Here is a 227,253-nt window from a genome sequence, read left to right as displayed (position 1 = left end):
ATCTGGCGCCGTGGCGGCGCGAAACCATTGAATTTCCGGCGGGATGTCGTCTAAATGGCATTACTGGCTGGCCGCTAGGATACCCCAGCACAGCGCCCGGCGGCTACGGGGCAGGGCTGCCGGGCCCGCACGCCCCAATCGCGATTCGAGGAGAGCAGCATGAGCGAACACAAGGACCCGCACCACGAACACCGCCTTCGCGAGGGCTACGAGCGCATGCTCGACCGGCTGCGCGAGGGGGCCGACGAGCTCACCTGGGAGAACCTGCAGCAGGAGCTCGACGAGGCAGTGGAGTTCGAGGCCGAGCTGGAGGAGTTCACCAAGGACGAACTGTCGCTGCTGCGCGCCTGGGTCGAGCGCGACCTCAAGGAGATGCGTCGCTACCTCAATGCCGGCGGCGAGAGCGTGGCCACCTGGCTGGGCATCGATCTCTCCATGTTGTCACGCAAGGTGGTGGAGTCGCTGCTCTCCATCGCTGACCGCAGCGTGATCGAGCGCGAGCGGCTCGAGGATGACCTGGAGGCGTCCCGCGCCGACTACGTTGCCGGCGAGATGGCCGTGCCCGGGCGCATGGCATGCGTGCACTGCGATGCCATCGTCGAACTGGAAGGCGTGACCCGCATCGAGCCCTGTCACCAGTGTGGCCATCGCTACTTCGTGCGCGCACCGAAGGAGTAGGCTCTCCCCGCGATGGGGCAAATCCCCACCGCCGCTGCGCGGCGGATCGCGAAGCGAAGCTTCGCTCCCACAGGGCCGCAGTGCCGTTAGGGTATTGTGGGAGCGACATTCATGTCGCGATTAAGCGGGCAACAATCTCGACTTCAGATCGCGATGGCGCCGCCAGGCGCCCGAGACTCCCACCGTCGCTGCGCGACGCGAGCGATTGCTCCAGCAAGGTCGGCACCCCAGCGCTAGAGGCTTGCTTCCATCACCACAATGGCCCCCACCACCAGCAGCGTCATGATCGCGGCATAGCCGAGGTTCTGGCGCATCATCTGTGTCCCGCTGACGCCGTAGCGCCCCTGCAGCGAGAGGTTGATGCCGGAGAGGGGGCCGACGCTGGTGCCCACCGCCCAGGAAGCCAGGGCCACGAAGGCGAACAGGGTCTGCCGGCCGGCGTCCAGGTCGAGCATCGAGGCAAGCACCGAGACGCCGATGATGGGGTGCAGGCCGGCCACGGCACTGATGACGATGGCCAGGAAGCTGGTGACGGCCTCCAGGGGGCCGAAGTGGGCAAAGAGCGTCCAGGTGCTGCCCGTGGCGGCGCTGATGAAGCTCGAGAGCCCCTGGGTCAGCAGCCCCGCACAGAGGAACAGCGAGACCTCGCCGCGCATGGCCGGCAGCCGGGTAAGGGTGTGCTGGTGGACCCGCCGCAGAGTCCAGCGCGCTCCGCGGGGCAGGTTGGAGAGCAGCGCCACGCTTGGCAGCAGGAAGGTGATGATGCTGACGATGGAGAGCCTGGGCGTGACGAGGTAATGGAACAGCATTACCAGGGTCGCCATGCTCACCGGCATCAGCAGGCTGCGCGGCGAGAGCGAGAAGCCGGCGGTGTCGGCCAGCTCGAAGCGACGCGACAGCTCGCCGACCGTCAGCATGCCCGAGACCAGGGCCAGCGGCAGGCCGAAGGCGAGGATCGTGGCGTAGTGCATCGCCGGCGCCAGGGTCATCACCACCCCCATGGAGGCGAAGAAGGGTGACCAGAGCGCGGCGCTGGAGAGGCCACGGTTGAGCCCCAGAAGCTGCGGCGTGGAGAGCGGGCCGCGGCGTTCCAGGCGGTCGCCGACCATGAACACCGTGGAGAGATTCAGTATCGAGCCGAGCAGGTGCACGCCCAGCCAGGTGCCCAGCATGCCGCGGGCGCCGGTCAGGGCCTTGCCCGGGGGGCGCGACCGTCCACGCAGGTTGCCGATCAGGCCGATGAAGCTGACCCCGACCAGCATGGCGACCACGTAGGTATTGCCATCGAGGATGCCCGGCCAGTCGATCCTGGCGCCGTGCCAGGTGCGCGCCAACACCAGCAGCCCCAGGCCAAGGGCGGCGAGTATTCCCGCCTGGCGCCGGGTGCGCCGGGGGATGTCGACCCACAGCAGCGCCGTGGCCAGCCACAGGCAGTAGCCCACCGCATGCGGCAACGGGAACAGGTTCGTGAACTGCGCGACCTGCAGGACCAGGCCGGCCAGGAGCAGGCCACCGGCCAGGGCGTGGCGGGGGATCACGGGCGCCGCGGGGGTGTCTGACACGAATGGAGTTCCTTTGGCAAATACTAAGCAGTCTAAACAATTTGCCGTGAGGTTGTCCTGGGCGCCTGTCGGCGCCATCGTCGAGGCGTCGAACCGGATCTGAAGTCGGAGCGCCGAACCGTAGCTCCCACAGTCCTGATCCAGCTTCGGGTTCTTGTGGGAGCGAAGCTTTGCTTCGCGATCCGGCGCGAAGCGGCGGTAGGGTTGTCTCGGGCGCCTGTCGGCGCCATCGTCGAGGCGTCGAGCCGGATCTGAAGATCGCTCCCACGGTCCCGATCCCGCTTCGGGTTCTTGTGGGAGCGAACGGTTCGACGCCTCGACTTGCGTCGCGATCCGTCGCGAAGCGGCGGTGAGGTTGCAGTGCGATGGCGTGATGCGTCAGCCCCACGCCCTGGCCGCCGGCTCGCGGGCGGCGTCGAGCTGGGCCAGCATGGCCCGGGCAGGATTGGAGAGGGTACGGCTGCGATGCACCAGATAGCCCAGCGGACGATGGATAGGCGGGTGATCGACGTCCAGCTCGTGCAGGTCACCGGCCACCAGGCGCTCCGGCAGCAGGCTCCAGCCCAGGCCGATGGCGGTCATCATCTTCAGCGTCTCCAGGTAGTTGGTGGAGAGCGCCACTGGCAGCTCCAGCCCGGCCGAGGCGAAGCGTGACTCGACCAGACCACGCGTGAAGGTCAACGGACCGGGCAGTACCGCGTCGAAGGCGCACAGCTCCTGGAGGGCGAGGCGACCATGCCCGGCGAGAGGGTGGTCGTGGCCACAGACGAAGCACAGCCGGTCGATCCATACCGGTACCACCCGAAGCTGCGGGTCGGGCTGGGGGGCGAGCGTTACCACGGCGATCTCCAGCTCGCCCTCCAGCACCCCCTGGTAGGCCTGCTCGGAATCTAGGAAGTGCAGGTCGAGCCGCACCTCGGGGTGCTCGCGGGTATAGGCCTGGAGAAGCGGGGGCAGGCGGTGCAGGCCGATATGATGGCTGGTGGCCAGCGTCAGGCTGCCGGCGACGCTGCCCTCGAGGTTGCCGAGCGCCCGGCGGCTGTCGTCGACCATCACCAGGATCTGTCGCGCCCGGGGCAGCAGTACCCGACCGGCTTCGGTGAGGCTGACGCGCCGGCCGATACGGTCGAATAGCCGGGCATCGATCTGGCCCTCCAGCACGGCGATGCGCTTGCTGACCGCCGGTTGGGTCAGGTGCAGCTGTTCGGCGGCTCGGGAGAAGCTCCCGCTATCGGCCACGGCGAGAAAGGCCTGCAGGCTCTGCGTATCCATGGGCGGCTCCGTGGCGAGGTTTTCGAATTCCTGAAAGGAATCCAATCCATAAATAACATGAATTGATTTTATGGGCGAGGGGCGGGAAACTTGTTTCCAAGCGGCCAAGCGGCCAAGCGGCCAAGCGGCCAAGCGGCCAAGCGGCCAAGCGGCCAAGCGCCAAAAGGCACGATCAATAGTCGCTGCATGGTCGAGCGGCTTAGGGGGCAGACCGGAAAGGAGGTCCTATGCCAGGGATGGCATCGGTAGCGTACAGGGAAGTATTCACAGCGCCTCCTTGGAGGTCTGCCCCCGGTAAAGCCGCGGTGGTGGCGCAATTCCGAGACCGGATATGACATCAAGGGCCTTCGAGCCCGGGAGAAACGATATGGCAGGCCAGACACTCTACGACAAGCTGTGGTCACAGCACCTCGTCAAGGAGCGTGGTGACGGTACCGCGCTGATCTACATCGACCGCCAGCTGCTCCACGAGGTGACCTCGCCCCAGGCCTTCGAGGGGCTGCGCCTGGCGGGACGCAGGCCGTGGCGGATCGATGCCAACCTGGCCACCCCGGACCATAACGTGCCCACCACGCTCAAGGAGCGCGCCGAGGGCAACGCCGGCATCAAGGACCCGGTGTCGCTGATCCAGGTGCAGACCCTCGACGATAATTGCGTCGAGTTCGGCATCGAGGAGTACAAGATCAACGACCCGCGCCAGGGCATCGTCCACGTGGTGGGCCCGGAGCAGGGCGCGACCTTGCCAGGGATGACCGTGGTGTGCGGCGACTCCCATACCGCCACCCACGGCGCCTTCGCGGCCCTGGCGCACGGCATCGGCACCTCCGAGGTGGAGCACGTGCTCGCCACCCAGTGCCTGCTGGCCCAGAAGATGAAGAACATGCAGGTGCGCGTCGAGGGCGAGCTCGGTACCGGCGTCACCGCCAAGGACATCGTGCTGGCGATCATCGGCCGTATCGGCACCGCCGGCGGTACCGGCTATGCCATCGAGTTCGCCGGCAGCGCCATCCGCGAGCTTTCCATGGAAGGCCGGATGACCGTCTGCAACATGGCCATCGAGGCGGGGGCAAGGGTCGGGCTGATCGCCGTGGACGATACCACCATCGACTACCTGCGCGACCGTCACTACGCCCCGACGGGCGAGCAGTGGGACGCCGCGGTGGCCGATTGGCGCAACCTGGTCTCCGATGCCGACGCCGCCTTCGACAAGGTGGTGACTTTGGATGCCGCCGAGATCGAGCCGCAGGTCTCTTGGGGCACCAGTCCCGAGATGGTCACCGGCATCTCAGGAGAGGTCCCGGATCCGGCCGAGGCCGGCGACGAGACCATGCAGCGTGGCTACACCCGTGCCCTCGAGTACATGGGGCTGGCAGCGAAGCAGAAGATCACCGATATCCGCCTCGACAAGGTGTTCATCGGCTCCTGCACCAACTCGCGCATCGAGGACCTGCGCGAGGCGGCCAAGGTGGCGCGCGGCAAGAAGGTGGCCGATTCCATCAAGCTGGCCATGGTGGTGCCGGGCTCCGGCCTGGTGAAGCGCCAGGCCGAGGCGGAGGGCCTCGACAAGGTGTTCATCGAGGCGGGCTTCGAATGGCGCGAGCCGGGCTGTTCCATGTGCCTGGCCATGAATGCCGACAAGTTGGGTGCCGGCGAGCACTGCGCCTCCACCTCCAACCGCAACTTCGAGGGTCGACAGGGTTTCGGTGGGCGCACCCACCTGGTCAGCCCGGCGATGGCGGCGGCCGCGGCCATCGCTGGCCACTTCGTGGATGTCAGGCAGCTTGCCGCCAATGACGATGCCCAGGCAGAGGAGGCCTGAATCATGAAGAAGTTCGAACGCACCGAAGGCCTCGTCGCACCGCTCGATCGGGCCAACGTCGACACCGACCTGATCATTCCCAAGCAGTTCTTGAAGTCGATCAAGCGCACCGGCTTCGGCGTCAACCTCTTCGACGAGCTGCGCTACCTCGACGAGGGTCAGCCCGGGCAGGATGTCTCGCAGCGCCCGAAGAACCCTGACTTCGTGCTCAACCAGCCGCGCTATGAGGGCGCCAGCGTGCTGCTGACGCGTCGCAACTTCGGTTGCGGCAGCTCGCGCGAGCACGCGCCCTGGGCCCTGGAGGACTTCGGCTTCCGCGTGGTGATCGCGCCGAGCTTTGCCGACATCTTCTACAACAACGCCTTCAAGAACGGCCTGCTGCTGGTGACCCTGCCCGAGGAGACCGTGGACCGCCTTTTCGCCGAGGTCGAGGCGAACGAGGGCTACCGGCTCGACGTGGACCTGGAGAACCAGCGGGTGATCACGCCCTCCGGCGAGATCCTCGAGTTCGAGGTGGACGAGTTCCGCAAGCACTGCCTGCTGGAAGGCCTGGATGACATCGGGCTTACACTGAAGGACGAAGACGCCATCCGCGAATTCGAGGAGAAGCATCGCGCCGCGCGGCCCTGGCTGTTCCGCGATTCCGCTCAGGCTTGACACCCTCTCACAACCTTGCCGCCGGGACCGCGGGCTGATCCGGCGGCAGGCCTTCGAGGAGGCGCTGTGAATACTTCCCTGTACGCTACCGATGCCATCCATGGCATAGGACCTCCTCTTCGGCCTGCCCCCGGCGCCCTTGTTACCCGGCTGTAGTCGCACAAGGACCAAGTAATGACTCAGAAGATTCTGGTACTGCCGGGGGACGGCATCGGCCCCGAGATCACCGCCCAGGCTAGCCGCATCCTGGCCGCCTGCCAGGCCCGCGGCCTGGATGTCGAGGTGGAGGAGGGGCTGCTGGGCGGCGCCGCCTATGACGCGCACGGCGAGCCCTTGCCCGCCGAGACCCTCGAGAAGGCCAAGGCGGCTCGCGGCATCCTGCTGGGTGCCGTGGGCGGCCCCAAGTGGGACAAGATCGAGGATCTCAGCAAGCGACCGGAAAAGGGGCTGCTCGGCGTGCGCAAGCAATTGGGCCTGTTCGGTAACCTGCGCCCGGCCATTACCTATCCCCAGCTCGCCTCCGCCTCGAGCCTCAAGCCCGAGCTGGTCGCCGGTCTCGATATCATGATCGTGCGCGAGCTCACCGGCGGCATCTACTTCGGCCAGCCGCGCGGCATCGAGGAGCGTGACGGCGAGCGGGTGGGCTTCAATACCTACGTCTATTCCGAGAGCGAGATCGAGCGCATCGGACGCGTTGCCTTCGAGATGGCGCAGAAGCGCGGCAAGAAGCTCTGCAGCGTCGACAAGGCCAACGTGCTCGAGGTCACCATCCTGTGGCGCGAGGTGATGGAGCGCCTGGCACCCGAGTATCCGGACGTCGAGCTCTCCCACATGTACGTCGACAACGCCGCCATGCAGCTGGTGCGTGCCCCCAAGCAGTTCGACGTCGTGGTCACCGGCAACATGTTCGGCGATATCCTTTCGGACGCCGCCGCCATGCTGACCGGCTCCATCGGCATGCTGCCTTCCGCCTCCCTCAACGAGAGCGGTCAGGGCATGTACGAGCCCTGCCACGGCAGCGCGCCGGACATCGCCGGTCAGGGCATCGCCAACCCGCTCGCCACCATCCTCTCGGTGGCCATGATGCTACGCTACTCCCTGGATGAGCCGGCGCTTGCCCAGCGCATCGAGGACGCGGTGGGCAAGGTGCTCGACGACGGCTTGAGAACCGCCGATATCGCCTCCGAGGGCACGCGAACCGTCTCCACCGCCGAGATGGGAGACGCCGTGCTAGCGGCCTTCGAGCGGATGTGAGTCAGCCGTGACATGGCTTGCGCGCTCATGAATCCGCTGCACCAGAGGCGCCAGGCCGAGCTCCATGTCGTCCAGCGACCAGGGACGGCGATAGCGATAGACGTGGATGCGCTGAGCCAGCTCGGAGACGTAGGTCATCAGCCGCGCCGGGCCGTTGAATGCCTGCCCCCACTCCGGTAGGTAGAGGGATGCCATGACGACCTCGAGGGCCTCCAGGCCTTCGAGAGGCTCCAGGCTGGCAGGGGTGCCCTTTTCGGCACGCTCCAGCAGGACGAGGGCCTTAAGTGGCTGGGCGTAGGTGTGGAATTCTCGGTGTAGGGTGAGGTGATACTTGCCGGCTCGTGTCAGATCCCTGCTGAGGCTGTGATGTTCGAACTCCAGGCTCGCCAGGGCCTCCTTCCGGAGCTTGAGCCTGGGTGGCCCCGGGTGCAGGTAGGGTAGTGCCTCATCCGGCTTGATGACGCCGACCTCGTCAGTCAATAGTGGCCAGTCGTGGTGATAATGCAGCCAGGCGGCCAGCGTCGATATGCCTGCGCCGGGGACGCCGGTAAATCCCCAGACGCCGTCTGGCGTCTCCAGGGCGCTCAGGCGGAGGGGAAGCCAGTGCTTCTGGTGCAACAGGGTACCCATTACGCTGCCCAGCAGATGGCCTCGCAGATCCCTTTCGGGCGTGCCGGTTCCGCGGGTCTTCAACACGCGCCGGTCGATCAGGATACGCTTTCCCTGTTCGATTCGATAACGGGCGACCCCTTCGAAGACGAGTTGTGAGCAGTCGGCGGAACCCTGTAGACCGACTTTGCTAACGCCAGTATTCGTCGAATCTTCAGGGAATGAGTCGGCCAGTATTTCGATATCGGGGCTGGGCGTGGGCTTGGTCCCGCGAAGTTCGGGGAGCTCGAACTGCGAGCTGAGCACGAGGCCATAGGCCCTGTAGTGGTAGCACGGGACGGCGGCTCTCGAGTGCCCGCGTTTCTCTTCAGTGCCCGGGGCGTTCCATGTGGCAGGGGCGGCGATATCATAGCGCATGTCTAGAGCCCCCTTCGGCATGGCCGTGTCCTTATGGGTCCGTGGATGTGCTGAATACCGAGTCGGACCCGCGGACTTTCTTGCCGTGGACATTCGATGCAAGTTACATAAGTTTACTTAATGTCGCTATCTTGTCAAGGATTGTTACATTGCACGTGCCCTGACAAGTGTCGCCAGCGCGAGTATTGGCTACACCCGAGCTGCACTCGCCGGAGCCGATCGACGTCTGCCAGAGGGGGAGGGGGTCGTGTATAATGTTTTTCACATTCGATTTCTGGAGGGCTTCACATGTTGAAAGTCGGTTTTGTCGGTTGGCGTGGCATGGTCGGTTCCGTGCTGATGCAGCGGATGCTCGAGGATGGCGACTTCAAGGGCATCGAGCCGATCTTCTTCACGACCTCCCAGGTTGGCCAGGCCGGCCCCGATATCGGCGTCGACGTGCCTCCGCTCAAGGATGCCTTCGACCTGGATGCCCTCAAGGCGCTGGACGTGGTCGTGACTTGCCAGGGCGGCGAGTACACCGAGAAGGTCTATGCCGATCTGCGCCAGGGTGGCTGGAAGGGCTACTGGATCGATGCCGCCAGCACCCTGCGCATGGCCGATGAGGCGACCATCGTCCTCGACCCGGTCAACCGCCGCGTCATCGATGCGCAGCTGGCGAAGGGCGCCAGGACCTTCGTGGGCGGCAACTGCACGGTCAGCCTGATGCTGATGGGCCTCGGCGGTCTCTTCGAGGCGGACCTGATCGAGTGGATGACCTCCATGACCTATCAGGCCGCGTCCGGTTCCGGCGCCAAGCACATGCGCGAGCTGCTCAACCAGATGGGCGGCCTGCGTGACAGTGTGGCCGACGAGCTGGCTGACCCGGCCAGCGCCATCCTCGATATTGACCGCAAGGTCACGGCAGCCATGCGAAGTGGTGACTTCCCCACCGACAACTTCGGTGCGCCGCTGGCCGGCAGCCTGCTGCCCTGGATCGACGTCAAGCGTGACAATGGTCAGAGCAAGGAGGAGTGGAAGGGCTCCGTGGAGAGCAACAAGATCCTCGGCCTCCAGGACAACCCGATCCCCATCGACGGGCTCTGCGTGCGCATCGGTGCCATGCGCTCCCATAGCCAGGCCTTCACCATCAAACTCAAGAAGGACGTCCCGATCGACGAGATCGAGGATCGCCTGGCCCGCCACAACGAGTGGGTCAAGGTGATTGCCAACGACAAGGACGCCACCATCGACGGCCTGACACCGGCCGCCGTCACCGGCACGATGAGCGTCCCGGTCGGCCGGCTGCGCAAGCTGGCCATGGGGGGCGAGTATCTCTCTGCCTTCAGCGTCGGTGACCAGCTGCTGTGGGGCGCCGCCGAGCCGCTCAAGCGGATGCTGAAGATCCTGCGCGAGCAGTGAGCCTCTTGCGGCGGTCCATGACCGCGTGAACGAAAGCGGGACGCCCTGGTGGCGTCCCGCTTTCGTTGGACGTTGCGTGCAGGCCGTTGGCGAGGGGGCATTCGCGTGTCATGCGTTCAATGTCTTATGTTGAAAGTATGGATGGCGTTAGTTTTCCGGGAGGGCGCCGACGCAGGGAATGTGGTACATATTCCTCATAATCACTAAGAATATACTACCAGGTCGCCGCCGGGCTCGGCGGGGCGCAGTGGACCGACGCAAGGGAACCCGATGAACCGCAAGCTGACACTCGCCATGCTGCTTTCGCTCTCCGCCGCCAGCCCGCTGGCGCTGGCACTCGGCCTGGGGGAGGCCGAGGTGAAATCGACGCTCAATGCGCCGTTGCGGGTGAGTATCCCCTTGACCGACAGCGCCGGCCTGCAGGCCGACCTGCTCAATGTCTCGGTGGCCGATGAGCGCGCCTTCTCGGCGGCCGGCCTGCCCCGCACCGCGCTGGCCGCCAGCGTAAAGATGGACGTGAGCCGACGGCAGGGGCGTCTGGTGGTCGACCTGACCACCGAGCGGGCCGTGCGCGAGCCCTGGGTCGACCTCTTGCTGCGCTTCGACTGGCCAGGCGGCCAGCAGCTGCGGGAAGTGACCCTGCTGCTCGACCCGCCGGACTATGATCAGCTCCCGGCCCTGGTCGCGGCGTCCTCGAGCGCGTCGCGGGAGGCCGCTGCCGCGCCCCGCACTGCCGACACGTCGGCAGAACCCTCCGACCGCCCACTAGCCCGCACCTCCGATGCGGGCGCGGGCAATCCTGCCTGGGTACGCCGTGGTGACACCCTCTGGGCGGTGGCCGGCCGGCTGCGGCCGGATAGCGGCATCAGCATGGACCAGATGATGGTCGCCCTGGTGGAGGCCAACCCGGAGGTCTTTCCCTCCGGCAACATCAACGCTATGCAGGCCGGCTTTACGCTGGTGGTGCCGTCTCGCGAGGCCATCGCGGCACGCTCCACCGCCGAGGCCGGCCGTGTCGTCAAGGCCATGAACCAGGCCTGGGCCAATCGCGGCAGCGGTGCACCGGCGCGGGTGGCACTGGGAGGGGCCTCCGACACCCCGGCGTCGGCCGTGGCCAGCGCCCCGGCGCAGGAAGCAGCCTCGGTGGAGCCTGCCGAGGAGGCGCAGCCCGAGGCGGTCGAGGCACCGTCCCGCGATACCGACCTCAATGATAAGGACGCGAACAGCGAGGCGGGGCAGCGGCTGACGCTGCTCAGCGATGCCGAGGTGGCCGCCGAAGGCGTGGTGCCGGTCGACGGCGCCTCGGACCAGCAGGAAGGCGAATCGTCTGCTGGTGCACTTCAGGAGGAAGAAGAGGAAGAGGAAGCGGCTGCCGACTCCCTGACCATGCCTCGGGGAGCGGAAGGGGAAGGGCCGTTTATCGACCCCGGGGTGCTGGCGCTGATCCAGGGCGGCGGCGAGCTTACCGAGGACCAGCGGCTGCTGCGCCTCGAGGCGCGTTGGCTCGAGAACCGCCAGGCCCTGGAGGCGGTTCGCAGCGAGCGCGACGAGCTGCAGTCCCAGCTCGGTGATCTGCGCGAGGAGCTCGAGGCCATGCGAGACCAGCTGGCGAGCCTCGCCGCGGGCGGCAGCGGCGTCGATGCCGCCGGCGCGGGCGGCGTGGTGGCCCCGGACAGCGCGTCGTCGCCGACTCAATCGGCGCCCTGGTGGGGTGCCCTGTATCAGGGCGCCGTCGATCGTCCCCTGATGCTGGGCGGCGCCGGCCTGGCGGCCCTGCTGGCGCTCTGGGCCCTGGTGCGCCGTCGTCGTCGCCAGGAGAGCGAGCCGGCGCCGGTGTTCAACGAGGCGCGCCCGGTGGACCCGGCCGCCAGTGGCGTGGTGGTGCCGGGCAGTCCCCAGGCCCGGGCACAGCAGGCCGAGGTCCGCGGCGAAGAAGAACGGGAGACGCCGGTGCGCGCTTCCATGCCCGAGGCCGAGGCGATCAACGAGGCCGATATCTTCATCGCCTATGGGCGCTACGACCAGGCGCGAGAGCTGCTGGAGTCCAGCCTGGCACGGGAGCCTGGCCGAGATGACCTGAGGCTCAAGCTGCTTCGGGTGCAACTCGAGCAGGGCGACCATGCGGCGGCGGCGCGCCAGGCCGAGCAGCTTCGCGCCGGCGGGGACCCGGATGTCCAGGCCGAGGTCGCCCGGCTGATGGAACGCCATGTCCGCAGCGCCCCGACCGCCAAGGCAGCGGCGCCTGTGGTTGAAGCGCCGGCCGATCGAGCCGTCTTCCCCGAGGCCGATGAGCTTCCCCCGCGCCGCTTCGATGACCCCGATACGCATGGCGAGTCTCACGCCCATGATGAGCCCGCGACGGACGAGGCGCCTTCTCGTGACGCACCCTCGGTTGAAGCTCCGAAGGAGGCCTCGGCCAGCCCGGCAATGCCCGACGCAGCAGCCTCGGCCGGCGAGCAGGCCGATCCGCTGGCGCGCTATCGTCCGCCGGAACTGGAGCCGGGCCCGCAAGCGGAGCCGCAGGAAGATGACGCCCCGCGGCCGGATGTCGACGCCTCGTCCGATCTGGATGGTGAGGTCCCCGGTGAGGTCGACCAGCCCCGCGAGGCGGCGGTCGAGCAGTCGCCTGAACCGGCTGACGAGCTTCCGAGCGTCCCGCTGGCCACCCGCGAGGCGGATGACGGGCGCGAGATCATCGACTATCGTCCCCCGACGCTGGAGGAACGCGCGGCACCCCGGGAGGAAACACCCATGCAGCCCAGCGTGGAGTTCACCTCTTCCACTGGCGGAGACGGCGAGTCAGCGGATGCCATGCCCGGGATCAGGGCCGAACGCGACATGCCCGAGGAGTGGGACGTCGAGGAGGTGGCCTTCCCGCCGCTGTCGCGGGATAATGCCCACTTTTCCGCGGCGGCTTCCTCCACGTCGACCCTGGCCGAGGCGCGGCGCCTGCTGGACGCCGGCGAGGCCGGCCAGGCCCGTGCACTGCTCGAGAGCCTGATCGACGAGTCCGAGGACCCGGATGCCCGGCAGGAGGCCCGCGAATTGCTGGATCAATCCGTGCAATGAGGCCGAATGACCCTTTTCCGATCCCTCGATGACCGCCACCCCCTGACCGGCCGCCTGGCCATGGGGGTGGAGTATGACGGCAGCGCCTACTGCGGCTGGCAGCGACTCAAGCACGCCCCCTCGGTGCAGGGGGCGCTGGAGACGGCGCTCGCGAAGGTGGCGAACCAGTCGATCACCGTGCATGCCAGCGGCCGCACCGACTCCGGTGTCCATGCCACTCGCCAGATCATCCATTTCGATGCCCCGGTACCTCGCTCCCAGAAGGCCTGGGTGTTCGGTGTCAACGCCAACCTGCCCCGGGATGTCGCCGTGCGCTGGGTGCAGCCGGTCCCCGACAGCTTCCACTCCCGCTTCAAGGCCCTGGCGCGGCGCTACCGCTACGTGATCCTCAACCAGCCGAGCCGCCCGGTGCTGGAGCGCGCCAATGCCACCTGGTGTCGCGACCCCCTGGATGCCGATGCCATGCACCGGGCCGCCCAGGCGCTGGTGGGCGAGCATGACTTCTCGAGCTTCCGTGCCGCCGGCTGCCAGTCGAAGACTCCCTGGCGCCACCTGCACTTCATCGAGGTACACCGCCATGGCCCGCTGGTGGTCATCGACGTCCAGGGCAATGCCTTCCTGCACCACATGATCCGCAATATCGTCGGTGCCCTGGTCACGGTGGGGCGCGGCGAGCGTAGCGATGCCTACCTAACCGAGCTGATGGCCCTGAAGGACCGGCGGCTCGCCGACGTCACTGCCCCGGCCTGCGGCCTGCACTTCGTCGACTCGCTCTACGACGAGCAGTGGGGGTTGCCCCGCGAACCGCTGGGCCCCAACCTGCTGGCCTTCCTGGGCGAATGGACCGGCGAGCGGCCGTTGCCTGATTGCCCGATGGTGGAGTTCCGGCGGGGCAGGCCAGTGGCCGCCGAGCAGGAGTCGACATGATCAGACGTACCCGCATCAAGTTCTGCGGCCTGACCCGTCCCGAGGATGTCGATGCCGCCGTGGCCGCGGGCGCCGATGCCCTGGGCTTCGTGCTCTGGCCGGGCAGCAAGCGTGCCATCGACGAGCAGCGCCTCGCCGAATTGAGTGAGCGCGTGCCGGCCTTCGTCACCCGGGTCGGGCTCTTCGTCGACCCTGACCCGGCACTGGTGGCACGCTCTGCCGAGCACCTGGACCTTCTGCAGTTCCATGGCGACGAGCCCCCCGGGATTTGCACGGCCGTCGGTCGCCCCTGGATCAAGGCATTGCGCATGCGCGATGGCCTCGATCTCCACGCCGCCGCCGAGGCCTACGGCGGGGCGCGGGCGCTGCTGCTGGACGCCTACCGGCCGGGCGTGCCGGGAGGCACCGGCGAGACCTTCGACTGGTCGCGAATCCCCGCAAGCCTGGCAAAACCTGTTATCCTCGCCGGAGGCCTGACGCCGGACAATGTGGCCGAGGCGATTGCGGCCGTGGCCCCGTTCGCCGTGGATGTCTCCGGCGGCATCGAGGCGGCCCCCGGCGCCAAGGATGCCACGCGCATGGCGGCCTTCCTGCGGGCCGTGCGACGGGCCGACGACGCGCGTTGCGGCGCCTGAGCCGTTCGTTTCACCCTGTTTCCCCTACACCCCTTCTGGCGACCCTGTGAGGTGTCTTTCGTGAGCAAGTTCAGTGACCTGACCCGACTGCCGGATGCCCGCGGCCATTTCGGTGCCTACGGCGGCCGGTTCGTCTCGGAGACCCTGAGCTTCGCCCTGGATGAGCTGGAGAAGACCTACCTGAGTCTTCGTGACGACCCGGCCTTCCTGGCGGAATTCGACTATGACCTGGCCCATTTCGTGGGCCGTCCGTCACCGCTCTATCATGCCGAGCGATGGTCGAAGCAGCTTGGTGGCGCACAGATCTGGCTCAAGCGCGAGGACCTTAACCATACCGGCGCCCACAAGGTGAACAACACCATCGGCCAGGCGCTGCTTGCCAAGAAGACCGGCAAGCCGCGGGTGATTGCCGAGACCGGGGCGGGGCAGCATGGCGTCGCGTCCGCCACGGTGGCCGCGCGGCTGGGGCTGGAGTGCGATGTCTACATGGGGGCCGCCGACGTGGAGCGCCAGAAGCTCAACGTCTATCGCATGCGCCTGCTGGGGGCCAACGTCATCCCGGTGGAATCCGGCACCCGTACGCTCAAGGACGCCATGAACGAGGCGCTGCGTGACTGGGTGACCAATGTCGATACCACCTATTACATCATTGGCACCGTGGCCGGCCCGCACCCCTATCCGATGCTGGTCCGCGACTTCAACGCGGTCGTCGGGCGCGAGGCGCGCCGCCAGTCCTTCGAGGAGTTCGGCAAGCTGCCCGATGCGCTGATTGCCTGTGTGGGCGGCGGTTCCAACGCCATGGGACTCTTCTATCCCTTCGTGGAGGACGACGAGGTCGCGATGTACGGTGTCGAGGCGGGCGGCGACGGCGTCGAGACCGGCCGCCATGCCGCGCCCCTGGCGTCCGGCGCGCCGCGCGGCGTGCTGCATGGCAATCGCACCTACCTGATGTCCGACGAGGGCGGCCAGGTCTCCGATACCCACTCGGTCTCGGCGGGCCTGGACTACCCGGGCGTTGGCCCCGAGCACGCGCTGTGGAAGGACGTGGGGCGGGTCAACTATGTGGCCGCCAACGACGATGACGTGCTGGCGGCCTTCCGCGAGCTGACCCGGGTCGAGGGCATCATGCCGGCGCTGGAAACGGCGCATGCCCTGGCCTATGCCAAGGTCCTGGCGCCCACCATGCGCCCCGACCAGAACATCGTGATCAACCTCTCCGGTCGCGGTGACAAGGACATCATGACGGTGGCAAAGATCGACGGGATTGAATTCTGATGACGGCCCAGACCATGAATCGTATCGACCAACGCTTCGCCGCACTCAAGGCCGAGGGCCGCCGCGCGCTGATTCCCTATATCACCGCCGGCGACCCGGCGCCCCAGTACACCGTCGGCTTCATGCATGCCCTGGTGGAAGCGGGGGCGGATGTCATCGAGCTGGGCGTGCCCTTCTCCGATCCCATGGCCGACGGGCCGGTGATCCAGAAGGCCTGCGAGCGTGCCCTCAAGCACGGCGTGCGGCTCTCCCACCTGTTCGAGATGGTCCGTGAGTTTCGCCAGACCGACAGCGAGACCCCGGTGGTACTGATGGGCTACCTCAATCCGGTGGAGCGCATCGGCCTCGAGGCCTTCGCCGACCAGGCCGCCGGGGCCGGTGTCGACGGTGTGCTGATCGTCGACATGCCGCCGGAGGAGGCCGACGAGGTCGGCCCGCTGCTCAAGTCCCGCGGGCTGGCCTCGATCTTCCTGGTCGCCCCTACCACTTCGCATGCCCGGGCCGCTACAATATGCGCCCACGGCGAGGGCTACATCTACTATGTTTCGCTGAAGGGCGTGACCGGCTCGGCAAGTCTCAATGCCGAGGATGTGGCCGCGCATCTGGCACCGCTTCGCGAGATGACCGACCTGCCGCTGTGCGTGGGCTTCGGTATTCGCGACGGGGCGTCGGCGGCCGAGGTGGGCAAGGTGGCCGATGGCGTGATCGTCGGTTCCGCGCTCATCAATCGCGTTGCCGAGAATGCCGAACGTCCCGAGGCGATCCCGGCCGCGCTGAAGGCGGTCTTGGGGGAGATGCGCCAGGCACTGGACGCCTGATCCGGGCCCATCGCCAACCGAATCGACCCTGCCCCCGGTGCCGCCGGGGGCATCAGCCTATACGGAAGTGTTTCTGACATGAGCTGGCTAGACAAGATCGTGCCCTCGGTGGGCCGCATCCAGCGCAAGGATCGTCGCGCGAGCGTGCCTGACGGCCTGTGGCGCAAGTGTCCCAAGTGCGAGGCGGTGCTCTATCTCCCCGAGTTGGAGAAGCACCACAACGTCTGCCCCAAGTGCGACCACCATCTGCGGCTGACCGCCCGCAAGCGCCTGGACTGGTTCCTGGACAAGGAGGGCCGTGAGGAGATCGCTGCCAACCTCGAGCCGGTGGACCGCCTCAAGTTCCGCGACTCCAAGAAGTACAAGGACCGCCTGGCGGCGGCCCAGAAGGAGACCGGCGAGAAGGATGCGTTGATCGCCATGCGCGGCTCCCTGGAAGGGCTGCCGGTGGTGGTGGTGGCCTTCGAGTTCACCTTCATGGGCGGCTCCATGGGCGCCGTGGTGGGCGAGAAGTTCGTGCGTGCCGCGACCGTTGCCCTGGAGGAGGGCATCCCGCTGATCTGCTTCTCCGCCTCCGGCGGCGCACGGATGCAGGAGGCGCTCTTCTCGCTGATGCAGATGGCCAAGACCTCGGCGGCCCTGGAGAAGCTCAAGCAGGCCGGCGTGCCCTATATCTCGGTGCTGACCGATCCGGTGTTCGGTGGCGTCTCGGCGTCCCTGGCGATGCTCGGCGACCTCAATGTGGCCGAGCCCAATGCGCTGATCGGCTTCGCCGGGCCCCGGGTCATCGAGCAGACGGTCCGCGAGCAGCTGCCGGAAGGTTTCCAGCGCAGCGAGTTCCTGCTCGAGCACGGCACCGTCGACATGATCGTGCCGCGCGGCGAGATGCGCGAGCGGCTGGGCGGCGTGCTGCGCAAGCTCACCCACTGGCCGGTGGCCGGGCCGGGCGCCGACCTCGGCGACGAGCCCGATCTCGTTCAGGCGGCCGAGCAGGCCGAGCAGGAGGAGGAACTGGCGACCAGCAGCCCCACGCCGGCCGCCGAGCCGGAGGCCGACAGCGATGCCGAGCCGCCCGGCGAGCGCCCCGATCCGGCGCGCTGACCGATCGGCATGAGCGACCACGCCCTTCCCGATACGCTTCCGGCCTGGCTGGCGCGGCTGGAGGCGGCCCATCCGGTGGGTATCGACCTCGGCCTCGAGCGAGTGGCCGAGGTCGCTCGTCGCATGGGTCTCCTGGATGCCCCGCTGTGCGACCGGGTCATCACCGTCGCCGGCACCAACGGCAAGGGATCGACCGTGGCCATGCTTGAGGCACTGGCCCGGGCCCATGGCCTCTCCACGGCGGCCTACACCTCGCCCCACCTGCTGCGCTACAACGAACGCCTGCGTCTCGACGGCCAGGAGGCTGACGACGCGACGCTGATCGCCGGTTTCGAGGCGGTGGAGGCGGCACGCCTGGATGGCGAACCGGTCAGCCTGACCTACTTCGAGGTGGGTACCCTGGGGGCGCTATGGGCCATTGCCAGAGGGCAGATGGACCTGGCGATCCTCGAGGTCGGGCTCGGCGGACGGCTCGATGCCGTCAATGTCATCGACCCGGACGTGGCGGTGATCACCACCGTGGCCCAGGACCACGCCGCCTTCCTTGGCACCGACCTGCAGGGCATCGGCCGCGAGAAGGCTGGTATCCTGCGCGCCGGCCGGCCCGCGGTGCTGGGCAGCACGACGCTGCCGGCCAGCGTGCGCCAGGTGGCCGAGGAACTCGGCGCCGACGTCCATGCCCTGGACGAGGCCTTTCGACGCGAGGGGGAGGACGCGGGTTGGGCCTTCCGGAGCTTTTCCAAAAGCATCACCGATCTACCCGACCCGGGCCTGCCCCTGGACAATGCCGCCTCGGCCCTGCAGGCCCTGATCCTGGCCGGTCTCGACCTGGAGGAGGCGGCCTGTCGCCTGGCGCTTTCCGGCGTAGAGCTGCCGGGGCGCATGCAGTGGCTGGGGCAATGGTGCCTGGATGTCGGCCACAACCCCCATGCCGCCGGCTATCTGGCCCAGCGCCTGGAAGCGCGTCCCTGCCAGGGACGCACCTTCGGCCTGCTGGGGATGCTTGCCGACAAGGATGCCGATGGCGTGATCGCCGCGCTGTCGCCGGTGGTGGATGCCTGGGTGCCGGCGAGCCTCGCGGGTGAGCGTGCCCGTGCGGCGGACGACCTGGCCGAGCGCCTGGCCCGCCACGGCGGCGAGGTATGGCACCGCGGCGCCTCGCCGGTCGAGGCGGCCGACTGGCTGGCGGCCCGGCTCGCGCCCGAGGATCGGGTGCTGGTCTGCGGCTCCTTCTTCACCGTGGCCGAGGTGCTGGAATGGCGGCTGGCAGCGGAGCAGACTGCAGGGGAAGACACGGCCATCGAGGGAGCGAGATGAAATACGGAATGCGAGAACGTCTCAGCGGAGCAGTGATCCTGATCGCCCTGGCGGTGATCTTCGTCCCCATGCTGTTCGACGATCCTGCACCGCGCAGCGAGCGCCCCCAACCGGTGATGACCATCGAGCAACCGGTGGAGGTCGAGCGTCGCGACGTGCCCGACCCGGAGCCGCCGGCAAGCCTCGGGCAGATCCAGTCGCCTGTCGGGACGTCGTCTCCTGCGGGTGCCGGGGAAGCGCGGATCGAACCGGAGGCCGAAGAACAGGCGGTGGAGGCCGTGGCCGACGCCGAACCGGCCACCCCAGAGACGACGGACAGCGAGAGCTTCGCCGGTGAAACCGCCGAGGGGCGTGACGAGGCCAGCGAGGATCCCATCGCCGAGCTGGCCCGCGCCGCCGACGAGCGCCTCTCGGGCCAGGCTGAGCAGGCGGCCCGTGAGACGCCCGAGGCGACCCCCGAGGGCGAGTGGGCTGTCCAGGTCGGCAGCTTCGGAGAGCCGGCCAATGCCGAGCGCCTCGAGTCGAACCTGGCCGCGCAGGGGCTGCCCGTCTACAGCCGGGCCCGGGACAACGGCCTGACCACCGTCTATGTCGGGCCCTACGCGACCTCCCGCGAGGGCGAGGACGTGATGGCCAGGCTCAAGGCCGAATCCAATCTCCAGGGCCTGCTGGTGCGGGCGGGCAACTGAGCATGGCGCTGACCTGGATCGACTGGCTCTTCGTGGCGGTGCTGGTGGTGACCGGGCTGACCGGCTTCCTGCGCGGACTGATTCGCGAGGCACTGGGGCTGGCTGCCTGGATCATCGCCCTGATGGCCGCGCGGCTGCTGGCCGAGCCGGTGGCGGACCTGCTCTCCGGGGTGATCGACAATCCCGACGGACGGCTGGTGCTGGCCTTCGTGCTGGTGATCTTCGCGGTGATCCTGCTCTGCGGCATCGTCATCCGCATGGTCCATGCCGCCGTTGAGTGGGTCGGCATGGGGTTCCTGAACCGGGTGACCGGTGCCGCCTTCGGCATGGCCAAGGGGGCGGCGATCCTGGTGCTGGCGACCATCCTGCTCAACCTGACGCCGCTGGTGCAGCTTCAGGCCTGGCAGGAGGCCGAGCTGCGGCCGACCTTCGAGCAACTGCGCGACTGGGCGGTGAGTCATCTCGAGGGCTGGGAAGGGCGCCTGCCCGAGACGCCGGCATCGCTGCGCGAGCTCTCGCTGCCGCGTCAGGAGCAGCCGTCGGACACCCAGCCCGAGTCGGCATCGGACGACGCCAGCGAGGCGACGCCTCCCTGACATGTAAATTCCGGAGCGGGCCGGACACGGCCCCCTCCCGACTCTTCAACGCAAGTACCAGGCAAGCGAGGTAAGGTGGAATGTGCGGTATCGTGGGCCTGATGGCCAAGCAGGCGGTGAACCAGGGCATCTATGACGCCCTGACGGTGCTCCAGCATCGCGGACAGGATGCCGCCGGCATGATGACCTGGCACGACGGCCGGTTCCTGTTGCGCAAGAGCAACGGCCTGGTGCGGGACGTCTTCCATACCCGTCACATGGCCCGCCTGAAGGGCAACCTGGGTATCGGCCACGTGCGCTATCCCACCGCGGGTTCCTCCAGTGAGGCGGAATCGCAGCCGTTCTACGTCAACTCGCCCTATGGCATCACCCTGGCCCACAACGGCAACCTGACCAATTCCGACCAGCTCAAGCAGGAGCTGTTCTCCTCGGACCTGCGCCATATCAACACCAGCTCCGACTCGGAGGTGCTGCTCAACGTCTTTGCCCACGAGCTGGGCAAGCAGGGCCTGCACCTGGAGCCCGGTGACATCTTCGACGCGGTGCGCCGCGTGCATCGTCGCTGCCGGGGCGGCTACGCCGCGGTGGCGATCATCAACGGCGTGGGCCTGGTCGCCTTCCGCGACCCCCACGGGATCCGTCCGGTGGTATTCGGCACCCGCGACGAGGGTGACGGTCAGGAGGTGATGATCGCCTCCGAGTCGGTGGCGCTGGATGTGGGCGGCTTCGAACTGCACCGTGACCTGGCCCCGGGGGAGGCGATCTTCGTCGACATGACCGGTGCCATCCATACCCAGCAGTGTGCCGACCACCCGCGGCTCGCCTCCTGCATCTTCGAGCACGTCTACCTGGCACGCCCCGACTCGATCCTCGACGGCGCCTATGTCTACGGCACCCGGATGCAGATGGGCCGCAAGCTCGGCGACCGCATCCAGAACGAGTGGCCGGAGCACGACATCGATGTGGTGATCCCGATTCCCGACACCTCGCGTACCTCCGCCCTGGAGCTGGCCCAGCACCTCGGCGTGACCTATCGCGAGGGCTTCATGAAGAACCGCTACATCGGGCGGACCTTCATCATGCCGGGCCAGACCCAGCGCAAGAAGTCGGTGCGCCAGAAGCTCAACGCCATCGGCGTCGAGTTCAAGGACAAGAACGTGCTGCTGGTGGATGACTCCATCGTGCGTGGCACCACCTGCAAGCAGATCATCCAGATGGCGCGGGAAGCCGGGGCGCGCAAGGTCTACTTCGCCTCCGCGGCGCCGCCGGTGCGCTATCCCAATGTCTATGGCATCGACATGCCCGCGGCCAGCGAACTGATCGCCCACGGCCGCAGCGAGGCCGAGGTGGGAGAGCTGATCGGCGCCGACCGGATCTTCTACCAGGACCTCGACGACCTGAAGGCCGCCTGCCGCGAGGTCAACCCCGAACTCGAGGCCTTCGACTGCTCGGTGTTCGATGGCAAGTACGTCACCGGCGATATCGACGAGCGCTACCTGTCGGACCTCGAGGCCTCGCGAAGCGACGATGCCAAGCAGCAGCGTAGCGCCGGCGACCATGCCCTGGTGGGGATGCACAACCAGGAAGATGACATCGACGACTGAGGGGCACGTCATGCAGCAGGACCCGACACCGCAGCAGGAGTGGGAACTGGAGACCCTGGCGATCCGCGCCGGTCACCAGCGTACCCATGAGCAGGAGCATGGCGAGCCGATCTTCCCGACCTCGAGCTTCGTCTACGGCAGCGCTGCCGAGGCGGCGGCCAAGTTCAGCGGCGAGGCACCGGGCAACGTCTACTCGCGTTTCACCAATCCCACGGTGCGTACCTTCGAGCAGCGCCTGGCGGCCATGGAGGGGGGCGAGCGCTGCGTGGCCACCAGCTCCGGCATGGCGGCGATCCTGGCCACGGCGCTGGCCCTGCTGGAGTCGGGCGACGAGATCGTGGCCTCGCGGTCGCTGTTCGGCTCCACGGTCAGCCTGTTCGACAAGTACCTGGGCAAGTTCGGCATCACCACGCGCTACGTGGAACTCTCCAACCTCGAGGCCTGGGAGGCGGCGGTCACGCCTGCGACGAAGCTGCTGTTTGCCGAGACGCCCTCCAACCCGCTCTCCGAGGTGGTGGACATCGCCGCTCTGGCGAGAATCGCCCGGCGCCATGACGCCTGGCTGGCCATCGACAACTGTTTCCTGACCCCGGCGCTGCAGAAGCCCATCGCCCTGGGCGCCGACCTGGTGATCCATTCCGCCACCAAGTACCTGGACGGGCAGGGCAGGGCGATCGGCGGTGCCGTGGTGGGGCGCGACAAGGAGCTCGAGGAGGTGTTCGGGGTGGTGCGCACCTGCGGTCCCTGCCTGAGCCCCTTCAATGCCTGGATCTTCACCAAGGGCCTGGAGACCCTCAACCTGCGCATGCGGGCACACTGCGAGAACGCCCGGGTCCTGGCCGAGTGGCTGGAGGGGCATCCCGCGGTGGCGCGGGTCCACTACAGTGGCCTGGCCACGCATCCGCAGCACGAACTCGCCAGCCAGCAGCAGCAGGGCTATGGGGCCGTGCTGGGATTCGAGGTGAAGGGGGGGCGCGAGGCGGCCTGGTCGGTGATCGATGCCACCCGCATGCTCTCCATCACCGGCAACCTGGGGGACGTCAAGACCACCATCACCCATCCCGGCACCACCACCCATGGGCGCCTTTCGGAGGAGCAGAAGGACGCCGCGGGGATCACCGAGGGCCTGATCCGCGTGGCGGTCGGCCTCGAGGCCATGGAAGATATCCGCGCCGACCTGGCCCGGGGTCTCGACGCCCTGGTGTGATGTTCAACCCGATCGCCTGCTAATTAGAGTTGTCGCAGTTGATCGTAGCGAGGGGCGCCGGGGGCAGGCTGAAGAGGAGGTCCTACGCCATGGATGGCGTCGGTAGCGCCCAGGGAGGGGTTCACAGCGCCTCCTCGCAGGCCTGCCGGCGGATCAGCCCCGAGCGATGCTACTAGCTGCAATGTCCTGTGTCTTGAACTCCTGCTTCTCGTCGCCATCTCATCAGGGCACGCATTCATAGCCGCCCGAGGAGGGCCACGATGAAGATCCTGATGGTACTGACGTCGCACGACCGCATGGGTGACACCGGCCACGAGACCGGCTTCTGGCTCGAGGAGTTCGCCGCACCCTACTACGTCTTCAAGGACGCCGGCGCCGAGATCACGCTGGCCTCGCCCAAGGGTGGCCTGCCGCCGGTGGACCCCAACTCCCAGGCCGAGGAGGCCCTCACCGAGGAGACCCGTCGCTTCGAGGCGGATGCCGAGGCCAGGGCGCAACTCGCCGAGACCCGCAAGCTTGCCGATGTCGAGGTGAGCGACTTCGACGCCGTCTTCTTCCCCGGCGGGCATGGTCCACTCTGGGACCTCACCGGGGATCCCGATGTTCGCCGCCTGATCGAGGGCTTCCTGGCGGCCGAGCGGCCCGTGGCGGCGGTCTGCCATGCGCCCACGGTGCTGCTCGAGGCCCGCACGCCCGAGGGCGAGCCGCTGGTCAAGGGCCGCAAGGTCACTGGCTTCGCCAACAGCGAGGAGGAGGCCGTGGGGCTGACCCAGGTGGTGCCGCACCTGCTGGAAGATGCCCTCAAGGCGCAGGGCGGTCGCTATGAGCGCAGCGACGATGACTTCGCTCCCTTCCAGGTGCGTGATGGGCTGCTGGTGACCGGCCAGAACCCAGCCTCCAGCGCCTCCACCGCCCGCCTGCTGCTCGAGGTCCTTGCGGAGCGAGACTGACAGGGGCCGCCCGCTGGGACCCGCCTGCCATGCCGCCCGCCATGCACTCACTGACGGGCGGCATGCGGTTTTTCCGAATGCTGCATTCGCCTTTTTTCAGCGGATGCCGATGATGCGCTGCGGTAGGATCATGGGATCGACAAGACGCGGACCGAGGCAACGAAACATGTGGAAGAACACCCGCAGCGGCTGGGGACTGGTCAGCATCCTGCTGCACTGGATCAGTGCCCTGGCCATCATCGGCCTCTTCGTCCTGGGCTGGTGGATGACCGGGCTCGGCTACTATGACAGCTGGTACAATTTGGGCCCCTGGTGGCATCGCTCCCTGGGCATGCTGCTGCTGTTCGCCACACTGATTCGCCTGGGATGGCGCATCGCCAGCCCGGTGCCGGTGGAGAAAGGGCATCGCCTCGAGCGCCTGGCCGCCCATTTCGGCCATATCGGCCTCTATGTGCTGATGCTGGTGGTGATGGTCAGCGGCTACCTGATCTCCACTGCCGACGGCAAGGGGATCAGCGTGTTCGACGCCTTCACGGTGCCGGCCCTGATCAGCGACTTGCCCCAGCAGGCCACCGTGGCCGGCCAGGTCCACTGGTACAGTGCCCTGGCGCTGATCCTGCTGGCGGTGGGGCATACCCTGGCCGCCCTGAAACATCATTGGATCGATCGCAACGATGTCCTGTTGCGCATGGTCGACCCGCGCCGTTCCCGTCGCCCCTGAGGCGATATCCCTCCCCGATACCATCCACAAGGAGAGTCACCTGATGATCAAGAAGACCGCCCTCGCCACCGCCCTGAGTGCCGCCGCCCTGTCGGGCGTCAGCCAGGCCCAGGCCGCCGACTATGTCATCGACACCGACGGCCAGCACGCCTTCGTGCAGTTCAAGATCAGCCACCTGGGCTACTCCTACATCCTCGGTAGCTTCGAGGATTTCTCGGGCAGCTTCAGCTACGACCCCGAGAACCTGGAGGCGTCTTCCGCCAGCGTGGAGGTCGAGGTGGCGAGCCTCAACAGCAACCACGCAGAGCGTGACAAGCATATCCTGAGCGATGACTTCCTGGATGCTGGCGAGTATCCCACCGCCACCTTCACGTCCACCGGTTTCGAGCCGACCGGCGACAACGAAGGCGTGCTGACCGGCGACTTGACCCTGCACGGCGAGACCAACGAGATCGAGATGCCGGTCACCCTGGTCGGGGAGGGCCAGGACCCGTGGGGGGGCTATCGCGCCGGCTTCGAGGGCTCCACCCCCCTCACCTTGGCCGACTACGGGATCGACATGAGTGACTTCCCCGAGATCATGCACGAGCTCGAGCTCTATGTGACCTTCGAGGGCATTCGCCAGTAAGGCATCCCTGAGGCTCGACCCGCAGGCAGCATGACGCCCCCCGGAGCATCTCCGGGGGGCGTCTTTTTGGATCATCGCATCTTAGCGTGAAGGAGGTGAAGAACCCTTGTGGGAGCGCAATTCATTGCGCGAATTGTGCCGATAGGCGCCCTGGGCTGAGTGCCTGTTGTCGGGAAGGCCTTCGGCTTTCTTTCGCGATCTGAAGATCGCTCCCACAGTATGGCGACCCACGTCCTTTCCTGTTGAACAACATTTTGCCAATTTGCGATGAGCTTTTTTTACAGGGTTAGCAGTTAGGGTTAGCGGGTCTCGTTGAGCACCGCGTCGGGGAAGTGCCGACGCAGCATGCGGTTCTGGAACGCATCCACGAAGCGGCTGTTGATGATGATGATGAAGCGCTCGAAGGGCGCCTCGCTATCTTCCTGGTGAATGCTGTCCACGCTATGGAAGAGGCGGTCGTCGCGCAGGTGCAGGATATCCCCGGGGGCGAGGGTCGTGTCGACCAGGGGCCGGGTTCCCGCCTTGTCGGCGTAGAGGTGGTTATCGCCTCCGGCGACATTGTGGCGGTTCAGCACCATGATGCTCAGCGCCTTGCAGCCGTCGGCATGGATTCCCTGGCCCTGCAGGGGGTCGACCATGCCCTCGCCGCGGACACCGGTAATCTGCATCAGGATGGGCTCGTTGGCTTTCAGGTCCCAGAGCCGGGCCCAGGCGCGCACGAAGGCCTTGACATCCGGGCGGGCCATGAACGCCGGGGTCAGCGGCTCATAATAGCGCAGCTTGTCCGCCATGCTCTCGGCATCATTGAAGGCGCCTCCCTGAGCCATGGGGCAAGGGCCCATATCGTAGGCCTCGCCCCGCTCATCCAGGGCCAGCCAGGACATGCGCTTCCAGCGACGGTTGACGTAGGGGTCGCGGGGCAAGTCGGCGGTAAACGCCTGCCAGGCCTCGAGATCCACCCGGGAGCGCACCTCGGTCCTGGCCCAGTCCTGGTGCTGGAGAGCGTCGGTGACCTCCGGTGACCAGTAGTCGGCGACCGGGTCGAGGGGCATGGTGGCGGGATCGAAGCCGTACTTGAGGGTATCGAGTTTCATGAGATCTTCTCCATTGGAGGTTGGGGCGTGATTGCCCGTGCGTTGCCCGAAAGTCGTAGCAACCCTAGGAAAAGGAGAAGATTTGCAACGAAATGTCAAAAAATGTACGAGACTTGTCGTACGGGTCGGCTTGGATCCTTCGTTGAATCGGAGGATGGCAATGCCTGGCATCGCCAGCCCTCCCTGTAGGAGATTTCCTACAGGGAGGGGTAGGATGGGGTTATCGGTGTCGCACGATGGGGCGATTGCGCCACATACTGAAGGCTGACATCGTTTGGCGAAGATGAGGACGTTGATGAGCGGTCGCGATACCGGCTTCCGGCACTGGCTGGCGCGTCGGTGGCAACAGGTCAGAGCGAGCAGGACCGAGGCCCGGGATGATAGCGCTCGGGACGATGTCGAGGTCGTACGCCGCCAGTACCTGGAGAGCGAGCAGCGCTTTCGTGCCCTGCTGGAGAGCCTGCCCAAGGTGGCGGTCCAGGGCTATGACCGCGACCGACGCGTGATCTACTGGAACGAGGCCAGCACCCGGCTCTATGGCTATGCCCCCGAGGAGGCCCAGGGGCGGTTGCTGGAAGAGCTGATCATACCGGCGCCGATGCGCGAACCGGTGGTACAGGCGCACCGGGCCTGGGTGCGGGAAGGGGTCGAGATTCCTGCCGATGAGCTCGAGCTCCAGCACAAGAGCGGGGAGCTGGTCCCGGTCTTCTCCCACCATGTCATGCTCGGCGAGCATACCAGTGACCCGCTGATGTTCTGTGTCGACGTGGACCTCTCGGACCAGAAGCGGGCGAATCGCGAGCTGGACTTTGCCACCCGCTTCGATGCGCTGACCCACCTGCCCAATCGCCAGACCTTCGAGTCGCAACTGGACGCGGCGATCGCCGACTGTCGCCGACAGGGCAGCGGGCTGGTCCTGGTCTATCTGGACATCGACCACTTCGTGGAGATCAATGACGCCCTGGGCTACGAGCAGGGGGATCGGCTGCTGGTCGAGCTGGCCCGGCGGCTGCATCGCGCGACGCGAGGCTCGGACATGATGTCGCGACTCTCCAGCGACGAGTTCGTGATTGCCTTCCCGGGGTTCCAGCGTGAGCATGTGCTCCCGCAGCTGGTCCACAAGGTCCAGCAGGTCCTGCGTGATCCCTTCCTGATGGACGGTTCGCGGCGCCAGGTGACGGCCTGCCTGGGCGTCAGCCTCTATCCGGACAATGGCGATACGGCGCGCGCACTGATCCGCAATGCCGATGTGGCCAAGAACCGGGCCAAGCTGGATGGCCGCGGCAGCGTGTGGTTCTTCGACCAGCAGCTCCACGACGAGCTGCTCCACCAGCATCGCCTGGTCGACCGGCTGGAGCAGGCCCTGGACAGCGGCGGGCTCTCGCTGCACTTCCAGCCTCAGGTTTCCGCCGTCAGCGGTCGCATCGAGAACCTCGAGGCGCTGCTGCGCTGGCAGCCAGCGGAGGGTCCGCCGATCTCGCCGGCCGAGTTCATTCCCCTCGCCGAACGCTCCGACCTGATCCATCGGCTCGGTGACTGGGTCATGGAGGCCGCCTGCCATCAGCGGGCGCTCTGGCGGGATGCCGGCCTGGCCATCGAACGCATCGACATCAACTTCTCCGGCCGGCAGATGAGCCGGCCCGATGTCTTCGAGCGCTTCGAGGCCTGCCTGGCGCGCCATGGCCTGGGGCCTCGGCACATCGGGCTCGAGCTCACCGAGAACGTGCTGATCGAGGCCGACGACAGGATCCTCGAAGGCTTGCGCCGGCTCCATCACCTGGGCTTTCGCATCGCCATCGACGATTTCGGCACCGGCTACTCGTCGCTCAGCTACCTCAAGCACTTCCCGGTCACGGCGCTCAAGATCGATCGCACCTTCGTGCGGGATGCCCCGGACCAGCCCGAGGATCGGGCCATCATGGAGGCCGCGATCTTCATCGGCCATCGTCTGGGGCTTGAGGTCGTGGCCGAAGGCGTGGAGAACCGTGAGCAGCTCACGCTGATCCGTGAGATGCGCTGCGACCTGGTCCAGGGGTTCTACTTCTTCCGGCCCATGCCCGCCCTGGAGATGGAGCGCGTCCTGGGCGGGCTGGTGGCGGGGCATCCGGGGGTCTCGGGCTGAGTCCGCCGCCCGCTTGGCGTAGAATGCCAGCCCTGCGCACGACCACGGAGCCCCTGTGACTTCCCTCGACGAATCCCGATCCTCCCTTGGCCTCACCCTGTGGCGCCAGACCTGGCCCATGGCCATCGGCGTGCTGGCACTGCTTGGCTTCCAGCTGGTGGATAGTGCCTTCATCGCACGCCTCGGCACGGCGCCGCTGGCCGCCCAGTCCTTCACCTTCCCGCTGTCCTTCCTGGTCATCGGCATCCAGGTCGGTATGGGGATCGCCATCGCGGCGCTGATCTCGCGTGCCCTGGGGGCAGGGGAGGCCGCCCGGGCACGGCGGCTGGGCAGCCTGGTGCTGCTGGTGGGGACCGTCACCATTGCCCTGCTGGTGGTGCTGCTGTGGGCCATCCAGGCGCCGGTCTTCTCCCTGCTGGGGGCCGACGCGTCCAGCCGCGAGCTGATCCGGGCCTACTGGGCGCCCCAGCTGCTGGCGGCCTGGCTGGGGGCGGTACTCTATTTCGGCTACAGCCTGTTCCGGGCCCACGGGGACACCTGGCTGCCCGGCAAGATGATGGTGATCACCAGCCTGGTCAACCTGTGCCTCGACCCGCTGCTGATCTTCGGCATCGGTCCCTGGCAGGGGTTGGGGCTGCCCGGCGCCGCCTGGGCCACGACGATCGCCTTCGCCACCGGCCTGCTGGTGCTGGGCCGTCGCCTGGGCGACATGGACTGGCTGGCGGCCGAGGGGCTGCTCGGGGAACTGCGCCGTTCGCTGGTGCCCTTTGCCGGCATCGCCGGCCCGGCCATGATCAGCCAGTTGATGCCGCCCCTGGCGGCCATGCTCGCCATCTCGGTGGTGGCCTCGCTGGGCGAGGGGCAGGTGGCGGCCTGGGGGCTGGCCAGCCGCCTGGAGACCCTCTCGCTGATGGTGGTGCTGGCCATGACCATGTCGCTGCCGCCCTGGCTCGGGCGCTGCTACGGCGCCGGGGACTGGAACCAGATACACCGCCTGATGCGCCTGGCGCTCAGGGTGGTGGTGGTCTGGCAGCTGTCACTGGGGATCCTCATGGCCCTGGGCTCTCCCTGGGTAGCGCTGGCTCTCTCCGGCAACCCCGAGGTGCGCGATGACCTGGCGACCCTGATTCGCTTCCTGCTGCCCAGCTATGCGGCACTGGGGGTCTGCATGATCGTGGTGTCGGCGGGCAACGCCCTGGGCTGGCCGCTGCGTGCGATGCTGATGTCGGCTGCCCGGCTGTTCGTCTTCTACCTGCCCTGTCTCTGGATCGGGGCCTGGCTGGGGGATCTGCTCGGCTTGGCCATGGGCGCGGCACTCGGCAACCTGCTGGCGGGACTGGCGGCCTGGCAGGTGCTCCGACGCATCCTCGCCAGCCCCCGCCGACGCCCGGCAGAAGCCATATAGTGATTCTTTCTGAATACTGAGTTTCTATAGTTATTTATTTCCATTAAATACGATAAAAACAATCTAAAATACTATTTTTTGTGCGAAATATAGTGTCTTTTTTTGAAATAAATTCCCTAGACTGCCGCTCGGCGCTCGGCGCTCGGCGCTTACAACCACAAGGCAGAAGGGGAGCCCCCATGAAGGTACTGATTCTCGGCAGCGGCGTCGTCGGCGTCACCAGCGCCTATTACCTGGCCCGCCAGGGGCACGAGGTCACGGTGGTGGACCGTCAGCCATCTCCGGCGCTGGAAACCAGCTACGGCAACGCGGGCCAGGTCTCCTTCGGCTTCTCCTCGCCCTGGGCGGCGCCCGGCATCCCGCAGAAGGCGGTCAAGTGGATGTTCCAGGAACACGCCCCGCTCAAGATCCAGCCCAGGATGGATCCGACCATGGCGCGTTTCATGGTGCAGATGCTGGGCAACTGCAACGCCGACCGCTACATGGTCAACAAGGAGCGCATGGTGCGCGTGGCCGAGCATAGCCGAGCCTGCATCAATGCCCTGCGCGACGAGACCGGCATCCGCTACGAGGACCGCCAGCGCGGCCTGCTGCAGCTGTTCCGCCACGAGAGCCAGGTGGAGGCGGTGGGCAAGGACATGCGGGTGCTCGAGCAGTGCGGGGTGCGCCACCAGTTGCTCAACGCCGACGAGATCGCCGGCGTGGAGCCCGCGCTGGCCCGGGTGCCGGGCAAGTTTGTCGGCGGCCTGCACCTGCCCGACGACCAGACCGGCGATTGCCACCTCTTCACCAACCGCCTCGCGGACTACTGCCGCGAACGGCTGGGCGTCGAGTTCCGCTTCAACGTCGAGATCCAGCGCCTCAGGCGCAGTGCCGGTGCCATCGAGGGCGTGGTGACCAGCGCCGGGGAGCTGACCGCCGATGCCTATGTGGTCTGCCTGGGGAGCTATTCACCGTTCCTGGTCAAGGACCTGGATATCAGGCTGCCGATCTATCCGGTCAAGGGCTACAGCCTGACTGTGCCGGTGACCGATGACGGCGGCGCGCCCCAGTCCACGGTGATGGACGAGACCTTCAAGGTGGCGATCTCGCGCTTCGACGATCGCATCCGGGTGGGCGGTACCGCGGAGCTGGCCTCCTACAACCTCGACCTGCTGGAGAAGCGGCGCGCCACCATCGGCATGGTGGTGCGTGACGTCTTCCCGGAGGGGGGCGACGTGGCCAACGCAGAGTTCTGGACCGGCCTGCGCCCCATGACCCCCGACTCCACGCCGATCATCGGCGCCACCCGGGTCGACAACCTGTGGCTCAACACGGGGCACGGTACCCTGGGCTGGACCATGAGCTGCGGCAGTGGCCAGCTGCTGGCCGACCTGATCGACGGCCGCGCACCGGCCATCGACCCCAGCGGGCTGGACGTCTCCCGCTACGTGGCCTGAGGCGGGCAAGGGGAGCGCGGCGAAGCGTCAGGAGCCAGGGAATCCGTGCCGAGCCACTGGCAAACGAAGCGATCCCGCCGGGAAACCGGCGGGATCGCTTCGTGATGGTCCCGGGTGCGCTGGCGATCAGTTGACCGCGGCGATCGCCTTGGCCAGGTAGGGCAGGTTCTCGTGGGAGAAGCCGGCCACGTTGGCGCGGCCCGAGCGCACCATGTAGATGCCGAACTCATCGCGCAGGCGGTCGACCTGCTCGGCCGTCAGGCCGGTATAGGAGAACATGCCGCGCTGCTCCGCCACGCAGGCATACTTCTGGTCCAGGCCATAGGGCTTGAGGGCCTCGACGAAGTCGCGACGCAGGGTGTTGATGCGATCGCGCATCTCGGTGAGCTCCTCGCGCCAGATGGCGGCGAGCTCCGCGGAGTGGAGGATCTCGCTGACGATGGCGCCGCCGTGGGCCGGCGGGTTGGAGTAGTTCTCGCGGGCCACGATGGCGATCTGCGAGCGCACGTTCTCCATCTGCTCCTCGTTCTTCGCCACCATGATCAGGCAGCCGGTGCGCTCGCAGTAGATGCCGAAGTTCTTGGAGCAGGAGCTGGTGATGATGACCTCTTCGAGGTTCTCGGCCATCAGCCGAACCCCGTAGGCATCCTCGTCCAGGCCCTCGCCGAAGCCCTGGTAGGCGAAGTCGATCAGCGGCAGCAGGTTGCGCTCGCGGACGACATCCAGCACCTGTTGCCACTGGTCGCGGGAGAGGTCGAAGCCGGTGGGATTGTGGCAGCAGGCGTGCAGCAGCACCACGTCACCCTCGGGGATTTGCTTGAGCGCCGCCAGCATGCCGTCGAAGTCGAGACGGTTGTCGGCGTCCACGTAGGGGTACTTGTGCAGCGTCAGGCCGGCGGCCGGGAAGATACCCAGGTGGTTCGGCCAGGTCGGGTCGGAGACCCAGATGTCCTTGCCGGGCAGCTGGTGGGCGATGAAGTCGGCCGCCAGGCGCAGGGCGCCGGTACCGCCGGGAGACTGGGTGGCGCTGGCGCGCTTGGCCTCCAGCACCGGCGATCCCTCACCCAGCACCATGGGCAGGATCACCTCACCATACGCCGGCGCACCATGCGAGCCGATGTAGGTCTTGGTGGTCTCGTTCTTGAGCAGCAGGGCCTCGGCTTCCTTGACGGCGCGCATCACCGGAGTGTTGCCCTGGGCGTCCTTGTAGACGCCGACGCCGAGATCGACCTTCTGAGGGTTGGTATCCTTCTTGAAGGCCTCGATCAGACCGAGGATGGCGTCCCCGGGAACCCGCTCAATTTTCTCGAACATTTATTTCGCTACCTCGTCGGTTCTGGCGGCAAGAATGAAATCGTTCCTGTGCAGGCCCTTCATCTCGTGCGACCACCAGGTCACGGTGACCTTGCCCCATTCGGTCAGCAGGGCCGGATGGTGCCCGGCTTCCTCGGCGATCTCGCCGACGCGGTTGGTGAAGTCGAGGGCCTGCTTGAAGTTGCGGAACTTGAAGACCCGCTCCAGCTTCATGATGCCATCGCGCTCGATGATCTGCCACTCGGGGATCTCGGCCTTGTACTGTTCGATCTCGGCCTCGGTGACGTGGGGGGCGTCCCAGCTGCAGGCCTCGCACTGCTGTTCGGAAAGCTGGCTCATGGTATCTCCTTGTCGTTTCGATGGGTCGTCGTTGGGGCATCGGGGCGTCTCGCGTTCCCGTCAACTGTGCTTGCCGTTGGTCGTCCGTGGGGTCAGGCACTGGCCCTGGCGCTGCTCGAGGCTGGCTCGAAGCGGGGCTCGAACAGGCCAAGCTCCATGGCGCGGTGCACCATGCCCATGATGTTCTGCCGGGAAAGGTCGTGCAGGGTGGTGAGATCGTCAAGCACGTAGTAGAGCGGCTGGAGGATGTCGATGCGGTAGGGGGTGCGCAGGGCATCCACGGGATCGAAGGGGCGATGAACCGGCACGTCGGAGAGCGAGTGCAGGGTCTCCTTGGGCGAGGAGATGATGCCACCGCCGTAGATGCGCCGGCCGGCTGGTGTTTCAACCAGGCCAAACTCCACGGTCATCCAGTACAGCCGCGCCAGGTAGACCCGCTCCTTGGGCGTGGCGGCCTTGCCCAGGCGGCCATAGGTGGCGGTGAACTCGGCGAACGAGGGGTCGGTGAGCATCGGGCAGTGGCCGAAGATCTCGTGGAAGATGTCCGGCTCCTTCAGGTAGTCCATCTCCTCCGGGGTGCGGATGAAGGTGGCCACCGGGAAGCGTCGGTTGGCGAGCAGGTCGAAGAAGGTGTCGAAGGGGATCAGCGCCGGCACCTGGGCCGTCTGCCAGCCGGTGGCGGCCTGCAGGACCCGGTCCACCTCGCCGAGCTGGGGAATGCGCGACTCGGGCAGGGCCAGGCGCTCCAGGCCGTCGAGGTACTGCTGGCAGACGCGCCCCTCGATCATGCCCAGCTGGCGCTGCATCAGGGCCTGCCAGGTGGCATGCTCGGTGTCGCTGTAGGCAATATGCCCCCGCTCGTCGGGGAGTCGCGCGCGGTAGCCGGTCTTGCTGGCGAACTCGCTCAGTTCACTCAGGCGTGATGTTGACGTCGTCATGGGCTCTCCGTGGCATCGCTTGTGGGTTGTTGTCGGCCGTGCGGAATCCCCTCGAGTCTAGGCGTGACGGGACGGCGATCGAGGCGCCTTGCCACCTGCGTCAGGCAGTCGAGAGACGTCATGCTGTAAAGAAATCGTGACGATTGTTTCCGTCAGCCTAGACCCAGGGAGCAAGATGCGTGCTGGCGCGGATTGAGAGGGCACGAGTGTCACGTTATCTTGACACTTGAGTCACATTGTTGTGACGACTTTCAATACCGCCACGAGAGAACCTTGCCCGATGCGACTGAGGTTTCACTGCCAGAACCGGATCGGCATCCTGCGCGACATCGTCGCCCATTTCTCCGACTACGGCCTCAACGTGGCTCGCGGCGAGGTCGGTGGCGAGCACGGCAATGCAATCTACCTGCATGTGCCGAACCTGCTGCATGCGCAGCTCGCCACCCTCAGGCCGGAGCTCGAAGCGGTCCCGGGGGTGTTCGGGGTGCGCCAGGTCAACCTGATGCCCAGCGAGCGGCGCCACCTGGAGCTGGATGCGCTGCTCTCGTCGCTCTCCGACCCGGTGATGTCCATCGACATGGAGGGACACATCGTGGCCGCCAACCGGGCCGCGGGGCAGCTGCTCGGCGTGCGCATCGACGAGGTGCCCGGGCTCTCGCTGGACCGCCATCTCCCGGAGCTGGACCTGCCGGCGCTGATCCGGCGCAACAATGCGCGGGTCAATGGCCTGCGCATCAAGCTACGCGAGACCACCTTCCTGGCCGACATCGCGCCCCTGCACCGGGAGCACCAGGACGACGTGGCCTCGCTGGCCGGGGCCGTGGTGACGCTTCACCGGGCCGATCGCATCGGGGAGCGCATCTACCAGGTGCAGCGCCAGGAGCTCCGCGGCTTCGAGGCGATCTTCCAGGCGAGCCCGAGACTGCAGGCGTTGATCCGCGAGGCGCGGCGGATGGCGCCACTGGATGCGCCCCTGCTGATCCAGGGCGAGACCGGCACCGGCAAGGAGCTGCTGGCCCGGGCCTGCCACCTGGCCAGTGCGCGCGGCCAGGCGCCCTTCATGGCCCTCAACTGTGCCGGCCTGCCCGAGTCCATGGCCGAGACCGAGCTGTTCGGCTATGCCCCCGGTGCCTTCGAGGGCGCGCGGCCCGAGGGCAAGCTGGGCCTGCTGGAGCTGACGGCAGGGGGCACCATCTTCCTCGACGAGGTGGGCGAGATGAGTCCGCGGCTGCAGGTCAAGCTGCTGCGCTTCCTGCAGGATGGGGGCTTCCGACGGGTGGGCAGCGACGAGGAGACCTGGCTCGACGTGCGGGTGATCTGTGCCACCCAGCAGGACCTCCCAGCGCTCTGTGCCGAGGGGTTGTTTCGCCACGACCTCTATCACCGTCTCAACGTGTTGTCGCTTCAGGTGCCGCCACTGCGTGAGTGCCGGGATGGCATCGAGGCGCTCTCGATGCACTTCATCGACCGGGCGGCCCGCCAGATCGGCTGCCGCCTGCCGGCGCTCTCGCCGACGGCGCTGGCGAGGCTCGCTGCCTACCACTGGCCCGGCAATGTCCGACAGCTCGAGAACGTGCTCTTCCAGGCGGTCTCGCTGTGCGAGGGCGAGACCATCGAGCCCGACCACCTGCGCCTGCCCGATGTCGGGGATTCGACAGGCCTGGCGGGCATCGACCTCGAGGGTTCCCTCGCCGGCATCCTCGGCGAGGTGGAGCGCCGGGTGCTCGAGGCGCTCTATCCGCGGCACCCCTCCAGCCGGCAGCTGGCCAGGCGTCTCGGGGTCTCCCATACCACTATCGCCAACAAGCTCAGACGCTACGGGATCGGCGGGGAAGAGTGATGCGCCGTCTGATCGCCAACTCCTTGCCCTCTCGGGGGGTGCCCCTGTGGCTCAAGCTGGTCTTCAGCCTCTGGGTCGTCGCCTGGGCGCCGACCTACTGGGTGCTGCTAGGTCCCCAGAACTACTTCTGGCTGTGCAACCTGGCGAACTTCCTGCTCCTGGCGGGACTCTGGCGCGAGAGCCGGCGGCTGGTCTCCATGCAGTGGCTGGCGGTGGCCCTGGTGGGCACCTTCTGGGCAATCGACGTCGGCACCGCCTGGCTGACCGGCTGGCACCCCATCGGCGGGACCGAGTACATGTTCGACCCCGAACACCCCCCGCTGACACGGGCGATGTCGCTCTACCACCTGATCCTGCCGCTAGTGGCGGGATTCGCGATCTGGCGGATCGGCTATGATCGTCGGGCGCTGGTGTGGCAAAGCATGCTCACCTGGCTGGTGATCCCTGCCAGCTATCTCTTCACCGAGGCAGAGCGCAACATCAACTGGGTCGAGGGACCCTTCGGTCAGGCCCAGTCGGTGATGGACCCGTGGCTCTACCTCGCCGGGCTGATGCTGTTCTGGCCGCTGCTGGTCTACCTGCCGGTGCATTGGCTGACCCTGCTGCTCTCGCGCCGCCGTCGCGGCTGATCCCCTCAGCCGGCGAGGTGCTCGGCGACGCGCTGGCGAACCTCGGCATAGGGGTAGTCCTCCAGGGCGGCGAACCCTTCCAGCTTGCGTGCCTTCATGGGGGTGAACAGCGGCGTGGTGATCCCGCACAGGAAGCGTGTCAACAGGTCCGCCGTGGCTGGGTGGCCCTCGCCGGCTTGCGCCAGCCGCTCGAGGAAGGGGCCGCACAGGGGCGCGATCTCCCGTGACGACAGCGGCCGTGTCGGCGCGGCCACCGGGAGTCGTGCCACCTGCCCTCGGCAGGCAGAACAGTGGCCGCAGTGCTCGGGGGCGCGGGCATCGCCGAACCAGTCGGCGAGTCGCCGGCTCAGGCAGCGGTCACTCTCGAACAGCGCGAGCATGGCATGCAGGCGGTCGATCTCGGCGCGCTCCTTGTCGCGAAAGTAGCCGAAGAGCTCATCGGTCAGCGACACCGGGTCGATCTCGGTCGAGAGCACTTCATAGACCTCGGTCATCTGCTTGCTCTCCAGCACCATCCAGCCCTTCTCGACGAAGTAGTCCAGGGCGGTGATCACTCGGCTTCGGCGGGTATCCAGGCCGCGCTCGGCCCCGAGGGCCTCCAGGGCGGCGAAGTCCAGGCTGTACCAGGTACGGGCGCGGGAGGAGGCGTCCAGGATCGCCTGGACGAAGGCCCGTCGCTCGCCCTGGAAACGCTCGAGCAGCGCCTCCGGCTCACCCTCCAGCCGGAAGCGGTAGTCGGCGAAATAGCTGTAGCGAGGCGTGATGAGGCCTCGTAGCTCGAGCTGCACCAGCAGGGTCTTGAGCGGCAGGGGGCGGATATTGCTGTGCCGCGACAGGGTGTTGAGCATCAGTTCCCACTGGCTGCCGGCGCCGCGCAGGTCGTCGATCACCCGGCGAATGCCGTGATGCTCGGGGGTGTCGCCGTAGACGAAGTTCTCCAGTACCTCGATATGGTCGCGGCCGGCCAGCATCAGGCAGCGGGAGGGCAGGCCGTCGCGACCGGCACGGCCGATCTCCTGGCTGTAGTTCTCGATGGACTTCGGCAGGTCGAAGTGCACCACGTTGCGGATATCGGCCTTGTCGATGCCCATGCCGAAGGCGATGGTGGCAACGATGCAGGGCGTGTGGCCGGCCATGAACTCCCGCTGGATCGCCTCGCGACGCTCGCCGTCAAGCCCGGCGTGGTAGGCAGTGGCCGGCAGGCCCGCCTTCGCCAGGTAGGCGGCCAGCCGTTCCGCCGTCTGCTGCAGGGTGACGTAGACGATGGTCGACTCGGGCGGCCCCGGCTCGAACCGCGGGCGCAGCCACTCGACCAGCCGGCGGGGGCGCTCGGCGGCGGGGACGGGCGTCACCTGGAGGTCGAGGTTGGCGCGGTAGAAGCCGGTGCCGGTGACGTCTTCCGGGGCGATGTCGAAGCGCGACCGCATGTCGTCGATCACCCGCGGGGTGGCCGTGGCGGTGAGCAGCAGCACCTGCGGGATGGCAAAGTCGCGACGGTAGTCCGGCAGCTTGAGATAGTCCGGGCGGAAGTTGTGGCCCCACTCTGAGATGCAGTGGGCCTCGTCCACCACCATCAAGGAGATCGGCACCCGGCGGATGAAGGCTCGGAACCGCTCGTTCTTGAGGCGCTCCACCGAGACCATCAGGATACGGATCTCGCCGCGCTTTACCCCTTCCATGACCGCCGCCGCTTCCTCACGGCTCTGGCCCGAATCGAGACTGGCGGCGGGGATGCCATGCCGGCCGAGGAAGGCCAGCTGGTCCTGCATCAGGGCCAGCAGTGGCGAGATCACCAGGGTCAGGTGGGGGAGGTGCAGGGCCGGCAGCTGGTAGCAGAGCGACTTGCCGGAACCGGTGGGGAAGATCGCCGCCGCCGAGCGGCCGGCCACGATGGCCTCTATGACCGGCCGCTGGCCGGGGCGGAAGTCGTCATAGCCGAAGACCTCCTGGAGCGTCTGCTGGATCATTGGCAGCTCCTGCCGTGATGTCGGAGTGTTACTGGGAATATGTCCAGTATAACGTGCCCGTCGGCCCTCGTCCGCGCCAATGGCGCCCGCTATCACTACACTTTCAATACGCCCGTTACCATCATCTGCCGGGGCAGGGAGGGCATCATGTCCATCACCGAGCGTCATCTCGAGATCGAGACCTGCGGCGTCACCCTCGAAGGCGACCTGCTGCGTCCCGAACACCCGGCCGGCATCGTGGTATTCGCCCACGGCAGCGGCAGCAGCCGCTTCAGCGTTCGCAACCGCCGGGTGGCGCGCCACCTGGCCGAGCAGGGGCTGGCGACCCTGCTGTTCGACCTGCTGACGGCCGACGAGAGCCTGATCGATGAGCGCACCCGGGCGCTACGCTTCGACATTCCCCTGATCGGCGCACGAATGAGCGGGGCCGTGGCCTGGGTGGCCGAATCGCCCGAGACACGGGCATGGGAGATCGGCCTGTTCGGGGCCAGCACGGGGGCGGCGGCGGCCCTGATCGCCGCCGCCGAGCAGCCGGCGCTGGTGCAAGCCGTGGTCTCACGGGGTGGGCGGCCCGACCTCGCCGGCGAGGCGCTGCCTCGCGTGAAGGCGCCGACCCTGATGCTGGTCGGTGGATGGGATACCCAGGTGATCGAACTGAACGAGCAGGCCATGGCACGCATGAGCTGCCCGCGTGAACTGCTGATCGTGCCGGGCGCCACCCATCTCTTCGAGGAACCCGGCACCCTCGAGAAGGTCGAGGCCCATGCCGCGCGCTGGTTCCTTGGCCATCTCGGCCAAGCCTAGACTCCGACCATGACCTGGTTGCGCCCCCCGTGCTTGGCCGCATAGAGGCTGTCGTCGGCACGGTGGATCAGGGTCTCGCGGGAGTCACCGATGCGGTGCTCGGCGATGCCGATGCTGACGGTGATGCGTCCTGGACCGATTCCGAAGTCATGGTCGGCGATCCGCTCGCATAGGCGTTCCGCCAGCTGTCGGCCGTGAAACTCGGGGGTCAGGGGCAGCAGCAGGGCGAACTCCTCGCCCCCCAGCCGGGCCACCAGGTCCTCCTCGCGCAGCATCTCCCGACAGAGCCGGGCGAGGTCTCTCAGTACCTGGTCGCCCTGGAGGTGCCCCCAGGTGTCGTTGATCGACTTGAAGTGGTCGAGGTCGAGCATCATCAGCGAGAGCGGCAAGGCATGCCGGTTGCTCAACGAGATCTCCTCGTCGAGGCGCTGCATCAGCTTGCGGCGATTGGCCACGCCGGTCAGGTCGTCGGTGTCGGACAGCCGGCGCAGGCGCTGCTCCTCGGCCATCTGTTCGCTGATGTCGATCATCATGCCGTACCAGAGCACCCCGGTATCGACCTTGCGCGGCTGGGCGCGCAGGGCAATCCAGCTCAGGCGGTCATCGGCCATCCGCAGCCGGAACTTGGTGGTGATGGGGCTCTGCCAGCGGGCGGATCGCTCGATGGCGGCCATCAGGCGTGGATAGTCCGTTTCGGTCAGGCGCTCGAGGGCCGGCAGGGCATTCTGCGCCAGGTCACCTCGGTCGATTCCGGTCAGTTGGGTACCGCTGCCGGCCAGGTAGGGGAAGTGCATCCGGCCGTCGGGGGCCCGGTGCAGCTGGAAGATCACTCCGGGCAACTGCTCGGTCAACTCGAGGATCCAGTCCGGCTGCGGCCTTTCCCCACCCGGCATGACGTCGTTGGAGGGCATGCGGGTGTCCTTTGTCCCTGCTTGCGGACAGGGGGTCGTTCTTGGTTATTGTCCTGCCGCTTGGCGATGGCAGGTGGTGGACGCTGGGCGCCTCTTGAACAAGCACATTATGATACGCCGGCAGGGGGCTGGCGGCATCCTCCCTACGGTGTAAGAGATTGCCTACAAGTCGCTCAGCTAATGACCTGGGTCAAGAAAGGGGACAATTTGTTCCGAAGGCTCACCGCGGCGCGTCGTAGCGTCCCGGGCGTCCGCGGGAGAAGACGACCTGCCAGAGCTGCAGGTGGCGGGCGCGGAAGGCCCCGGCGCAGATCGCGAGATAGTAGCGGAACATGCGCCGGGTGCGCTCGTTGTAGTGATGAGCGATCTCGTGCCAGTGGGCGTCGAAATTCGCCAGCCACGCCATCAGGGTGTGGTCGTAGTCGGGGCCGACCGAGGTTCATGTAAGCGCCAGTCCTCCATCGGACTGGCGGGTCATCGCGGGGCGTCGTAGCGCCCCTGGCGTCCGCGAGAGAAGACGACTTGCCAGAGTTGCATATGGCGCGCCCGGAAGGCGCCGGCGCACACCGCGAGATAGTAGCGGAACATGCGCCGGGTGCGCTCGTTGTAGTGATGAGCGATCTCGTGCCAGTGGGCGTCGAAATTCGCCAGCCACGCCATCAGGGTGTGGTCGTAGTCGGGGCCGAAGTTCTGCCAGTCCTCCATCATCAGGTGATCTTCGCTGGCCTTGGCGATATGCATGGCCGAGGGCAGGACGCCATTGGGGAAGATGTACTTGTTGAACCAGGGGTCGGCGCTCACATCGGACCGGTTGGAGCCGATGGTATGCAGCAGGAAGAGGCCATCGGCCGGCATCAGGCGCCTCACCGTCTCGAAGTAGGTGCTGTAGTTGCGGTGCCCCACGTGCTCGAACATGCCGATGGAGACGATGCGGTCATAGAGCCCATCCAGATCGCGGTAGTCCTGCAGCAGGATCTCCACAGGCAACTCGGCGCAGCGTTCCCTGGCCAGGGCGGCCTGTTCCCGGGAGATGGTGATGCCGGTGACCTCGACGTCGTGATGGCGGGCGGCATGTTCGGCGAAGCTGCCCCAGCCACAGCCGATATCGAGGACCTTCATGCCCGGCTTGAGGTCGAGCTTGCGACAGGCCAGTTCCAGCTTGGCCCGCTGGGCCTGGTGCAGGTCTTCGGCCGACTTCCAGTAGCCGCAGGAGTAGCACATGGTGGGGTCGAGCATGCGCTCGAAGAGGTCATTGCCCAGGTCGTAGTGGGCCTCGCCCACCATGTAGGCGCGGGCCTTGCTCTGCAGGTTGAGAAAGCCGGCCTGCAGGCGGTACTTGAGGCGCTCGGTGGTCGTGCGGGCATGCTCGCCGAGTCCGTTCAGCAGCAGCCGGCAGGCCAGCTCGTCGATGCGATCACATTCCCACCAGCCATCCATGTAGGACTCGCCGAGCCCCAGGGTCCCCTTGTGCAGTACTCGAGAGAAGAAGTCGGGATGCAGTACGCGGATATCCTGGGGCGCATCCCCGTTGAGCGTGACGCCCGAGCCATCGAGGAGCTGCTCGATGACCCGGCGGGCCCGAGTATCGGGCAGGGCGATGGGACCGATGCGGGGTTCGCTGGTCATGGAGTCCTCCGGATCCGGTGATGGATGTCAGGCTGGCGAACGCGCTGGGCACGGCTCTACGTCAGTGGCACTTTTGAAAACCAGCATAGACCAGCATCCTGAGGTCGTGTATTTCAACGACTTCACGAATTGAGGAGAGCTAGAGCCATGAACGTGATCATCGATCTCTGTGTAGTGCCCTTGGGTGTCGGGGTGTCGGTCTCTCCGCATATCGCGGCATGCCAGCGCGTCATCCAGGCGTCCGGTCTCGAGCACCGCATGCATGCCTACGGCACTAACATCGAGGGGCCATGGGACGAGGTGATGGCAGTGGTCAAGCGCTGTCACGAGGTCGTGCACGAGATGGGGGCGCCGCGCATCACCAGCACGCTCAAGCTCGGGACCCGTACCGATCGCGACCAGCACATGGACGACAAGGTGGCGAGCGTCGAGACCCTGCTGGGCAGGCAGTGACCTCCACTTGACACTGCTGCGGCACTCTGTCTGTAAACTCTTCGTTACACCCTGTCAGGGATTTTCGCCATGCCGGGGCCGCGAGTGATGGGGCTGCGGCGGCTGTAAGGAATTCGTTACGGGGCAGGGGAGAGGGCTCCTCTTAATGGGGCATCAGGGGCGAGGTTGGCACGTTCCGGTGGAAGGGCCGAGGCACTAGGCTGTACGTCATCGAGCGCCGCCGGCGGCCTTGCAAGGTCCGCCACGGGTCGAAGACCGTTTCACCGCGAGTCACACCTAGATCCACAACAACAGCCCCTGGAGGATGCATGAACGCTCCCGCCCATACCCCCGAAATCCTTGACCGAGACAACCCCATCGGTACCAACGGCTTCGAGTTCGTCGAGTACACCGCACCCACCGCCGACGGCATCGAGGCGCTTCGCGCCCTGTTCCTTCGCATGGGGTTCACCGAGACCCGGCGCCACCGCTCAAAGCAGGTCACGCTGTTCCAGCAGGAGGGCGTGAACTTCGTCCTCAATGCCGAGCCGGGCAGCCATGCCGCCGAGTTCGCCAGGGTCCACGGGCCCAGTGCCTGCGCCATGGCCTGGAAGGTGGCCGATGCGCGCCAGGCCTTCCAGCATGCCGTGGACCATGGCGCGGAGCCGGTCGAGAACCCCGTGGCGGAAGGCGAGGTGGGCATCCCCGCCGTGAAGGGCATCGGCGGGTCGTTACTCTACTTCGTCGACCACAAGCTCGACGGTCAAGGCCGGACCATCTACGACATCGACTTCGAAGCGATCCCCGGGCGGTCGCCGCAGGACAACAGCGTTGGCCTGCAGGTCCTCGACCACCTGACGCACAACGTCGATCGCGGTCAGATGGATGTCTGGGCCGACTTCTATACCCGGATCGCCAACTTCCGCGAGAACCGCTACTTCGACATCGAAGGCAAGATGACCGGGCTCCACTCCCGCGCCATGACCGCGCCCTGCGGCAAGATGCATATCCCGATCAACGAGTCCGCCGACGACACCTCGCAGATCGCCGAATTCCTGCGCGAGTACAATGGCGAGGGCATCCAGCACCTGGCCATGGCCACCGATGACATCTATGCCACGGTGCGGGCCCTCAAGGCCAATGGTGTCACCTTCCTGTCCACCCCGGACACCTACTACGAGAAGGTCGACGAGCGTGTGCCCAATCATCAGGAGAGAGTCGAGGACCTGCGCGAGCTGAGCCTGCTGGTCGATGGCGGTCCTGACCAAGGCGTGCTGCTGCAGATCTTCACCGAGACGGTGATCGGGCCGATCTTCTTCGAGATCATCCAGCGCAAGGGCAACGACGGCTTCGGCGAGGGCAACTTCAAGGCCCTGTTCGAATCCATCGAGGAAGACCAGATCCGTCGCGGTGTGCTCAAGGCGGATTGACCCTAGGCATGAACCTGCGCTGAGTGCGCGGCAGGCGGGAACGGTAAAAGACAGCATGATCGACCGCCCGTCTGCCCAATCACGATAAAATCCGTCACAATGTCGCCCTTGTGGCGACGCCTCGCCGTGTCGGAACAACAACGTCCGTGACCCCTGGTGTGATATGACAACGACTCCACAACCCCGAACCCAGTGGCTTGGCCGCTGGGGCTTCATCCTGGCGGCGACCGGCTCCGCGGTGGGCCTGGGCAACATCTGGAAATTCCCCTATATCACCGGCGAATTCGGTGGCGGCGCCTTCGTGCTGGTCTACCTGGCCTGCATCCTGGCCGTGGGGGTACCGGTGATGATGACCGAGATCGCCCTCGGGCGCCGCGGCCGCGGCAGCCCCATCGACGCCATCCGTCGGGTGGTCGGCGAGTCAGGTCGCGGTTCGGCCTGGTCACTGCTGGGCTGGATGGCCATGCTGTGTGGCTTCCTGATCCTGTCGTTCTATGTGGTGGTGGCCGGCTGGTCCTTCTCCTACCTGTGGAAGATGCTGAGTGGTGGCCTGGCCGGATCCAGCGTCGAGGAGATGGCGGCGATCTTCGGCGCCAACAATGCCAGTCCCCTGAACCTGGGGTTCTGGAGTACCCTGGTCACGGTGGCCACCATGGTGATCGTCGGCAAGGGTGTCCAGGCCGGCATCGAGAAGAGCGTCAGCTGGATGATGCCCGGCATGGTGGTGATGCTGCTGATCCTGATCGGCTACGGGGTCTTCTCCGGCGGCTTCGGCGAGGCGGTTCGCTTCCTGTTCTCGTTCGATGCCGGCAGCCTATCCAGCGAGGGCATGCTGGCCGCCCTGGGGCATGCCTTCTTCACCCTGTCGCTGGCCTCCGGGGCCATCCTCACCTATGGCAGCTACCTGCCGGCGCGAGCCTCCATCGCCCGCACCACGCTCTCCGTGGCCCTGGCCGACACCCTGGTGGCGCTGATGGCGGGACTGGCGATCTTCCCGGTGATCTTCGCCAACGGCATGAGCCCGAGCAGCGGGCCGGGGCTGATCTTCATGAGCCTGCCGCTGGCCTTCCAGGCCATGCCGCTGGGCACCCTGTTCGGCATCCTGTTCTTCGTGATGCTCTCCATGGCGGCGCTGACCTCGTCGATCTCGATGGTCGAGGCCACGGTCTCATGGCTCACCGACAACAAGGGCCTCTCGCGGCGTGCGGCGTCCTGGGGCACCGGTATCGTGCTGTGGCTGGTCAGCACCCTGGCAATGCTGTCGTTCAATGTCGGGGCCGACTGGACCCTGGCCGGCAAGCACTTCTTCGACTGGCTGGACTACCTGACCGCGCGCTGGATGATGCCGCTGGGCGGTCTGGGCATGGTGCTGCTCGCTGGCTTCGTGCTCAAGAGCGAGACCTTCCGCGAGGAGCTCGGGCTCTCTGCCGGCTGGCATGCGCTCTGGCTGTTCATGGTCCGCTACGTGAGTCCGCTGGGCATCCTGGTGATCTTCGTCGATGCCCTGGGGATCACCCGGGTGGAGTTCGCGCTGCACTGGCCCTGGCTGCTGGCGGTCCTGGTGGTGATCACCCTGGTCGGCGAGCTGACCAGCCCGCGCCTGCGCCGCATGCTCTGCCCCTGAGCCCGTCGCAACGTTGAGATGAGCCCTCGTCGCCCCCGCCCAGCGGGGGCGACGTCGTTGGCGCGGCCGCCGGGCCTGACAATTGGCGGATACGCGGTTATAGGCTTGTGCCGAGGGGATAGTGGCATGTGGCGGACCTTTTAATTACCATAATGCATAGATAATATTTTTTTTACTGGGGATATTGGAATATGCAGGTCGGTCACCGACACGATGGCGAGCCGCTCGACCCGGGCGTCAGGTTGCCGACCGGCTCGGCCTTTCCCTCCGGGGGCGTCAGCCTGGTGGGTGCCGGTCCCGGTGATCCGGAGCTGCTGACGATCAAGGCGCTGCGCCGCCTGCAGGCCGCCGAGGTGATCCTGCATGATCGACTGGTCAGCGACGAGATCCTCGCCCTGGCGGCGCCGCAGGCATCCCGGTTCTACGTCGGCAAGGAGCGCTCGCGACACAGCGTGCCCCAGGATGGCATCAACCAGGCCCTGGTCGACTGGGCTCATGCCGGCAAGCGGGTGGTCCGGCTCAAGGGCGGCGACCCCTTCATCTTCGGCCGCGGCGGCGAGGAGCTCGAGACGCTGGTGGCGGCCGGCATCGAGGTGGAGGTGATCCCCGGCATCACCGCGGCCTCGGGGTGTGCCGCCTATGCTGGCATCCCGCTGACCCATCGCGATCATGCCCAGTCGGTGCGTTTCGTCACCGGGCACCTTCGCAATGGCAGCAGCGACCTGGACTGGCCGACGCTGGCCGGTCCCGGCCAGACACTGGTCTTCTACATGGGGCTGGGCAGCCTGGCACTGATCGGCGAGCAGCTTCAGCGTCATGGCCTGCCGCCCGAGACCCCAGTGGCCCTGATCGAGCAGGGCACCACGGGACGCCAGCGGGTACATATCGGAACACTGCAGAAGTTGCCGCCGGCAGGCGAAGTGGTTACTATCCGACCGCCGACCCTGATTATCGTCGGCAGTGTCGTGACATTGCACGACCGGCTGGCCTGGTTCGACCGGGACCGAGCCACGAGTTCGGGTTGGCTGCAGGGCAAGCACCCTGCGCCGTCAACAACCGATCATGGCGCCTGATCGCTGGATGCGAGGTTCGGCGCAACACGGTAAGTCATGAGGTGACAGCATGGGGATACGATCCCGCCTGATTCTGACCTGCTGCCTGGCGGGTCTGCTGATGACCGGCTGCGCCGGCAAGGGGCAGGCCCACGAGAAGACGGCAGAGACCCAGCAGGGCGTCGCGTCCTACTACAGCGACCGCTTCCAGGGCCGGACCACGGCCAGCGGCGAGCCCTTCGACCAGCAGGCCCTCACGGCGGCCCATCCGACCCTGCCGTTCGGGACCAAGGTGGTGGTGACCCGCGAGGACAACGGCCGCGAGGTCGAGGTGCTGATCAACGACCGGGGCCCCTATGCCAAGGGGCGCATCATCGATCTCTCCAAGCGCGCCGCCAAGGCGCTCGGCATGCTGAAGCGCGGTACCGTGCCGGTGGAAATCTCCTACGTGCAGTGAGCTGACCCTGGCGAGCGATGTCCCATCGGCGCATCGGTCAGCGTGCTCCCCTGCGCGAGAACTCGCGCTGCCAGCGGGTCAGCAGCGCCTCGCGCTTGAGGTCGTCCAGGGTGGCCAGCAGACCGGGACCCAGGGTGATCGGCCGCAGTGCTTCGCCCCTTGCCTGGCGCAGTGACGTGGCCGTGCCCGGCCCCTCGACAGCGGGATGGATGGCGCCCAGGGGGGTCTCACGGGCGAGGAGCGCCTGTCCCGTCTCGCCGATGAGGTAGTCGAGAAAGCGCGCCGCCGCCGCGGGATGGGGCGCCTGGCGCGGGATCAGGGCGAGGCGCTGGGTCACCAGGGCATAGTCCTCGGGCACCACGATCCTCAGCTGCGGCTGGTCGGCCAGCCGCTCGCGCGCATAGCTGCCCAGCAGGTTGTAGCCGACCAGATAGCGTCCCTCGATCAGCCCCTCCAGCATCTCCCCGGTGGTATCCGCAAGCGCCGTGTCTGCCTGGCCCAGTGCCGCCACCAGGTCCCAGTAGCGAGGCGAGAGCCGCGACTCCTCGATGGCATAGGTATAGCCCGCGCCACTGGTCGCCGGGTCATAGGTCACCACCCGGCCCCGCAGGGCCTCGGCATGACGCTCGAGCAGGGCAAGCAGGTCGGCATGGCTACCCACCTCCCCGAAGCGCTCGATGACCGCCTCGTTCACGACCATGACGATGGGCTCGAAGGTGAAGGCGAAGAGCTCTTGACGCCAGCGTGCCCAGGCTGGCCAGCGCCGCGCGGCGGGGCTCTCCAGGGCGCGGGCATGTCCCTCGTTGGCCAGCCGGTACTGCCAGGGCATGGCCGAGGAGAGCAGCACATCGGCCTCGTCCGGCCGGGCCAGGAAACGCTCGTGCAGCGCCAGGGTGGTCAGGTTGCGGTAACGCACCTCCAGGTCGGGATGCTCGCGATGAAAGCCCGCCAGCAGCGGGCGCATCTGGGGCAGGTCCAGGGCGCCATGGACCACCAGCGATGCCCCGGGCGCGCTGCCGGGGGTGGCAGGGAAGTGCAGGGTCTCGTCGGCACCGGCGGGGGAGCCGACCAGGCCGAGTAGCAGCAGCCAGCGACAGGCAAGTCGACCCAGACGATTCATGGGGTGTCTCCCGGAAATCGCAGTACCACGCTCAGTCCACGGCCGTCATGGCCGGACGATAGCTGCAGGCGTGCGCCGTGGGTTCGTGCGATACCATCGACGATCGCCAGTCCCAGACCGGATCCTTCCACGTCCTCGCGATCGCGGTGGAAGGGGCGCAGCATCAGCAGCCGTCTCTGCGGGGGGATCCCGGGGCCGTCGTCCTCCACGACCAGGCGGGATGGTTCGTCCTTGACCCGCACCGTGACCCGTTGCCCGCCATAGCGACAGGCATTGTCGATCAGGTTGCCGATGGCCTCGGCGAGCAGCCAGTCGATACCCCGGACCCAGACCTCGTCCCCGGCGGTTTCCACCCCCAGGTCGACCCCCTGACGGTGGCAGGACGCCCAGTGGTCGCGAACGGCCTGGCGGGCGATGGCGTTGAGTTCCAGGGGGACCAGCTCCGGGCGGTACTCGGGATTGGCCAGCCGGGTCAACGAGAGCAGCTGCACCGCCAGCCTGGCGGTGCGCGCGCTGGTGGCCTGCATGGCGACCAGGGCCTCCCTCCAGCGCGCCGGATCGTCCTGGCGCAGGGCGAGCTCGGCACGGGCCGACAGGCCCGCCAGCGGCGTGCGCAGCTGGTGCGAGGCATCGCCGATGAAGCGTTCCTGATTGGCGCGCACCCGGCGCATCCTGGCGAGCAGTTCGTTGACGGTATCACGAAGCTCGGCGAGTTCCCGCGGCAGGGAGAGCTCCAGGGGCGAGAGGGTACGCGGGTCGCGGGCGCGGATCGCTCGGCGCAGGCGGGTCAACGGCGTCAACGCGGCCCGGATCGACAGCAGCAACCCCACCGTCGCCAGCGCCGCCATGGCCAGGATCATCGCCAGGTTGGCCCGCCACAGCCTGGCGGCCAGGGCATCCCGGCCCTCGCCGCTATGGGCGACGCGCACCTCGAAGGGCTCACGCACGCGCCACTCCTCGAGGCGAGTACGACGTATCCCCAGGCGAAGCGACAGACCCTGCCAGTCGATATCGCGATAGAGCAGGGTGTCCGCATCCCCGGGGCCCTGCCGCGGATCCCCAGGGAGCGCCGCATTGCCGGTGATCAGGCGACCCTGGCCGTCCACCAGGCTGTAGAAGACCCGCTCCTCGGCATCGGTCGCCAGCATCTCCAGGGCCGCCGGCGGCAGGTCGAGCCAGAGCCGGTCATCCTGCCACTGCACCTGTTCGGCGATGGCCAGGGAGGCGGCCTCGAGCAGCCGGTCGAAGGCGCGGTCGGCCGTGCGCTGCGCGTCCACCCACGCCTGAATCAGGATCAGGCTGCCCAGCACCAGCAGGGGAAGCAGCAGCCATCCCAGCAGGCGCCGATAGAGGCTGTCGCCCCGCTTCACTCGACCTCCAGCAGGTAGCCCAGGCCGCGCACCGTTCGCAGGGCCACGCCGCTGCCACCGAGTCGCTTGCGCAGGCGGTGCACATAGACCTCGATGGCGTTGTCGCCCACGGCGTCGCCCTGGAAGGCCTCCTCGGCGAGCCGCGCCTTGTCCACCGGCTCGCCGGCATGATGCATCAGGCAAGAGAGCAGGCGCTGCTCACGGGGCGGGAGGGCGAGCGGCGCATCGTCGAGCGTGAAGCGCTGGTGCCGGGTGTCGAGCGTGAGGGCACCGACCCTGAGCTGTGGGTGCGGACTGCGGCGCCGCAGCAGGGCGCGGACCCTGGCCTCGAGTTCATCCAGGGCAAAGGGCTTGGCCAGGTAGTCGTCCGCGCCGAGGTCGAGGCCCTGCACGCGATCCTCCACGGCGCCTCGGGCGGTCAGGATCAGCACCGGGGTGTCCCGGTCGTGGCACCGCAGCGCCTCGAGGACCGCCAGGCCATTGCATCCCGGCAAGTTCAGGTCGAGCAACACCAGCTCGACACCATGCCCCGGCACCGAGAGGCGTGTCCGTGCTGCCTCTCCATCGGCGAGGTGGCAGACGTCGTGGCCCTCGAGACCGAGGGTGTCGACCAGGGTCTCGGCCAGCAGGGCATCATCCTCTACCAGCAGCACGGTCATGGCCCTGTCTCCCGGTGCGTGCCGGCCGCCAGCGACGCCATGGCATCGGCCAGGAGGCGATGCCCCCGCTGCGGGTCCAGGCGTCCGGCGGGGCCCGACAGGGCGAGCCACATGGGGGGCTCGATGGCATCCCCCGGCAATGGCTGGCACACCATCACGCCGCCGGGCAGCAGCGGGCGAGGATCATCCTCCGCCGCCGCTGCCCAGCGGTCTCCCGGGCGCAGGTCATGGCGCAGGGAAGCCTCGGGAAGGGCGACGAGGCGGCACTCCACCATGCCGTCCTCTCCCTCGAGCAGGGCGGCGGTCTCGCCGCTATCGGCCGAGAGGCGGACGAGCAGGGGCTGGATCCGGGTCGCCAGGTGTCGACCGGGGAGGTGACGCCGTGCCAGGCGTACCGGGGCATGGCCGAGGTGCCAGCGGCCACGCTCGTCGCGCTGCACATAGTCGAAGCGGGTGAGCGACCCCAGCAGCCGCAACAGGGTGCTCTTGTAATAGCCGGTGGCCTGGGCCAGCTCGGCCAGGGTGAAGTGCTCCTGGGGGGAGTCGAATGCCTCGAGCACCGTCAGTGCCCGTTCCACGGCCTCCACGCGGTCCTGTGCCATCGAAGGGACATGCCTCCTGATTACGTTGTGTTGACGCAAGGGAGCGTTGAACTTTGGTCGCAATCAAGGCGACAAGCGTTGACGCCCCTCGATGCCAGGCCTAACTTTCCATCCTGAGGAACGATGTTCTGCCTTACAGAATTGTAAGGAAGCCCGACAGGTTCCGCAAGTCCACTTTCCGTCATAGTCCGACCAGGAGGACAACAACAATGTCCACGAGAACGCCGCTAAAACTCATCGCTATTGCTGCCTTCACTGCCAGTGCCAGTACCGCCATGGCCTTCGAGCCAGAAGGCAAGGTGGAATGCCTGGCACCTGCGGATCCCGGCGGCGGCTGGGACTTCACTTGCCGCAGCGTGGGCAAGGTGATGGAAGATCTGGATATCGTCCCGCGCAGCGTGCAGACCATCAACATGGCCGGTGCTGGCGGTGGCGTGGCCTATGCCCATACCGTCAGTAAGCGTGCCGGCGACGAGCAGTTGCTGGTGGCAGCCTCCACGGCGACCACGACCCGACTGGCCCAGGGCCAGTTCCCCGACATGAACGCTGACATGGTCAACTGGATTGGCGCCCTGGGGGCCGACTACGGCGTGATCGCCGTGTCCGTGGACTCTGAATACGACGACCTGCCTGCGTTGATGGACGCCCTCAAGGAGGATCCGCGCAGCGTCAAGTTCGCCGGAGGCAGCGCCAAGGGTGGCTGGGACCACCTCAAGGTGCTGATCGCCGCTCAGGCGGCCGATGTCGAGAACCTGCCGCGAATTCCCTACCTGTCGTATAACAACGGCGGCGAGGCACTGACCCAGGTGATCGGCGGCCATGTCGATGCCTTCACCGGCGATATCACCGAGGCCCAGGGCTTCATGGAGTCCGGTGACCTCAAGGTGCTGGCCGTGCTTTCCGAAGAGCGCCTGCCTGGCGATTACAACGATCTCCCCACCGCCAGGGAGCAGGGCATCGATGCGGTCGGCCCTAACTGGCGCGGCTTCTACATGCCGGCCGATATCTCCGACGACGCCAAGCAGTACTGGATCGACGCCATGGACACCATCTACGAAAGCGAGGAGTGGAAGAACGTCATGCAGCAGAACGGCCTGATGCCCTTCCACATGAGCGCGGGTGAGTTCGAGACCTTCGTCAAGGACCAGATCGACGACATCGAACAGCTCTCCAAGGACATCGGGTTGATTCAGTGATGGTCTCCAACGATCGCATCTTCGGGATACTGATGATTGTCCTGGCCGTCGCGTACGGCTGGGGCACCACTCAGTTCAATGAACCCTTCGGCGGGGCCGAGGCTGTCGGCCCCGAAACCTTCCCACGCCTGCTGGCGGTCGTGCTGGCCCTTTCCAGCCTCTACATGATCGTGCGCCCCGATCCCGATAATGCCTGGCCCTGGAGTCGCACCGGCGTCGAGCTGATCGTCGCGGTGGTGGTGCTGATCCTGTACGCCGCGCTACTGCAACCGCTCGGCTTCATCATTAGCACGACCCTGGCCGTGGGCACCTTGTGTTGGCGCATGGGTAGCACGCCGGTCCGGGCCTTCATCACCGGTGCGGCATCCGGCGTGGTGGTGTTCCTGGTGTTCAACTTCGCTCTCGACCTGTCGTTGCCGCTGGGTCTGCTCTCGTTCCTGGAGGTGAGCTGATGGAAACCCTTGGCTTCTTGATCGATGGGTTTGGCGTCGCTCTGGCGCCGCACAACCTGATGTTTGCGCTAATCGGGGCCTTTCTGGGCACCCTGATCGGCGCCTTGCCGGGGCTCGGCCCGGCCAACGGCGTGGCGATTCTGATTCCGCTGGCCTTCACCCTCGGGCTCGCCCCGGAAACCGCGATGATCATGCTGACCTCGGTCTATGCCGGGGCCATGTATGGCGGGCGGATCTCCTCGATCCTGCTCAATATCCCCGGTGACGAGCCGGCGATGATGACCTGCCTGGATGGCTATCCCATGGCCCAGCAGGGCAAGGCCTCCGAGGCGCTGGCGATCTCCGCCGTGGCCTCCTTTATCGGTAGCCTGGTCGCCACCATCGGGCTGATCCTGCTGGCGCCCTTGCTCGCCGACTTCGCGCTGACCTTCGGGCCGGCCGAGTATTTCGCGCTCTTCCTGCTGGCCTTCGCCACCCTGGGCGGGATTACCGGCAAGAACCCCATGAAGACCGTCGTTGCGGCGGCCATCGGCTTGATGATCGCCACGGTGGGCATCGACAACACCGGGGTGCAGCGCTATACCTTCGGCACCCTGGAACTCTACGAGGGCGTGGACTTCATTATCACCATCGTCGGCCTGTTCGCCATCTCCGAACTGCTGTTCTTCATCGAGGAGAAGGCCGGGGGTGGCAAGGAGAAGATGGCGGTCAACAAGCTCACCCTGAAATGGGCCGACATCCGCAACATCCTGCCGTCAAGCCTGCGGGGCGGGGTGCTGGGCTTCATCGCCGGGGTGCTCCCGGGTGCGGGGGCGTCGCTGGGCAGCTTCATTGGCTACACCCTGGAAAAGAAGGTCGTGGGCAAGAAGGGCTATTTCGGTCAGGGTGACCCGCGCGGTGTGGCGGGACCCGAGGCCGGCAACAACGGTGCCTCCAGCGGGGCCCTGGTGCCCATGCTGACGCTGGGCGTGCCGGGCAGCGGCACCACCGCGGTGCTGCTGGCGCTGTTGATCTCGCTCAACATCACCCCTGGGCCGCTGATGTTCACCCAGAATGCCGACATCGTCTGGGGCGTGATCGCGGCGCTGCTGATCGGCAACTTCCTGCTGCTGATCCTGAACATCCCGCTGGTGGGTATCTTCGTCAAGCTGCTGTCGGTGCCGCCGATGTACCTGCTGCCGGTGGTGACGATGATCGCCTTCGTGGGCATCTACTCGATCAGCAACACCACCTTCGATCTCTACTTCATGGTGGCCTTCGGCGTGGCGGGGTACATCTTCCGCAAGCTGGAGATCCCGCTGGTGCCGATCATCCTCGGCCTGCTGCTGGGCCCGGAGATGGAGAAGAACCTGCGCCACGCCATGGACATCTCCGACGGGGAGTGGACCATCCTCTGGGACAGCGGCCTGGCCATCGGCCTGTGGGTGTTCGCCGGCCTGGGCCTGATCCTGCCCTATATCGTGGGTCCGATCCTGCGTCGCCGGATGCGGGTCACCACCGGGACGGGCGGTCCCGAGGGCGACTGAACCCTGCTTGCCAATGACTGCCCAGCGGGGGCGCCGGCCGAGCCGGCGCCCCCGTTTCGTGTGGATACGTTCCTGCATCATGACGGTGCGTTGCACCAGAGGCACGGGCGATCCCGGGGCAGGGCGGTGTGCCCCTTGCACCAGGATATGGCCTTGCCATGGGCGTCATGACTCGGAGTCGATAACCCAATTGGCTGAATAAAGGGAGAAAAACCGGCATCGTGCCGATATGGCACATCCCTTGCGACAGCGGTGGGAGACATCCCGCGATGGCCATCCTCGCGGGGCTCGTCGACAACAACATCGAACGCAAGGAGATTCCATGATCCCGTCATCCCTGTACCGTACCCCCCGCTGGCTGGCCGTACCGCTGCTCAGCGCGGCCGTCGCCACACCCGCCCTGGCCCAGGAAGATCCCATCAAGGTGGGCATCCTCCACTCCCTCTCCGGCACCATGGCCATCAGCGAGACAGTGCTCAAGGACACCGTCGAGATGCTGATCGAACAGCAGAATGCCGATGGCGGCCTGCTCGGACGTGAACTCGAGGCCGTGGTGGTGGACCCGGCCTCGGACTGGCCGCTGTTTGCCGAGAAGGCGCGCGAGCTGCTGGCCCAGGAGGAGGTCGACGTCATCTTCGGCAACTGGACCTCGGTATCGCGCAAGTCGGTGCTGCCGGTGGTCGAGGAACTCAACGGGCTGCTCTTCTATCCGGTGCAGTACGAGGGCGAGGAGTCTTCCGAGAATGTCTTCTATACCGGGGCAGCTCCCAACCAGCAGGCGATCCCCGCGGTCGACTACCTGATGAACAACGTCGGCGTGGAACGCTGGGTGCTGGCTGGTACCGATTACGTCTATCCGCGTACTACCAACAAGATTCTCGAGGCCTATCTCAAGTCCTTCGGTGTCGCCGACGCCGACATCATGGTCAATTACACGCCCTTCGGTCACTCCGATTGGCAGAACATCGTCTCCGAGATCAAGGCCTTCGGTAGCGAGGGCAAGAAGACCGCCGTGGTCTCGACGATCAACGGCGACGCCAACGTGCCCTTCTACCGAGAGCTCGGCAACCAGGGCATCGATGCGGCCGATATCCCGGTGGTGGCCTTCTCGGTGGGCGAGCAGGAGCTGACCGGCATCGACACGGCGCCGCTGGTCGGGCATCTGGCGGCCTGGAACTACTTCATGAGCGTCGACACCGATGCCAACTATGACTTCATCGACGCCTGGATCGAATACACCGGCGACGAGATGGCGGTGACCAACGATCCCATGGAGGCCCACTACATCGGCTTCAACATGTGGACCGAGGCAGTGCGCAAGGCCGGCACCACCGAGGTCGACGCGGTCAAGGACGCGATCATCGGTGTCAGCGTACCCAACCTCTCCGGTGGCTATGCGGCGATGATGCCCAACCACCACATCACCAAGCCGGTGCTGATCGGCGAGATCCAGGACAACGGGCAGTTCTCCATCGTCTGGGAGACCCCCTCGACGGTGGCCGGTGACGCCTGGTCCGACTATCTGGAGGGCTCCAGGGACCTGATCAGCGATTGGCGCAAGCCCATGGAGTGCGGCAACTACAACGTCGTGAAGGGTAGCTGCGGGGGGAGCGAGGCCCAGGAAGAGGCCGCCGCAGAAGAATAAGACCGGTCTGCCACCGGGTCGGCCCCTGACCCGGTGGCAGTGACACGCCACTCGACGAACCTTCTCAGGAATCCCCATGAAGATCCTCCCCTATCTCAGGCGGATGCTGGCCCTTTGCCTGTTGGCCTGGTTGCCGCTGGCAGCCAGTGCGCAGGATGACCGTGGCCAGCAGCTCCTCGAATCCCTGGATGCTGCGTCTTACGCCCAGATGGGCGAGGCCATCGAGGCCATCATCGAAAGTGGCGACGAGCGCAGCCGTGGCTGGCTGGAGGCGCTGCTGGGCGGCAAGCTGCAGCGCCACAAGGAAACGGGGCGCTTCGTGGTGGTGCTCGAGAACCGGGGGCGTGACTGGCCGGTGGCCGATGCCCTGACCGGCGAGGCTCTCGGCGAGATGTCGCGGCGCGACCTCGACCGACTCGGCATCAACAACGCCCTGCGCGGCCAGTTGCAGAGCGCGCTGGCGGTGCTCGATCTGCATGTTCCCGACACCCGGGATCGCCGCGAGGCCGCCCGTGCTCTGCTCGGTGACGTCGATGTCAGCCTGGTCGAGCCACTCGAGGCCGTCATCAGCGCTGAGGAAGATGCCGAGGTGCGACGCCTGCTGGAGCAGGGGCTGGCGATCCATCGACTCGAGCAGGGCGGCGTCGAGGCCGTGGCTTCCCTGGAGGGCAGCCTCAACAGTCGGGTCAGGGCCGCCCTCAACACCGCCGCGCGCAGCGATGATCCGGCACTGGCTGAGGCCGCCAGCATGGCACTGGCCGACATCGAGCAGAGGATGAAGCTCAACCGGGGGCTCGAGACGCTCTACTTCGGCCTCTCGCTCGGCTCGGTGCTGGTGCTGGCAGCCATCGGGCTTGCCATCACCTTCGGCGTCATGGGGGTGATCAACATGGCCCATGGGGAGCTGATCATGCTCGGTGCCTACACCACCTGGGCCATGCAGCAGCTGATGCCCGGCCAGCCGGGACTGGCGATGGTGCTGTCGATTCCTGCCGGTTTCCTGGTGGCGGCGTTGGCCGGCATCGCCATCGAACGCGGCGTGATCCAGTTCCTCAAGGGACGTCCGCTGGAGACCCTGCTGGCCACCTTCGGTGTCAGCCTGATCCTCCAGCAGCTGGTGCGCACCGTGATCTCGCCGCTGAACCGTACCGTGGTCACCCCGGAGTGGATGAGCGGCTCCATCATGATCAACGAGGGGCTCTCGCTGACCCTCAATCGCCTCTATGTGCTGGGTTTTGCGCTGGTAGTATTCGCCGGCCTGATGCTGGTGATGCGGCGGACCCGCCTAGGACTCGAAGTGCGGGCGGTGACCCAGAACCGCGCCATGGCACGTTCCATGGGCATCCGGGCGACCCGCGTGGACATCATGACCTTCGCCCTGGGGTCAGGGGTGGCGGGGCTCGCCGGTGTGGCCCTTTCCCAGCTCACCAACGTGGGACCCAACCTCGGCCAGAACTACATCATCGACTCCTTCATGGTGGTGGTCTTCGGTGGCGTCGGGAACCTGTGGGGCACCCTGGTGGCCGGGCTGTCGCTGGGCGTGATCAACCAGGTCCTCGAGCCCTGGGCGGGCGCCGTGCTGGCCAAGATCCTGGTGCTCGTCTTCATCATCCTGTTCATCCAGAAGCGCCCCCGCGGACTCTTTCCGCAGAAGGGCCGGGCGGCGGAGGGCTGATTCATGCATTCGTCCACATCGTGGCTGGCACGACCTTTCTTCGAACGCTCCACGCAGCGCTTTCTGGGCATCCTGCTGGCCGCCCTGGCGACGGTGACGCTGCTCAACCTGGCGCTGCCGGCAGGGCATCCGCTGCACGTCTCGACCTATACCGTGACGCTGCTCGGCAAGTACCTGAGCTACGCCCTGCTGGCGGTGGCCGTGGATCTGGTGTGGGGCTATCTGGGCATCCTTAGCCTGGGGCACGGGGCCTTCTTCGCCCTGGGCGGCTATGCCATGGGGATGTACCTGATGCGCCAGATCGGCGATCGGGGTACCTACGGTGATCCTGTGCTGCCGGATTTCATGGTGTTCCTGGACTGGGACAGCCTGCCCTGGTACTGGCTGGGCTTTGACATGGCATGGTTTGCCTTCCTGATGGTGCTGCTGGCGCCGGGCCTGCTGGCCCTGGTGTTCGGTTTTCTGGCGTTCCGTTCGCGAGTCACCGGGGTGTATCTATCGATCATTACCCAGGCGCTGACCTTTGCCCTGATGCTGGCCTTCTTCCGCAACGAGATGGGGTTCGGTGGCAATAATGGCCTGACCGACTTCAAGGAACTGCTGGGCTTTGACCTGAGAAGCGATGCCACTCGGCTCGGGCTCTTTCTTGCCACCGGAATCGCGCTGGCGCTGGGGTATGTGCTGTGCCGGGCCATCGTCGCCAGCAAGCTCGGCCGCGTCAGTGTGGCCACCCGCGACGCCGAGGCACGTACGCGCTTCCTCGGCTACCGCGTCGAGCGCTTTCAGCTGTTCATCTTCGTGGTCTCGGCGATGCTGGCCGGGGTGGCCGGTGCGCTCTACGTGCCTCAGGTGGGCATCATCAACCCCAGCGAGTTCTCACCGATCTTCTCGATCGAGATCGTGCTCTGGGTCGCCCTGGGCGGGCGTGCCACGCTCTACGGGGCGGTCATCGGCGCCATTCTCGTCAACTATGCCAAGACGGTCTTCACCGGCGTGATGCCCGATGCCTGGCTGTTTGCCCTCGGTGGCCTGTTCGTGCTGGTCACGGTGCTGCTGCCCAAGGGGATCGCTGGCCTGCTCGCCTACCGCCTGAAACCTCGCCGCCTCCAGCGCGAGCCCGCTGACCCTTCGTCTCCTCACCGGGAGGCCTCCGCATGAATTTCCTGCATTCCCTGGCCGATCGTGATCGCGTCTTCGACTTCCTGGTTCCCGCCACCTCGCCGGTGGATGTTCGCCACGGCCCGATCCTCTATCTGGAGGATGTCACCGTCAGCTTCGACGGTTTCAAGGCCATCAATGACCTGAACCTGACCATCGACGACGGTGAGCTTCGATGCATCATCGGCCCCAACGGCGCGGGCAAGACCACCATGATGGACCTCATCACCGGCAAGACGCGTCCCGACCGTGGCTCGGTCTGGTTCGGCAGCCGTCACAACCTGCTGGCCATGAACGAGCCCGAGATCGCCAGCCTCGGTATCGGACGCAAGTTTCAGAAGCCCACCGTCTTCGAGGCGCTGACGGTGTTCGAGAACCTGGAGCTGGCCATGGCGGCCGACAAGCGCATCCTGCCCACGCTGACTGCCCGCATGACCGGCGAGGTCCGCGATCGCATCGAGGAGGTGCTCGCCACCATCGGCCTCACCGAGCTGCGCCACCGTCCGGCGGGTATCCTCTCCCACGGACAGAAGCAATGGCTGGAGATCGGCATGCTGCTGATGCAGCGTCCGCGGCTGCTGCTGGTGGACGAGCCGGTGGCCGGCATGACTGAGCAGGAGATGGAGCGCACCGCGGAGCTGCTGACCGGCCTGGCCGGCAAGGGCAAGCAGTCCGTGGTGGTGGTCGAGCACGACATGGGCTTCGTGCGCTCCATCGCCCGCACGGTGACGGTGCTGCATCAGGGCAGCGTGCTGGCCGAGGGCAGCATGGACCAGGTCTCTAGTGATCCGAAGGTCGTCGAGGTCTACCTGGGCGCCGACCCCGACGAGGAGGCCGCCTGATGCTGACCATCGACAGGCTCAACCAGTTCTACGGCGAGAGCCACACCCTGTGGGATCTGGATCTCGAGGTGCCCGCCGCCGAGTGCACCTGCGTGATGGGCCGCAACGGGGTGGGCAAGACCACCCTGATGAAGGCCATCATGGGCGAGGTGGCACTCGCCTCGGGCAGCATCCGCTATGACGATGGCATCGAGCTGACGAAACGGCCGGTGGAGGCACGCTCGCGGCTGGGCATCGGCTATGTGCCCCAGGGCCGGCAGATATTTCCCCTGCTCACCGTGGAGGAGAACCTGCGCACCGGCCTGGCGGCGCGGGCCGATGGGCTCAAGCGAATTCCCTCGCGTGTCTATGAGCTCTTTCCCGTCCTCGAGGAGATGAAGCATCGTCGTGGCGGTGACCTCTCGGGAGGGCAGCAGCAGCAGCTGGCCATTGGCCGGGCGCTGGTGCTGGAACCGCGGTTGCTGATCCTCGACGAGCCGGGAGAGGGGATCCAGCCCAATATCGTGGCCCAGATCGGCGCCGTCATTCGCCGGCTGATTCAGGAGGATGGTCTCAGCGTGCTGCTGGTGGAGCAGAAGCTGCCCTTCGCCCGCAAGTATGCCGACCGCTTCGTGATCATGGATCGCGGACGCCCGATGGCCAGGGGCAAGATCGATGAGCTCTCCGATGCGCTGATCAAGGAGCACCTGACGGTATAGGCTGCCAAGCGCCGAGCGCCGAGCGCCGAGCGCCGAGCGCCGAGCGCCGAGCGCCGAGCGCCGAGGAGCAAGGAGCAAGGAGCAAGGAGCAAGGAGCAAGGAGCAAGGGCACCTGCGCATTTTTGGAGCGATCGCCCGAGCGACTGCACCTGGAGGGAGCGTCGAGAGGTGGCGGTTGCACCCCAATGAGACAGGGTGGTCCTTCTTCAAGCGCTTGTCATCTTTCTCAATACGCTGATTTTAATAGGAAAACCTCACGCTTCCCCATTCTGGTACATCCCTTGCTGTTAGTTGGGCAGAGAACCCTGGCTATGAGCTGCCCATGACCGCCTTCGAGACTTCCCTGGACGTCCCCCCGCCGAACGAGTCCGGCCATCGTTTCGATGCGGAACGCCACTGGGCGGCCTCTCTCGAGCTCGGCTTCGAGACCCGTGAGGGGGTGACGCGCATGACGCGGTCCCGTCATCTGGGTCCGCTCCGTGTCCAGCGGCCTTTCCATCCCGAAGGCCGCCCCGGTGCCTGCCATGTCTACCTGCTGCATCCCCCCGGCGGGCTGGTCAGTGGCGATGCCCTGTCGATCACTGCCGGGGTCGGCGCCAAGGCCCATGCGCTGCTGACGACTCCCGCCGCCAACAGGCTCTACAGGGCCGACAGTCACGGCGTGGCCTGGCAGCAGCACACCCGCCTTGCCGTCGCCGACAGCGGGATTCTGGAGTGGCTGCCACAGGAGACCCTGGCCTTCGATGGCTCCCGCGGTGAGCAGGCCACCGAGATCGCGCTCGAAGGCGATGCCCGCTGCCTGGGCTGGGAGGTGATGGCCCTGGGACGACCGGCCAGCCGGCTTCCCTATCGCAGCGGTCGCATCGAGCAGCGCTTCCGGTTGACCCGTGATGGCCGGCCACTCTGGCTGGAGCGCCAGCCCTTGGATCCTGGCCATCCGCGTTTCCTGGGTCGCTGGGGGCAGGGCGGGGCCATCGTGCAGGCCACGCTCTGGGCGGCAGGGCTCGATGACGAGGGGGAGGCCATCGAGGCATTACGCGAGGCGCTTGGTGCCTCGACCCGCTGGGCGGTCACGGTGCGCCACGGGGTGCTGCTGCTGCGCTATCTGGGCCTGGAGCGCAACGAGGCCTGGGACCTGTGTCGTCGTGCCTGGGAGATCCTGCGGCCACGGTTGATTGGCCTGCCGGCGCATACGCCGCGGATATGGCTGACCTGAACGAGAGCTGGAAGCTTGAAGCCAGAAGCTGGAAGTCTCCGCTATCAAGGCAATTGGGTTGCTTCCAGCTTCCCGCTTCCAGGCGCGGAGCGCCGCTCTTCCTGGTTGAAGGCGACTGCCTGGATACCGAATGCAAACGACATGGATTGGGAGCTATTGCGATGGAACTGACCCCCAGAGACAAGGACAAGCTGCTGCTCTTCTCGGCAGCCCAGCTGGCCGAACGACGCCGTGCGCGTGGCCTCAAGCTCAACTATCCCGAGGCGGTGGCACTGATCAGCTTCGAGATCCTGGAAGGGGCCCGCGACGGGCGCAGTGTCGCCGAGCTGATGGGCTTCGGCCGCGAGATCCTGACGCGTGATGACGTCATGGAGGGCGTGGCCGAGATGGTCGACGAGGTCCAGGTGGAGGCGACCTTTCCCGATGGCACCAAGCTCGTGACCGTTCACGAGCCCATAGTCTGAGGAGTGCGCCATGATTCCCGGTGAATATCGCTTGAAGGACGGTGAGATCGAACTCTGTGTGGGGCGCGAGCGGATTACCGTCGATGTCGCCAATACCGGCGACCGCCCCATCCAGATCGGCTCTCACTACCATTTCGCCGAGGCCAATCCCGCCCTGACCTTCGATCGTGACCGGGCGCGCGGGTATCGCCTGGATGTGGCCGCCGGCACCGCGATCCGTTTCGAGCCCGGCCAGATGCGCGAGGTGACGCTGATCCCCTACGTCGGTCGCCGTCACATCTACGGCTTTCGTGGCGAGGTCATGGGCGAGCTGTCTACCGCGCCGCCTTCTAATGCGCCCGAGGCCGCTCTATCTACCGCGCCCGATGCCGCGCGACCCCCGCAACCCCCGCACCCCGGTGACTCGGATCTGGGAGAGCCGTCATGAAGATCAGTCGTCAGGCCTATGCCGACATGTATGGCCCCACCGTGGGCGACCGGGTTCGCCTCGGCGACACCGAGCTGTGGATCGAGGTGGAGCACGACGCCACCCACTATGGCGATGAGGTGAAATTCGGTGGTGGCAAGGTAATCCGCGATGGCATGGGACAGAGCCAGCGCCATGACGAGACGGTGATGGATACCGTGATCACCAATGCCCTGATCCTCGACTGGTGGGGGATCGTCAAGGCCGATGTGGGACTCCAGGGGGGGCGCATCGCCGCCATCGGCAAGGCCGGCAACCCCGACACCCAGCCCGATGTGGAGATCGTCATCGGGCCCGGCACCGAAATCATTGCCGGGGAGGGCAAGATCCTCACCGCCGGCGCCCTGGATGCCCATATCCACTTCATCTGCCCCCAACTGGTGGAAGAGGCGCTGATGAGCGGTATCACCACAATGCTGGGGGGCGGTACCGGCCCGGCGACGGGCTCCAATGCCACCACCTGCACGCCCGGGGAGTGGCACCTGGGCAAGATGCTCCAGGCCGTCGACGACATGCCGATGAACATCGGCTTTCTCGGCAAGGGCAATGCCAGCCTGCCCGAGGCGCTTGAAGCCCAGCTCGAGGCCGGGGCCATGGGGCTAAAGCTCCATGAGGACTGGGGGACCACGCCGGCCTCCATCGATAACTGCCTCTCCGTCGCCGACGCCTACGACGTCCAGGTGGCGATCCACACCGATACCCTCAATGAGTCGGGCTTCGTCGAGGATACCCTGGCGGCCTTCAAGGAGCGCTGCATCCATACCTACCACACCGAGGGGGCCGGAGGGGGGCATGCGCCGGACATCATCACGGCCTGTTCGAAGGCGTACGTGCTGCCCTCGTCGACCAATCCGACGCGCCCTTATACCGTTAACACCATCGATGAACACCTCGACATGCTGATGGTCTGCCACCACCTCGACCCGAGGATTCCCGAGGATGTGGCCTTCGCCGACTCGCGCATCCGCCGCGAGACCATTGCCGCCGAGGATATCCTCCACGACATGGGGGTGATCTCGATGATCGCCTCGGACTCCCAGGCGATGGGCCGCGTCGGCGAGGTGGTGTGCCGCACCTGGCAGACCGCCCACAAGATGAAGGTCCAGCGTGGCCTGCTGCCCGAGGATGAGGCCCTGGGTGCCGACAACGTCCGGGCCAGGCGGTATATCGCCAAGTACACCATCAATCCGGCCATCACCCACGGGATCAGCCATGAGGTAGGGTCCATCGAGGTGGGCAAGCTGGCCGACCTGGTGCTCTGGAAGCCGGCCTTCTTCGGCACCAAGCCGGCGCTGATCCTCAAGGGGGGCATGATCGCCGCCGCGCCCATGGGCGACCCCAACGCCTCGATCCCCACGCCACAGCCGGTCCACTACCGCTACATGTTCGGCGCCTTCGGCCGTGCCGCGAGTCAGACGCGCCTGACCTTCGTCAGCCAGGCAGCGCTCGACGCGGGGCTCGGGGAGCGGCTCGGGCTGCGCAGCACGCTCAGCGCCTGCCGCAATGTCAGGCAGGTCAGGAAGGGTGACATGAAGCTCAACGCGGCCTGCCCCGAGCTCTCCGTGGACCCCCAGACCTACGAGGTGCATGCCGACGGTGAACTGCTGACCTGCGAGCCGGCAACAGAGCTGCCATTGGCGCAGCGCTACCACCTGTTCTAGCGCGCCTCCGGCGCAAGCTGTAAGCCGAAAGCTGGAAGCTGGAAGAAAAAAACAGACGGCCCCCAGCTGGAATGTCCGAGGAGCCAAGAGAATGATGCTGAAACTGACAGAGCGCCTGGGCCCCATCGCGGCGGACCAGGCCACCGATACCCTGACGCTGCCTTACGAGCGGCGCGTGCTGGGCCGCCTCAAGGCAACCAGCGATAGTGGCCGCGAGCTCGGTCTTTTTCTGGATCGAGGCCCGGTGCTGCGGGACGGAGAGGGATTGCGCGCGGAAAGCGGCGAAGTGGTGCGCATTCGTGCCGCCGTGGAGCCGGTAGTCACCGCCCGCATTGCCGCCGGGCTGCCCCTGTCGCGTCTTGCCTACCACCTGGGCAACCGGCATGTGCAGCTGGCGCTGGGCGAGGACGAGGAGGGCGGCTGGGTGCGCTTCCCGCCAGACCATGTGCTCGAGGAGTTGGCCACCTTGCTTGGCGCGACCTTGGTGCACCATGAGGCTCCCTTCGACCCGGAACCGGGCGCCTACCAGCAGCCGGGTGGTCACGCCCACGGTCATGGCCACGGTCATGGCCACGGTCATGGCCACCACCATGCGCACGACCAGGGACATCATCATGCCCACTGAGGCTGTCATGGTGCGGTCGAGGGCGGACCACGGAGAGGATCTGGCGCTGCTGGGATTGCTGCAGCTGGTCAGCCCGGCCCTGCCCATCGGCGCCTTTGCCTTCTCCCAGGGGCTGGAGAGCGCCTTCGAGCTGGGCTGGGTGACCGACGAGGCCACCCTGGGCGAGTGGCTCGAGGGGGTGCTGGAGGATGGCCTGACTCGCTGCGAACTGCCGGCGCTGGCGCGCCTTCAGGTCGCCTGGGCCAAGGGCGATGACGCCGCGTTGGCCGAGTGGGACGGCTGGCTCGCCGCCAATCGCGAGACCGCCGAACTCGCCGCCGAGGACAGCCGGCTGGGCGCGTCGCTCACGCGTCTCCTGGAGAGCCTGGCGCTGCTCCCTCCTGGCTCTGCGAGAAAGCCGTCGGCGCTGCCGGCCGGTGCCGGCTACGTGACGGTGTTCGCCTGGATGGCCCATGCCCGCGGTGTTCCCGTGCGCCAGACATTGCTCGGCTTCGCCTGGGCCTGGCTGGAAAACCAGCTGGCCGTCGCCTGCAAGGCGCTGCCGCTCGGTCATACCGCCGCCCAGCGCCTGATAGAGCGGCTGCGCCCCGTACTGGTGGCGGCCGTGGACGAGGCGCTGATGCTCGAAGATGACGCTCTCGGCCCGGCGTTGCCCGGCCTGGCCATGGCCAGCGCGCTGCACGAGACACAATATTCGCGGCTATTCAGAAGCTAGCACCTGAAAAGGCCGGGCGATCACTGGCGAATCCACCTCGCGCGGCCGCTGGCACCCCGGCCGAAGCGACGTGGTCGATCTTCAGGGAAGAAGATCGAGGAAAGCCGGCACAGGGACGTGCCGTCTTTCCGACCGCGGGAGTCCGGCCGGGGTGCCAGGGTTTCGGACGTGTGGCGTGGTGAGTCCAGTGAGTCGCCCGTGCCGACAGGATAACGACGAAAGAGTGCAAGAGGAGAAACGACATGACACATTGCCTGCGTGTTGGCGTCGGCGGCCCGGTGGGCTCCGGCAAGACGGCCCTGCTCAAGCAGCTCTGCCGGGCACTGCGTGACCACTACGATATCGCCGTGGTGACCAACGATATCTACACCCGCGAGGACGCCGATTTCCTGCTCAAGCACGAGGCGCTCCCCGCGGATCGCATCCTGGGAGTGGAGACGGGGGGCTGTCCGCATACCGCCATCCGCGAGGACGCCTCCATGAACCTGGCGGCCATCGACGAGCTGCAGGCACGCCATCCGGGCCTGGAACTGGTGCTGGTGGAATCCGGCGGGGACAACCTCTCCGCCACCTTCAGCCCGGAGCTCTCCGACCTGACCCTCTACGTGATCGATGTCTCCGCCGGCGACAAGATCCCGCGCAAGGGCGGTCCCGGCATCACCAAGTCGGACCTGCTGATCATCAACAAGATCGATATCGCCGAGCAGGTCCACGCCTCGCTGGAGGTGATGGAGCGTGATTCCCGCAAGATGCGCGGTGAGCGTCCCTTCGTGTTCACCAACCTCTACGACGGTGTCGGGCTGGAGGAGATCATCCGCTTCATCCTCGACCGGGGCATGTTGCCGGAGCGCCGGCCGCCTGCGCCCCTGACCGATTCCGCCACCGCCTGACCTCATCCATCCTTCGCCTGATCCGGGAGACACTCCATGAATACTCGCCTCTCTTTCCTCACTCGTGCCGGCCTCTCGGCAGCTGCCATGCTGCCTACCACGGCGGTCCTGGCCCACTCGGGACATGGTGCCCCCTCGGTGCATGCCCACACCGGCAGCCCGTCGATGCTGGTCGTGCTCGGGATCGTGACCCTGGGAGTCGCCTCCCTGGCGGGGCTGGCACGCCTGATCCTGCGTCGCCATCGGCTGCGCCGCCAGGGCTGAACTGCCCTGAGTCGGTATGACGTGCACCTGGCCTCGGCCGGGTGCACTGCTTTTTGCCTCCCCTGTCGCTATGCTGGCCGTTGACGTCACCGAGGCGTTGGCATGAACGAAGAGGGTGGCATGGACGGCAGGCAGATACCGGGTCAGGGGAGGCAGCGAATGTGGCCATGGTTGGTGATGGCGTTGCTGGTGGCCTGGGTCGCCATGGGCGCCTGGCAGCGCTACAAGCCGTTGCCCGAGGGCGTGTCCCGGGCCTTCCCGGAACGCACCGTCATCGAGGTCCGCTTTCTCGCCGACGAGACCTGGTATAGCCCCGCAGGCGAGCGCCGCACCCGGCGGCAGATCTTCGACGAGGTGCTGGCGATGATCGACCAGGCCCGTCGCCTGCTGGTGCTGGACATGTTCCTCTTCAACGACTTCGCCGGTGCCGCCGATGGCCAGGCGTTCCGGCCGCTGTCGGCGGAGGTCACCGATGCGCTGATCGAGCAGAAGCGCCGTTACCCCGACCTGGCGGCGGTGGTGATCACCGACCCGCTCAACACCCTCTACGGGGGGCTCGAGCTCGACCATCTCCAGGCCCTTCGCGATGCCGGTATCCGGGTGGTGATCACCGACCTCAATCGGCTGCGGGCCTCCAACCCGCTCTGGTCGGGCGGCTGGCACCTGGGCCCGCGGTGGCTCGGCAACGGCAGCGATGGGGGCTGGCTGCCCAACGCCCTCGGGCCGGGGCGCGTGCCGCTGCGCAGTTACCTGGCACTGCTCAACTTCAATGCCAACCATCGCAAGACTCTTGTAGTGGACCATGGCGATGGCTGGGCGGGACTGGTCACCTCCGCCAATCCCCACGACGCCAGCAGCCTGCATGGCAACGTGGCGTTGCGGTTCGAGGGGGCGGCGGCACTGGACCTGCTGGCCTCCGAACGCCCGGTGGCGGGCTGGTCGGGCGTTAGCCTGGCCGGACCGGTGCCACCCGACGATGAGAACGCGCCGTCCGGGAAGGCGAGGTTGCAGGTGCTGACCGAGGGCGCCATCCGCGAGGCGTTGCTGGCGGCCATCGAGGCCAGCAGTGAGGGCGATCGGCTGGACATCGCTGTCTTCTATCTGGCCCACCGTGAGGTGATCGCTGCGCTGGTGGCGGCCAACGCTCGCGGGGTGGCGCTTCGCGTACTGCTCGATCCCAATCGCGATGCCTTCGGTCTGGAGAAGGGCGGCATCCCCAACCGTCCCGTGGCTCGTGAACTCCACGAGGCCGGCATTCCGCTGCGCTGGTGTGCCAGCCAGGGCGAGCAGTGCCACAGCAAGTTATTGCTGAGACGGCCTGCCGAGTCCGGAGGCGAAGCCGAGATGATTCTCGGCTCGGCCAACTTTACCCGGCGCAATCTGGATGATCTGAACCTGGAGACCAGCGTGCGCCTGGCGGGGCCCGTCGAGACGCCGGCCCTGCTCGATGCCGCGGCCTTCTTCGAGCGCCGCTGGCAGAATACGCCACAGCGGATCACCAGCGAGCCCTTCGAGGCCCTTGATGACACCACGGCCTGGCAACGACTGCGCTATCGGGTCATGGAGGCGACGGGGCTTTCGACCTTCTGACGGCTGCTGGCTCTCCACCTTTTGAACGTGGATCGACTAGTCGACGTGCGTCACGGCCTGGCGGCGGGGATCGATATGCCAGGCCAGGCCGAGCCGCGCGTTGCGCTCCAGTTCGGCGATCACCTGGGCCCCCAGCAGCAGGATGATGGCGCCCACCTCCAGGCTCAGCAGCACCACCACCAGGGTCGCCAGGGAGCCGTATACCGCGTTCACCAGCGAGATGTTGGCAAAGTAGAAGACCAGCAGCAGGCGCACCCCCTCCCACAGCAGGGCGGCGACGAACCCCCCCACCACGGCGCGACGCAGGGCGATCGTCACCACCGGCAGGAACTTGTAGATGGCGCTGAACAGCAGGAAGACGCCGAGGAAGCTGGTCAGGTTGAGCATCGGCTCGGAGAGGCCCGCTAGCGGGAGCTGGCGCTCGAAGAGGGCCATCCACAGGGCATTCATCGAGCTGACCAGGCTAACCAGCAGGGTCAGGGCCAGCAGGCCCGCGCCCAGTACCAGCATGAAGGCATAGGGCAGCAGCACCGAGACCCAGACGCTGCGCCTGGGGAGGTGTGTATCCGGGGTGTGGAAGATGATCGCCAGGGCGTCCTCGAGCATGCGAAAGGCGAAGGAGCTGAACAGCAGGAGCACGGGAAAGCCCAGGATGCCGATCACGTCCCGGGACTCGAGGAGGGTGCGTACCGCCTCGAGCAGGATCTCGGCGTGCGCCGGTGCCAGGTGACGCGCCTGGATGGTGAGCACCTCGAGCAGGTGCTGCTGGTCGGCCACGCCAGCCAGCAGCACCACCATCAGCGAGAACAGTGGCACGATGGAGAGCAGGATGTTGTAGCCTACGCCACCGGCCAGCAGGATGCCGCGGTTGCGCAGGAAGGCGCACAGCACGCGCCAAAGGAAGTGCAGAGTGCGCGGCAGCAGGGTAAAGATCAGGCGTCGGTAGCGAACGGGCGGTGATGTCATTGGGGCTGCCGTGCGAGAGTGCTTGCGTCATCATAGGCGTATCCTGCCGCGCCCCGTCAAACCCCTTTCCCGGCGTTGCCTCACCCGATGGTCTTGAACATACAAGGAGAAATTCATGGATCCGGATTCCCGGCCCGCGCGCAAGACGAGACGCAGTGAGCTCGAGCGACACTTCGAGGCCTTCCTCTGGAGCTCGCGTCTGATGGTCCTGATGGCCGTGATACCGGCCCTGCTGGGCGCGCTGGTGCTGTTCATCATCGCCAGTCTGGATATCCTCTCGGTACTGGCCGATACCTGGCGCCACTACACGGGCGGCGGCCCCGACATCCACAAGAGCGTCGTGACCGATATCATCGTCGCCGTGGATATCTACCTGATCGCCCTGGTGCTGATGATCTTCGGCCTGGGGGTCTACAAGCTCTTCGTCTCGCGCATCGAGCCCGCCGAGGGGCGAGATCCCCAGCATCCCTTCAACGTCAGCTCCCTCGATCAGCTCAAGGACAAGATCGCCCGGGTGGTGATCCTGGCCGTGATCATCGAGTTCTTCCGGGCCGTGGTGGGCATCAGCTTCGACACGCCGCTGGATGCCATCTATCTGGCGCTGTCGGTGCTGGCCCTGGCGCTCGCCCTCTACTTGATGGCGCTGGCACATAAGCAGGAGTGATGCCGGCCTACTGTGCGTGCCGTGTCGGGTCAGCCCTGACCCTGGCGGACTGATACCGCTGTCTGGAGGTGAGTCTGTGGCCTGCACCAGCAAACAGCAGGGTTGCCCCGTCACTGCTGCCCACTACACTTGAAGTTGGCCAGCGGCCAGGAGGCGGGCGGATTTGCCCGCTTATGCATAGGCATCAGCAAGGAGAGCAAAGTGCGAAACATCATCTACATCATCGGCCTTATCGTGGTGGTGCTTTTCATCCTGTCCATGCTGGGACTGCGTTGATCCACGCCCCCATCCTTAGTGGCAGCCCTGAAGGCTGTGTCCCCGCTGAACGAATTCAGGCGAATCAATCCACGACGAGCATGCCCTCGACGAGGGCATGCAGTTCCTGCTGGAACTGCCCGCCAGGAGACGGTGGCCGGGGATCCGCCGTGATGGCGACGGTGAGCCCTCTGTCGGGAATCACGTAGAGCGCCTGTCCGCCGAAGCCACGCCCGTAGTAGGTTCGTTCCCCGGAAAGCTTGGTGATGAACCAGCCGTAGCCATAGCCGTCGCCGGTCCAAGGCGAGGTGCCGCGTGGCTGCCAGGAGGTTTCGACCCAGCCCTTCGGTAACACGCGTGTGTCGTCGGAAATGCCGTCGTTGCGATAGAGTTCACCGATCTGGATCAGTGCCCGTGGCGAGAGCTGCATGTTGTTGCCGCCGAAATAGATGCCTTGAGGGTCGCGTGGCCAGGCGGGGACAGTGATATTCAGCGGCTTCCCCAGTAGCCGCCTCGCCAGTCCCAGGGTGCTTTCGCCACTGGCGCGGGTCAGCGCCGCCGAGAGCAGGTGGCTCGAGCCCGTGGAGTAGAGCATTCGCCCGCCCGGCTCGTCGACGAAGGGACGTGACAGGGCGTCTCTCACCCAGTCGGGACTGGTCACCCAGGCAGCGTAGTTGCTGCCTGAGGTGCGTTCGAGTCCGGCCTGCAGCGACAACAGGTGCCCGACGGTGATCTCCCGGACGCGTGGGTCGGCAGCGGCCGGTACCCTGTCGCCGAGCAGATCCACGACCGGCTGGTCGGCGGAGTCGATCACGCCGTGCTCGATGGCGGCGCCAACCAGCGCCGCCAGCACCGTCTTGGACAGCGACTTGATGTTGGTCGGCTGACTGAGCCCGGGCCCGGCATAGGCGCGCTCGAAGCGGATCTCACCCTGCTCGGCCACCACCACGGCATGCAGGCGGTCGAGACTCGAGGCCTGGGCATCAAGGCGCTCCAGGCCGGCCTGAGCGAGGGGCGGGGGTGATGTCTCGCCGGCTTGCGCATGGCATGCCAAGGTGCCAGCCAGCATAATGATCAGCCCCAGAAGGGGGCGAAGGGGATTCAATAGGCGCGGGTTCGGCATCGGGACTCCTTGTCGGCCTGACGTGGGCGCGACATTCGAGGCGTCAGCGTCAACAGGGTTCCACCTTTTTTCATTGCCAGCGAGGCAGCATGGCCAAGTTTGAAACGATAGGCACCGCCACCATTCCGGGGCAAGGCGGTGAGCTGAGGCTCCTGAAGCGCAACGACGAGTTCTCCATACGTATCGCCGGTAAGGCTGGCGAGCTGATGAACACCCGCCTGCACGGCTCGGAGGATGCCCTGGCGGAGCTGGCCTGCCAGCGAGTCGCCGACCGCCCGGGTGCTCGAGTGCTGGTCGGGGGGCTAGGCATGGGCTTCACCCTGGCTGCGGCGCTCAAGGCGCTGGGTGAGGATGCCGAGGTCGTCGTCGCCGAGCTGGTGCCGGGGGTGGTGGAGTGGAACCGGGGACCGCTCGGAGATGCCGCCGGTCGTCCCCTTGACGACCCGCGTACTCGTGTCAGCCTCGGCGACGTCGGCGAACTGTTGCGCCGTGAGCCGGGCAGCTTCGATGCCATCATGCTCGACGTGGACAATGGTCCCGAGGGGCTGACCCGCCGCGAGAATGATTGGCTCTACTCGCCGCGAGGGCTTGCCGCGGCCCAGCAGGCGCTGCGTCCCGACGGGGTGCTGGCGGTCTGGTCGGCCGGCCAGGACCCGGCCTTCAGCGAGCGGTTGCGCCGTGTCGGCCTGCTGGTCGAGGAAGTCACGGTGCGTGCCCATCGCCCCGGCAAGGGGGCCAAGCACCGGATCTGGCTGGCCAGTTGACGCATATCGTGCCCGACATCGGTCGGGCCCACTTTCCACGACGAGGCAGACAGCATGCTGGAACTCTCCCGCCAGGTGAGCATTCCCGACCACGAGATCGAGATGCAGGCCGTGCGCGCCCAGGGGGCCGGCGGACAGAACGTCAACAAGGTCGCCACTGCCATCCATCTGCGCTTCGATATCCAGGCGTCGAGCCTGCCCGAAGGCTTCAAGGAAAAATTGCTGGCGCTGGGCGACCAGCGCATCACCCGCGACGGGGTGGTGATCATCAAGGCCCAGAGCCATCGCACCCAGGAGCGCAATCGCGCCGAGGCCCTGGCGCGGTTGAAGGCGCTGATCAAGAGCGTCATGTACGCCCCCAAGAAGCGCATCGCGACCCGCCCCAGCAAGGGCGCCAAGCAGCGCCGCCTGGACAGCAAGAAGAAACGCGGCCGTCACAAGGCATTGCGCGGCAAGGTTGAGACGTGACGTTGATAGGTGCCACGGAGGTCAGGTGGCGACGTCTCACCGGACGTGTATGCTGAAAGTCGTGACGACGAAGGCTGGCCATCCTTGGCCGGTGACATCCAACCACGCAGGGGGAGACATCGATGGCAGATACGTCGATGAGTGAGCTGTTCAAGGACAACCGCGTCAAGGGCCTGGCGGCCGTGGCGGTGGTTGCCATCATCTGGGCCCTGTTTGCCCAGTCCAGCGTCAGTTCCAGTAACGAGGCCCGCGAGTCGTTGCAGACGCGACTCGAGAACGTCCAGGCCGAGAACGAGTCCCTGTCCGGTCGCGTCGAGGAGCTCCAGAGTGCCGCCGGCAACGTCGATGACCTGGAGGAGCGCCGCGGCGAGCTCGAGCAGCAGCAGCAGGCCGCAGAGTCTGAGCTTGCGAGCACCGAGGAGCAGGTGGCAGCCGCCCGCACCGAGCTGGAGGAAGCCCAGGCCTCGGTGGAGGCGGTGCAGGCAGACCTGGAGGCCCGCCAGGGTGAGCTGGTGGAGGCCGAAGAGGCCCTCGCGACCGCCCAGGAAGAACGCCAGCAGGTCGCCCAGGCGCGTGACGAGGCTCAGGCCTCGCGTCAGGAAGCCGAGGAGGCCCGTCAGGCTGCGGAAGAGGCTCGCCAGCAAGCCGAAGAGGCCCGCCAGCAGGCCGAGCAGGAGCGCAGCGACGCGGTCGCCGCCCGTGATGAGGCCCGTGCCGAGCTCGAAGGACTGCAGGAGGAGATCGCCTCGGCAGAGGAGAACCTGGCCGGCATCAACGAGGAGATCGCGGCCCGGCAGGAGGAGCGCGATGCCCTCCAACAGGAGCTCAGCGAGCTCGAGGCCAGCCGCAGCGAGGCGAGCGAGGCGCTTGACACGACCCGTAGCGAACTAGAGGAGGCCAGGTCACAGGTCGAGCAGGCACGCGAGACGTTCAAGGACCTCGAGGTTGCCATCAAGGTCGGCCGTGAGGAGGTTGCCGAGATCGAGTCTCAGGTCGAGTCCCGCCAGTCCCAGCTCGAGCGCCTGGAAGGCCAGCTCGAGACCTGGCGCAATGAGCTCTCCCGTCTGGAAGAGAGCGTGCAAGCCGGGGAGGGGGACGACGCTGCCGCTCAGCAGCAGGCCGATGCCACCCAAGAGGGCAATGGCGGTGCTGCTCAGCAGGAAGCCAATTCCCAGGAAGACGGCAACGGTGGTGCTGCTCAGCCGGAAGCCAATTCCCAGGAAGACGGCAATGGTGGTGCTGCTCAGCAGGAAGCCAACGGCCAGGAAGACGGCAATGGCGGTGCCGCTGAGCAACAGGCCGAAGTCCTGGAAGGCGACAACAATAACTGAGCCGTACGCGGTACGGTTCTAACCCACACGACGGCGAGCCAGCGGCTCGCCGTCGTGCGTTGGCAGGCATTGCATGGCAGGGCGGCCCGCCGGGTATACTGACCCTTCATGCCGCTTGCGTGGCAACCCCAACTGCAGAAGGAGCGAGTCGTGATCGAAGGGGTCAAGCATATCGTCGCCGTGGCATCCGGCAAGGGCGGGGTGGGCAAGTCCACCGTGACCGTCAACCTGGCACTGGCCATGGCCGCCGAAGGCTATCGGGTGGGCATCCTGGATGCCGACATCTATGGCCCCAGCCAGGCCCAGATGCTCGGGGTGGGCGAGGGCGTGCGGCCCCAGTCCGCCGGCGAGAACCGCTTCAAGCCGCTCGAGGCCCATGGCATCCAGGCCATGTCCATGGCCTTCCTGGTCGACATCCGCGAGCCCATGGTCTGGCGCGGCCCCATGGTCGCCGGTGCCTTCCAGCAGATGCTGACCCAGACCGTCTGGGACGATCTGGACTACCTGTTCATCGACATGCCGCCGGGTACCGGCGACATCCAGTTGACCCTGGCCCAGAAGGTGCCGGTGGACGGCGCGGTGATCGTTACCACGCCCCAGGACATTGCCCTGCTTGACGCGCGCAAGGGCATCGAGATGTTCCGCAAGGTCAACGTGCCGGTGCTCGGGGTCGTGGAGAACATGAGCCTGCACATCTGCTCCAACTGCGGCCACAGCGAGCCGATCTTCGGCGAGGGTGGGGGCGAGCGCATCGCCCAGGAGTACGAGACCCAGGTGCTCGGTCGCCTGCCCCTGACCCTGGCGATCCGCGAGCAGGTGGATGGCGGACGGCCCACCGTGGTGGCCGAACCCCAAGGCGAGGTGACGGCCACCTTCCGCGACATGGCACGCCAGGTCGCCGAGCAGATCCGCGGGCAGGGCGCCGAGGGGCCGGAGATCTCCTTCAGCGAGTGAGAGGGCACCTGCCGTGACCTTCCCCGCCGGGGCCGCTATGATGTGGCCCCGGTTTTCTTTCCCCGGTTTCCCCAGACACAGTTCAGGACTTTTCGATGAGCATCAAAGCCGACAAGTGGATACGCCGCATGGCCGAGCGGGAAGGCATGATCGAGCCCTTCGAGCCCGACCAGGTACGCTACGAGAACGAGCGGCGGGTGATCTCCTACGGGACGTCCAGTTACGGCTACGATGTGCGCTGTGCCGACGAGTTCAAGGTGTTCACCAACATCCACTCCGCGGTGGTGGACCCCAAGGGTTTCGACGAGAAGAGCTTCGTCGACATCAAGGGCGATGTCTGCGTGATTCCTCCCAACTCCTTCGCCCTCGCGCGCACCGTGGAGTACTTCCGCATTCCGCGCAGCGTGCTGACCATCTGCCTGGGCAAGTCGACCTATGCCCGCTGCGGCATCATCGTCAACGTCACCCCGCTGGAACCCGAGTGGGAGGGGCACGTGACCCTGGAATTCTCCAATACCACCAACCTGCCGGCGCGCATCTACGCCAACGAGGGCGTGGCACAGATGCTGTTCCTGGAGTCCGACGAGGTCTGCGAGACCTCCTACAAGGACCGTGGCGGCAAGTACATGGGGCAGCGCGGCGTGACCCTGCCCAGGACCTGACCCGGCTACGCCGGGAGCTGGAAGAGCGCCCGCTTCGCGGACTTAAGCTTGAAGCTGGAAGAAAAAACCGCCCCTGACGCTTGCCATGGGGCGGCTTGCTTTAGGTTGCCTTCCAGCTTCCAGCTTCCAGCTTCCAGCTTCCAGCTTACTCCTCGACGTCCTCGTCCAGCTCCTCGGCGGCATCGGCATGGGAGAGCCGCATGCCGGTAGGCGGTAGGGCGACGCCGTCCATGGTGGCGCTGTCGCCCTTGAGCTGCAGGCGTCCCTCCAGGAACCAGCGCACGGCGATCGGATAGATCAGATGTTCCCGGGCCTGCACTTTCGCCTGGAGGCTCTCTTCCGTGTCATCCTCCGCGACGGCCACCTCGGCCTGCAAGGCGATCGGCCCGCCATCCAGCTCCTCGGTGACGAAGTGCACGCTGCATCCGTGTGCGGCCACGCCATCGGCGAGCGCGCGGGCATGGGTGTGCAGGCCCTGGTAGTCGGGGAGGAGCGAGGGGTGGATGTTGAGCATCCGCCCGAGGAAGCGGTTGACGAAGCGCGGGGTAAGAATGCGCATGAAGCCGGCCAGCACGATCAGGTCGGGCTCGTGGCGTTCGATGACCTTGATCAGGGCGCCATCGTAGGCGTCGCGGCTGTCGTACTCGCGATGCGGCAGGGCGACGGCATCGATGCCGGCATCCCTGGCACGCTTGAGTCCGTAGGCATCCGGCTGATTGGAGATCACCGCGACGATCTCGCCGCCCAGCTCGCCGTGGCTCTGGGCGTCGATCAGCGCCTGGAGGTTGCTGCCGCTGCCCGAGATCAGCACCACTACCCGACGCGCCTCGCTGGGCTCGGGGGTGAAGGTATTCAGGGTATCGCTCTGGTAGTCGGTACCGCTCATGCCTTCAGGTTCTCCAACTGGACCTGCTCCTCGGCGTCGCCCCGGGTGGTGACCTCACCGATGCGGTGGACCGTCTCGCCCTGGGCCTGCAGGTGGGCACGGGCCTGGTCGGCCTTCTCCGCCGGGACCACGATCACCATGCCGATGCCGCAGTTGAGCACCCGGTGCATCTCGTGCTCCTCGACGTTGCCCTGCTGCTGGAGCCAGTCGAAGACGGCAGGACGCGTCCAGCTGGACGCATCGATGCGTGCCGCCAGGGTCTCGGGCAGCACGCGGGGAATATTCTCGGTGAGGCCGCCACCGGTGATGTGCGACATGGCATGCACCGGGATGTCGGTCTCCTTGAGCAGGGAGAGCAGCGGCTTGACATAGATGCGCGTGGGCGCGAGCAGGGCCTCGCCCAGCGGCCGGCCGTCGATGGCGGTGTCCAGCGAGGCGTCGCTGACCTCGAGGATCTTGCGGATCAGCGAGTAGCCGTTGGAGTGGGGGCCGGAGGAGGCCAGGCCGAGCAGCACGTCACCCTCGCCGACCTTCTTGCCGTCGAGGATCTCGGACTTCTCGACCACGCCGACGCAGAAGCCGGCGAGGTCATAGTCGCTGCCCTCGTACATGCCGGGCATCTCGGCGGTCTCGCCGCCTACCAGGGCGCATCCGGCCTGCTCGCAGCCCTCGCCGATACCGGTCACCACGTCGGCGGCGATATCCACGTCCAGCTTGCCCGTGGCATAGTAGTCGAGGAAAAACAGGGGTTCCGCGCCTGCCACGACCAGGTCGTTGACGCACATGGCCACCAGATCGATACCGATGGTGTCATGGCGACCGAGGTCCATGGCCAGGCGCAGCTTGGTGCCGACGCCGTCGGTGCCGGAGACCAGCACCGGTTCCCGGTAGCCGGCCGGCAGCTCGCAAAGGGCGCCGAAACCGCCCAGGCCGCCCATCACCTCGGGGCGGCTGGTGCGTTTGGCGACGCCCTTGATGCGGTCGACCAGGGCATTGCCGGCGTCGATGTCGACACCGGCGTCCTTGTAGCTGAGCGATGCCCCGGTCGGGCGATGGGTGGGATCGGTCATGTCGCTTCCTGTATGAGAATGGCGGTCGCGATGCCTGTCGCAGGGCGACGCGCAACGGTCAGGTTCGGGGAACGAATTGTAGCATCACGGCGCGCGGCTGGCAGCCCGCCGGCCGCGCCGACACAGGGAGGAAGCGATGCGCAGGCAGTGGTGGGTGGTGGCCGCAGTGGCGGCAGTGGGATTGTGGTTCCTGGTCAGTATCGAACCGGTGCTGATGCCCTTCTTCGTCAGCATGATCCTGGCCTACTTGGGCGACCCCCTGGCCGACCGCCTCGAGGCGCACGGTCTCTCGCGGCGCCTGGCCGTCTCGCTGGTCTTCCTGCTGCTTTCGCTTGCCATCGTGCTCACCCTGCTGCTGGTGGTGCCGATACTGGGCCGACAGCTCGGCCAGCTGATCGAGTCGCTGCCGGCGGTGCTCAACTGGATCCAGCAGACCGTGGTGCCGCGCATCCAGTCGCTCACCGGCATGGACCTTTCCACCGACATCGACCAGATGCGCCAGGCGGTCGTCGACAACTGGAAGGAGACTGGCACCTTCGCCGCCAGCCTGCTGGCTCAGGCCTCGCGTTCCGGCCTGGCGCTTGTCGCCTGGATCGGCAACCTGGCGTTGATCCCCGTCGTCACCTTCTACCTGCTGCTGGACTGGGACATCCTGGTCGCCAAGCTGCGCGGTTCGCTGCCGCGCAGCTGGGAGCCCGCCGCGGTGCGACTCGCCGGAGAGTGTGACGAGGTGCTGTCCTCCTTCCTGCGTGGCCAGCTGATCGTCATGCTCTGCCTGGGGGTGATTTACGCGGTGGGGCTGACCCTGCTCGGCGTGCGCTTCGGCCTGCTGATCGGCCTGCTCGCAGGCCTGGCCAGCATCGTGCCTTACCTCGGGGTGATCGTGGGCATTTCCGTGGCTGGCGTGGTGGCGTTCTTCCAGTTCGGCGACTGGTTGATCCTGCTCGGCGTCGCGGCGGTGTTCGGTTTCGGCCAGCTGGTCGAGAGCGTGATCCTCCAGCCCAAGCTGCTTGGCGACAAGATCGGCCTGCATCCGGTGGCGGTGATCTTCGCCGTGCTGGCCGGTGGGCAGCTGTTCGGCTTCACCGGCGTGCTGCTGGCGCTGCCGGTGGCTGCCGTGGTGATGGTGGTATTGCGTTATCTCCACGAGCACTATAAAAACAGCACTCTATATGACGCCGGACGTCAACATACCCAGGACGAGGAGTCGCCATGAGTCGAGCACCCGCGCAGTTGCCGCTGGGCGTGGGGCTGCGCGACGACGCCACCTTCGCCAACTTCCACCCCGGGCCCAATGCGACCCTGGTCGACCGGCTCGTGCACCAGCTCGACGACGGTGGCGAGCCCTTCCTCTATATCTGGGGGGCTTCCGGCACCGGGCGCAGCCACCTGCTGCAGGCCGCCTGCCATGCGGCCTCCGACCGGGATCGCCGGGCGCTCTACCTGCCCCTGGCGGAGCTTGGCCATTTCCCGCCGCTGATGCTCGAGGAGATCGAGCGCCTCGACCTGGTGGCGATCGATGACCTCGAGCGCGTGGTGGGGCGCAAGCGCTGGGAGGAGGCGCTGTTCCACGCCTTCAATCGCCTGCGGGATGCCGGCAAGCGCCTGGTGATCGCCGCCGAGGCGCCGCCACGCCAGTTGCCGGTCAAGCTCCCCGACCTGGCCTCGCGACTCACCTGGGGCATGACCTTCCACCTGCAGGGGCTCGATGACGCCGGGCGACTGGCGGCGCTGCAGCTGCGGGCGCGGGGGCGTGGCATGCAGTTGCCGGACGAGGTGGCCCGCTACATCCTGCATCGCGGGCCGCGCCGCCTGGATGCGCTCTTCGAGACCCTGGAGGCCCTGGACCGCGCCTCACTCTCCGCCCAGCGCAAGCTGACCATTCCCTTCGTCAAGCAGGCGCTGGACTGGTGACAGGTGCTGGGAGGGCGACATTCGCTCTTCGATATGCCGCCAAGGGCTCTCCAGTCGCCGCGAGGAGTGGCGCATGCCCTAGCCCGCCCCTTCGCAGAGCTGCTCGGCAGTGAAGCGGTAGGAGTAGAGGACGTCCTTCTGCAGGAAGCCGTAGCGCGTCAGCGTCTGCTGCCACTCCCCGTTGCGCTTCTCTTCCTTCAATTCCTCGTTCACCGCGTCCCGCAGGTCCTCGGCATCCAGGGGAAAGGCGAAGCTCCCAAAGTAGCGCACCTCGCGACCGTCGATCACCGGGTCGGTGAAGTTGAACTCGGCCTCCACCTGCGGGCTCATCTGCTCCAGGGACGCGACCGTCATGCCGGTGGCAGCGAAGGCATCGGCCCTTCCGCGGATGATGGCGTCGACGGCCTCCGGGAGGCGTTCCACGGTGACGATCCGGTCCGGGTCGACCCCCAGGGCCTCGAACATCTCCTGGGTGACCGTGCCCTCCTGGACCGCGACGCGAATGGTGTCCGGGCGTCTGACGAAGTCCTCGTAGGCTCGTATGCGGTTGGGGTTGGAGGCCAGCACCAATAGTCCCTCGCCATAGGAGGTGTTGGGGTCCGAGAAGAGCACACGGGTGCAGCGTTGGGGCAGGATGGCCATCTCCGCTGCGGCCATGTCGAAGCGACCGACTTCGAGCCCCGGGATGAGGTTCTTGAATTCCGTCTCCACCCATTCGATCTCCTCGATGCCGAGGTCCTCCAGAATGCGCTGAGCGACCTCCGGGCCGACCCCCAGCGCCTTACCCTCCTCGTTCAGGTAGCCATAGGGCTTCTCGTTGGCCACGGCGATGCGGATCACGCCGCGCTGCTGGATCTCCTCGAGGGTATCGGCCTGCAGTCCGGGAATGACGAGCAGGGTGGCAAGAGTGCCGGCCATCAGGGACGATCTACCCAGGGAACGTGTGTTTGGTTTCATTGTTGTCAGCTCCGCATTGCGTCGTTCCGACAGGCGGCGCTTCAGGGATCACCCGGGTATCGGCCATGGCGTCGAAGCCGCCGGGTCAGAGCGATGTGTGTTGGGCCATGATCCCTGGCTTCGGTGCCTCGACACTTCCTGGCGTCAGCTCCACCATTTCTTGATGGCGGCTCATTCAGCGTAGAAGTGACGTTGAAAGGGCGCGGAGAGCCGACGGCCTCTGTCGCAGATCTCGGACAACGTTTGTCGGCGATGTCTTACAGGTGGCGGACAGGACTCATGACGCCAATATCAGGAATCTCATCTGCTTAGCTCGACACTGCGCGACTGGCCGTTGCCCAGGCTGACCTGGCGGATGACCACCCGAGTCTCGCCGGTGGAGGGGTCCTGTCCGCTGCCCGAGACATAGAACTCGCCGGCAGGCAGGCCATCGAGGCGGAAGTAGCCATTGCTGTCGGTACGGGTGGTATGGGTGAACGCGCGGGCCCTGGGGTCGGCGGGCTCCACGGCGCGGCCCGCCAGGGCCTGTTCCGCGGCCTCGGCGGAGTAGGTGGTCACCGGGGCGGCCGAAACGGGGCGATTGGCCATCGGGCGGCCACCCAGCAGCAGGCGTCCGCTGATCACCGCACTACCGCTCTTCTCCAAGGCGGCATACTCCTCGGCGGGGAAGGCGACCTGGCGGGCAACCCGGCCGGTCGTATCAGGGCGCTCGGCGCGTTCGGGCTCGCTCGGTGCCTCCATGCCGCGCTCGATTACCTCGACGCGCTCGCGCTCGCCGGCGGGATAGCGCGGCTCGATGACCTGGCAGCCGGCCAGCGCTAGCCCGAGCAGGGCGGGAAGGATCCAAGGTTTCATTGCAGTCTCCCGGAGAGTGGACGATGCCCCGTGCCCGGTGAGCATAACGCAAAAGGGCCGCCGATCATCGATCGGCGGCCCTCTTGTACGATCAAGCAGGTGCCGGCAGGGCCGGCGCCGTCAGGCTTACTTGGCTGCCTTGGTGGCAGTCTCGGTGGCCTGCTTGACGTTGTCTTCGGTCAGCTTCTGACTCTGCTGGACGAAGTCCTGCTGCAGGGAGACGACCTTCTCGGCGTCGCCCTTCAGGCGCTCGGTAAGGTCCTTGGCGACCTTCTGCTGGCCTTCCATGTAGGTGCGCAGGCCCTCGGCATCCTTGACGTTCATCAGGCTGCGCAGCTGGGCCAGGCCGGTGTCGGTGTAGGCCTTGCCGGCGTCCAGCTGGGCGTTGACCAGCTTCTCGGTGTAGTCCACGGACAGGGCGGCGTAGGCGCGTGCCGGGCCGAAGAACATGGATTCGAACTGTTCGGTGAACTGCTTGGTGTCGAAGTTTTGCATCGTGAGTCCCTCCCGGGGATTTCGGATCAATTCGAAGGCCGTGGCGGTCTGCCGATGCCTTCTGCGTCTCTGTTGCGATGCACAATAGCAGAGCGGTTTGTGCAGTGCAACATTCTTTCTTTCGATGGACGTCGTCTCTTGCAAGGGCGCCTATGGGACACCATGTTGAGGGAAGCATCATCCATCCCGAACAGGAGGAGCCGGACATGAGCGACCATCGCATCGAGCGCGACAGCATGGGCGAGCTGGAGGTGCCGAGGGAGGCCCTCTACGGCGCCCAGACCCAGCGCGCCATCAACAACTTCCCGGTCTCCGGCCAGCCGATGCCCACGGCCTTCATCCACGCCATCGCACGGATCAAGCTGGCGGCGGCCCGAGTCAACCGCGAGCTGGGCCTTCTCGACGAGACGCGCTCCCGCGAGATCGTCGCCGCCGCCGAGGCGATCCTCGCGGGGCACCTCGACGACCAGTTCCCGGTGGATGTCTTCCAGACCGGCTCCGGCACCTCCAGCAACATGAACGTCAACGAGGTGATCGCCCGGCGCGCCAGCCGCGACGGGGTGGAGGTCGGTGCCAACGACCACGTCAACATGGGGCAGTCGAGCAACGACGTGATTCCCACGGCGATCCACCTGTCTGCCGCGCTGGCGGTGACCAGCCAGCTGCGTCCGGCGCTCGAGCACCTGCGCCAGACCATCGACACGCGCGCCGCGGAGCTCGATGACGTGGTCAAGACCGGGCGTACCCACCTGATGGACGCCATGCCGCTGCGCATGAGTCAGGAGTTGGGGGGCTGGTCCAGCCAGGTGGGGCAGGCCATCGAGCGCCTGGACAGCGCCCTGGTGCGGCTCTGTCGCCTCGCCCAGGGCGGCACGGCGGTGGGGACCGGCATCAATGCCCATCCCGAGTTCGCCGAACGCATGGCGCGTGACCTGAGCGAGCAGACGGGGCTGTCGTTCTCGCCCAACGACAGCTTCTTCGCGAGCCTCGCCTCCCAGGATGCGGCGGTGGAGCTCTCCGGTCAGCTCAGGGGCCTCGCTTGCGTGGTGATGAAGATCGCCAACGACCTGCGCTGGATGAACTCCGGGCCCCTGGCGGGGCTGGGCGAGATCGAGCTCGAGGCCCTGCAGCCCGGCAGCTCGATCATGCCCGGCAAGGTCAATCCGGTGATTCCCGAGTCCGCCGCCCAGGCCGCCGCCCAGGTGATCGGGCTCGATACGGCGGTGACGGTGGCCGGCCAGAGCGGCAACTTCCAGCTCAACGTCATGCTGCCGCTGGTCGCCAACAACCTGCTGACCTCGATCACCCTGATGACGAACACCAGCCGCCTGCTGGCCGATCGGGCCATCGCCACCTTCAAGGTGCGCCACGACCACCTCGAGGGGCCGCTCGCACGCAACCCCATCCTGGTCACGGCGCTGAACGCGGTGATCGGTTATGACGCCGCGGCGGCCATCGCCAAGCACGCCTATCAGGCGGGGCGGCCGATCATCGAGGTGGCCGAGGAGCAGACCGACCTGTCCCGGGCGGAGCTCGAGCGGCTCCTCGATCCCGCTGCCCTGACGCGAGGCGGGATCCCTGAATGACCCCGCTTTGCCGGTAGCTGGAAGAACGCCCGCTTCGCCGGCTTAAGCTTGAAGCTGGAAGAAAAACCTTGACCCCGTAGGTGCTGGACCTATGCTGCCTTCCAGCTTCCAGCTTCCAGCTTCCAGCTTCCAGCTTCCAGCTTCCAGCTTCCAGCTTCCAGCTTCCAGCTTCCAGCTTCCAGCTTCCAGCTTCCAGCTTCCAGCTTCCAGCTTCCAGCTTCCAGCTTCCAGCTTCCAGCTTCCAGCTTCCAGCTTCCAGCTTCCAGCTTCCAGCTCAGTCCTGCTGGTCGCGCTCCTTGCCTTCCTCGATCATCTCACGGGCGTCGCGGTGCTCCTCGCCGTCGGCCTCGGGCGTCTCGTGCTCGTCGGCCCGGGAGGGGCGGTAGCAGAGGGTGACCAGCATCGGGAAGTGGTCCGAGCCGATGTGCGGTAGTCTCTGCATGGCCTTCAGGGTGAAGTGCTCGCTTACGAAGACATGGTCCAGCGGCCAGCGCAGCAGCCGGTAGCTGGCGTGGAAGGTGCTGTACATGCCGCGCCCGCGTCGCGGGTCGAGCATACCGCTCACCCGACAGAAGAGCCGGGTGGTGCGAGACCAGGCCACGTCGTTGAGATCCCCGGCCACCAGGGTAGGCACCGGGTCCTCGTGGATCGCCTTGCCCACCAGCAGCAGTTCGGCATCGCGCCATAGCGACTCCTCGCTCTCGTTGGGGGCCGGTGGGCGGGGATGCACGGCATGCAGGCGCACGACGTCGCCACTGGGCAGGGTGACGCCGGCATGGATCGAAGGGATGTCGTCCTGGATCAACCACTGGACCTCGGGGTCGACCAGCGGCCGCCGAGAATAGAGGTGCATGCCGTAGAGGTTGTCCAGCGGCACCCGCACCGCATGGGGCCACTCCTCATCCAGTGCCTCGTCGAGCTGCGCCTGCCACCAGGCGTCGGATTCCAGTGTCAGGACCAGGTCGGGCCGGTGCTCGTGGATCAGCCGCGTCAGCGTCTCGGCATTGCGGTTGGGGGTGAGCACGTTGGCGATCAGCAGCGTCAGGCAGCGGTTCTCCTGTCCCGGCTTGGCACGTCTGACCTGTACCGGCCAGAACGGGGTCCAGGGCAGGATGCGGGCCACCTGCAGGGCGAGGGTGGCAAGGCTCGCCCCCAGTGCGATCCAGGACCAGGGTGGGCTGGCCAGCAGGGCAAGCAGGGCGGTCACCGCCGCCAGGGTGGCGAGCTGCAGGCGCGGAAACTCGCAGGCACGAATCCACCACCAGGTCAGCGGCGATCGCGCCACCAGGGTGGCCGCCAGCAGTACGACGGCAATCACCGCAAGCAGGATGGAAAACACGACATGACCTCCCTGTGGTCTCGGTGACGTCCCACTCTCAGCCTACGCCGGACGTCACCGGTCGTGAATGTAGGGGTGTGAAGGTCGGGGCGTGAATGTCGGGTCGTGAATCTCTAGAGCGCCTTGCGGCGCAGCAGGCCGGTGATTGCCTCGCCGATCAGCACCAGCACGATGATGGCGATCAGGATGGTGGCCACCGTCTGCCACGCGAAGGTGTCGATGGAGCCCTGCAGGATCACGCCGATGCCGCCGGCCCCGACCAGCCCCAGTACCGTGGACTCGCGGATGTTGATGTCCCAGCGCAGGATGACGATGGCGAAGAAGGCCGGCATCACCTGGGGCACCACGGCATAGGCGATCACCTTCGCCTTGGAGGCACCGGTCGCCTCCATGGCCTCCACCGGGCGACGGTCGATCTCCTCGATGGCCTCGCCCATCAGCTTGCCGATGAAGCCCGCCGAGCGGAACATGATGGCCAGTATCCCGGCCAGCACGCCGGGCCCGAAGATCGCCACGAACAGCAGCGCCCAGATGATGGTGTTCACCGAGCGGCTCGAGACCAGGATGAAGCGTCCCAGCCACAGGCAGGCGCGGTTGGGCGTGGTGTTCTGGGCGGCGATGTAGGAGACCGGCAGGGCGATGAAGACGGTCAGCATGGTGGCCAGCGTGGCGATATGCACGGTCTCGATCATGGCATTGACGATCTCGCCGAGGCGGCTCGGGTCCGGCGGCCACATGCGTGCCCCCAGGCTCGAGATCTGGTTGGGGGCATCCCATACCCAGGGCCAGAAGATGTCGATGTCGCGCACCGCCCAGACGACCAGCATCAGCGTCACCAGCATCACGCCGTAACGGATGAGCTGTTCCCGGGGGTTGTGGCGTCGCCAGATGCGATCGGCCAGCAGGTCGGCGTCCTCTACCATATCTTCTTCCTTACCCAGCCGCTCACGCCTTCGCTGAGCAGGATCACCGCGATGATCACCAGCAGGATGGCGAAGGCGAAGTCATAGTCGTAGCGTCCGAAGGCGTTCATCAGGGTGCTGCCGATCCCTCCCGCGCCGACGATCCCCACCACCGCGGAGGCGCGCAGGTTGCTGTCGAGCTGATACATGGAGAGCCCCACCTGGCGCGGCAGGATTTGCGGGAAGACCGCATAGTAGAGCGTGGCCAGATAGCCGGCGCCCGTGGCGCGCATGGCCTCCACCTGGCCCCAGTCGATCTCCTCGATCTCCTCGGCGAGCAGTTTGCCGACGAAGCCGATGGAGTAGAGGGTCAGGGTCAGGATGCCGGCCAGGGGACCGAAGCCCACCGCGGCGACGAACAGGATGGCGACGATCACCGGATGGAAGCTGCGTGAGACGATGATCACCGCGCGCCCCAGCAGGTAGACAGGCAGTGGAGCGATGTTGCGCGCCGCCATCACCGCGAAGGGGATCGACAGCAGGACCCCGAGCAGGGTGGCGAGGATGGCGATCTGCAGGCTCTCCGTGAAGCCGGTCAGCAGCAGGTCGAAGCGCGAGAAGTTCGGCGGGAAGCCACCGCCGAAGATCCGCGCGGCCCGGGGCAGCCCTTCGCTGATGCGCTCCCAGTTGAAGGGCAGGGTGGCGAAGGCCCACACCAGGTAGACGGCCACCACGCCGAGCAGGCCATAGCGCAGGAAGGGGCTGGCGATGAACGGCGGCTTGCGCCAGGTCCGCGGTGTCGTTGCCCCGCCGGTGTCAGGTCGGGTCATGGCGAACCTCCCGTTCATGCTTTCCGGGGCCGGCCTGAGGGGTGATGGTCTCATCCTCCGGCGACTCGATGCCGCCGTAGATGGCGTCCAGGGCCTCCTTGTCGAAGTCGGCGGGGGTGCCATCGAAGATCATGGTGCCGTGGCGCAGCCCGACGATGCGGTCGGTGTAGGTCCTGGCCTGGGCCACGTTGTGGATGTTGATCAGTACCGGCAGTGACAGCTCGCTGGCCAGGCTCTGCAGCAGCACCATTATCTGCTCGGAGGTGCGCGGGTCCAGCGACGCCGTGGGTTCGTCGGCCAGCAGGACTTCCGGTTCCTGCATCAACGCGCGCACCACGCCGACCCGCTGGCGCTCGCCACCGGAGAGCTCGTCGGCGCGCTTGTTGGCATAGTGGGCGATGCCCACCCGCTCCATCAGCACGAAGGCGCGCTCGATATCCGTCGCCGGATAGCGGCGGGTAATGGCCTGGAAGAGGCTGACGTAGCCGAGCCGGCCGGCCAGCACGTTCTCCATCACGGTGAGGCGGTCGATCAGGTTGAAGCCCTGGAAGACCATGCCGATCTTGCGTCGCGCGCGGCGCAGGTCACGGTGCCGGAGGTTGACGAGTTCGGTGCCGTTGAGCTTGATCGACCCCGAGGTGGGTTCCACAAGGCGATTAATGCAACGCAGCATGGTGCTCTTGCCGGCGCCCGAGGCACCGACGATGGCCACCACGCTGTTGTCCTCCACGGCGAGGTCGAGCCCCTTGAGCACGGGCTCGTCCTGGCCGTAGCGCTTGATCAGGTTGGATATCTCTAGCATCGGCGGGTCCAGGCGGGCATAGGGTCAACGAGACAGCGACGCCGGCCTTCGCGGGAAGGCCGGCGTCGTGCTGCCAGGCGGGGATTACTCGAGGTTCTCGGGGGTGTACTCGACCCCGTTGGCCTCCTGGATGGTGCGGATGACCTTCCAGTTGTCCTTGTAGTTGATGGGGATGAACTTCTCGACCCCCTCGAACTCCTCGCCCAGTTCGGTGCCGGCGAACTCGAAGCTGAAGAAGGCCTCCTCGATCTTCTCGACCAGGTCCGGATGCAGGTTGTGGGCGTAGTTGTAGGAGGTGGTCGGGAAGCTGTCGGACTCGTAGATGATCTTGACGTCTTCCGGGTCGTAGAGGCCGCGTGCCGCCATGCGCTCGACGACCTCGGAGGCCACCGGGGCGGCATCGTAGTCCTGGGCCACCACGCCCAGCATCGACTGGTCGTGGCTACCCGAGTAGACCACTTCGTAGTCCTCGCCGGGGACGATGCCCATCTCGGGGAAGAGGGCGCGCGGTGCCTGGTTACCGGAATTGGATGTCGGCGAAGTGTGGGCGACGCGCTTGCCCTTTAGATCCTCCATCTCGTCTATGCCGGAGTCGACGTGGGTATAGAGCTGCAGGGTGTAACCGAAGCGTCCGTCATCCGAGCCCATCAGGGCGAAGGGCACGGCACCGGCCAGGTTGACGGCAAAGGGCGTCGGGCCGGTGGAGAAGCCGGCAATGTGAAGGCGGCCGCTGCGCATTGCCTCGACCTGGGCCGAGTTGGATTGCACGGCGAAGAAGCGCACGTCGCGGCCGGTCACGTCCTCGAGGTGGTCGATGAACGGCTGCCAGATGTCGGAATAGATCGCCGGATCCTCGACCGGTGTGTAGGCGAAGATCAGGGTGTCGGGGTTAACCCACTCGGATTCGTCTGCCGGGCGGTCGGCGACCATGTCGCCGTTCTCGTCGCAGTAGATGTCAGCCAGGGCGCCACGCTCGCAATCGTCCTGGGCCTGGACCTGGGTGGCGGCCAGCAGAGCAAGCGGTAACAGCGAGGAGAGGGCCAGCGTGGCGAGCGGGTGCTTCCGGGACCGGAAGGTATGGTGGATCATGGCGTGCCTCGTGAGATTATTGTTTTGCAGGGCGTTCGGATCTCGACATGTCGATGATCGATTCCGAATAACTCTTTCCAATCTAGAGTTCGTGACAAAACCATGTCAAACACTTTCCCCGCCGCGCCAGGCCAGTGGCATAACCGCTACCTGCTGATGCGCCACGGTCACAGCCTGGCCAACCAGCAGGGGCGAATCATCAGCTCGCCGGAACATGGCTTGACGGGCTACGGGCTCTCGTCCCGTGGGCGGGAACAGCTCGATGGGCTGCTGGCCGATTGGTGCTGGGCGACACCAAGCCGGATCCTGCATTCGGACTTCCGTCGTACCACCGAGACGGCCGAGCGCATCGCGCGTCACTTCAGCCTGCGGCTCGAGGCCGAAACGAGATTACGGGAACGCCATTTCGGCGCGTTCGAGGGTGAGGGAGATGACCGCTATGCCGAGGTCTGGGCGCGGGATGCCCTTGACCCGGCGCATCGCCATGCCGGCGTCGAGGCCGTGGCCGAGGTGGCCGCGCGGATGCGTGAGGTCATCGATCAGCTGGAGCAGCGCCATGTGGGGGAGACCCTGCTGCTGGTCAGTCACGGGGATCCGTTGCAGATCCTGCTGACTGCCCTGGAAGGCCGCGAGCTGAGCCGGCACCGCGAGCGGCCGCCACTCGCGCCAGCCAGCATCACCGTCCTGTGACCCATTTCGTGTGACAGTGACGCCTGACCTCAAGCGGTGCGTCGCGGATGAGCGGGTGCTGCTGCGGCGCTCGCCTTGGGGGACCGTTCCTTTGGGGGAGGGGAGGAGCACCCGCGGCGTCCGAGGCGGTTGTCCAGGTAATCGGCGAGCCGGCGCGTCTCGACGGCATTGAGACGCAGGGCCAGCTTGGAACGTCGCCACAGGATGTCCTCGAGGGAGCGCGCCCACTCCCGGTCGACCAGGTAGTCCACCTCGGCGGCCGTGAGCCCGGCGCCGAACGCCTGGCCCAGGGCGGCCTGGGAGTCCCTGCCGTCGAGGAATACCCGGCACAGCGAGCCATAGGTGCGGGCAAAGCGCCGGGCCTGGGCGGCATCCAGGAAGGGGTAGTCCGCCAGCAGTTGCGTCTCGAAGGTGGCCTGGTCGCCGATGTCGCCGCCCGGCAGCGGCGTCTCGGCAGTCCAGGGGGCGGCCATCGTCGGCAGGTAAGGCGCAAGCGCCGCCAGGGCTGCTTCGGCGAGCTTGCGGTAGGTGGTGATCTTGCCGCCGAAGACTGACAGTAAGGGGGCGCCTTGGATATCCAGGTCGAGGGTATAGTCGCGCGTCATGGCCGAGGGGTCGGCCGATTCGTCGTCACACAGCGGTCGCACACCGGAGAAGGTGCGGATCACGGCGTCCCGTGAGAGCTGGGTACGGAAGTGGGCATTGACCACCGACAGCAGGTAGTCGATCTCCTCCTCGCTTGTCGTGACCCGTGACGGGTCACCCTCGTAGCGCCGGTCGGTAGTGCCGATCAGGCTGAAGTCTTCCTCGTAGGGCAGCACGAAGACGATGCGCCGGTCGGTGTTCTGCAGGATATAGGCGCGGTCGTCGCGGTTCAGCCGAGGCACGATCAGATGGCTGCCCTGGATCAGGCGCACCCCGTACCGCGATGGCCTCCTGGCCTGGCGGCTTACTACCTGCTCCACCCAGGGACCGGCGGCGTTGACCAGAGCCCGGCAGCGGCGGGTCAGGCGTCGGCCGGAATCGACCTCCTCGAGTGCCACCTCCCACTGCCCGTCGACCTCGCGGGCCCCGATGCAGCGTGTGCGCACCCGGATGTCGGCGCCGTTGTCACGGGCCTGGATGGCATTGAGCACCACCAGCCGGGCGTCATCCACCCAGCAGTCTGAGTACTCGAAGCCACGGGTGATCCCGGGGGCAAGGCCCTGGTGCGCCGTGAGCCTGATCCCGCGTGACCCCGGGAGCTTCTCGCGCTTGCCCAAGTGGTCGTAGAGGAACAGGCCGGCGCGCAGCATCCACGCCGGACGCAGGTGGGGACGGTGGGGGAGGATGAAGCGCAGTGGCCAGATGATGTGGGGGGCCTTGGCGAGCAGCACCTCGCGCTCGCGCAGTGCCTCGCGCACCAGGCGAAATTCATGATGTTCCAGGTAGCGCAGGCCGCCGTGGATCAGCTTGCTGCTGGCCGAGGAGGTGGCGCCGGCGAGGTCTCCCTGCTCACACAGCTCGACCGACAGGCCACGCCCGGCGGCATCGTTGGCAATGCCGGTGCCATTGATGCCGCCGCCGATCACGAAGAGGTCGAGCACCTCGTCCGACTTGTCGCTCATGGATTCTCCCGCCCGGGATTACCCGGACCTCGATGATGTTTGATTTCGAAAATAGACGAAAACAAAACGAACATCAAGGCGCGTGAGGAGTCACCTGGCGTGCTGGCCAGGGTGGTCGGGGGGAGTAAAGAGCGGGCGCGCTTGGCGTCAGGCGATATGCAGGGTCACGTCGTGCTGCTTCAGCAGGCGCAGGATGGCCTCGGGCGGTTCGCGGTCGGTGAACAGCGCATCGAGCTGTGCCAGGTTGCCCTGGCGGACCACGGGGTTGCGCTGGAACTTGGAGTGGTCGGTGGCCAGGAAGACCTTACGGGAATTACGGATGATGGCCTGGGCAACCCGCACTTCCTGGTAGTCGAACTCCAGCAGGGAGCCATCCTCGTCGATGCCGCTGATGCCGATGATGCCGTAGTCGACCTTGAACTGGTTGATGAAGTCGATGGTTGCCTCGCCGATGATGCCGCCGTCCCGGGAACGGACCTGGCCACCGGCGATGATCACATTGAAGTCCTCCTTGTGCTGAAGGATCGCTGCCACGTTGAGGTTGTTGGTGATCACCTCCAGCCCCTGGTGGTCAAGCAGTGCCTCGGCGATCACCTCGTTGCTGGTCCCGATGTTGATGAACAGCGACGAGTGGTCGGGGATGTGTCGGGCGAGGAGGGCGGCGATGCGCTGCTTCGCCTCGAGGTTGAGGGTCTTGCGGGTCGAGTAGGCGGTGTTGACGGTGCTCGACTCCAGGCCGGCGCCGCCATGGACCCGGCGAATGCGCCCTTCCGCGGAGAGGGTGTTGAGGTCGCGACGGATGGTCTGGGGGGTGACCGTGAAGTGCTCGGTGAGCTGCTCGATGCTGGCATAGCCCTGGCGGCGCACCAGTTCGATGATGGCGTCCTGGCGTTGCTGCTGGTTCATGGGATCTCCTTGGCTCCCCGGATTCTACGACATCGTTTCGGTCGCTGCAGGTATCGCTCCGCACCTGGATCTTCATCCAAAGTCTTAGTGTCTCTGGCGTTCGGGCATTTGAGCAGTGCGATGGGCTGGAGTAGTCTGGATGATCATAAACGAACATTAGCGTTTAAAAGCGAAATCCGCACGCCACTACAACCACAACAGGATGCTTGCCATGGCTTCATATCTCCTGGCCATCGACCAGGGCACCACCAGTTCCCGCGCCATCCTCTTCGATCGCCAGGGGCGCAGCGTCGCCTCGGCACAGCGCGAGTTCCCGCAGCACTTTCCCCATGATGGCTGGATAGAGCATGACCCGGAGGACATCTGGGAGACCGTGCTCACCACCTGCCGCGAAGTGCTCGAGGAGACGGGCGTGCCGCCCGAGGAGATTGCCGGGGTCGGTATCACCAACCAGCGTGAGACCACCCTGCTGTGGGATCGGGCCACCGGGGAGCCCCTGCACAACGCCATCGTCTGGCAGGACCGCCGCACCGACGAGGCCTGCCGTCAACTGCGCGAGGCGGGCCACCTGGAGGATGTCCAGGCGCGCACGGGGCTTCTGATCGACCCCTATTTCTCGGCCACCAAGCTTGGCTGGCTGCTCGATGAGGTGCCCGGCGCCCGGGAGCGGGCCGAGCGGGGGGAGCTTGCCTTCGGTACCGTGGACACCTTCCTGATCTGGCGGCTGACCGGCGGCCGGGTCCACGCCACCGATGCTACCAACGCCTCGCGCACCGCCCTGTTCAATATCCATGAGCAGCGCTGGGACGAGGCGCTGCTGGCCCTGTTCAATATCCCGGCAAGCCTGCTGCCCGAGGTCAAGGACTCCAGCGATGACTTCGGCCGGGTCGATGCCCGCTGGCTGGGGGGCGAACTGCCCATCGCCGGGGTGGCCGGTGATCAGCAGGCCGCGCTGGTGGGGCAGGCCTGCTTCACGCCCGGCATGGGCAAGAGCACCTATGGCACCGGCTGCTTCATGATCGTCAACACCGGGGAAACCGCCGAGGCTTCCCGTAACCGTCTGCTGACCACGGTGGCCTATCGGCTCAACGGCAAGCCGACCTACGCCATGGAGGGCAGCATCTTCGTGGCCGGGGCCACGGTGCAGTGGCTGCGCGACGGCCTGCAGCTGTTTGCCGATGCCGCCGAAACCGAAGCCCTGGCGTGCCAGACGCGCAGCGGCCACAGCGTCTATCTGGTGCCGGCCTTTACCGGCCTCGGGGCGCCGCACTGGGACCCCAAGGCGCGCGGCGCCATCTTCGGGCTGACCCGCGACACCGGCATCGCCGAGATCGTCGCCGCCGGCCTCCAGGCGGTCTGCTACCAGACCCGCGACCTGCAGGTCTGCATGGATGATGACATGTCGGCATCGCCGGGTATCCTGAGGGTCGATGGTGGCATGGTGGCCAACAACTGGGTGATGCAGTTCCTCGCCGACATGCTGGGTGTCCAGGTGGACCGCCCCACGGTACTGGAGACAACGGCCCTGGGCGCTGCCTACCTCGCCGGTCTCAGGCTCGGCTGGTATCGAGACCTCGATGAGATCGCCGAGCTGTGGCGCTGCGAGCGGCGCTTCACGCCCCAGATGGACGAGGCGGAACGCGAGCGTCTCTATGGTGGCTGGAAGGAAGCCGTGGAGCGGGTGCGTACCCAGTAGCGGGAAGCGGGGCAAGGTGCTGATTCGCGGGTATTGAGTGGTGATCTCGGGCTTGCATTTCCGGGGCGGATGGGTAGAATACGCATCCGTTGCCACGGCGAAGTCATGCCGCAGCGGTGAAGCAGGACCATAGCTCAGTTGGTTAGAGCGCCACGTTGACATCGTGGAGGTCGGCGGTTCAAATCCGCCTGGTCCTACCAGAACTCGCCCGGTGACGACAGCTTCAGGACCATAGCTCAGTTGGTTAGAGCGCCACGTTGACATCGTGGAGGTCGGCGGTTCAAATCCGCCTGGTCCTACCAGATACCGAAACGCCCCGCAGCCCTCGGCTGCGGGGCGTTTCTTTATTTGGACAGGGCGGTTTTCCCGATGAACACCGCCACTAGCCGCTCGATGCCCGCCTGGTCGGCGTCGCTGAAGCGCGCCTGCCTTGGGCTGTCCAGGTCCAGTACGCCCCACAGTCGGTCATTCGCCACGATGGGTACCACCAGCTCGGCCCGGGAGTCCGCATCGCAGGCGATATGGTCGGCCACGGCATGCACGTCCGCCACGCGCTGGGTCTCGCGCGTGCGGGCGGCGGCCCCACAGACACCCTTCGAGAAGGGGATGGGGTGGCAGGCCGGCTTGCCCTGGAAGGGGCCCAGCGAAAGCATTTCCGGCTGACGCTGCAGGTAGAAGCCGACCCAGTTAAGGTCGGGGAGTTCCTGCATCAGGAAAGCGCAGGTCTGGGCACTGTTGGTCAGCCAGTCGCGGGTATCGAGCAGGGCCTCGAGTTGGCGGGCCAGCAGGGGGTAGTCGGGTGTCATGGCGGCTCCTTTAACGAAAGGGGCCGGCACAGCGGCCGGCCCCAAAGACATGAATCTCCAGATAGCTGGATAGGGAAACTATTTCACTTCCAGCCAGGCACTGCCTGCGGCCCGAAGAGTTCCTCCGCCTTGGCCTCGACCTCCTCGGTCTGGTAGGCCTTGACCAGCTGCTGGATGGCCTCTCGCTCCTCGTCGCCGCCGCGCACCACGATCAGGTTGACGTAGGGGGATTCGGCGCCCTCCTTGATCAAGGCGTCGTCCAGGCTCAGTCCGGCCGGCTGGGCGAAGGTGTTGTTGATGAAGGCCATGTCCACGTCGGGCAGCACGCGGGGTAGCTGGGCGGCCTCGATCTCGCGGAACTCGAAGTCATGCGGATTCTCGGCGATGTCCAGCGGGGTGGCTTCCAGGAACTCCGGATCGTTGAGCTCGATCATCCCTTCGTTGTGCATCAGGATCAGCGCCCGGCCCTCGTTGGAGGGGTCGTTGGGCAGGGCGATGGTGGCCCCGTCCGGGAGCTCCTCGATGCTGTCGTACTTCTCGGAGTAGGCGCCGATCGGGTAGACGAAGGTGTAGCCGGCGATGGCGAAGTCGTAGCCGCGGTCCTCGACCATGGAGCGCATGTAGGGCTCATGCTGGTAGGCGTTGGCGTCGAGGCTGCCGTCGGCCAGGGCGGCGTTGGGCGTCACGTAGTCGGTGAACTCGATGATCTCGACCTCGAGGCCGTACTCGCGCTCGGCAATCTCGGCGGCTACCTTCATGACGTCGGTCTCGGGGCCGGCCACGGTGCCGACCTTGATGGCGTGCTCGTCGGCCAGGGCGCTGCCGGCGCCGAGGGTCAGGGCGGAGGCCGCCAGGGTGCCGATCAGGCTCTTGCGCATGTCGTGGTTCTCCTCATTGAAGGTGTCGCAGACTCGTTGACGATGATAGTGAAATAACCAGAAAAATTATAATGCATTCTGGTTATCATCCCGGAAGCCTCACTTGTGATCGCTCTTACGCACCAGATAATCCCCCAGGCTCTGGAAACCCTGGACCATCACCACCAGGATCACCACGGTGATCAGCATGATGGTGGGGTTGAAGCGGTTGTAGCCGTAGCGGATGCCCAGGTCGCCCAGGCCGCCGCCGCCCACGGCACCGGCCATGGCCGAGTAGCTGACGAGGGTGACCACCGTCACCGTGAGCGCCGTGAAGATGCCGCCGCGCGCCTCGGGGACCAGCACCTTGGTGATGATCTGCCAGGGAGTGGCGCCCATGGACTGGGCGGCCTCGACCAGTCCCGGGGGGATCTCGTTGAGGGCGCCCTCGACAAGGCGCGCCACGAAGGGGATGGCGGCGATGGTCAGGGGCACGGCGGCGGCATTGGTGCCGATCGACGAGCCGACCAGCATCCGCGTGAAGGGGATGATCGCCACCATCAGGATGATGAAGGGGATCGAGCGACCGATGTTGGTGATCGCCCCCAGTACCCGGTTGAGCGTCGGCTCGGCGAGTATCTGTCGCGGCCGGGTGACGTAGAGCAGCACGCCCAGTGGGATGCCCACCAGGGCCGAGATCAATCCCGACACGCCCACCATGTAGAGCGTATCCAGGGTGGCCTTGAGAATCAGGTCAATCATCGCGCTGGACATGGCCGAGCACCTCCACCTGCAGGTCGTGGGATTCGAGATAGTCGAGGGCCTCGCGGGTCTTCTCTGCCGGGCCCATCAGTTCGGCGATCATCAGTCCCAGGGTGCGCTCCTGGATCGATTCCACCTTGGCCTGGAGGATGCTGACGTCCACGCCACACTCCCGGGCCAGTCGCGAGATCAGCGGGGTCGAGACGGCATCGCCCGAGAAGGCCAGGCGGACCACCGGGTGGCTGTGTGGTCCGGGGGCCTCCTCGAGGCGCTCGATCAGGGCGCGCGGCGGGTCGAGTTCCAGGAAGTCATTGAGGAAGTCGCGCCCCAGGCGGGTGCGTGGCGCGGTGAAGAAATCGCCCACGTCGGCTTCCTCGACCAGCTCCCCGTCGGAGATCAGGCTGACCCGGTGGCAGATCGACTTCACCACTTCCATCTCGTGGGTGATCAGCAGGATGGTCAGGCCGAGCTTGCGGTTGATGTCGCGTAACAGATCCAGGATCGACCCGGTGGTATGGGGATCCAGTGCCGAGGTGGCCTCGTCGCAGAGCAGCACCTTGGGGCGACTGGCGAGTGCCCGGGCGATGGCCACGCGCTGTTTCTGGCCGCCCGAGAGCTGTGCCGGGTACTGGCGCGCCTTGTCGGCCAGTCCCACCAGTTCCAGCAGGGGGGTGACCCGCTCACGGATCTCACTGCGCTTCATGCCCATCAATTCCAGCGGCAGTGCCACGTTGGCAAAGACGGTGCGCGAGGTCAGCAGGTTGAAGTGCTGGAAGATCATGCCGATGCGATGGCGCGCCTGGTTGAGCGCCGCCCCGGAGAGGGCCGTCAGCTCCTGGTCGTCCACGGTGACGGTCCCCGTGGTGGGTCGCTCGAGCAGGTTGACGCAGCGAATCAGGGTGGACTTGCCGGCACCTGAGAGGCCGATCACGCCATGGATCTGGCCCTTCGGTACGTGGAGGTCGGCATGCTTGAGTGCCGTCACGGCCGGTGTGCCGCTGCGCCGCCCCTTGGGGTAGTAGGTCTTGGAAACGTCGTGGAGTCGAATCATTACAGCCGCCGGTGGGGCGCCGGTCGAGCGTCGGGCGGGCGGGGCAGTGGGCAGGCACGAAAAAAAAGGCCACCCTGGCGGGTGGCCATCAACGCTGGACACACCCTTTTAGCTGCACTTCACGCCGTGGGCTGCCCCGGGGGCGGTCCGCGACGTCGGCGCCCGCAATCCGGGTACAAATCGGCGCCTTCAAAATGTAGCCGACTATCCTAGGTTTCGAACGAGCGTATGTCAATGCGAATGGGAGATGATGCCGTTAAGAGCGCTTCGGCCTGGTGGAATTTCCTGTACAGCGAGACAGCGCCGGAACATATTCGTGGTGGCGTGGCTGTCATTGGAGGCTGGCACTTGCTCTTCGCATCTCACTCCTTTCTCCTTGCCCCTTGCCCCTTGCCCCTTGCCCCTTGCCCCTTGCCCCTTGCCCCTTGCCCCTTGCCCCTTGCCCCTTGCCCCTTGCCCCTTGGCCCTTGCCGACATGGACGTCGTCCCCGGGGTTTCCTAGACTGGCGCTCTTTCTCCGGCCCGGTCGCGGTCGGCCAGCACGAGGAGCGTTCATGTTCACAGGCATCGTACAGGGCACCGCCGAGGTGGTGGCCATCCATGAGGCGGAGGCCTTTCGCACCCATGTGCTGGCGCTGCCGGCAGAGCTGCGTGAGGGGCTGGCGCTGGGTGCTTCGGTGGCCCACAACGGAGTTTGCCTCACGGTCACGGCCATCGAGGACGAGCGGGTCAGCTTCGACCTGATGCGCGAGACCCTGCGGGTGACCAATCTTGGTGCGGTGACGGTGGGTGACCGCGTCAATATCGAGCGGGCGGCGCGTTTCGGCGACGAGATCGGCGGTCATGCCATGTCCGGCCACGTGATGGCGCTGGCCGAGTTGGTCGAGCTCGACGAGGCCCCCAACAATCGCCGGCTCTGGTTCGAGGTGCCTCATGCACTGGGCCGCTTCCTGTTCGACAAGGGCTATATCGGGGTGGACGGCATCAGCCTGACCATCGGACAGGTGCAATCGGCCACCGCAGACCACGGCCCGCGGTTCTGCGTCGATCTGATCCCCGAGACCCTGGCCCGTACCATCCTGGTGGACCGCGTCCCGGGGGACGGCGTCAATATCGAGATCGACCCCCAGACCCAGGCCATCGTCGAGACGGTGGAGCGGGTGCTGGAAGCGCGTGGCGTGTGACGCAAGCGAAAAACCTGACCGTTCCGTCAAGTCTGCGTTGGTGGGCCGGGTGGCGAATGGCCCGCAAGTTGCTTAACTAGTTGGGACCGTGCTGCCTGTGGTCACCCGGGCGCCTCGCCACACGCCAAGGCTTTGGGTACCATAGGCGGCTTTTCTCGCGGGCTTTCTCGCACCCCAGGACCATCGCAACGTCCACGCGCGCAGGAACGACAACCATGCTGCAACGCCTGATCGACAACCAGTTCAAGCTGGTCGAGCACAAGACCGACGTGAAGACCGAGGTCATCGCCGGGATCACCACCTTCCTGACCATGGCCTACATCATCTTCGTCAACCCGAGCATCCTCTCCCAGGCCGGCATGGACTATGGTGCGGTCTTCGTCGCCACCTGTCTTGCCGCCGCGGTGGGCTGCCTGATCATGGGCCTGTGGGCCAACTATCCCATCGCCCAGGCGCCCGGCATGGGGCTGAACGCCTTCTTTACCTATGGCGTGGTGCTGGGCATGGGGTACACCTGGGAGGCGGCGCTGGGTGCGGTCTTCTTCTCCGGCTTCATCTTCTTCCTGCTCAGCATCTTCCGGGTCCGAGAGTGGATCATCAACTCGATCCCGCTCTCCCTGCGCTTAGGGATAGCCGCGGGTATCGGGCTCTTCCTGGCGATGATCGCGCTGAAGAATGCCGGCATCGTGGTGGCCAACGAGGCCACCTACGTGGCGCTCGGTGATCTCTCCGAACCCGCTGCCCTCTATGCGCTGCTGGGCTTCTTCGTGATTACCGCACTGGCCTACCTCAAGGTCACCGGGGCGGTGATGATCGGTATCCTCGGCGTGACCGTGCTGGCGATGCTCCTCGGTCATAACGAGTTCGGGGGCTTCATGTCCATGCCGCCCTCCATCGCGCCGACCTTGATGGCGCTGGACCTGGCCGGTGCCCTGGACGTGGCGATGCTCAGCGTGATCTTCGCCTTCCTGTTCGTCGACTTGTTCGATACCTCCGGCACCCTGGTCGGCGTGGCCCACAAGGGCGGCCTGCTGGACAAGGATGGCAAGCTGCCGCGCATCGGTCGCGCCATGATGGCCGACAGTGGCGCGTCCATGGCAGGGGCCGTGCTGGGGACCTCCACCACCACCAGCTATATCGAGTCCACCGCCGGTATCGCCTCCGGCGGGCGCACCGGCCTGACCGCCGTGGTGGTGGCGGTGCTGTTCCTGATCAGCCTGTTCTTTGCCCCGCTGGCGGGCTCCATCCCGGCCTATGCCACCGCCGGGGCCCTGCTCTATGTGGCGGTGCTGATGGCCGGCAGCCTGGCCCACGCCAACTGGGACGACCCGACCGACGCCGCGCCGGTGCTGATCGCCGCCCTGGCCATGCCGCTGACCTTCTCGATCGCCGAGGGCATCGCGCTGGGCTTCATCAGCTACGCTGCGATCAAGACGCTCTCCGGGCGTTTCAAGGACCTCAATCCCGCGGTGATCGTGCTGGCCCTGCTGTTTGCCGGCAAGTTCCTGTTCCTCGACTGAACCATACTGACTGCATTCACCCACCGAGACGCGTATTGATGAGCATCTACGGCGACTACATCAAGTCCGTGATCCGCACGGTTCCCGACTGGCCGCAGCCGGGCGTCAACTTCCGTGACATCACCCCGCTGCTGCAGAACAGTGCGGCCTTCCGCAAGCTGGTCGATAGTTTCGTGCATCGCTACCAGGAGATGGACCTCGACGCCATCGCCGCCATCGATGCCCGCGGCTTCATCATCGGCGCGCCGCTCGCCTACGAGCTGGGCTGCAGCTTCGTGCCGGTGCGCAAGAAGGGCAAGCTGCCGTTCCGCACGATCAGCGAGACCTACACCCTGGAGTACGGCGAGGCCGAGGTGGAACTGCACTCCGATGCCTTCCAGCAGGGGGATCGCATCCTGATCGTCGACGACCTGATCGCCACCGGCGGGACCATGCTGGCCGCGGCCAAGCTGATCACCCGCAGCGGCGGCCAGGTCGTCGAGACCGCCACCATCGTCGACCTGCCGGACCTGGGCGGCTCGGCGCGCATCCGTGAGGCGGGCTATGGGGTCTTCTCGGTCTGTTCCTTCACCGAGGACGAGTGACGCTCATGAGCACCCATCGCTACCACCAGCACTTCACCGTTTCCTGGGACCAGCTGCATCGCGACGTGCGCGAGCTCTGCCATCGGCTGATCGAGCGTGACTTCAAGGGCATCATCGCCATCACGCGCGGGGGGCTGATTCCCGCGGCGCTGATCGCCCGCGAGCTCAACGTGCGCCTGATCGATACCGTCTGCATCAAGAGCTACGACCACATGGATCAGGGCGGCCTGGAGGTGATGAAGGGCGTCGATCACGAGGGCGAGGGCTGGCTGCTGGTCGACGACCTGGTCGATACCGGCCGTACCGCCAAGGCGGTGCGCGAGATGCTCCCGAAGGCCCACTTCGTGACCATCTATGCCAAGCCCGAGGGCAAACCGCTGGTGGACCAGTACCTCACCGAGGTGGCCCAGGACTGCTGGATCCAGTTCCCCTGGGACATGGGCGTGGCCTACGTCGAGCCGCTGGTCGACCAGGCGAAGCGCTGAGCCATGGCCTGTCCGCTTCCCGACAGCTGGCAGCAGTGGCTGGGTGACGAGTTCGAGGCGCCCTACATGCAGTCGCTGCGCGACTTCCTGGCCGCCGAGAAGGCCGCCAGGAAGGTCATCTACCCGCACTCGGCCGACTGGTTCCGCGCCTTCGACCTGACCCCGCTGGACCGGGTCAAGGTGGTGATCCTCGGCCAGGACCCCTACCACGGGCCGAACCAGGCCCATGGGCTGTGCTTCTCTGTGCGCCCCGGGGTGCGCGTTCCCCCGTCGCTGGTCAACATCTACAAGGAGCTGCAGGCGGACGTGGGCTTCACGCCGGTGGACCATGGCAACCTCGAGTCCTGGGCGCGTCAGGGGGTGCTGCTGCTCAATACCTCGCTGACGGTGGAGCAGGGCAATGCCGGCTCGCACCGTGGCAAGGGCTGGGAGACCTTCATCGACCGCGCCATCGCCACGGTGAGCGATCATGCCGAGCCCTCGGTGTTCCTGCTATGGGGTAGCCCGGCCCGCAAGAAGAAGGCACTGGTCGATACTTCGCGCCACCTGGTCCTGGAATCCCCGCATCCCTCGCCGCTCTCCGCCCACCGCGGCTTCTTCGGCAACCATCACTTTTCCCGGGCCAACGCCTTCCTGGTAGAGCACGGGCGCGCGCCTATCGACTGGCAGCTTCCGGCGGCACCCTGAACACAGCCGGGCATCAGCACAAGGCGAGGTGCGCCGGGGACAGGTCGCAGAGGGGGGCCTATGCCAGGGGTGAGGAGGATTCCTCCGAACGGGCTGGCCATGGATGGCCAGCACCGGTCCTGCAAGCGGAGCGGGACGCGAGAGCGAAGCAGGGCATCGGTAGCGTACAGGGAGGTATTCACAGCGCCCCCTCGCAGACCTGTCGCCGGAAAAGCACCGTGCTTAACCTCAACGCGGGATGCGGTTAGAATGGCCTGCAATTTGTCGTTGCTGTCCATCCGACGATAGTCGCCACGTAATCACCGCCGTCCAAGAGGTCCCCCATGAGCGTCCACGCCATCCAGCATCCCCTGGTCCAGCACAAGCTCGGACTGATGCGCGAAGCCGGCATCAGCACCAAGAGCTTCCGCGAACTGGCCGGCGAGCTGGCCAAGCTGCTCACCTACGAGGCGACCAGCGACCTGGAGCTGGAGACCCAGGAGATCGACGGCTGGAGCGGCAACAAGATCCTGGTGCAGCTGCTCAAGGGCAAGAAGGTCACCATCGTGCCGATCCTGCGCGCGGGGCTGGGCATGCTCGACGGCGTTACCGACCTGATCCCCAGTGCCCGGGTCAGCGTGGTGGGACTCTATCGTGACGAGGAGACGCTGGAGCCGGTGCCTTACTTCGCCAAGTTCGCCAACGACCTGGACGAGCGCATGGCCATCGTCATCGACCCCATGCTGGCCACCGGCGGCACCATGGTCGCGACCCTGGACATGCTGCGCGAGCGCGGCTGCAAGCACATGAAGGTCATCGTGCTGGTGGCCGCTCCCGAGGGCATCAAGCGGGTCCAGGACGCCTATCCGGACATCGAGCTCTATACCGCGGCGGTGGATGACCACCTGGACGAGAACGGCTATATCGTCCCCGGCCTGGGCGACGCGGGCGACAAGATCTTCGGTACCCGCTGAACGGCGCTACGTCTCCACGCCGAGTTCCTTCCTGACGCCAGCCTCCGCGACGCGCCCCCCCCCTGTCGCGTAGGCTGGTGTTGTCGTTTCTCGCCTGCCTCTCCTGACCGTCGCGTGACGCGGCTAATGTTCGTTTTCGATCACTATGTGACATTCTTGTCCTATCTGGCGTTTCGCCTCACTCCTGCCGTGTCCGTTAGACAAAAGTTCAATAAAACAATAATAACCATTTTAATCAAGTGGTTGTGAAAATAAAAAGGGGGTTGTCGTCTCCGTGCGCGGTGTTTTCGGTTGGCGACATTTGTGTTTGAAAGCGAATCTCGACTAGGTTGTGTTCAGCAGTCTCCGAACCCACCACATAACAACGAACCGTCGAGATCTGTATGTCCTTGATCCTAGATAACATCGACCATGTGGTCGGTGGCGCCACTCACATCTCGGGCGTGAACCTGGAGCTCCAGCCGGGCTCCTTCAACGTCCTGCTGGGACGGACCCTGGCCGGCAAGACCACCCTGATGCGGCTGATGGCGGGCCTCGACACCCCGACCCGGGGGCGAATCCTGATGGACGGCGAAGACGTGACCGGGCGCTCTGTGCGCAAGCGCAACGTCTCCATGGTCTACCAGCAGTTCATCAACTATCCGGCCCTCTCCGTCTACGACAACATCGCCTCGCCCCTGAAGCTTGCCAAGGTCGCGCGCGCCGAGATCGACCGGCGGGTGCGGGGCGTCGCCGAAATGCTGCATATCGAGCACCTGCTCGATCGCCTGCCCCTCGAGCTGTCCGGCGGTCAGCAGCAGCGGACCGCCATGGGGCGTGCGCTGGTGAAGGATGCCGATGTCGTGCTCTTTGACGAGCCGCTGGTCAACCTCGACTACAAGCTGCGCGAGGAATTTCGCGACGAGCTGCGCAGCGTGTTCAGCGAGCGTAACTGCATCGCCGTCTATGCCACCACCGAACCCGCCGAGGCCCTGGCCCTGGGTGGCAACACCGCCGTGCTCCATGAAGGGCGCCTGCTGCAGTATGGCCGGACGGAAGATGTCTACCACCGTCCGGGCGACATCCTGACCGCGGAGATGTTCTCCGAGCCCCCGATCAACATCGTGAAGGGGATCATCTCCGGGGCCGAGGTGACCTTCGACAAGACGCTGCATTTCCCCATCAACGACGACCTGCGCAGCCTGGCACCGGGGGAATATCGGTTCGGTGTGCGCGCCTCGCATATCTCGCTCACGCCCCGGGCCAAGGATGACATCGAGGTGAAGATGACCGTCGACCTGGCGGAGATCAGCGGTTCCGAGACCTTCCTTCACGTGCACAACGACCTCTTCCACATGACGGTGCACTTGGAGGGGGTCCACGAGTTCCGTGTCGATGCGCCCGTGACGCTCTATTTCCCGACCCACAAGGTCTATGCCTTCGACCGCCAGGGGGCGGTGGTGCATATTCCGACGCACCTGGGGGGGATGTGACATGGCAGAAATCACCCTGAAATCCCTGGCCCATACCTACCTGACCGACCCCCAGTCGCCGGAGGACTATGCCATCCGCGAGATGGACCATGTCTGGCACCAGGGGGGAGCCTATGCGCTGCTCGGGCCCTCGGGCTGCGGCAAGTCGACCCTGCTCAACATCATCTCCGGCCTGCTGGAACCCTCCAGCGGCGAGGTGCTCTTCGACGGGGAGGTGGTCAATGCCCTGCCTCCCGAGGCGCGCAACATCGCCCAGGTTTTCCAGTTTCCCGTCATCTACGACACCATGACGGTCTACGACAACCTGGCCTTTCCGCTGCGCAACGTGAAGACCCCCGAGGCCCGGGTCCATGAGCGCGTCATGGAAGTCGCCGACGTCCTGGAACTCACCGCCCAGCTCAAGCGCAAGGCGAAGAACCTCACTGCCGACGAGAAGCAGAAGGTCTCCATGGGCAGGGGGCTGGTGCGCGAGGATGTATCGGCGATCCTCTTCGATGAGCCACTCACCGTCATCGATCCCCAGCTCAAGTGGAAGCTGCGCCGCAAGCTCAAGGAGATCCACCAGCGCTTCGAGATCACCATGGTCTACGTGACCCACGACCAGCTCGAGGCCTCCACCTTCGCCGACAAGATCGCCGTGATGTACGAGGGCCAGGTGGTGCAGTTCGGCACGCCCAGGGAGCTCTTCGAGCGGCCCAACCACACCTTCGTGGGCTACTTCATCGGCAGCCCGGGCATGAACTTCCTGGAGGTGACGACCCGGGATGGGCGCGTGATGGCCGGAGACACCGAATTGGCGGTCGGGCAGGGCGTCCATGACGCCGTGGCCCGTGCCCGAACCACCAACATCAAGCTCGGCATTCGTCCCGAATTCATCGAGGTGCATCCCGAGCCGGTCGAGGGGGGCATGGAGGCCCGGGTGGATCACGCCCAGGACCTGGGGACCTACTCGATCGTCTACCTGACGCTGGGCAGCATGGCCCTCAAGGCGCGTATCGAGGAGGACCAGGCGACGCCCACCGGGAAGGCATGGATGCGCTTTCCCGACGAGCGGCTCGGCCTTTACGTCGACGAATACCGCGTGGAGATCGAACAATGAACAAGGTCTACAACAACCGCGCATGGTGGCTGATCCTGCCGATGCTGCTGCTGGTGGCCTTCTCGGCCGTCATCCCGCTGATGACCGTGGTCAACTACTCGGTCCAGGACGTCTTCGATGCCAATACGCGCTTCTTCACGGGCACCGAGTGGTTCAAGGAGATGCTCAACGACCCGGCCCTGCAGGCGGCCGTGCTCCGTCAGTTTGCCTTCTCGCTGACCGTGCTGGCCATCGAGGTGCCGCTGGGAATCGGCATCGCCCTGATCATGCCCAAGAAGGGCTGGCAGGCCTCGGCCGTGCTGATCCTCGTGACCATGCCGCTGCTGATTCCCTGGAACGTGGTAGGCAGCATCTGGCAGATCTTCACCCGGGGCGATATCGGCCTGATGGGCTGGAGCCTGCGTGAGCTCGGCTATGGCTACAACATAACGGCGAGCCCGGTGGATGCCTGGGCGACCATCATCCTGATGGATGTCTGGCACTGGACGCCGCTGATCGCGCTGCTCTGCTTCAGCGGCCTGCGTTCGATTCCCGATGCCTACTACCAGGCGGCGCGCATCGACCGCGCCTCGAAGTGGGCCGTGTTCCGCTACATCCAGCTGCCCAAGCTCACCAACGTGCTGGTGATCGGCGTGCTGCTGCGCTTCATGCACTCCTTCATGATCTACGCCGAGCCCTTCGTGCTCACGGGCGGGGGCCCCGGCAGCTCCACCACCTTCCTCAGCCAGTCGCTGACGACCATGGCCATCGGCCAGCAGGACCTGGGCCCGTCGGCGGCCTTCTCGCTGATCTACTTCCTGATCATCCTGCTGGTCACCTGGGTGTTCTACACCGCGATCATGAACATGCAGAAAGACGACAACAACCAGGAGGCATGACATGAGTGATTCATTGCCCACGACTCCCGACGCCGTTCGCCAGCGGGCCGCGGCCGCCGACAACCGGCGTCGTCGCAAGGCGCGCCCGGCCTCCCGCCAGTGGCGCCGCCGGGGGCTCATGACCGCCTATATCGTGTTCGTGCTGTTGCCGATCTACTGGCTGCTCAACATGTCCTTCCAGTCCAACACCGAGATTCTCGGCGGGCTGACCCTGTGGCCCGAGAGCTTCACCCTCGAGCACTATGCCAAGATCCTCACCGAGTCCAGCTGGTACATGGGCTACGTGAACTCGATCACCTATGTGCTGATGAACATGCTGATCAGCATCGCCGTGGCGCTGCCGGCCGCCTATGCCTTCAGCCGCTACAAGTTCATCGGCGACAAGCACCTGTTCTTCTGGCTGCTGACCAACCTGATGGCGCCGCCCGCCGTCTTCCTGCTGCCTTACTTCCAGCTCTACTACACCGTCGGGCTGTTCGACACCCACGTCGCGGTGGCGCTGGCCCACTGCCTGTTCAATATCCCGCTGGCGGTGTGGATCCTCGAGGGCTTCATGAGCGGGGTGCCCAAGGAGATCGACGAGACCGCCTTCATCGATGGCTACAGCTTCCCGAAGTTCTTCGTGAAGATCTTCATCCCCATGATCAGCTCGGGCATCGGCGTGACCCTGTTCTTCCTGTTCATGTTCTCCTGGGTCGAGCTGCTGCTGGCCAGCACCCTGACCTCCACCGGCGCCCAGCCCATCGCCTCGGTGATGACCCAGACCAAGGGCGCCTCCGGGATCGACTGGGGGGCGCTGGCCGCCGCCGGCACGCTGACGATATTGCCGGGCATCGTGGTGGTCTACTTCGTGCGCAACCACATCGCCAAGGGCTTTGCCCTGGGCCGGACCTAAGGAGGACGCGACATGGAATGGATGGTCTGGACCACCCCCACCACGGTCTTCTTCGCGGTCATCGCCGCCATGCTGGCCGGCATGACGGCCTGGGAGGTCATCTCGCCAACGGTCGAGCGCAAGGGCTTCCTGCCCATCTCGACCACCCGCGGTGACCGGCTCTTCATCGGGCTGCTGTCCGCGGCCTATATCCACCTGGTGGTGGTGGGCTTCACCCCGCTCAGCATCTGGCTGGCCCTGGGGGCATCGGTGCTCTGGCTACTGGTCCTGATGCGCTGGGGCTGACAGAAACGCATGGAGCCGAATGTCCAGGGACGGACGACGACAACCAAAGAGGTCAACATGAAAGCGACAACAATGCGACTCTCTCTCCTGGCGGCCGGTGTCATGCTGGCAAGCCCGGTCCTGCACGCCGACAACCATGACGCGCGCGCCATCGCCGAACGCCTCGTCGATGAGCACTTCCAGAACTCGACGCTGTCCCGGGAGGAGCAGATCGAGGAACTGATGTGGTTCGCCAAGGCGGCCGAGCCCTTCCGCGACATGGAGATCAACACCGTCGCCGAGGGCCTGACCACGCACATCTACGAGCGGGATGTGCTGGCCGAGGCGTTCAGCGAACTGACCGGCATCGAGGTGACCCACAACATCATCGGCGAGGGTGATGTGGTCAACAACATGCAGACCCAGATGCAGTCGGGCCGCAACATCTACGATGGCTACGTCAACGACTCCGACGCCATCGGCACCCACATCCGCTACGGCACCACCGTTAACATCTCCAATGCCATGGAGAACGAGTGGGCCGACTACACCCTGCCGACCCTGGATCTCGATGACTTCATCGGCCTGCAGTACGGCACCGGCCCGGATGGCAGCATCTACCAGCTACCCACCCAGCAGTTCGCCAACCTCTACTGGTTCCGCTACGACTGGTTCCAGCGCGAGGACCTCCAGGCGCAGTTCCGCGATATCTACGGCTACGACCTGGGGGTGCCGACCAACTGGACCGCCTACCAGGACATCGCCGAGTTCTTCACCGAGCACGTCGGCGAGATCGACGGCACCAAGGTCTATGGCCACATGGACTATGGCCGTCGTGACCCGTCGCTCGGCTGGCGCTTCCATGACTCCTGGCTCTCCATGGCCGGCATGGGCAGCCCCGGCGTGCCCTTCGGCAATCCGGTGGATGACTGGGGCATCCGCGTCAACGAGCAGAGCCAGCCGGTCGGCGCCAGCGTCTCCCGCGGCGGTGCCACCAACTCGCCGGCCTCGGTGTTTGCCGTGACCAAGATGGTGGACTGGCTCGAGAAGTACGCCCCACCCGAGGCCAGCGGCATGACCTTCGGTGAGGCCGGGCCGGTCCCTGCTCAGGGCCAGATCGCCCAGCAGATGTTCTGGTACACCGCCTTCACCGCTGACATGACCGACCCCGACCTGCCGGTCACCGACGAGGAGGGCAATCCCAAGTGGCGCATGGCGCCATCGCCCACCGGTCCCTACTGGGAAGAGGGCATGAAGGTCGGCTACCAGGATGTGGGGTCCTGGACCTTCTTCGACTCCACCCCGGAGGATCGCCGTACCGCCGCCTGGCTGTTCGCCCAGTTCACCGTCTCCAAGACGGTATCGCTGGAGAAGCTCATGGAAGGCCTCACGCCGATCCGCGAGTCGGACGTGTTCTCCGAGCAGATGACCGAGATGGCACCCAAGCTCGGCGGCCTGGTGGAGTTCTACCGCAGCCCCAACGAGTCCAACTGGACGCCGTCTTCCACCAACGTGCCGGACTACCCGCGCATGGCACCGCTGTGGTGGCAGAACCTGGCGCCGGCCGTCAGCGGCGATATCTCGCCCAAGGAAGCGCTCGACAACCTGGCCGGGGATCTCGACAGCATCATGGCACGCCTGGCGCGGGCCAAGGTCTTTACGACCTATGCCCCCAACCTCAACGAGGAGCGTGACCCCCAGTACTGGCTCGACCAGGAAGGGTCGCCCAAGGCGCAGCTGGATGACGAGATGCCGCAGGGTACCACCGTGCCCTACGACGAGATGATGGAGGCGTGGATGGCCGCCGGTTCCCGCGAATGATGGGCGGGCGGGTCGCTTGACCCGCCCACCGTTGCCCCGGGCGCGCCCGGGAAACTATCACTCCGTGTAACCGGTTGCCTGAACGGGACCCAGGGCCCCGCTCGGTGCAGTCCGAGCGGGGCCCGTTGCTTTGAAAGAAGGGCCAGACATGCAACTCAGAGAGAACAACATCCGCAAGCTCCCCGGCCAGACCTTCGATGCGCTGGTCATCGGCGGCGGCATCAACGGCGCCTCGGCGGCCGCGGCGCTGAGCGGGAAGGGGGCCAAGGTTGCCCTGATCGACCGGGGCGATTTCGCCGGCAGCACCAGCATGCACTCCTCCAACCTGGTGTGGGGTGGCATCAAGTACATGGAGAGCGGCGACTTCAAGCTGGTGCGCAAGCTGTGCAAGAGCCGCAACCACCTGATCAAAAGCTACCCCTCCACGGTCCAGGAGATCCGCTTCCTGACCACCATCAACAGGGGCTTTCGGCATCATCCGCTCTACCCCTGGGCCGGCACCTGGCTCTACTGGCTGATGGGCAGTGCCTTCACGCGCAGGCCGAACTATCTGCGACCCGAGGGGATCAAGGCGCGGGAGCCCATCATCAATACCCGCAATGCCCAGGGAGGCTTCGAGTATTCCGATGCCTACCTGCACGACAACGACGCGCGCTTCGTCTTCAACTTTGTGCGTGGCGCCCTGGATTTCGGCACCGTGGCGGCCAACTACGTCGAGTCACTGGGGGCCCGTCGAGAAGGCGACGTCTGGGTCACCAGGGTCCGGGATCGTACCGACGACACGACCTTCGAGATTCGCTCCCGGGTGCTGATCAACGCGGCGGGCCCCTGGGTCGACCAGCACAACAGCCTCTCGGGCCAGCAGACCGACCACCATCATGTCTTTTCCAAGGGGATCCATCTGATCGTCCCCCGGCTGACGGACAGCAAGCGGGTGCTGGCCTTCTTTGCCGACGATGGTCGACTCTTCTTCGTCATCCCCATGGGGCCGCGCACCTGCATCGGCACCACCGATACCCGGGTCGAGAAGCCCGAGGTCGGCGCGACGGAGGAGGACATCCGCTTCGTGCTCGACAACATCAATACGCGACTCGAGCTCGAGACGCCGCTGGGCAAGGAGGACATCATCGCCACCCGTTGCGGCGTGCGACCCCTGGCCGTCAAGCCCAGCGGTGGCGGCGACCGGGATTTCCTCAACCTGTCGCGAAAGCATGCCATCGATATCGACGACGAGAAGCGCCACCTGAGCATCTTCGGCGGCAAGCTGACCGACTGTCTCAATGTCGGAGAAGAAGTGGTGGAAGAGGTTCGCCGGCTCGGCGTCGAGATCCCGTACCCGGAGGCCCGCTGGTACGGGGAGCCGGATAGCTCGGTGCGTGAGGCCTTCATGCACCAGGCGCGACTCATGGACCTGGATGCGATGACCCGCGCCGAGGCTTCCGAGCCACTCAGCACCCGACTCTGGCGCCGCTATGGTGCCCAGGCGCTGGAGATGCTCGAGGATATCCGCCAGGACTCACGCCAGGGCGAGGTGCTCATCGAGGGTACCGAATACCTGCGCTGCGAGCTGAAACTGGCCCGGCGCCGCGAGATGGTGACCAAGCTCGAGGATTTCCTCCGGCGACGCGCCAAGGTCTCGCTGGTGGTGCCCGAGGAGAGCATCCGCCACTCGCCGGGACTTCGAGAGGCCTGCGAGATCCTCTTCGACGACCAGGCCGAGGCTCGGCTGCAGGAGTATCTGGAGACGGCGACCCCGGAAGGATGAAGGCGCCTAGAATCTTTCAGGCGTCTTTGGGCCAGTCAATGGCACCAGTGGGAGCGACGGTTCGGCGCTCCGACTTCAGATCGCGAAAGGAGGCCGGAGGCCTCCCCGGTATTGGGCACTCAGATCAGGGCGCCTGTCGGCGCCATTCGCGCAATGAATTGCGCTCCCACAGGATACTGTCGGAGCCTTAGCAAGAGGGTGCGATGATATTGAGAAGGGAGGCGATGCAAGGCAACCAGGGCACCCAAGGAGCAGCCAGGCTGGTAGAATGCCGCGCGATTCCTTCCCCTTGACCTTTCCGGAGCCCTGGACCATGACCGACAACTCGGCGGCGGCCGCCATGCCCACCGACTCCTCGTTACGCACCCTGCTGACCGGGGCGCAAATGCTCTTCGTGGCCTTTGGCGCCCTGGTGCTGGTGCCGCTGCTTACCGGCCTGGATCCCAATGTGGCGCTGTTCACGGCGGGCATCGGCACCCTGATCTTCCATGGCGTGACCCGGGTCAGCGTGCCGGTCTTCCTGGCCTCGTCGTTCGCCTTCATCGCCCCCATCCAGGGCTCGGTGGCGAACTACGGTATTCCCGCCACCCTGGGTGGGCTGATGGCCGCCGGCCTGGTCTACGTCGTGATCTCCCAGTTCGTGCGCCTCAAGGGCACCGCCTGGCTGCATCGGCTGCTGCCCCCGGTGGTGGTGGGGCCGGTGATCATGGTGATCGGCCTGGCCCTGGCCCCGGTGGCGGTGGACATGGCCACCGGCGAGACCAGTGACAACATCGGCTACGGCGCGGCGATCTTCCTCTCCATGGCAAGCCTCCTGGTCACCCTGGTGCTGGCGGTGTTCGGTCGCGGCCTGATCCGCCTGATCCCGATCATGGGCGGTATCGTCACGGGCTATGTGCTGGCGCTGGTGATGGGAGTGGTGGACTTCACCCCGGTGCAGGAATCGGCCTGGCTGTCGCTGCCGTCGTTCACCGCGCCGAGCTTCCACTGGGCGGCGATCCTCTTCATGATTCCGGTCGCCATTGCTCCGGCGGTCGAGCATATCGGTGACATGGTCGCCATCGGCTCGGTGACGCGCAGGAACTACCTGGAGAAGCCCGGCCTGCATCGCACCCTGCTGGGCGACGGCCTGGCCACCACCGCGGCGGCGATCTTCGGCGGACCGCCCAATACCACCTACTCCGAGGTCACCGGGGCCGTGACCCTGACCCGTGCCTTCAACCCCAGGATCATGGTGGTCGCCGCCTGCATCGCCATCGTCCTGGCCTTCGTCGGCAAGCTCGGCGCGCTGCTGCAGACCATCCCGGGGCCGGTGATGGGCGGCATCATGACCCTGCTCTTCGGCTCCATCGCCGTGGTCGGCATGAACACCCTGGTGCGCGCCGGCAAGCCGCTCACCGCGCCGCGCAACCTGGTGGTGGTCTCGCTGGTGCTGGTCTTCGGCATCGGCGGCATGCAATTCGGCAATGGCCAGTTCACCCTGCAGGGGGTCAGCCTCGCCGCCCTGGTGGGCATCGTCCTCAACTGGGTGCTGCCCCGCGCCGAGGAGGAGTGAGTCCGCTCAGGCGTGGTGCTGCTCCTGGCCCGCGTCGGAGAAGGTCGGCGGGGTGCTGGCGCTGACGATCACGCACTCCTCGTCGCCGGGGTTTCGGAAGCGGTGGGGCAGGCGGGAGTCGAAGTAGTAGGCGTCGCCCGCGCCCAGTACCCCCACCTCGCCGTTGACGGTGATCTCGATCTGTCCCGAGATCACCACGCCGCCTTCCTCGCCGTCGTGCTCCAGCATCTCCTCGCCACTGTCGGCCCCGGGCGGGTAGTGCTCGTGGATGATCGACATGCGCCGGTCGGGGCGTCGGGCGGCCACCAACCGCCAGGAAAGCCTGCCATCGCCGATATCGGTCAGTTCGTCCCGGCGATAGAAGGGTTGCGGCTGGCTGGGCTCGTCGCCGGCGAAGAAGGCGCTGATCGACACCGGCAGGGCGTCCAGTATCTTCTTCAGCGAGCTTACCGACGGACTGACGTTGTTCTGCTCGACCAGCGAGATGGTGCTGTTGGTGACGCCGGCCCGCTTGGCCAACTCTCTCTGTGACAGCCCGCGCGAAAGCCTCAGCTGCTTGAGCCGGGCGCCTACGTCGAATGCCTCTTCCATGGGTCGGTCCTTACCGCGGTGATTGCCGCATTCGTGGAATATTTTCAACATAGTGTACCTCCTTGGAGGCACGGGGATAAGCCACGGCTTGACCGGTGTCAGGGCAGGGGGCCAGCGTGGACGCCCGGCATGGCACCCGCCGCCATGCTGAGGCATCATGACTCACGACATGACCGATTCGTCAGGAGCCTACATGATCACCCGAGACGAGCTGACCGGCCTGATCCTGGCCGGCGGCCAGGGGCGCCGGATGGGCGGTCGCGACAAGGGGCTCGAACCCTTCGCTGGACGCCCGCTGGTGGCCCATGTTCGCGAGCGCCTGGCGGGACGGGTCGCCGAGGTGCTGATCAACGCCAACCGCAATGCCGAGGCCTATGCACCGCTGGCCGATCGCGTGATCCAGGATGCCGAAGGCGGCTTCCAGGGCCCGCTGATGGGCATCTACAGCGGCCTGCGGGCCGCGCACACCCCCTGGCTGCTAGTGGTGCCCTGCGACACCCCGGCCTTGCCCCATGATCTGGTGGAGCGGATGGTGGATCGGATGGTGACGCGCCTGGCGGCCGCTGCTGACAAGAACCAGGGCGAGTGCGATATCGCCGTGGCCTTCGACGGCGAGCGGCTGCATCCGGTGGTGGCGCTGATCCGCACCGCCCTGGTGGATGACCTGGCGGCGGCGCTGGCCGACGGCGAGCGCAAGATCGACCGCTGGTACGCCCGCCACGCCTGGTGCCGGGTGGACGTCAGCGACTGTCCGGACGCCTTCGCCAACCTCAATACCGATGACGAGAAGCAGCGGCTCGAGCACGCCCTGAGCGAGGGAGACTCGGGCACCGGAGGAGAGAAGGAGCCCCTGAGCCCATGAGCGATGGCGTACCCGAGAGCCTGTCGTTCGACGACGACCTGCCACTGCTCGGCATCGCCGCCTGGAGCGGTACCGGCAAGACCACCCTGCTGGAGCAGCTGCTGCCGCGCCTCGGCGAGCGGGGCCTGCGGGTGGCGGTGATCAAGCATGCCCACCACGCCTTCGACGTCGACCAGCCCGGCAAGGACAGCCACCGCCTGCGCCAGGCCGGTGCCTCGCCGATGCTGGTGGCCTCCCGCGCCCGGGTGGCGCTGATGATGGAGACCCCCGGGCGTGAGGAGGCCGATCTCGCCGAGCTCATCGACATGGTGCGTCCCCAGCATCCCGACCTGGTAGTGGTGGAGGGCTTCAAGGCCTGGCCGCTGCCCAAGCTCGAGCTCCATCGCCCCGAGGTGGGCAAATCGCTGCGCGTCGCCGAGGACCGGTGGGTGCGCGCCGTGGCCAGTGACGCGAGTCTCGCGCTGCCCGAGGGGGTCGAGGCGCTGGACCTCAATGACCTCGAGGCCCTCACCGACTGGATTGCCGCCTGGCCCGCCCGCTGGCCGGCCAGTCAGCGGCCCCGCAAGCGCACCCGTGAGGAGGCCGCGCCATGACGCTCTCCTGCTTCGATCTCGGCGAGCGCATGCTGCCGGTGGCGGAAGCCCGCGCCCGCCTGGCCGGCCTCGTCGAGGCACCGCTGCCTGCCGAGCGGGTGGCGCTGGCCGCCCTCCACGGCCGGGTGCTGGCCGAGGACGTCATCTCGCCCATCGACGTGCCGCAGAACACCAATGCCGCCATGGACGGCATCGCCCTGGCCTGGCCAACAGACGACGAGTGGCCCGGCGAGTGGCGAGTCATCGGTGAGGTGCTGGCCGGCAGCCGCCTCGAGGAGGCGCCGGGAGAGGGCGAGTGCGTACGCATCACCACCGGGGCGCCACTCCCGCCGGGGGCCGATACCGTGATCATGCTCGAGCAGCTCGAGGAGGGAGGCGAGACGGTGGTGGTGCACCAGCCGGAGCGCGTCAGGCGTGGCCAGCACGTCCGCCAGGCCGGTGAGGACATTTCTCGGGGCCAGACGGCGCTGCGTGCCGGGACCCGGCTGGGGGCGGCCGAGCTGGGCCTGCTGGCTTCCCTGGGGCTGGTTGATGCAAGCGTGCATCGCCGCCCGCGAGTGGCGATCTTCTCCACCGGCGACGAGGTCACCGCCCCGGGGGAGGCGCTGCCGCCGGCGGGCATCTTCGATGCCAACCGCTATTCCCTGGCCGGCCTGCTGGCCGAGCAGGGTGCCGACGTCATTGACCTGGGTATCCTCCCCGACGACCGGGAGGCCATGATTGCGGCCCTGGGCGATGCCGCCAGGCAGGCCGACATGGTGATCACCAGCGGCGGCGTGTCGGTGGGCCATGCCGATTTCACCCGCGCGGCTCTGGAGGCAGTCGGCCGCCTGGCCTTCTGGCGCATCGCCATCCGTCCCGGGCGCCCGCTGGCCTGTGGTCTGCTGGGCGAGCGCGGTGTGACCTTCCTGGGGCTGCCCGGCAACCCGGTGGCGGTGATGGTCACTTTTCTGCAATTCGTGGCGCCGTTGCTGTCCAAGTTGCAAGGCAAGCCGGTGCACGAGCCCGAGCGGCTGGTCGCCATCGCCGACGAGGCCCTGAAGAGCCGTCTCGGGCGCACCGATTACCTGCGCGGCCGCTACCACGCCGACGCCGAGGGTCGCCTGCACGTGTGCAGCACCGGGGCCCAGGGTTCCGGGATCCTCTCCTCGATGGTGGCCGCCAACTGCCTGATCGAGCTCACCGACGACCGCGAGGGGGTGGCCTCGGGCGACACGGTGAGCATTCAACCCCTTTATCGACTGCCATGAGACGCTGACCCCCATGCCTCTGACCAACCCGTCCCTGACCCATCTCAATGCCCGCGGCGAGGCCCACATGGTCGACGTCGCCGACAAGCCTGAAAGCCGCCGCGAGGCCAGCGCCTCGGGCCTCATCCGCATGCAGCCCGAGACCCTGGCGCTGCTCGCCGAGGGCGGCCTGCCCAAGGGCGACGTGCTGGCCACGGCGCGTATCGCCGGCATCCAGGCCGCCAAGCGCACCCACGAGCTGATCCCGCTCTGCCATGCCCTGGCCCTGTCGAAGGTCACCATCGACTTCGAGCTCGACGAGGTCGAATCCTGTGTCCATGTCACCGCCACCTGCCGCCTCAACGGGCGGACCGGGGTGGAGATGGAGGCCTTGACCGCGGTCTCGGTGGCCTGCCTGACCCTCTATGACATGTGCAAGGCCGTGGACAAGGGCATGGAGATCGGCGCCATCCACCTCGACACCAAGACCGGCGGCAAGTCCGGTGACTATCGTCGCGAGGAGGCCCGGGGAGAGCGAGCGGTGGCTCCCTCCGTCATCGAGTCCGCCGCGTCGCCCATCGTCACCGGCGAGGGGGCCTCCGGCGAGGTCTCGGTGGGGCAGCGTTGCGACATCGCCGCCCCCTGCATCCGCGTCAAGTGCCTGGCCGAGCTGCGCGAGCGCCTCGGGGTCGGCGATGTCTCGGTGCCGGTTGACCGCCTGCCGAGCTCCGACGTGGCTGGCCTCAAGACGGCGCTCAAGGCATTGGATCCTCGCTTCGAGGGCCTCGACCAGGGGCGCGTGCTGTGTGCCGTCAATCAGGTGATGGCCGGGGATGCCACGCCGCTGACCGACAACGACGAGGTCGCCTTCTTTCCCCCGGTGACCGGAGGCTAGCCATGATCCGCGTGCAGGAAAGCGTCTTCGATGTCGGCGTTGAACAGCGCGCCCTGCTCGAGGGGCGCAGCGACATCGGGGCGGTGGTGAGCTTCACCGGCCTGGTGCGTGACTTCAACGAGCGTCCCGAGGTTCAGGCGCTGACCCTGGAACACTATCCGGGCATGACCGAGACGGCCCTCGGCGAGATCGTCGAGCAGGCCGAGTCCCGCTGGCCGCTGCAGGGCGTGACCGTGATCCACCGGATTGGACGCCTCACGCCTGCAGACCCTATCGTGTTGGTAGTGGTCGCCAGCGCGCATCGTCGCGCCGCCTTCGAGGCCTGCGACTTCATCATGGATTACCTCAAGACCCGCGCCCCTTTCTGGAAGAAGGAGCACACCGCCAGCGGGGACTACTGGGTTTCGGAGCGCGACGGGGACCATCATGATGCCCGTCGCTGGGAGATGTCTTCATGACCGATGAGCTGATCGACGACTTCGGCAGGCGAGTGCGCTACGTGCGCATCTCGGTCACCGATCGCTGCGATTTCCGCTGCGTCTACTGCATGAGCGAGGAGATGACCTTCCTGCCGCGTGCCCAGGTGCTGACCCTGGAGGAACTGGCGATGGTCGCTCGCGCCTTTACCGAGATGGGCGTGGAGAAGGTCCGCCTGACCGGGGGCGAGCCCCTGGTGCGGCGTGACATCGATCGCCTCGTCGCGGATATCGGCGCGCTGCCGGGGCTCAAGGATTTTGCCATGACCACCAATGGCGCGAGCCTGCCCAAGTTCGCCTCTCGCCTGCGCGAGGGGGGGCTCAAGCGACTCAATATCAGCCTCGATTCCCTGGATCCCGACCGCTTCCGTCGGCTCACCCGCACCGGTGACCTGCACAAGGTGATCGACGGCATTCGTGCCGCGCGGGATGCCGGGTTCGAGCGCATCAAGCTCAATGCCGTGATCCTCAAGGGGCGAAACGATGACGAGGTGCTGGATCTCGTCGACTTCGCCCGTGACGAGGGCCTCGACATCAGCTTCATCGAGGAGATGCCCCTGGGCGACGTGTCGGACCACTCCCGTGCCGAGACCTTCTGTTCCAGCGACGAGGTGCAGGAGCGGATCGAGACCCGCCACGAGCTGATTCCCACCACCGAGTCGACCCTCGGGCCGTCGCGCTACTTCATGATGCCCGACAGCGAATCCCGGGTCGGCTTCATCTCGCCCCACAGCCACAACTTCTGCGACACCTGCAACCGGGTTCGCGTCACCGTGGAGGGGCGCCTGCTGCTGTGCCTCGGCAACGAGCACTCCGTGGACCTGCGCGCCGTGCTGCGTCGCCACCCCGGCGATATGGAGGCGCTCAAGCATGCCATCGTGCGCGCCATGCCGCTCAAGCCAGAGCGTCATCACTTCACCACCGATGGCGACGTCCAGGTGGTACGCTTCATGAACATGACCGGTGGCTGAGACGTCACCATAGCCAGGCGGAAGCCGGCATCAGGACGCAACGGGCGACATCACGATGTCGCCCGTCTGCGTGTGGGCGAGAGAAATCCTGCCGGCATTTCGCGAATCACGCTCGGCTGTCCGCTTCGGCGTGCGGCAATTTCCCCTTTCTTTTGGATGATCGCATTTTGGCGTGAACGAGGCGAAGTGCCCTCGTGGGAGCGCAATTCATTGCGCGAATGGCGCCGACCGGCGCCCCGAGCAGAGTGCCTAATACGGGAGGCCTCCGGCCTCCATTCGCGATCTGAAGATCGCTCCCACAGAAAGGCAGCCTGCTTCCTTGCCTGTTGAACAGCATCACGCCAAGGTGCGAAGAACCTTTCTTTCTGTCGATTTTTCCCGCGACTTTTCTTGCCAATGTCACGCGAGTGCATATACTTTTGACGTGTCATTACACAACGCAACTGTCCAACATTCGGCATGGAGACCGCCAATGTCCAGCGAATCCCTGGAGCGCATCGCCCGCAACAAGAACGTGGCTCGTGCTGCGGCACGCCAGCTGAGCATGGAACAGCTTCACAAGCTGGCCGAGGTCATCGGTGAGGTGATCGAGCAGAAGAAGGACGAGGAAGTTCAGCGCCAGGAAGAGGAAGCCGAGAAAGCCAGGAAACTCGCCGAGATCCGCGAACAGATCAATGAAGCCGGCCTTTCCCTGGACGACCTGGTGACCGAACAGCCCAAGCGCAAGCGCGGTCGTCCGCCGAAGAATGCCAACGCCAATAAGGGTTGAGGCGTTTAACCCGCCCTTGCTGTAGTGGAAATGCGTGAGGGTGGGGCTCTTTCTTCTGATCGACTTGCTTCGCGACTCCTGACCTGCTCATCGCGATCTGAAGTCGGAGCGCCGAACCGTTGCTCCCACAGTTTCCGATCCGGCTTAGTGGCGCTGTGGGAGCGAACGATTCTACGTCGCGACTTGCACCGCGAAGGCTCGGGTTAGATCGAGTCGCAGCGTCGAACTGACGGCACCCAAGACTTCTCCGTTCTACTTCCCCAGCATCTCGGCTTCCACCGCCAGTATCTGCAGGTGCACCTCGGGTACCCGGTGCAGGTGATCGGCGAGCCAGCCGAGCAACCTCGGCTGCAGGGCCAGGCGCAATTCCGCCAGGGAGTCCACCTGGATCTCCTCGAGGCAGTCATCCAGCCAGTCGCCGAAGGCGGTCTCGTCCATGGGGCTCGTCTGGCTGGCGTCCAGCATCAGCCGGCCGATACGGGTCCAGCCGGTGTCGGTGGCAGCCACCGAGATGGCCAGATAGAGACTGCCATGGCGTGAGCGATGGCCCCCGTCGCCGCTGCCCAGGCCGGGCAGGGCGGAGACCGCATCCTGGCTGATGATATGCGGCTGCTGGGGGTGGCGCGTCTCCAGGGTGAGCCCCCCGGCATCCAGCCGGATCAGGTCGCCGTTCACTGGCGCCAGCGGCGCCTGTATACCGAGCTCCTCGGCCAGGGCCTGGTGGGCCTGCTGGTGGCGAGGTTCGCCGTGCACCGGCAGCAGGTGGCGTGGCTTCACCCAGCTGTAGAAGGTGCGCAGCTCGTCCTGGGCCGGGTGGCCCGAGGCATGCAGCTCGGGGTGATTCTCGTCGTCGAGGATCGCCACGCTGAAGTGCTTCAGCCCACGCTTCAGCCGCTCGATCAGTCGCTCGTTACCGGGGATGGCCTTGGCGGAGAAGATCACCGTATCGCCGGCCATCAGCTCGAAGTGGGGATGGCGGCCCCGGGAAAGACGGGACAGCGCGGCCCGCGGCTCGCCCTGGCTGCCTGTGGCGATCACCAGCACTTCCTCCGGCGGCAGGTAGCCGAGGTCGCTCACCGGCACCAGCGGCGGCAGGTCGTCCAGGTAGCCAAGCTGGCGTGCCACGCCCACCATGCGCTCCATTGAGCGCCCCATCAGGCTGACCCGGCGCCCGCAACGCTCGGCCGCGCGGCCGATGGCCAGCACCCGTGCCAGGTTGCTGGCGAAGCAGCTCACCACCACGCGTCCCTCGCAGCGGGCGATGGCGTGGGTCAGCGCCTCGGCGACCTCGCCTTCGCTGCGTGAGTGGCCGGGCATCGGCGCATTGGTGGAGTCGCCCACCACCAGGTCCACGGGCGCGATGGCGCGGAAGGTGGCGGCGGAGATCGCCGGGCCGATCAGCGGTTCGGGGTCGAGCTTCCAGTCGCCGGTGTGCAGCACCCGATACTCGCCGGCGGCGATCAGCAGCGCGCAGCTCTCCGGAATCGAATGGGTCAGCGGCAGGAAGCGCAGGGTGAAGGGGCCGGTCTCCAGTGCCTCGCCGGGCTCGATGACCTTTATGGCGTCCGTTGCCAGCCCGCGCTCGGCGAACTTGGCGCGCAGCAGACCTGCGGCCAGAGGGGTGGCGTGGATCGGACACCCCCACTTGGGCCACAGCCAGGCGGCGGCGCCGATATGGTCCTCGTGGCCGTGGGTGATGATCAGCGCCCGCGGACGGATCCCGAGCGTCTCCAGGGTGGAGAGATCCGGCACCTGGAGCGGATTGTCCGGGAGGTCCTGGCGAATCATCATGCCGCAGTCCACGGCGATCCACTCTTCCGCGTGCCCCCTCTCCCCATGACCCCTCTCTTCACGACCCAGGCCATAGAGGCTGAGGTTCATGCCGATCTCGCCACAGCCGCCCAGCGGCAGGAAATGCAGGGGAGGGCGGCGGCGAGGGCGGATCTGGGCGCGTGGCTGTGGCATCGAGGAGGGCGCGGGCCTGGAAAAGTGTACCAACACTATACGGGAAGCCCGCCGGGGCCCACAACGCGGCCATCAGGCGTTCGGCTCAGGTCGGGGAGTCGATAGACACTTGTGTCGCCAGTACCTTGCGCAGGAAGTCCCGGGTGCGGGGATCCTTGGGCGAACCGAAGAGCTGGCCGGGCGGTCCCTGCTCGACGATGCGACCACCCTCCATGAAGATCACCCGGTCCGCCACGTCCCGGGCGAAGCTCATCTCATGGGTGACCACCAGCATGGTCTGGCGCTCACGGGCGAGCTGCTTCATCAGCCCCAGCACCTCCTCGACCCACTCCGGGTCCAGCGAGGAGGTCGGCTCGTCGAAGAGGATCACCTCGGCCTGGGCCGCCATGGCGCGGCCGATGCCCACTCGCTGCTGCTGGCCACCGGACAGGGAAGCGGGGTAGGCATCGGCCTTGTCGGCCAGGCCGATGCGCGCCAGGATCTCCCTGGCGCGGGCATGGGCCTTCGCCTTGGGCCAGCGGTTGACCACGATCAGCCCCTCGGCGATGTTCTCCAGCGCCGTCTTGTTGGCGAACAGCGCATAGTTCTGGAACACGAAGGCCGTGCGCCGCCGTGCCGCCAGGATGTCGGCGCGGCTGGCCCGGGTGACGTCGACGTCCAGGTCGCCGATGGTCAGCCGGCCCGCATCCGGCCGCTCGAGGAAGTTCAGGCAGCGCAGCAGCGTCGACTTGCCGGTCCCCGAGGGGCCGATCACCACGATGATCTCGCCCTGCTCGATGGCCAGGTCGATGCCGTCGAGCACGGCAGTCCCGTCGAAGCGCTTGATGAGTCCTTCTACCTTGATCATCGGCGATAGGCCTCGTTGAGTCGGGTTTCCAGGCGCCGCTGGAACCAGGCCAGCAGCTCGACGATGACCCAGTAGAAGATCGCCACGGTGATGAAGGCCTCGAAGTAGAGGAAGCTGCCGGCGGCCTCCTTCTGGGTGGCGCCCATCAGCTCGGTGACCCCCAGGGTGAAGGCCAGGGAGGTCGCCTTGATCATGTCGATGAAGTAGTTCATCAGCGTCGGCACCGCGACACGCGTGGCCTGCGGCAGCACGATGCGCCGCATCAGCTGGCCGTTGGTCATGCCGATGGAGAGGGCCGCCTCCGTCTGGCTGCGATCGACCCCGACGATGGCGGCGCGGATGGATTCTGCCATGTAGGCCGAGAAGTGCAGGGTCAGGCCCATGATGGTGGCGGTGATGCCGTTGATCTGGGTCAGGAAGGCCAGCAGCTGGGGCAAGCCGTAGTAGAACAGGAACAGCTGCACCAGCAGCGGCGTGCCACGGAAGAAGGAGATGAACAGCAGGGTGGCGGCGTTCAGGCCCGGGATGCGCAGCACGCGGATCACGGCGAGGCCGCAGGCAAGTACCAGGGCCAGTGCCATCCCCACGGCGGCCATCTGCAGGGTCAGCGGCAGGTAGCGCAGCAGGATGGGCACCAGCCCCAGCATGTAGTCGACATCAAGCAACGGCATGGGAGCGACTCAATGCCTCACGGACGAGTGATGTCGGTGCCGAACCACTCTTCCGAGATGGCCGTGAGTTCGCCCGACTCGCGCAGGCTGGAAAGCGCGGTGTCGACCCGGTCACGCAGGGCGCGGTCCTCCTTGGTGTCGCGGAACGGCAGGGCATTGCGGATCTCGGAGAAGGGCTGCCCGGCCAGTGCCAGCGGCAGCGGCTTCTCCTTGATCACCTGGCTGGCACTCACCCGGTCCATGACGAAGGCATCGACGCGGCCCAGGGCGGTATCCTGCTCGATGTTGCTCTCGTAGGTGCGGATGTCGATCTCGTCGGCGTAGGGCAGCTCGCGCAGCAGTTCTTCGTAGTTGGAGCCGAGGTTGACGGCAACGGTCTTGCCCTTCAGGTCCTCGACGCCCTGGATCGCCTCATTGCCCTCCTTGACCACGACCTGGGCGCCGTCATAGACGTAGGGCTCGGTGAAGGCGTACTTCGCGGCCCGCTCCTCGGTGATGGTGATCTGGTTGGCGATGGTGTCGATTCGACCGGACTCGAGCATGCCGAACAGCCCCGAGAAGTTCGCCGTGACGAACTCGACCTCGACGTCCATCTCCTCGGCCACGGCCTCCATGACATCCACCTCGAAGCCCTGGAGCTTGTCCTGCTCGACGAAGGTGAAGGGGAAGTAGCCGCCGGACATGCCGACCTTGATAGCATGCTCATCGGCCTGGGCCAGGCTGCCGGCGGTCATCAGGCTCGCGGCCATGGCGGTAAGGGCTATGCGCTTGAGCATGGGATTGCTCCTGTGGTTTCGCTGAAACGAGGGAAGACGTCACGGTGTTCGTGAAGTCTTTGGGAAAATACACTAGAGAATAAAAAAGCGTTTTTCCAATAGCCTTTGGTTATTAGTCGAGTGGGCAGCTGCCGAAACATCCTTCCGGTTGGCAATGGCCCCTGCCCGGCTGCCCCACCGGACGGATGCCGACAACAGCATGGCTCGGGAGTGGTAAGTTGAGGGCTCTCAGCCTATTGGATGAGAACACAGGCTGGTGTTCCCAAGCGTAGCACTGCACCATCTTGAGCACCGCAACAAGGAGGCCACTGGAGCGAGCTCGTCCAGATACATTGTTGACCACGCGCAGGGAGCACCCCGTTCATGCCGTTCAAGACCCGCGATATCGCCCTGGATAGCTGGCTGCTGATGGTGTCGGTGGCCTTCGTGCTGATGGGCCTGGCCGGGATGCTGGAGTGGGTACACTTCTCCCCGCAAACGCTGCTGGTCCCGGATGCCTCGCTGGCCGCCATCTTGTCCGGTGTTGGCCTGCTAGCCGTGGTGCAGCACTGGCCGCGCACGCGCCTTCTGGCAGGTGGTGGCTTGCTGGCCTTGATGGGCTACACCCTGATTCACAATGCCCTGCTCGGCGGGAGCCAGGCGGGCGTCTCCTGGCTGTCCGGGGAGCCGCGGGTTTCCTCCCTCCTGGCCTTTTTGCTGGTGGTGTTGGCCGCCTGTCTATTGGTGGCGTGCGAGCGGAAGGCGCAGCGCCGGCTGTGGCAGCTGTGCGGGTGCCTGCTGCTGCTCTTCGGGCTCGTCGTGCTGGCGATGATGCTCGTCGTCTCGGCGCATGGTCCTGGATGGATGGCGATGACCTCATCTCCGCCGGTGGTGGCCCTGTTCGCGCTGATGTTTGGCAGCGCCATGCTGGCGGCGAGTGCCAGGACGGTGAAGCGGCAGCTCAAGCTGGGAAGGGCGGCCGTCATGGCAGGTCTGGCCGGGGTGATGGCCAGCAGCCTGGCGTGGTACCTGCTTGGCTGGCAGCAGCAACAGCGGATCAACCAGCAGGCGGAGCATCTGCTCGACAACGTTCGCCTCAATGCCGAGCAGGTGTTGGGATCGCATCTGATGCTGATGCAGCGCATGGCCGAGCGGCTGGATGCCTCGGCTCTTGGCCTGGAACCCGCCGTGCTGAATCGCGATGCGGACAACTACCTGCGTGATACCCCCAGCCTCGAGGTCATCGGCCTGCTGGGCAGCGACCAGGACCTCCTCTGGCATCGGGCGCGCGGCGATGAGGCACGGCGCTGGCTGGCGCAATGGCTGGATGCCACGCGCGTAAGCGACTGGCTGGAGATGCCCTTTCCCCAGCCGCGCATGATCGTGCCCGATGACAGCGCCCCGGGGCTGGCGATCATGGCGATCGCGGTACCGCGTCGCGACCAGCAGCTGGTGGCCGTGCTGGACATGGCGGCGCTCCTGTCCCGTGGGCTGCGTCTTCAATTGGGCGGCTTCCAGGTCAATCTCGCCCGTGATGACGAGGTGATCCTTTCCCTGGCGGCGCCCGGCAGGGTCGCCCGTGATGTGACGGCGTTCCCTACCTTCGCGGCACGCCACATCGGTCTGCCGGGGGGACCGATGCTCAGCCCCTCCGTGCACCCCGCGTCCGGGGCGAGCTGGCTGCAGGCCGCTATCGTGCCGTCAGCCGTGGGCCTGGGCGGGTTGACGCTGACCTATCTGCTGGTCTTCAGCCTGGGGATGGTACGCCTGGTCCTGGGGCACTCCCGGCAGCTGATGGCGGCGCGGGTCCAACTCGAGCAGCAACACGCCATCCAGGCGATGATTGCCGAGGAAGTCCCGCTCGGTCAGACCCTCGACGCCATCTGCACCCTGCTCGAGGGTCAGCTGCACGGCGGGCTATGCACGATCATGCGGGCCGACGACGAAGGCCGCGAGCTGCGCCTGGTCGCGGGTAAGAGTCTGCCAGCCGGCTACCGCGAGGCGATCGGCGTGATTCCCATCGCCGCCGGCATGGGCGCTTGTGGCAGCTCGGCCCATGGCCGTGAGGTGGTGGTCTGCGAGGACCTCGCCCATGATCCCCGCTGGAAGGGCTTCAGGACCCTGGCCACGAACGAGGGGCTCAAGGCCTGCTGGTCCTATCCGGTGATCGCCAGTGATGGTCGGTTGCTGGGTACCTTTGCGACCTACTACCGGCGTCCGGCCAGGCCGGACGCTACCGAACTGGAAATGACGCGTCAGGCCGTGGATCTGGTGGCGCTGGCGGTGGAGCGGGAGCAGGACCGGCGGTCGTTGTGGGAGAGCGAGCAGCGCTACCGCTCGCTCTTCGCCTATAACCCCGATGCAGTGTTTTCCCTGGATCTGCGGGGACACTTCGCCACGGCCAATGCGCATTGTGCTGCGCTGACCGGCTTGCCCATCGAGCAGATCCTGGGCGCGCATTTTTCGCACTTCCTTAAGCCCGACGACCTGGCGCATGTTCAGCAGAAATTCGAGACCACCGCGGCCGGCGAACCCTGCCGCTATGAACTGCAGATTCCTCATCGGGATGGCAAGGTCCGCCGCCTGGATATCACCAACCTGCCGATCGTGGTCGATGAGCGTATCCAAGGGGTCTACGGCATCGCCAAGGACGTCACGCAACGCCGGGAACACGAGACCCGACTGCGAATCCTCGAGCGTGGCGTGGAGGCCAGCGTCAACGGGGTACTGATCGCCGATGCAGGCGAACCCGATCTGCCGATCATCTATGCCAACGACGCCTTCCAGCGCATGACGGGCTACACACGCGATGAGGTCATCGGCAGAAATTGCCGCTTCCTGCAGGGGGCCGAGACCGACATGGCGGTGGTGCAGCAGGTTCGCCAGCAGCTGGCTCTCAAGCGCGAGGTGCATGTCACCCTGTGCAATTATCGCAAGGATGGTACCCCCTTCTGGAACGACCTCTACATCGCCCCGGTGCGCGACGAGGAAGGGCAGGTCACCCACTATGTGGGCATCCAGCATGATATCTCAGAACGCAAGGCCTATGAGGCCCGCCTGGCCTACCATGCCAGCCACGATGCCCTGACGGGATTGGCAAACCGCGCGCTGCTGGAGGATCGGCTGGTCCATGATTTCGAGCTCGCCAGGCGTCATGGGCTTCTGCTGGCGGTGCTTTTCGTCGATCTCGACGAGTTCAAGCCGATCAACGACAGCCTGGGTCATGCCATCGGCGACCAGCTGCTGCTGGGGGTCTCGCAGCGCCTGTCCGCGGCGATGCGCGCGGGCGATACCCTGGCGCGCCTGGGGGGCGACGAGTTCGTGGTGCTGCTGCCGGACCTGCACGATGAGGAGCAGGCGCTGCAGGTGGCAGAGCGGCTGCTGGAGCTCATTGCGCGGCCCTATCGGGTCGGCGAGCATGAACTTTCGCTCTCCTGCAGCATCGGCATCGCCGTCAGCAATGCGGAGCTCTCCCAGCCCAACGAGCTCATCCAGCAGGCGGACATGGCCATGTACCTTGCCAAGCAGCAAGGGCGTAACGCCTACCATTGGTTCACGCCCGAGATCACCCATCGGCTGGGTGATCGCGTCGCGCTGCGCAATGAGCTCCAGGAGGCGATCGATGTGCAGGCCTTCGAGTTGCACTATCAGCCGTTGATCGATCGCCAGGGGCGGGTGGTGGGCGTGGAGGCGCTGTTGCGCTGGCCAAACCCCCTGCGCGGCTATGTCTCGCCCGCACAGTTCATTCCCCTGGCCGAGGAGACCGGCCAGATCATCCCGATCAGCGAGTGGGTGCTCTCGAGGGCCTGCCATGACCTGCGCATGCTCGACCAGGCAGGGCAGGGCATCCTGAGTGTCGCGGTCAACCTCTCGCCGCTGCAGTTCCGCCGCTCGAGCTTTCTCGGCAACCTGCGCCAGACCCTGGCCGTCTCCGGCTTGCCGGCACCGAAACTCTCCCTGGAGCTGACCGAAGGCGTGCTGATGAACGATACCGAGAGTGCCATCGACATCCTTCATTCTCTCAGGGACATGGGCGTGGGTGTCGCCATCGACGACTTCGGGACCGGCTTTTCCAGCCTCAGCTACCTCAAGCACCTGCCCATCGACACGGTGAAGATCGATCGCAGCTTCGTCAGTGAGGTCACGCGCAGTGCGGAGGATGCGGCGATCATCCAGGGCATCATCTCCATGGCGCACCACCTCGGTCTGCAGGTGGTTGCCGAAGGCATCGAGCATGAGGAGCAGCACGACGTGCTGATGGCGCATGGCTGCGATCTCTTCCAGGGCTTTTACCTTGCGCGTCCCATGCCCCTGGAGCGCCTCATCGAATTCCTCGGCGAGAATCAACCGGTTCACTTGGGCGAGTAGGTTGCCGTCGGGCTCAATCCCGATACGTCAGGTTGGTTTCCCAGCTTTCCGCACTTTGTTCGATCGCCCGTCTTACCCCTTCCGCGTCACCCGCCCGGAAGGCAGCATAGATCGCCTTGTGATCGTTGAGGGCGGTTTCCGGCAGTGTCTGCATCGACGTCTCGAGGGCCGCCTCGATCAGCTCCAGTAGCGTCCTGCCGACCCGGATGGTCATGGGGTTGTGGGTGGCATGCAGGATGGCGCGATGGAAGCTGACATCGTGGCGCGACGTCTGCTCACCGTTGGCAATCGCCGTGGCCATGTCGTCTATGGCCTGCTGAATGCGCTGATGGTCCTCATCAGTGGCGTTGGCCATTGCCTGGAGGGTGTAGGCGGGTTCGAACATCGCCCGGAATTCCAGCACGTCGCGTGTCATACCGCGCGCCAGGATCATGCCGAAGGCCATGGGATCGACCAGAGGATCTCCCGGCTCGCGCCGGATGATCGTGCCATGGCCTCGCCGGACCTCCACGATACCGATCGCCTGGAGCATCTTGATAGCTTCACGAACGCTCGATTTGCCGATGCCCAGGCTGTGGGTCAGTTCGGTCTCGGAGGGCAGGTAGTCACCCGGCTTGAGGTCACCGCGAATCAGCGCGGACTTGATCCGTTCCAGTATCTGAAAGGCGATCGAGCTGCGTTCGAGTGAGCCGCCGAAGCGTTCCTGCTGCTCCGGCGATGCGGCCGCATGGGACAAGGTGTTCATCAAAAGGTCTCTTGCTGTCGTTGAGTCACGAGAGCAGGGATCGCTGGCGTGCTGAGCCCGGTCGTTTGTGGCGAGACATCACTCTGCGCAATGTGGGTGCGTGACAAACGGCGCTTGCATCTCGACATGAGCTGAGTCTAGCATGACCCAAGACGTCAGACATCAGATGTCTCATCAGTTGGCAGGTTCAGGAACGAGAATGTCGTCAAGAAGACCTGCCTGATAGGCCCATCAGGGCACGAGACAACCAGATTCGGTGCTATGCCATGACCAGACAGCGCGTCATCGTGCTCACGACAGGTGGCACGATTGCCAGCACACCCGGCGGGAACGGACGCAACGTGTCCGGGGCCATGTCAGGCGAGTCGCTGCTGGAACGTGTGGCCGTGCCGCAGACGTCCGACCTCGAGGTCGAGGTCCGCTCGATACTGCAAAAGCCCAGCAATGCCATCAGCCTGGATGACCTGGTCACGCTCAGTCGCCAGTGCCAGGCCCTGGAGCAGGAGCCGGATGTGATCGGCATCGTCATCACACATGGCACCGATACGCTGGAAGAGACCGCCCATTTCCTCGACATCACGCTCTCGCTCGACGCCTGCGCCCTGGTCATGACCGGCTCGCAACGTGCCCCGCACGAGGAGGGCACTGACGCCTTCCGCAACCTTGCCAATGCCATCACCGTTGCCGCTGACCCCCGAGCAAGAGGCCTCGGCGTGGCGGTCGTCTTCAATGAGTCGATTTTTGCCGCACGCAGCGTCCGCAAACTCAACAGTTATCGGGTGAACGGCTTCGGTGCCCCGGATGCAGGGGCGCTGGGGTACGTGGATGGCCAGCGGGTTCATCTCGCACAGCTTCCGCGGCGGTCAGCGCCGCTATCTCTTGGCGATCGCCTGCCGCGGATCGACATTCTCGCAAGCTACCTGGATGCCAGCCCGCAACTCATCGAGGCCGCGGTGGCCAGCGGCGCGCAGGCGCTGGTGATAGAGGGCCTCGGCCGCGGGCATGTCCCGCCGACATGGCTGGAGACCATCGGTGAGGTAACGCGGGGGGGAATTCCGATTGCGGTGGTGTCCGTCTGCCATGAAGGACCGGTCAACACTCGCTACGAGTTCCCCGGGAGTCTGGCCAGTCTCCAGGCCCACGGCGCCATCCCCGTAAGCGACTTGAGTGCGCGCAAGGCGCGTCTGACCCTGGCTGTCCTGCTTTCCTCCGTTGGCCCGGAGGGCGTGGCGGCTCGCTTCGAACAAACGATGTCCTGATTCTGTTGAGTCGGGGGTTCCGATTCGACAGGTACTTGACGCCAAGCCAGCGCTTGGCCCCACCACCACAGATAGGTGCATACAATGAATAACAAGTTGACCAAGGTATCACTGGCGGCTGCGATCGCGGCAGTATCTTTCGGCATCAGCCAGGCCCAGGCGGCGGACTTCAACTTCACCTTTGCCCACGTACTGATCGAGGAAACCCCGAACGGTCAGGCGGCACTGCGCTTCAAGGAGGAGGTAGAGGAGAAGTCCGACGGGCGCATCAGTATCGAGGTGCTCCCTGCCGCCCAAGTGGGGGGTGATGTCGAGATCATCGAGCAGATCCAGATGGGGCTGGTCGATATCGGCATCCCGCCGACCGCCACCCTGGGGAACTTCGAGCCGCGCATGCAGATCCTTGATCTGCCGTTCCTGCTGCCTGACTACGACACCATGGTCGAGGTGCTCGATGGTGACGTGGGGCGAGAGATCCTCGACACACTCAGTGACGACAACATGTATGGCGTGAATTTCTGGGGAGCTGGCTTCCGGCATATCACCAACAATGTCCGCCCGATCGAGACCCCGGAAGACCTTGCCGAGGTTCGCATGCGGACCATGCAGGCGCCGATCATCATCTCGACCTATGAAAACCTCGGCGCCAATGCCACGGCGATGGCCTTCACCGAGGTATACAACGGCCTGCAGCAGGGGGTCGTCGAGGGGCAGGAGAACCCGCTGGCCAACATCTACACCATGCGTTTCTACGAGGTTCAGGACTATCTGTCCCTGACCAACCATGCCTACCATGCTTATGCCGCCGTCATGAACCAGAATGCCTGGGACTCTTTGCCGGAGGATCTGCAACAGGTCATGGTCGAGGCGTTTGACAATGGTCGCGACGCCTCCCGCGAGCTGACGCTGCAGGACGAGGGACGCATTCTCGAGGAGATCGAAGGCGAAATCGCGATCAACGAGATCACCGACGAGGCCAGGGCGGCATTCATCGAGGCCAGCATGCCGGTGCATGAGGAGTACAAGGACATCGTGACGCCTGAGCTCCTGCACAAGGTCTACGACGAAGTCGGCATCGAGTACTGAGCCATGCTCGAAGCGCTCAATAAGCTCATTGATCGCTTGGAAAAGGTGGCGATGGTCGCTTTCATGTCGATTGCGACCATCATCACCACTTTCCAGGTCGTCTATCGCTACGGCTTCAACAGCTCGCTTTCCTGGGCGGAAGAAGTCGTGATCTATTCCATTGTCTGCATGAGCTTCGTCGGAGCCAGCATGGGCGTTCGACACGGCGCCCATATCTCGGTAGACGTGTTGAATGCCTTCGCACCACCGGCCGTCAATCGCTGGTTGCACATCCTCACCGCGGTGCTCGGCATTGTCTTTGCCATGATGCTGGCCTACCTCGGCTTTCAGCTTTTCTCCCTGACACTCGAGCGGGGCATGCTGTCCCCGGCAATGCGCATGCCCATGGCCTGGGTCTACCTGCCGATCGGTCTGTCTGGGGTATTGCTGATCATTCGCTATTGCTGGTTGATCCGTGAGGTCTGGCGTAAGCCCCCCGTCAGCATGGCGGAAGAGCTCGCTGCCGAGAAAGAAAACCTGGTGTGATGGGCTCACGCCACGCTACGTGACAACCACGAGGATTCCCCATGATTACGGCCTTGTTGCCCATCTTCTTCGCGGTGCTGCTTCTGGGGTTGCCGATCTTTGCGGCGCTGGCCTTTTCCGTGATGCTGGCCATCCAGTTCTTTGGCAGTACCGACCCGATCATCGTGCCGATGCGCATGTTCTCGGGCATGAACAACTTCTCGCTGATGGCGATTCCCTTCTTCATCCTTGCGGCCGAACTGATGCGCATCGGCGGGCTGTCGGATCGCCTCATCGACCTCGCCAAGGCGCTCGTAGGCTGGGTGCCCGGTGGGCTGGCAGCGGCGACGGTGCTGTCCTGCCTCTTCTTCGGCTCCATTTCGGGGTCGAGCCCGGCCACGGTGGTGGCCATCGGCAGTATCATGTTTCCCGCCCTGGTGGCGGCCGGTTATGACAAGCGTTTCGCCATCGGGGTGATTGCCACGGCCGGCACCCTGGGGCCCATCGTCCCCCCCAGTATCGCGCTGATCATCTACGGGTCGGTCACCGGCACCTCGGTGGGGCGTCTTTTCGCCGCCGGCCTGTTGCCCGCCCTCCTGATTGCCTCGATCCTCATTGCCTACTGCATCGTCTATGCATCCTTCAAGGGGTATGGCCGCAGTGCCTTCCCGTCGCTGCGCGAGATCGGCTCGGCCTTCAAGGCGGCGGCCTGGGGCCTGGGCCTGCCGGTCATCCTGCTCGGCGGGATCTACAGCGGGGTGTTCACCCCCACCGAGTCCGCCGCCGTGGCCTGCATGTATGGCCTGTTCGTGGGGATGGTGGTCTATCGGAAGATCAACCTGAAGAACCTACTGTCGACGCTCAACAGCGCGGGGCTGATGTCGGCGACCCTGCTGCTGATCACCGCGGGCGCATCGGCCTTCTCCTGGTTGCTGGCCATCACCGGGGCACCGACACAGCTGGCGGGTGAGGTGCTCTCCTGGACCGAAGACCCGATTCAGGTCATGGCGCTGTTCAATGTGGTCATGATCGTCGCCGGCTTCTTCCTCGACAGTGCTTCAGCCATCATCGTGCTGGCGCCGCTGCTGCAGCCCATTGCCGCACAGGTTGGTGTAGACCCGACCCATTTTGGCGTGATCACGCTGATCAACTTTTCGGTCGGCATGATTACCCCTCCGGTGGGCCTGAACCTTTTCGTTGCCATGGCCATCTCCAAGATGACATTGCCCGAGGTGTTCAAGGCCTGTCTGCCCTTGATCGGCCTGATGCTGTTGTCCCTGGTGATCATTACCTACGTCCCCTGGTTCAGCACCGTTCTGCCAGACCTGATCTACCGCTGAGGAGGCGTCATGACACAGATCGCGCATCTTCATGAAGCGCTGGATGGGCAACGCTTCTGGGACGATGTCCAGGCGCTGGCGACCATCGGGGGCCTCGAGCCCAAGGGAATTCGACGGCTGGCCCTCGACGCCCGGGACAATCAGGCTCGCCTGTGGCTCGCCGAACAGGGCAGGGCGCTTGGCTGCCAGGTCTATTACGATGCCCTGGGCAACCTCTTCCTGCGTCGCGAGGGGCAGGATCCCTCCCTGGCGCCACTGTTGATCGGTAGCCACATGGACAGTCAGCCCGAGGCCGGTGCGCATGATGGGGCCCTGGGCGTTCTGGCCGGTCTGGCCGTGCTCAGGACCTTGCAGGAGCAGGGCATCGAGCACCCGCGCCCGCTCGAGATCGTCGCCTGGACGAACGAGGAGGGCGCGCGCTTTGCACCGGGTGCGTCGGGATCCTCCTGGTTTGCCGGACAGCGAGACTATGCCGGGATCGTGGCCGCCCTGGACGGCGAGGGCGTGCGCTTTGGCGATGCCCTCCAGGCGTGCCTGTCGCTGCTTGAAGAAAATGGGCTCGAGTACCGCCCGGCCCCCTTTGTACCGCACGCCTTTCTCGAGCTCCATATCGAGCAAGGGCCGGTGCTGGAACAACTGGGCAAGCCGGTGGGGGTCGTCAGCGGGATCCAGGGGGTCAACTGGTATCGCATCCAGGTGGACGGGGTGGCCAACCATGCCGGCACCACGCCGCGGCTGGCGCGCCGGGATGCCTTCGATGGTGCCCATGAGCTGGTGACAGCTCTGAAGGCCGCGACACATGACCAGGACGAGGACCTGCGCTTCACTATCGGCAAGTTCTCTGTGTGGCCCGATGCCGTCAACACCATCGCCCAACGGGCCACCTTCACCATCGATCTGCGCCATCCCGACGCCCAGGTGCTGGCGGCACTCGACCGCCAATTCCATGCCCTGGCCGAGCAGCAGTGGAGTGGCTGTGACGTCACCCTCGAGGTGACCTCCCGGGTGGCGCCGGTGGCGTTTCCCGAGCCTCTGCTGGCCGTGCTTCGCGAGAGTGCCGGCAGTGTCTGTGCAGAGGCGCCGGAACTGGTGTCGGGTGCCTTTCATGATGCCATCCATCTCGCGCATGTCTGCCCCACGGCCATGCTGTTCACGCCCTGCCGAGCGGGTATCAGCCATCACCCCGACGAGCATATCGAGCGTCAGGATGCCGACATCGCGGTGCGGGCCCTGGCGCACGCCGCCGAGACACTACTGATAACAAGGAATAACGCCCATGACTCAGACCATTGACGCGGCCGTCGCCGCTCAGGGTCTTACCCTCCCCGCCATTCCGCGCCCCCGCGGCGCCTTTCTGCCCTGGTCACGGCTGGGCAGCCAGCTGTTCCTGGCGGGACAGATCTGTGAGCGAGATGGCGAGGTCCTCTATCCGGGTAAGGTGGGCGCCGAATTCGATCTGGCGACGGGCAAGCGGGCCGCCGAGGCCTGTGCGCTCAATCTTCTCGCCTCGCTCAGTGATGCCGTCGCTGGCGACATGAGTCGTGTTGTGCGCTGTGTTCGCATGAATGGATTCGTGAATGTGGCGCCCGGCTTCCACGACGTGCCGCTGGTGATCAACGGTGCATCGGAGCTCTTCATCGCCTTGTTCGGAGAGAACGGACGCCATGCCCGCACAGCGATCGGTGTCGCCACGCTGCCCGGAAACGCCGCCGTCGAAGTCGAAGCGATCTTCGAGATTCGCGACTGATACCAGGAGTCACGCCATGACGGATTCACCCCTGATGCGCCCGCTGCGCGAACAGCATGCCGGGCTTCGCAGCGGCAAGCTCACCGCCACCGCCCTGGCCGAGGCCTCGGTGGAGGCCAATAGAAACCGCGGCCAGCGGGATCATGCCTACCTGACCTGGAATGGCGAGGTCGCCCTGGAGACGGCCAGGGCCACCGATCGCGTGCTGGCCAGTGGCGGTGATACGGGGCCGCTGATGGGCGTGCCGGTGTCGATCAAGGATATCTATGCAGTACCGGGGCTGCCGACCTATGCCGGATCCGCTCAGCGGTTGCCGCGTCACTGGGAGGCGCCCGGTCCCATGGTCTCGGCGCTGCTGCGGCAGTTGCCCAGCGTGATGGGCAAGACCCATACCGTGGAGTTCGCCTTCGGCGGTCTGGGCACCAATGCCCACTGGGGGGCGCCCCGCAATCCCTGGGACCAGGTTCATCATCGGACACCCGGTGGGTCCAGTGCCGGTGCCGGGGTGTCGCTGGTCAACGGCACGGCCAGTCTGGCACTGGGAACGGACACGGCAGGCTCGGTACGTGTGCCTGCCGCGATGACGGGTGTGGCAGGTCTCAAGACAACGGTCGGGCGCTGGTCCACGTCACAGATCGTGCCATTGTCAGCCACGCTGGATACGCCGGGCTTGCTCGCCCGCAGTGTCGACGATCTGGCCTTTGCCTTCGAGGCGCTGGATCCCTCCCTGACGATCCGATCCAGCAGCATGCCGGCACGCCCGTCACTCGCCGACCTGACCTTCGGTGTTCCGGAGGCCTATTTCTGGGAGGAGTGCAGCCCGGGCATCGCCGAGTCCGTTCAGGCCGCCATTCGCCACCTCGAGGCCGCCGGGGCTCGCATCGTGCGCCTTGATCTGCCCCGCACGGATGAGCTCTTCACTCTGTTCCAGCAGGGCGGGCTGGCGGCGGTCGAGCTGGCCGCCTTCCTCAAGACTCAGTTGCCGGAGGCCATCGAGGGCCTGGATCCCAATGTGGCGGCCCGAGTCAAGGCAGCCGACGATATCCCCGGCTGGGAATATGTGCGTCGCTGTGACGTGCTCAAGTCGCTGTCGGCAAGCGCCGCCGAGTGTCTGACCCGTGTCGATGCCCTGTTGACCCCGACCGTGACCCTGACGCCGCCCACCCTGGAGAGCCTCGAGCCAGACGGAGCCTATGCCAGGGCCAACATGCAGGCCCTGCGCAATACCGTGGTGGGCAACTTCATGGGGCTGTGCGGGCTGACATTGCCGGTGGGCAAGGATGATGCCGGCATGCCGGTGGGGTTGCAGGTGCTGGCCGGGCCCTGGCAGGACGCGCGGCTGCTGGCCATCGGCCAGGCCATCGAGGAGCATCTGGGCAATAGCCTGGACCTCCTCGGTGCCCCGCCGGCCCCGCGATAGCAGAGTGATCTGGCCACGGCAGCCGGTGACCTATAGCGCAGAGAGGAGAGCAGGCATGACCGACAGTGTCGACGACACCATAGACGCCTTCCGGGCCCGGGTGGCCCGAGGCGAATGTGGGGAGCTTGCCTGGTGGCATGCCTGCCAGGCGCGGGTCGAGGCGCGTGAGGCGGATGTCCAGGCCTGGGAATGCCTCATGCAACCGACGTCGAGCGCAGCCCATCCGGGTACCGGGCAGCTCTTGCGCGGGGTGCCGGTGGGTATCAAGGACATCATCGATACCGTCGACATGCCGACCACCTGGGGGACCGGCGGCTATCTCGTCTCGCCGGGGGCCGTCGTGGATGCTGCCGTGGTCACCCTGCTCAAACGCCAGGGGGCCATGCCGCTCGGCAAGACCGTGTCTACCGAGTTTGCCTACTTCACACCCGGCAAGACGTGCAACCCGCATGATCTCTCGCGGACCCCGGGCGGCTCCTCCAGTGGCTCCGCCGCGGCCGTGGCGGCCGGCATGGTGCCGCTTGCCCTGGGCACCCAGACGGCCGGAAGCATCATCCGTCCGGCGAGCTACTGTGGCGTTTTCGGTTTCAAGCCTACCCTCAATACGGTGTCCTTCTCGGGGATCAAGGCCTTCGCGCCCTCGATGGATACGCTGGGCTGGTTGGCCCGACACATCGAGGACATCTGCACGGCTTTCACGGCCCTGACCCGCGCTGATTCCATCGAGGCGCTGCCCGATCTCGGCGGGATTCGCGTCGGGTTGCACAGCCTGCCGGGCGACAGGCCGCTCGATCCCGATGTCGCGCAGGCCCTGTCCAGCACCGCCCGTCGCCTGGAGCAGGCCGGTGCCCGGGTGTGTGCCTTGCACCTGGATACCCGCTATGACGATCTCGTCAGGCATCACCAGGTGGTGCTGGCCTACGAGGCGGCGCAGTCGCTGGCCAGTGAGTTTCAGCGGCATGGCGAGGAGATGGGGGCCAGGCTGGTCGAGCTGATCGAGGAGGGACTGGCGACCTCCTATGCCGACTATCGGGCCTCCCTGCTGGTGGCCGAAGCGTGCCGAGAGGCGCTGTCGCGGGTATTTGCCGATGAGGTTGACGTGATCCTGGCGGCGAGCGCCCCGGGGGTTGCCCCGCAAGGGCTGGATGCCACCGGCGACCCCATCTATTGCCGAGCCTGGACGCTGCTCGGCGTGCCGTGTCTCAACCTGCCGCTGAACACGGGGCAAGAAGGGCTGCCGGTGGGCGTGCAGCTGATCGCCGACCGCTGGCAGGACGAACGGCTCCTGTCGATTGCGCGAACGCTGGTGGCGGCTGAAGGGTAGGGAGCTCGCGCATTGGAAACGCCTGGGCATCCTGTCGGTATGACGCCGATGATGACACGATCCGAGCTTTGATGACCTGCCAGATGGTCCGAAGGATGAGGTCCACTTCATAGACCGGAAGATCTTGATCGGGGACGGTGCCAGGCTCAACGGCACCAGGGGCTTGTCACTTCCCGTGAATTTTACGCGTCCCATGCCCCTGGAACGCCTTATCGAATTCCTCTGGGAGGCCCAACCGGTTCCCACGGGGGAGGAGGGCTGCCGTCCGGGACGGCGACGGCGTACCATGATGCGATGCAGTATCTGCTAGGCTGAAGGGCGTTAGTGCCATGAAGGCGAATCACGGCGCTGCTGGCGGCAATTTTTCGTTGTTGAAGGGGGGCAGGGCGATGACCGAAGAGAGTCGGACGATATCCCGCGGCGCAGAAGACCTTGCGTGTCCGCCACCCCCGCCCGAGCAGGAACGGCCGAATCCGGGGTTCTATCCCACCCATGCCCTCGACCGCGCCTTCAAGGCGAACCTGGCGCGGATGACCGCGGGCATCACCCCGGCGGGGGTCGTCAGCGTCTACTTCGAATGGCTGGCGCACCTCGCACTGTCGCCGGGCAAGCAGGTAGAGTTGAGCGAGAAGGCCCTGCGCAAGAGCCTGCGTCTGGGCCATTACGTCAGTCGTGTCGCCAGCGACCCGGGGGCCAGCCCCTGTATCCAGCCCATGGCGCAGGATAAGCGTTTCGCGGATGAGGCGTGGCAGCAGTGGCCGTACAACGTCATTTATCAGTCCTTTCTGCTGACCCAGCAGTGGTGGCACAACGCCACGACCGATGTCGAGGGCTTGTCCCCGCCTCGCGAACGGGTGGTCAACTTCATGACCCGTCAGCTGCTGGACCACTGGTCGCCATCCAACCTGCCCTGGCTGAATCCGGAGGTGATCTCGGCCACGCTGCAGTCAGGCGGCATGAACCTGGTGGATGGCTGGCAGAACCTCCTCGAGGACTGGGAACGCAACATCTCGGGCAAGCCGCCGATAGGCGCCGAGCGATTCTCTATCGGCGAGAACCTGGCCGTCACTCCCGGCAAGGTGGTCTATCGTAACCGGTTGATCGAGTTGATCCAGTACTCGCCCACGACGTCACAGGTCCATGCCGAGCCGGTGCTGATCGTGCCGGCCTGGATCATGAAGTACTACGTGCTCGACCTGGCCCCCGGCAAGTCGCTGGTGGAATACCTGGTGGATCAGGGTCATACGGTATTCATGATCTCCTGGCGCAATCCGGACTCGGAGGATCGCGACCTGAGCCTGGAAGACTATCGCCGGCTTGGCCCCATGGCGGCACTGGACGTGGTGACCGCGATTACCGGCCAGCCCAGGGTGCATGGCCTGGGCTACTGTCTGGGCGGGACCCTGCTGTCGATTGCCGCGGCGGGCATGGCGCGTGACGGTGACGAGCGACTAGCCTCGCTCACCACCCTGGCCACCCAGGTGGACTTCACCGAGGCGGGCGAGCTGATGCTATTCGTCGGCGAGAGCCAGGTGTCCTATCTCGAGAACATGATGTGGGACCAGGGTTACCTCGACGGCTATCAGATGGCCGGCGCCTTCCAGATCCTGCGTTCCAACGACCTGATCTGGTCGCGCATGGTGCATGACTACCTGCTGGGCAAGCGGCAGCCGATGAATGCACTCATGGCCTGGAACGCCGATATCACGCGCATGCCTTATCGCATGCATTCCGACTACCTGCGCTCCCTGTTCCTGAACAACGACCTGGCCAGTGGTCGCTATCAGGTGGATCATCGACCCATTGCGATCCAGGACATCCGATTGCCCGTGTTGGCGGTGGGGACGACCAAGGATCACGTCGCCCCTTGGGAGTCGGTCTACAAGATTCATCTGCTGACCGATGCCGAGGAGGTGACCTTCCTGCTCACCAACGGTGGACACAACGCGGGCATTGTCAGCGAGCCACAGCACCCACACCGGCGTTTCCAGATGCGCACCCAGCGTCAGGGCGAGCCCTACCTGGACCCGGAAACCTGGCAGCAGATTGCCTCGGAACACGAGGGCTCCTGGTGGCCGGCCTTTCAGGATTGGCTGGTCTCGCATTCGTCCGCCAAGACCTCGCCGCCCCCGATGGGCAGCGAGCGCTTTCCGCCCCTCGAAGACGCCCCGGGCAGCTACGTGCGCCAGTCCTGAGCCTCACAGGTCCCGGCATCCTCCGAGATGGCCCCGAAAAGCCGACGCCCCAGCACCCTGTGGCTTCGACACGCCTTCAGGAGACGGCAGTCGTCCAGGGGTCATGGGGCTTGCTACAGGGGCTTCCGGTCAGGCCAGCGGTGCAGCAGCCCCTTGGCTCACAGCTGTCGCCGCCAGCGGCTTTCAATGGTCTCCAGCTCCGCCGGCCCATAGAGGGCCTGGGCATGGCCGCTGTAATGGGCCCATAGCTGGTCGCCCGCATCGTAGTGCCACCACTCGCTCGGCAAATTGGTGAAGCCCTGTTCCCGCATCGCGCCATAGAGGCGGCGGCGGTTGTCGCGGGCCTGTCGCTGTCGAGCGTCCGGGTGAGGAATCTCTTCCAGCGCGACAGAGTGGGAGGCCGGCACGGCCTCGTCGAACAGGGTGCCCATGTCCAGCGGCAGCCCGTCGGCATCGCTCAGGGTCACATCCACGGCACCGCCGGTAAGGTGGGGGCTTGGCGAGCTCGCCTCGCGACTGGGCACGGAAACGAATTCCCGCGTTCGCTCCAGTAGCGTCTCGTCGCTGAGCTCGGGATGGTGAGAGCGGATAGCCTCCTGCAGCGTATCGAAGAGGTACTGCTGCACGCGCCAGGGCCGCCAGCCGTCCAGGACCACCAGCCCATACTCGGCGGGCAGGGAGCGGGCCACCTTCAGCAGCCGCCGGTAGACCCCTTCACGGACATAGCATTCGTTGACCGCCCCGGGAATATCCTGCTTGGCATAGACCGGAAAGATCTTGATCGGTGACGGTGCCAGGCTCAAGGGAACCAGGGGCTCGTCACTGCCCGTGATGGGGATGCGGCTCACCACCGACCAGACGGGGTCGGGGTGGCGGTCGATGGGTGATGGCAGGGAGCGGTTCACGAGGGTCTCCATGAGGTCAACCAAGCTGGGTCGGTAGCCAGAGGGTCAGGGAAGGGAAGAGGATCAGCAGGATCAGCACCAGGATCGCCGTCACCACGAACGGCCAGATGGTACGAAACAGCGAGGTGATCTCGAGCCGACTGACTGCGGCCGCGACGAATACACAGGCGCCCATCGGCGGGGTAATCAGGGCAATGGTGATGTTCAAGGTGATGATGATGCCCAGGTGTACCGGGTCGATGCCCGCCATCATGGCCACGGGGGAGAAGATCGGCGTCAGCAGCATCAGGGCCGAGACCTCCTCCATGAACATGCCGGTGACGAAGGTGATCAGGCTCAGCAGCAGCAGGATAATCACTGGCTGCTCGATGTAGGGGGCCAGCAGCGCCACGAACTCGTTGGGCACCTGGGCATAGGAGAGCAGCCAGCTGATGGTGGCCGAGGCGGCCATGATCAAAAAGATCGCGGAGGTCAGGCGCGTGGTGTCGACCATGGCCTTCCAGAAGTCGGCGAGGCGCAGATTGCCCTGCGCCAGGCCGCACGCCGCCACGTAGAGCGCCGTCAGGGCCCCGGACTCGGTGGGCGTCACGAAGCCCATGACGATCCCCGAGACGATGATGAAGGGTGCCACCAGCGCGGGCAGGGCGCCCAGGGCCGTGACCACCAGCTCCCGGCGAGAGGGGAGTCCGCCGCGCTTTTCCAGTCCCTTGTGCCAGGCATACCAGGCGTTCATGGTCATGAACGCCAGGCCCAGCAGCAAGCCCGGGATCACGCCGGCAAGAAACAGGTCACCCACCGAGGTATTGGTCAGCGAGGCGTAGAGGATCATGAAGATGCTGGGCGGGATGATCGGCCCGATCAGCGAGCTGCCGGCCGTGAGGCCCGCGGCAAAGGCGGTGGAGTAGCCCTCCTTGCGCATGGGCGGCACGAGCAGCGAGCCCAGCGCCGAGGTATCGGCCACTGCGGAGCCATTCACGCCGGCGAAGAAGATGCTGGAGACCACGTTGACATGGCCCATGCCGCCGCGCAGGTGGCCGACCAGCAGCTTGGCGAAGGCCATGAGTCGGTCCGTCAGCCGGGTCACGTTCATCAGGTTGCCGGCCAGGATGAACAGCGGAATGGCCATCAGCGAGAAGGCATTGATGCCGCCGAAGAACTGCTGGGGCATCATGCGCGGGATCATGGCGGGATCGACGAACAGAAAGCCCACCACTGCCGTGGCAAGTAGTGAGATAAATAGCGGCAAGCCCAGCAGGACGTGCACCAGGAAGACGGCCAGCATGGTCAAGGTCATGCGGGGTCCTCCGTGAGCGTCTTGAGGGGTGCCGGACCATGCCACAGGGCATGCCAGGCCAGCAGCGCGAAGCCGATCGGCACCGAGAGCATGGGAATGGTTCTGCTGATGCCCAGCCCCTGGCTGGTGAACATCGAGACGGACATCGCATAGCGATAACTGATGATGGCGGCGCCAACGGCAATGCTAAGCGTGAGGAGCCACTGGTAGAGGTTAAGGACGCGGCAGAGCGGCGCTGGCAGCAGGCGCTCGATCAGCGCGACGCGCATGTGGCCGCCCTCCACCCAGACGGCACCGGCCCCGAGCAGCACGCTGCCGATGATCAGGAAGCGGGCCAGCTCGTCTGTCCAGATGGGTGCCCCGCCGGCGAGGTAGCGCATGAACACGCCGAAGAGGATCACCGCCAGATCGATAAGCAGCAGGCTGCTGGCAATAGTGAGTGACACGGACCGGCTGATGGCCAGCACGCGAGAGTTCGATAACGTCATGGAGGGATGCCATCTGTCATGGGGCAGGGGGGGAGCCCCCTGCCCGAACTGCGGATGTCTCAGGGACGGTGTGGCTTACTCGGCCAGGTGGCTCATCCCGGCATCTTCGAGTGCCATGTCGATGAAGGACGGATCAATGTCCTGCTCGCCGAGCCACTCCAGGTAGGCCGGCTGGCCCTGCTCGCGGAAGGCGGCCAGCTCCTCCTCTGAGGGCCGGATCACCTCCATGCCCTGCTCCTCGAGGTAGGCGATGCGCTCGTCGACCCGGGTCTCGTTGTGCTCGCGGGCCATCTGGTTGGCCTCCTCGACGGCCGCCATGAAGGCCTCGCGCGTCGTCTCGTCCCAGCCGTCGATCATCGCACCGTTGCCGACCAGGAACTGGTCGGAGTACTGGATGTTGGCCAGCGTCAGGTAGTCCTGCACCTCATAGAGGCTGCCCATGATGATGTACATCGGCGGGTTCATCTGACCATCGGCGACGCCGGTCTTGAGCGCCATGTAGACCTCGGTCCAGGGAATCGGCGTGCCGGAGGCCCCGAAGGCCTCATAGAGCGCGACCTGGCTGGGGTCCATGGCACGAAAGCGCAGACCCTCGAAGTCGCTGGGCGAGGAGATGGGTTTCTCGTCGTTGGTGAAGGCCAGAAAGCCACCTTCCTCGACCACGGCCAGCAGCTCCACGCCGGTGCGCTCGCGCAGGGCGTCCTCGACGGCCTGCCAGTACTGGCCTTCGTCGAAGAAGGTGCGTGCCGACTCGAAATCGTCGAAGAGGAAGGGAATGGCGCTCACAAACACTTCCGGCACCAGGGGAGACATGCCCGCGAAGGAGGCGATGTTCAGGCTGGGGCTGTTCATCGTCTGCTCCATGCGCTCCTGTTCCTCCCCCAGCATGCTGTTGGGGTAGAGCTTGAGCTCGATGTCGCCCTCGGTCTTTTCCTCGACCAGCTCCTTGAGGTTGGTGGCGAAGACATGCACGGCGTTCTTGTCGGGATCCGGGGCGCCGTTGTAGCTCAGGTCCACGGTCGTGGCGGCCTGCGCCTGGCTGGCCAGCAGACTCGCGGCCAGGACGGCGGCGGTAAGGGAAGACACGGCGAACGATCGAGTGGGGTTCATGTTTGGACTCCGGGCGTTGTTGTTGGCGGAACGGCCGGCCTGTCGGCCGGTATATGAGCAGACTAGGCGTTGCTGCGTTGACTAATCAAACCCTTAAGCGTTGCTTTTACATCAACGCTTGGCGCCCAGCAGGCGCGGGGCATCGGCATTGAAGAAGCGCATCCCTTGGCAGAGGTGTTCCAGACAGGCCTTCGCCGCCACCGTGAGCTCGCGGCCGGTGAGGCTCACGATCTGGGCCCGGGCATCGCTGAGCACAGGATAGGCCATGGGCAGGACAGTGATATCCCCTTGCTGGACCTCCTCGGCCACGGTCAACTCGGGCATGAAGGTCACCCCGATGCCCGAGCGCACGAAATTCTTCAACACGGCTACCGAGTTGGTGTGCAGGCGCGCCTGCAGGAAGATGCGCTCCTGGTGGGCCACGGCATTGACCATCTGGCGCATGCCGAAGGGGTTGTCCATCAGGCCGATCGGCCAGCGCACCAGGTCCTGCAGGGCGACCGGCCGCGGGAAATGGGCCAGTTCATGGTCGCTGGGGACGATCAGGTCCAGGGGCTGGCGCGTCTCGACATGGCAGGTCAGCTGCGGGTCGACGGGGGGCGCATAGAGGAGGGCGAGCTCGACCTCGCGATCCTTGACCAGCGCCATGGCCTCGTTGACCCCGGCCATCACCACCTCCAGCTCGATCCCCGGGTAGGTGGTCATGAACGACTGCAGGGGAGCGGAGATCAGGTCGGCGATGAAGCCTTCGCCCACCGCGATCCGGACCTGGCCGCTGACCAGTCCCTGCAGTGCCGACAGGCGGGAGATCACGGCGTCTTCCGCCGCCTGCTGACTATGGTAATGATCGACGAGCAGGCGCCCCGCTTCGGTCACCTTGATGCCGCCGGCGTGGCGTTCCAGCAGCCGGGTGTCGAGCTGTTCCTCGAGGTAGCGAATCTGCCGGCTGATGGCCGAGACATCGATGCCGAGGTAGGTGGCCGCCTTGCGCAGTGAGCCGCGACGAATCACTTCGCTCAGGTAGGAGAGGGCGCGGGTGTTGAGCATCGGCCGCAGTGCCTCATGTCGGTCGTGGATGGATTGATGTCACCATACCGGTTCGGCGCCACACGTGCCTGAAGCCCCTGTTTTGGCTACACTGTCGCCCCCAGCCATCGCCGCAATCCGGGATCATCCGATGTCACACTACTACCGCCTGGTGGTTTCCTGTCCCGACCGCCTGGGCATCGTCGCCAGGGTCTCCAACTTCATCGCCGGCCACGGCGGCTCGATCACCGAGGCGAGCCAGCACTCCGACCTGGAGGCTGGGCGCTTCTTCATGCGCTACGAGATCCTCGCCGACTCGGTGGGCATGCCGCCGGAGGCGCTGCGCGAGGCCTTTGCGCCCGTTGCCGAGGAATTCGAGATGACCTGGGCGCTCACCGATACCCGCCAGCGCCGGCGGGTGGTGCTGATGGTGTCGCGGGAGACCCACTGCCTGGTGGACCTGCTCTATCGCTGGACGGCGGGGGAGCTCGACTGCGATATCGCCTGCGTGATCTCCAACCACGAGGACATGCGTGGCCTGGTGGAGTGGCACGGCATCACCTACCACCATGTGCCGGTCAAGGCCGACGACAAGCAGGCCGCCTTCACCGAGGTGCAGCGGCTGGTGGACGAGGCCCACGCCGACTGCGTGGTGCTGGCGCGTTACATGCAGATCATGCCCCCCGCGCTCTGCGAGCGCTTCCAGGGGCGGATGATCAACATCCACCACAGCTTCCTGCCGTCGTTTGCCGGCGCCAGGCCCTACCACCAGGCGCACCAGCGCGGCGTGAAGCTGATCGGTGCCACCTGCCACTACGTCACCGAGGAGCTCGATGCCGGCCCGATCATCGAGCAGGACATCCACCGGGTCAGCCACTGCCACACGCCCAGCGACCTGGTGCGTTTCGGACGGGACGTGGAGAAGGCGGTGCTGGCCCGCGGCCTGCGCTGGCACCTGGAGGACCGCGTGCTGATCCACGGCAACAAGACCGTGGTCTTTGCGTGAGGTGATCTTGTGACGATCCGCTCGTCCGCGTCGAGGTCAACGCGGGCGATCTCTCTCTAACGGTAGGGCGTTCGTTCGCTATAGGTGGCGCAGCTTCTCCAGCGCGGCGTTGCTCAGAAACGTCGACCGGCTTTTTACGCCGTGCAGCGTCACGTACTCGTCAATCTGCCGGAGCACCGTGCCTGGCAGGGTGACGGTGACCTTCTCGGCTTTCCCCAGGTAGGGGGTCAGGTCGATATCGATCATCCCCCAGCCCCAGCCCTCGAAGTCCGGATTCCGGCGGTGTTCGTCGATCCTGCCCGGTTTGGGGACGGGCTCGCCGCGGGCCACCATCTCTTGCAGCACGATATGGGCGGCCTCGACGGCATTATCGTAGGCTTCCTCCGGGGTGTCCCCGGCACTGATGGCGCCGGGAATATCGGGGAAAACGATGCCGGTAGCGGTGTTCTCGTCTCCCCACTCGATAGCGATGGGATATTGCATCGTGTGCCTCCGCAGGGTCAGGAAAGCCCCGCCTGTTTGCGAATCTGGTGGACAGTGCCTTTCGGCAAGTCTTTCTTCGGGCATGGGACAGGAAGGGCACCGGGCCTGTCGGGGTGTTTGAAAACGTGGTGGCTGCCTCGTATTCGATCCAGCACCCAGCCAGCAGCTTCCAGCTCTTTGATGAGTTCGCTGCTTTTCACCGCTTTCTCCCGCTGCATTGTAGCCCAAATCATACGGCCAGCCGTATTGTGGTGTACCCCCCGCTACCTCTTGCCGCCAACCAGGATGGCCTCCAACGTCGACTCTCGCCGTCACATCCATGGCGCAGGTCCGGGCGTGCCCGAAGCCCCTGTTTTGGCTACACTATTGCCTCCAGTCTCAGCCGCAACCCGGAATCATCTAATGTCACCCGACTGCCGTCCCACCACAGCTGCCTGCCGCTGGTCCTTGCCTGACGGAGTGGCCCCATGACCATTGCTGCGCCGGTTCTCGCCCCCTGGCTGCTGTGGCTCTGCGGCCTGGTCTCGTTGGCGATGGTCGGCCTGGCGCTGAGCCGCCGGCCGTGGGTCTCACTGCTCGAAGACCATGCCCTGCAGCACCGCTGGCTCGCCGCCACCGTGATGGTGATGCTGTTCTGGCAGCTGCGCGCCCAGGCGGTGGACTGGCTGACCCTGCACCTGATGTTCACCGCCCTGCTGACCCTGGTCTTCAAGGCGCCGCTGGCGCTGCTCTCGATCACCGCGATCAATATCGCCATGGTGCTCCTGGGGCGCATCGAGTGGTCGCTGCTGGGGGTGAACGTGCTGGTCACCGGGGTGGTGCCGGCGCTGGTGATGGGGATCGTCTGGCGGCTGGTCGACCGGCGCCTGCCCGACAACCTGATGGTCTTCCTGTTCGTCTGCGCCTTCTTCGGTTCGGCGCTCGCCACCCTGGCAGCAGGGCTCGCCGCCGTGGGGCTGATGGCGCTCGGCGCCTCGGACGCCGAGGCGCTGCGCCAGGCGCTGGAGTACGCCCGTTTCCTGCCGCTGCTGATGCCCTCCGAGGCCTTCATCACCGGCATGCTGATGAGCATCCTGCTGGTCTACCACCCCGGCTGGGTCGCCACCTTCAACGATCATCGGTATATCGATACCAAGTAGGGCCGAGGGGCAAGGGGGCAAGGGCCGAAGGGATTAGCCTTGCTTCTCGGTCCTCGGTCCTCGGTCCTCGGTCCTCGGCCCTGTCAAAGCGGCAGTGCCAGCTGCTGCCTTGCTTCTTCTGGCACCAGGCGCACGCCGACGCCAAGCAGGCGCACCGGGCGGCGGGCGCGGGCCCAGGCCTGTTCCAGCAGGCGGGAGTAGCTTTCGGCATCGGGGCTGAGGCCGCGGCTCTCCAGGGTGGTGAGGCTGAAGTCGTCGAAGCGCACCTTGACGAAGAGCCCGGCCATCGGCGGGTGGCCGTGGCGCTCCAGGCGGCCCTGCAGCTTGTCGCAGAGCGGGGCGAGGGCGGCGCTGGCCGTGTCGAGGTCGGGCAGGTCGTGGTCGAAGGTCGTCTCCACGCTCACCGACTTGCGCTCGCGCTCGACGCGAACCGGGCGCTCGTCGATGCCGCGGGAGAGCTCATAGAGCCGACGGCCGAACTTGCCGAACTCGTCCAGCAGGCGCTCGATGGGTAGCTCACGCAGCTCGGCGCAGGTGGCGATGCCCATGGCATCGAGCTTGGCGCCGGTGGCCGGCCCCACGCCGTGAAGCTTCTTGACCGGCAGGTCGCGCACGAAGGCATCGACCTGCTCCGGCGGGATCACCGTCAGGCCATCGGGCTTCTCCCAGTCGCTGGCGATCTTGGCCAGGAACTTCGACGGCGCCGCGCCCACCGAGACGGTGATACCCGTGCGCCGGTAGCACTCCTCCTTGAGCCACTGGGCCATCCAGGTGGCGCTACCGCGAAACCCCTCCACCTCGGTGACATCCAGGAAGGCCTCGTCAAGGGAGAGCGGCTCCACCAGCGGGGTGAGCTCGTGGAAGACGTCCTGGATCTGCCGCGAGACCTCGCGGTACTTCTCGAACTGGCCGCGCATCAGTGTCAGGTGGGGGCAGAGGCGCAGTGCCCGGGCGGTGGGCATGGCGGAGTGGATGCCGTAGGTGCGCGCGGGGTAGTTGCAGGTGGCGATCACCCCGCGCTGCTCCCGCGAGCCGCCGATGGCCAGCGGGATGTCGCGCAGGGCGGGGTTGTCACGCATCTCCACCGCGGCGAAGAAGCAGTCGCAGTCGGCGTGGAGGATCTTGCGGGCGCGCTCGGTCATGGGGCGAGGGGCAGCCGGCGTCGCTCAGAGCGCCTGGCCGCTGCCGCCGCGGATCACACCCACGCCGATGCCCTCGATCTCCAGCGGGTCATGGCGCAGGTCCACCTCGATGGGCGCGAAGTCGGGGTTCTCGGCCTCCAGGGTGACCACATGGCCCTGGCGATGGAAGCGCTTCACGGTCACCTCGTCCTCCAGGCGCGCCACCACGATCTGGCCGTCGCGGATGCGCTCGGTGCGGTGCACCGCCAGCAGGTCGCCCTCGAGGATGCCGGCATCCTTCATGGAGAGGCCACGCACCCGCAGCAGGTAGTCGGCCCGCGGGGTGAAGTACTCCGGGGGCAGCGGGCAGTAGCGGTCGATGTGCTCGGCGGCCAGGATCGGGCTGCCGGCGGCCACCTCGCCGATGATCGGCAGGCCCTGGGCCGGCTCGTCCAGCCCCTCGTCGTTGGCGGCCTCAGGCTCCTGGGCGGGCAGGCGGATGCCGCGCGAGGTGCCGCGAATCACCTTGATTGCCCCCTTGCGCTCCAGGGCACGCAGGTGCTCCTCGGCGGCATTGGCGGACTTGAACCCCAGCGCCCGGGAGATCTCCGCCCGGGTCGGCGGGTAGCCCAGCTCATTCATGGTCTTGACGATGAAGTCGTACACGTTCTGCTGCCGGGCCGTGAGGGAACGACTCATGGGACCTCCAGGGTCGGATACCAGGGGGTGGCGAGCGCCTCGCCACGCGTCTGATCAAGTATACAGCATGTTTTTCTGTCCAGTAAAAGCGAGGGCAGCAGCCAAGCAAGCCAAGCGCCGAGCGCCGAGCGGCCAAGGATTGAGCGCCGAGCGGCCAAGCACCGAGCGCCGAGCAGAACGAGGGCACCGACTGTAACGTTCCCAATACGAGCTTGAAGCAAAAACGACAATGCTGAGAATTTGCTTGGCAGCTTGGCAGCTTGGCAGCTTGGCAGCTTGGCAGCTTGGCAGCTTGGCAGCTTGGCAGCTTGGCAGCTTGGCGCTCGGCACCCCCGTTTCAAACACCCCGCCCCCTGCGGCATTGAGCCACGCCCTTGGCTGTCATACACTCGCGGCATATTCAAACAATTGTTTCCAATGACATGGAGCCGTTGCCCATGGCCCAGCAGCCCGACACCGTCACGCGCATCCTCGATACCGCCGAGGTGCTGTTCGCCGAACGTGGCTTCGCCGAGACCTCGCTGCGCAATATCACCAGCAAGGCCAAGGTCAACCTGGCGGCGGTCAACTACCACTTCGGCTCCAAGAAGGCGCTGATCCAGGCGGTGTTCGCGCGCTACCTCGACCCCTTCACGGTACGCTTCCATGCCGCCCTCGACGAGCTCGAGGCGGCCCATGCGGGCGAGATCATCCCGCTGGAGGAACTGCTGGAGACCATGGCGCGCAGCGTGCTCGAGGTGCCGGCGGAGCGCAACAGCCTCAAGGTGTTCATGCGCCTGCTGGGGCTCGCCTACAGCCAGGCCCAGGGGCACCTGCGCCGCTACATCCAGGAAGAGTATGGCAGCGTCTTTACCCGCTTCACCGAGCTGGTGCGCCTGGCCACCCCGGAGCTGCCCGATGCCGAGCGCTTCTGGCGGCTGCACTTCATGCTGGGCACGGTGATCTTCACCCTCTCCGGCCTGGATGCGCTGCGCGACATCGCCGAGAAGGACTACGGTGAGCACGTCGGCGTGCGCGACCTGGTGCGTCGCCTGCGCCCGGTGGTGGTAGCGGCCATGAACGCGCCGCTGCCCGAACCCACCCCGGCCCCGCGCGTGGCCAGCTGATGCGCACGCCCTTGCTCACCGAGCTGCCGCCGGAGGAGGGCGTGTGGCTTCAGATCGATACCACCGCCCAGCGGCTCAGCGTCTGGCGGGGGCGCGAGGTCGAATGGGCCTGCGAGGTCTCCACGGCCGCCAACGGCACCGGGGAGGAGGAGGGCAGCGGCGCCACGCCGCTGGGTTGGCACCATGTGCGAGCCGCCATCGGCGCCGGCAACCCGCCGGGTACCGTCTACCGCGGCCGCCGGCCCACCGGTGAGGTCTACAGCGAGGCCCTGGCCGCCGAGCACCCGGGCCGCGACTGGATCCTCACCCGCATCCTCTGGCTCAGCGGCCTGGAGACCGGCCGCAACCGCGGCGGCAACGTCGACTCCCAGCGGCGTTTCATCTACCTGCACGGCACCCCGCCCAGCGAGCCCATGGGCGTGGCCCGCTCCCATGGCTGCATCCGTGTTCGCGATAGCGAGCTGCTGGCGCTGTTCGAGATCGCCCAGCCGGGCACGCCAGTGTGGATTCACGATTGAGGGGGAGCAGCGCCGAGCGGCCAAGCAGCCAAGCAGCCAAGCAGCCAAGCAGCCAAGAAAAACCTCCAGCCGATTACTCTGCTGGAGGTTTTCCATTGTTGCCATAGTGGGGCGCGAGCACCATCATGCTCGGCGCTCGGCGCTCGGTCCTCGGCCCTCGGCCCTTGCCCCTCGGCCCTGTCAGATTACGCTCCCCAGCTCGAAGATCGGCAGGTACATCGAGATCACCAGGCCGCCGACCAGCACCCCCAGCACCACGATGATGAAGGGCTCGAGCAGCGAGGTGAGGGTATCCACCTTGTTGTCGACCTCCTCCTCGTAGTAGTCCGCCACCCGGTTGAGCATGGCGTCCAGCGAGCCGGCCTCCTCGCCGATGCCCACCATCTGCACCGCCAGCGCCGGGAACTTTTCGGTCATGCGCATGGCGAAGTTGAGCTGCTGGCCGCTGGACACGTCCTCGCGAATCTGGGCGATGGCGCGCTCATACACCAGGTTGCCTGCCGCCCCCTGCGCGGTCTCCAGCGCTTCCACCAGCGGCACGCCGGCGCCGAAGGTGGTGGCAAGCGTTCGCGAGTAGCGCGCCACCGAGGACTTGTCGAGAATGTCGCCGATCACCGGAATGCGCAGGGCCAGGTGATGCATGCGGTAGCGAAAGGCCTCGGAGCGCTTCATGGCAGTGCGTACAAAGAAGATGAAGGCCACCAGGCCCAGCACCCCCCACCACCAGTACTGCTGGGCGAATTCCGAGAGCGCGATGGTGATGCGGGTCGGGGCGGGGAGCTCGGCGCCGAAGCCGTGGAAGAGGCTCTCGAACTGCGGCACCACCTTGATCAGCAGCAGGGCCGTCACGCCGACGCCCACCGAGATCACCGCCGCCGGGTACCAGAGCGCCTTCTTCACCCGGCTCTTGAGCGACTCCATCTTCTCCTTGTAGGCCGCCACGCGCTCGAGCATGCGGTCCAGCGAGCCGGACTGCTCCCCGGCCTCCACCATGTTGGCGAACAGCCGGTCGAAGTGCTGGGGATGGCGCCTGAGGGCCTCGGAGAAGCTGGCGCCGGCCGCCACGTCGTTCATCAGCTCCTGCACCAGGGCGCTCATCGCCGGCTTCTTGAGGCTCTCGGCCACCACCTGGAAGGCCTGCAGCACCGGCACCCCGGCGCGGATCATGGTCGCCATCTGGCGGGCGAAGAGCATGATGTCCCGCGGCTTGATCGTGCCCATGCCGCTGCCGATGCCGCTCTTGCGGCGGATCCGCTTGGCCACGATGTTCTGGCCGGCGAGGATGGTTTCCACCTCCACCCGCTTCGTGGCGACGATCTCGCCGGCGACCTTGCGACCATTGGGTCCCATGCCCGTCCAGCGCCAGCGATAGAGCTTCACCTTCTGGTGCTTGCGCATGGGCTTCGTTGCCATGTTCATAGTCCCATCCCTGCGTTGTGGTTGAGCAGCCAAGCTGCCAAGCGCCAAGCTGCCAAGATACCCTGGCTGCTTAAGAGCTCCGCCAGCCGCTAGGCAAAAGTATCTGGTGGGAATGCAGTTTACTGCTCGCTTGGCGCGACCAGATGCGTTAGGCATCCGCCATGGCGCAGCAAGCCGGAACACCAGGCCCGTTCGCTCCCACCGGTTTTTTTATGATCCCGATCTGTCTAGCTTTTCTTGGCCGCTTGGCCGCTTGGCCGCTTGGCCGCTTGGCCGCTCTCACTAGTCCTTGGTCACCCGGTTGATCTCGGCCAGGCTGGTCAGTCCCTGCATCACCTTCAAGAGCCCGCTGCGGCGCAGGTCCGGGTGGCCCTCCTTGCGTGCCTGGGTGTCGAAGTCCCGGGAGTTGCCCTGGGTCATGATCAGGTGGCTCATGGCATCACTGATCGGTACCACCTCGTAGATGCCCACCCGGCCCTTGAAGCCCTGGGTGCAGTGCTTGCAGCCCACCGGCTCATAGATGGTGGCGCCGGCGACCTCCTCCTCGGTAAAGCCCTGCTGCAGCAGCACCTCCCGGGGGATGTCCGCCGGCTGCTTGCAGCGCTTGCAGAGCCGCCGCGCCAGGCGCTGGGCGATGATCAGGCTCACGGAGCTGGCGATATTGAACGGCGCCACGCCCATGTTGGCCAGGCGCGTCAGCGTCTCCGCCGCCGAGTTGGTGTGCACGGTGGAGAGCACCAGGTGGCCGGTCTGCGAGGCCTTGACGGCGATCTCGGCGGTCTCCAGGTCGCGGATCTCGCCGACCATCACCACGTCCGGGTCCTGGCGCAGGAAGGCGCGCAGGGCGCTGGCGAAGGTCAGGCCGATCTTGGGCAACACGTTCACCTGGTTGACCCCCGGCACCTTGATCTCCACCGGGTCCTCGGCGGTGCAGATGTTGCGCTCCACCTGGTTGAGGATATTGATGCCGGTATAGAGGGAGACCGTCTTGCCGCTGCCGGTGGGCCCGGTGACCAGGATCATGCCCTGGGGGTCGTCGAGCACGGCCTCGTACATGGCGCGCTGCTCGGGGGTGAACCCCAGCTGCTCGATGCCCATCTGGGCCGAGCTGGGATCGAGAATCCGCAGGACTACCTTCTCGCCGTACACCGTGGGCAGCGAGTTGACGCGAAAGTCGATGGAGCGGGTGGTGGAGAGCTTGAGCTTGATGGCGCCATCCTGGGGCAGGCGGCGCTCCGAGATATCCAGCCGCGACATCACCTTGAGGCGCGCCGAGATGCGCGAGCGCATGGCGAAGGGCGGGTGGGCCACGTCGTGGAGGATGCCGTCGATGCGAAAGCGCACCCGGTAGCTGGTTTCATACGGCTCGAAGTGGATGTCCGAGGCGCCGCGGTGGATGGCATCCAGCAGGATCTTGTTGACGAACTTGACGATGGGCGCGTCGTCACCGGCCGCGGCCACGGCCGCCTGCTCGTCGGTGGCGTCCACCACGCCCTCGTCATAGGCCAGCTCGCCCACGGCGTCGTCGACGTTGGCCAGCTCGTCGAGCATGCTGCGCTCGTTGCGCGCCAGGTAGGTCTCGAGCACCGGGCCGAGCTGGTCCACCGGGGCCAGCACCCCCTCCGGCGTGAGGCCGGTGGCGAACTGCAGCTCGTCGAGCATCGCCAGCGTGGAGGGGTAGGGCACCGCCACGGTGAGCCGGTGGCCGTGGCGCACCAGCGGCAGCACCTTCAGCCGGCGCAGGATCTTGTCCGGGTAGTCCGCCGCCGGCGGCAGGCTTTCCAGGCGGATGGCGTCCAGGTCGAGGATCGGCAGGCCATACTCCCAGGCGGCGGTGAGCGTGGCCTTGCGCGCCGGCACCATGCCCGCCTCGATCAGATGCTCGAGCAGCGACATCTCCGCCTCGCGGGCCTCGCTCTCGGCACGCACCGCCGCCGCCTCGCCAAGCAGGCCATCGGCCACCAGGCGCCGGGCCAGCCCGCGCAGCCCGCCGCGCTGGGTGGCCCCATGCAGCGGCGAGGGCGACGGCTCCGGCGCGGGCGGCGGGCTCTCGGCAGAGGGGGGACGGTAGTCGTTCATGGCGCCTCATGGTGTCGCAGGAAAGATGCAGCGGGAGCGCGTGGGCTGTGTCGATTCTAGCCCCTGGTGGCACCCTGCGCCCAGCACGGGACCACGCCAATTCAACCTTTTGTCCGCAGTGTGGCTCATTCGTTAGCATGAAACCCTGCTAGCCTGGCGGCTGTCGGCTACAATACTGCTTGCAGGGTTGCAAAACGTAATTTAATGTAAGCGTAGGGTCGGCGAGCATGGAGCAAGACCCACAGGGATGGGACGCGCGACAGGCAGGTTGTATCGAACCGGTGGCAGGGCATGGGCCTTCGTGGGAGCGCTGCTTGCAGCGCGATGACGACCTCGAGAGCTTTGGCACCAACGTAAACCCGCACGGGCGGCAGAAGAAGGCACATGCCAGACGCGCCACGGCGGAACGAACGAGTAAGGGACAGGACGATGAAAGAATTGAAGCAAATGACCCAGCGGAACAAGGCGCAGGGCGGTTTTACCCTGATCGAGCTGCTGATCGTGGTGGCGATTATCGGGATTCTGGCGGCGATTGCGATTCCGCAGTATGGAGATTATCTGGATCGCGCAGAAGAAAATGCATGTCGTACCGAGCTTTCTAATGCTCGTACGATTGCTGTTGCAAACGAAACTGTTAACGATACTGATGATTCTTACACTTTTAGTGATGTTTGCACCGACTCTGCTGGCACCACTTTAGCTTTTGCTGATATTGAGGCTGATCTTGCTGCTGGTACAACGGTAACTTTCAGAACTGCAAGAAATTCTGACGCAGATTTATCGTTCCCCGAAGCATGAATGCTTGAGGGGCTAATCGAGGGCTAATCGGGGACAGACCCCCATTACCCTTACCCACCTAGCCTGAACCAACCAGCGGCCGGCAGAGATGCCGGCCGCTGGCGTTTTTGCTTCCCTTTCCACAGAGGGCTAATCCAGAATCCAGAGGGCTAATCGGGGACAGACCCCCATTTCCCACTCGACCCTCGACCCTCGACCCTCGACCCTCGACCCTCGACCCTCGACCCTCGACCCTCCGGCAGAGATGCCGGCCGCTGGCGTTTTCTATCAAGCTGCGATACATTGATCGCATGTATCACAAGAGGTGCGCATCATGCCTATCAGTCTCCGCCTGGATCCGGATATCGAGGCACGCCTGGCCCACCTGGCCCGGGCGACAGGGCGCTCCAAGACGTTTTACCTGCGTAAGCTGATCGCTGAGCATCTCGACGAGCTGGAAGATGCCTATCTGGCCGAGCATGCGCTTGAGCAGCTTCGCCAGGGCCGGGATCGCGTCATGACCTCCGAGGCGTTCTGGCGTGACCTGGAAGGTTGAGTATCTGGCCTCGGCGGCAAAGAGTTTCAAGAAGATCGACCCTCAACACCGCCGGCGCATTCGTGCCTACCTGGAAGAGCGGGTGGTGGCTCTGGAGCATCCGCGCCAGCTGGGCAAACCCTTGAGAGGCGAGTTGACGGAGTTCCGGCGTTACCGCGTGGGAGACTACCGCATCATCTGCCAGATTCAGGATGACAGACTGGTGGTGCTCGTGGTCCGAGCGGCCCATCGCAAGGATGTCTATGAGTGAACCACCCAGCGGCCGGCAGAAATGCCTGCCGCTGGCGTTGGTGGGCTTCTGCTCGCCTCTCGCTGCCTGCTTCCTCAGGCGGCTGGTTCGTGGGGGCGTGCGGTGAGATCGACGCCCAGCGCGCGCATTACCGCAAGCATCGTCTTGAGCGTGGGGTTGCCTTGCTCACTGAATGAGCGGTAAAGCTGCTCGCGGGAGAGCCCAGTTTCACGGGCCAGTTCCGTCATGCCCTTGGCGCGGGCCACGACGCCCATTGCCTTGGCGATATAAGCCGAATCCCCCGTTTCCAGGGCATCGGCCAGGAAAACGGCAATCGCCTCTTCGCTTTCCAGGGCAGCCGCCGGATCGTAGTCGTAAAGCTTCTCGGTCATGACGCCTCCCACTCTGATGCCAGACGCTTGGCGGCTTCGATATCCACTTGCTGGCTGCTTTTATTGCCGCCACACAGAAGGATGATGATGTCGTTACCGCGCTTCTTGAAGTAAATCCGATATCCGGGGCCGTAGTGGATGCGCAGTTCACTGATGCCGTTTCCTACCGGCTTGATGTCACCTGGCAAGCCATTGGCCAAGCGAAAAACACGTGCCGCGATCATGGCCTTGGCGCGTTGATCACGAAGCTTGCGTTCCCACTTACGGAACGTATCCGTCTGCTTGATATCGAGCATGATGCAATTGTAGTTTTTAAACCACGATTCCACAAGCGGGCTAATCGGTGACAGGCCCCCATTCCCCCCTAGCCTGAACCCACCAGCGGCCGGCAGAAATGCCGGCCGCTGGCGTTGTTGTTTTCCCTTTCCTTCCTTTACTCCACATCTTCCGGTGGTGGCCTGGGCTTGCGCCCCGGGGTGCTGCGCACGGTGCGCCGGCCCAGCAGTTCGGCAACCTGCTGCTGGAAGCGGGGCGTGCCCAGCACCAGCCCGCTGTGGGTGACCTGGCGGATCTCGTCGACCAGGCCCTCTGCCAGGTGCTCACGAAACAGCTCGCGATAGCCCTGCTGGCGCTCGGTGTGAGAGCGGCCCAACTCCCGGATCACCGCATGGGGCGTGATGATCGGGTCGGGGCTGCCCTGGGCGTTGGCGGCATAGCTCGACCAGCGGTACTCCCCCGGATGGGTCACCATGCCGGCCCGTACCGGATTGAGCTCGATATAGGCGTGGCAGGCGAGCAGGTAGCGGGCTTCGCCCACCAGGCAGGAGCGAAAGCGTCCCTCGAAGAGGGTGCCGGTGCGCCGGTAGCGGCGGTTGAAGCGCTGCACATAGACCTGGCCGATCCGCTTCATCATGGCGCTGATCGCCTGGGGATCCCCCGCCGGCGTGGCCAGCAGGTGCACATGGTTGGTCATCAGCACATAGGCGTGGATCGCCACGCCGCAGGCGCGGCTGACCTCCTCCAGCAGCGTGAGGTAGGCCAGGCAGTCGTCGCTATCGGCAAAGCAGACGCTGCGGTTGTTGCCCCGCTGGATGAGGTGCAGTGGGGTAGCGGGCAGCAGCAGGCGGGCGCGGCGGGTCATGAGGGCCTCGACATCGGCAGGGCTACGACAAGCATTGCCCAGTCGATGGCCGGCTGCCGTAGGAGATCGGCGACAGCGTCTGTTACTAACCGGGGACAGACCCTCATTCCCTGGGATGGCCCCTCATGCCGGCCCGTACCGGTCGCAGGGGGGAGAGACAGGCCCCCGGCGCTTGTCGACGCGCCGCGGTTATCAAAATCGTTATGTTGCACTGCACAAAAATGGCTGCTATCGTGCAGGGCATCAGGACGGGGATCGCCCGTTCCGTGGCATTCAGAACCCAGGAGGTTCCCACCATGACCAACGTATTCTCCTTTGACACCAAGCAGTTTGACACCGCTCAACTCGAGACCTTCTTCGCCCCGGCCCGCGCCTTCGCTGCGCTGTCCATCGACGTCACCGAGAAGCTGGTCAACGCCCAGCTCGACGCCACCAAGGCCTACAGCGATGCCGGCCTGGCACAGCTGCGCAACCTGGCCGAGGTCAAGGACGCCGAAGGCTTCAAGAACTACCTGGAAGGCCAGCAAGAGGTTGCCAAGGACCTGACCGAGCGCCTGAAGGGCGATGCCGAGAAGGCCGTGGCCCTGCAGCAGGAGTTCGTCCAGGAGAGCCAGAAGCTGACCGAGAGCAGCGTCAAGCAGGCCCAGGAAAGCGCCCAGCAGGCTACCGAGTCCGCAACCGAGACCGCCAGCAAGGCCGTCAAGGAAGCCGCACCCAAGGGCGCCAAGCAAGCCTGAAGTGGTGTTAACCCGGCCCACGGGCCGGGGTGAGGCAAGATCCCAGCAGGCCGCCGATCGATGATCGGCGGCCTGCTGGCGTTTTGGTGTTCCACGTGTCGGCTAATCCGCGGGCTAATCGAGGACAGCCCCCCTTTCCCAGCCCCATTTCCCGGCCGATGGCCGCCTGCCGAACGAGAACGGCGAGAGCACTTGTCATCGAGGGGTCATGCCGGCTGGCTAGGGTAGGGGAGCGTTACCCCAGCCTTTCCGTCCTCGAGGATAGCCTCATGATCAAGCCCATCGTCCTGCCGCTGCTGGCGGCTAGCCTGCTGAGCAGCGCCGCCCAGGCCCAGAACGTGTTCGATTACCCGCAGACCGAGAATGCGCCGACGACCTTCCATGTGGTCAACGAGATTCCGGCCGGCGGCTTTACCAAGTACGAGATCAATGCCGACCAGGGCCAGCTGATCGTCGATCGCTATGTGTCGATGCCGGTGCGCTATCCGGCCAACTACGGCTCGATCACCAGCTCGGCCGGCGGCGATGGCGACCCGCTGGATGCCCTGGTGATCACCCGGGACCCCATCTATCCCGGTGCGGTGATCAAGGTGAAGCCGATCGGCGTGCTGCGCATGGTCGATGACGGCGAAGCCGACGACAAGATCATCGCCGTGCCCGCCGACGACGTTGACCCCACCTACGCCGATATCGATGGCATGGAGGATCTGCCGAGCATGGAGGTCGAGCGCCTGAATGCCTTCTTCCGCGTTTACAAGGACCTGCCGGACGGGGGCGACATCGAGCTCAACGGCTTCGGCGATGCCAGCGAGGCGCGTGAGATCCTGACCCAGGCCCTGGAGGCGTACGAGGCCGCCGGGCAGGAGTGACGGCTGGCGGCGCAACCTTTGCCGTTCCGGCGGGCGCGGCGGGTCATGAGGGCCTCGACATCGGCAGGGCTACGACAAGCATTGCCCAGTCGATGGCCGTCTGCCGTAGGAGATCGGCGACAGCGCCTGTCATCGAGGGGCATAAGGGCCGACGCGGTTGAACTCCGAGCACACGATGCCCCCGATCTGGCGAAGGGCCTTGATGCCTGGCGGCCACCGGCGTGGCAACGGGCGAGTGACGCGGCTTCATTGCTTGATCCAGATCAACCCGATCAGACTTATGCTTAGGTTGCTAATGGGGAAAAGGGTCTTATCATATCGTGATGCATTTTACTCGGCTCGCAGGCCAATCACGACGAGGAGACGACCTTGGACAAGCTCGACACGCCCCGCATTGAAGCGCGTTGCCGCTGGGCCGGCTGGAAGGAGAGGCTGTGCTCGGCCGAGCAGGCGGCTGCCCTGATCGAGAACGGCATGACGGTGGGCATGAGCGGCTTTACCCGCGCGGGAGAAGCGAAAGAGGTACCGCGCGCCCTGGCCGAGCGTGCCCGTCAGGATCCGCTTTCGATCACGCTGATGACCGGCGCCTCGCTGGGCAATGACCTGGACAAGCTGCTCACCGATGCCAAGGTGCTCTCGCGTCGCATGCCGTTCCAGGTTGACGCGACCCTGCGCCGCGCCATCAATGCGGGGGAGGTCATGTTCATCGACCAGCACCTCTCCGAGACCGTGGAGCTGTTGCGCAACCGCCAGCTCGCCGAGATCGATGTGGCGGTGGTGGAGGCCTGCGCCATTACCGAGGAGGGCGGCATCGTGCCCACCACCTCGGTGGGGAATTCGGCCAGCTACGCCATTCTCGCCGACAAGGTGATCATCGAGCTGAACCTTGACGCGCCCGCCGAGCTGGAGGGCCTGCACGATATCTACATTCCGCAGATGCGGCCCACGCGTCCCCCGATTCCGGTGGTCGCGCCGGATTCGCGCATTGGCACGCCCTATATTCCGATCGATCCGGGAAAGATTGCCGCCATCGTGGTGACACACGGCAAGGACAGCCCCTCGACCCTGCTGCCGCCGGATGCCGATACCCGACGCATTGCCGACCATCTGATCGAGTTCTTTGCCGACGAGGTGAGCATAGGGCGCCTGACGCCCTCTCTGCTGCCGCTCCAGGCGGGCATCGGGACCATGGCCAATGCGGTGATGAGCGGGCTGGCCGAGGGCCCCTTCGACCACCTGACCATGTACTCCGAAGTGCTGCAGGACTCCACCTTCGACCTGCTGGATGCCGGCAAGCTCGACTTTGCCTCGGGGTGCTCGATCACGCTCACCGAAGCGCGTGGCAAGCGGGTATGGGGCAACCTGGATGCCTACCGCGACCGTCTGGTCCTGAGGCCCCAGGAGCTGTCCAACCATCCAGGGATCTTGCGCCGTCTGGGCATCATTGCCATCAACACGGCGCTGGAGGTGGATATCTACGGGAACGTCAACTCCACCCATGTGGGCGGCACCCGGATGATGAATGGCATCGGGGGCTCCGGTGACTTTGCGCGCAATGCCCAGCTGTCGATCTTTGTCACCAAGTCGGTGGCCAAGGAGGGGGACCTCTCCAGCGTGGTGCCCTTCGCCAGCCATGTGGACCATACCGAGCATGACGTGGATGTGGTGGTCACCGAGCACGGCCTGGCCGACCTGCGTGGCCTGGCGCCGCGCGAGCGGGCGGCGCGTCTGATCGATCAGTGTGCGGATCCGCGGTATCGTCCGGCGCTGCGTCGTTATTTCGAGCACGCCTGCCAGCGTGGGGGCCATACGCCGCATTGCCTGGAGGAGGCGTTCTCCTGGCATATCGCCGCGGAGCGCGATGGCCATATGCGCCGCTTCCAGACGGAGGATGCTGGGGCGCGTCGGGGCGAGCATCGCGAAGAGCCCACCGTTGCCCACCCGGCCTGACCCACCCTGCGGCCGGCAGCGATGCCGGTCGCTGGCGTTACGGGTGCTGCTGGCACTGGCGGAGTGGCGCCTAGACGGGCGTTTTTGCTCATGTCGCAAGGGGATCATGTCCCTAAGCGGCTCATGCCACGAACAGGCTCATGCCACGAACAGCCAGATCGCCGACAGCGCGACCGTCAGCGACATGCCACGCCCCCACAGGCGCACGGTGCTGGAGGAGTGCAGGGCGCGTTGCAGGCTGCCCGCCAGCCAGATGATCAACACAAAGACGCCGAACAGGGCACCCAGGGTGGCAAGGATCAAGTAGAGCGCATCCTGCAGGTGCATCGCGGTCAGGTCAGCGACGCGCGGCAGGAGCACGAGATACATCACCAGGGTCTGCGGGCTGCTGAGGCAGATCGCCAGGCCCGTGAGAAACGAGGCCGCGCGCCCGGCGGCTGGTAGCGAATGTTCCGCCGACCCCGCCGCTTGGCGCCACATTCGGGCTGCCATCCAGAGCAGGCATACGACACCGGCATATCGGGCGGAGGTGAAGACTTCGGGGTGCGCCTGGAGCCAGAAGCCCAGGCCGGCGCAGATCGTCACAATGACCAGGATGTCGCCGGTACAGATACCGATCGCGATGGCGCAGGCCCCGCGTCGGTCGCGGCTGGCGGAGCGGGCCGCCAGCACGGCCACCAGGGGGCCAGGCGCCAGCGTCAGCGCGGCAAGCGTCAGCATGTAGGTGAAAAGCGCCGTCAGCTCCATAAAGGCGTCGACTCGGATACCCATCGTTTATAGGCTTGGTTGTGAAAACGCTGGCACGCACCGTGATATCCCTCCAGTGCGTGCGGCACACTTGGCCGCCAGCGTGCTAATTCTGGCGTCCCGTGTTTTGCGGGCATGAACAATGCGTGGGAGCGCCGGGGGATGTTCGTCTTCCCCCTGAGCGGCGCGCGTAGGGAGGAGCTGTCTTGTGACCCCGGAAGCCGCTTTCGACCATCCGCGCCGGGTGGTGATGCTGATCTATCCCCAGGTGGCCTCGGTGGATGTCTGTGGCCCGCTCGAGCCCTTTGGTCTGGCCAACTTCCTGACCGGGCGTCGGCTCTATGCGCCGGTCACGGCGTCGGTCGACGGCGGCGCCGTGGCCGTTGCCGGCGGCTTCCTGACACTCCAACCGACCTGCAGCTGCGACGACCTGCCCGGGCGGATCGACCTGCTGCTCGTCGCGGGAGGGCCGGGCTGCTTCGCCGCGGCGGAGGATGCGCGCCTCATGTCATGGATCCGCCGGCTGGAGCCGCGCTGCGCGCGGATGGGCTCGGTGTGCACCGGCTCCACCGTGCTGCTGGCCTCGGGCGTCACCCATGGGCACCAGGTCGCCACGCACTGGCTCGAAGCGATGCGCCTGAGCACCGAGGCTCCCTACAGCGCTCAGGTCGCACCCGACGCGATCTTTCTCAACTCGGGAAAATTCTGGACCTCGGCGGGCATGCTGGCGGGCATCGACCTGGCGCTGGCGGTGATCGAGGCGGACCATGGACGCCAGCTGGCCGTGGATATCGCGCGCTTCATGGTCATGGTCATGCGCCGCCAGGGCGGTCAGTCCCAGTTCAGCTCGCAACTGATGGCCGAAGCGACGGAAGACCCGCGCATTCGCCGGGTGCAACGCTATATCTGGGAGCATCCGCGCGCGGACCTCTCCCTGGCACGGCTGGCACGATGGGCGGCGATGAGCGAGCGCTCGCTGGGGCGTCGGTTCAAGGCGGTCACGCGCGTCACGCTGTCCCGCTACATCGAGGACGTGCACCTGAGCCTGGCCCGACGGCTGCTGGAGTCCTCAGAGCAGTCGATGCAGTCCGTGGTCGACAATTCTGGCTTCGGCACCACCGCGACGCTGCGCCGTGTCTTCCAGCGCCGACTGGGGGTCTCGCCGAGCAGCTACCGGGCCAGTTTCGGCATCGACAGCGCCGAGGCGGACCTGGGCCTTGCCGACGACGCGGCGCTGCGGATGGACCTCGAGAGCGTGGTGAGCGGCAAGTCGGCCTGGTAGTTGGCGCCGCTTGCCTTCAGGCGATTGCGAGAGCCGGAAACGACGCGATGGGTGTTGGCGCGATCATCAACCAGTCAAGGAGGAGAGCAGGGCATGCTGAGGGAGTTCAAGGAATTCGCCGTGCGCGGCAACGTGGTGGACATGGCGGTGGGGATCATCATCGGCGGGGCCTTCGGCACCATCGTCCAGAGCCTGGTGAACGACGTGTTGATGCCGCCCCTCGGGCTGCTGATGGGCGGCGTCGACTTCTCGAATATCTTCCTGGTGCTCAAGGGCGAGGGACCCTACGCCACCCTGGCCGAGGCGACGGCGGCCGGGGCGGTGACCCTCAACATCGGGGTGTTCGTCAACAACGTGATCAGCTTCTTGATCGTGGCCTTCGCGGTCTTCCTGCTGGTCAAGGGCGTCAATCGCCTGCGCCGCCAGCAGGCCAAGGCGCCCACCGAACCCACGGCGCCGCCGGAGGATATCCTGCTGCTGCGCGAGATCCGCGATGCGCTGCGCAAGGAGTAGGGGCCGCAAGCCCGCGGGAGGCCAGCCGCAATGGGCAGGTGGGCGTGTTGACGGGCTCAGATGATCTCGTCTTGCCGAGACCCGCTTGGCATGCTGACGGGATCGCCGCGTTTGGCCGCCTGGCGGGCGCGGTTGCGGGCGATGGCCTCGCGGATATCCTTCTCCGGGTCCTCCAGCGCATTGGTTGGACGAAAGCTCGCCCTCCCGCTGAGCCATTCCGAGCTATCGGCCCGCTCGCGCACATGCGCGACATCCTCGGTGCTCTGCCAGGCGGGGAGGCTGCCCTGGGGCCGGGGTTCGGCGACCAGGCGGCCCTCCCAGGCCCAGCAGCGCTGCGGCACACGGGAGACCGCCCAGCTGCGCCCCTGCCAGTGGGCCTGGTAGTGGTCATCCAGGATGAGGTCTGGCCAGGGCACCAGCGCGGCGAACAGCGCGCTATTGAGCACGATGCCGGTATCGCCGAGCCGCACGCCGCCCCGGTACTCTCCCTTTGCCAACTGGCGCTCGGCCACCTTGCGCTTGAGCTCGGTGACGAGTTGGCCGCTCTCGCACAGGTGCAACATGTTCTCATCGACCTGCTTGATGACCCAGCAGCGAATGGGTGCCTTGCGCATCCAGCGCTTGATCACGTCGTACCCTCCATGTGCAGAAGCCTCATCGTCTGAACCGGTGCCCCGCTTGACCCACTGAGCCCCGGGGCGCCGGTCGAGACCCTGTGCTTCTTGCCGCGGAACGGGGATGACAGCGGGTCGGCTGGCGCGATGGGAGTCGCGCCGGGAAGAGCGCGTTACCGTGTTTCAGGAAGTAAACGGGGTGTTACTATATTTGATAGTTCGCAAATATCCAAGGGCAGGCACGGCCACGCTAACCGACCACGCCGCCGCTCAGAGGCCCCAGCGCACCCGAAACGACAGCCCCACCACCACGAACAGCACCGAGAGCCCGGTGACGGCAAGGATATGCCAGCCCATCAGCGGCAGGGTGGCGGGCGAGAGGCGCGGGATGACGCGGAAGCGGGCGTGGGCCGCCACCAGGGCGGTGAGGCCGAGCAGGGCGAGCTTGAACTGGATCAGTTGGGCCACCGGGCCGCCCTCGGCCGAGAACCACAACGCCAGGGAAGGCAGCTTCTGCCATGCCAGCCACAGCCCGGTGACGATCTGCACCACCAGCGCAGGCATGCCGATCCGCTCGTAGCCCTGTTCGAACCAGTGGAGTGCCGCCACGTCCTTGCCCCTGAGCACCCGCGGCAGGATGGTCGCCGCCAGTACCAGGTGGCCGCCCGTCCAGATGGTGGCGCCCAGCAGGTGCATTAACAACAGGATGGCGGTCATTGAGGCTCCTGGCTCATTGTGCGGTCAAGCCCCAGAGAGCGATAGGCTGGCCCTGCAAGAGGTCAGGCTATCAGAGAGCGAGCCTAGATGTAGAAGGGCGGCAGGCGACGGTGGCGGGATGCCTGGGCACTCTTCTTCGGCAGGCGGGTCACGGGGCGGCTCCAGATGGTCAGGAAGCGCTCGGTGCTGCGGCGGCGACGAGCCGAGCGCAGCGGGCGTGCGGGTAGGGGGTGGTCCCAGATGGTGGCGAAGGGCAGATGGCGCAAGTGACGTCTCCCGGGCCATGGCGGCCCGCTAATATATGTGAAAGTGTTTTCCATTATACGCGAGGTCAAACGCTTGTCTACGACTTAGGTCGAAGCCTCGTGAGTGGGCGGGCTTACGCGACGTACCCCGTCAGTGTCCCTTGCCTACACTGAAGGCATCGGATAGCAGGCATTGGATAGCGGGCAGGGAGGCCACCCGGATGCAGACCCCACGGATTGTTCACCATGGCGCCGCCGAGGGCGTCACCGGCAGCTGTCACCGCCTGCAGGTGAGCGAGGACCGCGCGCTGCTGGTAGATTGCGGGCTCTTCCAGGGCCAGGACGCCGACCACCTCGACAGCCTCGAGCAGCACCGGGTGCGCTTCCCGGTGGACGACGTGCTGGCGCTGGTAGTCACCCATGTGCATATCGACCATATCGGCCGGCTGCCCTATCTGCTGGCGGCGGGCTACCGCGGGCCGATCCTCTGCTCGGTGCCCTCCGCGCGGCTGCTGCCACTGGTGATCGAGGATGCGCTGAAGATCGGCTTCACCCGCGATCGGGCGCTGATCGAGCGCTTCCTGGCCGAGGTGGAAGGGCGGCTGGTGCCGCTGGACTACCGGCAGTGGTATACCGTTATCGATGACGATCGCCACCGTATCCGCGTCAAGCTGCAGCGCGCCGGACATATCCTCGGCTCGGCCTATGTGGAGGTGGATACGCGCGACCGCGCCACGGGCGAGGCCCACCGCACGGTGTTCTCCGGCGATCTCGGGGCGCCTTACGCGCCGCTGCTGCCGGCGCCGAGGCCGCCGTACCGAGCCGATACCCTGGTGATCGAGAGCACCTACGGCGACCGCACCCACGAGGATCGCACCACCCGACGGGCGCGGCTCAAGGGCGCCATCGACCGGGCCCTTGAGAACGCCGGCAGCGTGGTGATCCCCGCCTTCAGCATCGGCCGCACCCAAGAGCTGCTCTACGAGCTCGAGGGGCTGACCCATGGCGCCACCGACCCGCGCTGGCGCGAGCTCGAGATCATCGTCGACTCGCCGCTGGCCGCGCGCTTCACCGAGGTCTATCGTGAGCTCAGGCCCTGGTGGGACGCCGAGGCCCACCACCGGCTGCGCAGCGGCCGCCATCCGCTGAGCTTCGACAACCTCTACACCGTGAATGACCACGCCGAGCACGAGCAGACGGTAGACTACCTGGCCCGCACCCACCGCCCGGCGGTGGTGATCGCCGCCAGCGGCATGGTCACCGGCGGGCGGGTGGTCAACTACCTCAAGCGCATGCTGGGTGACCCGCGCCACGCCGTGGTGTTCATCGGCTACCAGGGGGCCGGCACCCCGGGGCGCGATATCCAGCGTTACGGCCCGCGTGGCGGCTGGGTAGCCCTCGACGGCGAGCGCATCGACATCCGCGCCCACATCGAGACCGTCAGCGGCTACTCTGCCCATGCCGACCAGCACAACCTGCTCGCCTTTATCCGCCGCATGCGTCACCCGCCGCACCATGTGCGCCTGGTGCACGGCGAGCACGACGCCCAGCTCGCCTTCAAGGCGAGGATCGAAGAGTGGGCAAGGGAGGCGGGCAGGGAGGTGGAGGTGGCCCTGGGGGCCGATCACCAGATGGACTGAGGGGTTTCCGGCTCCGCGTCCAGGCGACCCAGTCGCGTATACCGTTCGCAAGTGGCGCAGGTGACCACGGTCAGGTCATTGTCGACCGCCTCGAGCGTGAACTCCTGCCAGTCATTGGCCCGGGCGATCTCGATGGTGCCGCAGGTGCAGGACAGGATGCGCCGGCCCTGGGGGTCGACGTCTAGCGTGATGGGTCTCATGGGCAATCCCTCCCTGGATCTGCCTTGATGGTACGCTATCGTGCCGAACGCCTTCGTACGAGAACGCGGCCGCTACGTGTAGGCGATCTCGTCGGTTGGGGGGCATCTAACCTCGTGGTGCAGGCACCGCTTCCATGTGCCCGTACTGGTTCTTGTTGGAGCCGTGCTTGCACGGCGATAGGCAGAGCGTTTCTTCTTGCACAGCGATGACCGGTATATGCCGCGGGCCCGCTACCCCCGCTCCCCTCGCCCTTGTTGGGGGCCGCTTCTGAGAACGTTCATGCTGCCCCACCGTTGTGGGCGGGACGGGCGGGCTGTATCCTTCGCAAGCCAATTTTTCTTAGCTTCTAGCTATGGTGCGCAGTGCGGGCTCTGCGCTCAGCGTGGAGCCACTCTGTGCAGTTGCGTAGAATAATGCGTCCACCAACGGATGTCTGCGCAGGAGCAGGATCCCGGGCAATATCATTGTTTCTTCAGGGCATGGGAATACGTCCGGTTCAATCCTCGGGCGGTAGCGTGCCCGTTTCGGCTACTCGACTCAATGGACTGACATGTGTGGAATCGTCGGCGCGGCTAGCCTGCGCAATGTTACCCCCATCCTGCTTGAAGGCCTGAACCGGCTCGAGTATCGCGGTTACGACTCAGCAGGTATTGCCGTGCTGAGGGAAGGGCAGTTGCAGCGTGAGCGGGAGGTCGGCAAGGTGGCTGCCCTGGAGAGCCTGCTCGAGCAGCGAGCGGTCAAAGGACAATTGGGCATCGCGCATACCCGCTGGGCCACCCACGGCAAGCCCAGCACGCTCAATGCCCACCCGCACCTGTCGAATGCCTCCGTGGCGGTGGTTCACAACGGCATCATCGAGAATCATGAGCCTTTGCGCCGTGAGCTCGAGGCCCAAGGCTATCGCTTCCACTCGGACACCGACACGGAGGTGGTGGCGCACCTTTTCCATTACTATTACGCCACCACCACTCATCAGCAGGACTCACTGAACGAAGCTGCTGAACCGGCTCAGCGTCTCATGGCGGCCTTCCGGGCCACGCTTGGGCGTCTGCATGGGGCTTATGCGCTCGGCGTCCTGCACATCGAGCACCCGGATAGCCTGCTCTGTGCCCGCATGGGCAGCCCGCTGGTGGTGGGCGAGGGCAGCGAAGAGCACTTCATCGCCTCCGATCCTCTGGCGCTGCTGCAGGTAACCGACCGCTTCATCTACCTGGAAGAGGGCGACCACGCCCTTGTCTCTCGCGATGCGTGTCGGATTTTTGACACCGCGGGGGCTCAGGTGGATCGCCCTATCGTCCGTTTCGAGCATGGCGATCAGATCGCCGAGAAGGGCGACTATCGCCACTTCATGCTCAAGGAAATCCACGAGCAGCCGCGTGTCCTCAAGGCAACGCTGGCGGACAAGGTCTCCGATGAGGGCCGCCTGCTGGCCTCGGTCCTGGGTGCGGAAGCAGAAGCCCTGCTGGATCGAGTCGAGCAGGTCCAGATCGTCTCCTGCGGCACCAGTTATCATGCCGGCCTGGTGGCCCGTTACTGGCTCGAGGGCCTGGCGGGCCTTCCCTGTTCGGTCGAGGTCGCCAGCGAGTTCCGCTATCGCCATGTGGTCGTACCGAACAACACGCTCTTCGTGACCATCTCGCAGTCCGGTGAGACGGCCGACACCCTGGCCGCGTTGCGCTTTGCGAAACGGGCCGGCTATCTCGCCACCCTGGCCATCTGCAACGTGCCGGGAAGCTCCCTGGTGCGCGAGTCGGACCTGCGGCTGATGACCCATGCCGGACCGGAGATCGGTGTGGCCTCCACCAAGGCCTTCACGACGCAGCTGTTGGCCCTGCTGTGGTTCACGGTTCTGCTGGGACGAAAGTGGCTAGGCGAGCAACGGCTGGCAGAGCTGATCGCCGATCTGGCAGCCTTGCCCGCACAGATCGAGCAGGTGCTTGCCCTGGAGCCGGATATCGCTGCGCTCGCCACTCGTTTCGCCAGCAAGCATCACACTCTCTTTCTCGGGCGTGGCCCCCACTATCCGGTGGCCATGGAAGGGGCACTGAAACTCAAGGAGATCTCCTATATCCATGCCGAGGCCTATGCGGCGGGAGAGCTCAAGCATGGCCCCCTAGCCTTGGTGGACGATGACATGCCCGTGGTCACCGTTGCTCCCAGCGACGAGCTGCTGGAAAAGCTCAAGAGCAACCTACAGGAAGTTCGCGCTCGCGGGGGACAGCTGATCAACTTCATCTGCGAGGATGCTGGTCTGGAAGACGGCGAAGGTTTCCATAACCTGAAACTGCCCAAGGTCAGCGATAGTGTGGCGCCCATCCTCTTCAGCGTGCCTCTCCAACTGCTCTCCTACCATGTGGCCCTGGTCAAGGGCACCGACGTGGACAAGCCGCGTAATCTCGCCAAATCGGTAACCGTCGAGTAAGGCTGCAGACCGGTTACTCCTGCGTTTTCAACCTACGAAAAACCCTATTCCTATGCCCATCAAGACCCTCTGCGTGTTCGGTACCCGCCCCGAAGCCATCAAGATGGCGCCCCTTGCCCTGTCCCTTGCTGCCGATGAGCGCTTCGATGCGCAGGTCTGCGTGACCGGTCAGCATCGCGAGATGCTGGATCAGGTGCTGGATCTGTTCGAACTGACACCCGATCACGATCTCAACATCATGAAACCGGGACAGGATCTCACCGACGTGACCACGTCGATCCTGCAAGGCATGAAAGGCGTGTTGGCCGAGGTCAAGCCGGATATCGTGCTGGTACATGGCGATACCGCAACCACCTTTGCCACCACCCTGGCCGCCTATTATCAGCAGATCCCTGTGGGCCATGTGGAAGCCGGCCTGCGTACCGGCAACATCTACTCCCCCTGGCCGGAAGAGGCCAACCGCAAATTGACCGGTGCCCTGGCAGAGTTGCATTTCGCGCCTACCGAGCGCTCCAGCCGTAACCTTCTGGAAGAGGGCATCGCACCGGACAAGGTCCATGTCACCGGAAACACCGTTATCGACGCGCTGCTGGAGGTTGTGCAAAAACTCGAGGATAGCGAACGATTCCAGCAGCAGTTCGCCGAGCAGTTCGACTTCCTGGACGCCAACCGCAAGTTGATCCTGGTGACAGGGCACCGGCGCGAGAGCTTCGGTGGCGGCTTCGAGCGGATCTGCCGGGCGCTTCACGATACGGCCGCCGCGCACCCCGATACACAGATCGTCTACCCCGTGCACTTGAACCCCAACGTCCTCGAGCCGGTCAAGCGGCTGCTCTCGGACATCGACAACGTGCACCTGATCGAGCCGCTTGACTACCTGCCGTTCGTCTACCTGATGAATCGAGCCCACCTGATCCTCACCGATTCCGGTGGCATCCAGGAAGAGGCTCCGTCCCTCGGAAAGCCCGTGCTGGTGATGCGGGATACCACCGAGCGGCCGGAAGCCGTGGATGCCGGCACCGTCAAGCTGGTAGGCACCGATGTGGCGCGGATCGTCGGTGAGATGGATACCCTGCTGACGGATACCGCCGCCTACGAGGCCATGAGCTATGCCCATAACCCCTACGGGGATGGCAAGGCCTGCAGCCGCATTCGCGAGATCCTGGCCAGCACGCTATAGCATTCCGGTATCGTGACTGTACTGACACCGTACAGCTCCAGACTTCCTTGAATTCAACCTGTCTTTGGACGGAACCATGAACTACGACACCATCTCCGTTATCGGCCTCGGTTACATTGGCCTGCCAACCGCCGCCGTCATCGCCTCTCGTCGCAAGCAGGTCATCGGCGTGGATATCAATCAGCACGCGGTGGATACCATCAACCGTGGTGACATCCATATCGTTGAACCTGAACTGGATATCGTGGTTCATGCCGCCGTGAAGGAAGGCTACCTGCGTGCGGCGACCCGCCCCGAGCCTGCGGATGCTTTCCTGATTGCCGTTCCCACCCCGTTCAAGGCAGAGAACGGCAATGACCATGTGCCTGACCTGAGCTATATCGAGTCGGCAAGCAAGGCCGTTGCCCAGGTGCTGAAGGCGGGTGACCTGGTGATCCTGGAATCCACCTCTCCGGTGGGTGCCACCGAACAGATGGCGGCCTGGATGGCCGAAGCGCGACCCGATCTCACCTTTCCACAGACCCATGGGGAAGCATCCGATATCCGTATCGCCCATTGCCCCGAGCGTGTGCTGCCCGGCCATGTGGTGCGTGAGCTGGTGGAGAACGACCGTGTGATCGGCGGCATGACCGCCAAGTGCTCCGCGGCGGCCACGGCGCTCTATCAGATCTTCGTAGAGGGGGAGTGCATCACCACCACGGCTCGCACCGCCGAGATGGCCAAGCTCACCGAGAACAGCTTTCGCGACGTGAACATCGCCTTCGCCAATGAGCTTTCCATCATCTGCGACAAGATCGACATCAGTGTGTGGGAGCTGATTCGCCTGGCCAATCGTCATCCGCGGGTCAACATCCTTCAGCCTGGCCCAGGAGTTGGCGGCCACTGCATCGCCGTGGACCCCTGGTTCATCGTCAGCGAGACACCAGATGAGGCGCGCCTGATCCGCACCGCGAGGGAAGTCAACGATGGCAAGCCGCAGTGGGTCAATGAAAAGGTACATCAAGCAGTTGGCAAACTTCTCACAGCGAACTCGAATAAAACGGCTAAAGATGTATCCATCGCCTGTTTTGGTCTGGCCTTCAAGCCGGATATTGATGACTTGCGGGAAAGTCCTGCTCTAAAAATTGTGGAAAAATTGGCGTCCTCACACCCTGGGCAGATGTTAATCGTGGAGCCCAATATTAAATCTCTGCCGGCGAGTTTGAAGCAAAAAGCAGAACTTTACCCTGTGGGAAAAGCTATAGAAAACGCCGATATACTATTGCTGCTGGTGGACCATCGAGACTTTAAAGGGGTGGGCGCTGAGCTACTGAAAGAGAAGGTGGTGCTGGACACACGTGGAATCTGGTAGTCGACTGGCTGATTGAAGACGAAATCGAATGCTGCGTTAGACTTTGTGAAATGCTGGATCGCTTTTTTCGATGATCTCGCGTTGCCCATGAGCGCCGCCGGAAGGTGCCTTATAAAATTATCGAGGCTAAACAAGCGATAGATTACTAAAAATTACTAATAAAATCCGCTCTTCACTCAGCATCCTAAGATGCTTGCTACACGTTCTTGATTGCTAATCACTTTTCAATACACTGCACACTGATAGCCATGAACCACTCCGGGATATGCGGCGTGGTTTTCGGTTTACTGGAACAGGGCCTGATATATGAATATGCTGCTTTTTCGGATAAAGCGAAGGCTGTACAAGGAATTCAAAAAGAGGAAAAAAAGAGTCTTTGTCAATTATCATGACAAGCATCTGGTATCCGAAAAAGCAGTCGCTGATATAAGTATAAAAAAAAAGGCAACAACGATTTATGTTTCAGGCAACTTATACTCTCCTGTAAGCTTGATCGAGAAAGCAGCTGTCATATCAGTAAAATTTTTCGATAAACGAAACGTTGATGTCTCCGAGAGTGAGCCACTGTATGACATGAAGTTATCGGAGAAGCATGGAGCATATAAATACTTAAGTGCATCTCCGCAGATTGAAGTTTTTCATCTGCTGGCACCGATTCCAAGAAATGCGGTGCGTGTCCGCATCGCTATAATGAGTTTCAAAGGTTCTGATGTGTATCTAAAGGCCGGCGCATCAGTAGAGTGTCAAAATATTAGTTATCAAGAAAGGTTGTCTGAAATAATCGCAGAGGTAGAAAAAAATATATACCAACTTGGTGATTTAGACATCTATAATATAGACTGCATGTTGGGGAAAAATATTTCAGACAGAGAGAAATCTCTGATTTTGAAGAAGAGTATAGAGTATTTTACCGGAGTCAGCACGCAAGCAGAGATAGCTTTAGGAAAAATACTGTTTCGCCACGAGCCTTCTCTAGATACCGCTATGGAAATAAAGCATGCGCTTACCAAGGCGGGGCATATGTACGACTTGGTGGAATTTATAGAAGAAGTACAGCAGCATAACCTTACGGGTTGGAATTTCTCTTCTCATCGCATTCAAGATGAAATCAAGACGATGGAAAAGGGCTTTTCTTTCAGTGAAGCAGGTAAAATAAGGCCATATGAGGCTAAGAATGAAGTGCTCTACTTGCTGCACAATTCGTTACCCTATAATTCAGGTGGTTACGCGACGCGCACGCATGGCTTACTAAAAGGAATAAACAAAGAGTCAGAGTATACTGTCTGTGGTGTTTCCAGACCAGGTTATCCTTCAGATCATAAGAAGCACATCAGCTTTAAACTTCCCAGTACTATCCCTGAAGTTGATATAATCGATGAGGTTCACTATCTGAGATGCAGTCAAGCAACGAGGAAGAGTAGCCTTACATTAACTGAATATATTTCCTTATATGCAGAACAGCTCGTGGAGCACGCCATACAGCATCAGGCTAAGATTATACATGCTGCTTCGAATTATCCGAACGGTTTCGCAGCGATTGAAGCCTCAAAAAGGTTGGGCATTAAATCTGTTTATGAAGTGCGCGGGCTATGGGAGATTACAAGAATGTCCCGGCAAAGGGACTGGGAAACAACTGATCAGTTCAAGTTTATGGCAAAGATGGAGGCTGAGGCCTGCAATAATGCCGATGCAGTCATTACCATTACCCATGCGCTTAAAGACCTTATGGTCTCTCGAGGCGTAGACGAAAGTAAAATTACTGTAGTCCCAAACTGTGTGCATACCGAGCAGTTTATCCCCTTTGAACCACGGGACCAGATGTTAGCCGCCGAATTGGGTATCCAAGAGGATGATGTGGTCATCGGATACATAGGATCCATTGTAAATTACGAAGGCCTTGATGATCTGATCCATGCGTTAAAAGAGCTGCAGGAAGGTGGCCTGCGAAACTTCAAGATGCTTCTCGTTGGAGATGGTGGGTTCCTGCAAGTCCTACAAGGTCTTGTGAAGGAGCTACAGCTCGATGATATGGTCATATGCACTGGCCGTGTCCCGCATTCAGAGGTCCGTCGCTATTACTCGCTCGTCGATATTACCCCATTCCCTCGCAAACCTTTTTTGGTTTGTGAAGCGGTATCGCCTCTGAAGCCTTTTGAATCAATGGCGAGCGGAAAGGCGGTTGTGGTGTCGAGCTGTGCAGCTTTGACGGAGATAGTGGCAGATGGTGAAACTGGCCTTGTCTTTGAAAAGGGCAACGTCGACAGTCTAGCGAACGTGCTGAAAATGCTGATTTCAGATAAAAAGTTACGCTCACGTCTTGGACAGACGGCGTATGAATGGGTATGCCAAGAACGGGATTGGAAAGTGTCAGCACGAAAGGTCGGCGATATTTATCGCAGTCTAGATGCCTGATCGCCAACGTTAAAGGAAATGGTGGTGGCTATTTATGTTGTGCAAAAATGGTAATTTTCTCTCTAATAATTCGTTGGCTCTAATACCCATTAAAAGTTTCTTGCATCGTATTTTTCCAAGCGGATACTACGACGATAAAGCAGATCTGGTTGTTAGCGAACGCCTCTTCAAGCCGCGCAAGGATTGTGAGCCAGTTTCACTGGTTCCTCCGATAGATTGGGAAGCGAATAATTTTAACGAAGATAGAAATTGGAGGATGCAACTTCAGGGGTGGGCGGGGTTTCATCCGATCATGAATTTTTTTGATGATTATCCACGAAAGGACATGATCGTTTCTTACTTTCTGGAGATTGCTCAGGACTGGTGGGGCTCATATGGGGATGATCCTGACGATGTGGTGACTACACGTATGCCCGTTAGCTACGCATGGTATGATATGTCGGTTGGTTTTCGTGCGTTAGTTATCGCGTTTTTTATAAACCGCATCGAATATTTTGGTATTAGGCTTGAGCATGCTGAGCGTGATCAATTGTATAAGCTTGCAAAGAAGCATGTTGCAAACTTGAGTACTGAAAAAGCGTTTAGCTTGAATAACCATGGCTTATTTCAGATTCAAGGTCTGATGTCGTTGCTTCAGGTTATAGAGCACGATAACTCAGATAGCATTATGGCATACGGCCTTAAAAAAATGGAGGACCTGATTGACTCGCAGTATGATAAAAGTGGCATTCACCTTGAGCACTCTCCCCATTACCATTTTTACGCTACGGATACTTTCGAGGCCATAATTGCATCTGGTTGGTACGATTCACGCCCTGAGTTGATCAAGCGTGTTGAACATGCAATCAATGCAAAAAAATGGTTGGTGGACCCCTTGAAACGTCCTATTTGTATTGGGGACTCCATTCTTACCGAACAAACATCTGTATCGTTTGATCTAGATAGTGATGCGGATGTAGTGATGAGTGACTTTAACTCGAGTGGTTACTGCGGTGTACGGTCTGCTTGGCGCACTGAAGCCAACAAGGCATCAATGCTCTTTATGACGGGCATGTACCACAGCAAGGCGCATAAACATCGAGATTGCCTGTCATTTGACTGGTTCGATCAAGGCGCCAGGATAATTTGTGATAGTGGAAAATATGGCTACCGAAGTGATAAGTATAGAAACTATTTCCTCAGCTCACGCGCCCACAATAGCGTGGAAATAGAAGGGTTCGATATTATAAAGCTGAAGCCTTATGGTTCAGCAATCGAACATGTAAAAGCGTTGGGTAATGACCTGTTTGAGCTTTGCGCGGGCCTTGATTTTCCTGCCATTAAACACCATCGCCGCTTGATATTCAAGCCTGGAAGATGGTTGATCGTTTGCGATAAGCTAGACTTTGTAAGAGCTCGTAGCTTTACTCAATGGTTTCATCTCGAAAAAGACTTTAAGCTTGTTCGGATGATCGAAAATTCCCTGATCTTTTCCCGAAATAATAGAGGGTTGTTATTCATAGATTGTACTCATGCGGATGTTTCCATAAGGCTCCATAAGGGAGATGAGGATAGTATGCAGGGGTACATCTGCGAAAAGGACTACAAGTATGAAGCTGCCTATGCTGTAGGGTTTTCGGGCTTCGGTAGGGATGAGACTGTAGTTACCGTATTGTCTCTGGACTCGAGTGCACGTGAAGAAGCATTGTTGCATGCAAAAAAAAACATCAACGCTGATGTGGATCTGAAAAAGCTATCGGCTGGTAATGTTGCGGCACCTGTTCCAATACCAGGCACAAAACATCAAAGTGCATTTTCACTAGATGAGATAAAGTTCAAAAAAGGCAAGTCTACATATCGTGTATATCTTGAAGGTGTTTGCTTCAACTTCTATGCGAATATCAAAGATAGTGAAAAACTAATTGTTATGTTTCCAGGTGCGACTAATCGAAGTAAAGGGAGTGTGGATTACCAACGGTTTACCTGGAGCAATGAATTCGAAGAAAGTGTTATTTGTTTTTCCGATCCTACGATCAATGATAGCAACAGTCTTAGTATTGGGTGGTTCCAGAATAAGGAAGAAGCCTACGGAATCGAGCGTCTCCACACTTTGCTACAGTATGTTCTTGATCAACTTTCCATCAAGCAGGAAAATTTGATTTTATTCGGTTCTTCTGCCGGTGGATTTGTATCGCTGAAATGTGCAAATCTCTTCCCGGAAAGCCCAGTGGTGGCGATCAATCCTCAAATTTACTTGTTTAACTACAGTAAGCTTCATTACCAGGCGATGATCGATTATGTTTATTCAGGTATGAGTCACGTTGAGATTTTGAATAAGTATCAAGATCGTTTGGAAGTTAGTAATGAGTTCTCGTCTAGGCGGTCTCCGGTCTTTATATTTCAGAATCGGTATGATGTTAAGCATGTGCAGAAGCATCTATCGCCTTATCTTAAGTCAATAGAGCCCGATCTGTGCAAAGAATATCAAGTTCTCGACATCTATAAAGGGTACAGCTCCCTCAATATTGTTTATTATGAAGATGAGCTTTCCGGCCACTCACCGCCCGGTAAAAGTGATACCCTTGCTATGATCAATTCTGTTCTATCGTCTATTAAATTTTAACTGATCAGTGACAATACGATGAATAGTAATTTTTTTGGATGCGGCATGAGATTTCGATAAGATCTTACCGATCATCATCTGTGGCGCCTCACGCTATGGTACACGCATGATGAAGGATTTGCTGAACGAGCACCCCCGAATTGCCATTCAGGAAGAAATGCATGCCAAAACCATTGCGAGGTACTTCTCTCTCCTGGATGGCGTGGATGACGTTTTTGACCACTACTCTGAGCGGAAGGGCAGGAGGCTCGACGCATCCTGAAATGCTATGCGGCATGTGTTGACGCATGTTTTCTTTACAGCGGCCAATAAGAAATCAGCTGCTGGTCATGGCAAAGATCTTCTTTTTCATGGCATCAAGACGCCTGGTTATGAACGATATGTAGCAGGATTCTAGTCGGCTTTCGAAAGAACTCCACCTTATTATCTATACTGCTTACGGTCAGTTGATAATGTCTGGCGGTCGTGAATTGATGAGATATTTAAACGATCTCGAGCTGTTCCGTACTTGCCCAAAATCATACACTTCATGTGGCTCCGGCAACGCTTACCTGCTGGTTCGGTGATCAAAAGGACGTGTCAGCCACGCATCATTGGCTATTGTGTATGTCCTGGTTGGATTCATCGAGAACTGGGCTTATTTTATTTTTTTAAAGGGACGGGTATCTCAAGGTATCCTATAATATCTGGGAGCTTGCTGCATTGTTTAACAATGTTCTGACTATTTTGCGTTGGTTTTATTCTATTGGCAAGAAGTTTGTTAGGGTTGTGCCAACCGATACCCTCATAGTCGTCCTTGCGACCCTGGTTTCGCAGTTCTCCATACTGCTGGCTTTTTTGCTACCTTTGAAGATCATTATGTTGCTGGGTTCGGATGGGATTCCGCGTTATTTTCCATCCTTCTTTGCTGATTATGATCGTGATATACTAGTTGTAGTTCTTGGGTTAGCAGCTTTCGGTTTTTATCTTGTGTATTTTGTGGCGGAAAAAGTCATTTATTATGGTTCTCGTCACGGCGCAAATATGTTGTTGTTAAAAAGCCACAAGATGCCACTCTTCGAAAATCAGGAGGATGTGGCTGGCCGGGGATATCAACGCTATGCTCGGAGTCTGGCCAGTATCGTCTTTCTGCTACTGGTTTCCACGGTTCTTTTCTTGATATACCCCGATTTGTTGATGGTGTTACTCGGATATATCGTGCTGAGTTCTAGCGTCCTGGTTTTGCTCTATCAAAGAGGCGGTGAGGTAAAAGCATCTTTGGAAAAATCGCCAGGCTCGGTTGTGAGTACCACTACTAGTATAGGATTTCTGTTTTCATTTGCCTTCATGCTTGGTCAGTTTCTGTTGGCGACCCCGCCAGGATTACTTGTTGCTATCATATCTCTGATACTGATGCGACAAGGTTTTTCACGTCTTAATGGTTTGGTAAATGATTTGAATGCCCTTTATAGCCAACGTCTGAAACTGAATGCTTTATTTTTTCACGGGCACGTGTTGGTAAGTGAGACAAAAAGGCACGAGACCAACTTTTGGGCTCTGCACCAGTCGCCCCAACGTTCTCAGTGGATTTGTGAGATAGTAAAAAGTATCACAAACCATCCGATCAAGGATGTATCTGTCCATTGGTACCAGTTAGGAATTCCTGATGTATCAGCCTTAAGAGTCGAAGTGTTCGATGACCAAAAAAATACGCACGATGAATTTCTTGTCAAAGTGTTCAATTCTAATCGTTCCTCACTAGCTAAGCATGAGGCGACATTGCTTGCAGAAGTATCTCAGTTGCCTACATTTGAGTTGCTTAGCGTGGAAGAGGTGCAAGGACTTCATTGTCTTGTGATGCAATGGTGCTCGGCAAGAAAAGTACCTCCTAAACAAATTATTGATGCAAGGTTTCATGTTATGTCTTGTTTGTTGGCTATGGAGCCTGCAGAAAATCTTGTATCCAGGTTCAAGCGTTCAAGGCCACCCTTATGGCAACGTATCGACAGGAACTTGTTGGAGCGTCTGGAAACGGTAGCGGAAATGCTGACAGATGAAGATTTATACCAGGTGAAATCTTTTTCCCAGCATAGTAATGAAGTGATACAGCGCTTACAGCAATTGCCTCTAACTATCGTTAACCCAGATTTGGTGCCAGGGACGACTCTTCAAAGGGCGGATGGCGAATTCATTTCGATCCACTGGGGTCGCTGGAGTCTGGAACCAGCCGGAGCTGGCTGGCCAGTTCATAAGAGAGAGCTCCAAATGTTAGGTGTTGCATTGACTGAAGCACAAGAGAAAAGAAGAGAGTTGAAAGGTGTAATAGAGGAAGATGTTCACCTTGCCGCATTAGTATTTACCCTCGAAAAGCTGTGTGTGCGACAGCAGTTCGCTTCAGCTTTGAAGTTGGTGCCCCGGATTCTGGAGTGCTTGCGGGAAGGCGCTATCAAAACTTCGTCAGCAACTATGTTATAAAATATCAAGATGAGGGTGACAACTTGCCTACTATCTGCATGATCGTCTGGAACGAGTTTGTCAACGATGCACGGGTATTAAAAGAAGCACAAACTCTCCAGGCAACTGGGCATCAGGTCGTGGTTCATGCACTACACACGCCGGGAGTGACGCAAGCGAGAGAAACCCTCGACGGCGGGGTAAAGGTCGTGCGAGTGGCCAGAAGCCCCCTTTGGAAGTTACGTAAGCGTAAACACATAGATGCTAGCAAGAATACTGCTGCCAGTCGGGAAGATAAGACTCCGCAACCGCAAAAGCCGACAACACCGCCGCCGGAAACGTTGACAAGGCAATTGCTGAAGCTGGTTGCCAGGTTATGGACGCATGCGGGGCTCGCCATTCAGTTGCTGCGCTCTCGGCCTGCTGTGATCCATGCCCATGATGTGAACGTGTTGCCTACGGCATGGCTGGCGGCCAAGCTGGCTCGGGTGCCGCTGGTTTACGATGCTCACGAGATCAGTACCGACCGTGAGGGCTACAAGGCTTTTCGCGGCTTGGTGGGGTGGATCGAAAAGAAGCTTATGCCTAAGGCGGCCGGCACTATCACCACCACAGACGCCCGTGCCAAGTTTTTCGCGCGTGCTTATGGCATTCCGCGACCCCTCGTTCTGCAGAATCGCCCGCGCCTCGTAAAGGTGGAGGGCTCGAATCGCATTCGCGAGGAGCTTGGTTTGAGCGAACCCTGGCCCATCGTGCTGTATCAAGGCGGGCTACAGCCAGGCAGGGGGCTTCCGAGGCTGGTGGAGGTCGCCAAACAGGTGCCGGAAGCGTATTTCGTCTTCATTGGGGGAGGGCGTCAGACGGCTGAATTGCATCAGCTGGCCGCGGATCTAGGACTTACCGATCGTGTCCATTTCATTTCTACCGTGCCACTCGCTGAGCTTCCGTCCTACACGGCTTCGGCGGATATTGGCGTGCAGCCCATCGAGAATACCTGCCTGAACCACTTCACCACCGATTCCAACAAGCTGTTCGAGTACGTGATCGCCGGTCTGCCGGTGGTGGCCAGTCAGTTGCCCGAGATCAGCAAGGTGGTGCGACATCACGACCTTGGCTTGCTGGTGCCTCCTGGCGATACCGAGGCCCTGGCGGATGCCATCCGTACACTGGTGCAGGGCCCTGGGATGCGCAAGCGTTACCGGGCCAATGCAGAGAAGGCGGCGCAATCGCTCAACTGGGAAACACAGGAGGCGTCCTTGCTGGAGCTTTACCACCGCGTGCTGGGTAATGAGGCCACTCAGGAGCCTGCTGCTAGATGAGCGGACCTCGGCTATTGCTTCTTACCTTCTATTACCCGCCGGACCTGGGGGCTGGCTCCTTCCGCAGCCATGCGCTGGTCCAGGCGCTGCTGGAGCGGCTTCCAGCCAACGCGCATCTGGAGGTGCTGACCACGGCGCCCAACCGCTATGCCGGCTATTCGACACAAGCCCCAGAGGTTGAAAAAGATGACACGGGGCGCTTGACGGTGCGCCGCCTGGCGCTGCCCAGTCATCAAAGCGGGATGCTGGATCAGTCGCGTGCCTTTGCGTCCTATGCCCGGCAGGTCAGGCGATCGATCCATGGCAAGGGCTATGACCTGGTCATGGCCACGTCGTCACGCCTGATGACGGCCGTGCTAGGTGCCTATATCGCCAGGAAATGCTCGGCCAGGCTCTACCTGGATATTCGCGATATCTTCGTCGAGAACCTGCCGTTCCTGTTGCCGGTTGGGACTCGCTGGTTGGGGATCCCCTTCTTTTCCGCCCTCGAGCGCTGGGCGGTCAAGCGTGCCATCCGGGTCAATCTCGTCTCCAGGGGGTTCGAGCCATACTATCGGCCGCGTTTTCCTCGCCAGGTGTTCTCCTGGCACAGTAACGGGGTGGATCGACTCTTCATCGATGCCTTCGCAGAACAGGGCGGAGCGCAAGATCGAGCTGACGGATCCGCTGACTCCCCGCACCCTGGCCCGCGCCGCTTGAGAATCCTCTATGCGGGCAATATCGGGCAATGCCAGGGGCTGGAACGCATTCTTCCAGAGTTGGCCAAGCGGCTCGAAAAAGAGGCCAGCTTCGTCTTGATCGGGGATGGGGGGCGCAGGCAGGCGCTGGAGACCAGGCTTCGCGAACTGGGCACCACGAGTGTGGAGATCAGGGCGCCCGTCGAGCGTGATCGGCTGATCGACGAGTACCACAAGGCCGATGTGCTGTTCCTTCACCTGAATGACATGGACTGTTTTTCCCGCGTCATCCCGTCCAAGCTGTTCGAGTATGCCGCGACGGGCAAGCCGATACTGGCCGGGGTCAGGGCCTTCCCTGCGGACTTCTGTGCGCAACATATCGACAATGCCAGTGTCTTTGAGCCATGCGACCCAGAGGCCGCCGTATCGGCCTTTCGAAAGCTGGTGATATCAGACAAGCCACGCGACGCTTTTGTCGAGCAGTTTCGGCGTGATCGCATCATGGCAGAGATGGCAGATGACATAGCCGAACTTGCCGATAGGTAATGTGTATATTTCTTCCTGTTCATGCCCAGAAAGCTCGTGCTGAGAAAAGTCAGGTAATATGAGCAAGTCCTCCATCGCTTTTTCCGAACGCTACCCTGCCAAGCTCGTTGTTCCCGTTGTTGATGCACTGGCCCTGGTCTTCGCCGGGGTAGTCGCGTATTGGATGCGCTTCGGCACCGTCGAGCTTCATGAGCGTTACAATCTCGCGATTGCCATCATGGTGCTTCTGGTCATCTTGCTGAACATCATGCAGGGGGCCTACACACGCTGGCGGATTACCAGGATATCAACCCTGCTGGGCAAGCTGTTGCTGGTCTGGATGGTGGTGGCCATTCTCGCCGCGTCCATCATCTATTTCGCCCACGCTGCGGATCGTTATTCTCGTCTCTGGGTCGGCTTCACGCTGCTGATTTCATTTGCCATTTCCGGTGGCGCGAGAATCCTCGCCCAGTTCCTGCTGCGCCAAGCCAGGCGGCGTGGCTTGGCGCGCCGCCCCGTCTTCATGATAGGTCCCGGAGACCAGCTGATTCGGGTGGCGAGGGGCATGCGGGCCTCTCCAGCAGAGGGCTACTCCATTGCCGGGGTGGCGCGACTTTCCCACAACCCCGATACATCAACACTGCAGGGATTGAGTCAGCGTATCTCTCGAAGTGGGGCAAGGGAAGTGTGGATATGTGTTCCCCTCGAGATGGGGAATGTTGTTCGCTCCATCCTTTTTGCGTTACGTGACCTGACCGCCGAGATTCGTTTCATTCCGGATTTTCAGGACATGCGTCTGCTCAACCATCAAATGAGTGAAGTGGCAGGTCGCCTTTCCATCGACCTCAGCGTGACACCCATCGATGGCATGGCCCGAATCATCAAGCGCCTTGAGGACCTGGTCCTCGGTTTTATCTTCTTTGCCATCTCTCTTCCAGTCTGCATTATCATTGCCGTCCTGCTGAAGATGCAGTCTCCAGGCCCTGTGCTTTTCAAGCAGTATCGTATGGGCGTGAATGGAAAGCATTTCAAGGTATACAAGTTTCGTTCCATGGAAATTCATGACGAGAAGAGTGGGCAGGTCACTCAGGCGACCCGCGGGGACCCGCGGATTACGCCGTTCGGTTCCTTCCTCAGGAGTACCTCGCTGGATGAGTTGCCCCAGTTCTACAACGTGCTTCAAGGGCGTATGTCCATCGTGGGGCCACGCCCCCATGCCCTGGTGCACAACGATTACTACAAGGAACTGGTGGAATCCTACATGAAGCGCCACAAGGTCAAGCCGGGAATCACGGGGTGGGCCCAGGTCAATGGCTTTCGTGGCGCCACGGAGACCGTCGAGAAGATGGAGAAGCGTGTCGAGCACGACCTCTGGTATATCGATAACTGGTCCATCTGGCTGGACCTTCGGATCATCGCGTTAACCATCATCAAGGGATTCAGAGGGCCGAATGCATATTGACGGGCGGGTAGCGAGCCGTGCCGGCGAGTGGGCTGGCTCGGTATGAGGTTCGGTGAACACTGGGAGAGTAAACCGGCTTGGAAGGGCCCAGCGATCCTTTGGTGGCCTGGCGTTATGGCGCTTGTGCTGTACGCCGGCTTCGGCATCCTCTGGCCGTCGGTGGGAAGCCCGGCAGAAACCCTTTGCGCACTGCTCGGCCTGGGGATGGTGCTGGGGTATGGCACCGGCCTCCGGAGCAGCGGGCCGATGTGGCTGCTCCTCGCCGCGCTGCTCGTCCAGACGCTCTCCTGGGGACTGGGGATGTGGCATCACCCCGAGTGGGTGGGGGGCAACCCCAAGCTGGATCGCCTCGCCAAGGTGTTCATCTTCATGGCGGTGGCCTGGTGGCTGGGTGGCAGTACCCGCAACACCCTGCTGGTATGGTCGCTGGCCCTGGTCGGGTACCTTGTCGCCTCCTTCACTCATGGCAACGGGCTTCAGGAGTGGTGGGCCGGGCTACAGGGGGAGCGCGTCGGTTTCGGCATCCGTAACCTGCAGCATGGTTCCATGTTGTTCGGTGTGGCACTGCTGGGCCTGGTGGTTTTTACCCCTCGCTTTGGGCGTATCGGCGGTCGGTGGGTGCCATGGCGGTTAGCGGTGCCTGTGCTGCTGATCTGTTTGTGCCTGGTGGGCATTGCCATCGGCCAGACACGGGCCGTCTGGCTGGCCCTGGTGCTGGCGATGCTGGCGGCGGGGGGGCTGTGGCTGGTTTGGGTCCTAACGTGCTCGCGCGTCAAGAGAGCGTATCTGGTCAGGCCGTTGATGCTTGCTGCCGTCGGCCTGCTGGTGACCATGATTGCGCTGGCTGTTGTCTTCCAGGGGACGTTCTCCGAGCGTCTGTCTCACGAAAGCTCGGTAGTGAGGGAGATTCTCCAGGGTGACTTCGGCGCTGTGCCTTACACCAGCATCGGTATTCGCATCCATAGCTGGCGCGCGGCCCTGGAGTGGATCGCCGAGCGCCCTCTGGTCGGGTGGGGCAGTGAGGGGCGTTCCCTGGTGATGGATCATACTGCATGGCTTCCCGAAGAGGTGAAGGAGCGGTTTGGCCACCTGCATAACTACCTGCTCGAGGTGTGGGTGGCCTATGGCCTGCTTGGCGTGCTGGTGATCGCTGCCCTGGCGGCGTGGATCGGCCGAGGAACCTGGCTGGCCTGGCGGAGCGGCGTGATGCCCAACGACGTGGCGCTGTTCGGCGCCACCTTCTTCGTCTACTGGATGGTGGTCAACCAGTTCGAGTCCTATAACTCCTTCGGGACGGGCGTCTATGTCCATAACCTGGTGGTCGGGGGCCTTGTCACCCATATCTGGCGCTGGCAGCGGGAGACCGGCCAACGTGTCTTTCCCTCCCTGAAGCCGAAGGTGACCCCCTGATGCGTACGCTGGTGGTGGTCCGCTCGCTGAAGATGGGGGGCATGGAACGGGTGGCGGTGAATCTGGCTGATGCCTTCGCCGAGGCCGGTCATGAAAGCCATCTGCTCAGTTTGCGGCAGGTTGAGAAACCACTGGCGCCGGAGCATCCGAAGGTGCAGCAGCATCATCTGGCGCTGCGCTGGTGGACACGGCTGACGGGCGTGGGCCTGGTGCTGGAACTGCTGGTGCGCCTGTTCCTGAATCCGGTGGTGAAGCGTTCCCTGTTCCTCGGTACCGGCATCATGGGGGGCGTGGTATTCCGCTTATGGCTCAGGGCCTTCGAGCGGCGTCATGGTCGGGCGGACCGTATCGTCTTCCGCGGGATTGGCACCTTCGAACTGGTGTGGAGCTTCCGGGATGATCGGGCGCGTTATGTGCTGGAGAACATCCTGCACGTGCATGGCACCAATTGGCGACGCCGGCTTTTCGCGCGCTGTCTGTATCAGGGGCGGCACCTGGTGACAGTGACTCAGGGGGTGGCCGAGAGCGTGCGGAAGGCGATGAGTGCATGGCACTTCCAGCCAGCCTCGCTCGAGGTGATCGTGAATCCCTGCCCGCTCGAGAGTATTCGTCGGCAGATGGTTGAGCCTGAACCCGATCTTCCCGAAGAGCCTTATATCGTCAACGTGGCGCGCATGGTGCCGGCCAAGGACCAGGCCTTGCTGCTGCGTGCCTATGCCCGCTCCGGCATTACCCTGCCACTGGTACTGGTGGGCGACGGCCGAGAGCGTGGCCGGCTGGAAGCCCTGGCGGGAGAGCTGGATATTGCCGAACGGGTGCTCTTTGCCGGCCAGCGTGCCAATCCCTACCCGTGGTTGCACCATGCCCGATTGTTCGTGCTTAGCTCGCGTTTCGAGGGCATGGGTATCGTGCTGTTCGAGGCGCTGGCCTGCGGTACACCGGTGCTGAGCGTGGACTGCCCTGGTGGCATCCGCGAAATCCTCAAGGGTGAGTTGGCAAACTGCGTGGTACCCCACGACGAAGAGAGCCTGGCCGAGGGGATCCGCACGGCTGTGCAGGGCGAAAAGCCGCCCATCGTGGAGAGCTGGCTGGATGATTTCCGGCCCGAGACGGTGGCGAACCGATTCGTGGGGCAGGGCTGACACGGTCAGTCGTGATGCTGGATTGCAGTTACCCGCTGCTCGAGCGCCATGGTTGATGAGCTGATATCATCTAGCCCCTCATGGATCAGTGATGTGTGATGTTTTATAAACGATTCCTGGATATCTGCACGTCTGAGGTACTGGGCGGAAAGCCCCGCTGGGTGCAGCTACGCCTGCTCAAGGTGTTGTTTTCCCTGAGCCCTTCTCGAAAGTCCGTGCTCTATATACGCCTGGCCCAGCTTTTCTCCGCCCATGGCTGGCACCGCTTTGCCAGACGTATACAGTACCGGCTGGCGACTCGTTTTGGCCTCTACGTGGAACCGAAGACGGAAATCGGCGAGGGATTGCGCTTGCCTCACCCGACCGCCATCGTCATCGGGAAAGGGCTGAAGGTCGGCGAACGCTGCCTCATCTATCAACAGGTAACGCTGGGTGCTGCATCACGTGACCATGACGGGCTGATGCCCAGGGTCGGGGATGATGTCACCCTCTATCCCGGTGCCAAGTTCGTGGGTAAAGGGCGCGTCGGGAGCCGTGTCGTGGTCGGTGCCAATGCCGTCGTGGCCGACGTGTTCGGAGATGATGTCGTGCTGGCTGGTATTCCAGCGCGAGTGGTCAGGCCGGTACAGCCCGGGGACAGGGTAGGGGCTCTGAGGGGAACATGAGGCGTATCCTGTTCGTGACCGATCATCTGGGGGGCGGGGGCGCGCCGCTTTCGATCCTCGCCCTGGCGGGTGCGCTGGCGGCGCGTGGTTGCGCCGTGACCATCGTGTCCCTGCAGGACAAGGTATGGCACTCACCACCCGCGGGTGTCGATATCCAGGTGGTGAGCTTCACCTACCGGGGGCCGTGGCAGAAGCTGAGGCGCTACCACCTGCATGCCCGCCGCCTCGATGCCTGGGTCGGTGGCCAGCCAGGGAGTTTCGAACTCGTCGTGGCGAACCTGCACTACAGTCACCAGGTGGTCAACCGTTCCTCCCTCGCGGATCAAGCCTGGCTCTGCATTCGTACGGATCCCGGGGCTGCGCTGCTCAAGCCTTCTCGATACAGGCACCGGCTTTCACGGTTTCGTCGCCTCTATCACGGCCGGAAGGTTCTCGCCATTTCTCGTGGCATCCTCGATTCGCTGGCGCATCATGACGTCGTGCCGGCAGAGTCGCGGTTGATCTACAACATCATTGATGCCAAGGCCATCCGGGCAGCCATGACGGAAACCGTGCCCTTCGAGGACTTCATCGTTTATGTGGGGCGGCTCGATCGACGGCAGAAGCGCTATGACCGTCTGCTCAAGGCCTATGAGGCCAGCGGTGTCACCCAGCCCCTGGTGGTGGTGGGCGATGGGGAAGTCACGGCCGCCAAGGCGCTGGCCGAATCAATGGGCATCGCGGATCGCGTGAGCTTCGTCGGCAAGAAGGCGAATCCCTACCCCTATATGTATCACGCCCGACTTCTGGTCCTGGCTTCTGACTATGAAGGCTTCGGTCGGGTCATCGCCGAGTCACTGGTCTGTGGCACGCCCGTGGTCAGTACTGACTGTCCCTCTGGCCCCAGGGAGATACTTAGGGACGAGCTCGCCGACTGCCTGGCGCCGCTCGATGATGGTGAGGCGCTGGGCCGGCGAATAGCGGAGCTGATGGCGCACCCTCCTGCTATCATGCCCTCGCATTATGCGGCCTTTTCTCCTGAACGCGTCTCTGACCAGTACCTTCAGTTGCTGCCTTTCCGCGGCGAGCTCCCGCCCTCCGAGGAGTGATACAAGCTGTCCAGACACTGCTGCGCATAGTGTCTGTAACCTTCCCCCCGCAGCTTGTTCACCGTCAATGATTTCCTGAGCGCCGGCCATTGGTCGGCGCTTTTCGTTGGTAACCGGCGCAGGTGGGCGTCGATCCAGACGATGTTCTCGTTCCGGTCGATCAGCAGGTTGTTGTAGTGCAGGTCGCGATGCTCATAGCCGGCAAGGGCCAGTTGGGCAACCTCCCGGCAGAAGCGATTCAGGAACGCCAGTCGGCCGTCCTCGTCCAGGGCGTCGAAGACCTCGCCGCCGGGCCTGGCGTCCTGCAGGTGTTCCATCAGCAGCAGCGAGGCGTTGCGGTTGCCGGGGTTGAGCGAGATGCCCCAGCCGTGGCAGCGGGGGGTCTTCAGGCCAACCTTGCGCAGAATCCGCAGGTTCAGGAACTCCTTGCGGGCGTCGGACTGTGCCAGCCAGCGTTTCTCCAGGTAGTCCCGCAGCAGCCACTTGAAGGGCGCCTGGCGCTTGCTGAACTTGTCCGGCACCACCTTGGCGAGGATCTGCCGGTCGGCCGAGAGGAAGAAGTGGCTGCTCCCCACGGCCTCGAAGGCCGCGGTGGTGGTAGTACTGGCCAGGGCCAGCCGGTCTGGCAGGCCATCAGGGTGGAAGACCAGGTAGCGCCGGCGGCGGTCATCGAAGGGGATATCCAGCAGTTTCACGTCATGTCCTGGTTGCGCGGTCCTGGTTACAGGGCCTCGAACTGAGGGAGCACGCTGTCCTTGAGGAACTGCCGGTAGTGGCGTTCCTGGATCTCGAGGGGGGCCTGGTCCATGCGCGCGATCGCATCGGCCAGGCCCTTCTCGTCGTCAGGCGCGACCAGGAAGTCGGCGAGTTCCTGGGTGAGGATCTCCCTTGGGCCGCTGGGGCAATCCACGCTGATCACCGGGGTATGAAGCAGCAGGGACTCGATCAGCACCCTCGGCAGGCCCTCGGCATCGGAGGTCAGGAGCATCGCCTTGGCCGCGGCGATCCAGGGATAGGGGTTGCGATGGTATCCGGCCATGATGACCCGGTCCTCGAGCTCGAGATCGCGTATCTGCTCGCGAATGGCGGTCTCGTGCTCCGGCTTGCCCTTGCCCATGATCATCAGCGGGGTGGTCACGCCGCTCTCGGCATAGGCACGCAGCAGGCGGTCGTGGCGCTTGCGGGGCTCCAGCGAGGCCACGCAGAGGAAGAACTCGCCATCGGGAAGCTCGGCAGGTTCCGCCGCCATCTCGACGAAGGGCGCGCGCTCATAAGGGTTGTAGATGGCAAGTATCCGCTCGGCCTGGAGCCCCACCACGTTCTCGAGGTTCTCCTTCACCCCGTGGGAGACGGCGATGACCTGCCGGCCGCTGTAGAAGCGGCGGATCTTGTCGAACGCGCGCTTGCGCTTCTTCGGATCGCTGAACTTGGCCGAGACGTCGGATTTCACCCAGAAGTAGAGGTTGGGATGGCGAATATGCCGGGTGATCTTGTCGCAGGAGCAGGAGACAACAACGTCCGGCCGCCAGGCCGCCAGGGCCCGAGCAATCTTGCGTGCCTGCCACTTCTCGGTGAGCACCGTGGTGGTGGCCTTGGTTAAGGGGGTTACCACGCCGAGGTTCTCGATCGTGAGTCCTTCCGGGATGTGGTGCTCGATCAACTCACGCAGGGTTAAGACGATGACCGCGTGGCCGCGCTGGCGTAGCTGGTCGGCGGTATAGATCAGCGACTTCTGTGCACCGCCTCCGTAGAGGTCCTCGATGACGAAGGCGAAGCGTTTGGGGGCCACGGGCGGCTCCATGCAGCATGAATGCATGGGATTTTATCACAGCCGGCGAGCGGCGCGTCAGGGCTCCCTGGGGCCAAGGGGCAGGGCGGCTGATCGGCAGCCGCGGTCAACGGGTCGGGACCTTTCGCGCCATCCGTTGTCTCGGAGTGATAGCATTTCATCATGCATGAGAGATCGGTTGACCGGTTGAGAGGGGAACTCGATGATCGATTCGATACAGCGCTTCTTCAGCGAGATGATGGCCGATGGTGGTGGCGCCCAGCAGGCGGCCCCCACGCTGGAGCTGGCCATGGCGGCCCTGCTGTTCGAGGTCGCGCGCGCCGACTACCACCTCGACGAGAGCGAGGTCGCCCTACTGCGCCAGCTGCTGCAGCGTCGCTTCGAGCTGGCAGAGGCAGACCTCGACGAGCTGATGCGCCTGGCCCGCGAGGAGGCGGAGTCGGCGGTGGACCACTACCAGTTCGTCAGCCTGATCAAGGAGCATTTCGACTACGGACAGCGCTGCGAGCTGGTGCGCATGATGTGGTCGCTCTCGCTGGCCGATGGCGAGCAGCACCACCTGGAGGAGCACCGTATCCGGCGCCTGGCCGAGCTGCTGCATGTCAGCCACTCGGACTTCATCCGGGCCAAGCTGCGGGTGCTGGAGGGTGATTCCAGCGACTGAGGGCCAGCCTTGGCTTTCCCTCTGCGCCGCTGAGGTGCATGCTCGGTTACAGCCCCTCGAACAGCAGACAAGGAGTCAGAGATGGCGCGTGAGATCGTGGTGATGGGTGCCGGGATGGTCGGTGTGTCGGTCGCCTGGTATCTGGCGAAGCGTGGGCACTCGGTGACCCTGGTTGACCGTCGCGAGCCGGGTCGCGAGACCTCCTTCGGCAATGCCGGCATCATCCAGCGCGAGGCGGTGCAGCCCTATCCCTTCCCGCGAGACCTCGCCACCATGCTCCGGGTATTGCCCAACCGCCAGGTGGATATCCGCTACCGGCCCGGCGGCATGATGCAGGCCGCGGGGCCGCTGCTGCAGTACTGGCAGAACTCCTCTCCCAAGCGCTATGCGCGCATTGTGCCCGAATACGCCTCGCTGATCTGCCTCTCGCTGGAGGCCCATGCCCCGATGGTCGAGGCGGCCGGGGCCGACGCCCTGGTGCGTCGGGAGGGTTGGCTGGAGGTCTATCGCACCCGGGAGGCCATGTCGGCGCGTTTGCGGGATGCCGAGGCCAATGCCGAGCGCTTCGGTGTCCGCTACCGGGCGCTGGATGCCGGTGAGCTCTCGACCCTGGAGCCCGACCTGAGCAATGAGCTGGTCGGGGCGATCCACTGGGAACAGCCCTGGACGGTGGCCGATCCCGGTGCCCTGGTGCAGGCCTATGCCCGCAGTTTCGAGGCGGAAGGCGGGCGTGTGTGGCAGGCGGATGTGACCGACGTCGCTCGTCATGGCAGCGGTTGGCGGGTCGCCACCTCCGAGGGAGCGCTGGATGCCGAGCAGGTGGTGATGGCCATGGGCCCCTGGTCGCGGGAGTGGCTCTCGAGCCTGGGCCTGGAGATCCCGCTGTTCGTCAAGCGCGGCTATCACATGCACTATGGCGCGACCGGTTCGGCTCGGCTCGGCCACTGGGTAATGGACGCCGAGGTCGGCTACCTGCTGGCCCCGATGCAGGCGGGGATACGCCTCACCACCGGCGCGGAACTGGAGCGCCTCGAGGCGCCGCCGCACCTGGCGCAACTGGCCGCTGCCGAGCGCGTGGCGAGAAAGCTCTTCCCCCTGGGCGAGCGGCTGGATGACGAGCCCTGGAAGGGTGCGAGGCCCTGTACGCCGGACATGAAGCCGGTGATCGGCCCGGCGCCGGGCCAGGAGGGGCTATGGCTGGCCCTTGGCCATGGCCACCAGGGCTTTACCCTGGGCCCCGCGACCGGTCGCCTGCTGGCGCAGATGATGGAGGGAGAGACCCCCGAGATCGATATGGCACCGTTCCGGGCTGATCGGTTTTGAGAGGGTCAGACTCCTCAGCAGACTTTGGGGTCTGACCCTGAGGCAACCCCAGGAATATTGCCTCTAAATCAAAAGGCTGCAGATTCCTGGTGGATGCCCGAAAGCTCGGAGTAGCCCTTGGAGAGTAGCCCTTGGGGTCTGACCCCCAGGTTGTTGATTGCTCAGTAATATCAGGGGGTTGGCGCAACGCGCAGCAGCGGGGTCAGACCCCAAGCAGCAGCGGGGTCAGACCCCAAGGGCGCGGCACCGTGCTCGCATGAGGCACCAACACCTTCGAATATGTCGCCATCTTCTCGCCATTGGGGGCTCCCGGGTCAGCCCCAAAGTTTACCAAACAGGATCTGTGCTGGGCGGGCAGGGCAGGAACGAATAACCCGCCTCGGTGGGTCGGTTGAGGCGTAGGGCCAGGATCAGGCGGCGCGGGGCTTGATGTGCCGGTAGTGTCCGTGGCGCTTGGCCTGCTCCAGGTCGTAGGCGTTCTGAAGGCGCAGCCAGTAGCCCTCACTGGTGCCGAAGTAGCGCGCGAGACGTAGGTCGGTGTCGGCGGTGATGGCACGAGTGCCCCGGGTGATCTCGCCGATGCGCGTGGCGGGCACGCTGATCGCGGTGGCCAGAGCGTTCTTGGTCAGCCCCAGCGGCACGATGAAGTCCTCGAGGAGGATTTCCCCAGGGTGGATGTTGGGTAGCTGTTCGGTCATGGTCGCCTCCTCAGTGGTAGTCGACGATTTCAACATCATGGGCATTGCCACCTTCGAAGCGGAAGCAGATTCGCCATTGCTGGTTGATACGGATGCTGTACTGGCCGCTGCGGGCACCTTGCAGGGCTTCCAGACGGTTGCCGGGTGGAATGCGCAAATCGTCCAGGGTGGCGGCAGCGCTCAACTGGCGGAGCTTCTTTAGGGCGTTGCGTTGCATGTCCTGGGGGAGCTTCTTAGCGACCTTGCCATCGGCCGCCGCAGGCAATGGGATGACTTCAATATAACGCCTTGCGTTATATGACGCAAGGCGTTTGGTCTGGGCGAGTACCGTTCACGCGCGGCTTATCGCTTCGCCTTGCGCTTCTGCTGGAGCAGGTGCATCAACAGCTTGATCACCAGGGTGAAGACGAACACCAGCCAGCCGGCGGTGGCCAGCACGTTGAACAGCAGCATCTTCTGCTCGCCGTTCATCGGGGTGATGAGGTGGTCGATGACGATCGCCAGCAGGAAGGCCAGGGTCAGCGGCAGGGCGAGGATGTGCATCCACATCTCGGTGCGCCGCTTGCGGACGTGGTAGCGGCCCAGCAGCACGCGGATGGGGCGGTGCACGAAGCTGATCAGGATCAGGCTGCCGACCATGAACAGGGCGGCGAGGCTGGGTTCGATGCTGCCCAGGTGCGCGGAGATACTCACCGACCAGTAGAGCACCAGCCACATCAGGCCGGCCAGGATGGCAACGGTATCGGCGTAATGTCTTACCTTGGGCATCGATTCCTCTTGGGGCCGTGCGTCGGTGGCGGCGCGAACGCTGGCGCCATGATACGGCATTCAGCATCGCTTGAAGAGTCGGCGCACCCAGTACCAGCGGTTGATCAGCAGGGCCGCGAAGATCAGCGAGCAGCCCATCAGCTGCAGCAGCGTCATGGTCTCGCCGAACCACCAGGCGGCCATCAGCGCGGTCCAGACGGCCTCGAGCATCAGGATGACCGCGGCATGGCTGGGGGTGGTCAGGCCCTGGGCATGGACCTGCAGGAAGAAGCGCAGGGTGCTGGCGAAGAGGATGCTGGCGGCGACCCAGCCGAGGGTGGCGGCCGAGAGGCGTGACGGCCAGGCCTCGAAAGGCAGCGAAGCAAGCGTCAGCACCAGGCCCACGATCACCAGCTGGATGGCGGTCAGCGGCAGGGCGGGTACCCGACGTACCACCCGCGAGTTGGCATTGATCAGCACCGAGAAGACCAGCGCCGAGTCGGCGATCAGCCACTGACCGGGCTCGATCCGGAAACCGGCGTTCAGCGACAGCAGCATGAAGCCGACCAGCGCCACCGGCAGGGCGATCCAGGTGGTGCGCGGTGGCCGGTCGCCAAACAGCAGGCGCGCCACCACCGGGACCAGAAGGATGCCGAGGCTGTTGATGAAGGCGCTCTCGCCGAGGTGGCGGGAGTGATGGAGGCCGAGCACCCACAGCGAGATGGCGGCGCTGAAGATCAGGCCCACGCCTGCGGCTCGTCGCCAGTCGGCAAGGGAGAGCCGGCGCAGGGCGGGGAGGGCGAAGAGCGCCAGGATGCCCCCGGCGATCAGGAACCGCGTGCCGATGAACAGCAATGGCGGCATGCCGGCGAGGGCCTCCTTGGAGAAGATCCAGCCGGCGGCGGCCAGCAGGGTGACCAGTAACAACAGGAAGTCGGCGCGCAGGGGCGAGCGTGTCGGGTCAATGGGCGGCATCGGTCACCGAGGCATGGGGAGAGCGGTCGCATATGTTAGCAGACAAACGGCCTGGCGTGGGCTCGGGGTGGCGGCGGGGTTGCGATATACTGGCGCCACCTTCGCTCATGACGACATCGTCGCTAACGATACAGGACCCGCCGTGAACTCGATTACCCTGACTCGCCCGGACGACTGGCACCTGCACCTGCGCGATGGCGAGGCCATGGCAGCCGTGGTGGCCGCCAGTGCCCGCCAGATGGGCCGCGCCATCATCATGCCCAACCTCAAGCCGCCGGTGACCACCACCGAGCAGGCGCTGGCCTATCGCGAGCGCATCCTTGCGGCGTTGCCCGCCGGGGCCGGTTTCGAGCCGCTGATGACCCTTTACCTGACCGACAACACCCCGGCCGAGGAGATCGAGCGGGCGCACGCCAGCGGCCTGGTACACGCAGTGAAGCTCTATCCCGCCGGGGCGACCACCAACTCGGCCTCCGGCGTCACCGACCTGGCCCATTGCGACGCGGCCGTGGCCGCCATGGCGCGGCTGGGGATCCCGCTGCTGGTGCATGGCGAGGTCACCGACGCCGATATCGACATCTTCGATCGCGAGGCGGTGTTCATCGAACGGGTCATGAAGCCGCTGCTCGAGCGCCACCCGGACCTGAAGGTAGTCTTCGAGCATATCACCACGGCGGAGGCCGCCGACTTCGTGGCCGGGGCGCCGGCCAATGTCGCCGCCACCATCACCGTCCACCACTTGCTGTTCAACCGCAACCACATGCTGGTGGGCGGCATCCGCCCCCACTACTATTGCCTGCCGATCCTCAAGCGCGAGCGCCATCGCCAGGCGCTGCTGGCCGCCGCGACCTCGGGTAGCCCGAAGTTCTTCCTGGGCACCGACAGCGCGCCCCATGCGCGTGGCGACAAGGAGAGTGCCTGCGGCTGCGCGGGGGCCTACACCGCGCCGGCGGCCCTGGAGCTCTATGCCACCGCCTTCGAGCAGGCCGGGGCCCTGGAGCGCCTGGAGGGGTTCGCCAGCCACTTCGGCCCCGACTTCTACGGCCTGGCGCGCAATGCCGAGACCGTCACCCTGGTGCGCGAGCCCTGGCAGCTGCCCGAGGCGCTGCCCTACGCCGAGGGCCAGACCATCGTGCCTCTCGCCGCGGGTGAGACGCTCGACTGGAAACTCTTCGATTGAGGGCGCAGACAGGCGCTTTGAGGCATGATTCCTGTGGGAGCGACGGTTCGGCGTTCCGACTTTAGATCGCGAAAGAAGGCCGGAGGCCTTCACGGCAATAAACCCTGAGCCCAGGGCGCCTGTCGGCGCCATTCGCGCAATGAATTGCGCTCCCACAAGGGGTTCAGGAAGGCGATGGCCCCATCGTCCTGTGGGAGCTCAGCTTGCTGAGCGATGATGTCCAGACATCAGCGGTTTCCCAATTGCTTGTCGAGAAAGGCGATGCCGGCCTCGATGGCGCTGTCGCGGGTCAGGAAGCTGGTGAAGTGCCCACGGTAGTGTTGCAGGTAGAGCTCGCTCTCCACGCCCTGGGCGAGGAGTTCGGCGTGGAAGTCGGTGGCATGGTCCACCGGAACCAGGCTGTCCCAGCGGCCGTGGAAGAGAAAGTGGGGCGGCGTGTCGGCATCGACGTGGTAGATCGGCGAGGCCAGCCGATAGGCATCGGGCTTCTCGGCCCGGGTGCCGCCGATGAACTCCACCACCAGCCGGCCGTCATCGAACTTGAAGAGGTCGCTCGGCAGGCCGCCGCCCAGCACGGCAGCCAGCCGGGCGTGGTCGCCGCCATGGGGTGCGGCCAGGGCATCGATGTTGGCGGAGACCCCGAGCAGGCTGACCAGGTGAGCGCCGCTGGAGTAGCCGACACCGACGATGCGATCGGTGTCGATTCGCCACGCATCGGCCTGGTCGTGGATCCAGGCCATGGCCTGCTGCAGGTCGTGGAGCTGGGCGGGGAAGCGGTAGGTCGGGGCGAAGCGGTAGGCGACGTTGACCGTCACGTAGCCGCGTTCGGCGAGCCGCTCGGCGATCTCGTCCATGTCGTCGGGACTTCGCCGCTGCCAGCCGCCGCCATGCACCAGCAGGGCCGCCGGGCGTAGCCGGTCGTCGGGGGTATCCGGGAGCAGGACGCGCGCCTCCAGCGCCTCGGGCCAGTCGGGTGGGGTATAGGTGAGCGGCGCCAGGCGTTCGACGTTATAGTCAGCTGGGGCCACCTCGTTTTGTGAGGTGACTTCGCCGTTGCGGTCGAGATGGGTCGCGCAGCCGGTCAGTAGCAGAGTCAGGGCGAGAAGCAAGTATCGCGACCAGTGAGCCTGTGCCGCGAGATTGTAGTCATTCATCTATCAGCCCCCGCTGTCTCCGGCTAGCATCTCCCGGATGGCTTGCCCCAGCGGTTCCAGATGCTGGTCGATAACACCGGTTACTGTGAAGGGGTCAATATTGCCAAGGTATTCATGTACCAGAATATTACGGAAGCCACTGATCTGCTGCCAAGGGATATCTGGATAGCGGGATTTCTTCGAGTCGGGGAGGCGCTGGGTTGCCTCAGACAGGGTCTGGAGGTTCCGTAGGGCAGCATCATAGAGGATGTCGTCTTCGGTGATGTCGCCACGCTGTCTTATGCGTGAAATCTTCTCGATGACGTCAAGAATATGCTGGGCGTATAGCTGCCACTCCTTGCTCATGACTCTTTGTTCATAATTCTCGGGCTTCCGCAAGAACAGCGTCCCTGATGTGACGGTTGAGTTCGTGGAGGGGAATCAAGTCGACATCATGACCGGTAATTTCAGCCAGCCTCTCTGCAAGCGCCATGCGCTGAGTGAAGAGGTCATAGCCCTTGTCGAAATCCACCAGAAAGTCGATATCACTGCCCTGATCCTCCTGCCCCCGAGCAACGGAACCGAATACCCGGATGCCATGGGCCCCATGAGCTCTAGCGGCATTCAAGATGGCGTGACGCTTCTCATGTAGCTCATCGAGTAGCATGGGGACTCCTGACTGCGATCAAGTCGCTTGTTCGACCTCAGGATAGGGCGCAGATTCCATGCATGCCAGGCGGTCGACCATGGCCGTGACCATGCGCGTGGAGTGGTCGGCCGCCTTCTCCAGGAACTCGCCGAAGGAGAGGTGGTTGTCACCGCCGCCGGCGATGTCGGAGAGCGCGCGGATGACCACGAAGGGGCAGCCGTAGTGGTGGCAGGTCTGGGCGATCGCCGCGGCCTCCATCTCGGCGGCCAGCATGGTGGGGAAGCGCGAGCGGGTCGTCGCCACCAGCTCTGGGCAGGCCATGAAGACGTCGCCGGTGGCGATCAGGCCCTCGACGACGTTGACCTCGCCCAGCGCCTCGACGCACTCCCTGGCCATGGTGACCAGCCGCGCGTCCGGGAAGTAGGCGGCGGGCATGTTGGGCACCTGGCCGTGCTCGTAGCCGAACACCACGGCGTCGACGTCGTGGTGGCGTACCTCGCTGGAGACGACGATATCCCCGATCTCGAGTCCCTCACCGAAGCCGCCGGCGGAGCCGGTATTGATGATCGCCTCGGGATGGTAGACGTCCAGCAGCAGGGTAGTGCCGATGGCGGCATTCACCTTGCCGATGCCGGACTGCAGGATCACCACCTCGACGCCATGCAGCTTGCCCAGGTGGAAGGTGCAGCCCACGTGCTGGCGGGTGCGGCGATCCTGCAGCTGCGCGGCGAGTGCTGCGACCTCCTGGGCCATGGCGCCGATGATGCCGATGCGCTTCATGCGAACACCTGGCTCCATTCGTCACGCTTGGCCAGGAAGCCGCGGGCGATCTGCTTGGCGCCCTCCAGGCTGTGGCTCGCCGCCCAGCCGCACTGCATCTCGTTGCAGGCGGGCACTTCGTCGGCTTCCAGCACGTCCTTGAGGGTGCCTTCGACCAGGTCGAGCACGCCGTCGTAGTCGTCGTAGTTGATCATCGCGATGTAGAAACCGGTCTGGCAGCCCATGGGGCTGATGTCGACGACCTTGTCGGAGTGGTTACGCGACATCTCGGCCATCAGGTGTTCCAGGGAGTGCAGTCCGGGCATCTCCATGTGGTCCTGGTTGGGCTGGCAGATCCGCATGTCGTACTTGTGGATGGTATCGCCGTGCTCGCCGGTCTTGATGTCGGCAAGGCGGATGTAGGGGGCCTTCACCTTGGTGTGGTCGAGGTTGAAGCTTTCGACGTTCATCTTCTTGTCGGTCATCGGGAGACCTCGCGAGTCGGAAAAAATGGGCAGCCAATCTTAGCGGAATTCGACGAAAGGTGCACGATGCGCCTGGTGGGAGTTGGTTTTCGTGGAGCACGTCGAGGCGTCCAACCGGCCGCTCCCACCATCCATGGTTGGTGGCTGGAAGAGCCTGTGGGAGCGGTGCTTGCACCGCGAATGACTTGGCTCGGCACCCATCGCCGTGCAAGCACGGCTCCTACAATAACCCCCTTGCCCCTTGCCCCTTGCCCCTTGCCCCTTGCTACTTCTTCTCGGCGTCATGCATATCGGCGGCCTGCAGGGTGTTCTCGAGCAGGGTGGCCACGGTCATGGGGCCGACGCCGCCGGGGACCGGGGTGATCCAGCTGGCACGCTCGGCGGCCGGGGCGAAGTCGATGTCGCCGATCAGGCGGCCGTCCTCCTGGCGGTTGATGCCGACGTCGATGACGATGGCGCCGGGCTTGATCCACTCGCCCTTGACCAGGCCGGGCTTGCCCACCGCGACCACCAGCAGGTCGGCGCGCCGGACGTGCTCCTCGAGGTTGTGCGTGAAGCGGTGGCAGACGGTGGTGGTGCAGCCGGCGAGCATCAGCTCCAGTGACATGGGGCGGCCGACGATGTTGGAGGCCCCGACCACGGTGGCGTCCAGGCCGCGGACTTCGAGGCCGCTCGCCTCCAGCAGGGTCATCACGCCCTTGGGAGTGCAGGGACGCAGCAATGGCAGGCGCTGGGCCAGGCGGCCGAGGTTGTAGGGGTGGAAGCCGTCGACATCCTTGTGGGGCAGGATGCGCTCGAGGATCGGGCGGGCGTCCAGGTGCTCGGGAAGCGGCAACTGCACGAGGATGCCGTCGATGCGCGGGTCCGCGTTGAGCTGGTCGACCAGGGCCTCGAGTTCCTCCTGGCAGGTGTCCGCCGGCAGCTGGTACTTGAAGGAGCGGATGCCGGCCTCCTCGCAGGCGCGGTGCTTGTTGCGCACGTAGACGGCAGAGGCGGCGTCCTCGCCCACCAGAACCACGGCCAGTCCGGGAATGCGCCCTCCGGCCTCGCGGCGTGCCTGCACCTGGCGAGCGACCTGCTGGCGGACGCGGGCGGCAATGGACTTGCCATCGATCAGTTGGGCGGTCATCGAGCTTCCCTCTGCTGGTGGGTGGTCGGGGCGAGGGATTTTCGCATGCCCGGGCCCCTAGGCAAAGCTGGCGGGCGGCAGTGGCGCGCTTCTCGCTTGACCCGAGGGGAAAGTTCCGTAGAATACGCAGCGCTTGACGAGGCCCCTGCGGCGGCGTCAGGGCCGTGCAAGAGCCGGCGGGGTGTAGCGCAGTCTGGTAGCGCGCCTGCTTTGGGAGCAGGATGTCGGGGGTTCGAATCCCTCCACCCCGACCACAACCTGTTGATTGGGAAGTTTTATTTCTCATTTCGGGTTGCGGTCAGGCGCTCTGAGACGTAGAATGCGCCCATAGCTCAACCGGATAGAGCAACGGCCTTCTAAGCCGTAGGTTGCAGGTTCGAGTCCTGCTGGGCGCGCCATGTTCCATGGAGTGGCCGGTAGCGGTTCGGCCGACGCGTTGAGCCTTCAGCAAGACCCGTGTCGTAGTGGTGGATGTAGCTCAGTGGTAGAGCCCCGGATTGTGGCTCCGGTGGTCGTGGGTTCGATCCCCATCATCCACCCCATCTCGACATGACCCCCAGGCAGTGGTGGATGTAGCTCAGTGGTAGAGCCCCGGATTGTGGCTCCGGTGGTCGTGGGTTCGATCCCCATCATCCACCCCATTGCCTCCCTCAGCAGTTCCTGTTTCTTCCGGTTCATCTCCTGATCCTTTTTCGGTGCCATGGCGCCCGTCATCCCGTGATCTCTCGCGGCAGTAGCCAGCACGGAAAAATCCCGGTCATGCCCCTTGTAATGTGCCGTCAGGCCCCCATCTGTTCAGGCACGGCGCTTGCCAGTACCGGGCGGGATTCTTAGAATCTCCCCTTTGACCCTTTCACGCTTTCACAGAACGCCCCAGTCGGTAGAGGACATTTCATGCAAGTTTCCGTCGATACGACCTCCCAGATTGAACGCCGCATCAAGGTCCAGGTGCCGGCCGCCGAGGTCGACGAGGCCGTTGCCGCCCGTCTCAAGGATGCCGCCAAGACCGTGCGCATGGACGGCTTCCGCAAGGGCAAGGTCCCGATGTCGGTGATCCGCCAGCGCTACGGGCGCGGCGTGCGCGACGAGGTGGTGGGCGAAGTGATGCGCGAGCGCTACGTGCGTGCCATCTCCGAGCACGAACTCAATCCGGCCGGCTACCCGCAGATCGAGGCCACCGTCAACGAGGCTGGCAAGGACCTGGAGTTCACCGCGACCCTCGAGATCTATCCTGAGGTCGAGCTTTCCTCCATCGAGGGCACCGAGGTCGAGCGTCCGGTGGTCGAGGTGACCGAGGCCGACGTCGACGAGATGATCGATACCCTGCGCAAGCAGAATGCCGGCTGGGAAGAGGTCGAGCGTGCCGCCGAGGAGGGTGACCAGGTCAAGATCGACTTCCAGGGCTTCCTGGGTGACGAGCCCTTCGAGGGCGGCAGCGCCGAGGGCCACGAGCTGGTGATCGGTTCCGGCAGCTTCATACCCGGCTTCGAGGAGCAGCTGATCGGCGCCAAGGCGGGCGAGGAGAAGGAACTCAAGGTCACCTTCCCCGAGGACTACCAGGCCGAGCAGCTGGCCGGCCAGGAAGCGACCTTCCAGGTCAAGGTCCACGCCGTGAAGGGCCAGGCCCTGCCCGAGGTGGATGCCGAGTTCGTCGAGAAGTTCGGCGTCGAGGACGGCGATCTGGACAAGTTCCGCGCCGAGGTCAAGAAGAACATGACCCGCGAGGCGACCCAGGCCGTCGACAACCGCGTCAAGCAGCAGGTGCTCGAGGCCCTGAAGAAGGCCAATGACATCCCGGTGCCCCAGGCGCTGGTGCAGCAGGAGACCGAAGGCCTCAAGCGCCAGGCGGCCCAGCAGTTCGGCCTCGGCGAGGACTTCGACGTCAGCCAGCTGCCCGACGAGCTGTTCGCCGAGCAGGCCAAGAGCCGCGTCCAGGTCGGTCTGCTGCTCGCCGAGGTGATCAAGAGCCACGAGCTGGCCGCCAGCGATGACGAGATCAAGGCCAAGGTCGAGGAGCTGGCCCAGCAGTATCAGGACCCCGAGCAGGTGGTCGAATATTACATGAACAACGATCAGCTCAAGACCCAGGTCCAGTCGGCTATCCTCGAAGAGAAGGCCGTCGATGTCCTGCTCGAGCAGGCCAGCGTCAAGGACGTGGAGATGAGCTACCAGGAGGCCCTCGCCGCGGCCCAGCAGCAGGGCGAGGCCGACGAGGAAGGCGAAGAGGCCGAGGCCGAGTCTCAGGGTGAAGAGCCCCAGGGCGAAGAGAAGCAGGCCTGATCGCGCTGCGGCGCACCCTGCCTGGCCCCGCGGCCCGGCAGGGCGTTACCTGACGCTTCCATTCATCGGATCCAAGGACATCACCCAGATGAGCAACCCGTTCGATATCCAATCCGCCGGTGGCCTGGTGCCCATGGTGGTCGAGCAGAGCGCGCGCGGCGAGCGGGCTTACGACATCTATTCCCGCCTGCTCAAGGAGCGCGTGATCTTCCTGGTGGGCCCGGTGGAAGACTACATGTCCAACCTGCTGGTGGCGCAGCTGCTGTTCCTCGAGTCCGAGAACCCGGACAAGGACATCCACCTGTACATCAACTCGCCGGGGGGGTCGGTGACCGCCGGCATGTCGGTCTACGACACCATGCAGTTCATCAAGCCCGACGTCTCCACGGTCTGCATCGGCCAGGCGGCGAGCATGGGCGCACTGCTGCTGGCCGGCGGTGCCGCAGGCAAGCGCTACTGCCTGCCCAACTCGCGGATGATGATCCACCAGCCGCTGGGCGGCTACCAGGGGCAGGCCTCGGACATCGAGATCCACACCCGCGAGATCCTCGGCATCCGCGACAAGCTCAACCAGATTCTGGCCCACCACACCGGCCAGGACATCGAGACGATCGCCCGGGATACCGACCGCGACAACTTCATGAACGGCCCGCAGGCCGCAGAGTACGGCCTGATCGATGCGGTGCTGGAACAGCGGCCGACATCCTGATAGCGTGAATTTCACCCGAGTGACCTTCATGCACTGAGACGTTTCCCGGCGGCCGAGGCCGCCGTGGTGAACCCGACGCCCCATGAGCCATACTATGGGGGCGTCACTATGAAAGAGGTACGCGAATGGCCGACGGCAAAGGCAAGGACGAAGGCGGCAAGCTGCTCTACTGCTCGTTCTGCGGCAAGAACCAGAACGAGGTACGCAAGCTGATTGCCGGCCCGTCCGTGTATATCTGCGATGAGTGTGTCGACCTCTGCAACGACATCATTCGCGAGGAGGTGCTCGATGCCGATGCCGAGACCGACGAGGAGCGCCTGCCCGCTCCCCGCGAGATTCGTCACACCCTCGATGACTACGTGATCGGCCAGGACCGCGCCAAGATGGTGCTGTCGGTGGCGGTCTACAACCACTACAAGCGCCTGCGCTTCGGCGCCAAGGATGACGCCGTCGAGCTTGGCAAGTCGAACATCCTGCTGATCGGCCCCACCGGCAGCGGCAAGACGCTGCTCGCCGAGACCCTGGCGCGGCTGCTCAATGTGCCCTTCACCATCGCCGATGCCACCACCCTCACCGAGGCGGGCTATGTCGGCGAGGACGTGGAGAACATCATCCAGAAGCTGCTGCAGAAGTGCGACTACGATGTGGAGAAGGCCCAGCGCGGCATCGTCTACATCGACGAGATCGACAAGATCTCGCGCAAGTCGGACAACCCCTCCATCACCCGTGACGTCTCGGGCGAGGGCGTGCAGCAGGCGCTGCTCAAGCTGATCGAGGGCACCACCGCCTCGGTGCCGCCCCAGGGCGGGCGCAAGCACCCCCAGCAGGAGTTCCTGCAGGTCGATACCGGCAACATCCTGTTCATCGTCGGCGGCGCCTTCGCCGGGCTGGACAAGGTGATCCGTGATCGTGCCGAGAAGGGCGGCATCGGCTTCAACGCCGTGGTCAAGAGCAAGGACGAGACCAAGGGCGTCGGCGACCTGCTGCTCGACGTGGAGCCCGAGGACCTGGTCAAGTTCGGCCTGATCCCCGAGTTCGTGGGGCGCCTGCCGGTGATCGCGACGCTCACCGAGCTCACCGAGGATGCCTTGATCCAGATCCTCACCGAGCCGAAGAACTCGCTGATCAAGCAGTACGCCCGGCTGTTCGAGATGGAAGGCGTGGAGCTGGAATTCCGCGAGGATGCCCTGCGGGCGGTGGCCGGCAAGGCGATGGCGCGCAAGACCGGCGCCCGCGGCCTGCGCTCGATCCTCGAGTCCGTGCTGCTCGATACCATGTACGAGATTCCCTCGCTGGAGGGGGTGTCCAAGGTGGTGATCGATGCCTCCGTCATCGCTGGCGAGAGTGAGCCGCTGCTGATCTACTCCCAGCAGGAAGCGCAGCGGGTCGACGGCACCGACGGCTGAACCACCGGGCGCCACGCGCCCCGATGAGGGAGCGGCTTCATCCGCGAGGTGCCCGGTTGGCGTCACGCGGGATGGACCCGCTCCCCTTCTTTTTGGTTCTTCGCACCTTGGCGTGATGCTGTTCGACAGGCAAGGAAGCAGGCTGCCTTTCTGTGGGAGCGATCTTCAGATCGCGAATGGAGGCCGGAGGCCTCCCGCATTAGGCACTCTGCTCGGGGCGCCTGTCGGCGCCATTCGCGCAATGAATTGCGCTCCCACGAGGGTACTTCGCCTCGTTCACGCCAAAATGCGATGATCCTCTTTTTTGCGCGCCGGCGCGTGCTGCCTTGCAATGGCGCCGGTTCGCCCCCACTCCTTGGGTATCCATCCGATTTCGTGTGAGGAACGTCTGCGATGCAGCAGAACGCCGAACAGACCCTGAGTCTGCCCCTTTTGCCACTGCGGGACGTGGTCGTCTACCCGCAGATGGTCATCCCGCTGTTCGTCGGCCGCGAGAAGTCGATCCAGGCGCTCGAGGCCGCCATGGTGGCCGACAAGCGCGTCCTGCTGGTGGCCCAGCGCGAGGCCAGCAAGGACGACCCCGATAACGAGGACATGTTCGCCATCGGCACCGTGGCCGAGATCATGCAGCTGCTCAAGCTGCCCGACGGCACCGTCAAGGTGTTGATCGAGGGCGAGTCCCGGGCCGATATCCGCGAGATCGTCGCCGTCGACGGCGGCTACAGCCGGGCCGAGGTGAGCCTGCGCGAGAGCGAGCCGCTCAGCGAGCGCGAGCAGGAGGCGCTGGTGCGCGTGCTGCTCAACCAGTTCGAGCAGTACGTGAAGATGTCGAAGAAGGTGCCCAACGAGGTGCTCAACTCGCTCTCCGGCATCGAGGACCCCAGTCGCCTGGTGGATACCATCTGTGCCCACCTGTCGCTGAAGATCGACGACAAGCAGCAGCTGCTGGAGATGGATCGTGTGCGCGATCGCATCGAGCACCTGATGGCGCTGATCGAGTCCGAGATCGACCTGCTGCAGGTGGAGAAGCGCATCCGCTCGCGGGTCAAGGACCAGATGGAGAAGTCCCAGCGCGAGTACTACCTGAACGAGCAGATGAAGGCCATCCAGAAGGAGATGGGCGAGCTCGAGAACGTGCCCAACGAGGCCGAGAAGTACGAGCAGGCCATCGAGGAGTCCGGCATGCCCAAGGAGGCCCGCGACAAGGCACTCCAGGAGCTGGGCAAGCTGAAGATGATGTCGCCGAACTCTGCCGAGGCCACGGTGGTGCGCTCCTACCTGGACTGGCTGGTGGCGGTGCCCTGGAAGAAGCGCACGCGCATCAAGCATGATCTGGTGCACGCCCAGAAGGTGCTCGACGAGGACCACTACGGCCTCGAGGAGGTCAAGGCGCGCATCCTCGAGTACCTTGCGGTGCACAAGCGGGTCAAGAAGCTCAAGGGGCCGGTGCTCTGCCTGGTGGGGCCGCCCGGGGTGGGCAAGACCTCGCTGGGGCAGTCCATCGCCCGGGCCACCAACCGCAAGTATGTGCGCCTGGCGCTCGGTGGGGTGCGCGACGAGTCCGAGATCCGCGGCCATCGCCGCACCTATATCGGCTCGCTGCCGGGCAAGATGATCCAGCGCATGGCCAAGGCCGGGGTCAAGAACCCGCTGTTCCTGCTCGACGAGGTCGACAAGGTCGGCATGGACCACCGCGGCGATCCCTCCTCGGCGCTGCTCGAGGTGCTGGACCCGGAACAGAACGACACCTTTAGCGACCACTACCTGGAGCTGGACTACGATCTCTCCGAGACGCTGTTCATTTGCACCGCCAACTCGATGAACATCCCCGGGCCGCTGCTCGACCGCATGGAGGTGATCCGCCTGCCGGGCTACACCGAGGACGAGAAGCTCGCCATCGCCCGTCGCTACCTGGTGCCCAAGCAGCTCAAGGCCAACGGCTTCAAGGCGGAGGAGCTGGAGTTCTCCGACGACGCCTTGCTCGAGCTGATCCGCTACTACAGCCGCGAGGCCGGGGTGCGCGAGCTGGAGCGCCAGATCGCCAAGGTGTGCCGCAAGGTGCTGCGCGAGCGCCTCGAGAAGGAGAGCCAGGAGGGCGCCCAGGCGCCGGTGCTGCTCTCGGCGGCCGACATCGAGCCCTATGCCGGGGTGCGCCGCTACAGCTACGGCCTGGCCGACCAGGAGGACCAGGTTGGCCGGGTGACCGGCCTGGCCTGGACCTCGGTGGGCGGCGAGTTGCTCAACATCGAGTCGGTGATCACCCCCGGCAAGGGACGCCTGGACAAGACCGGCTCGCTCGGCGACGTGATGAAGGAGTCGGTGAGCGCGGCCCAGACGGTGGTGCGCGCCCGGGCCCTGGCGCTGGGGATCGATCCCGAGCGCTTCGAGAAGGAGGACCTGCACATCCACGTGCCCGAGGGTGCCACACCCAAGGACGGTCCCAGCGCGGGCGTCGCCATGGTCACCGCCATGGTCTCGGCCTACACGGGGCGTCCGGTACGCTGCGACGTGGCCATGACCGGCGAGGTCAACCTGCGCGGCGAGGTGCTGCCGATCGGCGGGCTGAAGGAGAAATTGCTGGCCGCCAGGCGCGGTGGTATAAAGATAGTGCTAATACCCGAGGAGAACCGCCGCGACCTCAAGGAGGTGCCGGACAATATCAAGGAAGCCCTCGATATTCGCCCTGTTCGCTGGATCGATGATGTCCTGGAGGTGGCCCTGGCCGACAAGCCGGCGCCGAAAAAGGAGGAACCGCGAGCGGAAGACTCCACCTCCTCGGCGTCAATGGTCAGTACGCACTAACGATAATTTCCTCGCCATGCCGGTAACAGAATCCCGGTATGGCGGGGTTTGGCAAGGAAGGTTGCTTGACAGGACTTTCACCGCATTGCTATAAACTACCGCCATGCTGTGATCGCGTCAGTCAGCCGAAAGTCTCGCCGATTAGAGCCAATTTACGAAAACGTCAAGGGGTGAAGTGTGAACAAATCCGAGCTGATCGAAGCCATTGCCGCGTCTGCCGACATTCCCAAGGCAGCGGCTTCTCGTGCGCTGGATGCCATGGTCGAGACCGTGACCGACAGCCTCAAGAAGGGTGACAGCGTTTCCCTGGTGGGCTTCGGTACCTTCCAGGTGAAGGAGCGCGCCGCCCGCACCGGCCGTAACCCGCAGACCGGTCAGCCGATCGAGATCAGCGCTGCCAAGGTGCCCAGCTTCAAGGCCGGCAAGGCGCTCAAGGACTCCGTCAACTGAGTCGACGGCGCCTGCCGCACCACTGACGGTTGGTTCCATAACAGGCGCATCGCCCCGGCGGTGCGCCTGTTCTTGTGTTGGTTACCCCTTTTTCGCCCACCCTCATTGCTGCTGGCGTCGCGTGATGCCCGGTGATGCGTATAATGTGGCGCGACCCGACTCACTTGATCCGCAGAGGCCTGCATGCTGCAAAGTATTCGTGACCGCTCCAGGAGCTGGGGCGCGAAGATCATCATCGGCGCCGTGGTCGTGACCATGGCGCTTTTCGGCGTGGAATCGCTGGTCGGACTGCTGGGCAACAGTGGCGACGAGGTCGCCGAGGTCAACGGCGAGGCGATCACCCGCCAGCAGCTGGAGATGGAAGTCCAGCGCGCGATCCGCAGCGGGCAGGTGCCGCCCGAGCAGGAGCGCGCCCTGCGGGCCGAGATGCTCGACATGCTGATCACTGACCGCCTGCTGACCCAGTATGCCGAGGAGGGTGGCTTGCATGTCTCCGAGGAGCAGCTCGACCAGCTGATCGTCAACCTGCCGGAGTTCCAGGACGCCAACGGTCGCTTCGACCGGGACCTGTTCCGCAACCGTCTCGCCAGTGCCGGCTTCACGCCGCTCTCGTTTCGCCAGCAGCTCAGCGTCGACGTGAAACGCCAGCAGCTCCAGCAAGGCCTGGCGGTGAGCGACTTCACCCTGGAGGAGGAGCGCGAGCGCCTCGCCGCGCTGCAGCGCCAGACCCGCACCTTCCGCCACCATGCCCTGGTGCCGGCTGACCTGGAGACACCGCCCGAGGTCGATGAGCAGGCGCTGGAGGAATACTACGCCGCCCACGAGGCGGACTACCGGCGTCCCGAACAGGTCCGGCTGAACTATGTGGTGCTCGACCGCCAGCAGATGGCCGAGCAGGCCGAGGTCAGCGAGGAGGCACTCCGCGAGGCCTGGGAGGAGGGCGCGGCCGAGGCGGACCGCCGGGTATCCCATATCATGGTGACGTTCGGCGACGCGCGCAGCCGCGAGGAGGCCGAGGCCATCCTCGAGCAGGTGCAGGAGCGCCTTGCCGGGGGCGAGGCCTTCGACCAGCTGGCCGCCGAGGTGTCCGACGACACCTCCACCAGCGACAACGGCGGCGACCTTGGGGTCATCTCCCGCGGCTTCTTCGGCGAGGAATTCGAGGAGGCGGCCTTCTCCCTGGGCGAGGGCGAGGTGTCCGAGATCGTCGAGACCGACAACGGCCTGCACCTGGTCAAGGTCACCGAGCTGGACCGTCCCGCCTTCGAGGAGAGCCGCGACGAGCTGCGTCGTCAGCTGGCCCGGGACCAGGTCACCGATGCCTTCAACGAGAAGGCTCAGCGCCTGATCGACGACAGCTTCGCCGCCGAGGACCTGGCGAGCGTGGCCGAGGACCTCGGCCTGGAACTGCAGCAGAGCGACTGGGTTGGTCGCAACGGCGCCGATGGTGTGCTCTCCGAGCCGGGCGTGATGGAGCAGGCCTTCAGTGGCGATGTCCTGGAGGAGCGCTATAACAGCGAGGTGATCGAGCTCGACGAGGATCGCCGCCTGGTGCTGCGGGTGGCCGAGCATCGCGAGGCGACCACCCTGCCGCTGGCCGAGGTGCGTGACGAGGTCGAGGCCGCGGTGCGCCGCGAGAAGACCCGTGAGGCGCTGGTCGAGCTGGCCGCGGAACGCGTCGAGCGCCTGCGCGCCGGCGAATCCCTGGAGATCGATTGGCAGCAGGCCGAGGCCGTCAGCCGCCAGGGCGGGAGCGACCTCTCCAATGCACTGGTCGAGGCCGCCTTCCGCCTGCCGCATCCCGAGGGTGACTCGCCGGTCTACGGTCATGCCGTGGACGGCGAGCGCGTGGTGCTGATCGCCCTGGACGAGGTGCAGCCCGGCGAGCCCAACGAGCAGATCGAATCCTTCGTGGCGCGCATGGCGGAACGGCTCCGGGCCCAGGCCGCCATCCAGGGGCTGCTCGACGACCTGCGCGAGGAAGCCGAGATTCGGCGCTAGGGCCTACGGCCAGCTGCAAGGCACAAGGAGCAAGCGACAAGGAAACCCCTTGGCTTGCTCCTTTTTCGTTGCTGGCCAGGTTCCTTGACCCCTTGACCCCTTGACCCCTTGACCCCTTGACCCCTTGGCCGCCTGGCCCTTTATGTTACTCTATAACACTTTCGCCACTTCCGGAGGCTCTCCATGTCTGCTCCCCTGGCCAATGTGCCTGTCCATCTGGTCACCGGTTTCCTGGGTAGCGGCAAGAGCACCCTGATTCGCCGGCTGATCGAGCAGAAGCCTGAGGGGGAGCGCTGGGCAGTGGTGATCAACGAGTTCGGTCGGGTAGGCATCGACCAGGCAATGTTCGCCGAGCGTGACGACCTGGTGGTCAAGGGGTTGCCGGGCGGCTGCCTCTGCTGCCAGCTGGCCTTCGTGCTGCAGGCTTCGCTGGTCAACCTGCTGCATCGCCACCGGCCGGATCGGCTGATCATCGAGCCCTCGGGGCTCGGTCATCCGGCGGGGCTGCTGGACGTGTTGCGCGGCGAGGGCTTCGAGGGGGTGCTGGACGTCCGGGACATCATCGCGCTGCTCGATCCGCGGCGACTCGATGACCCGCGGGCCCGCGAGCACGAGACCTTCCGCGACCAGCTGGCCATGGCCGACGGGGTGGCCCTGACCATGACCGACCTGGCCACGCCCGCTCAACGCGAGGCGGCCCGTTCCAGGCTGGGCGAGTGCTGGCCGCCCAAGCGCTGGCTCGCCGAGGCGCCCCATGGCGAGCTGCCGCTCTCACAGCTGCTGGATAGCCGCCGGCATGCGTGGTCGACCGCGGCCGCCTCGCCATCTCACCAGGCAGCCCGTCCGGCGGCGGCGACCCTGGTGCTCGATGATGTCGAGTTTCGCGAGCCGGAACCCGGCAGGCCGCTGCGGGAGGAGGGCGCTTCGCTGGGGCATGCCACCCTGGGGTGGCGCTGGCATGCCGCCGAGGTCTTCGACCTGGACCAGGTCACGATGCTGCTGGGCGCCTTGCCCGCGGAGCTACGGGTGAAGGGCGTGCTGCATACCACTGACGGCTGGAAGCTCTACAATCGCGCCGGTGGTACGGTCAGCCTCTCCGATACCGCCTGGCGGCGGGATTCACGGCTGGAGCTGATTGGCGAGGCGGGCAGCCTGCCGGCGGCAGAGGATCTTGAAGCGAAGCTGGCGGAATGCCTGACCCCTAAGTGACGCTGTGCTTTCGGAGCGTTGCCCCATCGCTTGCGGATACAGCTTGGAGAAAAACAATCGCGCTGCAAGCAGCGCTCCCACACGATGGCTCAAGCACGGGGGATAGTTGCAGGAGCGCTCGGTTCGGCGTCCGAACTTGCCGCGCGATTCAGGCGAGCGAAAAAGGCTGCAGCTGAGGTTCGGCGTCGTCCTCGACGACGATCTCCCAGCCCTGGTCAGGCTGCCAGTCGCCCAGCACATAGCGCTTGCCTGGCTGGCCGTCGACCTCGAGGTCATGCACCGCGGGGCGGTGGGTGTGGCCGTGGATCAAGGTCGTGACGCCGTGCTCGGCCATTGCCTTCACCACCTCGTCCGGGGTCACGTCCATGATGTCCTCGGCCTTGTTGGAGTTGGCCTCACCGGACTGCTCACGCAATTGCCTTGCCAGCGCGAGGCGCTCCTGGATCGGCATCGAGAGCACCTGCTCCTGCCATCGCGGGTGGCGTGCCTGGGCGCGGAAGGTCTGGTAGGCCTCGTCGCGGGTGCAGAGACTGTCGCCGTGCATCAGCAGCACGCGCTTGCCACCGAGCGTCACCACGCTGGGGTCGGGCAGCAGGGAGGCGCCGGCCTCGTTGGCGAAACGCTCGCCCAGCAGGAAGTCGCGGTTGCCGTGCATCAGGTAGATGGCTGTGCCGCCATCGGCCAGGCGTTTCAGGGCGGTGGCGATACGCGCGGCCAGGGTGGCGTTGCCGGTGGGGTCCTGCTCGCCCAGGTCGAGCAGGTCGTCGCCGATCCACGCCTCGAAGAAGTCGCCAAGGATATAGAGGGCATCACAGCCCCGGGCACGCTCGTCCAGCCAGTGCAGGAAGCCCTCGGTGACCTGGGGGGCGCCAGGGTGCAGGTGCAGGTCGGAAATCAGCAGGGTGGTCATGGGCGGCCCTGTTCAGACGGTGAAACGAAGCACGCCCGCCGCGATCGGGAAACGTCGGGCGGGCGTGATGGGAAGACAGGTGATCGTCAGGCCGCCGACTCGTCCTTCACGTAGGCCTTCTGGATGACCACGTCCTCGGCGGGCACGTCGGCATGCATGCCGCGACGGGTGGTGGGCACGGCCTTGATCTTCTCGACCACGTCCATGCCCTCGACCACCTCGCCGAACACGCAGTAGCCCCAGCCCTGGACATTCTTGCCGCTGTGGTTGAGGAAGTCGTTGTCGGCAACGTTGATGAAGAACTGTGCGGTGGCGGAGTGCGGGTCCTGGGTGCGGGCCATGGCCAGGGTGCCGGTGGTGTTCTTCAGGCCGTTGTCGGCCTCGTTCTCGACCGGGTCACGGGTCGGCTTCTGGTTGAAGTCGGTATCGAAGCCGCCGCCCTGGACCATGAAGCCCGGGATCACGCGGTGGAAGAGGGTGCCGTCGTAGAAGCCGTCGCGGACGTACTGCTCGAAGTTGGCGGCGGTCTTGGGTGCCTTCTCGTGATAGAGCTCGACGGTGATGTCGCCGAAATTGGTCTGCAGTACGATCATCGGTAAGTTCCTGTGCGGTAAAGGGGAGTTGCCTTGGCGTTGCCCATGGCTGTGGCGCTATAATAACGGTTTTGCTTCCATGCGCGAAGCGAGCAAGGGGCCAGGCTCCGGGAGTGCCGATGGCGGCATCGCTCGGGGCTGATCCGGCGGCAGGCCTGCGAGGAGGCGCTGTGAACCCCTCCCTGGGCGCTACCGACGCCATCCCTGGCGTAGGACCTCCTCTACGGCCTGCCCCCGGCGCCCCTCGCTGAGGCACTGCCACCCAATAGCCCTAGGCTCGCCATGCTCGCGCCGCCAGGCCCGCACCTTCAATCAGAGGTTGTTTCTCCCACCATGTCCACCGACACCACCAGCGCGCCGAATTTCATCCGCAACCAGATCCGCGAGGAGATCGAGGCCGGCCGTAGCGGGAAGATCGTGACCCGCTTCCCGCCGGAGCCCAATGGCTTTCTGCATATCGGCCATGCCAAGTCGATCTGCCTGAATTTCGGGCTCGCCGAGCACTTCGGTGGCGACTGTCATCTGCGCTTCGACGATACCAACCCGGCCAAGGAGGAGCAGGCCTACATCGACGCCATCAAGGCGGACGTTCACTGGCTGGGCTTCGAGTGGGCGGGGCCGGTGCGCTTCGCCTCGGACTACTTCGACCAGCTCTATGCCTGGGCGCAGCACCTGGTGCGCGAGGGCAAGGCCTATGTCGACGACCTCTCGCCGGACGAGATCCGCGAGTACCGCGGCACCCTGACCGAGGCGGGCAAGCCGAGCCCCTATCGCGAGCGCAGCGCGGACGAGAACCTCGACCTGCTCGAGCGCATGCGTAACGGAGAGTTCGCCGAGGGCGAGAAGGTGCTGCGGGCAAAGATCGACATGGCCGCGCCGAACATCAACCTGCGCGACCCGATCCTCTACCGCATCCGTCACGCCAGCCACCACCAGACCGGCGACAAGTGGAAGATCTACCCCTCCTACGACTTCACCCACGGCCAGTCGGACGCCCTGGAGGGGGTGACCCACTCGATCTGCACCCTGGAGTTCGAGGATCATCGCCCGCTCTACGAGTGGTTCCTCGACAACCTGCCGGTGCCGGCGAAGCCCCGCCAGATCGAGTTCGCCCGGCTCAACCTCAACTACACCCTGACCTCTAAGCGCAAGCTCAAGCTGCTGGTGGACGAGGGCATCGTCGACGGCTGGGATGACCCGCGCCTGCCGACCATCTCCGGCATGCGGCGTCGCGGCTACACCCCCGCCTCGATCCGCAAGTTCTGCGAGATGATCGGCGTCACCCGCGCCGACGGCGGCCTGGTGGATATCGCCATGCTCTACCATGCGATCCGCTCGGATCTCGAGGACAACGCGCCGCGTGCGATGGCCGTGCTCAAGCCGCTGAAGATGGTGCTTACCAACGTGCCGGAGGATCACGAGGAAGTCTTTGATGTGCCCGGCCACCCCGCCCGCGAGGATATGGCGGTGCGCCGCGTGCCGTTCACCCGGGAGATCTTCATTGACCAGGATGACTTCATGGAGGAGCCGCCCAAGAAGTTCTTCCGCCTGGCACCGGGCAAGGAGGTGCGCCTGCGCAACAGCTACGTGATCCGCTGCGACGAGGTGGTCAAGGACGCCGCAGGCGAGATCAGCGAACTGCGCTGCTCCGTGGACTTCGACACCCTGGGCAAGAACCCCGAGGGGCGCAAGGTGAAGGGGGTGATCCACTGGGTCAGCGCCGAGCACGGCGTGCCCATGGAGGTGCGGCTCTACGACAACCTCTTCCTCGAGGAGCAGCCCGACAAGGACAAGGATGCCGACTTCCTCGAGCACCTCAATCCCGAGTCGCTGGTCACCGTGCAGGCCATCGGCGAGCCGAGCCTGGCCGGAAGCGAGCCGGAGAGCCGCTTCCAGTTCGAGCGCGTGGGCTATTTCTGCGCCGACCGCCATGCCAGCCGTGGTGACCGGCTGGTGTTCAATCGCACCGTGGGGCTCAAGGACAGCTGGGCCAAGGTCCAGAAGAAAGAACAAGACAAGAAGAAGGGGTGAAGGTGAGCGCCGATATGCAGATCTACAACACGCTGACCCGCCGCAAGGAGCCTTTCACGCCCATCGAGCCGGGCAAGGTGCGCATGTACGTCTGTGGCATGACCGTCTACGACTTCTGTCACCTGGGGCACGCCCGGGTGATGGTGGCCTTCGACGTCATCACCCGTTACCTGCGCGCCCGCGGCTATGACGTCACCTATGTGCGCAACGTCACCGACATCGACGACAAGATTCTCCGGCGTGCCGAGGAGAACGGCGAGTCGATCAGCTCGCTCACCGAGCGCATGATCGAGGCCATGCACGAGGACGAGGCGCGCCTCGGCGTGTTGCCCCCGGATCGCGAGCCCCGTGCCACCCGGCACATCGGCGAGATCATCGCCATGATCGAGACGCTGATCGCCAAGGGCTACGCCTACGCCGCCGACAACGGCGACGTCTACTACCGGGTACGCCGCTTTGCGCGTTATGGCCGACTGAGCAACCGCGACCCCGACGAGATGCGCTCCGGCGCCCGCATCGAGGTGGACGAGCACAAGGAGGACCCGCTGGACTTCGTGCTGTGGAAGGCGGCCAAGCCCGGCGAGGCGAGCTGGCCCTCGCCCTGGGGCGATGGGCGGCCCGGCTGGCACATCGAGTGCTCGGCCATGTCGACCTGCTGCCTGGGCGAGACCTTCGATATCCACGGGGGCGGGCCGGACCTGATGTTTCCCCACCACGAGAACGAGATCGCCCAGAGCGAGGCGGCCACCGGCCATGCCTACGTCCATACCTGGATGCATGCCGGGGCGGTGCGCGTCAACCACGAGAAGATGTCCAAGTCGTTGGGCAACTTCTTCACCATCCGCGAGGTGCTGGAGCACCACGACCCCGAGGTGGTGCGCTACCTGCTGGTGGCCAGCCACTACCGCAGCCCGATCAACTATGCGCCGGAGTCCCTGGCCGAGGCGCGCAAGTCGCTGGAGCGCTTCTACAACTCACTCGAAGGACTGTCACTGGAAGGTCTTTCGCTCGAAGGGCTGTCACTGGCAGGCAGCGAGCCCTTGGAAGGGGAGGTGGATGGCCGCTTCGACGCGCGCTTTACCGCCGCCATGGACGATGACTTCAACACCGCCGAGGCGCTGTCGGTGCTCTTCGACCTGGCCCGCGAGCTGAACCGCGCCCGGAAGGAGGCGCCCGAGCAGGCCCCGGCGCTTGCCGCCGAGCTCAGGCGCCTGGGTGGTATCCTGGGGCTGCTGCAGCAGGACCCGGTTGCCTTCCTCAAGGGGGGGGCGGGTGACCTGCCACTCTCGGAGGCGGAGATCCAGGCGAAAATCGACGCGCGGGCCGCGGCCAAGAAGGCCAAGGACTTCGCCGCCGCCGATGCCATCCGCGACGAGCTCGCCGCCCTGGGCATCATCCTGAAGGATGCCCGTGAGGGCACGAGCTGGGTTTTCGAGAAGCCCGAAGGCTGACGCTCCCCGCCCCACGCCTCCAATACGCCCGGCCCGCCGCAACGTGGGCCGGGCGTTTTACGTCATGACGGCATGCGACAGGAACCAGCTGTCGCTCATGTCGGCGAGACGCTTGTACAGGGCGGCAAGGGAATCTGCCGCGGCCAGTCATCGCCGACCACGAACAGCCGCCGCCAGCCCGTGTCGGAATGCCACAAGGCCAGCTGGACGGGGGAGGCCGGCCCGCCAAGGTGCTGGGCCAACCGGGCCTCCAGGTCGCTTAGCGGCACTAGGGTCTCGCGTCGGGGCAGTGCGAGCCAGTGTGGCTTGTGCAGCCAGGCGCCTCGGGTGCCCCGGGGCCAGCCGTCGCGCAGCCGGTGCCAGTCCCGGGCGAACAGCCAGTGGCCCTGGAGATGGTCTGGCGACGCCTCCCGCGGCGCCGGCAGGGGGGCATGCCAGGGGTAGAAGAGCACCCCCGGGATCGCCAGCCGCACGGCCAGGGGCGACGCCCTGTCCTGCCCAGGGGGCGAGTGGGATGACAGCAGCGGTGCCAGGGCCTCGCGCGCCTCGGGGGCGTCGGTGAGCCTGAGCTGGTGGCGGTGCAGGTGCTCGCGCTTGGCGGCCAGGCTGTCGGCCCCGCCCGGGCCGATCCAGCGGGCCTGGCTGTCCGCGGCTCCCGGCCCCTGGGGCAGGCCCAGGTAGAACTTGATGGCGACCTCCAGGTGCACCAGGTTGGGGTCCGTCCGTCCCCGGTAGAGCAGGTCCAGCTCGCCCAGGGTGCGCTTGCCCTGGTGGATGCGCAGGCTGTGGGCCAGCAGTCGGGTGCCGGGTGCCTCCGCGAGCAGGAACTGCCAGAGCCGCTCGTGGTAGAGCCCCATGCGCCCCTTGAGCGCCGGGGCCAGGTGCGCCTCCAGGGCATCGGGTGCCGCTTCCAGCGCATCGAGCCAGGCCGCCAGCCGTCCATCATCCTCCAGGCCCAGCTCTCGCCGCGAGGGGCGCCCCGGCCAGGGCATCGCGATCAGGTCAGGGGTCAGCACGATCCACGCCAGGTCGCGAACCAGCGGGTGGTGGCAGTGGTCGAGCAGTCCGCTTCCGGGTGGGGCCATGGCGATGTCCAGACGTTGATGGGCGGGTCTGACAGACAAGCTGTACAGGCCTTATACTCAGGATACATTCACAAGGAACCGGGTGAACATGATGATCCGTACGCTGATTTCCAGCCCAGTGTCTCGATGCGCGGCCTTGGCTGCCGGTACCCTCATCGCCTTCTCGTCCCAGGCGCAGGACCCCGTGGTGGTCTCCTCCAAGATCGATACCGAGGGGGCGGTGCTCGGGCAGCTGATCCTGCAGCGCCTCGAAGAGGGCGGTATCGAGGTCGAGGATCGCCTCCAGCTGGGGGCAACCAGCATCGTGCGCGAGGCGCTGATCGCCGGCGAGATCGACCTCTACCCCGAATACACCGGCAACGGCGCCTTCTTCTTCGACATGGCCGACAGCCCGGTGTGGAAGGATGCCGACCAGGCCCTCGAGACCGTGCGCGAGAAGGATCGCGAGGCCAACGGCCTGGTCTGGCTGACGCCGGCCGAGGCCAACAACACCTGGGCCATCAGCGTGCGCGGCGAGCTCGCCCGCGAGAACGAGCTGGAAAGCCTGGAGGACCTGGCGGCCTACCTCGATGAGGAGGGCGAGTTCAAGCTGGCGGCCAGTGCCGAGTTCGTCGAGTCGCCCCAGGCCCTGCCGGCCTTCCAGGAGGCCTATGGCTTCGAGCTCTTGGAGGAGCAGCTGCTGGTGCTCTCCGGCGGCAACACCGCGGCCACCATGCGCGCCGCGGCCCAGCAGACCAGTGGCGTCAACGCGGCCATGACCTACGGGACCGACGGTGGCCTGCAGGCCCTGGACCTGGTGGTCATGGACGACACCCTGGGGGTGCAGCCGGTCTACCAGCCCGCGCCGGTGGTGCGCGAGGAGGTGCTCGAGAGCTACCCCGAGATCGAGTCCCTGCTCGAACCGGTCTTCCAGGCCCTGAGCCTCGAGACCCTGCAGCGTCTCAATGGCGACGTGGCGGTGAACGGCCGGGATCCCGCGGCGGTCGCCGCCGACTTCCTCGACACCCTGGACGACTGAGGCCGCCTTGCGCCCGGACACAACCGGTCCCAACGTCGTCCTGCTAAGCCTCTCGCTGGTAGCCCTGGCGGCCTGGCTGGGGCTGGACACGGTCAGCGTGGCCGCCAACCGCATCGTGCCTGGCACCGGTTATCGTGTTGACGAGGCCATCGGTTGGGCTGGCGCCCTGGCCACGAGCCTTCCCTGGCTCGCACTGGCGGGGCTCGCCTGGCGACCCAGCCCGGGGCGCTTTGCCCTGGCGCTCGCGCTGGTGGTAGTGATGCTTTCGGCCCTGCCGGCCTGGCTGGCGCTGTCGGCCGTCACCCTGGTCGACAGTGCCCAGGCCCGGCTGGGTATCGGGGCCGGCATCTGGGTGGTGCTCTTCCTGTTGCTGCTGGTCATGATCGAGCTGCGCAGTCGGCTCGTGCTGTCGCGGCCAATCGGCTGGGCCTTGCTGCTGCCGCCGGTGGCCAGCGCGGGGCTCTGCCTCGCCCTCTGGCTGGAGCCCCTGGCGCTGTGGCAGGAGTATCGCGGCCGCAGTGGCCAGTTCCTGGGCGCCGTCGGCGAGCACCTGCTGCTGGTCGGGGTAGCGGTGGGGACGAGCCTGGTGCTCGGCGTGGTCCTGGCGCTGGCCATGCGCCGCTGGCCCGGCGTGAAGAGGGCCGGCTTCGGCGTGCTCAATTTCCTGCAGACGATCCCCAGCATTGCGCTCTTCGGCCTGCTGCTGGCGCCGCTCGCCTGGCTGTCGGCGAACGTCGAGTGGCTGGCGGCACTGGGGGTCAGCGGCATCGGCTGGGCGCCGGCCCTGCTGGCGCTGGTGGGCTACAGCCTGCTGCCCATGGTGCGCAACACCTTCGTCGCCCTGGAGGCCGTCGACCCCGGGGTGATCGATGCCGCCCGCGGCATGGGGATGAGCCGTGGCCAGGTATTCCGCCAGGTGCGCCTGCCGCTGGCGCTGCCGGTGATCCTCGAGGGCATCCGCATCACCACGGTACAGGCCATCGGGCTGACCGCCGTGGCCGCGCTGATCGGTGCCGGGGGGCTGGGCACCTTCATCTTCCAGGGGCTCGGCCAGGCCGCCATGGACCTGGTGCTGCTGGGCGCGCTGCCCATCCTGGTGATGGCGCTGCTGCTGGATGCCCTGCTCGGCGCCCTGACCGACGTCCTGCGCCCGGGAGGGGCGAAATGATCGACCTGATCCATGTCACCAAGCGTTTCGGCGCCGCTACCGCGGTGGATGATATCTCGCTGAGCGTCGCTCAGGGCGAGCTCTGCGTGCTGGTGGGCACCTCCGGCTGCGGCAAGTCGACCACGCTACGCATGATCAATCGGCTGATCGAGCACAGCGAGGGCGAGATCCACATCGATGGCCAGCAGATCCGCGCCTTCCGCGAGGAGACCCTGCGTCGGCGCATGGGCTATGCGATCCAGAGCACGGGGCTCTTTCCCCACTGGACGGTGGCCCGCAATATCGGCCTGGTGCCGCGGCTGCTCAAGTGGCCGGCCGCGAAGGTCCAGGCGCGGGTCGAGGAGCTGATGGCGTTGCTGGGGCTCTCCATGGAGGAGTTTGCCGGCAAGTATCCCCACCAGCTTTCCGGCGGCCAGGCGCAGCGCGTGGGGGTCGCCCGGGCGCTGGCTGCCGACCCGGACATCCTGCTGATGGACGAGCCCTTCGGCGCCCTGGATCCCATCACCCGGGAGAGCCTGCAAGAGGAGCTGCGCGAGCTGCAGGCCCGGCTTCACAAGACCATCGTCTTCGTCACCCACGACATGGACGAGGCGCTGCGCCTGGCGGATCATCTGGTGGTGATGCATCAGGGGCGTATCGTGCAGCAGGGGCGGCCCCTGGAGCTGCTCCGCGAACCAGCGGACGGTTTCGTCGAATCGCTGCTCGGGGGCGAGGATCGCGGCCTGAAGGAGGCAGCGCTGCTGCCCGTCAGCCAGCGGATGCGGCCGCTGGGGGCGCAGTCGCCCGCCGGCGAGCGGATCGGCCAGCATGTCAGCCTGCGCGAGGCGCTCTCGGTGATGCTGTGGCGCCATGCCGAACGGCTCACCGTGGTGGATGACGACGACCGGCCGGTGGGCGAGCTCTCCCTGCGCCGCCTGGTGGGAGCACGCAGCGATGACTGAGCTTCGCCGCTGGGCCCTGCCGCTTGGCTGGCTGGCGCTGCTGCTGGCGGCAACGCTCGGAATGGGGCAGCTGGAGGGGCTGTTTCGCTGGATCGAGTCCGACAGCCGCCAGGTGATCTATGAGCGAGCCGACTTCGTGACCCTGCTGGGTCGCCATCTGCTGGTGGTGAGCGTGGCGGCGGTGCTGGCCATCCTGGTGGGGGTGGGGGCCGCCATCGCCGCCACCCGCCGCTGGGGGCGCGACTTCCTGCCGCTGGTCAGCCAGCTGGCCTCCATCGGTCAGACCTTTCCGCCGGTGGCCGTGCTGGCGCTGGCGGTACCGGTGCTGGGCTTCGGCACCCTGCCGATCATCGTGGCGCTGCTGCTCTACGGCCTGCTGCCGATCGTGCGCAACACCCTGGCCGGGCTCGAGGGCATCGACCCCGGCGTGATGGAGGCGGCGCGCGGCATGGGCATGAGCGCCGGCCAGATCCTGCGCCAGGTGGAGCTGCCGCTGGCCGCGCCGGTGATCCTCGCGGGAATCCGGACCTCGGTCACCATCAACATCGCCACGGCGGCCATCGGCGCCACCGTGGGGGCGAGCAACCTGGGCGACCCGATCATCTCGGGGATCGTCAACGGCAACACCGCCTATGTGGTGCAGGGGGCGCTGCTGATCGGGCTGCTGGCCATCAGCGTGGACAGCCTGTTCAGCCGGTTGCCGCTGGCCGGCTCCCGCTGATCGGTCCACGCTGGCCCGGCTCGATTTCCGACCTTTCGGGTCTACCCAAGCTCTCCAGTTTACGTTAACGTCAATCCTGTTGCGTTGACCGTCCCCGGGGCGACCCCCTGGCGGATCGGAACATTAAGGACAACACTGCCCCCAAAAGGGGCACAGGATCACGACGATGACAACAACAGCGGATATCCACGAGCCGACCTTCCTGGCCGGTGACGAGTTCAGCATTCCCACCTTCCGGCTGCTCAGGCAGGACGGCACCCTGTACGAGGGCGCCAAGGCACCCGACCTGGAGCACGACAAGGCGCTGGCCATCTATCACGCCATGGTGGCCACCCGTGTGCTCGACGAGCGGATGCTCGCCGCCCAGCGACAGGGGCGGCTCTCCTTCTACATGCAGTGCACCGGCGAGGAGGCCGCGGTGGTTGGCGCCACGGCGGCGCTGGATGACGCCGACATGATCATGGCCCAGTATCGCGAGCAGGGCGCCCTGGTCTATCGCGGCTTCACCTTCGACGAGTTCATGAACCAGCTGTTCGGCAACGAACTGGACTACGGCAAGGGGCGCCAGATGCCGATCCACTACGGGTCGCGCAAGCTCCACTACATGACCATCTCGTCGCCGCTGGGCACCCAGATCCCCCAGGCCACCGGCTACGCCTATGGCCAGAAGCTCGCCGGCGACGGCCAGTGCACCACGGTGTTCTTCGGCGAGGGCGCCGCCTCCGAGGGCGACTTCCACGCCGCCCTGAACATGGCGGCGGTCCATGAGGTGCCGGTGATCTTCTTCTGCCGCAACAACGGCTATGCGATCTCCACCCCCTCCATCGAGCAGTTCGCCGCCGATGGCGTGGCACCGCGGGCCTTCGGCTATCGCATGCATGTGATTCGCGTCGACGGCAACGACATCCTGGCGGTCTACTCGGCCACCCGCGAGGCGCGCCGGATCGCCGTGGAGCACAACAAGCCGGTGCTCATCGAGGCCATGAGCTATCGCCTGGCCGCCCACTCCTCCTCGGACGACCCCTCCGGCTACCGTTCGAAGAAGGAGGAGGAGGCCTGGCGCGAGAAGGACCCCATCCTGCGCATGCAGCGCTGGCTGATCGACCTGGGCTGGTGGAGCGAGGAGGAGGAGAAGACCCTCCAGGAGAGCCTGCGCCGTGAGGTGCTGGAGACCATGAAGCGCGCCGAGAAGCGTCCGCCGCCGCCCCTGGACAGCCTGGTGACCGATGTCTACGCGGATGTCACCCCGGAGCTGCAGCGTCAGCTCGACGCCCTGAAGACCCATATCCGCCAGTACCCGGAGGCCTACCCCAAGGGGGCGCGTTCCCTGGATCCGGACGTGAAGGCCCGTGACGACGCCAGCCAGGGAGGGGAGTGAGATGCCGACCATGAACATGCTGCAGGCCATCAACAACGCCCTGGACATCGCCATGGGCGAGGACGACAAGGTGCTCTGCTTCGGCGAGGACGTGGGCAGCTTCGGCGGGGTCTTCCGGGCCACCAGCCACCTGCAGGAGAAGTACGGTCGCGCGCGGTGCTTCAATACGCCGCTGGTGGAGCAGGGTATCATCGGCTTCGCCAACGGCCTGGCCGCCCAGGGCTCGGTGCCGGTGGCGGAGATCCAGTTCGCCGACTACATCTTTCCGGCCTTCGACCAGATCGTCAACGAGACGGCCAAGTTCCGCTACCGCTCGGGCGACCTCTTCAACGTCGGCGGCCTGACCATCCGCGCCCCCTACGGCGGCGGCATCGCCGGCGGCCACTACCACTCCCAGTCGCCTGAGGCCTACTTCACGCATACGCCCGGTCTCAAGATCGTGGTGCCCCGCGACCCCTACCAGGCCAAGGGCCTGTTGCTGGCGTCCATCCGCGACCCCGACCCGGTGATCTTCTTCGAGCCCAAGCGCCTCTACCGCGCCGCCGTCGGCGAGGTGCCGGAGGAGGACTACCAGCTGCCCATCGGCGAGGCAGAGGTGACCAAGGAGGGCACCGATGTGACCCTGGTGGGCTGGGGCGCCCAGATGGAGGTGATCGAGCGTGCCGTGGAGCTGGCCGAGAAGGACGGCATCTCCTGTGAGGTGATCGACCTGAGAAGCCTCTTGCCCTGGGACCAGGACAGCGTCGCCGAGTCGGTGTTCAAGACCGGTCGGCTGGTGGTCACCCACGAGGCGCCGCGTACCGGGGGCTTCGCCGGCGAGATCGCCGCGGCCATCCAGGAGCGCTGCTTCCTGTACCTGGAATCGCCCATTGCCCGGGTGACCGGCCTGGATACCCCCTTCCCGCTGACGCTGGAGAAGGAGTACCTGCCGGATCACCTGAAGATCGTCGAGGCCATCCGCGCCAGTGTGAATTTCTGACGACCGGGTTCAGGACAGGAGAGACAAGATGACAGAGTTCAAGCTGCCCGATATCGGCGAAGGTATCGTGGAGTGTGAGGTAGTGGAGTGGCGCATCAAGGAGGGTGACGTCATCGAGGAGGACCAGCCGGTGGTCGAGGTGATGACCGACAAGGCGCTGGTCGAGATCACCGCCCCCGAGGCGGGACGGGTCACCCGGCTTCATGTGCCCAGGGGCGAGATCGCCAGGGTGCATGCGCCGCTGTTTGCCTATGAGGCCGAGGGCGAGGCACCTGCCTCGGCTGAGCCGGAGACGCAGGAGACGCCTGCGGGCGAGTCCGCCGGGACAGCGCCTCGGGCCGCGGCGCCGCAGAAGACCGCCAAGGACTTTATCCTCCCTGACCTCGGCGAGGGGATCGTCGAGTGCGAGGTGGTGGAGTGGCGCATCGCCGAGGGGGAGACCATCGAGGAGGACCAGCCGGTCGTCGACGTGATGACCGACAAGGCCATGATGGAGATCACTGCCCCCGAGGCGGGCCAGGTCACCCGGCTGCACGTGGCCAAGGGCGAGATCGCCCGCGTCCATGCGCCGCTGTTCGCCTATGCTCCTGAGCACGGCGAGCAGGCGGAAGAGACCGCCACGGCCGCGCCTGCACCTTCCGAGCCGGCCCCGCGTCCGGCTGCTACCTCGAGGGCTGAGCCCCCGCCGGCCAGCGGTCTGGGCCCCCATGGGCGGATCCCGGCCAGCCCCGCGGTGCGGCGCCTGCTGCGCGAGCATGGCCTGCGCCTCGAGCAGGTGCCGGGGTCCGGCAAGCAGGGGCGGGTACTGAAGGAGGATATCCAGGCCTTCCTGGAGCGCGGTGACACGGCCGCCGCGGCGCCGGCGCCTGCCAGCGAGGCGGCACCCTCGGCGCGACCCTCGAGCGAGGAGGCGGAGGTGCGCGTCGAACCCCTGCGCGGCGTGCGTGCCGCCATGGCCCGCCAGATGGTGGCCTCGGCGTCGACGATCCCGCACTTCCAGTACGGCGAGGAACTCGACGTCACCGAGTTGCTGGCGCTGCGCCAGCGCCTCAAGCCCGAGGCAGAGGCGCGAGGTACCAAGGTCACGTTAATGCCCTTCTTCATGAAGGCCATGGCGCTGGCGATCCGCGACTTCCCGATCCTCAACAGCCGCCTCAACGAGGCGGGCGACGAGATCCACTACCTGCCGTCCTGCAACATCGGCATGGCCGTGGATGGCAAGGCGGGGTTGATGGTGCCCAACGTCAAGGGGGTGGAGCGGCTGACCCTGCTGGAGATCGCCGGCGAGATCCAGCGGCTGACCAGTGATGCCCGCGAGGGCAGGGTGGCGTCATCCGACCTGAAGGGCGGCACCATCAGCATCTCCAACATCGGGGCGCTGGGCGGGACCTATGCGGCGCCGATCATCAATGCCCCGGAGGTGGCCATCGTCGCCATCGGCAAGACCCAGTGGCTGCCGCGCTTCGACAGCAACGATGCGGTGGTGAAGCGGGCGATCATGACCGTCACCTGGGCGGGAGACCACCGCCTGATCGACGGCGGCACCATCGCCCGCTTCTGCAACGCCTGGAAGGGCTATCTGGAGGCGCCGGAGACCATGCTCCTGCATTTGGGCTAATGCGATGACCCAGGCGTCCCTGCAGCAGTTCTACATTCCGGAAGAGCAGTCGATCTACCTGCTCAGCCACGACGACGCCCGCAAGCTCAAGGCGTGGGTGGCGCTCTGCCAAGAGCAGCTGGAGCAGCTGGGCTACCGGAATATCGAGCTGATCGGCAAGGGCGCCTACGGCTTCGTCTTCGCCGGGCTCACCGGGCTCGGCGAGCAGTACGTGTTCAAGTTCACGCGGGTCAACCTGCCCCAGCACCTCCAGGATCGCCTGGAGGAAGAGGCCTTCATGCTGGAGCAGGTCAACCATCCCCGCGTGCCCAAGCTGATCGTCTTCCAGCGGGTGCGCCACCAGGCGATCCTGGTGATGCAGCGCGCCCCGGGCTTCAACATGGAGGAGGTCTCGCTGCGCGAGGGGCGACTCTCGCCACGCCTGGTGGTGCGCATCGCCGACCAGCTGGCCGATATCCTGCGCACCCTGCGCCGCGAGAGCGGCCCGGCCGGCAGGCCGGTGGTGCATGGCGACATCAAGCCCTCCAACCTGGTCTTCGATGATGCCCACGAGACCATCGCGCTGATCGACTGGGGCTCCTCGGTGTTCGCCCAGCTCGACGCCAGCCTGCAGTTCGTGGCGACCAACGTCATGGAGCTGATGTCGGACAACCTGCAGCAGACCAACGCCCGGCTGGGGGATGTCTACTTCATCGGCGAGGAGCAGCTGAACGGGGCGCTCTCGTCACCCCGCTTCGACGAGCAGGGGGCGGCGGCCACCCTCTACGCCCTGGCCTCGGCCCAGTCCTGTCGCTTCGGCCACCGTGCCATCCCCGCGACCTCCCTGGGGCTGCCCATGGAGTTCGCGCGGATGCTCGACGGCATGCTCGATCCCGACCTGCGCACCCGCATGCGTGCCGGCGACCACTTCATCCGCGAGATGCCGCGGCTTGGCCGCCTGGTGATGCTCGACCTGCCCACGCCCCAGGAGGTCCCCCTGGTGCCGGTGTGGAGCCGGCCGGCCGGACGCGAGATCGACACCGTGGTCTACAGCTCGCGCAAGTCCTTCCTGCGCGAGGAGGGCGGGCGCGAGACCCTCAACGACGTCAACGACGTCCAGCTCGATCGCTACTACAAGAACTTCATGCAGAACATGGGCGAGACCGAGAAGGCCTTCCTGGCGGCGGTGAGCCGGCTCGGCAAGTACCCGGTGGTGGGCGGGCTGGCGGTGCGCTGGGAGGCCGAAGGGGTCTATATCGACACCTCGCTCAACCTGCACGACCCGACCCTGAAGCAGGCGTTCATCGCCGCGGTCAACAACATGGTGACCCTGGCCCGGGCGATCCACCGTCGCGGCATCTTCAAGAGCTGCCTGTTCAATGCCCGCGACACCCTGCACCTGGACCGGGAGAGCGTCGAGGAGCCCTTCGAGATCCTGCCCGGGATGCGCTTGCACTACGAGGTCAGTGCGGTGCCGGAGCTGGAGGACCGCTCGCGCCTGCACAGCTACTTCGAGGATGGCCCCGACCCCGAGGAGTTCCTGGTCCTGCCCCAGGCGATCATCGCCTCGCTGGAGGCCCTCAACGAGATCCATCACACGGGGATGATCATCTTCGAGGCGCTGCCCCAGCACCTCAAGATCCACAGCCACTACCGGCTGCTCGACCCCTCCCGGGAGGAGGAATTCCGTCGCCGCCTGGATGACATCCTCGAGGCGGTGGGGCTGATCGAGGGGCTCGGGGTGTCGGGCTTCATGAAGATGCCCTACAAGGACACGCGCTTCTTCGCCCATATCGAGCGTCAGCCCGAGCGCTTCTACCCGCGCAATCCTCGCCAGGCTGCCGAGCTGTCGGCGACCCGCGAGAGCGAGTAGACTCTTCCGCTCTGTTCCGACAGGGAGGTCGCTCGTCGTTCATGCTCCAGCTGATGCTGATCAAGCTGCTGGCCACTGCCGGCATCGTCATTCTCGTGGCGCTCTCGGTGGGCCGCCTGGGGCCAAGGCTTGGCGGCATACTCGCCGGCACGCCGGTGATTCTCGGCCCGGGCTACTTCTTCATGCTGCGCGAGCAGTCGGCGGGTTTCGTGCAGGACGCCGTGCTCTCCACCCTGCACGCGCTGGTGGCGACCCTGCTGTTCACCGTGTGCTTCGTGCTGACCGCGGCGCGGCTCTCGGCCCTGCGCAGCCTGGCGCTGGCCAGCCTGCTCTGGGTGCCCGGTGCGCTGCTGTTCACGCAGATGCCGGGCGGCCTGCCCGGGGCCATCGCCGCCTACCTGGCGGTGCTGCTGGTCGCGGAAGTCGTCAATCGCTGGCTGCGCCTGGGGCAGCCGGTGGTGGTGGCACGCTCGGGATGGCTCGACCTGCTGCTGCGCGGATTGCTGGCGGGGGCGGTGGTGAGCCTCGCGACCACCCTGGCGGCGCGGTCGGGCCCGGCGCTCTCCGGTGTCATCCTGGGCTTTCCGGTCGGCATCCTGACCATTGCCTGGGCACTGCACGAGCGCTATGGGGCCGAGGTGGCGCGCATGACCGTCAGCATGACCCAGCGTGGCATGCTGAGCCTGCTCGCCTTCTGTACGGTGAGCCATCTCGGCGTGGGCCACCTGCCCGGCATGCTGGTCTTCGCGCTATCCCTGGCGGCATCGATGACCACGAGCTTCCTGCTGTTCATGTTCAGCCTGTGGCGGGCCCGTCGGCGTTACCCGCGCTCCTCGGTCTAGCGCTGTCGCTACTGGCCTACAGCGAGGCGGCGGAGCGGGCGGCCTGGTCATAGAGCCCGGACATCGCCCGCAGCAGCCCCGCCAGGCGACTCATCTCCTCGCGTTCGATGCCCATGGAGGCGAGCGAGTCGACCAGGCAGGCCTCGCGGATCTCGGCATAGCGGCTACAGGCCTCCCGCCCGGACTCGGTTGTGCGGAAGAAGGTCTCCTTGCCCTGCTTCTCGCCGGCCACCAGCCCCAGGCGCGCCAGTTTCTTCAGCGCATAGGTCACCGTATGGGTGTCCTCGACGTTGAGCACCAGGCAGATGTCCGCCTGGCGCTTGGCACGCTCCCGGTGGTTGACGCTATGCAGCACCAGCACGTCCAGGGCGCCGAGCTCCGGATAGCCGCTGGCCGTCATGCAGCGCACCATCCAGCGGTCGAAGGCATGGCCAGCGATGATCAGGCCGAATTCGAACTCCGAAAGCTCCTGGCTGCTGCGCGACAGGTGCTCCGAAGAGACGATGGGGCCGCGAGGTGTCCTTGTGTTTGTCACGTGCTGCTCCTTTTCCATGCCTGTTGTCATGGCTAGTTGCCCATGGCCTGCGGCAGCCAGGTGACGATGCCGGGGAAGAGGCTGATCAGCACCACGCCGAGCATCATCAGGAAGAAGAACGGCATGGCCGCCCAGGCGATCGACAGGATATTGCGTCCCGTCATGCCCTGCAGCACGAAGAGGTTGAACCCGACCGGCGGGGTGATCTGCGACATCTCCACCACGATCACCAGAAAGATGCCGAACCAGATCAGGTCGATACCGGCGGCCTCGACCATGGGCAGCATGATGGAGGTGGTCAGTACCACCACCGAGATGCCATCCAGGAAGCAGCCCAGCAGGATGAACAGGACCGTGAGCGCCGCGAGCAGCATGACGGGAGACAGTCCCAGGGTGCCGATCCAGGCGGCGAGCTCCCGGGGCAGCCCGGTGAAGCCCATGGCGGCGGTGAGGAAGGCGGCGCCTGCCAGGATGAAGGCGATCATGGTCGAGGTGCGCACTGCCCCGAGCAGAGCGTCGCGAAACACCGTGCCGTCCATGGTGCCTTGGGTACTGGCCAGCAGCAGTGAGAGCACTACCCCCACGGCCGCCGCCTCGGTGGGGGAGGCCAGACCGGCATAGATCGAGCCGATGACCCCGACGATCAGGGCCAGCAGGGGAATCAGGCGACGCGCCCGGCGCAGCTTCTCGCCCAGCGGGAGGCCTGTCTCGGCGGGGGGGATCTTGTCCGGGTAACGCCAGGACCAGAGCATCAGGTAGCCGGCGAACAGCGAGATCAGCAGCAGCCCCGGGAAGATGCCGGCCACGAAGAGCCGGGCGATGGACTGGTCGGTGGCCACGCCATAGACGATCAGGATGATCGAGGGCGGGATCAGCAGGCCCAGGGTCGCCGAGCCGGCCAGGGTGCCGATGATCAGCTTCTCGTCGTAGCCGCGGCGAGTGAGCTCGGGGATGGTCATCTTGCCCATGGTGGCGCAGGTGGCCGCCGAGGACCCCGAGACGGCGGCGAACAGGCCGCAACCGATCACGTTGGTGTGCAGCAGGCGGCCCGGGATGCGCTGCATCCAGGGCGAGAGGCCGGTGAACATGTCGTCGGCGAGCCGCGAGCGAAACAGTATCTCGCCCATCCAGATGAACATCGGCAGGGCGGTGAGCTCCCAGCTGTAGCTCTCGCCCCAGACGTTGGAGGCGAGCACGTCGCCGGTGGGCACCGAGGTGAACTGCGACAGGCCCAGCCAGCCCAGCGCCAGCAGGGAGAAGGCCACCCAGACGCCGCTGCCGAGCAGCAGCAGCAGGGTGACGAAGAGGACCGTCATCATCACGAGCATGGTATGTCTCCCGGGCTCATTCCTGGCCGCTGTCGTCGATGGTGAAGCTGGAGGGCCGCGTCACGACGGTCACCAGGGTGGAAAGCCAGGCCTCGGCCAGTGCCAGGCAGAAGAGCAAGACCCCGGCGAGCATGGCCGACTGGGGGATCCACAGCGGGATGCTCAGCAGGCCGTAGGAGGTCTCGTTGAAGGCGATGCTGTCGTCCAGCAGCCAGTAGAGGTACCAGCCGAGATAGAGGCTGAGTACCAGGGCAATGCTCAGGCAGAAGAGCTCGACGAAGGCGCGCGGCGCGGCGGGGAGCCGTCCGATCAGCAGCGTCACGCGGATATGGCCGCCGTGGACGAAGGTATAGGCGAGCCCCAGGAAGCTGGCGCCCACCAGCAGGAAGCCGGAGACCTCCGCGAGGCCGGGAATCGCCAGCCCGATGCGATCGCCGCCGATCCCGGTCGCGATGCGATCGACGATGCGCCCGAGGATCTGGGCGGTGATCAGCGCGCAGATCAGGCAGAGGCAGAGGGCGGCCAGGTAGCCGCCCAGGTTATAGAGCGGTCGCAGACGATAGGTCATGGCGGTAACCGGAAGCAGGGCCGGGGCGTGGAGCGCCTGTGGACTTGGGCGGTCTCGCAGTGCATTAGCGCCAAGTCGCACAGGCACCCAGGCTCCGGCGGGTGGCGGGTCAGTCGCGGGCGGCCTGGTAGGCCTCGAGGATGGCGGCCCCCTGGTCGCCGGCGCGGCCGGCCCACTCCTCGGTCATGGTCTCGCCGACCTCATGGAGCAGTTCGGCGAGTTCCGGGGTCGGTTCGCTGACCTCGATGCCATTCTCCTTGAGCACCGCGAGGGCATCGTCGGTCTCCTGACGGCTCATCTCCCAGCCGCGCGTCTCGGCCTCCGCGGCCGCGTCCAGGACCGCCTGTTGCGTCGCCTCATCGAGGCGTGAGAAGGCCTTCTCGCTGACGATCACCATGTTCTTGGGCAGCCACAGCTGGGCGTGGTTGAAGTGGCTCAGGTAGTCCCAGGCCTTGGTATCGGCGCCGGTGGCCGGCGAGGTGATCATGGCGTCGACGCGACCGGTGCTGAAGGCGGTGGGGATATCCGGCACTTCGACCTGGGTCGGCACGGCGCCGACCAGCTGGGCGATCCGCTCGCTGGCGGTGTTGTAGGCGCGCATGCTGAGGTTCTTGAGATCGTCGCCGGACTCG

At 65.1% G+C, this 227,253-nt stretch carries 212 protein-coding genes, 6 tRNA genes and 1 pseudogene (1 of these 219 running past the window's edge); 142 read left to right on the top strand and 77 right to left on the bottom strand.

Going from position 1 to position 227,253, the window contains the following annotated elements; all coding sequences use genetic code 11:
- Window positions 1-159: 159 nt before the first annotated feature.
- The gene (locus P8934_RS11055; RefSeq protein WP_278031076.1) at window positions 160-678 is read left to right on the top strand and encodes a zinc ribbon-containing protein; all 519 of its coding nucleotides are present in this window, start codon (window positions 160-162) and stop codon (window positions 676-678) included.
- Between the two features lie 233 nt (window positions 679-911).
- Here the strand turns inward: P8934_RS11055 and P8934_RS11050 are convergent, their stop codons facing one another.
- Window positions 912-2,240, bottom strand: a complete 1,329-nt coding sequence (locus P8934_RS11050; protein WP_278031075.1) for a hypothetical protein — start codon at window positions 2,238-2,240, stop codon at window positions 912-914.
- A 378-nt stretch (window positions 2,241-2,618) separates the two neighbouring features.
- Window positions 2,619-3,512 carry a LysR family transcriptional regulator gene (locus P8934_RS11045; protein ID WP_278031074.1) on the bottom strand — a complete coding sequence of 298 codons (894 nt, stop codon included), beginning with the start codon at window positions 3,510-3,512 and terminating at the stop codon, window positions 2,619-2,621.
- A gap of 367 nt (window positions 3,513-3,879) precedes the next feature.
- Here P8934_RS11045 and leuC point away from each other — a divergent pair, with 367 nt between their 5' ends.
- From leuC to leuB, 3 genes are all read left to right on the top strand, one after another.
- Window positions 3,880-5,331: a 3-isopropylmalate dehydratase large subunit gene (leuC, locus tag P8934_RS11040; RefSeq protein ID WP_278031073.1), complete on the top strand. Its 1,452-nt coding sequence runs from the start codon at window positions 3,880-3,882 to the stop codon at window positions 5,329-5,331.
- A gap of 3 nt (window positions 5,332-5,334) precedes the next feature.
- Window positions 5,335-5,988 (top strand): 3-isopropylmalate dehydratase small subunit, encoded by a 654-nt coding sequence (gene leuD, locus P8934_RS11035; protein WP_278031072.1) that lies wholly within the window; start codon window positions 5,335-5,337, stop codon window positions 5,986-5,988.
- A 174-nt stretch (window positions 5,989-6,162) separates the two neighbouring features.
- Window positions 6,163-7,242 carry a 3-isopropylmalate dehydrogenase gene (leuB, locus tag P8934_RS11030; protein ID WP_278031071.1) on the top strand — a complete coding sequence of 360 codons (1,080 nt, stop codon included), beginning with the start codon at window positions 6,163-6,165 and terminating at the stop codon, window positions 7,240-7,242.
- On the opposite strand, the gene P8934_RS11025 is transcribed toward leuB, so the two are convergent.
- Window positions 7,219-8,268 carry a hypothetical protein gene (locus P8934_RS11025; protein ID WP_278031070.1) on the bottom strand — a complete coding sequence of 350 codons (1,050 nt, stop codon included), beginning with the start codon at window positions 8,266-8,268 and terminating at the stop codon, window positions 7,219-7,221. The two genes, leuB and P8934_RS11025, sit on opposite strands and share 24 nt — an antisense overlap.
- 288 nt (window positions 8,269-8,556) lie before the next feature.
- Between P8934_RS11025 and asd the strand changes: the two genes are divergently transcribed.
- The 15 genes from asd to P8934_RS10950 all read left to right on the top strand — a co-directional run bounded on the left by asd (window position 8,557) and on the right by P8934_RS10950 (window position 25,206).
- Window positions 8,557-9,669: an aspartate-semialdehyde dehydrogenase gene (gene asd, locus P8934_RS11020; protein ID WP_278031069.1), complete on the top strand. Its 1,113-nt coding sequence runs from the start codon at window positions 8,557-8,559 to the stop codon at window positions 9,667-9,669.
- 270 nt (window positions 9,670-9,939) lie between these two features.
- The gene (locus P8934_RS11015; RefSeq protein ID WP_278031068.1) at window positions 9,940-12,738 is read left to right on the top strand and encodes a FimV/HubP family polar landmark protein; all 2,799 of its coding nucleotides are present in this window, start codon (window positions 9,940-9,942) and stop codon (window positions 12,736-12,738) included.
- 6 nt (window positions 12,739-12,744) lie between these two features.
- Window positions 12,745-13,665 carry a tRNA pseudouridine(38-40) synthase TruA gene (gene truA, locus P8934_RS11010; protein WP_278031067.1) on the top strand — a complete coding sequence of 307 codons (921 nt, stop codon included), beginning with the start codon at window positions 12,745-12,747 and terminating at the stop codon, window positions 13,663-13,665.
- Entirely contained in the window at window positions 13,662-14,300 is a 639-nt protein-coding gene (locus P8934_RS11005; protein WP_278031066.1) for a phosphoribosylanthranilate isomerase, read from the top strand. The genes truA and P8934_RS11005 overlap by 4 nt, the downstream gene beginning before the upstream one ends.
- A 60-nt stretch (window positions 14,301-14,360) precedes the next feature.
- Window positions 14,361-15,575 (top strand): tryptophan synthase subunit beta, encoded by a 1,215-nt coding sequence (trpB, locus tag P8934_RS11000; protein WP_278031065.1) that lies wholly within the window; start codon window positions 14,361-14,363, stop codon window positions 15,573-15,575.
- 14 nt (window positions 15,576-15,589) lie between these two features.
- On the top strand, window positions 15,590-16,393 hold the full coding sequence (gene trpA, locus P8934_RS10995; RefSeq protein ID WP_133635649.1) for a tryptophan synthase subunit alpha: 804 nt from the start codon (window positions 15,590-15,592) through the stop codon (window positions 16,391-16,393).
- 78 nt (window positions 16,394-16,471) lie between these two features.
- The gene (gene accD / locus P8934_RS10990) at window positions 16,472-17,494 is read left to right on the top strand and encodes an acetyl-CoA carboxylase, carboxyltransferase subunit beta (RefSeq protein WP_278031064.1); all 1,023 of its coding nucleotides are present in this window, start codon (window positions 16,472-16,474) and stop codon (window positions 17,492-17,494) included.
- Window positions 17,495-17,503: 9 nt separating this feature from the next.
- Entirely contained in the window at window positions 17,504-18,811 is a 1,308-nt protein-coding gene (gene folC / locus P8934_RS10985) for a bifunctional tetrahydrofolate synthase/dihydrofolate synthase (protein ID WP_278031063.1), read from the top strand.
- A gap of 8 nt (window positions 18,812-18,819) precedes the next feature.
- Entirely contained in the window at window positions 18,820-19,500 is a 681-nt protein-coding gene (locus P8934_RS10980) for an SPOR domain-containing protein (protein ID WP_278031062.1), read from the top strand.
- A 2-nt stretch (window positions 19,501-19,502) separates the two neighbouring features.
- Window positions 19,503-20,096, top strand: a complete 594-nt coding sequence (locus tag P8934_RS10975; protein ID WP_278031061.1) for a CvpA family protein — start codon at window positions 19,503-19,505, stop codon at window positions 20,094-20,096.
- Between the two features lie 80 nt (window positions 20,097-20,176).
- Window positions 20,177-21,700 (top strand): amidophosphoribosyltransferase, encoded by a 1,524-nt coding sequence (purF, locus tag P8934_RS10970; protein WP_278031060.1) that lies wholly within the window; start codon window positions 20,177-20,179, stop codon window positions 21,698-21,700.
- A 10-nt stretch (window positions 21,701-21,710) separates the two neighbouring features.
- A complete protein-coding gene (locus P8934_RS10965) occupies window positions 21,711-22,907 on the top strand; it encodes an O-succinylhomoserine sulfhydrylase (RefSeq protein WP_278034028.1) in 1,197 nt (398 codons plus the stop codon).
- 260 nt (window positions 22,908-23,167) lie between these two features.
- The gene (locus P8934_RS10960) at window positions 23,168-23,857 is read left to right on the top strand and encodes a type 1 glutamine amidotransferase domain-containing protein (RefSeq protein WP_278031059.1); all 690 of its coding nucleotides are present in this window, start codon (window positions 23,168-23,170) and stop codon (window positions 23,855-23,857) included.
- A gap of 166 nt (window positions 23,858-24,023) precedes the next feature.
- On the top strand, window positions 24,024-24,578 hold the full coding sequence (locus P8934_RS10955; RefSeq protein ID WP_278031058.1) for a cytochrome b: 555 nt from the start codon (window positions 24,024-24,026) through the stop codon (window positions 24,576-24,578).
- Between the two features lie 43 nt (window positions 24,579-24,621).
- Entirely contained in the window at window positions 24,622-25,206 is a 585-nt protein-coding gene (locus P8934_RS10950; RefSeq protein ID WP_278031057.1) for a YceI family protein, read from the top strand.
- A gap of 299 nt (window positions 25,207-25,505) precedes the next feature.
- On the opposite strand, the gene P8934_RS10945 is transcribed toward P8934_RS10950, so the two are convergent.
- Window positions 25,506-26,300, bottom strand: a complete 795-nt coding sequence (locus P8934_RS10945) for a 2OG-Fe dioxygenase family protein (protein ID WP_278031056.1) — start codon at window positions 26,298-26,300, stop codon at window positions 25,506-25,508.
- A 295-nt stretch (window positions 26,301-26,595) separates the two neighbouring features.
- Between P8934_RS10945 and P8934_RS10940 the strand changes: the two genes are divergently transcribed.
- The 3 genes from P8934_RS10940 to P8934_RS10930 all read left to right on the top strand — a co-directional run bounded on the left by P8934_RS10940 (window position 26,596) and on the right by P8934_RS10930 (window position 31,266).
- Entirely contained in the window at window positions 26,596-28,422 is a 1,827-nt protein-coding gene (locus tag P8934_RS10940) for a GGDEF domain-containing phosphodiesterase (RefSeq protein WP_278031055.1), read from the top strand.
- A 118-nt stretch (window positions 28,423-28,540) separates the two neighbouring features.
- Window positions 28,541-29,827 carry an MATE family efflux transporter gene (locus P8934_RS10935; RefSeq protein ID WP_278034027.1) on the top strand — a complete coding sequence of 429 codons (1,287 nt, stop codon included), beginning with the start codon at window positions 28,541-28,543 and terminating at the stop codon, window positions 29,825-29,827.
- A gap of 179 nt (window positions 29,828-30,006) precedes the next feature.
- Window positions 30,007-31,266, top strand: a complete 1,260-nt coding sequence (locus P8934_RS10930) for a D-amino acid dehydrogenase (protein ID WP_278031054.1) — start codon at window positions 30,007-30,009, stop codon at window positions 31,264-31,266.
- A gap of 126 nt (window positions 31,267-31,392) precedes the next feature.
- Here the strand turns inward: P8934_RS10930 and P8934_RS10925 are convergent, their stop codons facing one another.
- The 3 genes from P8934_RS10925 to phhA form a co-directional block, all read right to left on the bottom strand.
- Complete coding sequence (locus P8934_RS10925) at window positions 31,393-32,580, bottom strand: amino acid aminotransferase (protein ID WP_278031053.1); 1,188 nt, start codon at window positions 32,578-32,580, stop codon at window positions 31,393-31,395.
- Window positions 32,581-32,919, bottom strand: a complete 339-nt coding sequence (locus tag P8934_RS10920; RefSeq protein ID WP_278031052.1) for a 4a-hydroxytetrahydrobiopterin dehydratase — start codon at window positions 32,917-32,919, stop codon at window positions 32,581-32,583.
- A 92-nt stretch (window positions 32,920-33,011) separates the two neighbouring features.
- Window positions 33,012-33,857, bottom strand: coding sequence for a phenylalanine 4-monooxygenase (phhA, locus tag P8934_RS10915; RefSeq protein WP_278031051.1), 846 nt, complete (start codon window positions 33,855-33,857; stop codon window positions 33,012-33,014).
- Window positions 33,858-34,137: 280 nt separating this feature from the next.
- Here phhA and P8934_RS10910 point away from each other — a divergent pair, with 280 nt between their 5' ends.
- On the top strand, window positions 34,138-35,697 hold the full coding sequence (locus P8934_RS10910; protein ID WP_278031050.1) for a sigma-54-dependent transcriptional regulator: 1,560 nt from the start codon (window positions 34,138-34,140) through the stop codon (window positions 35,695-35,697).
- Window positions 35,697-36,326: a hypothetical protein gene (locus tag P8934_RS10905; RefSeq protein WP_278031049.1), complete on the top strand. Its 630-nt coding sequence runs from the start codon at window positions 35,697-35,699 to the stop codon at window positions 36,324-36,326. Before P8934_RS10910 ends, P8934_RS10905 begins: the two co-directional genes overlap by 1 nt.
- Before the next feature lie 5 nt (window positions 36,327-36,331).
- On the opposite strand, the gene P8934_RS10900 is transcribed toward P8934_RS10905, so the two are convergent.
- Entirely contained in the window at window positions 36,332-38,293 is a 1,962-nt protein-coding gene (locus P8934_RS10900) for an ATP-dependent DNA helicase RecQ (protein ID WP_278031048.1), read from the bottom strand.
- A 147-nt stretch (window positions 38,294-38,440) separates the two neighbouring features.
- Here P8934_RS10900 and P8934_RS10895 point away from each other — a divergent pair, with 147 nt between their 5' ends.
- A complete protein-coding gene (locus P8934_RS10895; RefSeq protein ID WP_278031047.1) occupies window positions 38,441-39,097 on the top strand; it encodes a dienelactone hydrolase family protein in 657 nt (218 codons plus the stop codon).
- Here P8934_RS10895 and P8934_RS10890 read toward each other — a convergent pair.
- From P8934_RS10890 to cfa, 3 genes and pseudogenes are all read right to left on the bottom strand, one after another.
- Entirely contained in the window at window positions 39,094-40,008 is a 915-nt protein-coding gene (locus P8934_RS10890; protein WP_278031046.1) for a sensor domain-containing diguanylate cyclase, read from the bottom strand. The genes P8934_RS10895 and P8934_RS10890 overlap by 4 nt on opposite strands.
- A gap of 220 nt (window positions 40,009-40,228) precedes the next feature.
- Window positions 40,229-40,432: pseudogene (locus P8934_RS10885) on the bottom strand (class I SAM-dependent methyltransferase); the annotation flags it as partial.
- Between the two features lie 50 nt (window positions 40,433-40,482).
- Complete coding sequence (gene cfa / locus P8934_RS10880; RefSeq protein ID WP_278031045.1) at window positions 40,483-41,634, bottom strand: cyclopropane fatty acyl phospholipid synthase; 1,152 nt, start codon at window positions 41,632-41,634, stop codon at window positions 40,483-40,485.
- Window positions 41,635-41,781: 147 nt separating this feature from the next.
- On the opposite strand from cfa, the gene P8934_RS10875 reads away from it, so the two are divergent.
- The 5 genes from P8934_RS10875 to P8934_RS10855 all read left to right on the top strand — a co-directional run bounded on the left by P8934_RS10875 (window position 41,782) and on the right by P8934_RS10855 (window position 46,629).
- A complete protein-coding gene (locus P8934_RS10875) occupies window positions 41,782-42,087 on the top strand; it encodes an MTH1187 family thiamine-binding protein (RefSeq protein ID WP_278031044.1) in 306 nt (101 codons plus the stop codon).
- Window positions 42,088-42,395: 308 nt separating this feature from the next.
- Window positions 42,396-43,496: a 4-hydroxyphenylpyruvate dioxygenase gene (gene hppD / locus P8934_RS10870; RefSeq protein WP_278031043.1), complete on the top strand. Its 1,101-nt coding sequence runs from the start codon at window positions 42,396-42,398 to the stop codon at window positions 43,494-43,496.
- 163 nt (window positions 43,497-43,659) lie between these two features.
- Window positions 43,660-45,120 (top strand): sodium-dependent transporter, encoded by a 1,461-nt coding sequence (locus P8934_RS10865; RefSeq protein ID WP_278031042.1) that lies wholly within the window; start codon window positions 43,660-43,662, stop codon window positions 45,118-45,120.
- A gap of 191 nt (window positions 45,121-45,311) precedes the next feature.
- The gene (gene cobA, locus P8934_RS10860) at window positions 45,312-46,193 is read left to right on the top strand and encodes a uroporphyrinogen-III C-methyltransferase (RefSeq protein WP_278031041.1); all 882 of its coding nucleotides are present in this window, start codon (window positions 45,312-45,314) and stop codon (window positions 46,191-46,193) included.
- 49 nt (window positions 46,194-46,242) lie between these two features.
- Window positions 46,243-46,629 (top strand): septal ring lytic transglycosylase RlpA family protein, encoded by a 387-nt coding sequence (locus P8934_RS10855; RefSeq protein WP_278031040.1) that lies wholly within the window; start codon window positions 46,243-46,245, stop codon window positions 46,627-46,629.
- A gap of 37 nt (window positions 46,630-46,666) precedes the next feature.
- Here the strand turns inward: P8934_RS10855 and P8934_RS10850 are convergent, their stop codons facing one another.
- Genes P8934_RS10850 through P8934_RS10835 form a run of 4 tightly spaced genes read right to left on the bottom strand, consistent with a single transcriptional unit; the run spans window position 46,667 to window position 50,380 of the window.
- Window positions 46,667-47,749 carry an ABC transporter substrate-binding protein gene (locus tag P8934_RS10850; RefSeq protein ID WP_278031039.1) on the bottom strand — a complete coding sequence of 361 codons (1,083 nt, stop codon included), beginning with the start codon at window positions 47,747-47,749 and terminating at the stop codon, window positions 46,667-46,669.
- The gene (locus tag P8934_RS10845) at window positions 47,746-49,119 is read right to left on the bottom strand and encodes a sensor histidine kinase (protein WP_278031038.1); all 1,374 of its coding nucleotides are present in this window, start codon (window positions 49,117-49,119) and stop codon (window positions 47,746-47,748) included. Before P8934_RS10845 ends, P8934_RS10850 begins: the two co-directional genes overlap by 4 nt.
- A complete protein-coding gene (locus P8934_RS10840; RefSeq protein ID WP_278031037.1) occupies window positions 49,116-49,778 on the bottom strand; it encodes a response regulator transcription factor in 663 nt (220 codons plus the stop codon). The genes P8934_RS10845 and P8934_RS10840 overlap by 4 nt, the downstream gene beginning before the upstream one ends.
- A complete protein-coding gene (locus P8934_RS10835) occupies window positions 49,775-50,380 on the bottom strand; it encodes a helix-turn-helix domain-containing protein (protein ID WP_278031036.1) in 606 nt (201 codons plus the stop codon). Before P8934_RS10835 ends, P8934_RS10840 begins: the two co-directional genes overlap by 4 nt.
- 209 nt (window positions 50,381-50,589) lie before the next feature.
- Here P8934_RS10835 and P8934_RS10830 point away from each other — a divergent pair, with 209 nt between their 5' ends.
- The 17 genes from P8934_RS10830 (at window position 50,590) to P8934_RS10750 (ending at window position 67,463) form a co-directional block, all read left to right on the top strand.
- On the top strand, window positions 50,590-51,576 hold the full coding sequence (locus tag P8934_RS10830; RefSeq protein WP_278031035.1) for a tripartite tricarboxylate transporter substrate-binding protein: 987 nt from the start codon (window positions 50,590-50,592) through the stop codon (window positions 51,574-51,576).
- A complete protein-coding gene (locus tag P8934_RS10825) occupies window positions 51,576-52,028 on the top strand; it encodes a tripartite tricarboxylate transporter TctB family protein (protein WP_278034026.1) in 453 nt (150 codons plus the stop codon). Before P8934_RS10830 ends, P8934_RS10825 begins: the two co-directional genes overlap by 1 nt.
- Window positions 52,028-53,554 carry a tripartite tricarboxylate transporter permease gene (locus P8934_RS10820; protein WP_278031034.1) on the top strand — a complete coding sequence of 509 codons (1,527 nt, stop codon included), beginning with the start codon at window positions 52,028-52,030 and terminating at the stop codon, window positions 53,552-53,554. The genes P8934_RS10825 and P8934_RS10820 overlap by 1 nt, the downstream gene beginning before the upstream one ends.
- Window positions 53,555-53,876: 322 nt before the next feature.
- Window positions 53,877-55,199 carry an urea ABC transporter substrate-binding protein gene (gene urtA / locus P8934_RS10815; RefSeq protein ID WP_278031033.1) on the top strand — a complete coding sequence of 441 codons (1,323 nt, stop codon included), beginning with the start codon at window positions 53,877-53,879 and terminating at the stop codon, window positions 55,197-55,199.
- 76 nt (window positions 55,200-55,275) lie between these two features.
- Window positions 55,276-56,874, top strand: coding sequence for an urea ABC transporter permease subunit UrtB (gene urtB / locus P8934_RS10810; protein ID WP_278031032.1), 1,599 nt, complete (start codon window positions 55,276-55,278; stop codon window positions 56,872-56,874).
- A gap of 3 nt (window positions 56,875-56,877) precedes the next feature.
- Complete coding sequence (gene urtC, locus P8934_RS10805; RefSeq protein WP_278031031.1) at window positions 56,878-58,032, top strand: urea ABC transporter permease subunit UrtC; 1,155 nt, start codon at window positions 56,878-56,880, stop codon at window positions 58,030-58,032.
- Window positions 58,029-58,874 carry an urea ABC transporter ATP-binding protein UrtD gene (urtD, locus tag P8934_RS10800; RefSeq protein ID WP_278031030.1) on the top strand — a complete coding sequence of 282 codons (846 nt, stop codon included), beginning with the start codon at window positions 58,029-58,031 and terminating at the stop codon, window positions 58,872-58,874. The genes urtC and urtD overlap by 4 nt, the downstream gene beginning before the upstream one ends.
- Entirely contained in the window at window positions 58,874-59,572 is a 699-nt protein-coding gene (gene urtE, locus P8934_RS10795; RefSeq protein WP_278031029.1) for an urea ABC transporter ATP-binding subunit UrtE, read from the top strand. Before urtD ends, urtE begins: the two co-directional genes overlap by 1 nt.
- Before the next feature lie 322 nt (window positions 59,573-59,894).
- Window positions 59,895-60,788, top strand: coding sequence for an urease accessory protein UreD (locus P8934_RS10790; RefSeq protein WP_278031028.1), 894 nt, complete (start codon window positions 59,895-59,897; stop codon window positions 60,786-60,788).
- A gap of 161 nt (window positions 60,789-60,949) precedes the next feature.
- Entirely contained in the window at window positions 60,950-61,252 is a 303-nt protein-coding gene (locus tag P8934_RS10785; RefSeq protein ID WP_250059353.1) for an urease subunit gamma, read from the top strand.
- A 10-nt stretch (window positions 61,253-61,262) separates the two neighbouring features.
- The gene (locus P8934_RS10780) at window positions 61,263-61,679 is read left to right on the top strand and encodes an urease subunit beta (RefSeq protein WP_278031027.1); all 417 of its coding nucleotides are present in this window, start codon (window positions 61,263-61,265) and stop codon (window positions 61,677-61,679) included.
- Window positions 61,676-63,379, top strand: coding sequence for an urease subunit alpha (ureC, locus tag P8934_RS10775; RefSeq protein ID WP_278031026.1), 1,704 nt, complete (start codon window positions 61,676-61,678; stop codon window positions 63,377-63,379). The genes P8934_RS10780 and ureC overlap by 4 nt, the downstream gene beginning before the upstream one ends.
- A 94-nt stretch (window positions 63,380-63,473) precedes the next feature.
- On the top strand, window positions 63,474-64,004 hold the full coding sequence (ureE, locus tag P8934_RS10770) for an urease accessory protein UreE (protein ID WP_278034025.1): 531 nt from the start codon (window positions 63,474-63,476) through the stop codon (window positions 64,002-64,004).
- On the top strand, window positions 63,994-64,719 hold the full coding sequence (locus tag P8934_RS10765) for an urease accessory UreF family protein (protein WP_278031025.1): 726 nt from the start codon (window positions 63,994-63,996) through the stop codon (window positions 64,717-64,719). The genes ureE and P8934_RS10765 overlap by 11 nt, the downstream gene beginning before the upstream one ends.
- Before the next feature lie 242 nt (window positions 64,720-64,961).
- On the top strand, window positions 64,962-65,609 hold the full coding sequence (gene ureG / locus P8934_RS10760) for an urease accessory protein UreG (RefSeq protein ID WP_278031024.1): 648 nt from the start codon (window positions 64,962-64,964) through the stop codon (window positions 65,607-65,609).
- 36 nt (window positions 65,610-65,645) lie between these two features.
- Window positions 65,646-65,873, top strand: coding sequence for a hypothetical protein (locus P8934_RS10755; RefSeq protein ID WP_278031023.1), 228 nt, complete (start codon window positions 65,646-65,648; stop codon window positions 65,871-65,873).
- Between the two features lie 159 nt (window positions 65,874-66,032).
- Entirely contained in the window at window positions 66,033-67,463 is a 1,431-nt protein-coding gene (locus P8934_RS10750; protein ID WP_278031022.1) for a phospholipase D family protein, read from the top strand.
- Window positions 67,464-67,499: 36 nt separating this feature from the next.
- On the opposite strand, the gene P8934_RS10745 is transcribed toward P8934_RS10750, so the two are convergent.
- The gene (locus tag P8934_RS10745) at window positions 67,500-68,429 is read right to left on the bottom strand and encodes a YihY/virulence factor BrkB family protein (protein ID WP_278031021.1); all 930 of its coding nucleotides are present in this window, start codon (window positions 68,427-68,429) and stop codon (window positions 67,500-67,502) included.
- Between the two features lie 115 nt (window positions 68,430-68,544).
- On the opposite strand from P8934_RS10745, the gene P8934_RS10740 reads away from it, so the two are divergent.
- Window positions 68,545-69,093: a YqhA family protein gene (locus P8934_RS10740; RefSeq protein WP_278031020.1), complete on the top strand. Its 549-nt coding sequence runs from the start codon at window positions 68,545-68,547 to the stop codon at window positions 69,091-69,093.
- 340 nt (window positions 69,094-69,433) lie between these two features.
- On the opposite strand, the gene P8934_RS10735 is transcribed toward P8934_RS10740, so the two are convergent.
- A complete protein-coding gene (locus tag P8934_RS10735; protein ID WP_278031019.1) occupies window positions 69,434-70,471 on the bottom strand; it encodes a serine hydrolase in 1,038 nt (345 codons plus the stop codon).
- Window positions 70,472-70,560: 89 nt separating this feature from the next.
- Between P8934_RS10735 and P8934_RS10730 the strand changes: the two genes are divergently transcribed.
- From P8934_RS10730 to dcd, 5 genes are all read left to right on the top strand, one after another.
- Window positions 70,561-71,235: a hypothetical protein gene (locus P8934_RS10730; protein ID WP_278031018.1), complete on the top strand. Its 675-nt coding sequence runs from the start codon at window positions 70,561-70,563 to the stop codon at window positions 71,233-71,235.
- 54 nt (window positions 71,236-71,289) lie between these two features.
- Window positions 71,290-71,703, top strand: coding sequence for an alternative ribosome rescue aminoacyl-tRNA hydrolase ArfB (gene arfB, locus P8934_RS10725; protein WP_133637332.1), 414 nt, complete (start codon window positions 71,290-71,292; stop codon window positions 71,701-71,703).
- 122 nt (window positions 71,704-71,825) lie between these two features.
- Window positions 71,826-73,034: a hypothetical protein gene (locus P8934_RS10720; RefSeq protein ID WP_278031017.1), complete on the top strand. Its 1,209-nt coding sequence runs from the start codon at window positions 71,826-71,828 to the stop codon at window positions 73,032-73,034.
- 150 nt (window positions 73,035-73,184) lie between these two features.
- Window positions 73,185-73,988 (top strand): iron-sulfur cluster carrier protein ApbC, encoded by an 804-nt coding sequence (gene apbC / locus P8934_RS10715; RefSeq protein ID WP_278031016.1) that lies wholly within the window; start codon window positions 73,185-73,187, stop codon window positions 73,986-73,988.
- A 95-nt stretch (window positions 73,989-74,083) separates the two neighbouring features.
- Window positions 74,084-74,650 (top strand): dCTP deaminase, encoded by a 567-nt coding sequence (gene dcd, locus P8934_RS10710; protein WP_133637335.1) that lies wholly within the window; start codon window positions 74,084-74,086, stop codon window positions 74,648-74,650.
- 145 nt (window positions 74,651-74,795) lie between these two features.
- On the opposite strand, the gene purN is transcribed toward dcd, so the two are convergent.
- Both purN and purM read right to left on the bottom strand, forming a co-directional pair.
- Entirely contained in the window at window positions 74,796-75,536 is a 741-nt protein-coding gene (gene purN / locus P8934_RS10705; protein ID WP_278031015.1) for a phosphoribosylglycinamide formyltransferase, read from the bottom strand.
- The gene (purM, locus tag P8934_RS10700; RefSeq protein WP_278031014.1) at window positions 75,533-76,606 is read right to left on the bottom strand and encodes a phosphoribosylformylglycinamidine cyclo-ligase; all 1,074 of its coding nucleotides are present in this window, start codon (window positions 76,604-76,606) and stop codon (window positions 75,533-75,535) included. The genes purN and purM overlap by 4 nt, the downstream gene beginning before the upstream one ends.
- A gap of 136 nt (window positions 76,607-76,742) precedes the next feature.
- Between purM and P8934_RS10695 the strand changes: the two genes are divergently transcribed.
- Together P8934_RS10695 and hda are read left to right on the top strand one after the other, a co-directional pair.
- Entirely contained in the window at window positions 76,743-77,822 is a 1,080-nt protein-coding gene (locus P8934_RS10695) for an AI-2E family transporter (RefSeq protein WP_278031013.1), read from the top strand.
- Window positions 77,819-78,520: a DnaA regulatory inactivator Hda gene (hda, locus tag P8934_RS10690; RefSeq protein ID WP_278031012.1), complete on the top strand. Its 702-nt coding sequence runs from the start codon at window positions 77,819-77,821 to the stop codon at window positions 78,518-78,520. The genes P8934_RS10695 and hda overlap by 4 nt, the downstream gene beginning before the upstream one ends.
- 78 nt (window positions 78,521-78,598) lie before the next feature.
- Here the strand turns inward: hda and ehuB are convergent, their stop codons facing one another.
- From ehuB to P8934_RS10675, 3 genes are all read right to left on the bottom strand, one after another.
- Window positions 78,599-79,438 carry an ectoine/hydroxyectoine ABC transporter substrate-binding protein EhuB gene (gene ehuB, locus P8934_RS10685; RefSeq protein WP_278031011.1) on the bottom strand — a complete coding sequence of 280 codons (840 nt, stop codon included), beginning with the start codon at window positions 79,436-79,438 and terminating at the stop codon, window positions 78,599-78,601.
- Window positions 79,439-79,777: 339 nt separating this feature from the next.
- Window positions 79,778-80,332, bottom strand: coding sequence for a hypothetical protein (locus P8934_RS10680; protein WP_278031010.1), 555 nt, complete (start codon window positions 80,330-80,332; stop codon window positions 79,778-79,780).
- 126 nt (window positions 80,333-80,458) lie between these two features.
- On the bottom strand, window positions 80,459-80,827 hold the full coding sequence (locus P8934_RS10675; protein WP_133637341.1) for a phasin family protein: 369 nt from the start codon (window positions 80,825-80,827) through the stop codon (window positions 80,459-80,461).
- A 206-nt stretch (window positions 80,828-81,033) separates the two neighbouring features.
- On the opposite strand from P8934_RS10675, the gene P8934_RS10670 reads away from it, so the two are divergent.
- The gene (locus P8934_RS10670) at window positions 81,034-82,413 is read left to right on the top strand and encodes a class II fumarate hydratase (protein ID WP_278031009.1); all 1,380 of its coding nucleotides are present in this window, start codon (window positions 81,034-81,036) and stop codon (window positions 82,411-82,413) included.
- A 274-nt stretch (window positions 82,414-82,687) separates the two neighbouring features.
- On the opposite strand, the gene P8934_RS10665 is transcribed toward P8934_RS10670, so the two are convergent.
- The 5 genes from P8934_RS10665 to phnD form a co-directional block, all read right to left on the bottom strand.
- A complete protein-coding gene (locus P8934_RS10665) occupies window positions 82,688-83,752 on the bottom strand; it encodes an endonuclease/exonuclease/phosphatase family protein (protein ID WP_278031008.1) in 1,065 nt (354 codons plus the stop codon).
- A gap of 113 nt (window positions 83,753-83,865) precedes the next feature.
- Entirely contained in the window at window positions 83,866-84,675 is an 810-nt protein-coding gene (gene phnE, locus P8934_RS10660) for a phosphonate ABC transporter, permease protein PhnE (protein ID WP_278031007.1), read from the bottom strand.
- Complete coding sequence (gene phnE, locus P8934_RS10655; protein WP_278031006.1) at window positions 84,669-85,484, bottom strand: phosphonate ABC transporter, permease protein PhnE; 816 nt, start codon at window positions 85,482-85,484, stop codon at window positions 84,669-84,671. The genes phnE (P8934_RS10660) and phnE (P8934_RS10655) overlap by 7 nt, the downstream gene beginning before the upstream one ends.
- Window positions 85,471-86,286 (bottom strand): phosphonate ABC transporter ATP-binding protein, encoded by an 816-nt coding sequence (phnC, locus tag P8934_RS10650; RefSeq protein WP_278031005.1) that lies wholly within the window; start codon window positions 86,284-86,286, stop codon window positions 85,471-85,473. The genes phnE (P8934_RS10655) and phnC overlap by 14 nt, the downstream gene beginning before the upstream one ends.
- Window positions 86,287-86,370: 84 nt before the next feature.
- The gene (gene phnD / locus P8934_RS10645; protein ID WP_278031004.1) at window positions 86,371-87,375 is read right to left on the bottom strand and encodes a phosphate/phosphite/phosphonate ABC transporter substrate-binding protein; all 1,005 of its coding nucleotides are present in this window, start codon (window positions 87,373-87,375) and stop codon (window positions 86,371-86,373) included.
- 102 nt (window positions 87,376-87,477) lie between these two features.
- Here phnD and P8934_RS10640 point away from each other — a divergent pair, with 102 nt between their 5' ends.
- Window positions 87,478-88,065 (top strand): histidine phosphatase family protein, encoded by a 588-nt coding sequence (locus tag P8934_RS10640; protein WP_278031003.1) that lies wholly within the window; start codon window positions 87,478-87,480, stop codon window positions 88,063-88,065.
- A 29-nt stretch (window positions 88,066-88,094) separates the two neighbouring features.
- Here P8934_RS10640 and glpD read toward each other — a convergent pair whose 3' ends face one another.
- Both glpD and P8934_RS10630 read right to left on the bottom strand, forming a co-directional pair.
- Entirely contained in the window at window positions 88,095-89,672 is a 1,578-nt protein-coding gene (gene glpD / locus P8934_RS10635) for a glycerol-3-phosphate dehydrogenase (RefSeq protein WP_278031002.1), read from the bottom strand.
- Window positions 89,673-89,819: 147 nt separating this feature from the next.
- Window positions 89,820-90,578, bottom strand: coding sequence for a DeoR/GlpR family transcriptional regulator (locus tag P8934_RS10630; protein WP_232910902.1), 759 nt, complete (start codon window positions 90,576-90,578; stop codon window positions 89,820-89,822).
- Between the two features lie 211 nt (window positions 90,579-90,789).
- On the opposite strand from P8934_RS10630, the gene glpK reads away from it, so the two are divergent.
- From glpK to P8934_RS10615, 3 genes are all read left to right on the top strand, one after another.
- Entirely contained in the window at window positions 90,790-92,274 is a 1,485-nt protein-coding gene (glpK, locus tag P8934_RS10625; protein ID WP_278031001.1) for a glycerol kinase GlpK, read from the top strand.
- A gap of 123 nt (window positions 92,275-92,397) precedes the next feature.
- Window positions 92,398-92,474, top strand: a tRNA-Val gene (locus P8934_RS10620).
- 25 nt (window positions 92,475-92,499) lie between these two features.
- A tRNA-Val gene (locus tag P8934_RS10615) sits at window positions 92,500-92,576 on the top strand.
- 42 nt (window positions 92,577-92,618) lie between these two features.
- Here the strand turns inward: P8934_RS10615 and P8934_RS10610 are convergent.
- The 4 genes from P8934_RS10610 to P8934_RS10595 form a co-directional block, all read right to left on the bottom strand.
- The gene (locus tag P8934_RS10610) at window positions 92,619-93,080 is read right to left on the bottom strand and encodes a GAF domain-containing protein (protein ID WP_278031000.1); all 462 of its coding nucleotides are present in this window, start codon (window positions 93,078-93,080) and stop codon (window positions 92,619-92,621) included.
- A gap of 83 nt (window positions 93,081-93,163) precedes the next feature.
- A complete protein-coding gene (locus P8934_RS10605) occupies window positions 93,164-93,958 on the bottom strand; it encodes a MetQ/NlpA family ABC transporter substrate-binding protein (RefSeq protein ID WP_278030999.1) in 795 nt (264 codons plus the stop codon).
- A gap of 99 nt (window positions 93,959-94,057) precedes the next feature.
- A complete protein-coding gene (locus P8934_RS10600; protein WP_278030998.1) occupies window positions 94,058-94,711 on the bottom strand; it encodes a methionine ABC transporter permease in 654 nt (217 codons plus the stop codon).
- On the bottom strand, window positions 94,692-95,750 hold the full coding sequence (locus tag P8934_RS10595) for a methionine ABC transporter ATP-binding protein (protein ID WP_133637354.1): 1,059 nt from the start codon (window positions 95,748-95,750) through the stop codon (window positions 94,692-94,694). Before P8934_RS10595 ends, P8934_RS10600 begins: the two co-directional genes overlap by 20 nt.
- 554 nt (window positions 95,751-96,304) lie before the next feature.
- Here P8934_RS10595 and P8934_RS10590 point away from each other — a divergent pair.
- The 14 genes from P8934_RS10590 to P8934_RS10525 all read left to right on the top strand — a co-directional run bounded on the left by P8934_RS10590 (window position 96,305) and on the right by P8934_RS10525 (window position 110,912).
- Window positions 96,305-96,934, top strand: coding sequence for a riboflavin synthase subunit alpha (locus P8934_RS10590; RefSeq protein WP_278030997.1), 630 nt, complete (start codon window positions 96,305-96,307; stop codon window positions 96,932-96,934).
- A 215-nt stretch (window positions 96,935-97,149) separates the two neighbouring features.
- Window positions 97,150-98,454 (top strand): NCS2 family permease, encoded by a 1,305-nt coding sequence (locus P8934_RS10585; RefSeq protein WP_278030996.1) that lies wholly within the window; start codon window positions 97,150-97,152, stop codon window positions 98,452-98,454.
- Between the two features lie 38 nt (window positions 98,455-98,492).
- A complete protein-coding gene (locus tag P8934_RS10580; protein WP_278030995.1) occupies window positions 98,493-99,038 on the top strand; it encodes an adenine phosphoribosyltransferase in 546 nt (181 codons plus the stop codon).
- Window positions 99,039-99,043: 5 nt separating this feature from the next.
- Entirely contained in the window at window positions 99,044-99,523 is a 480-nt protein-coding gene (gene gpt / locus P8934_RS10575; RefSeq protein ID WP_106231994.1) for a xanthine phosphoribosyltransferase, read from the top strand.
- Window positions 99,524-99,526: 3 nt separating this feature from the next.
- Window positions 99,527-100,210 (top strand): uracil-DNA glycosylase, encoded by a 684-nt coding sequence (gene ung / locus P8934_RS10570; RefSeq protein WP_278030994.1) that lies wholly within the window; start codon window positions 99,527-99,529, stop codon window positions 100,208-100,210.
- 323 nt (window positions 100,211-100,533) lie between these two features.
- Window positions 100,534-101,163 (top strand): uracil phosphoribosyltransferase, encoded by a 630-nt coding sequence (gene upp, locus P8934_RS10565; protein WP_278030993.1) that lies wholly within the window; start codon window positions 100,534-100,536, stop codon window positions 101,161-101,163.
- Window positions 101,164-101,546: 383 nt separating this feature from the next.
- Window positions 101,547-102,635: an ABC transporter ATP-binding protein gene (locus P8934_RS10560; RefSeq protein WP_278030992.1), complete on the top strand. Its 1,089-nt coding sequence runs from the start codon at window positions 101,547-101,549 to the stop codon at window positions 102,633-102,635.
- A 1-nt stretch (window position 102,636) separates the two neighbouring features.
- Window positions 102,637-103,734, top strand: coding sequence for an ABC transporter ATP-binding protein (locus tag P8934_RS10555; protein ID WP_278030991.1), 1,098 nt, complete (start codon window positions 102,637-102,639; stop codon window positions 103,732-103,734).
- Window positions 103,731-104,612, top strand: coding sequence for a sugar ABC transporter permease (locus P8934_RS10550; RefSeq protein WP_106231988.1), 882 nt, complete (start codon window positions 103,731-103,733; stop codon window positions 104,610-104,612). The genes P8934_RS10555 and P8934_RS10550 overlap by 4 nt, the downstream gene beginning before the upstream one ends.
- Before the next feature lies 1 nt (window position 104,613).
- Window positions 104,614-105,507, top strand: coding sequence for a carbohydrate ABC transporter permease (locus P8934_RS10545; protein WP_243737320.1), 894 nt, complete (start codon window positions 104,614-104,616; stop codon window positions 105,505-105,507).
- A gap of 12 nt (window positions 105,508-105,519) precedes the next feature.
- Entirely contained in the window at window positions 105,520-105,792 is a 273-nt protein-coding gene (locus tag P8934_RS10540) for a DUF2160 domain-containing protein (RefSeq protein ID WP_133637362.1), read from the top strand.
- A gap of 57 nt (window positions 105,793-105,849) precedes the next feature.
- Window positions 105,850-107,592, top strand: a complete 1,743-nt coding sequence (locus P8934_RS10535; protein WP_278030990.1) for an ABC transporter substrate-binding protein — start codon at window positions 105,850-105,852, stop codon at window positions 107,590-107,592.
- Between the two features lie 148 nt (window positions 107,593-107,740).
- On the top strand, window positions 107,741-109,357 hold the full coding sequence (locus P8934_RS10530) for a glycerol-3-phosphate dehydrogenase/oxidase (protein WP_278030989.1): 1,617 nt from the start codon (window positions 107,741-107,743) through the stop codon (window positions 109,355-109,357).
- Window positions 109,358-109,670: 313 nt separating this feature from the next.
- Entirely contained in the window at window positions 109,671-110,912 is a 1,242-nt protein-coding gene (locus P8934_RS10525) for a uracil-xanthine permease family protein (RefSeq protein WP_278030988.1), read from the top strand.
- A 6-nt stretch (window positions 110,913-110,918) separates the two neighbouring features.
- Here the strand turns inward: P8934_RS10525 and P8934_RS10520 are convergent, their stop codons facing one another.
- The gene (locus P8934_RS10520) at window positions 110,919-111,503 is read right to left on the bottom strand and encodes a cupin domain-containing protein (RefSeq protein WP_133633705.1); all 585 of its coding nucleotides are present in this window, start codon (window positions 111,501-111,503) and stop codon (window positions 110,919-110,921) included.
- A gap of 193 nt (window positions 111,504-111,696) precedes the next feature.
- Between P8934_RS10520 and mobA the strand changes: the two genes are divergently transcribed.
- The 7 genes from mobA (at window position 111,697) to P8934_RS10485 (ending at window position 117,298) form a co-directional block, all read left to right on the top strand.
- Entirely contained in the window at window positions 111,697-112,365 is a 669-nt protein-coding gene (mobA, locus tag P8934_RS10515; RefSeq protein WP_278030987.1) for a molybdenum cofactor guanylyltransferase MobA, read from the top strand.
- On the top strand, window positions 112,362-112,958 hold the full coding sequence (mobB, locus tag P8934_RS10510) for a molybdopterin-guanine dinucleotide biosynthesis protein B (RefSeq protein ID WP_278030986.1): 597 nt from the start codon (window positions 112,362-112,364) through the stop codon (window positions 112,956-112,958). The genes mobA and mobB overlap by 4 nt, the downstream gene beginning before the upstream one ends.
- The gene (glp, locus tag P8934_RS10505) at window positions 112,955-114,208 is read left to right on the top strand and encodes a gephyrin-like molybdotransferase Glp (RefSeq protein ID WP_278030985.1); all 1,254 of its coding nucleotides are present in this window, start codon (window positions 112,955-112,957) and stop codon (window positions 114,206-114,208) included. The genes mobB and glp overlap by 4 nt, the downstream gene beginning before the upstream one ends.
- Window positions 114,209-114,221: 13 nt before the next feature.
- Window positions 114,222-115,082, top strand: coding sequence for a cyclic pyranopterin monophosphate synthase MoaC (gene moaC / locus P8934_RS10500; protein ID WP_278030984.1), 861 nt, complete (start codon window positions 114,222-114,224; stop codon window positions 115,080-115,082).
- A gap of 2 nt (window positions 115,083-115,084) precedes the next feature.
- Complete coding sequence (gene moaE, locus P8934_RS10495) at window positions 115,085-115,540, top strand: molybdopterin synthase catalytic subunit MoaE (RefSeq protein ID WP_278030983.1); 456 nt, start codon at window positions 115,085-115,087, stop codon at window positions 115,538-115,540.
- The gene (gene moaA / locus P8934_RS10490) at window positions 115,537-116,529 is read left to right on the top strand and encodes a GTP 3',8-cyclase MoaA (RefSeq protein ID WP_278030982.1); all 993 of its coding nucleotides are present in this window, start codon (window positions 115,537-115,539) and stop codon (window positions 116,527-116,529) included. The genes moaE and moaA overlap by 4 nt, the downstream gene beginning before the upstream one ends.
- Before the next feature lie 472 nt (window positions 116,530-117,001).
- Window positions 117,002-117,298, top strand: coding sequence for an H-NS family nucleoid-associated regulatory protein (locus P8934_RS10485; RefSeq protein WP_106231963.1), 297 nt, complete (start codon window positions 117,002-117,004; stop codon window positions 117,296-117,298).
- A 252-nt stretch (window positions 117,299-117,550) separates the two neighbouring features.
- On the opposite strand, the gene P8934_RS10480 is transcribed toward P8934_RS10485, so the two are convergent.
- The 4 genes from P8934_RS10480 to P8934_RS10465 form a co-directional block, all read right to left on the bottom strand.
- Window positions 117,551-119,263, bottom strand: coding sequence for a ribonuclease J (locus tag P8934_RS10480; protein WP_278030981.1), 1,713 nt, complete (start codon window positions 119,261-119,263; stop codon window positions 117,551-117,553).
- An 85-nt stretch (window positions 119,264-119,348) separates the two neighbouring features.
- Complete coding sequence (locus tag P8934_RS10475) at window positions 119,349-120,110, bottom strand: amino acid ABC transporter ATP-binding protein (protein WP_278030980.1); 762 nt, start codon at window positions 120,108-120,110, stop codon at window positions 119,349-119,351.
- Window positions 120,107-120,781 carry an amino acid ABC transporter permease gene (locus tag P8934_RS10470; RefSeq protein ID WP_133633725.1) on the bottom strand — a complete coding sequence of 225 codons (675 nt, stop codon included), beginning with the start codon at window positions 120,779-120,781 and terminating at the stop codon, window positions 120,107-120,109. Before P8934_RS10470 ends, P8934_RS10475 begins: the two co-directional genes overlap by 4 nt.
- A gap of 17 nt (window positions 120,782-120,798) precedes the next feature.
- Window positions 120,799-121,530, bottom strand: a complete 732-nt coding sequence (locus P8934_RS10465; protein ID WP_278034024.1) for an amino acid ABC transporter substrate-binding protein — start codon at window positions 121,528-121,530, stop codon at window positions 120,799-120,801.
- Window positions 121,531-121,920: 390 nt separating this feature from the next.
- On the opposite strand from P8934_RS10465, the gene P8934_RS10460 reads away from it, so the two are divergent.
- A complete protein-coding gene (locus P8934_RS10460; protein ID WP_278030979.1) occupies window positions 121,921-125,904 on the top strand; it encodes an EAL domain-containing protein in 3,984 nt (1,327 codons plus the stop codon).
- 13 nt (window positions 125,905-125,917) lie between these two features.
- Here P8934_RS10460 and P8934_RS10455 read toward each other — a convergent pair whose 3' ends face one another.
- Window positions 125,918-126,649 carry a FadR/GntR family transcriptional regulator gene (locus P8934_RS10455; RefSeq protein WP_278030978.1) on the bottom strand — a complete coding sequence of 244 codons (732 nt, stop codon included), beginning with the start codon at window positions 126,647-126,649 and terminating at the stop codon, window positions 125,918-125,920.
- Between the two features lie 266 nt (window positions 126,650-126,915).
- Here P8934_RS10455 and P8934_RS10450 point away from each other — a divergent pair, with 266 nt between their 5' ends.
- From P8934_RS10450 to P8934_RS10410, 9 genes are all read left to right on the top strand, one after another.
- Entirely contained in the window at window positions 126,916-127,908 is a 993-nt protein-coding gene (locus tag P8934_RS10450) for an asparaginase (RefSeq protein WP_278030977.1), read from the top strand.
- 84 nt (window positions 127,909-127,992) lie between these two features.
- Window positions 127,993-128,994: a TRAP transporter substrate-binding protein gene (locus P8934_RS10445; protein ID WP_278030976.1), complete on the top strand. Its 1,002-nt coding sequence runs from the start codon at window positions 127,993-127,995 to the stop codon at window positions 128,992-128,994.
- Between the two features lie 3 nt (window positions 128,995-128,997).
- Window positions 128,998-129,519 carry a TRAP transporter small permease gene (locus P8934_RS10440; RefSeq protein ID WP_133633735.1) on the top strand — a complete coding sequence of 174 codons (522 nt, stop codon included), beginning with the start codon at window positions 128,998-129,000 and terminating at the stop codon, window positions 129,517-129,519.
- Between the two features lie 41 nt (window positions 129,520-129,560).
- Window positions 129,561-130,838, top strand: a complete 1,278-nt coding sequence (locus P8934_RS10435; protein WP_278030975.1) for a TRAP transporter large permease — start codon at window positions 129,561-129,563, stop codon at window positions 130,836-130,838.
- A gap of 9 nt (window positions 130,839-130,847) precedes the next feature.
- Complete coding sequence (locus tag P8934_RS10430) at window positions 130,848-132,131, top strand: M20 family metallo-hydrolase (protein ID WP_278030974.1); 1,284 nt, start codon at window positions 130,848-130,850, stop codon at window positions 132,129-132,131.
- Entirely contained in the window at window positions 132,115-132,585 is a 471-nt protein-coding gene (locus P8934_RS10425; RefSeq protein WP_278030973.1) for a RidA family protein, read from the top strand. The genes P8934_RS10430 and P8934_RS10425 overlap by 17 nt, the downstream gene beginning before the upstream one ends.
- 16 nt (window positions 132,586-132,601) lie before the next feature.
- A complete protein-coding gene (locus P8934_RS10420; RefSeq protein ID WP_278030972.1) occupies window positions 132,602-134,005 on the top strand; it encodes an amidase in 1,404 nt (467 codons plus the stop codon).
- A 55-nt stretch (window positions 134,006-134,060) separates the two neighbouring features.
- The gene (locus P8934_RS10415) at window positions 134,061-135,329 is read left to right on the top strand and encodes an amidase (protein ID WP_278030971.1); all 1,269 of its coding nucleotides are present in this window, start codon (window positions 134,061-134,063) and stop codon (window positions 135,327-135,329) included.
- Window positions 135,330-135,718: 389 nt separating this feature from the next.
- Window positions 135,719-137,524 carry an alpha/beta fold hydrolase gene (locus P8934_RS10410; RefSeq protein ID WP_278030970.1) on the top strand — a complete coding sequence of 602 codons (1,806 nt, stop codon included), beginning with the start codon at window positions 135,719-135,721 and terminating at the stop codon, window positions 137,522-137,524.
- 158 nt (window positions 137,525-137,682) lie between these two features.
- On the opposite strand, the gene P8934_RS10405 is transcribed toward P8934_RS10410, so the two are convergent.
- From P8934_RS10405 to P8934_RS10385, 5 genes are all read right to left on the bottom strand, one after another.
- The gene (locus tag P8934_RS10405) at window positions 137,683-138,429 is read right to left on the bottom strand and encodes a M15 family metallopeptidase (RefSeq protein WP_278030969.1); all 747 of its coding nucleotides are present in this window, start codon (window positions 138,427-138,429) and stop codon (window positions 137,683-137,685) included.
- A 16-nt stretch (window positions 138,430-138,445) separates the two neighbouring features.
- Window positions 138,446-139,723, bottom strand: coding sequence for a TRAP transporter large permease (locus P8934_RS10400; RefSeq protein ID WP_278030968.1), 1,278 nt, complete (start codon window positions 139,721-139,723; stop codon window positions 138,446-138,448).
- Window positions 139,720-140,211 carry a TRAP transporter small permease gene (locus tag P8934_RS10395; protein ID WP_278030967.1) on the bottom strand — a complete coding sequence of 164 codons (492 nt, stop codon included), beginning with the start codon at window positions 140,209-140,211 and terminating at the stop codon, window positions 139,720-139,722. Before P8934_RS10395 ends, P8934_RS10400 begins: the two co-directional genes overlap by 4 nt.
- Window positions 140,212-140,286: 75 nt before the next feature.
- On the bottom strand, window positions 140,287-141,321 hold the full coding sequence (gene dctP, locus P8934_RS10390; protein WP_278030966.1) for a TRAP transporter substrate-binding protein DctP: 1,035 nt from the start codon (window positions 141,319-141,321) through the stop codon (window positions 140,287-140,289).
- Window positions 141,322-141,432: 111 nt separating this feature from the next.
- Window positions 141,433-142,368 (bottom strand): LysR family transcriptional regulator, encoded by a 936-nt coding sequence (locus P8934_RS10385; RefSeq protein WP_278030965.1) that lies wholly within the window; start codon window positions 142,366-142,368, stop codon window positions 141,433-141,435.
- Between the two features lie 130 nt (window positions 142,369-142,498).
- On the opposite strand from P8934_RS10385, the gene purU reads away from it, so the two are divergent.
- Window positions 142,499-143,353 (top strand): formyltetrahydrofolate deformylase, encoded by an 855-nt coding sequence (purU, locus tag P8934_RS10380; protein WP_278030964.1) that lies wholly within the window; start codon window positions 142,499-142,501, stop codon window positions 143,351-143,353.
- A gap of 78 nt (window positions 143,354-143,431) precedes the next feature.
- On the opposite strand, the gene P8934_RS10375 is transcribed toward purU, so the two are convergent.
- Together P8934_RS10375 and P8934_RS10370 are read right to left on the bottom strand one after the other, a co-directional pair.
- Complete coding sequence (locus P8934_RS10375) at window positions 143,432-143,836, bottom strand: type II toxin-antitoxin system HicB family antitoxin (RefSeq protein ID WP_133633763.1); 405 nt, start codon at window positions 143,834-143,836, stop codon at window positions 143,432-143,434.
- A gap of 17 nt (window positions 143,837-143,853) precedes the next feature.
- Entirely contained in the window at window positions 143,854-144,036 is a 183-nt protein-coding gene (locus P8934_RS10370; RefSeq protein WP_278030963.1) for a type II toxin-antitoxin system HicA family toxin, read from the bottom strand.
- Between the two features lie 267 nt (window positions 144,037-144,303).
- Here P8934_RS10370 and P8934_RS10365 point away from each other — a divergent pair, with 267 nt between their 5' ends.
- On the top strand, window positions 144,304-144,975 hold the full coding sequence (locus P8934_RS10365; protein ID WP_278030962.1) for an energy-coupling factor ABC transporter permease: 672 nt from the start codon (window positions 144,304-144,306) through the stop codon (window positions 144,973-144,975).
- A gap of 83 nt (window positions 144,976-145,058) precedes the next feature.
- On the opposite strand, the gene dinB is transcribed toward P8934_RS10365, so the two are convergent.
- Together dinB and lexA are read right to left on the bottom strand one after the other, a co-directional pair.
- A complete protein-coding gene (gene dinB, locus P8934_RS10360; protein ID WP_278030961.1) occupies window positions 145,059-146,117 on the bottom strand; it encodes a DNA polymerase IV in 1,059 nt (352 codons plus the stop codon).
- Between the two features lie 24 nt (window positions 146,118-146,141).
- Window positions 146,142-146,795 (bottom strand): transcriptional repressor LexA, encoded by a 654-nt coding sequence (gene lexA / locus P8934_RS10355; RefSeq protein WP_133633777.1) that lies wholly within the window; start codon window positions 146,793-146,795, stop codon window positions 146,142-146,144.
- Between the two features lie 437 nt (window positions 146,796-147,232).
- Here lexA and P8934_RS10350 point away from each other — a divergent pair, with 437 nt between their 5' ends.
- A complete protein-coding gene (locus P8934_RS10350; RefSeq protein ID WP_278030960.1) occupies window positions 147,233-147,901 on the top strand; it encodes a TetR/AcrR family transcriptional regulator in 669 nt (222 codons plus the stop codon).
- A complete protein-coding gene (locus tag P8934_RS10345) occupies window positions 147,901-148,419 on the top strand; it encodes a L,D-transpeptidase (protein ID WP_278030959.1) in 519 nt (172 codons plus the stop codon). Before P8934_RS10350 ends, P8934_RS10345 begins: the two co-directional genes overlap by 1 nt.
- A gap of 180 nt (window positions 148,420-148,599) precedes the next feature.
- Here P8934_RS10345 and P8934_RS10340 read toward each other — a convergent pair whose 3' ends face one another.
- Both P8934_RS10340 and pilB read right to left on the bottom strand, forming a co-directional pair.
- Window positions 148,600-149,832: a type II secretion system F family protein gene (locus tag P8934_RS10340; protein WP_278030958.1), complete on the bottom strand. Its 1,233-nt coding sequence runs from the start codon at window positions 149,830-149,832 to the stop codon at window positions 148,600-148,602.
- A gap of 288 nt (window positions 149,833-150,120) precedes the next feature.
- Window positions 150,121-151,917, bottom strand: coding sequence for a type IV-A pilus assembly ATPase PilB (gene pilB, locus P8934_RS10335; protein ID WP_278030957.1), 1,797 nt, complete (start codon window positions 151,915-151,917; stop codon window positions 150,121-150,123).
- 429 nt (window positions 151,918-152,346) lie between these two features.
- On the opposite strand from pilB, the gene P8934_RS10330 reads away from it, so the two are divergent.
- From P8934_RS10330 to P8934_RS10320, 3 genes are all read left to right on the top strand, one after another.
- Window positions 152,347-152,715, top strand: coding sequence for a prepilin-type N-terminal cleavage/methylation domain-containing protein (locus tag P8934_RS10330; RefSeq protein ID WP_278030956.1), 369 nt, complete (start codon window positions 152,347-152,349; stop codon window positions 152,713-152,715).
- A 313-nt stretch (window positions 152,716-153,028) separates the two neighbouring features.
- Window positions 153,029-153,250, top strand: coding sequence for a TraY domain-containing protein (locus tag P8934_RS10325; RefSeq protein ID WP_278030955.1), 222 nt, complete (start codon window positions 153,029-153,031; stop codon window positions 153,248-153,250).
- Window positions 153,234-153,500: a type II toxin-antitoxin system RelE/ParE family toxin gene (locus P8934_RS10320; protein ID WP_278030954.1), complete on the top strand. Its 267-nt coding sequence runs from the start codon at window positions 153,234-153,236 to the stop codon at window positions 153,498-153,500. Before P8934_RS10325 ends, P8934_RS10320 begins: the two co-directional genes overlap by 17 nt.
- 74 nt (window positions 153,501-153,574) lie before the next feature.
- Here the strand turns inward: P8934_RS10320 and P8934_RS10315 are convergent, their stop codons facing one another.
- The 3 genes from P8934_RS10315 to P8934_RS10305 all read right to left on the bottom strand — a co-directional run bounded on the left by P8934_RS10315 (window position 153,575) and on the right by P8934_RS10305 (window position 155,012).
- Window positions 153,575-153,871, bottom strand: a complete 297-nt coding sequence (locus P8934_RS10315) for an addiction module antidote protein (protein WP_278030953.1) — start codon at window positions 153,869-153,871, stop codon at window positions 153,575-153,577.
- On the bottom strand, window positions 153,868-154,167 hold the full coding sequence (locus P8934_RS10310) for a type II toxin-antitoxin system RelE/ParE family toxin (protein WP_278030952.1): 300 nt from the start codon (window positions 154,165-154,167) through the stop codon (window positions 153,868-153,870). Before P8934_RS10310 ends, P8934_RS10315 begins: the two co-directional genes overlap by 4 nt.
- 137 nt (window positions 154,168-154,304) lie before the next feature.
- Window positions 154,305-155,012: a transposase gene (locus P8934_RS10305; RefSeq protein WP_278030951.1), complete on the bottom strand. Its 708-nt coding sequence runs from the start codon at window positions 155,010-155,012 to the stop codon at window positions 154,305-154,307.
- Window positions 155,013-155,308: 296 nt separating this feature from the next.
- Here P8934_RS10305 and P8934_RS10300 point away from each other — a divergent pair, with 296 nt between their 5' ends.
- The 3 genes from P8934_RS10300 (at window position 155,309) to P8934_RS10290 (ending at window position 158,568) form a co-directional block, all read left to right on the top strand.
- Complete coding sequence (locus P8934_RS10300) at window positions 155,309-155,749, top strand: phasin family protein (protein ID WP_347403435.1); 441 nt, start codon at window positions 155,309-155,311, stop codon at window positions 155,747-155,749.
- A 269-nt stretch (window positions 155,750-156,018) separates the two neighbouring features.
- Window positions 156,019-156,618 (top strand): inorganic diphosphatase, encoded by a 600-nt coding sequence (locus tag P8934_RS10295; protein WP_278030950.1) that lies wholly within the window; start codon window positions 156,019-156,021, stop codon window positions 156,616-156,618.
- A gap of 369 nt (window positions 156,619-156,987) precedes the next feature.
- Window positions 156,988-158,568, top strand: coding sequence for an acetyl-CoA hydrolase/transferase family protein (locus tag P8934_RS10290; protein ID WP_278030949.1), 1,581 nt, complete (start codon window positions 156,988-156,990; stop codon window positions 158,566-158,568).
- A gap of 138 nt (window positions 158,569-158,706) precedes the next feature.
- On the opposite strand, the gene P8934_RS10285 is transcribed toward P8934_RS10290, so the two are convergent.
- Window positions 158,707-159,315, bottom strand: a complete 609-nt coding sequence (locus P8934_RS10285; protein WP_278030948.1) for a LysE family translocator — start codon at window positions 159,313-159,315, stop codon at window positions 158,707-158,709.
- Window positions 159,316-159,523: 208 nt separating this feature from the next.
- On the opposite strand from P8934_RS10285, the gene P8934_RS10280 reads away from it, so the two are divergent.
- Together P8934_RS10280 and mscL are read left to right on the top strand one after the other, a co-directional pair.
- A complete protein-coding gene (locus tag P8934_RS10280) occupies window positions 159,524-160,597 on the top strand; it encodes a helix-turn-helix domain-containing protein (RefSeq protein ID WP_278030947.1) in 1,074 nt (357 codons plus the stop codon).
- A gap of 93 nt (window positions 160,598-160,690) precedes the next feature.
- Window positions 160,691-161,110 (top strand): large conductance mechanosensitive channel protein MscL, encoded by a 420-nt coding sequence (mscL, locus tag P8934_RS10275; RefSeq protein WP_278030946.1) that lies wholly within the window; start codon window positions 160,691-160,693, stop codon window positions 161,108-161,110.
- Between the two features lie 56 nt (window positions 161,111-161,166).
- Here mscL and P8934_RS10270 read toward each other — a convergent pair whose 3' ends face one another.
- The 3 genes from P8934_RS10270 to P8934_RS10260 form a co-directional block, all read right to left on the bottom strand.
- On the bottom strand, window positions 161,167-161,739 hold the full coding sequence (locus P8934_RS10270; protein ID WP_278030945.1) for a hypothetical protein: 573 nt from the start codon (window positions 161,737-161,739) through the stop codon (window positions 161,167-161,169).
- 255 nt (window positions 161,740-161,994) lie between these two features.
- Window positions 161,995-162,441 (bottom strand): CopD family protein, encoded by a 447-nt coding sequence (locus P8934_RS10265; RefSeq protein ID WP_278030944.1) that lies wholly within the window; start codon window positions 162,439-162,441, stop codon window positions 161,995-161,997.
- Window positions 162,442-162,524: 83 nt separating this feature from the next.
- On the bottom strand, window positions 162,525-162,707 hold the full coding sequence (locus tag P8934_RS10260) for a hypothetical protein (protein WP_278030943.1): 183 nt from the start codon (window positions 162,705-162,707) through the stop codon (window positions 162,525-162,527).
- Window positions 162,708-162,907: 200 nt separating this feature from the next.
- On the opposite strand from P8934_RS10260, the gene P8934_RS10255 reads away from it, so the two are divergent.
- Complete coding sequence (locus tag P8934_RS10255) at window positions 162,908-164,326, top strand: MBL fold metallo-hydrolase (protein WP_278030942.1); 1,419 nt, start codon at window positions 162,908-162,910, stop codon at window positions 164,324-164,326.
- Here the strand turns inward: P8934_RS10255 and P8934_RS10250 are convergent.
- A complete protein-coding gene (locus P8934_RS10250; protein WP_278030941.1) occupies window positions 164,311-164,526 on the bottom strand; it encodes a hypothetical protein in 216 nt (71 codons plus the stop codon). The genes P8934_RS10255 and P8934_RS10250 overlap by 16 nt on opposite strands.
- Window positions 164,527-165,077: 551 nt before the next feature.
- Here P8934_RS10250 and glmS point away from each other — a divergent pair.
- The 13 genes from glmS to P8934_RS10185 all read left to right on the top strand — a co-directional run bounded on the left by glmS (window position 165,078) and on the right by P8934_RS10185 (window position 185,215).
- Window positions 165,078-166,949, top strand: a complete 1,872-nt coding sequence (gene glmS / locus P8934_RS10245; protein ID WP_278030940.1) for a glutamine--fructose-6-phosphate transaminase (isomerizing) — start codon at window positions 165,078-165,080, stop codon at window positions 166,947-166,949.
- 58 nt (window positions 166,950-167,007) lie between these two features.
- On the top strand, window positions 167,008-168,129 hold the full coding sequence (wecB, locus tag P8934_RS10240) for a UDP-N-acetylglucosamine 2-epimerase (non-hydrolyzing) (protein ID WP_278034023.1): 1,122 nt from the start codon (window positions 167,008-167,010) through the stop codon (window positions 168,127-168,129).
- A 76-nt stretch (window positions 168,130-168,205) separates the two neighbouring features.
- Window positions 168,206-169,480, top strand: a complete 1,275-nt coding sequence (wecC, locus tag P8934_RS10235; RefSeq protein ID WP_278030939.1) for a UDP-N-acetyl-D-mannosamine dehydrogenase — start codon at window positions 168,206-168,208, stop codon at window positions 169,478-169,480.
- 306 nt (window positions 169,481-169,786) lie between these two features.
- Window positions 169,787-171,892, top strand: coding sequence for a glycosyltransferase (locus P8934_RS10230; RefSeq protein WP_278030938.1), 2,106 nt, complete (start codon window positions 169,787-169,789; stop codon window positions 171,890-171,892).
- Between the two features lie 34 nt (window positions 171,893-171,926).
- Window positions 171,927-174,494: an alginate lyase family protein gene (locus P8934_RS10225; RefSeq protein WP_278030937.1), complete on the top strand. Its 2,568-nt coding sequence runs from the start codon at window positions 171,927-171,929 to the stop codon at window positions 174,492-174,494.
- Between the two features lie 702 nt (window positions 174,495-175,196).
- The gene (locus tag P8934_RS10220) at window positions 175,197-176,948 is read left to right on the top strand and encodes a hypothetical protein (RefSeq protein ID WP_278030936.1); all 1,752 of its coding nucleotides are present in this window, start codon (window positions 175,197-175,199) and stop codon (window positions 176,946-176,948) included.
- Between the two features lie 23 nt (window positions 176,949-176,971).
- Window positions 176,972-178,246: a glycosyltransferase family 4 protein gene (locus tag P8934_RS10215; protein ID WP_278030935.1), complete on the top strand. Its 1,275-nt coding sequence runs from the start codon at window positions 176,972-176,974 to the stop codon at window positions 178,244-178,246.
- Window positions 178,243-179,469 carry a glycosyltransferase family 4 protein gene (locus P8934_RS10210; RefSeq protein WP_278030934.1) on the top strand — a complete coding sequence of 409 codons (1,227 nt, stop codon included), beginning with the start codon at window positions 178,243-178,245 and terminating at the stop codon, window positions 179,467-179,469. Before P8934_RS10215 ends, P8934_RS10210 begins: the two co-directional genes overlap by 4 nt.
- Window positions 179,470-179,527: 58 nt before the next feature.
- Window positions 179,528-180,910, top strand: coding sequence for an undecaprenyl-phosphate glucose phosphotransferase (locus P8934_RS10205; protein ID WP_278030933.1), 1,383 nt, complete (start codon window positions 179,528-179,530; stop codon window positions 180,908-180,910).
- Between the two features lie 114 nt (window positions 180,911-181,024).
- On the top strand, window positions 181,025-182,320 hold the full coding sequence (locus tag P8934_RS10200) for an O-antigen ligase family protein (protein WP_278030932.1): 1,296 nt from the start codon (window positions 181,025-181,027) through the stop codon (window positions 182,318-182,320).
- Window positions 182,320-183,462, top strand: coding sequence for a glycosyltransferase (locus P8934_RS10195; RefSeq protein WP_278030931.1), 1,143 nt, complete (start codon window positions 182,320-182,322; stop codon window positions 183,460-183,462). Before P8934_RS10200 ends, P8934_RS10195 begins: the two co-directional genes overlap by 1 nt.
- A gap of 98 nt (window positions 183,463-183,560) precedes the next feature.
- Window positions 183,561-184,127 carry a hypothetical protein gene (locus P8934_RS10190; protein ID WP_278030930.1) on the top strand — a complete coding sequence of 189 codons (567 nt, stop codon included), beginning with the start codon at window positions 183,561-183,563 and terminating at the stop codon, window positions 184,125-184,127.
- A complete protein-coding gene (locus P8934_RS10185; RefSeq protein ID WP_278030929.1) occupies window positions 184,124-185,215 on the top strand; it encodes a glycosyltransferase in 1,092 nt (363 codons plus the stop codon). Before P8934_RS10190 ends, P8934_RS10185 begins: the two co-directional genes overlap by 4 nt.
- Here P8934_RS10185 and P8934_RS10180 read toward each other — a convergent pair.
- Complete coding sequence (locus P8934_RS10180) at window positions 185,170-185,910, bottom strand: lipopolysaccharide kinase InaA family protein (protein ID WP_278030928.1); 741 nt, start codon at window positions 185,908-185,910, stop codon at window positions 185,170-185,172. The two genes, P8934_RS10185 and P8934_RS10180, sit on opposite strands and share 46 nt — an antisense overlap.
- A 26-nt stretch (window positions 185,911-185,936) precedes the next feature.
- Window positions 185,937-187,004, bottom strand: coding sequence for a glycosyltransferase (locus P8934_RS10175; RefSeq protein WP_278030927.1), 1,068 nt, complete (start codon window positions 187,002-187,004; stop codon window positions 185,937-185,939).
- 202 nt (window positions 187,005-187,206) lie between these two features.
- Here P8934_RS10175 and P8934_RS10170 point away from each other — a divergent pair, with 202 nt between their 5' ends.
- Both P8934_RS10170 and P8934_RS10165 read left to right on the top strand, forming a co-directional pair.
- Window positions 187,207-187,668 carry a TerB family tellurite resistance protein gene (locus tag P8934_RS10170; protein ID WP_278030926.1) on the top strand — a complete coding sequence of 154 codons (462 nt, stop codon included), beginning with the start codon at window positions 187,207-187,209 and terminating at the stop codon, window positions 187,666-187,668.
- An 81-nt stretch (window positions 187,669-187,749) separates the two neighbouring features.
- Complete coding sequence (locus P8934_RS10165; RefSeq protein WP_278030925.1) at window positions 187,750-188,991, top strand: FAD-binding oxidoreductase; 1,242 nt, start codon at window positions 187,750-187,752, stop codon at window positions 188,989-188,991.
- 410 nt (window positions 188,992-189,401) lie between these two features.
- Here the strand turns inward: P8934_RS10165 and P8934_RS10160 are convergent, their stop codons facing one another.
- From P8934_RS10160 to P8934_RS10145, 4 genes are all read right to left on the bottom strand, one after another.
- A complete protein-coding gene (locus P8934_RS10160; protein ID WP_278030924.1) occupies window positions 189,402-189,689 on the bottom strand; it encodes a HigA family addiction module antitoxin in 288 nt (95 codons plus the stop codon).
- Window positions 189,690-189,699: 10 nt separating this feature from the next.
- Entirely contained in the window at window positions 189,700-189,954 is a 255-nt protein-coding gene (locus P8934_RS10155) for a type II toxin-antitoxin system RelE/ParE family toxin (protein WP_278030923.1), read from the bottom strand.
- 77 nt (window positions 189,955-190,031) lie between these two features.
- On the bottom strand, window positions 190,032-190,457 hold the full coding sequence (locus tag P8934_RS10150; RefSeq protein WP_278030922.1) for a hypothetical protein: 426 nt from the start codon (window positions 190,455-190,457) through the stop codon (window positions 190,032-190,034).
- 60 nt (window positions 190,458-190,517) lie between these two features.
- Window positions 190,518-191,411, bottom strand: coding sequence for a DMT family transporter (locus P8934_RS10145; RefSeq protein ID WP_278030921.1), 894 nt, complete (start codon window positions 191,409-191,411; stop codon window positions 190,518-190,520).
- 142 nt (window positions 191,412-191,553) lie between these two features.
- On the opposite strand from P8934_RS10145, the gene pyrC reads away from it, so the two are divergent.
- Window positions 191,554-192,591, top strand: a complete 1,038-nt coding sequence (gene pyrC / locus P8934_RS10140) for a dihydroorotase (RefSeq protein WP_278030920.1) — start codon at window positions 191,554-191,556, stop codon at window positions 192,589-192,591.
- 227 nt (window positions 192,592-192,818) lie between these two features.
- On the opposite strand, the gene P8934_RS10135 is transcribed toward pyrC, so the two are convergent.
- The 6 genes from P8934_RS10135 to folD all read right to left on the bottom strand — a co-directional run bounded on the left by P8934_RS10135 (window position 192,819) and on the right by folD (window position 196,746).
- A complete protein-coding gene (locus P8934_RS10135; protein ID WP_278030919.1) occupies window positions 192,819-193,745 on the bottom strand; it encodes an alpha/beta hydrolase in 927 nt (308 codons plus the stop codon).
- Between the two features lie 3 nt (window positions 193,746-193,748).
- A complete protein-coding gene (locus P8934_RS10130) occupies window positions 193,749-194,090 on the bottom strand; it encodes a HepT-like ribonuclease domain-containing protein (protein ID WP_133633921.1) in 342 nt (113 codons plus the stop codon).
- A 10-nt stretch (window positions 194,091-194,100) separates the two neighbouring features.
- Window positions 194,101-194,391: a nucleotidyltransferase domain-containing protein gene (locus tag P8934_RS10125; protein WP_278030918.1), complete on the bottom strand. Its 291-nt coding sequence runs from the start codon at window positions 194,389-194,391 to the stop codon at window positions 194,101-194,103.
- An 18-nt stretch (window positions 194,392-194,409) separates the two neighbouring features.
- Window positions 194,410-195,153, bottom strand: a complete 744-nt coding sequence (gene mtnN / locus P8934_RS10120; RefSeq protein WP_278030917.1) for a 5'-methylthioadenosine/S-adenosylhomocysteine nucleosidase — start codon at window positions 195,151-195,153, stop codon at window positions 194,410-194,412.
- Window positions 195,150-195,617, bottom strand: coding sequence for an S-ribosylhomocysteine lyase (locus tag P8934_RS10115; protein ID WP_133633927.1), 468 nt, complete (start codon window positions 195,615-195,617; stop codon window positions 195,150-195,152). Before P8934_RS10115 ends, mtnN begins: the two co-directional genes overlap by 4 nt.
- Before the next feature lie 265 nt (window positions 195,618-195,882).
- Complete coding sequence (gene folD, locus P8934_RS10110) at window positions 195,883-196,746, bottom strand: bifunctional methylenetetrahydrofolate dehydrogenase/methenyltetrahydrofolate cyclohydrolase FolD (protein WP_278030916.1); 864 nt, start codon at window positions 196,744-196,746, stop codon at window positions 195,883-195,885.
- Between the two features lie 177 nt (window positions 196,747-196,923).
- Between folD and P8934_RS10105 the strand changes: the two genes are divergently transcribed.
- From P8934_RS10105 to P8934_RS10055, 11 genes are all read left to right on the top strand, one after another.
- Window positions 196,924-197,000: transfer RNA gene (locus P8934_RS10105), tRNA-Pro, on the top strand.
- A 67-nt stretch (window positions 197,001-197,067) separates the two neighbouring features.
- Window positions 197,068-197,144 (top strand) — tRNA-Arg (locus P8934_RS10100).
- Window positions 197,145-197,213: 69 nt separating this feature from the next.
- Window positions 197,214-197,288 (top strand) — tRNA-His (locus P8934_RS10095).
- Between the two features lie 24 nt (window positions 197,289-197,312).
- A tRNA-His gene (locus tag P8934_RS10090) sits at window positions 197,313-197,387 on the top strand.
- Between the two features lie 253 nt (window positions 197,388-197,640).
- The gene (gene tig, locus P8934_RS10085) at window positions 197,641-199,026 is read left to right on the top strand and encodes a trigger factor (RefSeq protein WP_278030915.1); all 1,386 of its coding nucleotides are present in this window, start codon (window positions 197,641-197,643) and stop codon (window positions 199,024-199,026) included.
- Between the two features lie 88 nt (window positions 199,027-199,114).
- Complete coding sequence (clpP, locus tag P8934_RS10080; protein WP_278030914.1) at window positions 199,115-199,735, top strand: ATP-dependent Clp endopeptidase proteolytic subunit ClpP; 621 nt, start codon at window positions 199,115-199,117, stop codon at window positions 199,733-199,735.
- 125 nt (window positions 199,736-199,860) lie between these two features.
- Window positions 199,861-201,141: an ATP-dependent Clp protease ATP-binding subunit ClpX gene (gene clpX / locus P8934_RS10075; RefSeq protein WP_133633934.1), complete on the top strand. Its 1,281-nt coding sequence runs from the start codon at window positions 199,861-199,863 to the stop codon at window positions 201,139-201,141.
- 393 nt (window positions 201,142-201,534) lie between these two features.
- The gene (gene lon, locus P8934_RS10070; RefSeq protein ID WP_278030913.1) at window positions 201,535-203,943 is read left to right on the top strand and encodes an endopeptidase La; all 2,409 of its coding nucleotides are present in this window, start codon (window positions 201,535-201,537) and stop codon (window positions 203,941-203,943) included.
- A 177-nt stretch (window positions 203,944-204,120) separates the two neighbouring features.
- The gene (locus tag P8934_RS10065) at window positions 204,121-204,393 is read left to right on the top strand and encodes an HU family DNA-binding protein (RefSeq protein ID WP_106231210.1); all 273 of its coding nucleotides are present in this window, start codon (window positions 204,121-204,123) and stop codon (window positions 204,391-204,393) included.
- A gap of 183 nt (window positions 204,394-204,576) precedes the next feature.
- Entirely contained in the window at window positions 204,577-206,394 is a 1,818-nt protein-coding gene (locus P8934_RS10060) for a SurA N-terminal domain-containing protein (protein ID WP_278030912.1), read from the top strand.
- Between the two features lie 183 nt (window positions 206,395-206,577).
- Window positions 206,578-207,603 (top strand): GTP-binding protein, encoded by a 1,026-nt coding sequence (locus P8934_RS10055; RefSeq protein ID WP_278030911.1) that lies wholly within the window; start codon window positions 206,578-206,580, stop codon window positions 207,601-207,603.
- 148 nt (window positions 207,604-207,751) lie between these two features.
- Here the strand turns inward: P8934_RS10055 and P8934_RS10050 are convergent, their stop codons facing one another.
- Window positions 207,752-208,513, bottom strand: a complete 762-nt coding sequence (locus tag P8934_RS10050; protein ID WP_278030910.1) for a UDP-2,3-diacylglucosamine diphosphatase — start codon at window positions 208,511-208,513, stop codon at window positions 207,752-207,754.
- 86 nt (window positions 208,514-208,599) lie between these two features.
- On the bottom strand, window positions 208,600-209,106 hold the full coding sequence (locus P8934_RS10045) for a peptidylprolyl isomerase (protein ID WP_278030909.1): 507 nt from the start codon (window positions 209,104-209,106) through the stop codon (window positions 208,600-208,602).
- Window positions 209,107-209,439: 333 nt separating this feature from the next.
- Here P8934_RS10045 and P8934_RS10040 point away from each other — a divergent pair, with 333 nt between their 5' ends.
- Window positions 209,440-211,137: a glutamine--tRNA ligase/YqeY domain fusion protein gene (locus P8934_RS10040; RefSeq protein ID WP_278030908.1), complete on the top strand. Its 1,698-nt coding sequence runs from the start codon at window positions 209,440-209,442 to the stop codon at window positions 211,135-211,137.
- Between the two features lie 14 nt (window positions 211,138-211,151).
- Window positions 211,152-212,588, top strand: coding sequence for a cysteine--tRNA ligase (cysS, locus tag P8934_RS10035; RefSeq protein ID WP_278030907.1), 1,437 nt, complete (start codon window positions 211,152-211,154; stop codon window positions 212,586-212,588).
- Window positions 212,589-212,683: 95 nt separating this feature from the next.
- Here the strand turns inward: cysS and P8934_RS10030 are convergent, their stop codons facing one another.
- On the bottom strand, window positions 212,684-213,673 hold the full coding sequence (locus P8934_RS10030; RefSeq protein ID WP_278030906.1) for a DUF1853 family protein: 990 nt from the start codon (window positions 213,671-213,673) through the stop codon (window positions 212,684-212,686).
- A gap of 91 nt (window positions 213,674-213,764) precedes the next feature.
- On the opposite strand from P8934_RS10030, the gene P8934_RS10025 reads away from it, so the two are divergent.
- From P8934_RS10025 to P8934_RS09985, 9 genes are all read left to right on the top strand, one after another.
- Complete coding sequence (locus tag P8934_RS10025) at window positions 213,765-214,691, top strand: ABC transporter substrate-binding protein (protein ID WP_278034022.1); 927 nt, start codon at window positions 213,765-213,767, stop codon at window positions 214,689-214,691.
- A gap of 7 nt (window positions 214,692-214,698) precedes the next feature.
- Window positions 214,699-215,859, top strand: coding sequence for an ABC transporter permease (locus P8934_RS10020; RefSeq protein ID WP_278030905.1), 1,161 nt, complete (start codon window positions 214,699-214,701; stop codon window positions 215,857-215,859).
- Window positions 215,856-216,800 carry an ABC transporter ATP-binding protein gene (locus P8934_RS10015; protein ID WP_278030904.1) on the top strand — a complete coding sequence of 315 codons (945 nt, stop codon included), beginning with the start codon at window positions 215,856-215,858 and terminating at the stop codon, window positions 216,798-216,800. The genes P8934_RS10020 and P8934_RS10015 overlap by 4 nt, the downstream gene beginning before the upstream one ends.
- Entirely contained in the window at window positions 216,793-217,521 is a 729-nt protein-coding gene (locus P8934_RS10010; protein WP_278030903.1) for an ABC transporter permease, read from the top strand. Before P8934_RS10015 ends, P8934_RS10010 begins: the two co-directional genes overlap by 8 nt.
- 166 nt (window positions 217,522-217,687) lie before the next feature.
- Window positions 217,688-218,899 carry a thiamine pyrophosphate-dependent dehydrogenase E1 component subunit alpha gene (locus tag P8934_RS10005; protein WP_278030902.1) on the top strand — a complete coding sequence of 404 codons (1,212 nt, stop codon included), beginning with the start codon at window positions 217,688-217,690 and terminating at the stop codon, window positions 218,897-218,899.
- A 1-nt stretch (window position 218,900) separates the two neighbouring features.
- Complete coding sequence (locus P8934_RS10000) at window positions 218,901-219,878, top strand: transketolase C-terminal domain-containing protein (RefSeq protein WP_106231226.1); 978 nt, start codon at window positions 218,901-218,903, stop codon at window positions 219,876-219,878.
- 28 nt (window positions 219,879-219,906) lie between these two features.
- Window positions 219,907-221,496, top strand: a complete 1,590-nt coding sequence (locus tag P8934_RS09995; protein ID WP_278030901.1) for a dihydrolipoyllysine-residue acetyltransferase — start codon at window positions 219,907-219,909, stop codon at window positions 221,494-221,496.
- A 4-nt stretch (window positions 221,497-221,500) separates the two neighbouring features.
- Complete coding sequence (locus P8934_RS09990) at window positions 221,501-223,348, top strand: protein kinase (RefSeq protein WP_278030900.1); 1,848 nt, start codon at window positions 221,501-221,503, stop codon at window positions 223,346-223,348.
- 41 nt (window positions 223,349-223,389) lie between these two features.
- A complete protein-coding gene (locus tag P8934_RS09985) occupies window positions 223,390-224,190 on the top strand; it encodes a hypothetical protein (RefSeq protein ID WP_278030899.1) in 801 nt (266 codons plus the stop codon).
- A gap of 16 nt (window positions 224,191-224,206) precedes the next feature.
- Here the strand turns inward: P8934_RS09985 and P8934_RS09980 are convergent, their stop codons facing one another.
- The 4 genes from P8934_RS09980 to P8934_RS09965 all read right to left on the bottom strand — a co-directional run.
- Window positions 224,207-224,725, bottom strand: coding sequence for a winged helix DNA-binding protein (locus P8934_RS09980; RefSeq protein WP_278030898.1), 519 nt, complete (start codon window positions 224,723-224,725; stop codon window positions 224,207-224,209).
- Window positions 224,726-224,757: 32 nt separating this feature from the next.
- Window positions 224,758-226,053, bottom strand: coding sequence for a TRAP transporter large permease subunit (locus P8934_RS09975; RefSeq protein WP_278030897.1), 1,296 nt, complete (start codon window positions 226,051-226,053; stop codon window positions 224,758-224,760).
- Between the two features lie 16 nt (window positions 226,054-226,069).
- A complete protein-coding gene (locus tag P8934_RS09970; protein WP_278030896.1) occupies window positions 226,070-226,621 on the bottom strand; it encodes a TRAP transporter small permease in 552 nt (183 codons plus the stop codon).
- 109 nt (window positions 226,622-226,730) lie between these two features.
- Window positions 226,731-227,253, bottom strand: the 3' portion of a protein-coding gene (locus P8934_RS09965) for a TRAP transporter substrate-binding protein (RefSeq protein WP_278030895.1). It continues 479 nt past the right edge of the window; 523 of the gene's 1,002 nt are visible here — the last part of the coding sequence; its start codon lies off the right edge, out of view; its stop codon occupies window positions 226,731-226,733.

Origin of the sequence: Halomonas sp. CKK8, assembly GCF_029625235.1 — a bacterium.
In the GTDB taxonomy this organism is placed as follows: Bacteria; Pseudomonadota; Gammaproteobacteria; order Pseudomonadales; family Halomonadaceae; genus Halomonas; species Halomonas ventosae.
This window is presented reverse-complemented; position numbering and strand designations above follow the sequence as displayed.

Coding starts and splice junctions, on each gene's coding strand:
- P8934_RS11055 (WP_278031076.1), top strand. CDS start 160: ATGAGCGAACACAAGGACCCGCACCACGAACACCGCCTTCGCGAGGGC.
- P8934_RS11045 (WP_278031074.1), bottom strand. CDS start 3,512: ATGGATACGCAGAGCCTGCAGGCCTTTCTCGCCGTGGCCGATAGCGGG.
- leuC (WP_278031073.1), top strand. CDS start 3,880: ATGGCAGGCCAGACACTCTACGACAAGCTGTGGTCACAGCACCTCGTC.
- leuD (WP_278031072.1), top strand. CDS start 5,335: ATGAAGAAGTTCGAACGCACCGAAGGCCTCGTCGCACCGCTCGATCGG.
- leuB (WP_278031071.1), top strand. CDS start 6,163: ATGACTCAGAAGATTCTGGTACTGCCGGGGGACGGCATCGGCCCCGAG.
- P8934_RS11025 (WP_278031070.1), bottom strand. CDS start 8,268: ATGCGCTATGATATCGCCGCCCCTGCCACATGGAACGCCCCGGGCACT.
- asd (WP_278031069.1), top strand. CDS start 8,557: ATGTTGAAAGTCGGTTTTGTCGGTTGGCGTGGCATGGTCGGTTCCGTG.
- P8934_RS11015 (WP_278031068.1), top strand. CDS start 9,940: ATGAACCGCAAGCTGACACTCGCCATGCTGCTTTCGCTCTCCGCCGCC.
- truA (WP_278031067.1), top strand. CDS start 12,745: ATGACCCTTTTCCGATCCCTCGATGACCGCCACCCCCTGACCGGCCGC.
- P8934_RS11005 (WP_278031066.1), top strand. CDS start 13,662: ATGATCAGACGTACCCGCATCAAGTTCTGCGGCCTGACCCGTCCCGAG.
- trpA (WP_133635649.1), top strand. CDS start 15,590: ATGAATCGTATCGACCAACGCTTCGCCGCACTCAAGGCCGAGGGCCGC.
- accD (WP_278031064.1), top strand. CDS start 16,472: ATGAGCTGGCTAGACAAGATCGTGCCCTCGGTGGGCCGCATCCAGCGC.
- folC (WP_278031063.1), top strand. CDS start 17,504: ATGAGCGACCACGCCCTTCCCGATACGCTTCCGGCCTGGCTGGCGCGG.
- P8934_RS10980 (WP_278031062.1), top strand. CDS start 18,820: ATGCGAGAACGTCTCAGCGGAGCAGTGATCCTGATCGCCCTGGCGGTG.
- P8934_RS10975 (WP_278031061.1), top strand. CDS start 19,503: ATGGCGCTGACCTGGATCGACTGGCTCTTCGTGGCGGTGCTGGTGGTG.
- purF (WP_278031060.1), top strand. CDS start 20,177: ATGTGCGGTATCGTGGGCCTGATGGCCAAGCAGGCGGTGAACCAGGGC.
- P8934_RS10965 (WP_278034028.1), top strand. CDS start 21,711: ATGCAGCAGGACCCGACACCGCAGCAGGAGTGGGAACTGGAGACCCTG.
- P8934_RS10960 (WP_278031059.1), top strand. CDS start 23,168: ATGAAGATCCTGATGGTACTGACGTCGCACGACCGCATGGGTGACACC.
- P8934_RS10955 (WP_278031058.1), top strand. CDS start 24,024: ATGTGGAAGAACACCCGCAGCGGCTGGGGACTGGTCAGCATCCTGCTG.
- P8934_RS10950 (WP_278031057.1), top strand. CDS start 24,622: ATGATCAAGAAGACCGCCCTCGCCACCGCCCTGAGTGCCGCCGCCCTG.
- P8934_RS10945 (WP_278031056.1), bottom strand. CDS start 26,300: ATGAAACTCGATACCCTCAAGTACGGCTTCGATCCCGCCACCATGCCC.
- P8934_RS10940 (WP_278031055.1), top strand. CDS start 26,596: ATGAGCGGTCGCGATACCGGCTTCCGGCACTGGCTGGCGCGTCGGTGG.
- P8934_RS10935 (WP_278034027.1), top strand. CDS start 28,541: ATGGCCATCGGCGTGCTGGCACTGCTTGGCTTCCAGCTGGTGGATAGT.
- P8934_RS10930 (WP_278031054.1), top strand. CDS start 30,007: ATGAAGGTACTGATTCTCGGCAGCGGCGTCGTCGGCGTCACCAGCGCC.
- P8934_RS10925 (WP_278031053.1), bottom strand. CDS start 32,580: ATGTTCGAGAAAATTGAGCGGGTTCCCGGGGACGCCATCCTCGGTCTG.
- P8934_RS10920 (WP_278031052.1), bottom strand. CDS start 32,919: ATGAGCCAGCTTTCCGAACAGCAGTGCGAGGCCTGCAGCTGGGACGCC.
- phhA (WP_278031051.1), bottom strand. CDS start 33,857: ATGACGACGTCAACATCACGCCTGAGTGAACTGAGCGAGTTCGCCAGC.
- P8934_RS10910 (WP_278031050.1), top strand. CDS start 34,138: ATGCGACTGAGGTTTCACTGCCAGAACCGGATCGGCATCCTGCGCGAC.
- P8934_RS10905 (WP_278031049.1), top strand. CDS start 35,697: ATGCGCCGTCTGATCGCCAACTCCTTGCCCTCTCGGGGGGTGCCCCTG.
- P8934_RS10900 (WP_278031048.1), bottom strand. CDS start 38,293: ATGATCCAGCAGACGCTCCAGGAGGTCTTCGGCTATGACGACTTCCGC.
- P8934_RS10895 (WP_278031047.1), top strand. CDS start 38,441: ATGTCCATCACCGAGCGTCATCTCGAGATCGAGACCTGCGGCGTCACC.
- P8934_RS10890 (WP_278031046.1), bottom strand. CDS start 40,008: ATGCCCTCCAACGACGTCATGCCGGGTGGGGAAAGGCCGCAGCCGGAC.
- cfa (WP_278031045.1), bottom strand. CDS start 41,634: ATGACCAGCGAACCCCGCATCGGTCCCATCGCCCTGCCCGATACTCGG.
- P8934_RS10875 (WP_278031044.1), top strand. CDS start 41,782: ATGAACGTGATCATCGATCTCTGTGTAGTGCCCTTGGGTGTCGGGGTG.
- hppD (WP_278031043.1), top strand. CDS start 42,396: ATGAACGCTCCCGCCCATACCCCCGAAATCCTTGACCGAGACAACCCC.
- P8934_RS10865 (WP_278031042.1), top strand. CDS start 43,660: ATGACAACGACTCCACAACCCCGAACCCAGTGGCTTGGCCGCTGGGGC.
- cobA (WP_278031041.1), top strand. CDS start 45,312: ATGCAGGTCGGTCACCGACACGATGGCGAGCCGCTCGACCCGGGCGTC.
- P8934_RS10855 (WP_278031040.1), top strand. CDS start 46,243: ATGGGGATACGATCCCGCCTGATTCTGACCTGCTGCCTGGCGGGTCTG.
- P8934_RS10850 (WP_278031039.1), bottom strand. CDS start 47,749: ATGAATCGTCTGGGTCGACTTGCCTGTCGCTGGCTGCTGCTACTCGGC.
- P8934_RS10840 (WP_278031037.1), bottom strand. CDS start 49,778: ATGACCGTGCTGCTGGTAGAGGATGATGCCCTGCTGGCCGAGACCCTG.
- P8934_RS10835 (WP_278031036.1), bottom strand. CDS start 50,380: ATGGCACAGGACCGCGTGGAGGCCGTGGAACGGGCACTGACGGTGCTC.
- P8934_RS10830 (WP_278031035.1), top strand. CDS start 50,590: ATGTCCACGAGAACGCCGCTAAAACTCATCGCTATTGCTGCCTTCACT.
- P8934_RS10825 (WP_278034026.1), top strand. CDS start 51,576: ATGGTCTCCAACGATCGCATCTTCGGGATACTGATGATTGTCCTGGCC.
- P8934_RS10820 (WP_278031034.1), top strand. CDS start 52,028: ATGGAAACCCTTGGCTTCTTGATCGATGGGTTTGGCGTCGCTCTGGCG.
- urtA (WP_278031033.1), top strand. CDS start 53,877: ATGATCCCGTCATCCCTGTACCGTACCCCCCGCTGGCTGGCCGTACCG.
- urtB (WP_278031032.1), top strand. CDS start 55,276: ATGAAGATCCTCCCCTATCTCAGGCGGATGCTGGCCCTTTGCCTGTTG.
- urtC (WP_278031031.1), top strand. CDS start 56,878: ATGCATTCGTCCACATCGTGGCTGGCACGACCTTTCTTCGAACGCTCC.
- urtD (WP_278031030.1), top strand. CDS start 58,029: ATGAATTTCCTGCATTCCCTGGCCGATCGTGATCGCGTCTTCGACTTC.
- urtE (WP_278031029.1), top strand. CDS start 58,874: ATGCTGACCATCGACAGGCTCAACCAGTTCTACGGCGAGAGCCACACC.
- P8934_RS10790 (WP_278031028.1), top strand. CDS start 59,895: ATGACCGCCTTCGAGACTTCCCTGGACGTCCCCCCGCCGAACGAGTCC.
- P8934_RS10785 (WP_250059353.1), top strand. CDS start 60,950: ATGGAACTGACCCCCAGAGACAAGGACAAGCTGCTGCTCTTCTCGGCA.
- P8934_RS10780 (WP_278031027.1), top strand. CDS start 61,263: ATGATTCCCGGTGAATATCGCTTGAAGGACGGTGAGATCGAACTCTGT.
- ureC (WP_278031026.1), top strand. CDS start 61,676: ATGAAGATCAGTCGTCAGGCCTATGCCGACATGTATGGCCCCACCGTG.
- ureE (WP_278034025.1), top strand. CDS start 63,474: ATGCTGAAACTGACAGAGCGCCTGGGCCCCATCGCGGCGGACCAGGCC.
- P8934_RS10765 (WP_278031025.1), top strand. CDS start 63,994: ATGCCCACTGAGGCTGTCATGGTGCGGTCGAGGGCGGACCACGGAGAG.
- ureG (WP_278031024.1), top strand. CDS start 64,962: ATGACACATTGCCTGCGTGTTGGCGTCGGCGGCCCGGTGGGCTCCGGC.
- P8934_RS10755 (WP_278031023.1), top strand. CDS start 65,646: ATGAATACTCGCCTCTCTTTCCTCACTCGTGCCGGCCTCTCGGCAGCT.
- P8934_RS10750 (WP_278031022.1), top strand. CDS start 66,033: ATGTGGCCATGGTTGGTGATGGCGTTGCTGGTGGCCTGGGTCGCCATG.
- P8934_RS10745 (WP_278031021.1), bottom strand. CDS start 68,429: ATGACATCACCGCCCGTTCGCTACCGACGCCTGATCTTTACCCTGCTG.
- P8934_RS10740 (WP_278031020.1), top strand. CDS start 68,545: ATGGATCCGGATTCCCGGCCCGCGCGCAAGACGAGACGCAGTGAGCTC.
- P8934_RS10735 (WP_278031019.1), bottom strand. CDS start 70,471: ATGCCGAACCCGCGCCTATTGAATCCCCTTCGCCCCCTTCTGGGGCTG.
- P8934_RS10730 (WP_278031018.1), top strand. CDS start 70,561: ATGGCCAAGTTTGAAACGATAGGCACCGCCACCATTCCGGGGCAAGGC.
- arfB (WP_133637332.1), top strand. CDS start 71,290: ATGCTGGAACTCTCCCGCCAGGTGAGCATTCCCGACCACGAGATCGAG.
- P8934_RS10720 (WP_278031017.1), top strand. CDS start 71,826: ATGGCAGATACGTCGATGAGTGAGCTGTTCAAGGACAACCGCGTCAAG.
- dcd (WP_133637335.1), top strand. CDS start 74,084: ATGAGCATCAAAGCCGACAAGTGGATACGCCGCATGGCCGAGCGGGAA.
- purN (WP_278031015.1), bottom strand. CDS start 75,536: ATGAGCGGTACCGACTACCAGAGCGATACCCTGAATACCTTCACCCCC.
- purM (WP_278031014.1), bottom strand. CDS start 76,606: ATGACCGATCCCACCCATCGCCCGACCGGGGCATCGCTCAGCTACAAG.
- P8934_RS10695 (WP_278031013.1), top strand. CDS start 76,743: ATGCGCAGGCAGTGGTGGGTGGTGGCCGCAGTGGCGGCAGTGGGATTG.
- hda (WP_278031012.1), top strand. CDS start 77,819: ATGAGTCGAGCACCCGCGCAGTTGCCGCTGGGCGTGGGGCTGCGCGAC.
- ehuB (WP_278031011.1), bottom strand. CDS start 79,438: ATGGCCGGCACTCTTGCCACCCTGCTCGTCATTCCCGGACTGCAGGCC.
- P8934_RS10680 (WP_278031010.1), bottom strand. CDS start 80,332: ATGAAACCTTGGATCCTTCCCGCCCTGCTCGGGCTAGCGCTGGCCGGC.
- P8934_RS10675 (WP_133637341.1), bottom strand. CDS start 80,827: ATGCAAAACTTCGACACCAAGCAGTTCACCGAACAGTTCGAATCCATG.
- P8934_RS10670 (WP_278031009.1), top strand. CDS start 81,034: ATGAGCGACCATCGCATCGAGCGCGACAGCATGGGCGAGCTGGAGGTG.
- phnE (WP_278031007.1), bottom strand. CDS start 84,675: ATGGTAGAGGACGCCGACCTGCTGGCCGATCGCATCTGGCGACGCCAC.
- phnE (WP_278031006.1), bottom strand. CDS start 85,484: ATGACCCGACCTGACACCGGCGGGGCAACGACACCGCGGACCTGGCGC.
- phnC (WP_278031005.1), bottom strand. CDS start 86,286: ATGCTAGAGATATCCAACCTGATCAAGCGCTACGGCCAGGACGAGCCC.
- phnD (WP_278031004.1), bottom strand. CDS start 87,375: ATGATCCACCATACCTTCCGGTCCCGGAAGCACCCGCTCGCCACGCTG.
- P8934_RS10640 (WP_278031003.1), top strand. CDS start 87,478: ATGTCAAACACTTTCCCCGCCGCGCCAGGCCAGTGGCATAACCGCTAC.
- glpD (WP_278031002.1), bottom strand. CDS start 89,672: ATGAGCGACAAGTCGGACGAGGTGCTCGACCTCTTCGTGATCGGCGGC.
- P8934_RS10630 (WP_232910902.1), bottom strand. CDS start 90,578: ATGAACCAGCAGCAACGCCAGGACGCCATCATCGAACTGGTGCGCCGC.
- glpK (WP_278031001.1), top strand. CDS start 90,790: ATGGCTTCATATCTCCTGGCCATCGACCAGGGCACCACCAGTTCCCGC.
- P8934_RS10610 (WP_278031000.1), bottom strand. CDS start 93,080: ATGACACCCGACTACCCCCTGCTGGCCCGCCAACTCGAGGCCCTGCTC.
- P8934_RS10605 (WP_278030999.1), bottom strand. CDS start 93,958: ATGCGCAAGAGCCTGATCGGCACCCTGGCGGCCTCCGCCCTGACCCTC.
- P8934_RS10600 (WP_278030998.1), bottom strand. CDS start 94,711: ATGTCCAGCGCGATGATTGACCTGATTCTCAAGGCCACCCTGGATACG.
- P8934_RS10595 (WP_133637354.1), bottom strand. CDS start 95,750: ATGATTCGACTCCACGACGTTTCCAAGACCTACTACCCCAAGGGGCGG.
- P8934_RS10590 (WP_278030997.1), top strand. CDS start 96,305: ATGTTCACAGGCATCGTACAGGGCACCGCCGAGGTGGTGGCCATCCAT.
- P8934_RS10585 (WP_278030996.1), top strand. CDS start 97,150: ATGCTGCAACGCCTGATCGACAACCAGTTCAAGCTGGTCGAGCACAAG.
- P8934_RS10580 (WP_278030995.1), top strand. CDS start 98,493: ATGAGCATCTACGGCGACTACATCAAGTCCGTGATCCGCACGGTTCCC.
- gpt (WP_106231994.1), top strand. CDS start 99,044: ATGAGCACCCATCGCTACCACCAGCACTTCACCGTTTCCTGGGACCAG.
- ung (WP_278030994.1), top strand. CDS start 99,527: ATGGCCTGTCCGCTTCCCGACAGCTGGCAGCAGTGGCTGGGTGACGAG.
- upp (WP_278030993.1), top strand. CDS start 100,534: ATGAGCGTCCACGCCATCCAGCATCCCCTGGTCCAGCACAAGCTCGGA.
- P8934_RS10560 (WP_278030992.1), top strand. CDS start 101,547: ATGTCCTTGATCCTAGATAACATCGACCATGTGGTCGGTGGCGCCACT.
- P8934_RS10555 (WP_278030991.1), top strand. CDS start 102,637: ATGGCAGAAATCACCCTGAAATCCCTGGCCCATACCTACCTGACCGAC.
- P8934_RS10550 (WP_106231988.1), top strand. CDS start 103,731: ATGAACAAGGTCTACAACAACCGCGCATGGTGGCTGATCCTGCCGATG.
- P8934_RS10545 (WP_243737320.1), top strand. CDS start 104,614: ATGAGTGATTCATTGCCCACGACTCCCGACGCCGTTCGCCAGCGGGCC.
- P8934_RS10540 (WP_133637362.1), top strand. CDS start 105,520: ATGGAATGGATGGTCTGGACCACCCCCACCACGGTCTTCTTCGCGGTC.
- P8934_RS10535 (WP_278030990.1), top strand. CDS start 105,850: ATGAAAGCGACAACAATGCGACTCTCTCTCCTGGCGGCCGGTGTCATG.
- P8934_RS10530 (WP_278030989.1), top strand. CDS start 107,741: ATGCAACTCAGAGAGAACAACATCCGCAAGCTCCCCGGCCAGACCTTC.
- P8934_RS10525 (WP_278030988.1), top strand. CDS start 109,671: ATGACCGACAACTCGGCGGCGGCCGCCATGCCCACCGACTCCTCGTTA.
- P8934_RS10520 (WP_133633705.1), bottom strand. CDS start 111,503: ATGGAAGAGGCATTCGACGTAGGCGCCCGGCTCAAGCAGCTGAGGCTT.
- mobA (WP_278030987.1), top strand. CDS start 111,697: ATGATCACCCGAGACGAGCTGACCGGCCTGATCCTGGCCGGCGGCCAG.
- mobB (WP_278030986.1), top strand. CDS start 112,362: ATGAGCGATGGCGTACCCGAGAGCCTGTCGTTCGACGACGACCTGCCA.
- glp (WP_278030985.1), top strand. CDS start 112,955: ATGACGCTCTCCTGCTTCGATCTCGGCGAGCGCATGCTGCCGGTGGCG.
- moaC (WP_278030984.1), top strand. CDS start 114,222: ATGCCTCTGACCAACCCGTCCCTGACCCATCTCAATGCCCGCGGCGAG.
- moaE (WP_278030983.1), top strand. CDS start 115,085: ATGATCCGCGTGCAGGAAAGCGTCTTCGATGTCGGCGTTGAACAGCGC.
- moaA (WP_278030982.1), top strand. CDS start 115,537: ATGACCGATGAGCTGATCGACGACTTCGGCAGGCGAGTGCGCTACGTG.
- P8934_RS10485 (WP_106231963.1), top strand. CDS start 117,002: ATGTCCAGCGAATCCCTGGAGCGCATCGCCCGCAACAAGAACGTGGCT.
- P8934_RS10480 (WP_278030981.1), bottom strand. CDS start 119,263: ATGCCACAGCCACGCGCCCAGATCCGCCCTCGCCGCCGCCCTCCCCTG.
- P8934_RS10475 (WP_278030980.1), bottom strand. CDS start 120,110: ATGATCAAGGTAGAAGGACTCATCAAGCGCTTCGACGGGACTGCCGTG.
- P8934_RS10470 (WP_133633725.1), bottom strand. CDS start 120,781: ATGCCGTTGCTTGATGTCGACTACATGCTGGGGCTGGTGCCCATCCTG.
- P8934_RS10465 (WP_278034024.1), bottom strand. CDS start 121,530: ATGGCCGCGAGCCTGATGACCGCCGGCAGCCTGGCCCAGGCCGATGAG.
- P8934_RS10460 (WP_278030979.1), top strand. CDS start 121,921: ATGCCGTTCAAGACCCGCGATATCGCCCTGGATAGCTGGCTGCTGATG.
- P8934_RS10455 (WP_278030978.1), bottom strand. CDS start 126,649: ATGAACACCTTGTCCCATGCGGCCGCATCGCCGGAGCAGCAGGAACGC.
- P8934_RS10450 (WP_278030977.1), top strand. CDS start 126,916: ATGACCAGACAGCGCGTCATCGTGCTCACGACAGGTGGCACGATTGCC.
- P8934_RS10445 (WP_278030976.1), top strand. CDS start 127,993: ATGAATAACAAGTTGACCAAGGTATCACTGGCGGCTGCGATCGCGGCA.
- P8934_RS10440 (WP_133633735.1), top strand. CDS start 128,998: ATGCTCGAAGCGCTCAATAAGCTCATTGATCGCTTGGAAAAGGTGGCG.
- P8934_RS10435 (WP_278030975.1), top strand. CDS start 129,561: ATGATTACGGCCTTGTTGCCCATCTTCTTCGCGGTGCTGCTTCTGGGG.
- P8934_RS10430 (WP_278030974.1), top strand. CDS start 130,848: ATGACACAGATCGCGCATCTTCATGAAGCGCTGGATGGGCAACGCTTC.
- P8934_RS10425 (WP_278030973.1), top strand. CDS start 132,115: ATGACTCAGACCATTGACGCGGCCGTCGCCGCTCAGGGTCTTACCCTC.
- P8934_RS10420 (WP_278030972.1), top strand. CDS start 132,602: ATGACGGATTCACCCCTGATGCGCCCGCTGCGCGAACAGCATGCCGGG.
- P8934_RS10415 (WP_278030971.1), top strand. CDS start 134,061: ATGACCGACAGTGTCGACGACACCATAGACGCCTTCCGGGCCCGGGTG.
- P8934_RS10410 (WP_278030970.1), top strand. CDS start 135,719: ATGACCGAAGAGAGTCGGACGATATCCCGCGGCGCAGAAGACCTTGCG.
- P8934_RS10400 (WP_278030968.1), bottom strand. CDS start 139,723: ATGACCTTGACCATGCTGGCCGTCTTCCTGGTGCACGTCCTGCTGGGC.
- P8934_RS10395 (WP_278030967.1), bottom strand. CDS start 140,211: ATGACGTTATCGAACTCTCGCGTGCTGGCCATCAGCCGGTCCGTGTCA.
- dctP (WP_278030966.1), bottom strand. CDS start 141,321: ATGAACCCCACTCGATCGTTCGCCGTGTCTTCCCTTACCGCCGCCGTC.
- P8934_RS10385 (WP_278030965.1), bottom strand. CDS start 142,368: ATGCTCAACACCCGCGCCCTCTCCTACCTGAGCGAAGTGATTCGTCGC.
- purU (WP_278030964.1), top strand. CDS start 142,499: ATGTCACACTACTACCGCCTGGTGGTTTCCTGTCCCGACCGCCTGGGC.
- P8934_RS10375 (WP_133633763.1), bottom strand. CDS start 143,836: ATGCAATATCCCATCGCTATCGAGTGGGGAGACGAGAACACCGCTACC.
- P8934_RS10365 (WP_278030962.1), top strand. CDS start 144,304: ATGACCATTGCTGCGCCGGTTCTCGCCCCCTGGCTGCTGTGGCTCTGC.
- dinB (WP_278030961.1), bottom strand. CDS start 146,117: ATGACCGAGCGCGCCCGCAAGATCCTCCACGCCGACTGCGACTGCTTC.
- lexA (WP_133633777.1), bottom strand. CDS start 146,795: ATGAGTCGTTCCCTCACGGCCCGGCAGCAGAACGTGTACGACTTCATC.
- P8934_RS10350 (WP_278030960.1), top strand. CDS start 147,233: ATGGCCCAGCAGCCCGACACCGTCACGCGCATCCTCGATACCGCCGAG.
- P8934_RS10345 (WP_278030959.1), top strand. CDS start 147,901: ATGCGCACGCCCTTGCTCACCGAGCTGCCGCCGGAGGAGGGCGTGTGG.
- P8934_RS10340 (WP_278030958.1), bottom strand. CDS start 149,832: ATGGCAACGAAGCCCATGCGCAAGCACCAGAAGGTGAAGCTCTATCGC.
- pilB (WP_278030957.1), bottom strand. CDS start 151,917: ATGAACGACTACCGTCCCCCCTCTGCCGAGAGCCCGCCGCCCGCGCCG.
- P8934_RS10330 (WP_278030956.1), top strand. CDS start 152,347: ATGAAAGAATTGAAGCAAATGACCCAGCGGAACAAGGCGCAGGGCGGT.
- P8934_RS10325 (WP_278030955.1), top strand. CDS start 153,029: ATGCCTATCAGTCTCCGCCTGGATCCGGATATCGAGGCACGCCTGGCC.
- P8934_RS10315 (WP_278030953.1), bottom strand. CDS start 153,871: ATGACCGAGAAGCTTTACGACTACGATCCGGCGGCTGCCCTGGAAAGC.
- P8934_RS10310 (WP_278030952.1), bottom strand. CDS start 154,167: ATGCTCGATATCAAGCAGACGGATACGTTCCGTAAGTGGGAACGCAAG.
- P8934_RS10305 (WP_278030951.1), bottom strand. CDS start 155,012: ATGACCCGCCGCGCCCGCCTGCTGCTGCCCGCTACCCCACTGCACCTC.
- P8934_RS10300 (WP_347403435.1), top strand. CDS start 155,309: ATGACCAACGTATTCTCCTTTGACACCAAGCAGTTTGACACCGCTCAA.
- P8934_RS10295 (WP_278030950.1), top strand. CDS start 156,019: ATGATCAAGCCCATCGTCCTGCCGCTGCTGGCGGCTAGCCTGCTGAGC.
- P8934_RS10285 (WP_278030948.1), bottom strand. CDS start 159,315: ATGGAGCTGACGGCGCTTTTCACCTACATGCTGACGCTTGCCGCGCTG.
- mscL (WP_278030946.1), top strand. CDS start 160,691: ATGCTGAGGGAGTTCAAGGAATTCGCCGTGCGCGGCAACGTGGTGGAC.
- P8934_RS10265 (WP_278030944.1), bottom strand. CDS start 162,441: ATGACCGCCATCCTGTTGTTAATGCACCTGCTGGGCGCCACCATCTGG.
- P8934_RS10255 (WP_278030942.1), top strand. CDS start 162,908: ATGCAGACCCCACGGATTGTTCACCATGGCGCCGCCGAGGGCGTCACC.
- P8934_RS10250 (WP_278030941.1), bottom strand. CDS start 164,526: ATGAGACCCATCACGCTAGACGTCGACCCCCAGGGCCGGCGCATCCTG.
- glmS (WP_278030940.1), top strand. CDS start 165,078: ATGTGTGGAATCGTCGGCGCGGCTAGCCTGCGCAATGTTACCCCCATC.
- wecC (WP_278030939.1), top strand. CDS start 168,206: ATGAACTACGACACCATCTCCGTTATCGGCCTCGGTTACATTGGCCTG.
- P8934_RS10230 (WP_278030938.1), top strand. CDS start 169,787: ATGAATATGCTGCTTTTTCGGATAAAGCGAAGGCTGTACAAGGAATTC.
- P8934_RS10225 (WP_278030937.1), top strand. CDS start 171,927: ATGTTGTGCAAAAATGGTAATTTTCTCTCTAATAATTCGTTGGCTCTA.
- P8934_RS10210 (WP_278030934.1), top strand. CDS start 178,243: ATGAGCGGACCTCGGCTATTGCTTCTTACCTTCTATTACCCGCCGGAC.
- P8934_RS10205 (WP_278030933.1), top strand. CDS start 179,528: ATGAGCAAGTCCTCCATCGCTTTTTCCGAACGCTACCCTGCCAAGCTC.
- P8934_RS10200 (WP_278030932.1), top strand. CDS start 181,025: ATGGCGCTTGTGCTGTACGCCGGCTTCGGCATCCTCTGGCCGTCGGTG.
- P8934_RS10195 (WP_278030931.1), top strand. CDS start 182,320: ATGCGTACGCTGGTGGTGGTCCGCTCGCTGAAGATGGGGGGCATGGAA.
- P8934_RS10190 (WP_278030930.1), top strand. CDS start 183,561: ATGTTTTATAAACGATTCCTGGATATCTGCACGTCTGAGGTACTGGGC.
- P8934_RS10185 (WP_278030929.1), top strand. CDS start 184,124: ATGAGGCGTATCCTGTTCGTGACCGATCATCTGGGGGGCGGGGGCGCG.
- P8934_RS10170 (WP_278030926.1), top strand. CDS start 187,207: ATGATCGATTCGATACAGCGCTTCTTCAGCGAGATGATGGCCGATGGT.
- P8934_RS10165 (WP_278030925.1), top strand. CDS start 187,750: ATGGCGCGTGAGATCGTGGTGATGGGTGCCGGGATGGTCGGTGTGTCG.
- P8934_RS10160 (WP_278030924.1), bottom strand. CDS start 189,689: ATGACCGAACAGCTACCCAACATCCACCCTGGGGAAATCCTCCTCGAG.
- P8934_RS10150 (WP_278030922.1), bottom strand. CDS start 190,457: ATGCCCAAGGTAAGACATTACGCCGATACCGTTGCCATCCTGGCCGGC.
- P8934_RS10145 (WP_278030921.1), bottom strand. CDS start 191,411: ATGCCGCCCATTGACCCGACACGCTCGCCCCTGCGCGCCGACTTCCTG.
- P8934_RS10135 (WP_278030919.1), bottom strand. CDS start 193,745: ATGAATGACTACAATCTCGCGGCACAGGCTCACTGGTCGCGATACTTG.
- P8934_RS10130 (WP_133633921.1), bottom strand. CDS start 194,090: ATGAGCAAGGAGTGGCAGCTATACGCCCAGCATATTCTTGACGTCATC.
- P8934_RS10125 (WP_278030918.1), bottom strand. CDS start 194,391: ATGCTACTCGATGAGCTACATGAGAAGCGTCACGCCATCTTGAATGCC.
- mtnN (WP_278030917.1), bottom strand. CDS start 195,153: ATGAAGCGCATCGGCATCATCGGCGCCATGGCCCAGGAGGTCGCAGCA.
- P8934_RS10115 (WP_133633927.1), bottom strand. CDS start 195,617: ATGACCGACAAGAAGATGAACGTCGAAAGCTTCAACCTCGACCACACC.
- folD (WP_278030916.1), bottom strand. CDS start 196,746: ATGACCGCCCAACTGATCGATGGCAAGTCCATTGCCGCCCGCGTCCGC.
- tig (WP_278030915.1), top strand. CDS start 197,641: ATGCAAGTTTCCGTCGATACGACCTCCCAGATTGAACGCCGCATCAAG.
- clpP (WP_278030914.1), top strand. CDS start 199,115: ATGAGCAACCCGTTCGATATCCAATCCGCCGGTGGCCTGGTGCCCATG.
- clpX (WP_133633934.1), top strand. CDS start 199,861: ATGGCCGACGGCAAAGGCAAGGACGAAGGCGGCAAGCTGCTCTACTGC.
- lon (WP_278030913.1), top strand. CDS start 201,535: ATGCAGCAGAACGCCGAACAGACCCTGAGTCTGCCCCTTTTGCCACTG.
- P8934_RS10060 (WP_278030912.1), top strand. CDS start 204,577: ATGCTGCAAAGTATTCGTGACCGCTCCAGGAGCTGGGGCGCGAAGATC.
- P8934_RS10055 (WP_278030911.1), top strand. CDS start 206,578: ATGTCTGCTCCCCTGGCCAATGTGCCTGTCCATCTGGTCACCGGTTTC.
- P8934_RS10050 (WP_278030910.1), bottom strand. CDS start 208,513: ATGACCACCCTGCTGATTTCCGACCTGCACCTGCACCCTGGCGCCCCC.
- P8934_RS10045 (WP_278030909.1), bottom strand. CDS start 209,106: ATGATCGTACTGCAGACCAATTTCGGCGACATCACCGTCGAGCTCTAT.
- P8934_RS10040 (WP_278030908.1), top strand. CDS start 209,440: ATGTCCACCGACACCACCAGCGCGCCGAATTTCATCCGCAACCAGATC.
- cysS (WP_278030907.1), top strand. CDS start 211,152: ATGCAGATCTACAACACGCTGACCCGCCGCAAGGAGCCTTTCACGCCC.
- P8934_RS10030 (WP_278030906.1), bottom strand. CDS start 213,673: ATGGCCCCACCCGGAAGCGGACTGCTCGACCACTGCCACCACCCGCTG.
- P8934_RS10025 (WP_278034022.1), top strand. CDS start 213,765: ATGATCCGTACGCTGATTTCCAGCCCAGTGTCTCGATGCGCGGCCTTG.
- P8934_RS10015 (WP_278030904.1), top strand. CDS start 215,856: ATGATCGACCTGATCCATGTCACCAAGCGTTTCGGCGCCGCTACCGCG.
- P8934_RS10010 (WP_278030903.1), top strand. CDS start 216,793: ATGACTGAGCTTCGCCGCTGGGCCCTGCCGCTTGGCTGGCTGGCGCTG.
- P8934_RS10005 (WP_278030902.1), top strand. CDS start 217,688: ATGACAACAACAGCGGATATCCACGAGCCGACCTTCCTGGCCGGTGAC.
- P8934_RS10000 (WP_106231226.1), top strand. CDS start 218,901: ATGCCGACCATGAACATGCTGCAGGCCATCAACAACGCCCTGGACATC.
- P8934_RS09995 (WP_278030901.1), top strand. CDS start 219,907: ATGACAGAGTTCAAGCTGCCCGATATCGGCGAAGGTATCGTGGAGTGT.
- P8934_RS09990 (WP_278030900.1), top strand. CDS start 221,501: ATGACCCAGGCGTCCCTGCAGCAGTTCTACATTCCGGAAGAGCAGTCG.
- P8934_RS09985 (WP_278030899.1), top strand. CDS start 223,390: ATGCTCCAGCTGATGCTGATCAAGCTGCTGGCCACTGCCGGCATCGTC.
- P8934_RS09975 (WP_278030897.1), bottom strand. CDS start 226,053: ATGCTCGTGATGATGACGGTCCTCTTCGTCACCCTGCTGCTGCTGCTC.
- P8934_RS09970 (WP_278030896.1), bottom strand. CDS start 226,621: ATGACCTATCGTCTGCGACCGCTCTATAACCTGGGCGGCTACCTGGCC.